Origin of the sequence: Escherichia sp. E3659 (assembly GCF_005781135.1) — a bacterium.
Taxonomy (GTDB): domain Bacteria; phylum Pseudomonadota; class Gammaproteobacteria; order Enterobacterales; family Enterobacteriaceae; genus Escherichia.
In genome coordinates, this window is sequence record NZ_VATQ01000006.1 from 164880 (window position 1) to 395565 (window position 230686).

A 230686-nucleotide genomic window follows, 5' to 3' on the forward strand; every position below is an offset into this window, starting at 1 on the left:
CACTTTAATGTGGTACTCGAAAGAACGGTGCGTGAGCTGCGCGGCGAACCCTGTTTGCAGCTGGAAGAGTTTGCACCGACGAAGCAGGAAATTATCTGTTCCCGCTCGTTTGGCGAACGTATCACGGATTATGAATCGATGCGGCAGGCCATTTGTAGTTACGCCGCCCGGGCGGCAGAAAAACTCCGCAGTGAGCATCAATATTGTCGGTTTATCTCCACGTTTATTAAAACGTCGCCATTTGCGCTCAATGAATCCTATTACGGCAATAGTGCGTCGGTAAAACTGCTGACGCCTACCCAGGACAGCAGAGACATTATTAACGCGGCTACGCGATCTCTGGACGCCATCTGGCAAGCGGGCCATCGCTACCAAAAAGCGGGCGTGATGCTGGGTGATTTCTTTAGTCAGGGAGTGGCGCAACTCAATTTGTTCGATAACAACGCACCGCGTCCCGGTAGTGAACAATTGATGGCGGTAATGGATATGCTGAATGCTAAGGATGGCAGGGGAACACTCTATTTTGCAGGGCAGGGGATCCAGCAACAATGGCAGATGAAGCGAGCCATGCTTTCACCACGTTATACAACACGAAGTTCTGATTTACTGCGGGTCAAATAAACATAGCGGCAGGAAAAAGACGCTCCCGCAGGAGCGCCGAATAGATTAGCGACCAAACAGATCACGTTTTTTCGCTTTAAACGGCTGGGAAATCACCACCAGCACCGCGACAATCAGGTAAGCGATAAAAATACCGAGCAACCACTGTGGCATTTCCAGACCTAAAAAATCCCACTGACGCTCGGCACAATCGCCAGAGGCGACAAACACTTGTGGCACCCATTTATCCAGCGGCAGCCAGTCCGGGAAGCGAACCATAAAATCACAGGTCGCAAACGGTGACGGATAGAGTTGAAGCATAGTGTGTTCGTAAGTTAACTGCACACCGCGGAACGCACTGTATAACCAGATAATCATCGCCACATAACGCAGCGGAGTTTTCGGAGCAATAGCGCCAATCAGCGCGGCACCCAGAACGCCGAATAACGCACAGCGTTCATAAATACAGAGCACGCAAGGTTTAAGTAACATCACATGCTGGAACCACAGCGCCGTTAGTTCCAGTGCCAGAGCGGTAAACGCCATCAACAGCCACGCACCCCGACCCTGTGAACATTGGTTCAAAAATCGCAACATAATAATATCCCTGCAATATGCATAGAATGCGCAGTTTAAACCAATTCATTCGCTGCGCCACCAGGGGGAATCAAAAATCGATCGTAATCGAACAATTATCGGGCGAAAAGGCAAACCGGGCATCAATATACCCGGTCAGTTGTTATCAAAGCGCTGCTATCCAGCCCATTTGCATAAACCATTCGGTTACAGGGGCAAGAGTAAACTCGACGCAGAGCAGTCCGACGAGAGTCAGGACGAGGGTATAAGGCAGGGCCATCCACACCATGCGACCATAAGAGAGGCGAATCAATGGCGCGAGTGCAGAGGTCAGCAGGAACAGGAACGCAGCCTGACCGTTCGGCGTAGCGACGGAGGGCAGGTTGGTCCCGGTATTAATGGCAACTGCCAGAAGCTCGTATTGCTTCAACGTAATCGCGCCACTCTCCATTGCCGCTTTCGCTTCGTTGATATAAATCGTCCCCACGAAGACGTTATCCGAAATGGATGACAGCAGACCGTTGAAAATATAGAACAGCGAAAGCTGTGCATGTTCCGATGCCTGCAGCACAAACTGGATAATCGGGGAGAACAGCTGCTGGTCGATAATGACTGCGACTACCGAGAAAAAGACGGTCAACAGTGCGGTGAATGGCAGAGATTCGGTGAAGGCTTTGCCGATGGCATGTTCATCGGTGACACCGGTCAATGATGTCGCCAGAATAATGACCGACAAACCAATCAAGCCAACTTCCGCCAGATGCAACGCCAGCGCAGTCACCAGCCAGACGCCGATAATCGCCTGGACAATCAGACGAATTTTATCCTGACGGGTACGCTGGTGGCGGCTTTGATCGTCAAACTGTTGCAGCACTTCGCGGACTTTCTCCGGCAGTGTTTCACCGTAGCCAAACCAACGCAGCTTCTCCACCAACAGGCAGGTTAACAGACCGCAAACCAGAACCGGAACGGTCACTGGTGACATGCGCAGGAAGAAATCGCCAAAATGCCAGCCAGCGGCTTTGGCGATAATCAGGTTTTGCGGCTCACCCACCATGGTCATTACGCCACCTAATGCGGTACCGACGCCAGCGTGCATCATCAGACTACGCAGGAACCCACGGAACTGCTCCAGAACAACTTTGTAATGCTGGTCGATATGACTATCGTCTTGCAGGTCAGGATCTTCGGTGCGGGAAGAGGCTACGCGGTGATAAATGCCATAAAAGCCTACTGCAACGCTGATCACCACCGCCACGACGGTTAAAGCATCGAGGAACGCGGAGAGAAACGCCGCCGCCACGCAAAAAGAGAGCGATAGCAGCATTTTGGAGCGAATGCTTAATAGCAAGCGAGTAAAAATGAACAGCAACAGCTGTTTCATAAAATAGATGCCCGCCACCATAAACATCAGTAACAGCAAGACTTCAAGGTTTGCCGCCACTTCTTCACGGACGTGTTCCGCGCTGGTCATGCCGATGAAGACGGCTTCGATAGCCAATAGGCCGCCGGGGAGCAGCGGGTAGCATTTCAGGGCCATCGCCAGAGTGAAAATAAATTCCGCTACCAGCAACCAGCCAGCGACGAAAGGGCTGATGAGGAAAATTAACGGATTTACGATTAAGAAAATGATGAGGGCAAGTTTGTACCAGTCGGGGGACTGGCCCAAAAAATTGCGCCATAGCGCGCGGCCCCAGGAGATCTCCATGATGGTTTCCCTTACCTTACAAATAATCAATGATGTTTTTATGTTTAAGCGCAAAGCTTAACGGTCGGGCAGGAGTGAGGCAAGTATTGATGATCAAGGAGAAAGAGATGCAGAAAATGAAGCCTTGATCCCTTTTTTCTTCTTTTTGTCTGCTATCAGCGTGATTAGCCCTCTGGTATGATGAGTGCAACTTTGTTTTGCTGTGTTATGGAAATCTCACTATGGTCATTAAGGCGCAAAGCCCGGCGGGTTTCGCGGAAGAGTACATTATTGAAAGTATCTGGAATAACCGCTTCCCGCCCGGGACTATTTTGCCCGCAGAACGTGAACTTTCAGAATTAATTGGCGTAACGCGTACTACGTTACGTGAAGTGTTGCAGCGCCTGGCGCGAGACGGCTGGCTGACTATTCAACACGGCAAACCGACGAAGGTGAATAATTTCTGGGAAACCTCCGGGTTGAATATTCTTGAGACGCTGGCGCGACTGGATCACGAAAGTGTGCCGCAGCTTATTGATAATTTGCTGTCAGTGCGTACCAATATTTCGACAATTTTTATTCGCACCGCGTTTCGTCAGCATCCTGATAAAGCGCAAGAAGTGTTGGCAACCGCCAATGAAGTGGCCGATCACGCCGACGCCTTTGCTGACCTGGATTACAACATTTTCCGCGGTCTGGCGTTTGCTTCCGGTAACCCAATTTACGGTCTGATCCTCAACGGGATGAAAGGGCTGTATACGCGAATTGGTCGTCACTATTTCGCTAATCCGGAGGCGCGCAGTCTGGCACTGGGCTTCTATCACAAGCTATCGGCATTGTGCACTGAAGGCGCGCATGATCAGGTTTACGAAACAGTGCGCCGCTATGGGCATGAGAGTGGCGAGATATGGCACCGGATGCAGAAAAATCTGCCGGGTGATTTAGCCATTCAGGGGCGATAATCCCTTCCGTTTAAAAAGCAAACCCCTCAAACGAGGGGTTTTTTGTTGTTTTTACAGATTTCCCATTCTCGGCGGGCAACGTTCCAGCAACTCGACGCTGCCGTCTTCGTTTTGCTGTTCGAGCATCACATCAAATCCCCACAGGCGATGCACATGCTTCAGCACCTCTTTACGTCCCCGGTCCAGCGGAGCGCGGTTATGCGGAATGTAGCGCAGCGTCAGTGAACGGTCGCCGCGTAAATCCACGTTCCAGATCTGAATATTCGGCTCCAGATTACTTAAGTTATATTGCGACGATAATCGGTTACGGATCTCCCGATAACCTTCCTCATTATGAATGGCAGAAATTTCCAGATAATTATGGCGATCGTCGTCCAGAACGGTGAAGAAGCGAAAATCACGCATCACTTTCGGTGACAGGAACTGGCTAATAAAACTCTCATCTTTGAAATCACGCATCGCAAAATGCAATGTTTCCAGCCAGTCAGAACCGGCGATATCCGGGAACCAGTATTTGTCTTCTTCCGTCGGCGACTGACAAATCCGTTTAATATCCTGGAACATGGCGAAACCAAGCGCATACGGATTTATTCCGCTGTACCACGGGCTGTTATAGGGCGGCTGGAAAACCACATTGGTGTGGCTGTGCAAAAACTCCAGCATAAAGCGTTCGGTCACTTTCCCTTCATCGTACAGATGGTTAAGGATGGTATAGTGCCAGAAGGTCGCCCAGCCTTCATTCATCACCTGGGTCTGTTTTTGCGGATAAAAATACTGGCTCACCTTTCGCACAATACGCAGAATTTCACGCTGCCATGATTCCAGCAGTGGGGCATTTTTCTCCATAAAATAAAGCAGGTTTTCTTGCGGCTCGGAAGGATAGCGGCGCGCTTCGGCGACTGTTTTCTCTTCTTCGCGCTTCGGCAGGGTACGCCACAGCATGTTGACCTGACTTTGCAGATACTCCTCGCGACTTTTCTGCCGGGCTTTTTCCTCCTGGAGAGAGATTTTTTGCGGACGTTTGTAACGGTCCACGCCGTAGTTCATCAGGGCATGACAGGAGTCCAGCAGCTTTTCTACTTCATCAACGCCATAACGCTCTTCGCACTCGGTAATATATTTACGGGCAAAAATCAGATAATCGACAATCGAACTGGCGTCGGTCCAGCTGCGAAACAGGTAATTGTTTTTGAAGAAAGAGTTGTGACCATAACAGGCATGTGCCATTACCAGCGCCTGCATGGTGATGGTGTTCTCTTCCATCAGGTAAGCGATACACGGGTTAGAGTTAATGACAATTTCATAGGCCAGCCCTTGTTGACCGTGCTTATACAGACGTTCGGTTTCGATAAACTTTTTACCGAATGACCAGTGCGGATAGTTAATCGGCATGCCGACGCTGGAGTAGGCATCCATCATCTGTTCCGAAGTGATCACTTCAATCTGGTGCGGGTAGGTATCCAGCCGATAGAGTTTCGCCACCCGGTCTATCTCTGCAAGGTAAACATCCAGCAGGTCGAACGTCCAGTCGGGTCCATCGCTCAAACGTGTGGTGTCCTTATTCATAGAATCGATCGTCGCCATACGCGCACCTCATTGTTGTCGGCGCTCTCTGTGTGGAGCACCTCATTTCAAGCATAGAACACCTGTTAAAAACCGCGTCGCCGGAGAATTTTTTTCTTTGCGATTTCTTATTATCGGAGTGCCAATAATTAGCTTCTCAACGGAATTTTCTGCTGGATAAAAAGCACGTTCAGCAGGAGATGCCAAAGACAGTATATTCCCGCTGTGTCAGGGAGATGTGAGCTGGCTCACCATAAAAAAGCTGTATGTTGAATAATATTTTCAACTGAGTTATCAAGATGTAATTAGATTATTATTCTTTTACTGTATCTACCGTTATCGGAGTGGCTATGCGAGTTGTCATACTGGGAAGTGGTGTGGTAGGCGTTGCCAGCGCCTGGTATCTGAATCAGGCAGGACATGAGGTCACCGTCATTGATCGGGAACCGGGGGCGGCTCTTGAAACCAGCGCAGCGAATGCCGGGCAAATCTCCCCCGGCTATGCCGCGCCGTGGGCAGCACCAGGCGTGCCTTTAAAAGCGATTAAATGGATGTTTCAGCGCCATGCGCCGCTGGCCGTTCGTCTCGACGGTACGCAGTTCCAGTTGAAATGGATGTGGCAAATGTTACGTAACTGCGACACCAGCCACTATATGGAAAATAAAGGGCGGATGGTGCGCCTGGCGGAATACAGCCGTGATTGCCTGAAAGCATTACGCGCAGAGACAAATATCCAGTATGAAGGTCGGCAGGGCGGGACGCTGCAACTGTTCCGTACCGAACAACAATATGAAAACGCCACTCGCGATATCGCCGTGCTGGAAGATGCTGGTGTGCCGTACAAATTACTGGAATCCAGCCGCCTGGCGGAAGTAGAGCCCGCGCTGGCAGAAGTGGCGCATAAACTGACCGGCGGTCTGCAACTGCCCAATGATGAAACCGGAGACTGCCAGCTCTTTACCCAGAATCTGGCGCGGATGGCGGAGCAGGCGGGGGTTAAATTCCGCTTTAATACGCCCGTTGATCAGCTACTTTGCGACGGCGAGCAAATCTACGGCGTGAAGTGTGGTGATGAAGTGATTAAGGCCGATGCGTATGTGATGGCGTTTGGTTCTTACTCGACGGCGATGCTCAAAGGCATTGTTGATATTCCGGTGTATCCGCTGAAGGGGTATTCCCTGACCATTCCAATTGCGCAGGAAGATGGCGCGCCGGTATCCACCATTCTTGATGAAACCTACAAAATCGCCATTACCCGTTTCGATAACCGTATCCGCGTTGGCGGAATGGCGGAAATTGTTGGCTTTAACACTGAACTGTTACAGCCGCGTCGTGAAACGCTGGAAATGGTCGTTCGCGATCTCTATCCGCGCGGCGGTCATGTCGAGCAGGCGACTTTCTGGACCGGTTTGCGCCCGATGACGCCAGACGGCACGCCGATTGTTGGTCGTTCACGCTTTAAAAATCTGTGGCTGAATACCGGTCACGGTACGCTCGGCTGGACGATGGCTTGCGGTTCCGGTCAGTTGTTAAGCGATCTGCTCTCGGGGCGCACGCCCGCTATCCCGTATGAGGATTTAAGCGTAGCGCGCTACAGCCGTGGATTTACGCCATCACGCCCGGGCCATTTACATGGCGCGCACAGCTAAGGAATCGAGATGACCAGACCGATACAGGCCAGCCTCGATCTACAGGCATTAAAACAGAATCTGAACATCGTCCGCCAGGCCGCGCCGCACGCGCGCGTCTGGTCGGTGGTAAAAGCGAACGCGTATGGGCACGGTATTGAGCGTATCTGGAGTGCGCTCGGGGCGACTGATGGCTTTGCCTTACTTAATCTGGAAGAGGCCATTATCCTACGTGAGCGCGGCTGGAAAGGGCCGATCCTCATGTTGGAAGGTTTTTTCCACGCCCAGGATCTGGAGATTTATGACCAGTATCGCCTGACTACCTGCGTTCACAGTAACTGGCAGCTCAAAGCGTTGCAAAACGCGCGACTAAAAGCACCACTGGATATTTATCTTAAAGTGAACAGTGGAATGAATCGGCTGGGCTTCCTGCCCGATCGCGTGTCCACCGTCTGGCAGCAACTGCGGGCGATGGCGAATGTTGGCGAAATGACCCTGATGTCGCATTTTGCCGAGGCCGAGCATCCTGATGGGATTACCGAGGCGATGGCGCGTGTTGACCAGGCGGCGGAAGGGCTGGAGTGTCGACGCTCGTTGTCTAACTCGGCGGCGACGCTGTGGCATCCGGAAGCGCATTTTGACTGGGTGCGTCCGGGAATTGTTTTGTATGGTGCATCACCGTCCGGTCAGTGGCGCGATATCGCCAATACCGGATTACGTCCAGTAATGACGTTAAGTAGCGAGATTATTGGTGTCCAGACGCTGAAAGCGGGAGAGCGCGTGGGCTATGGCGGTCGCTATACCGCGCGTGATGAACAGCGAATCGGCATTGTCGCCGCCGGATACGCCGACGGTTATCCGCGGCATGCGCCAACCGGTACCCCTGTTTTAGTCGACGGCGTACGCACCATGACGGTAGGGACTGTCTCGATGGATATGCTGGCGGTCGATTTAACGCCTTGCCCGCAGGCGGGTATTGGTACCCCGATTGAGCTGTGGGGCAAAGAGATCAAAATTGATGATGTCGCCGCCGCTGCCGGAACTGTTGGCTATGAATTGATGTGCGCGCTGGCGTTACGTGTGCCTGTTGTGACGGTGTAACTTGCTGTAGCCGGATGCGACCAGAGTCGCATCCGGCGATACAAGACGGATCAAACTTAAGATTCGGCTTCTTCCTCTGCTACCCGAACGCCAATCTTCAGCACTTCATTATCTTCTTTCTCGGCCACCGTCCAGATCATCCCGGCAAACTCCACCTGATCACCGACAACCGGAGCCGCGCCTAACAATTGCTGGACAATTTCCCCCAGCGTTTGCTGTTTATCGCGATACTCCCGACCATCTTCCAGACCATATATCAGCGCCACATCGGCATATTTGGCACTGGCTTCAAGAATGAAGTCACCAAAGAAACGTTGATCCAGCGCGACTGGCGGTGACTGGCTGAACAGTTTACCGAGCGCCGGGAGATCGCGTTCCCGACCAATCACGCACAAGACGTCGCCTTCACGCAGTCGGGTGCTGCCAGTGGGATGAAGCAACTGATTATCACGAAACAGTGCCGCAATACGCGTCTCTTTTGGCATATGCAGATCGCGCAGCGCCGCGCCCACGCACCATTTATCGGCACTTAACTGATAAACAAACTGTTCCCACGGGTTTTCCGGATGAATATCAAGGCCAACGCGTGATACCGGGCGTCCGACGGGCGGAACCACCACTTTGGCTTTTTTCGCCGCCCACGAGAGCGATGTTCCCTGTAACAACAGCGAAACCAGAACCACGAAGAAGGCGACATTAAAGAACAGCCGTGCATTCTCCAGGCCCGCCATCATCGGGAATACCGCCAGGATAATCGGCACCGCGCCGCGCAGCCCGACCCAACTGATAAATACGCGCTCACGCAAATTGAAGCCACGGAACGGCAGCAATCCGGCAAATACCGAAAGGGGACGAGCGAAGAAAATCATCCATGCGGACAAAATGAGCGCCGGAATGGCAATAGGCAGTAAGTCGCTTGGGTTAACCAACAGCCCAAGCACCAGGAACATGGCGATTTGCGCCAGCCAGGCGAGGCCGTCGAAATTCTGCAGAATGCCGTAGCGGTTGCGAATAGGGCGATTACCCAGCAGAAAACCGCACAGATACACCGCCAGAATACCGCTACCTTCCAGCGCAGTAGTTAATGAGAAAATCAGAATACCGCCACTTAATGCCAGCAATGGATATAATCCGGCGGGCAGGGCGATGCGGTTGATCATTTGCAGCAGTAAATAACCGCCGCCAAGACCTATTACAATGCCCAGACCAAATTGTTGCAGAATATCGACAATGAACATCCAGCTAATATTGCTCTCATGATGCTGGATCATCGCAATCAGGGTAATGGTCAGAAACACGGCCATCGGATCATTACTGCCGGATTCTATTTCCAGCGTCGAGCCAACACGTTCGTTAAGCCCCTTGCCGCCAAGCAGAGAAAATACCGCAGCGGCATCCGTGGAACCGACAATGGCGCCGATTAATAAGCCTTCAATCAAATTGAGATTAAACAGCCACGCCGCCATCATGCCGGTTAAACCAGAAGTAATCAGCACGCCCACCGTCGCCAGTGACAGCGCCGGGCCTAACGCCACGCGAAATGAACTGGCCTGGGTACGCATCCCGCCGTCGAGCAAAATAATCGCCAGCGCGAGGTTACTTACCATGTAAGCAAAAGGATAATTATCAAACGGGATGCCGCCGACGCCATCAACCCCCGCCAGCATGCCGATCGCCAGAAAAATAACCAGAATGGGAATGCCAAGACGGGAAGAAAATGAACTAAGTAAAATACTGCTGGTGACAAGGATGGATCCTAAGATGAAAAGGCTAATTATTGTTGTGGCATCCAACGGTCGGTTACTCCTGATTACGCTGTCTCTTATATAAACCCTACCATATTAGCGGCAGAAACAGCGTTTTACTTAGCCCTGAAACGTGATTTTTTTACACTTTAAGAACAGGATGACCACTAATCGTCAACTGTGTGCCTTCCTGGGTGTGATTAAGCGTGGCATGTGCGCCCAACGGCAGCGTAACTGTGCGTTGTTCATGACCAAAATCGAGGCCAGTTATGAGTGGAATAGACAGGCGGGAACGCAAGAACGCGTACACCGACTCCAGGTTGTAACCCGCGTCATAATCATTGGGCGTGCTACCACTGAAGCTACCGAGGATAATCGCCTTTTGACGCGGTAAAATTCCGGCATGATAGAGCTGTAACAGCATACGTTCGACGCGGAAAGGGTGCTCGTTAATATCTTCCAGCACCAGAATACCGTTCTCAATTTGCGGCATCCACGGCGTACCAATCAGCGAAATCAGCATCGCGAGATTGCCTCCCCACAACGTGCCTTCGGTCCGACACGCCGGGCCTTCCCCTTGCCATTCAATGGTGAATGTTTCATTGCGTAATGCCAGCCAGAAATGGTGCTCGGTAAAGGCGTTCAGCTCTTCCGCGCCAAAATTCGCCACCAGCATCGGGCCGCTAAAGGTGATGACATTACCCTGGGTCAGCAGCCCACACTGGATGGCTGTGAAATCGCTATGCCCGCAGATCAGCAACGGTTCATGTTGTTGGCGAGCAACCAGCGCCTGCCAGTCAATATCCGCCAGTAAGCGGCTGGCGCCGTAACCGCCGCGAACCGCCAGTACGATAGTGTTGGGTGACGTCAGCCCTGCAAGAGAATTAATATCCGCCAGACGCTCCGTTTCCGTACCTGCAAACCGCTCACAGCGACGGGCAATGACCTCTACGTTATTGACCTGATGACCCGCATCCATCAGGCGTTGAATACCGCGCTGCGCGGCGTGCTGATTAATGCAGTAACCCGACGGGGCGATTAAGTGAAACTGAGACATGGCAATTCCTTGCTGACAACAGAAACGAATTGTATATCATGCCGCTTAGGTGTGCCGTTGTCACCTCAACGGCGATTCCAGGCTATAAGGATAGATGAAGTGAAATTGAGATGGTTTGCCTTTTTGATTGTGTTATTAGCGGGTTGTTCATCAAAACATGACTATACGAACCCTCCGTGGAACGCGAAAGTTCCGGTACAACGTGCAATGAAGTGGATGCCAATAAGTCAGAAAGCCGGTGCGGCCTGGGGTGTCGATCCACAATTGATCACGGCGATTATCGCTATCGAGTCGGGCGGTAACCCGAACGCGGTGAGTAAGTCGAATGCGATTGGTCTGATGCAGTTAAAAGCCTCCACGTCCGGACGCGATGTTTACCGTCGCATGGGCTGGAGCGGCGAACCAACGACCAGTGAGCTGAAAAATCCAGAGCGTAATATCTCAATGGGGGCAGCTTACCTGAATATTCTGGAAACCGGCCCGCTGGCAGGTATTGAAGATCCGAAAGTACTGCAATATGCGCTGGTGGTGTCATACGCTAACGGGGCAGGCGCACTGTTACGGACTTTCTCCTCAGATCGGAAAAAGGCGATCAGCAAAATCAACGATCTGGACGCTGACGAGTTCCTCGATCACGTCGCGAGAAATCACCCCGCGCCGCAGGCTCCACGCTATATCTACAAACTCGAGCAGGCTCTGGACGCAATGTAACTCAGTCGCGTACTTTGTCCGCTTTCTCACGGGCTTCCCGCTCGAGTGAGAAAATAATCCGCTGTAATTGCCGCTCCACCGTCGGGCTGACGTTAAGAAAACGAAAGCTCAGACGGGGAGTGGAGACGGTTTCATTTTTACCATCAATCAATTTACGCTCGCTGATCGTCAGTAACTGGGCATCAAAGTGAAAAATGCCCCATTGTCCCATGTTGACTTCAATCTGTGCGAAGCGCATGCCTTCTTGCAATCCGGCAGGCTTTGCCGTTTCCAGTAATGCGCCCATGCCGCCTAACGACAAATCATACAGGCGAAAACGTAACGTGCTGTTATCCGCCAGTTTGGTCTGGCAAAAATAAGGCGGATGGAGCGGGGCGGAGATGCGGAAATATCGGCGTCGTTGTACAAACCATAAGGTGGGAGGCGGTGCGGTAATAAAGGCCGGAAGCTGCAGGTATTCACTTTGCTGTAATTGTTCAACAGTAAACTCGACTTTCGCACCCTGAGTTTCGGCGGTTATGGTAATGTGCTGCGCCTTAAGCACTGCATTGTTGTCTTCTGCTTGACTGCCGTAATCCAGCACCAGTTTATCCGGGCTTATTGCCAGTATTTTGCTGATCAGTTGACCGTCAGTCCAACTGATACGCAAGGGAATTGCGGCTTTATGCAAATCGCGTAAAACGCCCAGTACTGCTAAAGGATTTTGTTTCAGGAACTGCTCATGGTAGTGACTCACGCGGAAAAACTCCTGACCGACAAACTGTCTTTGGTTTATCGGTAGCGATTAACAAAACTTTATACAAATGCGAATTTTTTTTACATGTCGACTGCAAATCAACCACCAGACGCCCGACATCAAACTTACCCTTGCCTATACTTAGAGCGTTGACGTAAGCATTTCTTGCGTCCTGTTCATAGAAACGAGGGCCTGAACATGGGAATTATTGCCTGGATTATTTTTGGCCTGATAGCCGGCATTATCGCCAAGCTAATCATGCCGGGGCGTGATGGTGGTGGATTTTTCCTGACCTGTATTCTCGGGATAGTCGGTGCGGTTGTCGGCGGCTGGCTGGCGACCATGTTTGGCATTGGCGGCTCCATCAGCGGTTTTAATTTGCACAGCTTCCTGGTGGCGGTGGTGGGAGCTATTCTCGTTCTGGGCGTATTCCGCCTCCTGCGAAGAGAATAAGATTTTCATAAGGCGGATAGCGATACAGATGCCGCTATCCGCTTTCACATCAGAACGTATACTCGACACCTGCCCAGAAATTGCGACCTTCTTCAATAAACCCTTCACTGTAGGCATATTGGGTATCAAACAGGTTATTGACCGACGCATTGACGCTGAAGCCATGACCTAAGGCGTAATCAGCTCGAATGTGGGTCACCGCAAAACCGGCGGCTTTTTGTGAACCGTCACTGTTGCTGTAGCTGGAGGAACGCGCCTCTTCCGACAGTGTTACGCTTAACGGCTCCCACGGTTTGAGAGTCACCCATGCGGTCATGGTCTGCGTTGGCAGATCGGTAATCTTGCCGATGTCTTTGCGTTTAGCGTCAGCGTGGATCAGGGCGTAGCTCAATCCTACATCCAGTATATTGCTGATTTTCCCCTTAATACCGGCATCCAGACCGCTGTAATCTACCGTGCCGCTGTTCTGGTTTTGAATGGTATCGGCATCGATATTGTGCGAGAGGATGGCATCACTCACCCGGTTATAGTAAACGCTGACCGCAAATCCCCAGTCGCGCGTGAAGGCACCATTCCAGGTTAAATCTACCCCGCGCGCGCGTTCCGGTTTGAGCTGTGGGTTAACAATCGCTATCTGGTTATACGCTGGTTTGGACGTGGTATAGCGTTCTTTCAGCGTCGGAAAGCGAGTGCGGTCATAGTACGAAAGCGCCAGCGTGTCTTCATTGGCAAAGTGGTATTTCCCCATCACCTGCCAGTTAAAAGCTGACTGATTGTTGTCGTCATAATGGGTGATGCTGCCATCGTTCTCATGTTTTTTCGCTTCTACGCTATCGCGCCAGTCATAGCTGATTCCCGCCACGACATCGACATTATCGGCGGCAGCCCATTGATATTCACTGGCGAGCGACCAGGTGCGATCTTCATAGCGATCGTAAGCGGCGTGCGGCGCGCCTTTTTCCCGGTGTACGTCATCTTTCCAGTTAACGGCAAACGACAGCAGATCGTTTTCACGCACATCGGCTGCCAGTTGTAACCCGGCACCGTCGCTGTAATCGGAATAATGGCTGTAGCTGCCTTTTTTATTTTTCAAATCAGCCAGCGAGTTGTACATCATCAGCGTATTTTCAAAGGTGTCGCGATACAGCCGACTTTTCAAAGTAAAACGCTCGTTTAGCTGGGTCGTTCCCTGATAGTAAAAACTTTCTTTGTCATACTCTGGCCACTGCCAGTAGCGTGATTTCTGACCACTGTTTCCGCTGTATGGCGGGTTATCTTTTTCACCATCCTGCTTAATGTAAGTCAGTGTGTATTCATCGTTTTCACGCGGTGTAAAACCGAGCTTTACAATACCGCGTTTATCATCAGCCGATGAGTTAATCATCTTGCCGTGTTTGCCTGCAATATCGTTATTCACACCATGCGGCAGGCCGAGAAAATCCTGCTTTAGCTGGCTACCGCTGACTTGCAAATACCCCAGATCGTTGCTGGCGGCAAATGAAGCATGCATATCGTAGGCATTGTCCTGGCTACGGCTCCATCCCTGGCGATATCCCAGACTTGCTTCCAGAGGTTTCGTTGGCTTCTGAGTGGTGATATTAATGGCTCCGCCCATCTGATTAGGCCCCTGAAGCAGCGACGAGTACCCTTTGGAAACTTCGACCGCGCCCAGATTGTTGGTCAGAATCCGTGCCAGATCGAGGTTGCCGTCATAGGGAACATAAATCGGCACACCGTCGAAATAGACCGGTACCTGACGGCTATCAAAACCACGAACTTTGACCTGTTCTTCGTTGCGGCTGCCTGACTTTTGCAGCACTACGCCAGGGACGACGCTTAATGCCTTAGCGACATTCTGCTTATCCAGGGCCTTCATGGTGGGTTGATCGAGAACGGTGGTCGTCGTCGATGATACCGGACTGGACCATACGGTCAGCGTGTCGCTCTCCTGAGCCGCTACGGCCTGCTGGGTAAAGGCAAGTGATAATGCTGTGCAGAGATAACGTTTTTTGAGTCTCATAGAATAAATTCCGTTTAACAAAGAATTAAATAGAGGCTGCGGGTTGCAGACTGACTTTGATGTCAGCTGGTGTCGCGTAATAAGGCGCGGAAGTAATAAAAAGGCGAATGCCGCAGTCGAGGTAATTTTTGAGTGTCGTCAGATTAATTCCGCCGGTCAGAGCCAGCGTGCAGTGGGGAGCCAGCGACGGCGCTATTTGCGCAATTTCAGTTGCCTGCTGCGGACTAAATTTGTCGAGCTGAAGTACGTCTGGTTGCGCGTGTAACGCGGCGATAGCCTCTTTCGGCGTGTCGGCTTCAACAACAATTTTCTTCTCGGGGGCGTGGCGACGTAACTGAGCGATTGCGCCCGACCAGTCCTGATTGTCAGCAAGAAAATGACGGTGGTTGGCGAACAATAATATGGTTTCCGCACATCCGGCACGGTGAATCAGCCCGCCAGCGGCAATGACAGCTTGTGTTGCCAGCAACCGGGTTCCAGGGATAGCTTTTCGGGTGCAGGCGATATTGCCGTCAGGATAACGTTCACGAAGCAACGCCAGCATTTGAGCGAGATAATCTGAGACGCCGCAACTCCACTCCAGTACGTTCTGGACCGCTTTCCATCCCTGATGAAGTGCTGCAGCGTCGCCGTAGGCTTGGATCAGCCGCTGACCTGCATCCGCTTGTGAACCGTCGCTGACCGCGTCATCAATGGTTAACCCCAGCGTGGTTAACATCTTACACGCGAGAGAAACGCCGCTGACGCAGCCGCCCTGGCGGTGAAAAAACTCAATATAGCCAGGCTGGTGTCCAATATTTAATGCCCGCGTGGTCAGGTCACCGCCCTGGATATCTTCCAGAAGTAACGCATCGATTTGTGCCTGAGAAATGAAGATCATCGCAGTGCCTCCGGCGGCACGCTATCCCACCAGATGAGCGCCCAGTCGCGGCTGGCAGGGGCGAGGGTACGAGCATCTTGTTGTTGATACCAGCGATATAACCGCTCACGCTCATCGTCGTTAAGCGTGCCAAGACTCCAGCTGACATTCTGCTCAAAACGTTCCCAGGTGCTGTTATCCTGTTGGCAATTTTGTCCACGGATAAAATCGACGTGAGCATAAATTCCCATTTGATACAGGACGTTGAGCGCAAAGATATAGTTGGGTAATTCGATCACTTCCCGACCTGCCGCCCGCTGAATGGCCGGGGAGACGAACGAGGTGCTGACCAGATGAGTGGTGTAGACGCGCAGCCGTGCCTGATTATTCAGTTTGCTCATTGCCTGGCGCATATCAGCCACCAGTGTGGATCGGGAAGCCACGGCAATATCGCAGCGTGGCAGGTCGCTCCAGTCCTCTTCCCAGGCGCGCTGGATCCAGTGGACATTGTCTGCCTTCAGCGCGGCGGCGCGGCGGGCGGCAACGTTCAGCATCCCCTGACTGTAATCAACGCCATAAACCGTAGTGAGTTTGTCAGCCAGCGCCAGCGATACGGTGCCAGGTCCGCAGCCCATATCGAATAAGGTCTGCACGCCTTGCAGGTCAATTTTAGCGATCAGTTGTTGCAGGTAGCTGTCCGTTGGCGAGGCGCAATTTTCAGCCATTTTCTCCGCCCGTTGATCCCAGTGATCGGGCGTTTTTTCTGTGCGGTGAGCCAGTTTGAGTTGCTGCAGATAAAGGTCTGCAAAATCAATATCATCAATGAGCATGATTGTTCCTTAGCGGCTAATTGCAGAGAGGTGATGATGAATTTGGTCGGCAGAAACCCGATACAGGGCCGCCAGTTTGTTCGTTGTTAACTGTTCGGTCGGTAAGCCTTGTGTTACTCGTCCATCTGGCTCTACCTGGATAATGCTGTCGGCAATGGCGTTGGCATGGAGCGGATGGTGAGTCGACATTAACATTGTCATGCCGTTATTTTTTAGCTGCGCCAGCGTGTCCAGAAGTTGGATCTGATGACCGAAATCGAGGCTGGAGGCGGGCTCATCCAGTAACAACAAGCGCGGTTGTTGGACGAGTGCACGGGCGATTAAAGCCAGCTGGCGTTCACCGCCGCTAAGGGTATTCCAGCGTCTTGTCGCCAGATGCAAAATACCCAGCTTTTCCAGTTGTTCCGTTGCTTTCAGGCGTTCTTGCTTACCGGGAACGGAAAAAGCGCCCATGGTGGGGGCCAGGCCCATCAACACCATATCCAGCACACTGAAAGCAAAAATACCGTCGTGCGCCTGCGGTACCCAGGCAATTGCTTGCGCGCGCTGGCGATGGTTAAGTGTCTGAACAGGGATGCTATCCAGTAAGATCTCGCCCTTTAATAACGGTATAACGCCAAGAATGGAGCGCATGAGCGTGGTTTTGCCGCAACCATTGGCGCCAAGCAGACAACAAATTGTTCCTTGTGACAGGGCGAAGGAAACGTCACTTAGCACCGGATGGCGGGAGTAACCCAGAGACGCATGACGGACGGCAAGCAAAGTCACTGGCGACCTCCGCGTAACAACAAAAGCAGGAAAAACGGTGCGCCAACAAAAGCGGTCAGAATGCCGAGCGGGATTTCTGTTGTCCCAATGCTGCGCGCCAGCGTATCGGTGAGCAGGAGCAGAATCGCGCCAGTACACATTGCCATAGGCAACTGTTGCTGATGGTTATGACCGGTCAACAAGCGGGCAATGTGCGGAACGACCAGACCAACCCAACCAATAATGCCCGCTATTGCTACCGTGCTGGCGGTGATTAGTGTGGCGCAGACAATCAATCCTAATCGCAGACGCGCAACATTCAGCCCCAGCGAGCGGGCTTCGTCATCAGAAAGCGTGAGTAAATTCATGCGCCAGCGGAGGAATAGCAGAGGAACGGAGCCAGCCAGAATGAGCGGTGCCGCGTAGTAAAGGTCGCGTAAGGTTACCGTAGACAGGCCACCGAGTAGCCAGAAGGTAATCGAGGGCAACTGGGTATAGGGATCGGCCAGCGTTTTAATTAGCGATATCCCCGCTCCACACAGCGTTCCTAACGCAATGCCGACCAGCACCAGCGTGAGCACCGGATCGTGACGAGTCACCCGACATGTAATCAGCCAGACGCCTGCGACCACCAGCAGACCGCCGCAAAATGCATAGAGTTGGATGTAAGCTATCGATAATCCCCACAGGATTGCAGCGCAGGCACCAAGTCCGGCACCGGCGGAGACGCCTAAAATATCCGGTGAAACTAAGGGATTACGGAACATACCCTGATAGGTGGTTCCGGCGCCTGCCAGCGCAGCGCCCAGTAACAACGCCGCCAGAATGCGCGGCACGCGGATTTGCCAGAAGACAATTTGTTCCTGCACAGGAACATCTTCTTGACGAAGAATTAGCGCCAGCAGTTGCTGTATATCGAGATGATAAGCCCCATTTACGGCGGCAAAAGTGATACTGATAGCTGCCAGCAGCAGAATACATCCGTTCGCGGTTCTCATTAGCTCGCCACCATTTTTTGATAGTCGGCGTCACTTAATGGGCAATGCCAGAACAGTTGAGCGTAACGTTGCATATCGTTTTTAAACTGACTGTTGACTGCGGGATCCAGCCAGGCGTGGAGTCTGCGCAATCCCAGAAGACGGTTGATTCCCGGCGGGGCATCCAGCCAGCCGAAAGGCAAGCCACTCAAAAACAGGATGCGATGTTCCGCAACGGCTTTTACGCCCTGCCAGAGAGGATCGTTACGGATAAAGTTTGCAGTCACAGTATCCTGAACCAGAATAATATCCGGCTGCCAGCGCAGTAGATTTTCCATGGAAACCTGTGCCAGGCCGTGGCGATCGGTTATTTGCGCGACGTTGTGCAAACCTAATAATTCCGCCGCCTCGGTATGCAACGAACCCTGTAAGCCCGTTTCCAGCCCTCGGGGACCGCGCGCAGCATAAAAGCGGAGGTTAGCGGCGGGTGAGGTGGCGAATGCCTGAGCTTCACCAACGAAGCGGCTGGCGAGATTGGCTTGTTCTGCGGCGCGGTGCTCTTCGCCTAACGTTTTGCCCAGCGTTGTTAACTGTCCTGCCGATTGCTCCAGTTTTCCGTTAAGCAATAACCAGGGGATTTGTGTCTGTTCGCTAACCTGCCGTGCCTGGGAGAGCCAGGTTTCATCCGTATTGCCACAATCAACGACCAAATCGGGCTGCAATGCCATAAGCCCTTCCATTGAAAGCGAACTGGCGCGTCCGGCGAGTCGTCCAAGTTTAGGTAAATGACGTATTGCCGGAGTTAATGGAATTGCCGCCTCGCGAGCAAAGTCAAAAGAAGAAAAACCGACCAGTTTTTCTGGCGCGACAGCCAGCAAAAGCAGATCGGCAGGCGCACCGGCACTGACAATACGCGTAATTTTTTTGGCTTCAGGAAGCGTCAATGAGGCCCAGAATTTAACTGATTGTGCAAAGGACGGCAGATGATGCAGGAACAAGGTAGACGCAAGAGCCTGCGTAAACATCCGTCTGGTTAGTGACATAAGTAATATCCTGACAATTAAAACCGCTATATATTTACATATACATCGGTAAAGATCATGTTTGATGTCAAGATTTGTCTAAAGAAACAGAGTGATCTGCTTATTTGCTAAACAACGCTTTGTTCAACAAGAAAATTGTCAGGGAGAATGCGTGAGTGGCGGGAAAATATAAATAGAAGAGTAATGATTAATAAATTGAGAATGTAAAATTAATATCTTCTCTGATATAAGAAAATTAAGACATAGATCGTATAATAATCGATGTTTGGTTTTTCGTGGAAAAAAAGAGCAATGCCAATTTTATGCGCACAATGGCATTGCCCGATATACAGTAAAGTTAAGACGTAGGTTCCGCCTCTTTTTGTTTCACCGGCGGTGTGGTTGATTTACTGGTCGGACGCGTTGCCGGAACGTTGTCACACGGTTGCTCTTTCGGGCAGATCAAATCGAGCATTTTCAGCGTGACGCCATTGGTCCAGCCAAAGCCATCCTGCAACGGGTATTCGCCACCGCCACCACCTGTTCCGGTGGTACTGACATCATATTTCTCGACCAGCTTCTTCTCCCGGTCATAAGTGTGCTGAACATTGGTCAGGAAGTGCCAGCTAATGTCCATCGCCACCTCGTTCTGCCCGTAGTTTTGCAACCCTTCTGTCGCCACCCATTGCAGCGGAGCCCAGCCATTTGGCGCATCCCATTGCTGTCCACTTTTCACCGATGTGGTGTTAAGTCCGCCTGGTTGTAACAGATGTGTTTTAGTGGCGGTAGACATTTTGATCGCGCGATCTTTTGCTGCTGCATTAACATAAAGCGGGAACAGGGCGGCGGCAGTTAACTGATTGCGCACTTTATCGCTCTTCAGGTCGTAGTCGGCATACCAGCCATGTTGATCGTTCCACAGGTATTTTTCGATCCCTTTCTGACGGGCATCGGCGAGTGTTTCATATTGGCTGGCCATCGCGTTATCCCCGGCTGCTTTACTGGCGCGGGAGAGGATTTTCTCCATTTTATACATCAGACTATTGAGATCGACCGGTACGATGCTGGTGGTGCGTAATGTATTTAACTGCTGCGGGTTGTCCATCCAGCGTGAGCTGAAATCCCAGCCAGACGCGGCGGCAGAACGCAGATCGCGGTAAATTTCAGTGGCAGGGCGGTTCGGGTTGCTTTTGGCGGTGGCAATATCTTCTACCCACGACTCCGGACGTGGCGTATCGTGGTCATCCCAGTAGCGGTTAAGAATAGTGCCATCCTTGAGTTTAACAACGCGCTTTTCCTGTTGTCCGGCCTGCAGGTTTTCAATACCGTCCATCCAGTACGCGTACTCTTTTTGCAGTTGCGGCAGATATTGTTTCAACGCGTCGTCACCTTCGTGTTGCGCGAGTAACTCCACCATCAAGGAAAAAAAGGGCGGCTGCGATCGGCTCAAATAATAGCTGCGGTTACCGTTTGGAATATGCCCATAAGTATCTATTTCATGACCAAAGTTGGCCACCATGTCCGCCACTTTATCCCAGTGACCGCTTTCGGCAAGCCCCAGCATGGTGAAGTAACTGTCCCAGTAATACACTTCGCGAAAACGTCCTCCCGGCACGACATAGGGTTCCGGTAACGGCAACAGAGAATCCCATTTCTCGGTACTTTCGGTAGAACGGGTTAACACCGGCCAAAGTCCGTCAATATGTTCGCGCAGTGACTGCCCCTTTGGAGGCACATATTTCTCTCCCTCTTTCGGCAGGGTAAAATTGACGTTAACGAAATGGCGCAGATCGAACCCGCTCTGATTCTGCTGCATCCGGTAGTCTGCGAGGATCATTAATGGATCGCTGTTAGGAATGGCATCGGCAAAAGTTTTTTGATCAGGAAAAAGTTTGGCGTTTTGCACATCGTTAAACAGAGGGCCTAACAAAATATCAGGCGATTGTGGCATCACCGGTGTTTCTTCTGCCTGTGCAGATAGCGCGGCGGCACACAATAATACGGCAGCAGGTATTAACGCCACTTTCTGCGAGCGACGAGGGACAAGTGGTTTCATCAATCATTCTCCTTTGGCGATACCGAACAAAACGGTATTCAAGTATCAGAAAACCTTAGTTCAGGATCGCCGTAAGAGCATGATTGAAATCTTTTTCTGCGAACTGACAGACAAATCTGATTTAACTCTGATGCGTGAAGCGTTGTGCTTTTACGTCCAGCGTTAACGTCTCTTCAGGTTGAATCGCATACAGCTTCTCTCCCTGCTGGCAAATCCAGCCAATGCCCAGTTCACGGGCAATTAGAGCGCTGTGGGATACCGGACTTCCGGCACTAAGGCAGATGCCCTTCACGACTGTCGGATCCAGTTGAAGTACCGTGGAGGGATAAATGTTCTCCGCCAGTAAAATGGTTGGCGCGCTAAACTGAGGGAGTTCTTCTTTTGTCTGTGTCAGGTGGAGCAGGGTGCGATGCAGAAGATCGTCCACATCAATATAGCGAGCCTGCAAATATTCATCATCAATCTGCTGGTATTGCTGGCTAAGTTCTTTAAGAACCTGCTGCCAGGCATACTCCGCCGTGCAATGTTCATGCTGAAGGAGTTCGCTTGCCGCTACCAGCAGTTCAGGATCGTCTAATAGTGTATGGTGACCGGAAAAAATTGCTGCGATATCGTCGAGCCCGCTTGCTTCTGCCTTTGCCGTTAACGTCATCAGATCTAACAACGTGAAGTCAATTGCCTGGCGTAACCGTTCCTGTTCTTCTTCCACGCTCAGTGATGATTTCGCCTGTACTGTGCATAAAACCGGTTGGTAATAAAAGGCTTTGCCTGTGACAGGCGGAACTGGACGCAGAGTTGGCGGTGCTATCTCTTCCATTTCACCAAAGTTATCTTCAGCCAACTGGCGAAAAGCGACCAACGCCTCTTCAGCCTCTGGCCCTTTTGCAATTAGGCGCAGCGTATCGTTACAGCGGACTTGTAACAGCGCAATCTGGTTAATACTCTCCGGTGTTACGCACTTACCGTTTTTCTCCAACAACATGTCTGCATTAAATGTCGATAAGGTATAGACCAGTCGGGAGGCTGGACGGACGTGGAGTCCGTTACGGTTTTTAATCACCACTGCCAGAGAACGGGCTTCTTCATCGTGCGAGGGGCATATGTCGGAGATTTCAGTAGCGGATGATGGTAAACCCAGTTGTTCTCGTTTGGCTTCCAGCGCATGCATGGCGTCATGGATGACTTTGTCGATATCCGCCCCCGAGGTTGCGCTGACGGCGGCTGCTAACGTTCCTTCGACCAACGGTGCAGCGCACAAACGTACTCTCGCGGCGATCTCTGGCGCAAGCAATTCCAGTGCGGTTTCTGCACTCAATAACGCACTCCCCATATCCATCATGACCAACACATGGTCGGCATCGGCAACGGATTCGATGGCTTCCATCACTTTGACGGCATCTGTACCGATGGGATTCTGCGGATCGTCAATTCCTGCGGCAATGGCGATTTTACAACTATCGCCCATTAACATCTGGCGAGCTAATTCACCGACACCTTCTCCCAGTCGGGCGCTATGTGAAACTATGACCAGGTTTACCATCACCAATTCCTTACTCTTTTGCGGCTAACGCCAACATTTGCATCATAAACATCACGGAGGTTGCACCAGGATCCTGGTGACCAATACTGCGTTCACCGAGATAACTGGCGCGGCCTTTGCGGGCTTGCATCGTAATCGTGCTTTGTGCGGCGGATTCCGCGACGCGACTGGCGGCTTCGAGCGCCACCGGAACAGAAAGGTTTTGCTCACTGGACTGGCGTAACGACTCAACCACTGGCCCCCAGACATCGCACATGGTTTTATCGCCTGGTTCTGCTTTCCCCCGACTGATTACGCCGTCTGCGCCATCACGAAACATCTGATAAAGCTCTATCAACGTCAGGCTTTGACGTGCCTGAGTTGCCTGTGCCGCACGGATAAAGAACGTACCGAACAGTGGGCCGCTGGCACCGCCGACGCTGGAAAGCAACGTCATGCCGGTATTCTTGAGAATGAAACCGATGTCTTTATCCGCGATGGCAGGGAGTTTTTCCACCACTTTGCTAAAGCCACGATTCATATTCAGCCCGTGGTCAGCGTCGCCGATTTCACGATCCAGCCCGGTAAGATAATCGCTCTCTTTGCTGAAAATTTCTCCACAGCGAGTGAGCCAGGTAACAATTTGAGTTCTGCTCAGTGACATGGTTATCTCCTTATTTACCCCAGTTAAGCGCCGGGGTGTGGACCGGGGCGTCCCATAACGCCAGCGTTTCGTCATCAACTTTCAGCAAGGTGATGGAAAAACCGGTCATGTCCAGTGAGGTGCAGTACGCGCCGATTAAATTGTGCTCGATAGTCAAGCCAGCTTGCTGGCAACGCGTGGTCAGGCGGTTATAGACGCCATACAGTTCAGAAAGCGGTGTCGCGCCAAGATTGTTGACCAGCGCAATCACTCGATCGCCAGACTGAAGCGGTTGTTTAGTTTGCGTCTCTTCCTGCCAGCTACCTTGTCGATAATCCCAGAAGCGCAGCGTGCGGTGGTATGTGCCATTTTCCAGCAGCGTGTCGAACATTTCATCGACAGTTTGATCAAGAGAGGAGAAGGGGCGGCGGTCAATACCCGGCTCACCATGAATGCCGACACCAAATTCCATTTCATTATCTGCCAGCGTAAAAGAAGGTTTGCCTGCAGCAGGAACGGTACAGGCACCGAGGGCGATACCAATAGAGTGGCCCTGATTGTTCAACTTACGCCCCAGTTGTGCACAAGCCTCCAGCGAGTCGCCGCGTTCTGCCGCTGCGCCAACAATTTTTTCAATTAATACTGTATTAGCAACGCCGCGCCGCCCGGCGGTATAAAGACTGTCTTTTACTGCAACGTCGTCATCAATGACCACGGTGGTCACTTTTACGCCGCTATCGTGCAGTAATTCGGTCGCTGTTTCGAAGTTAAGAATATCGCCGGTATAATTTTTGATAATCAGCAGTACACCTTCGCCACCATCGATTTGCATGGCACATTCAAAAATTTTATCGGGCGTCGGTGAGGTGAAAATTTCGCCCGGACACGCCCCTGATAGCATACCCTGGCCAATATAACCACAGTGCATTGGTTCGTGTCCGCTGCCGCCGCCCGACAATAACGCCACTTTTCCTGCAATTGGCGCATCGGCTCGGGTGACATACACCGGGTCCTGATGCAGTGCCAGCGAAGGATACGCTTTCGCCAGTCCCGCCAGTTGTTCGTTCAGTACGTCTTGCACATCATTGATCAATTTTTTCATTATTTTGCTCCAGCAATTAGGGTAGGGCATGGATGATGTTCAACGACACGGCGACCACTGACTGCCGGTAAATCCATTGTGCATCAGGCGGGAGAAAAGAAAATTAACCCAAATTATGTTTCATAATGAAACATATGCTTTAATAAATGTTCCATAACGGAACCATGCCGAATCTGGATAAGTAAATTTGCGATGCGGAACACCTTTTTGTCATAAGGGCAGCAAATATGAATGACGGTTTTAACAACCAGCAACAGAGCGTATCTCCCTTGATAGCAGCATCCTGGGAGCGATGCCGCAAGCTGATGAAACGGGAGTCATGGAGCGTACCGCATCAGGCTCGGGGCGTGACATTTGCTTCTATCTATCGGCGTAAGGAAGCGATGCTGGCACTCGGGCAAGCGGCACTGGAAGATACCTGGGAATATATGGAATCGCGGGCGTGTGGACTGTTCATCCTTGATGAAACCGCCTGCATCCTTAGTCGTTATGGTGATCCGCAAACGCTGCACCAGCTTAGTGTCCTGGGATTCAATGACGGCACGTATTGCGCAGAGGGAATTATTGGTACTTGTGCGCTATCGTTAGCGGCTATCTCCGGTCAGGCAGTGAAAACGATGGCCGATCAACATTTCAAGCAGGCGCTATGGGATTGGGCATTTTGTGCAACGCCACTGTTTGACAGCAAGGGCCGATTAACGGGAACGATAGCGCTGGCGTGTCCGGTTGAGCAAACCACCGCAGCCGATTTGCCGTTGACGCTGGCAATTGCGCGCGAGGTAGGCAATTTACTGCTGACAGACAGTTTACTGGCTGAAACAAATCGGCATTTAAATCAGCTTAACGCCTTGCTGGAAAGTATGGACGATGGCGTGATTAGCTGGGATGAGCAGGGTAATTTGCAATTTATCAATGCCCAGGCGGCGCGTGTTTTGTGTCTGGACGCGACGGCAAGTCAGGGAAGGGCGATCACTGAGCTATTAACGCTACCAACCGTATTGCAACAGGCAATAAAGCAAGCTCATCCCCTCAAACATGTGGAAGCGACTTTTGAAAGTCAGCACCAGTTTATTGATGCGGTCATTACCCTTAAACCGATAATTGAAACGCAAGGGACCAGCTTTATTCTGTTGCTCCATCCGGTAGAACAGATGCGGCAGTTGATGACCAGTCAATTAGGAAAAGTCAGCCATACCTTCGCTCATATGCCACAGGACGATCCGCAAACCCGCCGGTTGATCCATTTTGGCCGCCAGGCGGCGCGCAGCAGTTTCCCGGTGTTACTCTGTGGAGAAGAAGGCGTTGGCAAAGCACTGTTAAGCCAGGCCATTCACAATGAAAGCGAGCGTGCGGCGGGTCCCTATATCGCGGTTAATTGCGAGTTATATGGCGATGCGGCGCTGGCGGAAGAATTTATTGGTGGCGATCGCACGGAGAATGAAAATGGTCGTCTGAGTCGGCTGGAACTGGCACATGGCGGCACGTTGTTCCTTGAAAAGATTGAATATCTGGCGGCAGAGTTACAGTCTGCGTTGCTCCAGGTTATCAAACAAGGCGTCATCACAAGACTGGATGCGCGGCGTTTAATACCTATTGATGTCAAAGTGATTGCCACTACAACAGCAGATCTGGCGATGCTGGTGGAGCAAAATCGCTTTAGTCGTCAGCTTTATTACGCGCTTCATGCATTTGAAATTACCATCCCGCCTTTACGGATGCGGCGCGACAGTATTCCGGCGCTGGTGAATAACAAATTGCGCAGTCTTGAAAAACGCTTCTCTACGCGTCTGAAAATTGATGACGATGCGCTTACTCGCCTGGTTTCTTGCGCATGGCCCGGCAATGATTTTGAACTTTACAGCGTCATCGAGAATCTTGCGCTGAGTAGCGACAACGGACGCATTCGTGTCAGTGATTTGCCGGAACACCTGTTTACTGAACAGGCGACAGATGATGCCAGCGCTACACGTCTTTCTACCAGTCTGTCATTCGCGGAAGTTGAAAAAGAAGCAATTATTAACGCGGCCCAGGTGACTGGCGGACGTATTCAGGAAATGTCGGTTTTACTCGGGATTGGTCGCACGACGCTGTGGCGAAAAATGAAGCAATACGGCATTGATGCAAGTCAGTTTAAGCGCCGTGGATAGCGGGAAAGTAGGCACTCTCCCGCGTATGACTTGCTAATTAATAGCGACCATGACTGCCATGTTTTGGCCCACCATTTGAAGGTGGCATTGGCTTACCGGAAGCCGCAGGACCACGCGGGCCATCGTTGTGGCGGTGATGATGGTGAGGGACACAAGCACTTAACAGGCTCGCGAAGACAATTGCTAACAGACTGAAGGTAAATGTTTTTTTCATGACAAACTCTTGAACGGTTAATGCACTGTGATTGTTATCACATAAAAGCCGTATTGTTAATATTGCCAGGAGTCTGATTATGAGTTTCGGTAACTCAGAATTGAAAGAAGCAGCGTAGCAGGCGTAAAAAAGCCATTATGTGCGACTCACATAATGGCTCGTTATTAACCGCCAGGATATTACGCGGAATTAGACGTTGAACAGGAAGTTCATCACATCGCCATCTTTAACGATGTAGTCTTTACCTTCTGCACGCATTTTGCCCGCTTCTTTCGCACCTTGTTCACCTTTGTAAGTGATGAAATCTTCAAACGAGATGGTTTGTGCGCGGATAAAGCCTTTTTCAAAATCGGTGTGGATTTTGCCAGCAGCCTGTGGCGCAGTTGCACCAACCGGAATGGTCCATGCACGCACTTCTTTCACCCCAGCGGTGAAGTAAGTTTGCAGATTCAGCAGTTTATAACCAGCACGGATCACACGGTTCAGGCCCGGTTCTTCCAGCCCCAGTTCCTGCATAAACTCGTCACGTTCTTCGTCGTCCAGTTCGGCAATGTCTGCTTCAACAGCAGCACAAACCGGAACCACAACAGAACCTTCTTTCGCCGCGATCTCACGTACCTGGTCAAGATACGGGTTGTTTTCAAAACCGTCTTCGTTGACGTTGGCGATGTACATCGTTGGTTTCAGCGTCAGGAAGCTCAGGTAACGAATCGCCGCTTTCTCTTCTGCACTTAAATCCAGCGCGCGCAGCATGCCTGCGTTTTCCAGCTGTGGCAGGCATTTTTCCAGTACCGCCAGCTCGGCTTTCGCGTCTTTATCGCCACCTTTGGCTTTCTTCTGTACGCGGTGAATCGCACGTTCGCAGGTGTCGAGATCCGCCAGCGCCAGTTCGGTGTTGATAACTTCAATATCGTCCGCCGGGTTAACTTTGCCGGAAACGTGAATGATATTGTCATTCTCAAAGCAGCGAACAACGTGGCCGATCGCTTCGGTTTCACGAATGTTGGTCAGGAACTGGTTACCCAGACCTTCACCTTTCGACGCGCCTTTTACCAGACCGGCGATATCGACAAATTCCATGGTCGTGGGAAGCGTACGCTGCGGTTTTACGATTTCAGCCAGTTGATCCAGGCGAGGGTCAGGCATTGGTACGACGCCTGTGTTCGGCTCGATGGTACAGAATGGAAAGTTGGCCGCTTCAATACCGGCTTTGGTCAGCGCGTTGAACAGGGTAGATTTCCCGACGTTGGGCAAACCGACGATACCGCATTTGAATCCCATGATTTAAATCACCTTAATATCTTAATAATCAACCTGTTATCACAAACAGATTGCAGAAATGGAAATAACTTTGCCTATTATACACGGCACTCGGCAAAAATGCCGCAGACAACGACTTATTGCGCTTTAAAGGCGTGCAATCGGTTCGTTGCTTTGGTCAAACCATCTGTAAACCACATTTCAGTACAACGAGCCGCTTCGTCGATGGCTTCATCAATTAACTTCTGTTCACTAACAGGTGGTTTGCCTAACACAAACCCGACAACTTTGTTTTTATCGCCCGGATGACCGATTCCGATGCGTAAACGGTGAAAGTTAGGGTTATTACCCAATTTACTGATGATGTCTTTCAGTCCATTGTGACCACCGTGGCCACCGCCCAATTTAAATTTGGCGACGCCCGGAGGCAGATCCAGTTCGTCGTGAGCCACCAGAATTTCGTCCGGATTAATGCGGAAAAAACTGGCCATTGCTGCGACGGCTTTGCCGCTGAGATTCATAAATGTAGTCGGGACTAACAGGCGGACATCTTCGCCTCCGAGGGTAACTCGCGAGGTATAACCAAAGAATTTAGCCTCTTCGCGCAGGGGAGCGCGTAAACGCTCCGCCAGTAAGTCAACGAACCAGGCGCCAGCATTATGTCGCGTTGCGGCGTATTCAGCGCCGGGGTTCGCCAGGCCGACAATCAATTTAATCGTCACGTTTTTTTGTCCTGAGTGAGTACATAACTGGCGCGTAGTTTACTGGTTGCGGCCCCGCTTGACAAAAAACAGCGTGTTAAACGCAGACAACATAATAATTGCCAGTGTCGACTATTAGAAAGTCAAGGTGTTCAGACGGTTATTTGTAAAGTTTTGTTGAAATAAGGGTTGTAATTGTGATCACGCCCGCACATAAGCCACAGGGTGTTGTCTATACTTTACACATAAGGAAGAGGGGTATTCCCTGTTACAACCCAGAAAGTTCCGGAGGTGACACATGAAACGCAAAAACGCTTCGTTACTCGGTAACGTGCTTATGGGGTTGGGTCTGGTGGTGATGGTGGTCGGCGTGGGGTATTCAATCCTCAACCAATTACCACAGTTTGATATGCCCCAGTATTTCGCACACGGTGCAGTGCTGAGTATTTTCGTCGGTGCCATTCTCTGGCTGGCGGGAGCCCGTGTTGGCGGGCATGAACAGGTGTGCGACCGTTACTGGTGGGTTCGCCACTATGACAAACGTTGCCGCCGTAGCGATAATCGCCGTCATAGCTAACAACTACAGTAGTTTGCTGACCAGTCAGTTTGCGCTGACTGGTCAATTTAATGCCTTTCTTACAGATCAGCCATCGCTGCGCTGCGATTCGGGAAGAACGCCAGACGTCCCGGAATCGGTTGAATACCGGATCGGGCCATTGTACGCAGAGGCTGGAATTCCACGTTACACACGCGCAGTTCACACCCTTCAGGCAGGCGCTTCACAAAACGCTGGAACGCATCAAGACCACCAGCATCAAGCACCGGAACGGCATCCCACTTCAGAATAACAATCCGTTTTCCTTCCAGACGTGATTCCAGGTCGGTGAACAGACCTTCAGCCGCCGCGAAAAACAGCGGGCCAATAACACGCAAGACCAGCACATCATCAGGAACGTCTACTGCCACCGGCGCCAGACGAGTCATACGGGCGATACGGCGCATAAACAGCAACGATGCCAGAACAATCCCCACGCTGATGGCAATAACCATATCAAACAGCACGGTCAGTGACATACACAGCAGCATGACGATGATGTCATCTTTCGGCGCATGACGCAGCAAGTCGACCACTTTGTGCGCTTCACTCATGTTCCACGCCACCATCAACAGCAGGGCTGCCATGGCGGACAGCGGCAGCCAGGAGAGCAGTGGTGCCAGTACCAGCAGGGCGAGAATAACCAGAATAGAGTGGATCACCGCCGAGATAGGGGAGGTTGCCCCGGCACGGACGTTAGCGGCAGAACGCGCGATGGCAGCTGTAGCGGTAATTCCACCAAAGAACGGAGCGATAATATTCCCCAGCCCCTGACCGACCAGTTCGCTGTTCGCCTTGTGCTTAGTCCCGGTCATACCATCCAGTACCACAGCGCAGAGCAGAGATTCGATCGCCCCGAGCATTGCCATTGAGAATGCCGCAGGCAGCAGGGTGCGAATAGAATCCCAGGTTAGCGTGAATTCTGAATTAGGCAGGTCCCACGGCAGCACCAGTTGCGGCAGCAGTTGCGGAATACCGTTACCCTGAGAACCATCGGCCAGAACGTAGTGGAATTGCGATCCGATGGTAGCAACATGCCCGCCGAGCAGGTTAACAATCCCCATCACCGCGCAACCAGCCAGCAAGGCCGGAAGGTGGCCAGGTAAACGAATACCCAAACGTGGCCAGAAAATCAGAATGCCCAGCGTCACGATACCAATCGCAGCATCACCCACATTAATGGTCGGCAGCGCCATAAATAATGCGCCGACTTTTTGTAGATAATGTTCCGGGACATGAGCCATTTGCAGACCGAGAAAATCTTTAATCTGCATGGTACCGATGGTGATCCCGATACCCGAGGTAAAACCTAAGGTGACGGAAACCGGAATATATTCAATCAGACGACCAAAGCGCGCCAGACCCATCAGGATCAAAAAGATCCCCGACAACAACGTCGCAACCAGCAGGCCTGCCAGTCCAAACTGTTGCGAAACGGGATAGAGAATTACTACAAATGCTGCAGTCGGACCGGAAACGCTAAAGCGTGACCCCCCCGTCAGAGCAATGACAATCCCTGCAACGGCAGCGGTATATAAACCGTATTGAGGAGCCACACCACTGCCAATTGCCAACGCCATCGCCAGAGGAATAGCAATAATCCCAACGGTTATCCCGGCAATAAGGTCACGGGTAAACCGTGCGGCAGTGTATTTTTCTTTCCAGCAAGCGTCGATCAGAGCGCGGAAAGGCATCACATGTGAGGAAAATATTTTGTTCACAATAATGTTTCATCCGTGAGCGCATCATCTGTCAACTAAATGGCAGGTGAAGGAGGCATAGGTCATACAAATGGATATTACAGACAAAAAAACCCGCCGCAGCGGGTCTTTGAGCCGGGTTCGATTAATGTTCGAACATGGCAGAGATCGATTCTTCGTTGCTGATACGACGAATCGCTTCGGCCAGCATACCTGACAGGGTCAGAGTACGCACGTTCGGCAGTGATTTGATTTCATCGCTCAGCGGAATGGTATCGCAGACAACGACTTCATCAATTACAGAGTTACGCAGGTTGTTCGCCGCGTTGCCAGAGAAGATCGGGTGAGTTGCGTACGCAAATACACGCTTAGCACCACGTTCTTTCAGAGCTTCAGCAGCTTTACACAGCGTACCGCCAGTGTCGATCATATCATCGACCAGTACGCAGTCACGACCTGCAACGTCACCGATGATATGCATCACCTGGGAAACGTTCGCACGCGGACGACGTTTGTCGATGATTGCCATATCGGTATCGTTCAGCAGCTTAGCGATAGCGCGGGCACGCACAACGCCGCCGATGTCCGGAGAAACCACAATCGGGTTATCCAGATTCAGCTGCAGCATGTCTTCCAGCAGGATCGGGCTACCAAATACGTTATCAACCGGAACGTCGAAGAAACCCTGAATCTGTTCAGCGTGCAGATCCACTGTCAGCACACGGTCAACACCGACGCTGGAGAGGAAGTCTGCAACCACTTTCGCAGTGATTGGTACACGAGCGGAACGGACGCGACGGTCCTGGCGCGCATAGCCAAAGTAGGGGATAACAGCGGTGATACGACCTGCGGAAGCACGACGCAGGGCATCAACCATCACGACTAATTCCATCAGGTTGTCGTTAGTAGGGGCACAAGTGGACTGGATGATGAAAATATCACCACCGCGTACATTTTCGTTAATTTGTACGCTGACTTCGCCGTCGCTAAAGCGACCTACAGCGGCGTCGCCGAGTGAAGTGTACAGGCGGTTGGCAATACGTTGTGCTAGTTCCGGGGTGGCGTTACCAGCAAAAAGCTTCATATCAGGCACGAGAAGAACCTCAGGCATGCGTCCATTGGTGGAAAGAATCTGCCGAAAACTGTGCGGGCCAGGCAATATTCTTTCCAGGCGGTGTATTAAAGAGCGCGATGCAACGTCTGGAACAAGGTGACGTTGTCACCGAAACTCAGCTTGCCCGGCTTAAAGCATGGCTCTGTGCAATGGGGAAAGATTGACACCTTTCGCCACAAAGCCATTGAGCCATTCCGGGGCTTGCTCTAGCACCTGGCGGGCTTCAGACTCTGTATCAAATTCAGCAAAGACACAGGCCCCTGTCCCAGTCAGGCGCGACGGGGCGTATTCTAACAGCCAGGAAAGCACCGCATCAACCTCGCGAAAACGTTTTCTTGCGATAACCTCGCAATCATTGCTGAATTCACATTTTAGCAACGTTTCTATTGACCTTTTCGCCGTGTTGCGCGGGAGTTCGGGATCTTTAAAAATCATTGGTGTAGGAATACTCACGCCAGGGTGCGCAACCAGATACCATTTCTCTGGTGGATTCACCGGCGTTAATATTTCGCCGACCCCTTCGGCAAAAGCAGCATGACCACGGACAAAAACCGGAACATCTGCGCCCAGCGTCAGACCGATTTCTGCCAACTCATCAACACTCAGTCCGCATTGCCACAGATGATTTAAAGCGACCAGAACTGTTGCGGCATTGGATGAACCACCGCCCAGACCACCACCCATAGGCAAACGCTTGTCAATGCTGATATCTGCACCACTTCCTTTCGGAAGACGCCCACTGGCGGCGGCTTTCATCAACAACCGTGCCGCGCGAACAATCAGGTTATCTTCGTGTTCCACACCTTCAACTGGCGTTAACAGGCGGATTTCCCCATCGTTGCGAAGTTCAATGCTGATGGTGTCGCCGTAATCAAGAAACTGAAACAGCGTTTGCAGCGTGTGGTAACCATCCGCACGCTGACCGGTAATGTATAAAAACAGATTAAGCTTTGCCGGAGAGGGCCACTGAGTCCGCATTATTTCACTATCCAGTTATCCATTTTTAACTTGATGCGCTGACCGCCTTCGGTGAGCTCCATGTTGGCAGGCATCGCAGGTTGCGTTTTGGTGTCATAACCGCCATATACCACTTTCCATTTTTTACCGTTCTGACTATAGGTAATTTCGCTCAGGCGGTACTGGTCGTCCAGTTTGTAGTCGGTTGCATCACCTGGCAAACCTAAAATCCACTGGCGCAAACTGTTGAGTGGAATCGGCATTCCGGTCAATTTGCCAATCATCTCTTCGGCGTCATCGGCGGTGTAACGCTGGCCTTTATTGTCCACTAACTGCACATTACCCGGCTGGGCATTCAACTCCAGTTCAGTGCTACCCAATGGGTTAGTCAGCAGCAGACGGTAGCGATCCTGGCCAGTTTGCTGCCAGAAGAAACGGGCATACACTTTTTGTTGGTCAGAAATATAGGCAAATGCACCGCGTGTCTGGTACTGATTCAGGTTGCGCACGTCTTGCTGATGCTGACGCCACTGTGGCGAATCCGGGCTTTTGCCTGGACCTTTCGGCGTCGTAACGGAACAGGCCGTGAGCACGAGAGCAGCCAGCGGTAGCAGGCGGATAAAGCGAAAATCGGGCAGGGGCATAATAATGACAAGTCCTTGAGATACGTTGCAGTTATAACCCTTAATGCTAGCGTTACCGTCAGCCATCGTCTATGTTCAAGTTGTCTTAATTGCCAGAATCTAACGGGTTTAGGCAATTACTCCAAAAGGGGGCGCTCTCTTTTATTGATCCCGCGCATCCTGTATGATGCGAGCAGACTAACCATATCAACGTTGGTATTATTTCCCGCAGACATGACCCTTTTAGCACTCGGTATCAACCATAAAACGGCACCTGTATCGCTGCGAGAACGTGTATCGTTTTCGCCGGACAAGCTCGATCAGGCGCTGGACAGCCTGCTTGCGCAGCCGATGGTGCAGGGCGGCGTGGTGCTGTCGACGTGTAACCGCACAGAACTTTATCTTAGCGTTGAAGAGCAGGATAACCTGCAAGAGGCGCTCATTCGCTGGTTGTGCGATTACCATAATCTCAACGAAGAAGATCTGCGTAATAGCCTCTACTGGCATCAGGATAACGATGCGGTCAGCCATTTAATGCGTGTTGCCAGTGGTCTTGATTCACTGGTATTGGGCGAGCCGCAAATCCTCGGTCAGGTAAAAAAAGCCTTTGCCGATTCGCAAAAAGGCCATATGAAGGCCAGTGAACTGGAGCGTATGTTCCAGAAATCTTTCTCCGTGGCAAAACGCGTTCGCACTGAAACGGATATTGGCGCCAGTGCGGTATCTGTTGCATTTGCGGCTTGTACGCTGGCGCGGCAGATCTTTGAATCGCTCTCTACGGTGACCGTATTGCTGGTTGGCGCGGGCGAAACCATCGAGCTGGTGGCGCGTCATCTGCGCGAACACAAAGTACAGAAGATGATTATCGCCAACCGTACTCGCGAACGTGCCCAAATTCTGGCAGATGAAGTCGGCGCGGAAGTGATTGCCCTGAGCGATATCGACGAGCGTCTGTGTGAAGCCGATATCATCATCAGTTCCACCGCTAGCCCGCTGCCGATTATCGGTAAAGGCATGGTGGAGCGCGCATTAAAAAGTCGTCGCAACCAACCGATGTTGCTGGTCGATATTGCCGTTCCACGCGATGTTGAGCCAGAAGTTGGCAAACTGGCGAATGCCTACCTTTACAGCGTTGATGATCTGCAAAGCATTATTTCGCACAACCTGGCGCAACGTAAAGCCGCCGCAGTTGAGGCGGAAACTATCGTTGCTCAGGAAACCAGCGAATTTATGGCGTGGCTACGCGCACAAAGCGCCAGCGAAACCATTCGCGATTATCGCAGCCAGGCTGAACAAGTTCGCGATGAGTTAACCGCCAAAGCATTAGCCGCTCTTGAGCAGGGCGGCGACGCGCAAGCCATAATGCAGGATCTGGCATGGAAACTGACTAACCGCCTGATCCATGCGCCAACGAAATCACTTCAACAGGCCGCCCGTGACGGGGATAACGAACGCCTGAATATTCTGCGCGACAGCCTCGGGCTGGAGTAGCAGTACATCATTTTCTTTTTTACAGGGTGCATTTACGCCTATGAAGCCTTCTATCGTTGCCAAACTGGAAGCCCTGCATGAACGCCATGAAGAAGTTCAGGCACTGCTGGGTGATGCGCAAACCATCGCCGACCAGGAACGTTTTCGCGCATTATCTCGTGAATATGCGCAGTTAAGTGATGTTTCGCGTTGTTTCACCGACTGGCAACAGGTTCAGGAAGATATCGAAACCGCGCAGATGATGCTCGACGATCCGGAAATGCGCGAGATGGCGCAGGACGAGCTGCATGAAGCTAAAGAAAAAAGCGAGCAACTGGAGCAACAGTTACAGGTTCTTTTGCTGCCAAAAGATCCCGATGATGAACGCAATGCATTCCTCGAAGTGCGTGCCGGGACCGGCGGCGACGAAGCGGCGCTGTTCGCTGGCGATCTGTTCCGTATGTACAGTCGTTACGCAGAGGCCCGCCGCTGGCGTGTAGAAATCATGAGCGCCAGCGAGGGTGAACATGGTGGTTATAAAGAGATCATCGCCAAAATTAGCGGTGATGGTGTGTACGGACGTTTGAAATTCGAATCTGGCGGCCATCGCGTGCAGCGTGTTCCTGCGACGGAATCGCAAGGGCGTATTCATACTTCCGCTTGTACCGTAGCGGTAATGCCGGAGCTGCCGGAAGCGGAACTGCCGGATATTAACCCGGCAGATTTGCGTATCGATACTTTCCGTTCCTCAGGCGCAGGTGGTCAGCACGTCAACACCACCGATTCGGCAATTCGTATTACTCACTTGCCGACCGGTATTGTTGTTGAATGTCAGGACGAACGTTCGCAGCATAAAAACAAAGCGAAGGCACTTTCAGTGCTTGGTGCTCGTATCCATGCGGCGGAAATGGCAAAACGCCAGCAGGCAGAGGCTTCCACCCGTCGCAACTTGCTGGGTAGCGGCGATCGCAGCGATCGTAACCGTACCTATAACTTCCCGCAGGGGCGTGTTACCGATCACCGCATCAACCTGACGCTCTACCGTCTGGATGAAGTGATGGAAGGTAAACTGGATATGCTGATAGAACCGATCGTCCAGGAACATCAGGCCGACCAACTGGCGGCGTTGTCCGAGCAGGAATAATGGAATATCAACACTGGTTACGTGAAGCAATAAGCCAACTTCAGGCGAGCGAAAGCCCGCGGCGCGATGCTGAAATCCTGCTGGAGCATGTTACCGGCAAGGGGCGCACTTATATTCTCGCCTTTGGTGAAACGCAGCTGACTGAAGAGCAATGTGAGCAACTCGACGCGCTTTTAGCTCGTCGCCGTGCCGGTGAACCTATTGCTCATTTAACCGGTGTGCGTGAATTCTGGTCGTTGCCGTTATTTGTTTCGCCAGCGACCTTAATTCCGCGCCCGGATACAGAATGTCTGGTGGAACAGGCTCTGGCGCGATTGCCTGAACAACCTTGCCGTATTCTCGATCTTGGAACTGGCACCGGGGCGATTGCGCTGGCATTGGCCAGCGAGCGCCCAGACTGCGAAATTACCGCTGTAGATCGTATGCCCGATGCTGTCGCCCTGGCACAACGTAATGCCCAGCATCTGGCGATCAAAAATATCCACATCCTGCAAAGCGACTGGTTTAGTGCGCTTGTCGGACAGCAGTTTACGATGATTGTCAGCAATCCACCGTATATCGACGAGCAGGATCCACATCTTCAACAAGGCGATGTTCGCTTTGAGCCACTCACTGCGCTGGTTGCGGCAGACAGCGGAATGGCAGACATCGTGCATATCATCGAACAGTCGCGTAACGCGCTGGTATCCGGCGGCTTTCTGCTTCTGGAACATGGCTGGCAGCAGGGCGAAGCGGTGCGACAGGCATTTATCCACGCGGGATATCATGAAGTCGAAACCTGTCGGGACTATGGTGATAACGAGCGCGTAACGCTCGGTCGCTATTATCGATGATAAGCTTTACTACGCTGCTTAGCGTTCATCTCATTAGCATCGCGCTTTCTGTTGGGGTCTTAACCCTACGATTCTGGCTACGTTACCAGGAGCATCCACTGGCATTCGCTCGTTGGACGCGCATTGTGCCGCCGGTTGTCGACACGGTGTTATTGCTTAGCGGCATCGCGCTGATGGCTAAAGCGCACATCCTGCCATTTTCCGGGCAGGCTGAATGGCTGACTGAAAAGCTGTTTGGAGTTATCATTTATATCGTTTTGGGTTTTATTGCACTCGATTATCGTCGGATGCACAGTCAGCAGGCGCGCATTATTGCCTTCCCGCTGGCGCTGGTGGTGCTGTACATCATCATTAAACTCGCCACCACAAAAGTACCGTTACTGGGGTAAGTCATGAGATCGTTAGCTGATTTCGAATTTAATAAAGCGCCGCTGTGCGAAGGCATGATCCTGGCTTGCGAAGCAATCCGCCGCGATTTTCCCTCGCAAGATGTTTACGACGAACTGGAGCGTCTCGTTAGTCTGGCGAAGGAAGAAATTAGCCAGCTTCTGTCATTAGAAGAGCAGCTGGAAAAATTAATCGCGCTGTTTTACGGCGAATGGGGGTTTAAAGCCTCACGTGGTGTTTATCGTCTTTCCGATGCATTATGGCTTGATCAAGTGCTAAAAAATCGGCAGGGCAGTGCGGTATCGTTAGGCGCCGTTTTATTGTGGGTTGCTAATCGTCTCGATTTGCCGCTATTGCCGGTGATATTCCCGACGCAGCTTATATTGCGCATAGAATGCCCGGACGGAGAAATCTGGCTGATTAACCCTTTTAACGGTGAATCATTAAGCGAACATATGCTGGATGTGTGGTTAAAGGGAAATATCAGCCCGTCTGCGGAACTGTTTTATGAAGACCTGGATGAAGCCGATAACATTGAGGTTATCCGTAAACTGTTGGATACGTTGAAAGCGTCGCTGATGGAAGAAAATCAGATGGAACTGGCGTTACGCACCAGCGAGGCCTTATTACAATTTAACCCGGAAGATCCGTATGAAATTCGCGATCGTGGGTTGATTTACGCGCAACTGGATTGCGAACACGTTGCGTTGAATGATTTAAATTATTTCGTTGAGCAGTGTCCGGAAGACCCGATCAGCGAAATGATACGTGCGCAAATTAACAACATCGCGCATAAACATATTGTGCTGCATTAATTAATCGACACTTTACTTAAGATTAAGGCGATCCTATGAAACAAAAAGTGGTTAGCATTGGCGACATCAACGTAGCAAATGACCTGCCGTTCGTGCTGTTTGGTGGTATGAACGTGCTGGAATCTCGCGATCTGGCGATGCGCATTTGCGAACACTACGTAACCGTAACCCAGAAACTGGGTATCCCTTACGTGTTCAAAGCCTCTTTTGACAAAGCCAACCGTTCCTCCATCCACTCTTATCGTGGACCAGGACTGGAAGAAGGGATGAAAATCTTCCAGGAACTGAAACAGACATTTGGCGTAAAAATTATCACTGACGTTCACGAGCCAAGCCAGGCACAGCCTGTTGCTGATGTGGTAGATGTTATTCAGTTACCAGCGTTTCTTGCTCGCCAGACTGACCTGGTGGAGGCGATGGCGAAGACTGGCGCGGTAATTAACGTCAAGAAACCACAGTTCGTGAGCCCAGGCCAGATGGGTAATATCGTTGATAAATTCAAAGAAGGCGGCAACGATAAAGTGATTCTTTGTGACCGTGGCGCTAACTTCGGTTACGACAACCTGGTCGTTGATATGCTGGGCTTCAGCATAATGAAGAAAGTCTCTGGCAACTCCCCGGTAATTTTCGACGTTACCCACGCACTGCAATGCCGCGATCCGTTTGGTGCAGCTTCTGGTGGTCGCCGCGCCCAGGTTGCCGAACTGGCACGTGCCGGTATGGCTGTAGGTTTGGCTGGTCTGTTTATTGAAGCGCATCCGGATCCGGAACATGCGAAATGTGACGGTCCATCCGCGCTGCCGCTGGCTAAACTGGAGCCGTTCCTCAAGCAGATGAAAGCGATTGATGATCTGGTTAAAGGTTTCGAAGAGCTGGATACCAGCAAGTAATCTTTTCTGCTTTGAAAACAAAGGCCTTATCGTTTTACGGTAGGGCTTTTTTCATGATCAAAGAAGACAAAAAAGGCCGCAGGCTGTTACCCCTGCGGCCGGTTTCGGGCGCATATTGCCATCACGGCAGCCTGACGCCCGTTTTCACCTTACTTCCGACTACGCCACCAGCCAACAATTGCTGCGGTAATAATTCCCGCAAGGATCGGTGCTGCCAGGTCGTGCCAGAAAATCACGGCAAACTGCGCGAGCGTCATATAGCCGCCTTGTTGTAATGACAACATTTTGCGGCTATTCTTGAATTGTTGTGGTTCAAGATTAGCCCCCGTTCTGTTGTCAGGTTTGACCTCTCAACGTGCGGGGGTTTTCTCTTTCCAGCAACCAATGCCGCCAGGGATAAAGCCCCCACAACATTGCGCCTCACCGGATAACTCCGGCTTGGTGTGGATACTACGTCTCAATTTATATTCACTTCATCCCTGAAATGTGCGCAATGCTGTACGCGTTCCGGCTTTTCATCAGCTGTTGCAGAGGTTTCATGAGTGTTCTGGATGATGCTTCCAGGTCGTGCCAGAAAATCACGGCAAACTGCGCGAGCGTCATATAGCCGCCTTTTTGTTGTAATGACAACATTTCGCGGCTATTCTTGAATTGTTCTGGTTCAAGATTAGCCCCCGTTCTGTTGTCAGGTTTGACCTCTCAACGTGTGGGGGTTTTCTCTTTCCATGAATGGATATGGGCCGGAATTTTATCGCAGAGAAGATGTGGCAGAATATTACTCACCAGAACTCGTTACAGTAAGTTTACCGTTATAGTCTTGTGCCAGGGAAAGTAGTATCTGCGTTACATGACCGGCGGATAGCCGAGCACTGTGAGTAAAAGTTGTTTGTTTATATAACCAATAGATAAAGTGTCTGCTGGCTGCTAAAGAGAGCGTCTTAGCATTATTGTTATCCCCACCGGTTAATGAGCAGGCCATTTTACGATTTTTATCTTGTTCCCATAGCTGCCACTGATTTTTCCACCAGCCATGGTACGTTACCCCCTGAAAATGCCACGGTGTATTCGTGTCACTGTCATTTATTTCCTCTTCTATAAACCAAAGCTCACCCTGGCGTTGACGAAATTGTTTGGACCATGCGGTAATGGCTGCGCCTCTTAGAAAGCATTCATGTGAAATGACATTTATCTTAACTTCAGGATAGAGGATATTCAGTAAACGGAAATGTCCGTGTACAGCGATAACAGGACGTAGAACCGTACCTCTGGCATTGCGTTTGAGCTCAGCACTCCCATACTGAATTTCATCGAACTGGCTTCGGTTAAGAAATTGTTTTTCTCGCATATCAATGCGTTGTACGATGTCACTATGAAATAAATCGGGTTCAACATACCCTTTCCAGCGATAACGTAAAGATTCTCCTGTCTGGTGCTGAGTAAAATTAGTGGAGATATGAAGAATATTACCTCGAACACTATCAACGCTGAGTAGAACATATAGTTTCTGCTCCGAGCTTCTCCCTTGAAATGGCACAATAAGAGGAACCGTTTCAATTTGTTCTGGTGGTGCTATTTCTTTTTGTAGAAGCTGTTTTGGTGTCCAGACTTTTTTGCAGACGCGACACTGAACGCGCTGTGTCCCTTGTGGATTATGACCATAGCAAATAATCTCTTTGCAATAACATACAGGGCAAAAAAGACCTCTTTCACAGGCGTATGCGGTTAAGTACGCTGATAGCCAGTCACGAAATTGTTGTCCATCAAACAGGGGGGGATAACTCCCACATGCCTGACAGTGCAATGCAGGATACCCTAACCTGTAATCAGGCCAGCTGTAATCAGCAGATGTTGGTAATCCTAAATTGCGACAACCAAACGTTTTGCAGGTATTAATTGTAAATAGTGTCGACATAGGTCACCAACGATTTTAAGTGGTTGCTAATTCTGCCCTATAACTCTTGTCAAGTTGTGTGAGCAGATTCACATAAAGTAACCATTAAAAACGTAAAGTAACAAACGTTAATATAACTGAACGGAACGGGTTATGAAGATACAAATAATTACTGAGGATATCCTGTTGCTATTACCATTTTTGACCTGTGCCAAAGATGTATCGATTATTTATACTAATGTTCTCCATGCACACGTGGAACATTATAAAACTCTATGACTTGTTGATACTAAACGAGACATTGGGGGCTGGGTAAATATCGCTACTCAGGTAAAACAGGATAAGTAAAAGGTAACGCAGTATGTTTTTTATACCAGGAGGGTATTTTACTGGACCATGTATTAGTAGTCTTACAAAAGGTGGGTACTAGTATTGAACTCATGAATACTGTGTCATTTTACACCGTTACAATGTGAAATCATGAATTCAGTCATGTCTACTATAATACATTATTACAGCTTGAACAGGTAAAACCCCATGCTGTACTGGGAAAGGTATTTTATCAGAATAGTAATAGAACATTGATGGATAAACCTTATGCCATTATTGAGAAAGATGGAGTGAAGAACAGTGCAATAATTTTGCACTGCATGTTTGTATTTAAGGATGCTGTTTACTCCACAACACATGTAGGCATTTAAAGTAGGGATGAAATTAAATCCCCACAACATTATATCGACGAACTAAAAGGTAAAGTTGATTTGACTGTATTGCTGGTCTATGAGTTTGTGCCAGTTAGCCAATTCAGTAAGGGGGGGGACTGACCATCAGGAATGAACAAATTAATTGTATACGTGGTGTTGATGTGAAGAAATAAATACGTTTGACGTAGTGTGCTTTACATTACTATATTTGTTAATTCATAAGAGCAAGATTCACAGGGCATTTATTGCCTTTAGATGTGATCTTTAACTAAATTTATTATTATCTATAAACTACCTTCAGGAAAGGCGGTGAATAGTTTTTATTTTAAATAAAATGGTGCCTATAATGTGTAAAAAAATACTATTGCCAGTAATGTCTTCTCTATTGTTTGCACAAAGCCTATTCGCAGAAGAAATTACTCTTTTTTATACTAACGATCTACATGCTCATGTTAATCCATGGGTTAATACAGTTGTGGATAAAAGTCGTCCTGTCGGAGGATTTGCAACTATTGCTGGTATTGTCAATCAAGCAAAACAAAACGACAAAAATGTTTTCTTTTTTGATGCCGGGGATTACTTTACAGGACCATATATTAGTATATTGACAAAAGGCGAAGCTATAGTTGATATCTTAAATACCATGCCCTATGATGCTGTCTCTGTGGGTAATCATGAATTTGATCATGGTACACCTAACATGGTTGCTCAATTGGCTAAAATTACTAATTTTCCTGTGTTGTTGAATAATGTTTATTATAAAAATAGTGATAAGCGCGTCATTGATAAGCCGTGGACTATCATTGAAAAAAATAATCTAAAAATCGGCGTTATTGGTATGCATAGTCGGTTTGCTTTTTACGATACCATTGCAGCAAAAATGATTGAAGATGTTGAAGCCCGGGATGAAATACCAGAGTTAAGACAATCTATTTCAGAATTAAAAACAAAAAATGTCGATCTAATAGTATTGCTTGCCCACGAAGGAGTTCCAGGTAGACAATCTAGCTTTGGTAATAATGATGTTTCCCGTTTACTCCAGGCTGATATTGATACCGCGAAAAAAGTTGATGGCATAGATATACTCATCACCGGTCATGCACATGTTGGCACACCTGTACCAATTAAAGCTAATAATACTTTAATCGTCTCAACCGATGCCTATGCAACCGATTTAGGTAAATTAGTGATTAACTTTAACCCCGAAACGAAAAAAATTGAAAGTTATAATGGTAGATTAATTACACTTTTTTCCGACCAATATAAGCCTGATCCTGGCGTACAAAAAGAAATTGACAAATGGGAACAAAAACTTAAAACAATCACCAGTCAGGTCATTGGTCACTCAGCGAATGTACTAACCCGCTCTTATGGGGAATCATCTCCGCTTGGAAATTTGATGCTTGATGCATCAATGGCACAATCAACGGATGCCGTTGTAGGTTTCCAGAATAGTGGTGGTCTTCGCGCAGATATACCTAAAGGAGACATTACGGTTGGTGATGTAATCAGCACTTACCCATTTAATGATGAATTAGTTGAGATGGATCTAACGGGTAAGGACTTAATTTCACTTATGATTCATGCAACTAATCTTACGAACGGTGCTTTACAAGTTTCTAAAAATGTAAAGGTAACCTACAACAGTAAAAAGCCATTAAATGAAAGAATCGTTTCATTTACTATTGATGGGCAATCGATTCAAGACAGCAAAACGTATCGTGTTGTCACAAACTCTTTTTGTGCCAGTGGAGGGGATGGTTATCAGGCTTTTGTCTCGGGAAAGAATCGTAAAACGATACCTGGAAGTTCTAATTCTGGTTCATTGATAAGTTATTTTAAAGATCATGATGTTGTCATACCTGATATGACGAAACGAGTTACAGATATTGCTAATTCTAATAGCGATAATTGATTTGTATTTGAAAATAAAAAGGTCTGTACATCCATATAAAACCTTGAATAACATACTTCATTTTTATATAACAAAAAGGACTGGTTATGAAGATAAAAACAAAGTTTCGTCTGCTTGCATTAAGTTTATCCGCAACGTTAGTTTTGCCAATTAATGCGAAGGATGTGACTATATATTATACAAACGATTTACATGCTCATGTTTCTCCAGGAAAGCTCCCCTTTGTCGACAAGGAACGTGCAGTGGGCGGTTTTGCTAATATTGCAACTATAGTTAATGATGCCAGGAAAAAAAGTAAAGATGTATTTTTCTTTGATGCGGGGGATTACTTCACCGGGCCATATATAAGCTCCCTGACCAAAGGTGAAGCAATTATTGACATCATGAACACAATGCCTTTTGATGCGGTGTCGGTGGGGAACCACGAATTTGACCATGGTGTCGATAATATGGTTAAGCAGTTATCAAAAGCGAATTTCCCAGTTTTGCTGGGTAATGTTTTTTATGCCAACAGTAACAAACCCGTCTGGAATAAACCCTGGACGATTGTTGAAAGAAATGGCACAAAAATTGGTGTAATTGGGATACACCAAAAATTTGCATTTTATGATACCGTTGCGGCTAAGGCTTACGCCGGTTCAGAAGCCCGCGATGAAGTTCCTTATATTCAAAAAGGGCTTGATGCATTAAAGGGCAAGGTTGATATCATCGTTCTGCTTATCCACGAGGGGACGCCTGCTCGTCAATCAAGCTACGGAAATAAAGATGTCGCCAGGATGCTGCAAGCCGATATCGATACCGCAAAGAAATTTGAGGGTATTGATGTGTTAATCACAGGACATGCTCATGTTGGTACGCCAGAGCCAATTAGAGTTAATGATACGCTTATTGTTTCAACAGATGCGTATGGTACTGATATTGGTAAATTAACATTGGATTTTAACCCTAAGACTAAAAAAATTGATGGCTATGACGGTAAATTAATCACTGTATTTGCTGACGAATATAAAGCTGATCCAAAAGTCCAGGCCAGAATTGATAAATGGAATGCTAAGCTGAAAAGTATCACTGAGCAGGTTATTGGGACAACAACGGCACCATTCACTCGTTCTTATGGTGAATCATCGCCTGTTGGTAATTTAGTCCTCGATGCCATGATGGCTAAAGCACCAGACGCAATTATGGGATTACAAAACAGCGGCGGGTTACGTGCTGATTTTCCACAAGGGAATTTAAAATATGGTGATGTAATTACTACCTTCCCATTTAATAATGAACTTGTTGAGATGGATCTCACCGGACAAGAACTCATTGATTTAATGGTTCATGCAACTAATCTCACTAATGGGATTTTGCAAGTGTCAAAAAGCGTTCATGTCGAATACGATAGTAAAAAACCTTTAGGCCAGAGAATTATTAAATTCACTATTAATAATCAACCTGTAGATCCAACCAAAACTTATCGGGTCGTTACACACTCATTTTGTGCGACAGGTGGCGATGGATTTGAAGCATTCTTAAAAGGAACGAATGTCAAAACTATTAGCAGTACTACATCTGCAGAGTCAATTATTGATTATATTAAGGCACATAGTCCATTAACACCTGATCTCGAAATGAGAGTAGTCGATGTGAGCGCGGCTAAATAGGCTCAATGAATTGGCAGTGACATCAATTATGATTGAGATATTAACATGTCTCAATCATATTTATAACAAAAAACCACAGATAATGACGTGCGTTGTTTATTACAGGAATGTATTTTTTAATAACCTCAGTGGAAGGAGTTACACTTATGCAAAAAATAAAATATCTTTTGCCAGGCGTATTTATGTTGTTGCCCATAGTAACATTTGCTGATTCTGGAGATAATGAATATCTGTCTGGTTGGTGGCATCAAAGTATTAATATAGTAGGAAGCAATTCCACTCGCTTTGGTCCACAAAAAAGATCGGATTTGTATCCAGAGTATCGCGCATGGGCTCATGTTGACTGGTTTGATTTCTATGGCTATGCGGATTTGCCTAAATTTTTTGGTTTAGGAAATGATAATGATATTGGTATTTGGGATAATGGTTCACCATTTTTTATGGAAATAGAACCGCGTTTTAGCATCGACAAATTAACGGGGTTAGACTTAAGTTTTGGTCCATTTAAAGAATGGTATTTTGCTAATAACTATATCTACGATGCGGGAACGAATGAGGGGCAGCGCCAGAGTACCTGGTATATGGGGCTAGGGACGGATATTGATACAGGACTGCCGATGACGTTGTCTGCAAACATCTACGCTAAATATCAAGGGAATAATTATAATGCTGCTAATGCGAATGAGTGGGATGGATATCGGTTTAAAGTAAAATATGTAGTTCCGATTACTACCGTTTTGGGCGGTAAATTAAATTACGTCGGTTTTACTAATTTTGATTTTGGCTCGGATTTAAAAGAAAAATCCGGTGGTAAACAACAATTTTATTCCCGTACAAATAGCTCAATAGTCTCCACTCATGTACTTAGTCTTGTATATGCACACTGGAGTTATGGTGCGACTCTTCGCTATTTTTATCATGGCGGGCAATTTGATGAGGGAAGTAATGCATTTAACAGTAAAGGGGAAATGACTACGATAGATTCAACGGGCTGGGCATATTATTTAACTGTTGGTTATGCATTTTAAATAAAATGACTTTGAAAATGGATAATTTATGAAAATAAAATATATTGCCGTAAGTATTTTGCTGACGCTACCGTCCTGGGTCTGTGCAAAAGATGTTACTATTATTTATACCAATGATCTCCATGCTCATGTTGATACATACAAGCTTCCGTATGTTGCAGACGGTAAACGAGCAATAGGTGGATTTGCCAATATAACAACATTAGTAAAACAAGAAAAAGTTAGAAATAAAGCCACCTTTTATTTTGATGCAGGTGACTATTTTACCGGGCCCTATATTAGTAGTCTGACTAAGGGAGAGGCAATAATTGATATTATGAATACCATGCCTATTGATGTGGTATCCATCGGAAATCATGAATTTGACCATGGCTGGGACAATCTTCTCAGACAGTTAAGTAAAGCGAATTTCCCCGTTTTGTTGGGAAATGTATTCCATAAGGACAGTGAGATACCGTTCTGGAACAAACCGTATACCATTCTGGAAAAGGACGGTGTAAAGATTGGTGTTATTGGATTGCACGGCGTGTATGCGTTTAATGACACGATTTCAGAACTCTCAATTCAGGGACTCGATAACGATAACAACAATCGCTTTGATAAATCAGCGGCTACTCTCAAGAATCAGGGAATTGAGGCTCGCGATGAGGTGAAATATCTGCAACATTATCTGGATGAACTGCGGGGGAAAGTTGACATTACTGTCGCACTCATGCATGAAGGCGTTCCGGCACGTCAGTCCAGTATTGGTAACACCGATGTCAGGCGCGCGTTGGATAAAGATATTCAGACTGCAAGCAAAGTCAAAGGACTGGATATCCTCATTACCGGACACGCTCATGTAGGAACACCAGAACCTATCAAAGTAGGAAACACCTTAATTCTTTCTACTGACAGCGGCGGTATTGATGTAGGTAAATTGGTGCTCAACGTTGACCCGGTTGCCCGAACCCATGAAGTGAAAAGCTTCGAGCTGAAAACACTTTATGCCGACGAATGGAAACCTGATCCAACAACACAAAAAGCTATCGACGGCTGGAATAAAAAACTTGCAGATATTGTGCGCCAGCCGGTAGGTGAATCACCAATTATGTTAACCCGAGCCTATGGTGAATCATCACAGCTTGGAAACTTATTTACTGATGCAATGCTTGTTGCTGCACCGAATGCACAGATTGCGCTGATCAACTCCGGCAGTTTAAGGGCTGATATCAACGCTGGCTCCATTACCTTTGGTGACATTACCAGTACATTCCCCTTTAAGAATGAGCTTACCGAAATGGATCTCAGTGGCAAAGATCTGCGTAATCTAATGGAACATGGGGCATCACTTACTAATGGCATACTACAAATGTCCAAGGGTGCTGAAATGCATTATATGCCGCAGAAGCCTGTAGGACAGCGCATAGAGTACTTCACAATCAACGGTAAAGATGTTGTGGATACGGAGACTTATCATATTGCAACGACGACATTCCTTGCTTTGGGAGGGGATGGTTTTCTGGCATTTAAAAATGGAAGAAATGTGCAAGTTCGTGCCGGACATAATATGTCTGATGTCGTGATTGATTATCTGAAGTCAGGACACAAAATAATTCCTGCACAGATTAATGAAATGCGGGTCAACGCCAGCAACTAATATGAAATAATTTTTCATGATGCAATCCATTTTATGGGTTGCATCATTTTTTTAATCATTAATAAACGAATAGGGCAGTAAAAATGATAATTAAATGTGCCAGTAGAACCTGCAATTTACACTGTTCGCATTGCTATTTCGATAAAATCAAATCCAATACTGAATTTACAATGTGCGATTCAGACGATGAAACGTTACAGTTATTTATACGTCAGCAAGTTGATGCTCATGAAACCAGCAATGTGACTTTTTCCTGGCAGACTCGTGAACTAACGCTGGACGAATTTAATTTCTTTAATCGAGTCATCAAGCTACAACAGCAAATTGCGCAAGGTAAGAATATTATCAATACTGTGTTAATCAACGGTATCCTGTTAGATGATAGTTGGTGCAAGTTCTTCAAGAAAAATCAGTTTATTATTCGCCTTTCGGTGAATATCGCACCCCCATTGCACGATAATTTCTGCGAAACGATTTCTGGCAAACCAGCGATTCAACAGATTGAAAAGGCTGTGAGATTACTGCAAAAACATGATGTTGAATTTAATACTCTGACAGTCATTGACTCTATCAATAGTCAACAACCGTTGCGGATCTATCACTATCTTAAAAATCTTGGCAGTCGTGATATGCAGTTTATTCCCTTGCTTGAACCGCTTGCGCAAGGTGGGTTGAACGCGCGAAGCCTTGCTCCGGCCGCATTGGGGACTTTTTTGAAAACAATTTTTTACACCTGGGTACGTCTGGATATTGGAACAATTAAAATTCCTATTTTTGAACACGCTTTTGCGTCGTGGTGTGGATTACCAGTGCCGACCTGTCCTTTTACATCATTTGATGTTAGTGCGTTCACGTCAAAAATAAATACAGTTTCATCCCAGAGTGAGCACTCTGCTAATTCTAAATTTTTGTCGAGGAACAGTCGCCGAACGACCACAGCACGGAAAGGAGCAAAGAATCAAATAATTGAACAGTGTAAACCGCCACTTGCAGCAGAATGTACGAATTGTAATGTACAATTTACTTGTCTCGGTGGTTGCCCAAAAGATCGCATTGCGATTTCCCGAAGCGGCATTCCTGAACTCAACTATTTTTGCGAAAGCTATCAGGCTTTTTTCACTTATGTTGAACCTTACATGTTGATGATGAAGGCGCTGTGGGATAAAAATTATGCACCTTCCGATATTCGCCAGTATTTGGCCTAATATGGTTCTCTGTATGAGGGAGTAAAAACTCTCCTCCGATTTCCGCCATCGGAGGAGATATAAATGTCAGGCAAATATTGTCATTAAATAAGCTACAAACAGTGCCAGATGCGCCGCGCCGTTGAGTACGTTAGTACGGCCAGTCGAAAATGAAATATGGCACAGTACCAAAGAGGCTACCATTACCACCATCTCTGGTGCGCCCAGAGCAAACTGCAATTCATTACCCGTCATAAAGGCGATAAGCGTTACGACAGGTACGGTAAGCGAAATAGTCGCTAATACCGAGCCAAAGAACAGATTCATCGCGCGCTGGACCTGGTTGCTTAAAACTGCTTTTAACGCCCCCAGACCTTCCGGCGACAGAATCAATAGCGCTACCAGGAAACCGGTAAAGGCCACCGGCGCATTCATGCTGGTGAGCAATGTTTCCAGCGGGCTGGCGTTCATTTTTGTGACCGCAATAACGGCAATTAGATGGATAATTAACCAGATGGCATGCCACAGGCTGCTATGAGCAGACGGTTTGCCATGATGCGGATCGTCATCATCGCTGTCATCTTCATGCTCATAGACAAACAGGCTTTGATGCGTTTTGGTCTGAATCAGCAAAAATACGCCGTACATCACTGCGGAAATTAATGCCACAAGTAACGCCTGACCGGTCGAAAAATTCGCCGCAGGCAGCGCCATCGGAAATACCAGCACGATTATGGCTAATGGGAACAGGGCAATTAAATACTGTTTAATACCAAACAGATTCATATATTGGGTAGCAAATTTACGTCCACCCAGCAGTAATGAAAAACCTACCAGTCCGCCGGTAACAATCATAATGATTGAATAGAGCGTATCTCGCATTAACGTCGGCGCTGCATCGCCGGTTGCCATTAAGGCTGAAATCAAACTGACTTCAAGAATAACGACGGAAAGGCTAAGAATAAGCGAACCGTAAGGTTCACCCAGACGATGGGCTAGTACGTCCGCATGACGGACAACACTAAAAGCACTGCTTAAAATACCAATAAGAGCAAGAAGGTTGATGCCAATAACCACTGGTAGTGTTTGGCTGCTTCCCCACAGGGACAGCACTACCAGCGCCAGAACCGGGAAAATAAGTGAAGTCTCCTTGTGGCGGGTTTTTACCGCCTCGTGAGCATTTGTCATTATGGTTATCCTTTGCAGATGAATTTGTTGGAAATGTAATAAATAGGCAGGAAAAATAACAGAAAGTGTCAGGATATCGGTAACATTTTACGAAATTTTACCCCGTAGTCGTTTTTTTACTCTTTGGAGTATAAAAACAAGCTACGTGTTTAGACAATGTTTGTATTAGCGTCTCTTGAGAATAGTCTGATGTGAGAGTTCTTATGTTTTGGCAAGAGGGGATATTGTTGACCACACTTAATGTTCAATTTTAATAAAGGAGTCAACAATGCCGTATAAAACGAAAAGCGACCTGCCGGAAAGCGTAAAACACGTTTTACCCACTCATGCCCAGGATATCTATAAAGAAGCATTCAACAGCGCCTGGGAGCAATATAAAGATAAAGAAGACCGACGTGATGATGCCAGTCGCGAAGAGACAGCGCATAAAGTGGCCTGGGCCGCGGTGAAACATGAATATGCCAAAGGCGATGATGATAAATGGCATAAAAAATCGTAAAACTCAGCGGCAAGTTAAAGCTATTCGTGCGGTGTTGCCTTGCAAGTGGTCTGTGGATTGCATATTGTCCCAATAGTGGTTTCAAAATGAGCAGTAAAAATGTCCGGAAGACACCAAAAAGTTGTCGCAGGGAAGTATGCAGTGGCGGAGGTGTAAGGTGATAACGCGTGATTTCTTGATGAATGCCGATTGTAAAACGGCATTTGGTGCCATTGAAGAATCACTCTTATGGTCGGCAGAACAACGGGCGGCCTCGCTGGCGGCGACGCTGTCTTGTCGACCTGATGAGGGACCGGTGTGGATCTTCGGCTATGGATCATTAATGTGGAATCCGGCGCTGGAATTTACCGAGTCGTGCACCGGTACGCTGGTTGGGTGGCATCGTGCTTTCTGTTTGCGGCTTACTGCCGGGCGGGGGACTGCGCACCAGCCGGGGAGGATGCTTGCACTGAAAGAGGGCGGGCGTACCACGGGCGTTGCGTATCGTCTGCCGGAAGAGTCTCTGGAGCAGGAGCTGACCTTACTGTGGAAGCGTGAGATGATTACTGGCTGCTATCTGCCGTCCTGGTGTCAGCTTCATCTTGACGATGGCCGCACCGTCAATGCGCTGGTGTTCATTATGGACCCGCGCCATCCTGAGTATGAGTCCGATACCCGCGCTCAGGTGATTGCCCCGTTGATTGCTGCGGCGAGTGGGCCATTAGGAACCAACGCACAGTACTTGTTTTCCCTGGAACAAGCGCTTAACAAACTGGGGATGCAGGATGACGGGCTGAGTGATTTACTGGTGTCGGTGAAAAAACTTCTGGCGGAAAATTTCCCGGATGGTGTGTTACGACCCGGGTTTGCCCGATAAAACATGTTAGCAGTGGGGCATCTCTATTATCTTGAGCGCCCCATACTTACCTTAAAATGTGAGCACTTTATCGGCAAGCAGCGTCCATTGCGCCAGTTCTACCAGAGTACCAATTTCCACACCATCAATCAGTGGAAGTGTGCTGATGCCACGACCATCGGTGCAGGTTTTGCACAATTTCACTGGCACATTTTGCGCCGTGAGGATCTCCAGCATTTGCTGAATGTTATAGCCTTCCCCAGGTTTTTGTCCGCGCAATCCGGCAGTGACTGCATCAGACATCAGGAATAGACGCAGATCCAGGTAGCTTTCCTGCTCTCGTAGCGCAATGGCCAGCCGCAGGCTGTTAAATAAGGATTCGCTCCCGTAGGGTGCGCCATTGGCAACGATCACGATTCTTTGCATTATTTACTCCTGTATTCAGGGAATTAGATGTTCAGTTTCTATCTTACAGCTTGTGTGCTGTCTGACCAATCCATCACATTTTTTAGGATTTGTCATAAAGCATGCAAAAGTACAAGAAAAATTACCAGTAATCGTTATTCTATAAAGCTGTAGCTGTTCATTTTTATTGGAAATTACTGACGTTTTGAGCCGTTTCGTCCCCCGCATTATCGCAATTTTTTTACTCTTGCTGCTGGCAGGCGGTATAGCTAGCGCACAGTCCTCTTTTAAGCAGCAAGCGGCAAATCCTTTTGATAACGACAGTGATGGTCTTCCTGACTTAGGAATGGCAGCGGAAAATCATGACGGTGAAAAACATTTTGCTGAAATTGTGAAAGATTTTGGTGAAACCAGTATGACTGATAACGGTCAGGACACTGGCGAGCAGGCGAGAGCTTTTGCGTTGGGAAAAGTCCGCGATGCGCTTAGCCAGCAGGTCAATCAGCACGTGGAATCCTGGCTATCGCCGTGGGGGAACGCCAGTGTCGACGTCAAAGTGGATAACGAAGGGCATTTTACAGGTAGCCGGGGGAGCTGGTTTGTACCGCTACAGGATAACGAACGTTATCTTACATGGAGCCAGATTGGGCTCACTCAGCAGGATGATGGTCTGGTCAGTAACCTTGGCGCAGGCCAACGCTGGGCGCGTGGCAACTGGTTGCTGGGATACAATACCTTTTATGACAACTTGCTGGACGAAAATCTCCAGCGTGCTGGATTTGGCGCTGAAGCCTGGGGCGAATATCTGCGCCTGTCTGCAAATTATTATCAGCCTTTTGCCTCCTGGCGTGAACAGACCGCCACGCTCGAGCAACGAATGGCGCGTGGTTACGACTTGACGGCCCGGATGCGGATGCCGTTTTACCAGCATATCAACACCAGCGTTAGCCTCGAACAATATTTTGGTCAGAGTGTTGATTTGTTTAACACCGGCACGGGTTATCACAATCCCGTCGCCTTGAGTCTTGGACTAAATTACACACCGGTCCCACTCGTTACAGTAACCGCCCTGCATAAACAGGGGGAAAGTGGAGAAAGGCAAAATAACCTCGGACTGAATATTAACTACCGTTTTGGCGTGCCGCTCAACAAACAGCTTTCTGCTGGCGAAGTTGCTGAAAGCCAGTCGCTACGCGGCAGTCGCTATGACAATCCGCAGCGAAATAATCTGCCGACTATTGAGTATCGGCAGCGTAAAACCTTAACGGTGTTTCTGGCGACGCCGCCCTGGGATCTTAAACCTGGTGAAACCGTGCCACTGAAATTACAAATTCGCAGTCATTACGGTATTCGGCAATTGATCTGGCAGGGAGATACGCAGATGTTGAGTCTGACATCGGGAGCGACAGCCAATAGTGCGGATGGCTGGACGTTGATCATGCCGGACTGGCAAAGTGGGGAAGGGGCGAGCAATCAATGGCGATTGTCGGTAGTGGTGGAGGATAATCAGGGGCAGCGTGTCTCCTCCAATGAGATCACGCTAACGCTTGCCGAACCTTTCGACGCAATGTCGAACGACGAACCGATCTGGGAACCGTAATCAGAAAATACGTTCCTGATGCACCCATACTGCAGCTTCTACACGAGATTTGAGCTTCATTTTTTTCAGCATGTGTTTCACATGCACTTTAACCGTGCTTTCAGTGATGTCCAGGCGACGGGCAATCATCTTATTCGGTAAGCCCTGAGCTATTAGTTTTAGAATGTCGCGTTCACGTGGCGTTAACTGGTTAACATCACGCTCAGTCGTAGCGCGGTTAGCGCGCAGGCTGGCGGCCAGAACAGGGGTTAACGCTTCGCTTAAGACCATTTCGCCAGCGGCAGCCTGATGCAATGCTTTCAGTAAATCTTCTGGCTCCATATCTTTTAACAGATAGCCATCTGCACCACGTTTCAATGCGGTTACCACATCTTCTTCATGGTTAGAGACGCTGAACACCACAATACGGCCGGAGAGGGACTTTTCGCGCAGTTTATCCAGCGTTTCCAGACCGTTCATGCCGGGCATATTGAGATCTAACAGGATCAGATCGGGATCAAGAGATTCCGCCAGTTCAATACCCTGTTCGCCATTACTCGCTTCGCCAACCACCGTGATATCCGGTGCCATACTGATAAGCTGTTTCACGCCAGTTCGCAGCATCGGATGATCGTCGATCAGCAGGATAGTAGCCGGTTCCTGATTACTCATGGGTATCTCCTTGGACGTCTGTGAAAGTTTTTTCGGGAATAAAGGTGACTACCACTTCAGTGCCACCTGATTCACGACGGCGGACGCGGCAGTCGCCACGTAAACTTTGCGCACGGTCACGCATAATTATCATGCCGTAGTGATTGCTGCGGATGGCATTTTCAGGCACGCCGCAGCCATTATCCTGAACGGTCAGTTTTACCTGATTATCGTTTTGCGCCACCGTCACCACGACCTCACTTGCTTGCGAATGTTTGAGGGCGTTACTTAATGCCTCACGGGCAATTTGCAACAGATGGATTGCCTGATGTGAAGGCACCAGACGTGGCGGCAATTGGTAATTCAGCTTCACCGGGAAGCCAAATTTGGCGCTGTACTCTTCGCAGCTCGCCTCCAGTGCGGGACGTAACCCTGGTTCGGTGAGCTGTAAACGAAATGTGGTGAGTAACTCACGCAACTGCGCCCAGGACGCATTCAGTTCGTTACGGATCTGGCTTAACAGTTCGCGGCTGCTTTCTGGCAGCGCGTCGCCTTGCATCTGTAAACAACTTACCTGCATTTTCATGCAAGAGAGCGATTGAGCAATAGAATCATGCAGTTCGCGCGCAATGGTGGCACGCTCTTCCATCACGATCAACTGCTGCTGGCGCTCTTGATGGCGATCCAGCGCCAGTGTGGCGGTGAGCTGTTCAACCAGGGTATCCACCAGTTGTTGTTGATCATGGCTAAGATGACGCCCCTGCGGCAGGGTAGCCAGCAAAATACCATACTGCATATGAGAATCCGCTAACCGCCATTTCAGCGTAGTGCCGCGATCGCCAACGGGTAAGACGCCGCGTGGGCAGAGATGGCAGCCTTTATCATCGCAACTCATATCTGGCTGACAGGTGAACTCCTGATGGTTCTCTTCATCTTCTGTGTCGTATACCCGTAGTTCGATATCACGCAACAGGGTTAAATTTTGTAGACCGTTAAGCACAGGCGACAGGCGTTCACACAGCGGAGCGCGGGAATGCAAACGGCGGTTGGCCTGCCACAAAAAAGAGAGAATCTGATTTTTATGCTCCAGTCCGGCAGTTTTCTCCTGTACCCGCTGCTCAAGCACGGCATAACTTTCCGCCAGTTCAGCAGACATATTGTTCAGTGCAGTCCCCAACATCGCCATCTCGTTGCGTCCGCTGATATTCGCTCTCTTACTAAAATCGCGATGACTGACGGCGCTGGCCATTGCCAGTAATTGTCGCCACGGTTGAAGCAAACGTGCTCGCAGCCAGATAATGGTAAACACCAGTAAAAGCGCCATAAAGACCGCCATTACCCGGTGGACGAGCACAACTGTCTCAATACGCGTTTCGGTGGTGCGATCGAAACCAGAAACCAGCTTATCAAGCCCGGCAACAAACTGGCTGACGTCTGCCGACACCGTTTCGCGGTTTTGTGCACGCAACAGCGCAGGAATCAATTCATTGCGCCAGTAATCCTGTAGCCCCTGTAATTGCGCCAGTTGCCCGTCTCGTTCTGCCGCACGAGTTAACTCGGTGCTAAATGCCGTTTGTTCCATCTCTTTGATTAAGGGCTTGTCATTCTCGCTTAATGGCACAGCCGCCAGCAGACGGTAACTTTGCATGCGCAGCGATCCCGCTTTGTTGATCGCATGGGCGCTGCCCTGAACGCCTTGCACCAGCCAGCCAGAAACTGCCATCCCCGCCAGTCCAATGGCAGTAGAAAGCAAAACAATCAGCGCAACCTGATTAACCAGGGTGAGCGGAGAGAGACAACGTTTAAGCATATAAACCTCTTCCTTCAGGCTTTGAATGAGCAATAACCTTAATGAATGTGACGATACATTCTGGAATGGCAGTATTCTCGGCTATTGGCTGAAGTATACCCATACCCGGAAAGAGTTACTCCTTATTTGCCGTGTGGTTAGTCGCTTTACGTCAGTAAGGGTAGGGATTTTACAGTGTCGTGAAAAATCTCAAAATTTTTATGAAATCTCTGTACTCACTATGGGTAATGATAAATATCAATGATAGATAAAGTTATATTGTCGTTTGATTTACATCAAATTGCCTTTGGCTACAGCCACTAAGGTGGCAGACATCGAAACGAGTATCAGAGGTGTCTATGAGTCACTCATCCGCCCCCGAAAGGGCTACTGGAGCAGTCATTACAGATTGGCGACCGGAAGATCCTGCGTTCTGGCAACAACGAGGTCAACGCATCGCCAGCCGTAACCTGTGGATTTCTGTTCCCTGCCTGCTTCTGGCGTTTTGCGTATGGATGTTATTCAGTGCCGTTGCGGTGAACCTACCGAAAGTCGGCTTTAATTTTACGACCGATCAGCTATTTATGCTGACTGCGCTACCTTCAGTTTCTGGCGCATTATTACGTGTTCCATACTCCTTTATGGTTCCAATCTTCGGTGGTCGTCGCTGGACGGCATTCAGCACCGGTATTCTGATTATTCCTTGCGTCTGGCTGGGTTTTGCCGTTCAGGATACCACTACGCCATATAGCGTCTTCATCATCATCTCTCTGCTGTGCGGCTTTGCTGGCGCGAACTTCGCCTCCAGTATGGCAAACATCAGCTTCTTCTTTCCTAAGCAGAAGCAGGGTGGTGCGCTGGGCCTGAATGGTGGTCTGGGCAATATGGGCGTCAGCGTTATGCAGCTGGTTGCTCCGCTGGTGGTATCACTGTCAATTTTTGCTGCATTTGGTAGCCAGGGGGTAACACAGCCTGATGGCACCGAGCTGTATCTGGCGAACGCGTCCTGGGTATGGGTGCCGTTCCTCGTCATCTTCACCATCGCGGCGTGGTTTGGCATGAACGACCTTGCTACCTCGAAAGCCTCCATCAAGGAGCAGTTACCGGTACTCAAACGTGGGCATCTGTGGATTATGAGCCTGCTGTATCTGGCAACCTTCGGTTCCTTTATTGGCTTCTCAGCAGGTTTTGCCATGCTGTCCAAAACGCAGTTCCCGGATGTGCAGATTTTGCAGTACGCCTTCTTCGGGCCATTTATTGGTGCGCTGGCGCGTTCCGCAGGTGGTGCATTATCTGACCGTCTGGGCGGCACGCGTGTCACACTGGTGAACTTTATCCTGATGGCAATTTTCAGCGGCCTGCTGTTTCTCACCTTACCGACTGACGGGCAGGGCGGAAGCTTTATGGCGTTCTTTGCGGTCTTCCTGGCACTGTTCCTGACCGCTGGGCTGGGTAGCGGCTCCACCTTCCAGATGATTTCCGTGATCTTCCGTAAACTGACGATGGATCGCGTGAAAGCAGAAGGCGGTTCTGACGAACGTGCCATGCGTGAAGCGGCAACCGACACTGCTGCGGCGCTGGGTTTCATCTCTGCGATTGGCGCTATCGGTGGCTTCTTTATCCCGAAAGCGTTTGGTAGCTCACTGGCATTAACGGGTTCGCCAGTCGGTGCAATGAAAGTATTTTTGATTTTCTATATCGCCTGCGTGGTGATTACCTGGGCGGTATACGGTCGGCATTCTAAAAAATAAATCGTAATATTTGATTATCCTTTGCGCGGCGTAATGTCGCGCTTTTTTTATTTCTCATTTAGTTACAACATACTTTAAGAGGGATAATTATTTAAACGGCGTCAATTAAGCGCCATTAATATGTCATCCATGGGGGATACTCCTTAATACCCATCTGTATAAAAATCCGAAGTATTTAAATGGCATTGGATGTAAAAGTTATTAATTTACAATTAGTTAGATAATGAATATTAATTATCCCAAAGGGGTATATTAGGAATTTACTTTATTTTTCATCCCCACCACTCTTGATCGTTATCAATTCCCACGTTGTTTCAGAGCGTTACCTTGCCTTTAAACATTAGCAATGTCGATTTATCAGAGAGCCGACAGGCTCCCACAGGAGAAAACCGATGAGTAAATTCCTGGACCGGTTTCGCTACTTCAAGCAGAAGGGCGAAACCTTTGCCGATGGGCATGGCCAGCTTCTCAATACCAACCGTGACTGGGAGGATGGATATCGCCAGCGTTGGCAGCATGACAAAATCGTCCGCTCTACCCACGGGGTAAACTGCACCGGCTCCTGTAGCTGGAAAATCTACGTTAAAAACGGTCTGGTGACCTGGGAAACCCAGCAGACTGACTATCCGCGTACCCGTCCGGACCTGCCAAACCATGAACCTCGCGGCTGCCCGCGCGGTGCCAGCTACTCCTGGTATCTTTACAGCGCCAACCGCCTGAAATACCCAATGATGCGCAAACGCCTGATGAAAATGTGGCGTGAAGCGAAGGCGCTGCATAGCGATCCGGTTGAGGCATGGGCTTCTATCATTGAAGACGCCGATAAAGCGAAAAGCTTTAAGCAGGCGCGTGGACGCGGTGGTTTTGTTCGTTCTTCCTGGCAGGAGGTGAACGAACTGATCGCCGCCTCTAACGTTTACACCATCAAAAACTACGGCCCGGACCGTGTCGCTGGCTTCTCGCCAATTCCGGCAATGTCGATGGTTTCTTACGCATCGGGAGCGCGCTATCTCTCGCTGATTGGCGGTACTTGCTTGAGCTTCTACGACTGGTACTGCGACCTGCCTCCTGCGTCTCCGCAAACCTGGGGCGAGCAAACTGACGTTCCGGAATCCGCTGACTGGTACAACTCCAGCTACATCATCGCCTGGGGTTCAAACGTGCCGCAGACGCGTACCCCGGATGCTCACTTCTTTACTGAAGTGCGTTACAAAGGCACCAAAACTGTTGCCGTAACGCCGGACTACGCTGAAATCGCCAAACTGTGCGATCTGTGGCTGGCACCGAAACAGGGCACCGATGCGGCAATGGCGCTGGCGATGGGCCACGTAATGCTGCGTGAATTCCACCTCGACAACCCAAGCCAATATTTCACCGACTATGTGCGTCGCTACACCGACATGCCAATGCTGGTGATGCTGGAAGAGCGCGACGGTTACTACGCCGCGGGTCGTATGCTGCGCGCTGCCGATCTGGTGGATGCGCTGGGCCAGGAAAACAATCCGGAATGGAAAACTGTCGCCTTTAATACCAATGGCGAAATGGTTGCGCCGAACGGTTCTATTGGCTTCCGCTGGGGCGAGAAGGGCAAATGGAATCTTGAACAGCGCGACGGCAAAACTGGCGAAGAAACCGAGCTGCAACTGAGCCTGCTGGGTAGCCAGGATGAGATCGCTGAAGTGGGCTTCCCGTACTTTGGCGGCGACGGCACGGAACACTTCAACAAAGTGGAGCTGGAAAACATTCTGCTACACAAACTGCCGGTGAAACGCCTGCAACTGGCTGACGGTAGCACCGCTCTGGTGACCACTGTTTATGATCTGACGCTGGCAAACTACGGTCTGGAACGTGGCCTGAACGACGTTAACTGCGCAACCAGCTATGACGATGTGAAAGCTTACACCCCTGCCTGGGCCGAGCAGATCACTGGCGTGTCTCGTAGCCAGATTATCCGTATTGCCCGTGAATTTGCCGACAACGCTGATAAAACGCACGGTCGTTCGATGATTATCGTCGGTGCGGGCCTGAACCACTGGTATCACCTCGATATGAACTACCGTGGTCTGATCAACATGCTGATTTTCTGCGGTTGTGTCGGTCAGAGCGGGGGCGGCTGGGCGCACTATGTAGGTCAGGAAAAACTGCGTCCGCAAACCGGCTGGCAGCCGCTGGCGTTTGCCCTCGACTGGCAGCGTCCGGCGCGTCACATGAACAGCACCTCTTATTTCTATAACCACTCCAGCCAGTGGCGTTATGAAACCGTGACTGCGGAAGAGCTGCTGTCGCCGATGGCGGATAAATCCCGCTATACCGGACATCTGATCGACTTCAACGTCCGTGCAGAACGCATGGGCTGGCTGCCTTCTGCGCCGCAGTTAGGCACTAACCCGCTGACTATCGCTGGCGAAGCAGAAAAAGCCGGGATGAATCCGGTAGATTACACCGTGAAATCCCTGAAAGACGGTTCCATCCGTTTTGCGGCAGAACAACCAGAAAACGGTAAAAACCACCCGCGTAACCTGTTCATCTGGCGTTCTAACCTGCTCGGTTCTTCCGGTAAAGGTCATGAGTTTATGCTCAAGTACCTGCTGGGGACAGAACACGGTATCCAGGGCAAAGACCTGGGGCAGCAGGGCGGCGTGAAGCCGGAAGAAGTGGACTGGCAGGACAACGGTCTGGAAGGCAAGCTGGATCTGGTGGTGACGCTGGACTTCCGTCTGTCGAGCACCTGTCTCTATTCCGACATCATTTTGCCGACGGCGACCTGGTACGAAAAAGACGACATGAATACTTCGGATATGCATCCGTTTATTCACCCGCTGTCTGCGGCGGTCGACCCGGCCTGGGAAGCGAAAAGCGACTGGGAAATCTACAAAGCCATCGCCAAGAAATTCTCCGAAGTGTGCGTTGGTCATCTGGGTAAAGAAACTGACATCGTCACGCTGCCGATCCAGCACGACTCTGCCGCTGAACTGGCACAGCCGCTGGATGTAAAAGACTGGAAAAAAGGCGAATGTGACCTGATCCCAGGTAAAACCGCACCGCACATTATGGTCGTAGAGCGCGATTATCCGGCAACTTACGAACGCTTTACCTCTATCGGCCCGCTGATGGAGAAAATCGGTAACGGCGGTAAAGGGATTGCCTGGAACACCCAGAGCGAGATGGATCTGCTGCGTAAGCTCAACTACACCAAAGCGGAAGGTCCGGCGAAAGGCCAGCCGATGCTGAACACCGCAATTGATGCGGCAGAGATGATCCTGACACTGGCACCGGAAACTAACGGTCAGGTAGCCGTGAAAGCCTGGGCTGCCCTGAGCGAATTTACCGGCCGTGACCATACGCATCTGGCGCTGAATAAAGAAGACGAGAAGATCCGCTTCCGCGATATTCAGGCACAGCCGCGCAAAATTATCTCCAGCCCGACCTGGTCTGGTCTGGAAGATGAACACGTTTCTTACAACGCCGGTTACACCAACGTTCACGAGCTGATCCCATGGCGTACGCTCTCTGGTCGTCAGCAACTGTATCAGGATCACCAGTGGATGCGTGATTTCGGTGAAAGCCTGCTGGTTTATCGTCCGCCGATCGACACCCGTTCGGTGAAAGAAGTGATGGGCCAGAAATCCAACGGCAACCCGGAAAAAGCGCTCAACTTCCTGACGCCGCACCAGAAGTGGGGTATCCACTCCACCTACAGCGACAACCTGCTGATGCTGACTTTAGGTCGCGGTGGTCCGGTGGTCTGGTTGAGTGAAGCCGATGCCAAAGAGCTGGGTATCGCCGATAACGACTGGATTGAAGTCTTCAACAGCAACGGTGCTCTGACTGCCCGTGCGGTTGTCAGCCAGCGTGTTCCGGCAGGGATGACCATGATGTACCACGCGCAGGAACGTATCGTTAACCTGCCTGGTTCGGAAATTACCCAACAGCGTGGTGGTATCCATAACTCGGTCACCCGTATCACGCCGAAACCGACGCATATGATCGGCGGCTATGCCCATCTGGCATACGGCTTTAACTACTACGGCACTGTAGGTTCTAACCGCGATGAGTTTGTTGTAGTGCGTAAGATGAAGAACATTGACTGGTTAGATGGCGAAGGCAATGACCAGGTACAGGAGAGCGTAAAATGAAAATTCGTTCACAAGTCGGCATGGTGCTGAATCTCGATAAGTGCATCGGCTGCCACACCTGTTCAGTTACCTGTAAAAACGTCTGGACCAGCCGCGAAGGCGTGGAATACGCGTGGTTCAACAACGTTGAAACCAAGCCGGGCCAGGGTTTCCCGACCGACTGGGAAAACCAGGAAAAATACAAAGGTGGCTGGATCCGTAAAATCAACGGCAAACTGCAACCGCGCATGGGTAACCGCGCCATGCTGCTGGGTAAAATCTTTGCTAACCCGCATCTGCCGGGTATCGATGATTATTACGAGCCGTTTGATTTTGATTATCAGAACCTGCATACCGCGCCGGAAGGCAGCAAATCGCAGCCGATTGCCCGTCCGCGCTCGCTGATTACCGGCGAACGGATGGCGAAAATCGAAAAAGGGCCGAACTGGGAAGATGACCTGGGCGGTGAGTTTGACAAACTGGCGAAAGACAAGAACTTCGACAACATCCAGAAGGCGATGTATAGCCAGTTCGAAAACACCTTCATGATGTATTTGCCGCGCCTGTGCGAACACTGCCTGAACCCGGCATGTGTGGCGACCTGCCCGAGCGGTGCGATTTACAAGCGTGAAGAAGATGGCATCGTCCTGATCGACCAGGACAAATGCCGTGGCTGGCGTATGTGCATCACCGGATGCCCATACAAAAAAATCTACTTCAACTGGAAGAGCGGTAAGTCTGAGAAGTGCATCTTCTGCTATCCGCGTATTGAAGCCGGTCAGCCGACGGTGTGTTCAGAAACCTGTGTCGGTCGTATCCGTTATCTCGGCGTGCTGCTGTACGATGCGGACGCCATTGAACATGCGGCCAGCACCGAGAACGAAAAAGATCTCTACCAGCGTCAGCTGGACGTGTTCCTCGATCCGAACGATCCGAAGGTCATCGAGCAGGCGATTAAAGATGGTATCCCGCTGAGCGTTATTGAAGCTGCGCAGCAGTCGCCGGTTTATAAAATGGCGATGGAATGGAAACTGGCGCTGCCGCTGCATCCGGAATATCGCACACTGCCGATGGTCTGGTACGTGCCGCCTCTGTCTCCGATTCAGTCTGCAGCAGACGCTGGCGAGTTGGGCAGCAACGGTATTTTGCCAGACGTCGAAAGCCTGCGTATCCCGGTACAGTATCTGGCGAACCTGCTGACCGCAGGCGACACCCAACCGGTGCTGCGTGCGCTGAAACGCATGCTGGCAATGCGTCATTACAAACGTGCTGAAACCGTTGACGGTAAAGTGGATACCCGTGCGCTGGAAGAGGTCGGTCTGACCGAAGCTCAGGCACAGGAGATGTACCGTTACCTGGCGATTGCCAACTACGAAGATCGCTTTGTGGTGCCGAGCAGTCATCGTGAACTGGCGCGGGAAGCCTTCCCGGAGAAAAATGGCTGCGGCTTTACCTTTGGTGATGGCTGCCACGGTTCAGATACCAAATTCAATCTGTTCAACAGCCGTCGTATCGATGCCATCGATGTGACCAGCAAAACGGAGCCGCATCCATGATCGAACTCGTGATTGTATCGCGTCTCCTTGAATATCCGGATGCTGCCTTATGGCAGCATCAACAGGAGATGTTTGAGGCGATTGCCGCGTCGGAAAATTTGTCGAAAGAAGATGCCCATGCGCTGGGCATTTTCCTGCGCGATTTAACGGCGCTGGATCCGCTGGATGCCCAGGCGCAGTACAGCGAACTGTTCGACCGTGGTCGCGCCACGTCACTGTTGCTATTCGAACATGTTCACGGTGAATCCCGCGATCGTGGTCAGGCGATGGTGGATTTACTGGCGCAGTACGAGCAGCACGGCTTGCAGTTAAACAGCCGCGAATTGCCGGACCATCTGCCGCTGTATCTGGAATATCTGGCGCAGCTGCCGCAAAGCGAAGCCGTGGAGGGGTTGAAAGATATCGCGCCGATTCTGGCATTGCTGAGCGCGCGTCTGCAACAGCGTGAAAGCCGTTATGCCGTGCTGTTTGATCTGCTGCTGAAACTGGCGAATACCGCTATCGACAGCGACAAAGTGGCGGAAAAAATTGCCGATGAAGCGCGCGACGATACGCCGCAGGCGCTGGATGCTGTCTGGGAAGAAGAGCAGGTTAAATTCTTTGCTGACAAAGGCTGCGGTGATTCAGCAATCACTGCTCATCAGCGTCGCTTTGCCGGTGCCGTCGCGCCGCAATATCTGAATATCACCACCGGAGGACAGCACTAATGCAATTCCTGAATATGTTCTTCTTTGATATCTACCCGTACATTGCCGGGGCGGTCTTCCTGATTGGTAGTTGGCTGCGCTATGACTACGGGCAGTACACCTGGCGCGCGGCATCCAGCCAGATGCTGGACCGTAAAGGAATGAACCTGGCGTCGAACCTGTTCCATATCGGGATTCTGGGGATTTTTGTCGGTCACTTCTTCGGTATGTTGACGCCGCATTGGATGTATGAAGCCTGGCTGCCGATTGAAGTGAAACAAAAAATGGCGATGTTTGCTGGTGGGGCCAGCGGCGTGCTGTGTCTGATTGGTGGCGTGCTGTTGCTGAAGCGTCGTCTGTTCAGCCCACGCGTGCGTGCAACGACTACCGGAGCGGATATCCTGATCCTGTCGCTGCTCGTTATCCAGTGCGCGCTGGGCCTGTTGACCATTCCGTTCTCCGCCCAGCATATGGACGGTAGCGAGATGATGAAACTGGTTGGCTGGGCGCAGTCGGTAGTGACCTTCCACGGTGGCGCTTCTCAACATCTTGATGGCGTGGCGTTTATCTTCCGTCTGCACCTGGTGCTGGGGATGACGTTATTCCTGCTGTTCCCGTTCTCGCGTCTGGTGCACATCTGGAGCGTACCGGTGGAGTATCTGACACGTAAGTATCAGCTGGTGCGCGCTCGCCACTAAGCACGACATAGTGCCTGATGCGCAGCGCTTATCAGGCCTACAGAGTCGTACAATTCATTGATATTACGTGATATGTATGCCGGATAAGGCGTTCACGCCGCATCCGGCATAACGTAACGCACGTTGTCAGCCTACTGAAATCATCAGTTACACATTGTCGATATTTCAGATTGTAGAGAAACGAACCTCATCTATATGATTGGCCCACCTATGGAGCAGTGAAGGAGCACTGACCGTGGATCAACCTAATCACTCGACGATCTCTGCGGCATTAAAAATAATCGCCACGGGGATCGCCTTACCCCCTGATAAAATTACCTCTCAACAACTGGATGTTCAGTTAAATAAACCTGCGGGCTACGTTGAGCGACGTTCCGGTATTTGCTGGCGCTATTTTGCCAGTAACGATGCCAGCCAGGCCGAACTGGCGGCAGAAGCTTTGCATAATGCGTTATCAGCGGCTGCCTTAAAACCTTCTGATATTGATCTGTTAATTTGTGCGTCAGCCATTGCCGTACAGGCATTACCCTGTAGCGCAATTCATATTCTTAAAGCCGCTGGTATGCCCGCAGGCGTTGCCGGATTTGATATCAACAGTAGCTGTGTCAGCTTTATTTCCGCTCTGGAAGTTGCTGCCGGATTATTAAACTGTGGAGCATATCGGCGCATTGCCATCGTCTCGGCAGATATTGCTTCACGTGGTATCGACTGGAATCATGAAGAGTCGTCACTCATTTTTGGTGATGGTGCAGCGTGCGCGATTGTCGAGCGGGGCGATGGTCGCAGCGGGATTATCGCCAGCCTGATCGAAATGTATCCCGAAGGTAACGAGCTGTGTGAAATTCGCGCTGGCGGCACGCGGTGTAATCCTCGTTCAGGCGTCAGTGATAGCGACTTCCTTTTTCATATGCAGGGGAAACCGCTGTTTCGTTTTGCCTCTTCACTTATTGAAGATTATTTTTCGCGCTTACTGCAAAAAAGCGGTCTGCAACTGGCTGATATCGGTACGGTCGTTCCGCATCAGGCCAGTCATCTTTCCCTTGAACATATGCGTAAACGGCTGCGAGTGACGGAATCTGCGCTTATTGATGTCTACCGCTTCTACGGCAATCAGGTCGCGGCTTCCATACCCACGGCGCTGCATGAAGCGGTGATTAGCGGTCGTTTTACTGCGAATAAACCTGCAATGTTGATTGGCACGGCGGCGGGATTAACTCTGGCGGGTATGGTGATTTTACCGTGAAAATCCTCGTGACGGGAGCGACCAGCGGCCTGGGGCGAAATGCCGTGCAACATTTGTTGCAATCGGGTGTGTCGGTTGTGGCAACAGGGCGAAATCGCGAGGTTGGTAAAAGTCTGACAAGCGCAGGTGCGCAGTTTGTGGCTCTCGATTTAACCGAGACAACAGAGGATGACTGCGCCCGGTTGATGGAAGGCTGCGATGCCGTCTGGCACTGTGCGGCAAAGTCTTCGCCATGGGGCGACAAAACGGTATTCTGGCTTGCTAATGTTAAAGCGACCCACAACCTGGCACAGGCGGCAGGCAGGCTGAACGTTCCCCGGTTTATCCATATCTCCACGCCTGCGGTTTACTTTGATTTTCAACATCACTACGACCTGCCAGAAACCTGGCTTGCGCGCTCTTTCTCAAGTCATTACGCCAGCAGTAAATATGCCGCTGAGCAGGCTATTGCCGGGGCAGTAGCGCAATATCCTGCCACGACGTTTATTCTTTTGCGTCCACGCGGGCTTTTTGGCCCCTATGACCAGGTGATTGTTCCCCGCCTGATGCAGCAGTTGCAGCAGGGCGGCGGTTGCTTACGTTTGCCGCGCGGGGGCGACGCGTTATTGGATCTCACGTTCGTGCAAAATGTGGTGTATGCCATGCAGCTGGCAACGCACGTTGAAGGCTTACGCTCGGGCAGTATTTACAACATCAGCAATCACCAGCCACAGCAGCTATCGGTGATGCTTGACGCCTTGCTGCGCCAGCAACTGGGCTTGAGTTACCGCATTGCTGCTGTTCCCTGGCCACTGCTTTCTCTGGTCGCGCGCGGGCTGGAACTGTACGGGAAGTGCGTTAATCAGGAACCTGTTATCACACGTTACAGCGCCGGAACACTCTGTTTTGATATGACGCTGAGTGCGCAAAAGGCCATTACAGAGTTGGGATATCACCCGCGCTTTTCGATGGAGCAAGGTATTGCAATCACGGGGCAATGGCTGAGGGAACATGGCAAAAATAACCTCATTTGAAACGGGCTGGTGTACCCATATTGGCTGCATTGCGCTAAAAGGGGCTGGGCTGAAAGTGTGTAAGTTCCCCGCCCGCGCCTGGCTGCTGGAAGCGGGCGAGAAACGCTGGCTGTGGGACACTGGCTATTCATCGTGGTTCGAACATTACACGCAATCTGGTGTGTTTCGTCTTTATCGTAAGGTCACGCCGGTTTATTTCGATCCGCAACAGGCGCTGGTGCGGCAACTTTCTGCACACGGACTGGCGGCAAAAGATGTTGATGCGATTATTCTGTCGCATTTTCACGCCGATCATATTGCTGGCCTGCGCGATTTCCCTGATGTCGCCTGCATCTGTTCTGGTGAAGGTTGGCAGCAGGTAAGAACGCTGCGTGGCATAGCCGCACTGCGCCAGGCTTTTGTACCAGGGCTGATCCCGGAGAATTTTGACTCATCACTGCGTTTTATTGAAAGTTTCGCATCGGTGAGTTTGCCTCCTGAACTGGCACCGTTTGAGAGTGGCTATTTGCTGCCAGAAAGCAATGGCGAAATTATCCTCGTGCCGCTTCCCGGTCATGCTGGCGGACACACTGGCGCGTTTGTGCAGACAGACGAAGGCTGGATTTTACTGGCTGGGGATGCAGCATGGGCACCAGCTAACTATCAGGAGCAGCGAGGGCCTTCACCACTGGCGCATCTGGTGATGTCTGACAGCCGCGCCTACTACCGCACGCTTGGGCAATTACATAAGCTTTGGCAAAACGGCGCAGTGGACATTCGTTTGTGCCACGAGGGGGATTTATGATCCCGTTGGCTTTACTCTGGCGCTACTTTCGTACCCGCAGGCTGCATTTCACCGATCGCCAGGCGTTGGAATACTGGCAGGCAAAAAGGCTGCATCAGTTCCGGCAAAATGCCTTATCTAAAAGCCCGTGGTTTCAGCGTTATCTGGCCTTGCCCTTTAACCAGTGGCCGTTTATGGACAAAGCGTTAATGATGACGCACTTCGATGAGATGAATACCGCTGGTTTAAAGCGCGACGAACTTCTCGATTGTGCAATGCGCAGTGAGCAGAGCCGTGATTTCAAACCCTGCGTTGGCAAGTTCAGCGTTGGGCTTTCATCAGGTACATCGGGGCGTCGTGGACTTTTTGTTGTTAGCCCGCATGAACAACAGATGTGGGCCGCTGGTGTGCTGGCAAAAGTGTTGCCCGACGGTTTATTTGCCAAAGAGCGGGTAGCGCTGTTTTTGCGTGCGGACAACAACCTCTATCAAAGCGTGAATAACCGCTGGTTAAGTCTCGACTTTTACGATCTGCTGGCGCCATTTCAGGCGCAACTCAAACAACTGGAACAGCGAGCGCCCACGATTATTGTCGCGCCAGCTCAGGTATTACGCGCACTGGCGCTGGCGGTCATTGCCGGAGAGTTAACACTAAAGGTCAAAAAAGTGATTTCGGTGGCGGAAGTTCTGGAGCCGCAGGATCGGGAATTACTGCGAAGCGTGTTCAACAATGTGGGCGAGATTTATCAGGCGACAGAAGGCTTTCTCGCCTCTACCTGCCGGTGTGGCACGTTACATCTCAACGAAGAATTTGTTCACATTGAACCGCAATGGCTGGATGAGCACCGTTTCGTGCCGATCGTCACAGACTTTACCCGCACCACGCAGCCGGTGGTGCGTTATCGACTTGATGACGTGCTGGTGGCAAGTGAACAGCCATGCCCCTGTGGCAGTGCGACAATGGCGATTGCGCGTATCGAAGGGCGGCAGGACGATCAACTGCAACTGCCGACAAGATCTGGCGATATTCAGACCGTTTTTGCCGATGCCTGTAGTAGGGTGCTGGCGATGACGTTGCCGCTAACAACCGATTATCGCCTGCTACAAACCGGGCCAGCACAATTGACGTTAATAGCCGATTGTGAGCTGCGGATGCTGGAGCATTGCCGGGAGGCGTTGAATGCCTTGTTTATACGCCAGGATATCGCTGCCGGGCAATTGATATGGTCATTGGAATCGCAAACGGTGCCCGTCACTTTTGCAGCCAAGCGTCGGCGGATTGTGCGTGAGTGGGGGCGGGAATGAGCAATCTACTGCTACGCCTGAAACAGATGCTGCTTGGCTGGGGAACCGTTGGGATAATCTACAACTTTAGCGACTACCTGCAAGGTGAAGGGTATCAATTAACCCCGTCAGTAATTGATAATTTGATTGTGTTTTCGCCCTCAGCCGTGTGGCTGTATCTCTCGTTTTTTTTAATTGTGCCGTTAGGTTATTTATCCACACCACTTTGCCACCTGCGCTGGCTTGCCCGCGCAATGCAACTTTCGGCACTTGTGGCTGGCATGTTTTATCTCCTCTGGCCCACAACAATGCATTATCCCTCGTTTGATCAGATGGGGATATCCGCGGGCGCACTCAATAGGCTGATAGCGATTGACTCAAGTCAGAACTGTTTTCCCTCTTTACATGCGGCGCTCACGCTGTTGGCGGTATGGGCGATTGCCAAAAAGGGGAACCGTTGGCTGACGCTAATGAGCGTAGTCTGGGCGATAGCGATCGCCTTTTCGATTCTGCAATTACGCAGACATTTATTTATCGATTTAGTAGGCGGCGCGTTGCTGGCGTCGATTTGCGGTTGGATATGCGCAATATGCGAGAAAAGGAAGACGCAATATGAGTGATTTACTGTTTCCCATCATTTTGATGGTGCTGTTGGTGTTAGCCGAAGCCGGCGTGTTGCAAATCACCGGGCGGCAAAAAGTGGACTGGCTGGACGTGATTTTTAATATCAACTCCGGTCATATGATGCTGTGGTTATTTCGCTGCCTGGAAGTGCTCTGCTATGGCCTGGTGGTCAATCACTTTAGTCTTGGGCTGTTTGATAATGCGCCGGTGATCCTGCTTTGGTTGTTTACTTTGCTGGCGTGGGATTTCGGTTTTTATTGGTTGCATCGCTGGCATCACGAGATGCGCCCGCTGTGGGCGGTACATGTGGTGCATCATCAGGGGGAACACTACAACCTGTCATTAGGCGTGCGGAACTCGTGGTATTCCTCGTTAACCTCAATCCCGTTCTTTATGCTGCTGGCGATGCTTGGTGTACCGTTGCAGGTCTTTTTGGCGGTTTCTATTATTCACTACAGTTGGCAGTTTTTTAACCATAACGCGCTAACGCCGAAACTGGGCTGGCTGGAAAAAGTGCTGATCACGCCTTCGCACCATCGCGTCCATCATCTGAATGAAAAGCAATATGCTGATACCAATTACGGTGGCACCTTTTTGTTGTGGGATAAACTTTTCGGTTCCTGGAGTGCCGGGCCGGAACATGACGTAGGCTACGGCGTAAAAAATAGTCGCTTGTCCTGTAACCCGATGCGCGAGAGTAACCTGCCATTTTTACGCTTAATGGGCTTTCGCTCAATTGGCAAAGCGATTGAACGTCGCTACCAAAGTTCCGCGTGGGCAGTGGGGGCAGGGGTGATTCTGCTGTTTATGCTGGTGCTTGGCTACATCCAGCAATATGGCTATGGCATCGAGTTTATTACCAGTGAGCAAGCCGTATTGTTTGTTCTGCTGGTGGCAGGCTCTGTTGCGCTGGGGGGCATGAGCGACGGGCAGCGTTGGGGTATGATTTTGTGGTGCTCTGTGACGTTGTCACTGCTCTATTTTATTCTTTATATGTGTTCATGGAGCACTCTGCTCTGGAAGGGAATCGCAGGCATTTTGCTGGCCCATTGCGTGTTATTCCTAATCGGTGTGGGACGTAAGTCGCTAAGGCAACGCTATGAATCTGTTTAATCCCGACAGGTTAATCACTTTTCCTGCTGATGATCCGCAACTGGTGAAACAGTTGCAGAATGGTACGAAATCGTACCTCGTAAAAGCAGGCGATCATCGTTATGCCGACGGCTGGGCATTCACCAAAATGGTGGCACTGATTATTGCCTGTTTATGCTGCTATTCACTGGCGTTATCTCAAAGTCAGTGGGAACTGTATCTGTTGTGGTATCTGGCGATGATGTTTTGCGCCATGCTGTTAGCGGTCAATGTAGTGCATGACGCTTCGCATGATGCGTTTTTGCGTGGTAAAAAGGCCAATGCCTGGCTTAACCGGTGGGTTGCGTTCCCGATGGGACTTGATCCGGACTGCTGGCGGGTGCGCCACGTTCGCTTTCATCACGGCTTTACCAATATTGAATTTTACGATCCGGACACCGCAGAAAATGGCATTCTTCGCCAGACTCCGTGGCAGCGGTGGCGACCTTTTATGCGCCAGCAACATTGCTACTGGCCGCTGGTCGCGGCGCTCACCTTTCCCTGGTATATCTGGGTGGTGGACTGGCTCGATCGTGCCGGGTATACGCCGGTAACGCGGCATCTGGCCCTGAGGGGTTTTGCTGGCTGGGGGTATTTCTTAGCCGGGAAACTGGCGCATTGCGCGCTGTGTCTGATACTTCCCTGGCTTTTGTCTGATTTTAGTTTTATGACCATCGTGCTGACTTATCTGCTTAGCCAGCTGCTGGCGTCATTGATCTTTGTGATGTTGATTATCGGAACGCACTGGGCGAAGGGGCATACGCAATTGCCGCCAGAAGAGGGCAAAATGGCCGTGGGCCGGTTGGCGCATACCTTCGCCACTACCTTTGACTGGACGCCGCAACCTGCATGGCTTGGCTACTGGCTGGGCGGAATTAATTTGCATCTTACCCATCATCTTTTTCCTCACTGGCATCATCGCCATTATCCAGCGTTAAGCCGCATTATCGCGCAAATTGCCAGCCAGCAAGGTCTGGATTATCAGTTATTGACGTTAGCGGATTTGCTGAGGCTACAGCAGCGGTTTTTACGGCGAATGGGGGAGAAGCCGTCAGAGTGAGAGTGGAATCAAGTGATGGTGGTGGAGGAAGGATTATTCAGCGCTGCGCGCTTCGCCCTGCGGGTCGTTGCCTGCGGCAACGCTCTCTCGCTGGCGCTCGAGTCGAACCTTGATCGAAGCTTCTCGTCCTTCCCCGCATGGGCAGAATATGAAACGATATCGATAAGTTTGAAATGAGTTTTATCAGGAAGTGATGGTGGTGGGGGAAGGATTCGAACCTTCGAAGTCGATGACGGCAGATTTACAGTCTGCTCCCTTTGGCCGCTCGGGAACCCCACCGGGGGTAATTCATATTGTAGGTAATGCTTGAGATGGTGGTGGGGGAAGAATTATTCGTCGCTTCGGTCCTCACCCTTCCCCGATGAGTGCAAACATTAACAATCTCACCGAAGTTACCACATCGCTGTGGTGAATAATGGTGGTGGGGGAAGGATTCGAACCTTCGAAGTCGATGACGGCAGATTTACAGTCTGCTCCCTTTGGCCGCTCGGGAACCCCACCACGGGGTAATGCTTTTTACTGGCCTGCTCCCTCACTGGGAAGCGGGGCGCATCATATCAAATGACACGCCGCTGTAAAGAGTTACGTTGAGAAAAATGAACTGGTTGCGTAATTTTCATCCGTAACGGATTAAAGCCAACCAGTTCTATTTTGCCAGCGATTAAAGAATAATCGTCCGGTTACCGTAAACAAATACACGCTGTGCCAAAACCTGGTAAAGCGCGCGGCTTAATACGTTTTTCTCAACATCACGACCTGCACGCATCATGTCTTCGGCTGTGTAAGTGTGATCCACATGAATGACATCCTGCATGATGATTGGACCTTCATCCAGATTGTCATTTACATAGTGTGCTGTTGCGCCAATAATCTTCACGCCGCGTTCATAAGCCTGATGATAGGGACGTGCGCCGATAAACGCTGGCAGGAATGAATGGTGAATGTTGATGATTTTGTTCGGAAAGCGAGCGACAAACTCCGGCGTCAATACCCGCATATATTTCGCCAGCACCACATAATCAGGTTGATGCGCTTCAATGGCATCCGCCATCTTCTGATCGTGCTCGTTGCGGCTTAACCCTTCATGGCTCACCAGTTCAAACGGAATATCAAAACGTTCCACCAGAGAACGTAAGGTCTCGTGGTTACCAATAACCGCAGCGATTTCAACATCCAGTCCACCGTAGTTGGCTTTCATCAGCAGATCGCCCAGGCAATGCGCTTCTTTGGTCACCAGAATGACTATGCGGCGGCGACCTGCGGGATTCAGTTCACGCACCGAACCTTCTGGCAAAGCGCTATCGAGATCCGCCAACAGGGTGGAATCATTAAAAATACCCTCCAGTTCCGTGCGCATAAAAAAGCGCCCGGTACGGTGGTCAACAAATTCATTGTTCTGCACGATATTTAACTCGTGCTTGTAGCAAATATTAGTAATACGCGCGATTAGACCTTTTTGATCCGGGCAAATAGTACGCAGAACTTTACGTTGGAGTGAATGCATTGCTGGAAAAACCTTGTTGAGAGTGTTTGCTAAACCGTACCGTCAACCTTTATTGGCCGCAGCACTTTTTAAATTTTTTACCTGAACCACAAGGGCAGGGATCGTTGCGACCAAACTGCGGACGTGTACCATCAATATAGTACCATTGACCGTTTTCTTTCAAAAATCGCGAACGCTCAATAATCGCCCCGGATTTACCCTTCTCAGTAAAACGAGCGACAAAACTGACATAACCTACGTCGTCACCTTCGTGATATGAACGTTCAAATACGGTCAACCCTATCCATTCGGTATGTGCAAATCCGGCAATTAATTCAGCACGTAACACCGAGGCGCCACAGGATGGATGCCAGGTTTTAATTAAATAATCTGCGTCGTGCATCACAAAAGCGCAGTAACGCGAACGCATAAGACGTTCGGGATCTGGTGCAACCTTTTCACCAGACACATAAGGGTGGCAACATAGGCTATACTCGACAGCACTACCACAGGGACAAAGCTTAGACACAAATAATCTCCCTGGAAACAATAACGGCGTTTTAACCGCCGGAGTAGCACTATGTTAACCGAGCGGTAGCGATGTGGCTACGGCTGCATTCCAGGGGACGCTTTCAGGAACAATGAGAAAAGTAAAAATAGGGCTGGCACTGGGATCCGGTGCTGCACGAGGATGGTCGCATATTGGCGTCATTAACGCGCTTAATAAAATGGGCATTGAAATTGATATCGTCGCAGGATGTTCAATTGGTTCGCTGGTAGGCGCAGCCTATGCCTGTGGCCGATTATCTGCGCTGGAAGAGTGGGTTACCTCTTTTAGCTATTGGGATGTTTTACGACTGATGGACCTCTCCTGGCAGCGCGGTGGACTGCTGCGCGGTGAGCGTGTGTTCAATCGATATCGTGAAATAATGCCAGAAACAGAAATCGAGAATTGTTCACGCCGCTTCGCTGCAGTCGCCACCAATCTAAGCACAGGGCGCGAATTATGGTTTACCGAAGGTGATCTCCATCTCGCTATTCGTGCATCCTGCAGTATTCCTGGCTTGATGGCGCCGGTCGCACATAACGGCTACTGGCTTGTTGATGGCGCAGTCGTTAATCCCATTCCTATCTCTCTTACTCGTGCGTTGGGCGCAGATATCGTAATTGCGGTTGATCTCCAGCACGACGCTCACTTAATGCAGCAAGATCTTCTTTCATTTAATGTCAGTGCTGAAAATGGCGAGAGTGAAGATGATCTACCCTGGCATGCGCGGCTGAAAGAGCGGCTAAGTAGTATTACTGCGCGTCGAGGCGTCACGGCACCGACAGCAACAGAGATTATGACTACCTCTATTCAGGTATTGGAAAACCGCCTTAAAAGAAACCGTATGGCAGGGGACCCGCCTGATATTCTGATTCAGCCCGTTTGCCCACAGATTTCCACGCTCGATTTTCATCGTGCGCAGGCTGCCATTTCGGCAGGACAATTGGCGGTTGAGAAGAAAATGGATGAGCTTTTACCGCTAGTTCGAACTAACGTTTTGACCTGATTTTTTATCTACACTTAAGTTAATTCTGACAGGCACTGATGGCAATAGCATGCCACTATTGAATAAAGCCAGTCAGGGGAGAGAACATGACGCAGCCATTGGTCGGAAAACAGATTCTCATAGTTGAAGATGAGGCGGTATTTCGCTCGCTTCTGGATTCGTGGTTTTCCTCATTGGGAGCGACAACGGTACTGGCGGCTGATGGGGTGGATGCCCTTGAGCTACTGGGCGGTTTCACACCCGATCTAATGATATGTGATATTGCAATGCCGAGAATGAACGGCCTGAAACTATTGGAACATATTCGCAACCGGGGTGACCAAACACCTGTCCTGGTGATTTCCGCTACGGAAAACATGGCAGATATCGCGAAAGCGTTACGTCTGGGCGTGGAAGATGTTTTGTTAAAACCAGTTAAAGATCTCAACCGTCTGCGCGAGATGGTTTTTGCGTGTCTCTATCCCAGCATGTTTAATTCGCGTGTAGAGGAAGAAGAACGGCTTTTTCGCGACTGGGATGCGATGGTGGATAATCCCACCGCGGCTGCTAAATTATTGCAAGAATTACAACCTCCGGTTCAGCAGGTGATTTCCCATTGCCGGGTTAATTATCGCCAACTGGTGGCCGTTGATAAACCGGGGCTGGTGCTTGATATTGCAGCTCTTTCGGAAAAAGATCTGGCTTTTTATTGTCTCGATGTAACTCGCGCCGGACATAATGGTGTCCTTGCCGCCTTGTTATTACGCGCGCTGTTTAATGGGTTATTACAGGAACAGATTGCCCACCAAAATCAGCGTTTGCCAGAGTTGGGTGCGTTATTGAAGCAGGTAAATCATTTACTGCGGCAGGCCAATCTGCCTGGTCAGTTCCCGCTATTAGTCGGCTATTATCATCGTGAATTAAAAAATCTCATTTTGGTTTCCGCTGGTCTGAATGCAACGTTAAACGCTGGTGAACACCAGATTCAAATCAGTAATGGCGTTCCGTTAGGAACATTAGGCAACGCCTATTTGAATCAATTGAGCCAGCGATGTGATGCCTGGCAATGTCAAATTTGGGGAACAGGTGGAAGACTGCGCTTGATGTTGTCTGCGGAATGAGCAAACGATTATATGGGATAAAATTGCATTACGCGCTGGTGTCGGCTGGTGGTACTATCGTCGCCATTCGTTTAAGTAATTGTCTTAATTATGTTAACTCGCCTCCTTTTCAGAACCAGGCCTCGTCAGGGTACTGATATACTGGGATGCGACACAGAAATATGAACACGTTCAATACACGAACAGTCCAGGAGAATTTAAATGGCTGCCATTAATACGAAAGTCAAAAAAGCCGTTATCCCCGTTGCGGGATTAGGAACCAGGATGTTGCCGGCGACGAAAGCTATCCCGAAAGAGATGCTGCCGCTTGTCGATAAGCCATTAATTCAATACGTCGTGAATGAATGTATTGCGGCTGGCATTACTGAAATTGTGCTGGTCACTCACTCATCTAAAAACTCTATTGAAAACCATTTCGATACCAGTTTTGAACTGGAAGCGATGCTGGAAAAACGTGTAAAACGCCAGTTGCTTGATGAAGTGCAGTCCATTTGTCCACCACACGTGACTATTATGCAAGTTCGTCAGGGACTGGCGAAAGGTTTGGGACACGCAGTATTGTGTGCCCATCCGGTAGTTGGTGATGAACCTGTGGCTGTTATTTTGCCTGACGTTATTCTGGATGAATATGAATCCGATTTATCGCAGGATAACCTTGCAGAGATGATTCGTCGCTTTGATGAAACTGGCCACAGCCAGATAATGGTGGAGCCTGTTGCTGATGTGACGGCATATGGTGTTGTGGATTGCAAAGGTGTGGATTTAGCGCCTGGCGAAAGTGTACCGATGGTCGGTGTGGTAGAAAAACCGAAAGCAGATGTAGCGCCGTCTAATCTTGCTATTGTCGGCCGTTATGTTCTCAGTGCTGATATTTGGCCGCTGCTGGCAAAAACCCCTCCGGGAGCAGGTGATGAAATTCAGCTCACCGACGCGATTGATATGCTGATCGAAAAAGAAACGGTTGAAGCCTATCATATGAAAGGGAAGAGCCATGACTGCGGTAATAAATTAGGTTACATGCAGGCCTTCGTTGAATACGGTATTCGCCACAACACTCTGGGTACTGAATTTAAAGCCTGGCTTGAAGAAGAGATAGGCATTAAGAAGTAACATCTATCACGATGTTTTCTACGAAACGGCATTGAGTGATCAATGCCGTTTTTTTATAGCGTATTCTTATCAGAGAGTCTTAAAACGGACAATAAAAAATCCCGCCAATGGCGGGATTTTAAGCAAACAGAATCAAGAAAAGATTATTGCTTGATCAGGAAATCGTCGAGGGATTTACCTTGCTCATCCATTGCTTTTTTGATTACAGCTGGAGTACGGCCCTGGCCAGTCCAGGTTTTGGTTTCGCCGTTTTCGTCAACGTAGCTATATTTAGCCGGACGCTGTGCGCGTTTAGCTTTGGTGCCAGATTTAACAGCAGCAATGCTATTCAGCAGTTCGTTCGGGTCAATGCCGTCAGCGATCAGCATTTCACGATATTGCTGCAGTTTACGAGTACGCTCTTCAACTTCAGCAGCAGCTGCGCTTTCTTCTTCGCGACGTTCGTTAACAACAACTTCTAATTTTTCCAGCATTTCTTCCAGCGTTTCAAGTGTACATTCTCTTGCCTGCGCACGAAGAGTACGGATGTTGTTCAGAATTTTAAGTGCTTCGCTCATTGTAGTAATCTCAAACTTATATTGGGGTGGTTTGTTGAGGTAATAATAGAGCCTTAAATTCAGTTGTGCAATAGCCAGGAATGTAAGGAATTCAAAAATGTTCTTTATTTCGTACCGACAATAAATATCTTTTCATAAAATTAGCCAGAAATGACGTGGCATATAGCCCTATTTACATCGATGCTTTCGCATCACTTAAGGTTAAAACTTCCTGATTCATGTCACATTTTATGTGGAGATTAACATGCGCTGGAGCCTTTTCACTCTTGGGTATTAGCCCTGTTTATGAAAATCCCCTATTAAGCGAATGATGAAAAGTAGAACAGTCGCAATAAGTGCAAGGACTTCGTATTGCTCTTTCCTGGAGGTCAACAGGGGTTATTACGTGCGCAACAGGTTAAAGATTGTGAATAGTTACCAAGAGTCATTTACGCGTTTATAACAAGCAAGGCCGTGGTAAAGGTAGCTCTGAAGGATTATGCCAGCCATTCGTAATGGATGACAAATATACTACTTCTGTGCGCACTGTTACGCTGTAAAACTGACGAATTATGATAAACTCCTGCCAACTTTATTTCATATCATTGAGGGCCTGTGGCTGATGGCGCAGCTATATTTCTACTATTCCGCAATGAATGCGGGTAAGTCTACGGCATTGTTGCAATCTTCATACAATTACCAGGAACGCGGTATGCGCACTGTCGTATATACGGCGGAAATTGATGATCGTTTCGGGGCAGGGAAAGTCAGCTCGCGTATAGGTTTGTCATCACCTGCAAAATTATTTAACCAAAATTCATCATTATTTGATGAGATTCGTGCGGAACACGAACAGCAGACAATTCATTGCGTACTTGTTGATGAATGCCAGTTTTTAACCAGACAACAAGTATATGAATTATCGGAGGTTGTCGATCAACTCGATATACCCGTACTTTGTTATGGTTTGCGTACCGATTTTCGCGGTGAATTGTTTGTTGGTAGCCAATACTTACTGGCATGGTCAGACAAACTGGTCGAATTAAAAACTATTTGTTTTTGTGGCCGCAAAGCAAGCATGGTGCTACGTCTTGATCTGGCGGGTAGACCTTATAACGAAGGTGAGCAGGTGGTTATTGGTGGTAATGAGCGTTACGTCTCGGTTTGCCGTAAACACTATAAAGAAGCGTTAGAGATTGGCTCTTTGACGGCGATTCAGGACAATCATCGGCACGACTAATAAATTTTTCTTTACTGACAGGGTGAATAGGGCGCTTTTATCCTGTCAGTCCGTTTTACTAACTTCTTCCGAGTCATCATCCTTTCTCTATTCTTAATCATCACTCAACGTACCACAGAACGATTTTAGTGCGTCGATGCCTCATTACCTACGAGGTAGAGTTATTTGTCGACAATCTCGCTTTGTGCTCGTTTTCCGACAATGCAAACATGATGAATTAATACAGCTGGATTATTTGAGTTTACATAGCCGTTCTTTGTCTGAAACAAAAAAACGGCCCCGAATGGGACCGTTTATGATGTTATACAGAGCTACCGATTAAGCGGATTTTTTCGCTTTTTTCTCTGCTTTAGCCGGAGCTGCTTCTTTAGCAACGGTTGCGCCTTCTACGTAATCACGACCGTAGTAGGTGTCCAGCAGGATCTGTTTCAGCTCGGAGATCAGCGGATAACGCGGGTTAGCGCCGGTGCACTGGTCATCGAATGCATCTTCAGACAGTTTATCAACGTTTGCCAGGAAGTCTGCTTCCTGAACGCCAGCTTCACGGATAGATTTAGGAATACCCAGTTCAGCTTTCAGCGTTTCCAGCCATGCCAGCAGTTTCTCGATCTTAGCAGCAGTACGGTCGCCCGGAGCGCTCAGACCCAGATGGTCTGCAATTTCAGCATAACGACGACGTGCTTGCGGACGGTCGTACTGGCTGAATGCAGTCTGCTTGGTCGGGTTGTCATTCGCGTTGTAGCGGATAACGTTACAAATCAGCAGGGCGTTTGCCAGACCATGCGGAATGTGGAACTGAGAGCCCAGTTTATGTGCCATTGAGTGACATACACCCAGGAAGGCGTTAGCAAACGCGATACCTGCGATAGTTGCCGCACTGTGAACACGTTCACGCGCTACCGGGTTTTTAGACCCTTCGTGGTAGGACGCTGGCAGATATTCTTTCAGCAGTTTCAGCGCCTGCAGAGCCTGACCATCAGAGAACTCAGAAGCCAGTACAGAAACATATGCTTCCATGGCGTGAGTTACTGCGTCCAGACCACCGAAAGCACACAGGGACTTCGGCATATCCATAACCAGGTTGGCGTCAACAATCGCCATATCCGGGGTCAGAGCATAGTCTGCCAGCGGATATTTTTGGCCTGTTGCGTCATCGGTTACAACCGCGAACGGTGTAACTTCAGAACCGGTACCGGAAGTTGTGGTGACTGCGATCATTTTCGCTTTCACGCCCATTTTCGGGAACTTGTAGATACGTTTACGGATGTCCATAAAGCGCAGCGCCAGTTCTTCGAAATGAGTTTCTGGATGTTCGTACATAACCCACATGATCTTCGCGGCATCCATCGGGGAACCACCACCCAGCGCGATAATCACGTCTGGTTTGAAGGAGTTCGCCAGTTCTGCACCTTTACGAACAATGCTCAGAGTCGGGTCAGCTTCAACTTCGAAGAACACTTCAGTTTCTACGCCAGCTGCTTTCAGTACAGAAGTGATCTGGTCAGCATAGCCGTTGTTGAACAGGAAGCGGTCAGTCACGATGAGCGCACGTTTGTGGCCATCAGTAATCACTTCATCCAGCGCGATTGGCAGAGAGCCACGGCGGAAGTAGATAGATTTCGGAAGTTTGTGCCACAACATGTTTTCAGCTCGCTTAGCAACGGTTTTCTTGTTGATCAGGTGTTTCGGACCAACGTTTTCAGAGATGGAGTTACCACCCCAGGAACCACAACCCAGAGTCAGGGAAGGCGCGAGTTTGAAGTTGTACAGGTCACCGATACCGCCCTGAGAAGCCGGGGTATTGATCAGGATACGGGCAGTTTTCATTTTCTGACCGAAGTAAGAAACGCGTGCCGGCTGGTTATCCTGGTCGGTGTACAGGCAAGATGTGTGACCGATACCGCCCATAGCAACCAGTTTCTCTGCTTTCTCTACCGCGTCTTCAAAATCTTTCGCACGGTACATTGCCAGAGTCGGGGACAGTTTTTCATGAGCGAATGGTTCGCTTTCATCAACAACAGTCACTTCACCGATCAGAATCTTAGTGTTTTCTGGTACAGAGAAGCCTGCCAGTTCAGCAATTTTATAAGCTGGCTGACCAACGATAGCTGCGTTCAGCGCGCCATTTTTCAGGATAACGTCCTGAACAGCTTTCAGCTCTTTGCCCTGCAGCATGTAGCCGCCGTGGGTGGCAAAACGCTCACGTACAGCATCATAAACAGAATCAACAACAACAACAGACTGTTCAGAAGCACAGATTACGCCGTTGTCGAAGGTTTTGGACATCAGTACGGATGCAACTGCACGTTTGATATCAGCAGTTTCATCAATAACAACTGGGGTGTTGCCTGCGCCTACACCGATCGCCGGTTTACCGGAGCTGTATGCAGCTTTAACCATGCCTGGACCACCGGTCGCAAGGATCAGGTTAATGTCAGGGTGGTGCATCAGTGCGTTGGAGAGTTCAACAGACGGTTGATCGATCCAGCCAATCAGATCTTTTGGTGCACCAGCAGCAATAGCAGCCTGCAGAACGATATCAGCAGCTTTGTTGGTTGCATCTTTAGCACGCGGGTGTGGTGAGAAAATGATGGCGTTACGGGTCTTCAGGCTAATCAGAGATTTGAAGATAGCGGTTGAAGTCGGGTTAGTTGTTGGAACGATACCGCAGATAATACCGATTGGTTCAGCGATAGTGATGGTACCGAAAGTGTCGTCTTCAGACAGAACACCGCAGGTCTTTTCATCTTTGTAGGCGTTATAGATATATTCAGAAGCAAAGTGGTTTTTGATCACTTTATCTTCAACGATACCCATGCCGGATTCGGCAACGGCCATTTTTGCGAGTGGGATTCGAGCATCTGCGGCAGCCAGAGCGGCGGCGCGGAAGATTTTGTCTACTTGCTCTTGAGTGAAACTGGCATATTCACGCTGGGCTTTTTTTACACGCTCTACGAGTGCGTTAAGTTCAGCGACATTAGTAACAGCCATAATGCTCTCCTGATAATGTTAAACTTTTTTAGTAAATCATCTGCTCGAATACGAGAGTATAGTCAGTGCGATGATGATTTGCTTAACCTTTGAAAATCAAAATCTTACTCGTGCTCACACTCACTGTGATTTACTAAAAGAGTTTAAACATTAGAGTCATTAATCTCTAATGCGTCACTTCCAGGTGGCGTAAGCAAGATTACTCACTTCTGGGTACCGATTAAGTGATCCAGATCAAAATTTCGCGAAGCTGACACCTTTCAGCTCCGCTTTTAGCCATAATAGCTAATAGTTAATAAATTGTAGTATTAATTGTTGGCTACCTTAGCATGTTTTGTACGACTAGATAACAATAATGAATGATAGTAATTTTAGATAGTTAGGAGGTGAAAAATGCTGACAAAAGGCGTATTGTCAGCACGTATTTTTACCCTTGTTTAAAGATAACATTATCCGGCTTTTGCTTCGGAGCTAACCGTGATTCAGACACTTTTTGATTTTCCCGTTTATTTTAAGTTTTTCATCGGGTTATTTGCGCTGGTTAACCCGGTAGGGATCATCCCCGTGTTCATCAGTATGACCAGCTATCAGACTGCGGCAGCGAGAAACAAAACAAATCTGACCGCCAACTTGTCTGTAGCCATTATTTTGTGGATCGCACTGTTTCTCGGCGACACGATTCTGCAACTTTTTGGAATATCTATTGATTCGTTCCGCATCGCAGGCGGCATACTGGTCGTGACAATTGCAATGTCGATGATCAGCGGTAAGCTTGGTGAGGATAAACAGAACAAACAAGAAAAATCAGAAACCGCAATTCGTGAAAGCATTGGCGTTGTACCGCTCGCATTACCTCTGATGGCTGGACCAGGAGCAATCAGTTCAACCATCGTATGGGGAACGCGTTATCACAGCATTGGTTATCTGTTCGGTTTTTTTGTAGCAATCGCGTTGTTCGCTTTATGTTGCTGGGGGTTATTCCGCATGGCACCTTGGCTCGTGAGGGTTCTGCGTCAGACGGGTATCAACGTCATTACCCGGATTATGGGGTTATTGCTAATGGCATTAGGGATTGAATTTATCGTCAATGGTATCAAAGGGATGTTCCCTGGTCTGCTCAATTAATTCCTTTCATATGAAACGGAGTCATGATGCTCCGTTTCTTTCATCATTATTTTTACTGCAACCCAACGCAGTTAACAAAAGAAATAGATAATTTTTTCCCATTTTACAGATGGTTATAAGACTATCCTTATCTGGCGATCCGCATCATCATGTTATTTTCATCACATCATAATCCTGGGCCTTGCTGAAGAATAATTGAAATGATATTAGTAATTCTACTGCCTTTGGCAGAGAAAAGTGCTAAATAGCATTCAATTGTTAAATTATTGTGCGCATTTCTATCGGAACTATAACCGGAAAAGTCAGTATTGTTTTCTGTAGTTCTATCTCTTTGTTTTTAAATTATTTTATTGATTAGATAACGAGGGGTATACGTACTGGTATGGTTAGAAAAGAGAATTGCGTAACAATTTTGCAAAATGTATTGGCGGGCAAGAAGGGCATTTGATACTTTTCGGCCAACCGTTTGGCGATTTTTATTGGCAATGAGAATGATTTGCGATTAAAAGACGCTGCAAAAAATAATGTGTCTCGACAGGGGAGACACAGTAAGAATCGACATAAGGTGGTCATCTGAATCACCAGAATAAATAAAGTCGGTGATAGTAATTAGTAACGATAAAGCAACCTGGCAGCAAAAAGTCTCCGAGCTGTACAGGTATCCTAATCCGGGATTACACATGCTGGTAAAAACCAGTAATTATAATGAGGGAGTCCAAAACACAATGACCAACATCACCAAGAGAAGTTTAGTGGCAGCAGGCGTTCTGGCTGCGCTTATGGCAGGGAATATCGCACTGGCAGCTGATGTACCCGCAGGAGTCACACTAGCGGAAAAACAAACGCTGGTACGCAACAATGGTTCTGAAGTTCAGTCATTAGATCCGCACAAAATTGAAGGGGTTCCTGAGTCTAATATCAGCCGTGACCTGTTTGAAGGTTTGCTGGTTAGCGATCTTGATGGTCATCCGGCCCCTGGCGTGGCTGAATCCTGGGATAACAAAGACGCTAAAGTCTGGACGTTCCACCTGCGTAAAGATGCGAAATGGTCTGACGGCACGCCAGTCACGGCACAAGACTTTGTGTATAGCTGGCAACGTTCTGTTGATCCGAACACCGCTTCTCCCTACGCAAGCTACTTACAATACGGGCATATTGCGGGTATTGATGAAATACTGGAAGGGAAGAAACCAATTACCGATCTCGGTGTTAAAGCCCTCGATGACCACACATTAGAAGTCACCTTAAGTGAACCTGTTCCGTACTTCTATAAGTTACTGGTTCACCCATCTACTTCCCCGGTGCCAAAAGCCGCTATTGAGAAATTTGGCGAAAAATGGACCCAGCCAGGCAATATCGTTACTAACGGCGCCTATACATTAAAAGATTGGGTTGTTAACGAACGTATCGTTCTTGAGCGCAGCCCGACCTACTGGAATAACGCTAAAACGGTAATTAACCAGGTGACCTATTTACCGATCGCTTCTGAAGTCACCGATGTTAACCGCTATCGTAGTGGCGAAATCGATATGACTTATAACAACATGCCGATCGAACTGTTCCAGAAACTGAAAAAAGAAATCCCGAACGAAGTTCACGTTGATCCATACCTGTGCACTTACTATTACGAGATTAACAACCAGAAACCGCCATTCAATGATGTGCGTGTGCGTACCGCACTGAAACTGGGCATGGATCGCGATATCATTGTTAATAAAGTCAAAGCGCAGGGCGATATGCCGGCCTATGGTTACACACCGCCATATACCGATGGCGCAAAACTGACGCAACCAGAATGGTTTGGCTGGAGCCAGGAAAAACGTAACGCAGAAGCGAAAAAACTGCTGGCAGAAGCGGGCTATACCGCAGACAAACCGCTAACGATTAATCTGTTATATAACACGTCCGATCTGCATAAAAAGCTGGCGATTGCCGCCTCTTCACTGTGGAAGAAAAATATCGGCGTGAACGTTAAACTGGTTAACCAGGAATGGAAAACATTCCTCGATACCCGCCATCAGGGTACTTTTGATGTGGCCCGTGCAGGCTGGTGTGCAGACTATAATGAACCAACTTCCTTCCTGAACACCATGTTGTCGAACAGTTCGATGAACACAGCGCATTATAAGAGTCCGGCCTTTGACAGCATTATGGCGGAAACCCTGAAAGCTACAGACGAGGCACAGCGCACGGCGCTGTACACGAAAGCAGAGCAACAGTTGGATAAAGATTCGGCCATTGTTCCGGTTTATTACTACGTGAACGCGCGTCTGGTAAAACCGTGGGTTGGGGGTTATACCGGTAAAGATCCGTTGGATAATACCTACACCCGAAATATGTACATTGTGAAGCACTAATGGCAATGCGTGGGGCAGGTGTATCCTGCTCCACGGTGTCTGCTTTTTATCGCATTACAGAAGGCACAGGCCAGAAGGTACGGCAATGTTAAAATTTATACTACGTCGCTGTCTGGAAGCGATTCCGACGCTATTTATTCTTATTACTATTTCGTTCTTTATGATGCGCCTCGCGCCGGGAAGTCCCTTTACCGGCGAACGTACGTTACCGCCAGAAGTAATGGCCAATATTGAAGCGAAATATCATCTTAATGATCCCATCATGACGCAGTATTTCAGCTATCTGAAACAACTGGCTCATGGCGATTTCGGCCCTTCATTTAAATATAAAGATTATTCGGTCAATGACCTGGTCGCATCCAGTTTTCCCGTTTCAGCAAAACTGGGCGCTGCTGCATTTTTCCTCGCAGTGGTACTGGGCGTTAGTGCTGGCGTTATTGCCGCATTAAAACAAAACACCAAATGGGACTATACCGTCATGGGATTGGCTATGACGGGAGTGGTTATACCAAGCTTTGTCGTTGCGCCATTATTAGTCATGATATTCGCGATCATTTTGCATTGGCTACCGGGCGGTGGCTGGAATGGTGGGGCGCTGAAATTTATGATCCTGCCGATGGTTGCCTTATCACTGGCTTATATCGCCAGTATTGCGCGTATCACCCGTGGATCGATGATTGAAGTTTTACACTCCAACTTCATTCGTACCGCACGCGCGAAAGGTCTGCCCATGCGGCGCATTATTTTCCGCCACGCATTAAAGCCCGCGCTGCTACCGGTGCTTTCTTATATGGGACCCGCATTTGTTGGCATTATCACCGGTTCTATGGTTATCGAAACCATTTACGGTTTGCCGGGCATCGGACAATTGTTTGTTAATGGCGCCTTGAACCGTGACTATTCATTGGTGTTAAGCCTGACCATTCTGGTTGGTGCTTTAACCATTTTGTTCAATGCCATTGTCGATGTGCTATATGCGGTTATCGACCCGAAAATCCGTTACTGATACTGGAGCTCGCGATGATGTTAAGTAAGAAAAACAGCGAGACGCTGGAGAATTTCAGTGAAAAGCTGGAGGTCGAAGGCCGCAGTTTATGGCAGGACGCACGTCGACGTTTTATGCATAACCGTGCAGCAGTGGCCAGTCTGATTGTACTGGTGCTTATTGCACTGTTTGTTATCCTGGCGCCGATGCTCTCGCAATTTGCCTATGACGACACCGACTGGGCGATGATGTCCAGCGCCCCTGATATGGAGTCTGGTCACTACTTTGGTACCGACTCTTCCGGTCGCGATCTGCTGGTGCGCGTTGCAATTGGTGGGCGCATCTCATTAATGGTTGGTGTTGCTGCAGCGTTGGTGGCAGTAGTCGTAGGAACGCTTTACGGTTCACTTTCCGGTTATCTTGGCGGCAAGGTGGATTCCGTAATGATGCGCCTGCTGGAAATCCTCAACTCCTTTCCGTTCATGTTCTTCGTCATTTTGCTGGTGACCTTTTTCGGCCAAAACATCCTGCTGATTTTCGTAGCGATTGGGATGGTTTCCTGGCTGGACATGGCACGTATCGTGCGTGGTCAAACCCTTAGTCTGAAGCGCAAAGAGTTTATTGAGGCGGCACAAGTTGGCGGTGTATCTACGCCCGGCATTGTGATTCGCCACATTGTGCCGAACGTGCTTGGTGTGGTGGTGGTCTATGCCTCTCTGCTGGTACCCAGCATGATCCTCTTTGAGTCTTTTCTTAGCTTCCTGGGACTGGGTACGCAAGAGCCATTAAGTAGTTGGGGCGCATTGCTCAGTGATGGTGCGAACTCGATGGAAGTCTCTCCGTGGTTGCTGCTATTTCCGGCAGGTTTCCTTGTGGTGACACTGTTTTGTTTCAACTTTATCGGCGATGGCTTGCGTGATGCCCTCGACCCGAAAGATCGTTAAGGAGTGCAGCCATGAGCGTAATTGAAACTGCAACCGTGCCGCTCGCACAGCAACAGGCTGACGCACTGCTGAACGTGAAAGATTTGCGAGTGACATTTAGTACCCCGGACGGTGACGTCACGGCGGTCAATGATTTAAATTTTTCCCTGCGTGCCGGGGAAACGCTGGGTATCGTTGGCGAATCGGGCTCCGGTAAGTCGCAAACCGCGTTTGCTTTAATGGGGCTGCTGGCGGCTAACGGACGCATTGGTGGATCGGCAACCTTTAATGGGCGCGAAATCCTCAATCTGCCAGAACGTGAACTTAATAAACTGCGCGCTGAACAAATCTCGATGATTTTTCAGGACCCGATGACCTCGTTAAATCCATACATGCGCGTCGGCGAGCAGTTGATGGAAGTGCTGATGCTGCATAAAAGTATGGGCAAGGCCGAAGCGTTTGAAGAATCGGTACGAATGCTCGATGCGGTGAAAATGCCAGAAGCGCGTAAGCGCATGAAGATGTTCCCTCATGAGTTTTCTGGCGGCATGCGTCAGCGTGTGATGATTGCGATGGCGTTGCTGTGTCGACCTAAATTGCTGATTGCCGATGAACCGACTACTGCGCTGGACGTGACAGTACAGGCGCAGATCATGACGCTATTGAATGAACTGAAGCGGGAATTTAATACTGCCATTATCATGATCACCCACGATCTCGGTGTGGTTGCGGGGATCTGTGACAAAGTTCTGGTGATGTACGCTGGGCGCACGATGGAATATGGCAACGCGCGCGATGTCTTTTATGAACCCGTTCATCCTTATTCTATCGGTTTACTCAATGCGGTGCCGCGTCTTGATGCGGAAGGTGAAACTATGTTGACCATCCCGGGTAACCCGCCAAACCTGCTACGTTTGCCGAAAGGTTGCCCGTTCCAGCCGCGTTGTCCGTATGCGATGGAGATTTGCAGTAGCGCGCCGCCGCTGGAAGAGTTCACGCCAGGCCGACTGCGTGCCTGCTTTAAACCGGTGGAGGAACTGTTATGAATGCTGTAACCGAAGGAAGAAAAGTCCTCCTCGAAATTGCCGATTTGAAAGTGCACTTTGAGATCAAAGATGGCAAACAGTGGTTCTGGCAACCGCCGAAAACCCTTAAGGCCGTTGATGGTGTGACGCTCAGATTATATGAAGGGGAAACGTTGGGCGTCGTAGGGGAATCAGGTTGCGGAAAGTCCACCTTTGCCCGTGCCATCATCGGTTTGGTCAAAGCTACCGACGGTCATGTTGCTTGGTTAGGTAAAGAGTTGCTGGGCATGAAGCCCGATGAATGGCGTGCCGTTCGCAGTGATATTCAGATGATTTTCCAGGACCCGTTGGCATCGCTAAACCCGCGTATGACCATCGGCGAGATCATCGCTGAACCGCTGCGTACCTATCATCCGAAAATGTCACGCCAGGAAGTTCGCGAGCGCGTGAAGGTGATGATGATGAAAGTCGGCTTGCTACCTAACCTGATTAACCGTTATCCGCATGAGTTTTCCGGCGGTCAGTGTCAGCGTATCGGGATTGCGCGTGCACTTATTCTTGAACCGAAGCTGATTATCTGTGACGAACCGGTATCGGCGCTGGACGTGTCAATCCAGGCGCAGGTGGTGAATTTACTCCAGCAGTTGCAACGTGAGATGGGATTGTCATTAATCTTTATCGCTCACGATCTGGCCGTGGTAAAACACATTTCCGATCGCGTGTTGGTGATGTATCTCGGCCATGCGGTAGAGTTGGGGACGTATGATGAGGTCTACCACAATCCGTTGCATCCCTATACCAAAGCATTGATGTCGGCAGTCCCCATTCCAGACCCTGATCTGGAGAAGAATAAATCTATCCAGTTACTGGAAGGGGAATTACCGTCGCCCATCAACCCGCCTTCTGGTTGTGTGTTCCGCACTCGTTGCCCGATTGCCGGTCCGGAGTGTGCCAAAACACGACCTGTGCTGGAGGGGAGTTTCAGGCATGCCGTTTCTTGCCTGAAAGTCGATCCGCTTTAAAAACAAAAAGGGCTGACAGTGGTCAGCCCTTTTTCACGCCAAAAGCGATTATTTATTCCCGCCAGATAATATGGCAAAGTTTGTGATCTTTTTCGCGGCATAACAAAATACGGGCGAAAATATCGTTGATTTCGCCATCTTCACTGTCTGCCAGACCAATCACCACTTCGGCAAAAAAGTCCGGGTTCAAGTCGAAATCAACATGTTCCTGCCAGTCTTCCGCCGGATCAAATAACTCTGCACCACCGCGCTCTTCAAACTGCAGATTGAACAACAGAACATCAGCCGGATCGAGATTATCAGCGGCCAGTTCGAGAAAAATATCGTAGGCCTGCTCAAGCGTTTCATCTTCAGTCAGGCGATTGTTTAAATCCATATCCATAGTCACTACCTGTTTAATCTCTGTTGGCGACGTTTTACAGCAACGGGCTGAAGAAGTAAAACAGTCGCTCGGCGACACGTTGCCAGAGTGGACGTTTTAACCACAGCCGCGCATCGAGCAGACGCGAACGAGAAATATAGTCGTCCTGAACGGCAGCCAGATCGGCACCAAAACCTTTATCGTCGATAGCCAGCGTGATTTCAAAATTCAGCCACAGACTACGCATGTCGAGGTTAACGGTGCCAACCAGACTTAATTCGCCATCGACCAGCACGCTCTTGGTATGCAGTAACCCACCTTCAAACTGATAAATCTTAACCCCAGCAGCAAGTAGTTCTGTAAAGAATGCGCGACTGGCCCAGCCTACCAGCATTGAGTCATTTTTCCTCGGCAAAATAATACTGACATCAACCCCGCGTTGCGCCGCCGTGCAGATTGCGTGAAGTAAGTCATCGCTGGGAACGAAGTAGGGCGTCGTCATGATTAAATATTCACGAGCTGAATAGGCTGCAGTCAGCAAAGCCTGGTGGATCAGGTCTTCCGGGAATCCAGGGCCGGAAGCGATGGTATGAATCGTATGACCGCTGGCCTGCTCGAACGGCATAATATTGACATCAGGCGGTGGTGGTAAAATACGTTTTCCCGTCTCAATCTCCCAGTCGCAAGAGTAGATAATTCCCATCGCGGTGGCGATAGGGCCTTCCATGCGAGCCATTAGATCAATCCATTGTCCTACGCCCGCATCCTGTTTGAAGAAGCGCGGATCGACCATATTCATGCTACCGGTGTAGGCGATGTAGTTATCGATCATGATCATCTTGCGGTGCTGGCGCAGGTCCATGCGGCGTAAGAATACGCGCATCAGGTTAACCTTTAAGGACTCGACCACTTCGATACCGGCATTTCGCATTAACTCTGGCCACGGGCTACGGAAAAAAGCAACACTCCCCGCAGAGTCGAGCATTAATCGGCAATGAATACCGCGTCGTGCTGCGGCCATCAAAGATTCTGCCACCTGGTCTGCCATACCGCCTGGTTGCCAGATATAAAACACCATCTCAATGTTATGACGAGCGAGTTGAATGTCGCGGATTAACGCCTGCATCACATCATCAGACTCGGTCATCAGTTGCAGTTGGTTACCCTTGACCCCGGCGATCCCCTGACGACGCTCACAGAGCTTGAATAACGGTCCAGCGACGCTGCTATTTTCTTCAGCAAAAATATGCTTACAGGCTTTAAGATCGTTAAGCCATTTCGCCGTGGAAGGCCACATCGCTCTGGCGCGTTCGGCACGGCGTTTGCCTAAATGGAGTTCGCCAACGGCCAGATAAGCAATAATTCCGACCAACGGCAGAATGTAAATGATCAACAGCCAGGCCATGGCGGAGGGAACTGCGCGTCGTTTCATTAGAATGCGTAAAGTTACGCCTGCAATGAGCAACCAGTATCCCAGAATGGCCAACCAACTCACCAACGTATAAACGGTTGTCATAGATTAGAAATCCTTTTGAAAGCGCATTGTTATGAGTTTACGCATATGGATTCATCTGGCAAATAAAAACGCGGTAAAAGCACTGGTCAGCGTCGGGACCGGGGGTATAATGACCGCTCTGTTATTGCATAGAGTAGTTAACATGAAGCGGAGTAGAACGGAAGTGGGGCGCTGGCGCATGCAGCGTCAGGCTAGCCGACGGAAATCGCGTTGGCTTGAGGGGCAGTCACGCCGAAATATGCGTATCCACAGCATCAGGAAGTGCCTTCTAAACAAACAGCGAAACTCGTTATTGTTTGCGATCTACAATATCTAAATGTTCTGGGCACCAACGCGGTGCCCATTAAGATTATCTTTCCGCCGTTAAAATCTATTTTTGCGCAGATTCATTGTTGTCAGTTTTGGCTTCGTCGTCATTGTTATCGCTGAAAATACCATGCCCGGAGTTCAGCAACATCGAGACGAGCATATCATTATTAATTTCTTCCCCATTGAGAATACGCGCCAGTATCTCGCTACCAAATAGCTGCGGTGAAAGAATAATATCCGGATGCACCATCTTAATCTTATTCAGGTTTTTGCTATCACTAACGGCAAGCACGGTTTTAACATCTTTGCTCATATCTTTCGCCGACAGAACGACAAAAGCATTATCGGCGTCATTATCACTTAACGCCAGAATAGCCCGACAGTGATCAATTCCCGCTTTTTTTAGTACTGAACTGTCATTGCTGTCACCGGGGATAACATCGGCATTGTCACCGAGTCTTTGTTCAAGCTGTTTTATATCATCCTCTGGCAGGTTGCTGATAACCGTGACGTTTTGTCCGCGTTGATTCAGTTGCAGAATCGTGTTGATTGCCAGAATGGAATGCCCGCAAACAATAAAGTGATCTTTACGACGCATTGTATGATTGTTTCCTTTCACAAGTTTATTGAATCCTCCGCGGATAAGCGGGCCGAAAATCGAGGTCATGGAGGTGGCAAAAACGGTAATACCGGAAATAATGACCGAAATAGTAAACAGGCGCGCTGATTCAGAAACCGGGACGATATCGCCGTAGCCCACGGTTGACATAGTTTCTATCGAAAAATAGAACGCGGTCATTAGACTCTCTATTCGCGGATTAAAACCTTCGCTTAAATAAAGTGCGCCGTAGGTAGAGTAAAACAGTAACGTCGTAAAACTAATAAAAGCAAAAATTGTCCCGGCTGCAGCACTACTGTGAGAGAAGTCTTTACGCAGCACCAACAAAATTATCAAGGTAAAGATGCAAAAACCAATGCTGAATTTAAGCCAGGGATAAAAGTGCAGGGTGTAAATCAGCGTTATCAGCAATAAAATGATACTGATAGCCCATGCCAGCTTTGCCCGAAATAGCAAGCCGATCGAGTTCAAAACAAGAAAGACGCCGAGCATAAACAGTGGCGCATTGGCCAGCAAGGAGAGGTCAAGTTCTGAAAACGCCTGGATATGGAAAATATCGAGCAGATTGACCGACATGCCATAAATTGTTTTAAAAATAAGCAATCCATTTGAAAGGACCGCTAGCGCGATAACATCGTGCCGCAGGGTCACCCATAAATTTACCGCTGTTTGCTTGAATGTAGCCCAGTGACTCACTGATACCTCTGTAACCACAATTTTGTTTAATTATCTTCACGCGTACAGAATGTGAAAAACATGCGTCACGTGAATGTGTTAAACCATAGTAGATGACTTTATCCGCAGCAATCAAAGGTTTTGATTGATCAAAACCGAGTCAGACAGAGAAATTTTGTCATTTTTAGACGGAGATGCCGAGGGTATATAGGGAGATACAGATAAAGTTATTATCTGTTTGTTGTGGTGGATTGGGGGCATCGGTAAATATAAAGAAAAAACAAGAGCACGGTTTCTGTCACCGCGCCCCTGGATGTTGATATTCAGAACACTTTCTTAAACGGTTTCACGGAAACTTGCTCATAGACTCCCGCTGCCACGTACGGATCGGCATCTGCCCAGGCCTGGGCTGCTTCCAGCGATTCAAATTCAGCAATAACGGTTGAGCCAGTAAATCCTGCGGCGCCTGGATCGTTACTGTCTACCGCTGGCATTGGACCGGCGGTCAGCAGACGCCCTTCATCATGCAGTAACTGCAAACGCGCTAAATGTGCCGGACGAACGGAAAGGCGCTTTTCGAGGCTATCGGCTTTGTCTTGAGCGTAAATAACATACAACACGGGCACAACTCCTTGTTCGGAAAAGTTATAAAGTACGTTATTTGAAAGGGCGAAGATCTGCAACGGAAAGATGATGTCTTTGTTAAGGCGTCACTAAAAGTAAGGTTAACAGCGCCAAAAATTGCGTTTTCACTGATCCTGATCGCCTTGCCTTATTGAATATGATTGCTATTTGCATTTAAAATCGAGGCCTGGTTTTTTTACTGAAACGATTATGACTTCAATGACCCTTGATTTACCTCGCCGCTTCCCCTGGCCGACGTTACTTTCTGTCTGCATTCATGGTGCTGTTGTGGCGGGTCTACTCTATACCTCGGTACATCAGGTTATTGAACTACCTGCGCCCGCGCAGCCGATTTCTGTCACCATGGTTGCCCCGGCCGAACTTGAGCCGCCACAAGCCGTTCAACCGCCGCCGGAACCAGTGGTGGAGCCAGAACCAGAGCCTGAGCCGATACCAGAACCGCCAAAAGAAGCTCCGGTAGTCATTGAAAAGCCGAAGCCGAAACCTAAGCCAAAACCGAAGCCGGTGAAAAAGGTTCAGGAGCAGCCGAAACGCGATGTCAAACCGGTAGAGTCACGTCCGGCGTCACCGTTTGAAAATACGGCACCAGCTCGCCCGACATCAAGTACGGCAACGGCTGCAACCAGCAAACCGGTCACAAGTGTCGCGTCTGGTCCACGGGCATTAAGCCGTAATCAGCCGCAGTATCCGGCGCGCGCGCAGGCACTACGCATTGAAGGGCAGGTTAAAGTTAAATTTGACGTCACACCGGATGGTCGCGTGGATAACGTACAAATTCTTTCAGCCAAACCGGCGAACATGTTTGAGCGCGAAGTGAAAAACGCGATGCGCAGATGGCGTTATGAGCCGGGCAAACCCGGAAGTGGGATTGTGGTGAATATCCTGTTTAAAATTAACGGCACCACCGAAATTCAATAACCTGAAAATCAAAAGCCTCCAACCTGGAGGCTTTTGACTATTACTCTACAGGTAAGGCACGAGGCTTTCCTTCAGGGTCGACGGCAACATACTTAAATAACGCTTCCGTCGCTTTATAGCGCTGCCCAATCGGTTCAGACGCCACTTTTTTCACCCATACTTCAATATTAATGCTGACTGATGTCGTCCCTTTTTGGAGACAGCGCGCATAGCAGCACACCACATCACCAACCGCAACTGGTCGTAAGAAAGTCATTCCTTCAACCCGCACGGTCACGACGCGACCGTGGGCAATTTCTTTTGCCAGAATGGCACCGCCAATATCCATCTGCGACATCAACCAACCACCAAAGATATCGCCATTGGCATTGGTATCGGCAGGCATGGCTAAAGTACGTAAAACAAGATCGCCCTGAGGGACGTTAGGTGTTGTAGACATGGTAAAACCGACATAAAAGGAAAATCACAGGCGCGATGCTACTATGATTTTCCAAATGAGAACAGAGGATATGCAGCGCCGGCCCCGAAGGGCCGGCAGACAGATTATGATTTATCTTCCTGAGGCATATGGCGGTAGATATAAATACCGCTTAACAGTGTGAAGATTAAGGTGAGGGCGGTCAGACCGAACACTTTGAAGTTGACCCAAATATTTTGCGGTAGCCAGAATGCGATGTAGATATTCGCCAGCCCACAAAGAATAAAGAAGACTGCCCATGCCAGGTTCAGCTTCGACCATACTGGCTGCGGTAGAGTGAGTTCTTTACCCAGCATCCGCTGAATCAGAGGTTTTTTCATTACCCATTGGCTAACCAACAAAGCACCCGCAAACAGAGCGTAGATGACAGTGACCTTCCATTTAATAAACTCATCATTGTGGAAGAACAGCGTCAGACCACCGAAAACGACCACCAGAACGAAGGTGATCAGGGCCATCTTCTCAACTTTCCGGAAGCGAACCCAGCTATAAATAAGCACAATCGCCGTGGCGACGATGAGCGCCGCAGTTGCCGCATAGATGTCATAAATTTTGTAGAACGCGAAGAAGACAACCAGCGGTAAAAAATCAAGAAACTGCTTCATTTTACGATTCCGTAATCAAATACTTCAGGTTATTGGCGAATCAACATGTACAGGCGGAACAGATAGATAAGCAATACGGCTGAAATCAGGTTGCTTAAAGTATTAGCCAGTACGGCACCAATTTCCGGGGTTAATGCGGCAAACGAAGAGGCAAACAGCAGCAACAGTGTTTTTGCCAGTAACCAGCTTAGTACTGCAGGTGCCACCAGACGCATATTCGCCCATGTCAGCCGCATACTGCTGCGCATAGAGGCGAAAACGCCCATTTTATCCTGCACCAACATCACCGGCGCCAGTACCAGTAAAATGGCCATTAAAATTCCCGGAACGACCACCAGCATGATGCCAATCTGTACTAAAAGGGTAGTCAGAAAAATCAGAATAAATAACTTTGGCAATATCGGCGCACTGGCACCAATAGCGCGTAGCGCACTGACTCTCTGACCCGCGGACACCAGTTGGATGATTAATATTACGCCTCCGGCGAGTATGGCGTTACCGATTAATCCTGAAAAAGTGGACGCAGCGGAAGCACGCAGCAAAATTTGTTGCTGTTCCGGGGACATATTTTGCACCAGATCGAACAACCCACCGCCGCCACTAACGGGCGCGCCGTCATTGAGCTGCGCAAGCTGTGCGTCACTGGGTGAGAAAACATGTCCTAACACCACTGTGATAAATGCACAAAGCAACGATACCAACAGAATGGTCATAAATTGATTACGGAAGAAATTTCCGGTGTCACGGTATACGGACTGCGCCGTGATAGACATGCACTCTCCTTGAGTTTTATGCAGGTGTTAATTAGCGGGCAATTGTACCCTGGTTATCCCTTCAGTGGCAGCATCACGACTTGTATGGAAAAGCATATCTTTGTAAAGCGCAGGTAATCCACAGCGTGCGTGGGTGCGATCACAGGATCTATTGCTTTCTCCGGACACGACAAATTCCTGACAAGCAGAAGGGCTGTATGCATAAATACCGCAACTTACCGCCTGCTTAAAAGGCCAATAAGGTAGCAAAAGAATACTTTCGGAGATGAAAAGCATTCAAATTGATTTGAATCACATTAACCAGGATTTGCGATACAACTTCTAAATTAATCCAGATCAATAAATGGTCATTTAGCGAATGTAATGTGATCTATGTAGGATCATTTGTTACTCCAATGTGGGTATATTCGTCACGTTTTTATAACCATAACGACGGAGCGAACATGAAAAAATTAACAGTGGCGGCATTGGCAGTAACAACTCTTCTCTCTGGCACAGCCTTTGCGCATGAAGCAGGCGAGTTTTTCATTCGTGCAGGTTCGGCAACGGTGCGTCCAACGGAAGGCGCGGATGGAACTCTGGGAAGTCTGGGTGGCTTTAGCGTGACCAATAACACCCAACTGGGCCTGACCTTCACTTATATGGCGACCGATAACATTGGTGTGGAATTGCTGGCGGCATCTCCGTTTCGTCATAAGGTTGGCACAGCCACAACCGGGGATATTGCGACAGTCCACCATTTACCGCCAACACTGATGGCACAATGGTATTTTGGCGATTCCGGCAGTAAATTCCGTCCTTACATTGGTGCGGGTATTAACTACACCACCTTTTTTAATAATGACTTCAATGACACCGGTGAAGGTCTTGGTTTATCCGACCTTAGTCTGAAAGATTCATGGGGTGTGGCAGGACAAGTCGGTGTGGATTATCTCATCAACCGTGACTGGTTGCTGAATATGTCGGTCTGGTACATGGATATCGACACTGAGGTGAAATATAAATCCAACGGCGCAGTGCTGCCAGCAGGACATTACTCTGACAATGTCCGCCTTGATCCGTGGGTATTTATGTTCTCTGCGGGTTATCGTTTTTAATTATTTGCCCGTCAATAAACCGCCAGATGTTTTCTGGCGGTTTGTCTCGTATTAACTGCGCGTCGCCGCTTTCATCGGTTGTACAAAAGCTTTCAGTGCTTCCAGCATTTTCTCTGGCTGATTAATATGTTGCTCGATGATTTTAACAATGGCCGAACCAGAAATCGCGCCTGCGGCCCCTGCATCAATCGCTGCTTTTACCTGGTCTGGGGCGGAAATGCCAAAGCCCTGCAATGGAGGCGCAGCATTGTATTCTTTCAGCTTCGTGACCAGATGATTGAGCGGTAATGCCGCGCGGTTTTCCGCTCCGGTCACGCCCGCACGCGACAGTAAATAGGTGTAACCACGACCGTAAGAGGCAATCTGGCGCAGCAAGTCGTCATCGGCATTTGGCGGGCAGATAAAGATAGGTGCTACGTTATGGCGCAACGCGGCCTGGCGGAAGGGCGCGGACTCTTCCACTGGCACGTCGGCAACCAGCACCGAATCGACGCCGACTTTCTCGCACTGGGCGTAAAACTCATCAATGCCTTTGTTAAACACCAGGTTGGCATACATCAAAAGGCCGATGGGAATGGTCGGGTGCTTCTGGCGAATCAGTGCCAGCATCTCAAAGCACTGCGCCGGGGTCACACCCGCCGCAAAGGCACGCAGTGTAGCGTTTTGAATCGTCGGGCCATCTGCCAGTGGGTCGGAGAAGGGGATGCCTAGCTCCAAAGCATCAGCACCTGCTTCGATCAACGTATCGATAATTTTCAGCGACTGCTCTACGCCCGGATCACCGAGTGTGACGAAAGGAACAAATGCGCCTTCTTTGCGCTCCTTCAACTGGGCAAACAGAGATTCGTAGCGTTCCATCAGATTTCCCCTCGTGCTTTCAAAATATCGTGAACGGTGAAGATGTCTTTATCGCCGCGACCGGAAAGGTTAACCACCAGTAGCTGCTCTTTTTCCGGGTTTTCGCGCATCATTTTCAGCGCATGGGCCAGGGCGTGGGAGGATTCCAGCGCCGGGATAATCCCTTCGTGCAGGCACAGCGTTTTGAAGGCTTCCAGTGCTTCATCATCGGTAATTGACACGTAATCAGCGCGTCCAGTGCTGTTGAGATACGCGTGTTGTGGGCCGACGGACGGGAAATCCAGCCCGGCAGAGATGGAGTAAGATTCTTCAATCTGCCCATCTTCGGTCTGCATCATCGGCGCTTTCATACCGAAATAAATGCCCACGCGACCATGTTTTAATGGTGCGCCGTGCTCGCCGGTTTCGATACCGTGACCACCAGGCTCTACGCCAATCAGGCCGACGTCGGTTTCATTGATGAAATCTGCAAACATGCCGATGGCATTCGAACCGCCGCCAACACAAGCGATAACGGCATCCGGCAGACGGCCTTCTCTTTCCAGAATCTGCGCTTTCGTTTCTTCGCCAATCATCCGCTGAAACTCACGCACAATGGTCGGGTAAGGATGCGGGCCAGCTGCGGTGCCCAGCATATAGTGCGCGGTTTCATAACTGCCGGACCAGTCGCGTAGCGCCTCGTTACAGGCATCTTTCAGCGTCGCGGAACCGCTATGCACCGGGATCACTTCCGCACCCATTAAACGCATACGAAAAACGTTAGGCGACTGGCGTTCAACGTCTTTGGCACCCATATAAATACGGCATTTTAGGCCGAGCAGGGCGCTGGCAAGTGCCGAGGCCACGCCATGCTGACCGGCACCGGTTTCGGCGATGATTTCGGTTTTACCCATCCGCTTCGCCAGTAAAGCCTGCCCCAGCACCTGGTTAGTTTTATGCGCGCCGCCGTGCAGCAAATCTTCACGCTTCAGATACAGCGTGGTGTTCGTGCCAGCCGTAATGTTCTGGCATTTGGTCAGCGCGGTTGGGCGCCCGGCATAGTTTTTCAGCAGGTCGTTGAACTGGGCCTGAAATTCAGGATCTTTTTGCGCGCTGACAAAAGCTTCTTCCAGCTGGCGCAGAGCAGGCATCAGGATTTGTGGCACGTACATGCCGCCAAACTCACCAAAATACGGGTTAAGTAATGTTGTCATTGTTCCTTTCCTTAATATGCGCGCAGCGTCTGGAAAACCGAGGCCAAAAGACGTGCGTCTTTAATGCCCGGTTGCGACTCTACAGCAGAATTAAAATCAAGTCCGGCGCAGCCGGTTTGTGCCGCTTCCACGCAGTTATCTGCGCCTAAGCCCCCCGCCAGCAGAACGTTGCCAAGCGATTGACCATTTAATAGTGACCAGTCGAAACGTTGCCCGCTTCCACCCTGGCCGTTGTCGAAAACATATTTATCGACGTGCTGAAAATCGCGTGCGGGAAGAGTTTCACCGACGCTCAATGCTTTCCAGATGGCAACGTTTGCGGGCAGCACGTCACGCAGTGCGTCGATATATTGCTGATCTTCATTACCATGCAGTTGCACTGCTGCCAGCGATAACGCGTTAGCTTTGTCCACCACATCGGCAATATCGTGATTGCGGAATACGCCAACGTATTGCAACGGTGCCGCAGCCATCACTTCCTGCGCCTGTTCAACGCTGACGCAACGCGGTGACGTTGTAACAAATATCAATCCACCGTAAATCGCGCCCGCGTCATAAGCGGCTCTGGCATCTTGTGGGCGAGTCAGGCCACACACTTTATTCTCACCCAGCAACACCCGGCGCACGGCGGCGTTCAAATCGTCATGGGCCATCAACGCCGAACCAATTAAAAAGCCGTTAGCGAAGTGGCTTAACTCACGTACCTGAGCGTAAGTATTGATGCCGGATTCGCTGATCACCGTCACGTTGTGCCCCAGTTTCGGCGCAAGCTCGCGGGTACGGTTGAGATCAATCGACAAATCACGCAGATCGCGGTTGTTGATGCCAACGACCTTTGCTCCCAATGCAATGGCGCGCTCCAGTTCCTCTTCATTACTGACTTCGGTCAGCACACCCATCTTCAGACTATGGGCGACAGCGGCAAGCTGGCGATATTGTTCGTCGTCCAGAACCGACAGCATTAATAAGCAGGCATCGGCCTGGTAATAGCGCGCCAGATAGATCTGGTAAGGGTCGATAATAAAGTCTTTACATAAAATCGGCTGGGGGGCGATTTGGCTGACGATGGGGAGGAAATCAAAGCTCCCCTGGAAATATTTCTCATCGGTCAGCACCGAAATTGCCGAAGCGTAATGTTTATAAATCGAGGCAATGCGTGCCGGATCGAAATCATCACGGATCACGCCTTTTGACGGCGACGCTTTCTTGCACTCCAGAATAAACGCCGTGCGTGCACCCTGTAGCGCATCATAAAAATGTCGCGTGCTCGGCTGAACCTCATTCTGAAAACTGGCCAGCGGTTGCTGCTGTTTGCGGGCTTCTACCCAAATCGCCTTGTCTGCGACGATTTTCGCTAAAACGGTTTGCATCATTTACCCTCGTGCCGCCAGTGCGGTGACTCTGTCGTAAGCGGAACCACTGCGCAGTACCTCAAGAACGGTTTGCGCATTGGCTTGCAGATCTTCATGGCCATGCAGGCGCATTAACATGGCGACATTCGCCGCGACGGCTGCTTCATGGGCGGCGTCGCCTTTACCTTGTAACAAGCGTGTTAAAATGTCACGGTTTTCTTCCGGTGTTCCGCCTGCCAGTTGTTCCTGGTGGTAGGGGGTCAGGCCAAAATCTTCAGCGGTTAGCTGATAGCTCTTAATTTCGCCGTCGTGCAGCTCGGCAACAATGGTCGGTGCGTGTAAGGAAACTTCATCCATTCCACCGCTGTGCACCACCGCTGCACGTTGATACCCCAGCACGCGCAAGGTTTCGGCAATCGGCAGCACCAGTTCCGGACTATAAACACCAATTAACGCCAGCGGTGGATGCGCCGGGTTAATCAGTGGCCCCAGCACGTTGAACAGGGTGCGGGTTTTCAGTTGCTGGCGAACCGGCATCGCGTGGCGGAATCCGGTGTGATATTTCGGCGCAAAGAGGAAACAAACACCTAACTCATCCAGCGCCTGGCGCGATTTATCGGCATTCATATCAAGATTAATACCGAACGCCGCCAGCAGATCGGACGAACCAGATTTACTGGAGACGCTGCGGTTACCGTGTTTCGCCACTTTCAGCCCACAGGCCGCGGCGACAAACGCACTGGCGGTAGAAATATTGATACTGTTACTGCCGTCACCGCCGGTGCCGACGATATCGGCAAACAGATAATCAGGGCGTGGGAACGGCGCGGCGTTTTCCAGTAGCGCGGTTGCTGCTCCGGCGATTTCGTTTGGATGCTCGCCGCGAATTTTCATGCTCACCAGCGCCGCCGCGAGCTGTTCTGGCTTCAGCTCGCCACGCACCACCGCTGAAAAAAGCTGGTGGCTTTCTTGTTGGCTAAGCGTCTGCGCCTGATACAGTTTTTCCAGAATCGGTTGCAGCGTGTTGGTTGGCTCTAGTTTCTGCTGCGCCCAGGCCAGCGTTTGTTCCAGCAGGCGAGCGCCCTGGGTAGTGAGAATGGATTCCGGATGGAACTGGAATCCGCAAACGCGATCCGCATCGTGACGCACCGCCATCACCATGCCATTAAAATGGGCGTTGATGGTTAAACCTGCCGGAATGTTACTGCCAACCAGCGAGTGATAACGCGCCACCGGCAGCGGGTTTGTTAATCCGGCAAACATCGCCTGACCGTCATGTTCAATGCTCGACGCTTTACCGTGAAGAATTTCGCCCGCCTGACCGACATAGCCCCCGTAGGCTTCGACAATCGCCTGATGTCCGAGGCAAATGCCAATAATGGGCAGCTTGCCACGCAAGCGGGTGAGCAGTTCTGGCATACATCCCGCTTCACTCGGCACCCCTGGCCCCGGAGAAAGCATCAGCACCGGATTGCTCATGGTCGCCAGACGTTCAATTAAGGTCTGCGCCGGAATATGGTTGCGGTAAATCACCACGTTATGACCATTGCTGCGCAACTGATCTGCCAGGTTGTAAGTAAAAGAGTCGATATTATCGAGCAGCAGAATGTCAGCCATCAGAATGTCTCCTGTGCATGATGCGCGGTGGCAATAGCGCGCAGTACAGCGCGGGCTTTATTACGGGTTTCGTCGGCTTCCGACTGCGGAACAGAATCAAGGACTACGCCAGCACCGGCTTGCACGGTGGCGATACCGTTTTCCACCAACGCCGAGCGGATCACAATGCAGGTGTCGAGATCGCCATGCGCGGTGAAATAACCTACCGCGCCGCCGTAGCTGCCGCGGCGACGACCTTCCGCCTCGGCAATTAACTGCATAGCGCGTACTTTCGGCGCACCACTTAACGTCCCCATATTCATACAGGCGCGGTAAGCGTGCAGGGCGTCGAGATCGTGGCGCAGCTCACCGACCACGCGGGAGACCAGGTGCATCACGTAAGAGTAACGGTCAACTTTGGTGAGGTCGGCGACGTAGCGGCTGCCGGGGGTGCAAATGCGTGCCAGATCATTACGGGCGAGATCCACCAGCATCAGATGTTCAGAAAGCTCTTTATGATCGGTACGCATTTCCAGTTCGATGCGGCTGTCGAGGTCTCTGTCCAGTGAACCATCGGCACGACGACCGCGTGGACGTGTTCCGGCAATCGGGTAGATCTCAATCTGGCGGCTGGTGGCGTCATACTTGAGCGAACTTTCCGGCGAGGCGCCAAACAGGGTGAAATCATTATCCTGCATAAAAAACATGTACGGGCTGGGATTACTCTTTTTCAGCACGTAATAGGCCGCCAGCGGTGACGGGCAGGGCAGAGAGAAACGGCGAGATGGCACCACCTGGAAAATTTCTCCGGCGCGAATCGCTTTTTGCAACAAACGCACTACGCCACCGAACTCTTCATCGCTCTGGTTACATTCACAACGCATATGCGGCACGGAAACCACCGGCAGCGGTGGCGCGGTTTCGGTCAGTTGCTGGCGAAGATCGTTCAGGCGAGCAGTGAGACGTTGTTTTTCTTCTTCATTCGGAGCAAACAGGCTGGCCTGAATGCGGGTGCTTTTTTTCTGATGATCGATAACCATCAGCGTTTCAGCGAGATAAAAACAGAAATCAGGGCAGTTATTTTCCGCTGACAATTGCGGTAAATCTTCAAACCCCGCCACAAGGTCGTAAGAAAACAGGCCACCAAAAAACATCGCTTCCCGTTCTTCCTTCGGTACATTCAACAGATTCTGCAATAAGCGGAAAGCGTCAAAAACCGAAAGGGAGCATAAGCGGGCGTCTTCATCCAGCAGTGGACTGACAGGGGGGAAGCGCAGCACACGGCAGTTTGGTGATTGTTCATTTTCCACACCCGCAGGCAGGGCGTTATCCAGTAGTGTCAGCAGGGATTCGCCATTGCCGGAAAGTGCCTGGATTGTGACAGTGTCACCTAAAGCTGTAATACGCAGCGCACTGTCTACCAGCAGCAGGCTTTTTAAATCATCTTTGCTGTCGATATCTGCGGATTCCAGCAGCAGCGTTGCCGGACGATCCCCACACAACTGGTGAAAAAGCGCGGTCGGATTATCTCGATAAGCGCCTTCGCAGGTTAACAATTCGAGAGTCGGTTTTTGTGTTTGCATTGTTATTCTCTAATTTTGTTCAAAAAAAAAGCCCGCTTATAAGGCGGGCTGGGTATCTGATTGCTTTACGCATGGTGAATACACTGCCCGTTTCAGGAAGTGCGCCACCAACCTTTCAGTACGAAAATCGCTTTCATTGTCGATACCCTTTTTACGTGAACTTGCGTACTAGTTAACTAGTTCAATGGTTAATTGTCAACAGCTCATTTCAGAATATTTGCCAGAACCGTTATGATGTCGGCGCCAAAAACATTATCCAAAACGGGAGTGCGCCTTGAGCGACACGAATTACGCAGTGATTTACGACCTGCACAGCCACACCACAGCTTCCGATGGCTGCCTGACGCCAGAAGCATTGGTGCACCGTGCAGTCGAGATGCGCGTTGGCACCCTGGCGATCACCGACCATGACACCACAGCTGCAATCGCGCCAGCAAGAGAGGAAATTTCACGTTCGGGACTGGCGCTGAATCTTATTCCCGGCGTGGAAATTTCCACGGTCTGGGAAAATCATGAAATTCATATTGTCGGGCTGAATATTGATATTACTCATCCGCTAATGTGTGAGTTCCTCGCGCAGCAGACAGAACGGCGCAATCAGCGGGCGCAGCTAATTGCCGAAAGACTTGAAAAAGCGCAAATACCAGGGGCGCTGGAAGGCGCGCAACGACTGGCGCAGGGCGGCGCGGTGACGCGCGGTCATTTTGCTCGTTTCCTGGTGGAGTGCGGCAAAGCCAGTTCAATGGCGGATGTCTTTAAAAAGTATCTGGCGCGCGGGAAAACCGGATACGTTCCGCCACAGTGGTGTACAATAGAACAAGCTATTGATGTCATTCATCATTCTGGCGGTAAGGCGGTGCTAGCTCATCCTGGGCGGTACAATCTTAGTGCTAAATGGCTGAAAAGATTGGTTGCGCATTTTGCCGAACACCACGGCGACGCGATGGAAGTCGCGCAGTGCCAGCAATCGCCCAATGAACGCACCCAGCTGGCGACACTTGCGCGTCAGCATCATTTATGGGCATCACAAGGATCTGATTTTCATCAGCCATGCCCGTGGATCGAACTGGGTCGTAAACTCTGGCTGCCCGCAGGCGTTGAAGGCGTCTGGCAGCTATGGGAACAGCCGCAGAACACCACAGAGAGGGAATTATGAGCCAGTTTTTTTATATTCATCCTGATAACCCGCAGCAACGTCTGATCAACCAGGCGGTGGAGATCGTGCGTAAAGGCGGGGTGATTGTTTATCCAACTGATTCCGGCTATGCGCTCGGCTGTAAAATTGAAGATAAAAACGCGATGGAGCGTATTTGTCGTATTCGCCAGCTGCCGGACGGTCACAACTTTACCCTGATGTGTCGCGATCTTTCTGAACTCTCGACCTATTCATTCGTGGATAACGTTGCGTTTCGTTTAATGAAAAACAACACGCCGGGCAACTATACCTTCATCCTGAAGGGGACGAAGGAAGTGCCACGCCGTCTGTTGCAGGAAAAACGCAAAACAATCGGTATGCGTGTGCCTTCTAACCCGATTGCGCAGGCGTTGCTTGAAGCACTGGGCGAACCGATGCTTTCCACTTCGCTAATGCTGCCAGGCAGCGAATTTACCGAATCCGATCCCGAAGAAATTAAAGACCGTCTGGAAAAACAGGTGGATTTGATTATCCACGGCGGCTATCTCGGACAGAAACCGACAACGGTCATTGATCTTACCGATGATACGCCGGTCGTGGTGCGTGAAGGCGTAGGTGATGTGAAGCCTTTCTTATAACAAATTGCGTTCCACGGATGGAAGACTATGGCAGGGAAGTTTCGCTGCATTTTGCTGTTGATAGCAGGGCTGTTTGTATCATCTCTAAGTTATGCAGAAAACACGGAGATCCCTTCTTATGAAGAAGGGATCTCGCTCTTTGATGTTGAAGCCACTCTGCAACCGGATGGGGTGCTCGACATCAAAGAGAACATTTATTTTCAGGCGCGAAATCAGCAGATTAAGCACGGATTTTCTCGTGATTTACCACGACTATGGATGCAGCCTAATGGGGACGCTGCACTGCTGAACTATCGTATTGTTGGCGTCACCCGTGACGGCGTTCCTGAACCCTGGCATCTTGACTGGCATATCGGGTTAATGAGTATTGTCGTGGGCGATAAACAACGTTTCTTGCCTCAAGGCGACTATCATTATCAAATTCATTATCAGGTTAAAAATGCTTTCCTGCGCGAGGGTGATTCTGACCTGCTAATCTGGAACGTGACCGGTAACAACTGGCCGTTTGAAATCTATAAGACTCGATTTTCACTCAAGTTCTCTAATATTGCGGGTAATCCATTTAATGAAATCGATCTCTTTACCGGAGATGAGGGCGACACATATCGAAATGGCCGCATCCTTGAGGACGGAAGAATTGAATCCCGAGATCCGTTTTATCGTGAAGACTTCACGGTACTCTACCGCTGGCCTCATGCCTTGCTGGATAATGCCCCGGCACAACACACGACGAATATTTTTAGCCATCTTTTTTGGCCCTCAACATCGTCTCTTATCATTTGGTTACCGTGTTTGCTCCTGGCGTGTGGATGTTTATATCTCTGGAGGCGCAGGCCGCAATTTACGCCGGTAGATGTGATTGAAACCGATGTCATTCCGCCAGATTACACGCCCGGCATGTTACGTCTCGATGCGAAGCTGGTTTACGACGATAAAGGTTTTTGTGCCGATATCGTAAATCTGATTGTGAAAGGAAAAATTCATCTGGAAGATCAGTATGACAAGAACCAGCAAACCCTGATCCGTGTTAATGAAGGCGCCACCAGAAATAATGCGGTATTACTGCCCGCAGAGCAGTTATTACTGGAAGCGTTATTTCGTAAAGGCGATAAGGTCGTTCTCACGGGGAGGCGCAACAGAGTCTTACGCAGGGCGTTTTTACGGATGCAGAAATTTTATCGGCCGCGTAAAAAGTCTTCGTTTTACCGACCTGATGCGTTTTTGCAATGGGGTGGAATGGCGATATTGGCGGTCATTCTCTACGGTAACCTGAGTCCCGTAGGTTGGGCAGGAATGAGTCTGGTGGGCGATATGTTTATTATGATCTGCTGGCTTCTTCCTTTTTTATTTTGTTCCCTTGAGCTTTTGTTTGCCCGCGATGATGACAAGCCTTGCGTTAATCGTGTAATCATCACTTTGTTTTTACCACTGATTTGTTCAGGCGTGGCCTTCTATTCTCTCTATATCAATGTCGGAGATGTATTCTTTTACTGGTATATGCCAGCGGGTTATTTTAGCGCTGTTTTCCTGACCGGTTATCTCACTGGCATGGGGTATATTTTTCTGCCAAAGTTTACCCAAACCGGGCAGCAACGTTATGCCCACGGTGAAGCTATCGTTAACTATCTTGCGCGTAAAGAGGCGGCAACGCACAGTGGACGGCGGCGGAAAGGGGAAACACGGAAGCTGGATTACGCGTTGTTAGGTTGGGCTATATCGGCAAATTTGGGGAGGGAATGGGCGTTACGCATTGCCCCTTCGCTTTCTTCGGCGATTCGCGCTCCAGAGATTGCCCGTAACGGCGTTTTATTCTCATTACAGACGCACCTGAGTTGCGGGGCCTATACCAGTTTGTTGGGGCGGAGCTATTCCGGTGGTGGTTCTGGCGCTGGTGGCGGTGCGGGAGGTGGAGGCGGTGGCGGTTGGTAACCAAATCGACGTTAATCGAAACAAGCTTTAACCATAAAGATAGTGTAGTATGTTGCGCCTCAAAGCCAGGCCAGTTAAAACGTCGAGTCGTTTACTTAAGGCCTGAAGAGTTCGAACAGACTTTACTATCAGTGAGTCAGATGTAAGTTCTGACTCATTGTTGCACAAAAGCATATCAGACGCCTGGGAAGGCGACACCAAAAGGAAGCTCAATGAGCGAAAAGTTACAGAAAGTGCTGGCGCGTGCCGGCCACGGTTCACGCCGTGAAATCGAATCTATTATTGAAGCCGGTCGTGTGAGTGTCGATGGCAAAATTGCTAAACTCGGCGATCGCGTTGAAGTTACCCCTGGGCTGAAAATCCGTATCGATGGTCACCTGATTTCGGTTCGTGAATCCGCCGAGCAAATTTGTCGCGTTCTGGCCTATTACAAGCCAGAAGGTGAGTTGTGTACACGTAATGACCCGGAAGGGCGTCCGACCGTGTTTGATCGTCTGCCGAAGCTGCGCGGTGCGCGCTGGATTGCCGTGGGGCGTCTGGACGTTAATACCTGCGGTCTGTTGCTGTTTACCACCGATGGTGAACTGGCAAACCGTTTAATGCACCCCAGCCGTGAAGTTGAACGTGAATATGCCGTGCGTGTATTTGGTCAGGTTGACGACGCGAAACTGCGCGATTTAAGTCGTGGCGTGCAACTGGAAGATGGTCCGGCAGCATTTAAAACCATCAAGTTCAGCGGTGGTGAAGGGATTAACCAGTGGTACAACGTGACTCTGACCGAAGGTCGTAACCGTGAGGTTCGTCGTCTTTGGGAAGCGGTGGGTGTGCAGGTAAGTCGCCTGATCCGTGTGCGTTACGGTGATATTCCACTTCCGAAAGGTCTGCCACGCGGCGGCTGGACAGAGCTGGATCTCGCCCAGACTAACTATCTGCGTGAACTGGTGGAACTGCCACCAGAAACCAGCTCTAAAGTTGCTGTAGAAAAAGATCGTCGCCGCATGAAAGCAAATCAAATTCGTCGTGCGGTGAAACGTCACAGTCAGGTGAGCGGCGGTCGTCGTTCTGGCGGACGTAATAATAACGGTTAATTTAAGATAAGTATAAAATAAAGGCCCTGCGGGGCCTTTTCTTCATTTGAAGCATGATAAATAGTCGCAGTATTTTAATTTAATTTCATACTTGCTTATGAATAATACCCGGAAATAGCCACATTACTATTTAATTATCTGAGATAAACTCAACGTCAAGAGGTGGGTTATGATTAGATATAGTGGAATATTTCTATCGCTGTTAATGCTTTCAGGTTGTGCAACTGAAGCATTGAAAAACGAACAAGCTGAAACTGTTATTACTGCGGGTAACAAAGCAGTAGCGGCGAATGCAAGTTTCTTTAAACAATACTATGCTTCTCGTGAAAACTTCCTTGTTAATTTCTACGCGACTAATCCGGATTGTGCCCTACGACCTGATTATACCATTGATATAGGCGGTGATGGGAATGGCGGAAAATTATGCCAGCGTTCAGGGCCAAATACAAAACAAGTACAATTAGTCCCTTTCGAGAAAGAAAAATTACTGGCTTCAATGGAAGTCATTAATAGCATGAGCGCTTATGTGGAACTTCTGACAGAGGATATGGCAACTACGGAAAGTCGGCAAGTGGCATTACTTAAACAGGCTCTGGATCACGCAAACAACGCACAAACACTACTTGGTGTTTCACATAGCAAAGATTTAGCTCAATCTGCAGCAGCGGTTAAAGATTTGGTAAATTATTTCAATGAGTTATATATAATTAAAGTCAATTCTGGAAAAATAGGCAAAACGGTAGATGAAAACTGGGTAAGACTTATAAAGAACATGGCAGTTTTGCGCAATGATATTTATACAAAAAGCAATAAGATTGAAAATTATACCTTAGCGAATGTGCATGATAATATGTTTTATTATAATACGGCATCTAAAAACTCTAAGAATACAGAGTTTAACACTCTGAAAAACAGGAAGGAGTTTCTAAGTTCAGTAATCAATGTGAATGAAACCAGACTACAGGCATCGGCACCTGCCATGCCTGCGATTGAGGCTTTAAATGCCTTTATAGATAAGGGTGATTATCTGAAAAGCTTATACGTTAATAAAACACGCACGGCAGCTGAACAAAAAAGATTAAATGAAATATTACGCGCACAGGTCATTAGTGGGTTAAAGGCGTCTGAGGGGCTGGCAAAATTACTTATTGCCAGCGGAATAATGTTATAGGAGGCTTTTTATGAACGATGTACAAAATCGTAGAATACTGGCATTACTCGACATGCTGTATAATACCCTGGGCAACAAAACCACATGCAAGGTTTGTCATAAATATTTTATCCTTATCCTCTCGGTTATGAACAATCTGACGATTAACTATGGTACTGAAACCTCACCAGAGTTAAGCGGAATCAGTTATGAAGATGCGAATGCGCTAATTACGGAACTGATATTATTTATTGAAGATGTTGACGCTGAGAATCATGAAGCATATCCGGGACATTTGAATGAGATTAAACGAATTCTGAATTTCGCTATTGCCGCTTGAATATAATCATGATTAAAGCACCTCAAGAGGCTTCTTTTGAGGTGCTTTCACTTAGTAGTCAATCCCTATCTGCGCTTTTACACCGGCATCAAACGCATGTTTCACGGGGCGTAATTCACTTACCGTATCCGCCAGTTCAAGAATATCCCGATGACAGCCTCGACCCGTGATAATCACCGTCTGTTGATGTGGACGTTCATTTAACGCCTGCACCACTTCTTCCAGTGGCAAATAGTCATACGCCACCATATAAGTCAGCTCATCGAGCAAAACCATATCCACTGAGGAATCTGCCAGCATCCGCTTTGCATGTTGCCAGACTTCACGGCAGGCGGCGGTATCAGACTCGCGATTTTGCGTATCCCAGGTAAAGCCCGTTGCCATCACCTGAAATTCAACGCCGTGTGGTTCCAGCAGTTTTCGTTCGCCATTAGGCCAGGTACCTTTAATAAACTGCACGACCCCCACTTTTTTGCCATGGCCAACCGCGCGAGTTGCGGTACCAAATGCCGCGGTGGTTTTGCCTTTTCCATTGCCAGTAAAGACGATGACAATGCCACGCTCATCCTGCGCTTGCGCCACGCGAGCATCAACTTTCTCTTTAACACGCTGCTGACGCTGTTGGTAGCGTTCATCACTCATTGGGAAATTCCTGGTTTGCGGCCCGGTTGGGCGTCAAAGGTCATGCCGGTTTTACGGCGGCTGTCATCGCCCATCAGCCATAAATAGAGTGGCATGATATCGGCGGGTGTTTTGAGTTTCTGTGGATCTTCGGTGGGGAAAGCACTAGCACGCATTGCAGTACGTGTACCACCCGGGTTAATACAGTTCACACGCAGGCGCTGCTGGTATTCATCGGCCAGCACTTGCATCATTCCTTCGGTGGCAAATTTCGACACCGCATATGCGCCCCAGTTGGCTCGTCCCTGACGTCCAACGCTTGATGAGGTAAAGACCAGCGAACCCGCGTCCGATTTGAGTAATAAAGGAAGCAGTGCCTGGGTGAGCATAAAAGTGGCATTAACGTTGACCTGCATGACGTCCTGCCAGACCTGCGGATTTTGTTCGCGCATTGGGCAAACATCGCCGAGCAATCCGGCGTTATGCAGCACGCCGTCCAGACGCGGATAATTAACAGCAATACGCTGTGCCAGTTGTTGGCAGTCTTCAGACGTACAGGTCAGCAAATCGAGAATAAACCATTGCGGCTGGCGTCCTGTCTCTTCGAACATGCTCTGGGCCACCTGACGTAATTTTTCTTCGTTCCGGCCCAGCAGAATGACCGTCGCGCCATAGCGCGCATAAGTTAAAGCGGCTTCACGACCAATGCCGTCGCTGGCGCCTGTCACCAGGATAATACGATCATTGAGTAAATCTTGTTTTGGTTGGTAATGCATGGCTACTCCCCGACGACATCAACAGTCGCGCTGCCAGTGTACTTTATGACTTTGGGGTTTTATGCCTGAAACAGGAGGGCATTTCAATCAGCCTGGGGCGATAACGCCGTAAAATGAATACTTTGTCATACTTTCGCTGCAATAACATCTCTGCGAGACGGCTTAACATGCCTGTTGTAAACTGTGAGCCAAAGCGTTGTTTAACCAAGGTGGGACTCGTGGAATTGTTGTCTGAATATGGTTTGTTTTTGGCGAAAATCGTCACCGTTGTGGTGGCGATTGCGGCTATTGCCGCCATTATTGTCAATGTTGCTCAACGTAATAAACGCCAGCGTGGCGAGTTACGGGTCAACAATCTCAGCGAACAGTATAAGGAGATGAAAGAAGAACTGGCTGCGGCGCTGATGGATCCACATCAGCAAAAACAGTGGCACAAAGCGCAGAAGAAAAAGCACAAGCAAGAAGCGAAGGCAGCGAAAGCAAAAGCCAAACTGGGCGAGGTGGCAGCCGAAAGCAAGCCTCGAGTCTGGGTGCTGGATTTCAAAGGCAGCATGGACGCGCATGAAGTGAACGCGCTACGTGAAGAGGTCACTGCGGTACTCGCGGCATTTAAACCGCAGGATCAGGTCGTTCTGCGTCTGGAAAGCCCCGGTGGCATGGTACATGGTTACGGCCTGGCGGCTTCACAGTTGCAGCGCCTGCGCGATAAAAATATTCCTTTAACCGTTACGGTAGACAAAGTGGCTGCCAGCGGCGGTTACATGATGGCCTGTGTGGCGGATAAAATTGTTTCAGCGCCGTTTGCAATTGTTGGCTCTATTGGTGTTGTGGCGCAAATGCCCAACTTTAACCGCTTCCTGAAAAGCAAAGATATTGATATCGAACTGCACACTGCCGGGCAGTATAAGCGCACGCTGACAGTGCTGGGTGAAAACACCGAAGAAGGGCGCGAGAAATTCCGCGAAGAACTGAACGAAACGCATCAGTTATTTAAAGATTTTGTGAAGCGTATGCGTCCGTCTCTGGACATTGAAATGGTGGCTACCGGTGAACACTGGTACGGACAACAGGCGGTGGAGAAAGGCCTGGTTGACGAAATCAATACCAGTGATGAAGTGATCCTTAGCCTGATGGAAGGTCGTGAAGTGGTCAATGTACGCTATATGCAGCGTAAACGGTTGATCGATCGATTCACTGGCAGCGCGGCAGAGAGCGCCGACCGATTGTTGCTACGCTGGTGGCAACGCGGGCAAAAACCGTTGATGTAAAAGATAAACGCGAGGGTAAAACCTCGCGTTTTGCTTTAATCGACCAGATGGTATTTTTCCGAGAGCACATGGGCCAGGTGTTTGAACATATTAAACACCGCGGTGCTTTTCGCTGTCGGCAATCCTTGTTCATCTAAAAAATAATCGCCGCTAAACACCAGCACGCCATTACGCTGCGTGACGCCGGTGGCTTCAATCCCTGCGAGCGTATCCTCATGCTCACGTATGATTTTGTTAGCCTCTTTCAACAGCGTTTCGCGGTCGATGGGTTGTGTCTCTTTGTTCATTATTTACTCCTTAAACAAGGACATTAGTCTACGCCAGGCATGGCTTGCAGACAAATATACCACGCTGACGGCAAGAGCGCCTTACTGGCAACTTTGGATTTTGCATGCTAATAAAGTTGCGTAACGGATTTTATCAGGTACAGTGTGACGCTTTCGTCAATCTGGCAATAGATTTGCTTGACATTCGACCAAAATTACGTCGTGCTATAGCGCCTGTAGGCCAAGACCTGTTAACTCAGTCACCTGAATTATCGTGAACAGAGTCACGACAAGGGGTTGATATCCGCAGAGAGCGAGTCCATATCGGTAACTCGTTGCCAGTGGAAGGTTTATCAATGTGCGACGCATTCCTGGAAGAATCAAATTAGGTAAGGTGAATATGGGTAAAGCTCTTGTCATCGTTGAGTCCCCGGCAAAAGCCAAAACGATCAACAAGTATCTGGGTAGTGACTACGTGGTGAAATCCAGCGTCGGTCACATCCGCGATTTGCCGACCAGTGGCTCAGCTGCCAAAAAGAGTGCCGACTCTACCTCCACCAAGACGGCTAAAAAGCCTAAAAAGGATGAACGTGGCGCTCTCGTCAACCGTATGGGGGTTGACCCGTGGCACAATTGGGAGGCGCACTATGAAGTGTTGCCAGGTAAAGAGAAGGTCGTCTCTGAACTGAAACAACTGGCTGAAAAAGCCGACCACATCTATCTCGCAACCGACCTTGACCGCGAAGGGGAAGCCATTGCATGGCACCTGCGGGAAGTGATCGGTGGTGATGATGCGCGCTATAGCCGAGTGGTATTTAACGAAATTACGAAAAACGCGATTCGTCAGGCATTTAACAAGCCAGGTGAGCTGAATATCGATCGTGTTAATGCCCAGCAGGCGCGTCGCTTTATGGACCGCGTGGTGGGGTATATGGTTTCTCCGCTGCTGTGGAAAAAAATTGCTCGTGGTCTGTCTGCCGGGCGTGTGCAGTCGGTGGCGGTCCGCCTGGTGGTTGAACGTGAGCGTGAAATTAAAGCGTTCGTACCGGAAGAGTTCTGGGAAGTGGATGCCAGCACGACCACGCCATCGGGCGAGGCATTGGCTTTGCAGGTGACCCATCAGAATGACAAACCGTTCCGTCCGGTCAATAAAGAACAAACTCAGGCTGCGGTAAGTCTGCTGGAAAAAGCGCGCTATAGCGTGCTGGAACGTGAAGACAAACCGACCACCAGTAAACCTGGCGCTCCTTTTATTACCTCTACGCTGCAACAGGCTGCCAGCACCCGTCTTGGTTTTGGCGTGAAAAAGACCATGATGATGGCGCAGCGTCTGTATGAAGCAGGCTATATCACTTACATGCGTACCGACTCCACTAACCTGAGTCAGGACGCGGTAAATATGGTTCGCGGTTATATCAGCGATAACTTTGGTAATAAATATCTGCCGGAAAGTCCGAATCAGTACGCCAGCAAAGAAAACTCACAGGAAGCGCATGAAGCGATTCGTCCTTCTGACGTCAATGTGATGGCGGAATCGCTGAAGGATATGGAAGCGGACGCACAGAAACTTTACCAGTTAATCTGGCGTCAGTTTGTTGCCTGTCAGATGACCCCGGCGAAATATGACTCCACGACGCTGACCGTTGGTGCGGGTGATTTCCGCCTGAAAGCACGCGGACGTATTCTGCGCTTTGATGGCTGGACGAAAGTAATGCCTGCGCTGCGTAAAGGCGATGAAGATCGTATTTTACCGACAGTCGATAAAGGCGACTCCCTGTCGCTTGTTGAACTGACTCCGGCACAGCACTTTACCAAGCCGCCAGCCCGTTTCAGCGAAGCCTCGCTGGTTAAAGAACTGGAAAAACGCGGTATTGGTCGTCCGTCTACCTATGCGTCGATTATTTCGACCATCCAGGATCGCGGCTATGTGCGTGTGGAAAACCGTCGATTCTATGCGGAAAAAATGGGTGAAATCGTAACCGATCGCCTGGAGGAAAATTTCCGCGAATTAATGAATTACGACTTCACCGCGCAGATGGAAAACAGTCTCGACCAGGTGGCAAATCACGAAGCGGAATGGAAAGCCGTACTGGATCACTTCTTCTCGGATTTCACCCAGCAGCTTGATAAAGCGGAAAAAGATCCGGAAGAGGGCGGTATGCGCCCGAACCAGATGGTTCTGACCAGCATTGACTGCCCGACTTGTGGTCGCAAAATGGGTATTCGTACAGCGAGCACCGGGGTATTCCTTGGCTGTTCTGGCTATGCGCTGCCGCCGAAAGAGCGTTGCAAAACCACCATTAACCTGGTGCCGGAAAACGAAGTACTGAACGTACTGGAAGGCGAAGACGCTGAAACTAACGCCCTGCGCGCCAAACGTCGTTGCCCGAAATGCGGCACGGCGATGGACAGCTATCTCATCGATCCAAAACGTAAGTTGCATGTTTGTGGTAATAACCCAACCTGCGATGGTTACGAGATCGAAGAGGGCGAATTCCGCATTAAAGGTTATGACGGCCCGATCGTTGAGTGTGAAAAATGTGGCTCTGAAATGCACCTGAAAATGGGGCGTTTCGGTAAATACATGGCCTGCACCAACGAAGAGTGTAAAAACACGCGTAAGATTTTACGTAACGGCGAAGTGGCGCCACCGAAAGAAGATCCGGTTCCGCTGCCAGAATTAGCGTGCGAAAAATCGGATGCTTATTTCGTGCTGCGTGACGGCGCTGCTGGAGTGTTCCTGGCTGCCAACACCTTCCCGAAATCTCGTGAAACGCGTGCGCCGCTGGTTGAAGAGCTTTATCGCTTCCGCGACCGTCTGCCAGAAAAACTGCGTTATCTGGCGGAGGCTCCGCAGCAAGATCCAGACGGTAATAAGACAATGGTTCGCTTTAGCCGTAAAACCAAACAGCAATATGTCTCTTCGGAAAAAGACGGAAAGGCAACTGGCTGGTCAGCATTTTATGTTGATGGCAAATGGGTTGAAGGGAAAAAATAACCTTTAAGTCTGTCAGGTTTTTATAAACAAAGGGTCGCAAAAGCGGCCCTTTTTCATTGCATATTATTTTTTCTACATACCTATACACTAAAGCTATAAATGATATAGTGGTTATAGTTATCACTTTTTTTATTATTAAATCGTATTAGTCACCCACCAGGTGTGGCGAAAAAACGATGTTCTGATGGCGTCTAATTGGATGGTTTAACATGAAATTACAACAACTTCGCTATATTGTTGAGGTAGTCAATCATAACCTGAATGTCTCCTCAACGGCTGAAGGACTTTACACATCACAACCCGGGATCAGTAAGCAAGTCAGAATGTTGGAAGATGAACTGGGCATTCAAATTTTTTCCCGTAGCGGTAAGCACCTGACGCAGGTAACCCCCGCAGGGCAGGAAATTATTCGTATTGCTCGTGAAGTGTTGTCAAAGGTCGACGCCATTAAATCGGTAGCCGGTGAGCACACCTGGCCTGATAAAGGTTCGCTGTATATTGCCACTACCCATACTCAGGCACGTTATGCGCTGCCTAACGTCATTAAAGGCTTTATCGAGCGTTATCCTCGCGTTTCTTTGCATATGCATCAGGGCTCGCCGACACAAATTGCTGATGCAGTCTCTAAAGGTAATGCCGATTTCGCAATCGCCACGGAAGCCCTGCATTTATATGAAGATTTAGTGATGTTGCCGTGCTACCACTGGAACCGGGCCATTGTGGTAACCCCGGATCATCCTCTGGCGGGCAAAAAGGAAATCACGATTGAAGAACTGGCGCAGTATCCGCTAGTAACCTATACCTTCGGCTTTACCGGCCGTTCCGAACTGGACACAGCGTTTAACCGCGCAGGGCTGACGCCGCGTATTGTCTTCACAGCAACTGATGCTGACGTCATTAAAACCTACGTTCGTCTTGGGCTGGGAGTAGGGGTCATTGCCAGCATGGCGGTCGATCCGGTTTCAGACCCCGATCTGGTGCGTGTCGATGCACATGATATCTTCAGCCACAGCACAACTAAAATTGGTTTTCGCCGTAGTACGTTTTTACGCAGCTATATGTATGATTTCATTCAGCGTTTTGCGCCGCATTTAACGCGAGACGTCGTTGATGCCGCCGTTGCACTGCGTTCCAATGAAGAAATTGAAGTCATGTTCAAAGATATCAAATTGCCAGAAAAATAATTACCCACGTTATTTCCGGCATCTTTTTATGTGACAAAGGTGCCGGAATATATTCTCTATTCCTTTTTATTTGTTAGTCGCTCACAATATAAATATCCACAAAATTTTTATGGCAAATCGAGCATAAAGTAGTGTCTATTTATCCGCGTTGCAAACTCCACTCTTCAAATATCTATTTCAGGTCAAAAGATTGAATTATTCACTGGAAACGATTCGTAAATTCGCTGGATTTTTGACTAAAGTTTCATTAGGATTTGTCCTATCATTTGATTAGTTGTACCAATCGTTTAGCGTCTTGCTGATAAGTGATGGCGATTATATGAGGTTAGCAATGCCTTCTGGAAATCAGGCCCCCCGCCGGGACCCTGAATTAAAACGCAAAGCCTGGCTTGCGGTATTTCTTGGTTCTGCGCTCTTTTGGGTGGTTGTCGCACTGCTGATTTGGAAAGTGTGGGGATAACTATGGTCGTTCAGGAGCAACATCAGGAACCGTCACCATTATGTCAGCAGAATGACAATGCAACGGAAACGAAACGGGATTGTTCCGTCGTTATACCCCATAGCTGGAAACTAACACCGCAACAGCAAGCCTTTATAGAGATGTTTGCTGAAGATGATCAGCAGAAACAATAATTATCATCATTCTTATTATCCAATATATTAATGAATATAACGGCTTTTAATACACCACAGCAATAACAGGTTGAGTTATCTCAACATAAAGTAATAACAGTTAAGGGTGTAGCCTATGATCACTACAAATACGAAATACTGGTCCTGGATGGGCGCATTTTCTCTGTCGATGCTCTTCTGGGCCGAACTCCTCTGGATCGTTACTCACTGATCCCTGACCCCGCTGCGGCGGGGTTTTCTTTTGCGTTGCCACAAGGTTTCTCCTCTTTTATCAATTTGGGTTGTTATCAAATCGTTACGCGATGTTTGTGTTATCTTTAATATTCACCCTGAAGAGAATCAGGGCATCGCAACCCTGTTATTAAGGAGGAGCTATGTCGTCAACCCTACGAGAAGCCAGTAAGGACACGTTGCAGGCCAAAGATAAAACTTACCACTACTACAGCCTGCCGCTTGCTGCCAAATCACTGGGCGATATCACCCGTCTGCCCAAGTCACTCAAAGTTCTGCTCGAAAACCTGCTGCGCTGGCAGGATGGCAATTCGGTCACCGAAGAAGATATTCATGCGCTGGCGGGATGGCTGAAAAATGCCCATGCCGATCGCGAAATTGCCTACCGTCCAGCCAGAGTGCTGATGCAGGATTTTACCGGCGTACCTGCTGTTGTTGATCTTGCGGCGATGCGGGAAGCAGTAAAACGTCTCGGTGGCGATACCGCAAAGGTGAATCCGCTCTCACCGGTCGATCTGGTGATTGACCACTCGGTTACCGTCGATCGCTTTGGCGACGATGAGGCATTTGAGGAAAACGTACGCCTGGAAATGGAGCGCAACCACGAGCGTTATGTGTTTCTGAAATGGGGGCAACAGGCGTTCAGTCGTTTTAGCGTTGTGCCACCAGGCACTGGGATTTGCCACCAGGTGAACCTTGAATATCTCGGCAAAGCGGTGTGGAGTGAATTGCAGGAGGGGGAATGGATTGCTTATCCGGATACGCTCGTCGGCACCGACTCGCACACGACCATGATTAACGGTCTTGGTGTGTTGGGCTGGGGCGTTGGTGGAATCGAAGCGGAAGCGGCGATGTTAGGTCAGCCAGTTTCCATGCTTATTCCTGATGTGGTGGGCTTTAAACTCACCGGTAAACTGCGTGAAGGTATTACCGCCACCGACCTGGTGCTGACCGTTACTCAGATGCTACGTAAACATGGCGTAGTAGGTAAATTCGTCGAATTTTACGGTGATGGTCTGGATTCACTGCCACTGGCGGATCGTGCAACCATTGCCAATATGTCGCCGGAATATGGTGCGACCTGCGGCTTCTTCCCAATCGATGCTGTCACTCTCGATTACATGCGGTTAAGCGGCCGTAGTGAAGACCAGGTTGAACTGGTTGAGAAATATGCTAAAGCGCAGGGGATGTGGCGGAACGCAGGTGATGAACCGGTGTTTACCAGTACGCTTGAATTGGATATGAACGACGTAGTCGCTAGTCTTGCCGGTCCAAAGCGTCCACAAGATCGTGTTGCGCTGCCTGATGTGCCAAAAGCTTTTGCCGCCAGTAACGAACTGGAAGTCAACGCCACGCATAAAGATCGCCAGCCGGTCGATTATGTTATGAACGGGCATCAGTATCAGTTGCCTGATGGTGCAGTGGTTATTGCCGCGATAACGTCGTGCACCAACACCTCTAACCCCAGCGTGCTGATGGCGGCCGGATTACTGGCGAAAAAAGCCGTCACCCTGGGGCTGAAACGACAACCGTGGGTCAAAGCGTCTCTCGCGCCTGGCTCGAAAGTGGTTTCTGACTATCTGGCAAAAGCCAAACTGACGCCGTATCTTGATGAACTGGGCTTTAACCTTGTGGGCTATGGTTGTACCACCTGTATTGGTAACTCTGGTCCGTTGCCCGATCCTATCGAAACCGCGATCAAAAAGGGCGATTTAACCGTTGGCGCGGTACTGTCTGGCAACCGTAACTTTGAAGGACGTATTCATCCGCTGGTTAAAACCAACTGGTTGGCTTCGCCGCCACTGGTGGTTGCCTATGCACTGGCGGGCAATATGAATATCAACCTGGCTTCCGAACCTCTGGGGCACGATCGTAAAGGCGATCCGGTATATCTGAAAGATATCTGGCCATCGACTCAAGAGATTGCTCGCGCTGTTGCGCAAGTCTCCACTGAAATGTTCCGTAAGGAGTACGCGGAAGTTTTCGAAGGGACTGCGGAGTGGAAGGAGATTAAGGTTGTACGATCAGATACCTACGGATGGCAGGATGATTCGACCTACATTCGCTTATCGCCTTTCTTTGATGAAATGCAGGCAACCCCTGCGCCAGTGGAAGATATTCACGGCGCGCGAATTCTGGCAATGCTGGGTGATTCGGTTACCACTGACCATATCTCTCCGGCAGGCAGCATTAAGCCTGATAGCCCCGCGGGTCGATATCTACAAGGTCGTGGTGTTGAGCGTAAAGATTTTAACTCCTACGGTTCGCGTCGTGGTAACCATGAAGTGATGATGCGTGGCACGTTCGCCAATATTCGCATTCGTAACGAAATGGTGCCTGGTGTTGAAGGGGGGATGACGCGCCATCTACCAGGCAATGATGTTATCTCTATTTATGATGCGGCGATGCGCTATCAGCAAGAGAAAACACCGCTGGCGGTAATTGCCGGGAAAGAATATGGGTCAGGTTCGAGTCGAGACTGGGCGGCAAAAGGCCCGCGTCTGCTCGGTATTCGCGTGGTGATTGCAGAATCGTTTGAACGTATTCACCGTTCGAATTTAATCGGCATGGGTATTTTGCCGCTGGAGTTCCCGCAAGGTGTGACGCGTAAATCGTTAGGGCTGACGGGGGAAGAGAAGATTGATATTGCCGATCTGCAAAATCTGCAACCTGGCGCTACGGTTCCTGTGACACTAACGCGAGCTGATGGTGTGCAGGACGTTGTGCCGTGCCGTTGTCGTATCGACACTGCAACAGAATTAACCTATTACCAGAACGACGGTATTTTGCATTATGTCATTCGTAATATGTTGAAGTAATTCCGCTTTATTTGCCGGATGTGGATCATCCGGCAAATATATTAAGTCTGTAGCGAACAGGGTTATTTGTTGAACAAATGGCCCATTTTCTCGGCTTTAGTATCGAGATAGTGTTCGTTATTTGGGTTACGGCCAACAATCAACGGCACGCGCTCAACAATGTTGATACCTGCTTCGGTCAGAATTTCGACTTTTTTCGGGTTGTTGGTTAACAGACGGACTTCATTAACGCCCAGTAACTTGAACATGTCGGCGCAGAGGGTGAAATCACGTTCATCAGCGGCGAAACCTAACTGATGATTGGCCTCTACAGTATCGTAACCTTGATCCTGTAACGCATAAGCACGGATTTTATTCAACAAACCGATGTTACGTCCTTCCTGACGGTGGTACAGCAAAATACCACGGCCTTCTTCGGCAATATGCGTCAGTGCCGCTTCAAGCTGGAAGCCACAATCGCAGCGCAAGCTGAACAGGGCATCACCGGTCAGACACTCAGAATGGACGCGTGCCAGGACAGGAGTATGTCCTGAAATGTCGCCATAAACTAACGCGACATGATCGTGTCCGGTTGCCAGTTCTTCAAATCCCACCATCAGGAAATCGCCCCATGGGGTTGGCAGTTTGGCTTCTGCCACACGTTTAAGCTGCATGAAATTCTCCAGATAATGCTGGTTCTGTATTGGCTTATTTTGCCATAACGCGAAGGGGTTCTCCTAATCACGACGCGCCAATCGTTCACTGAATGGCACAAATCTGTCAATTTTTACTGGAGCAGGCATTTTCAGTTATGATTGTGGGAATTATAAAAAGGAGAGGCCATGCGTTCGATTGCCAGACGTACCGCAGTGGGAGCTGCACTATTACTTGTAATGCCGGTAGCTGTATGGATTTCTGGCTGGCGTTGGCAACCAGGAGATCAAAGTTGGCTGTTAAAAGCGGCCTTTTGGGTCACTGAAACCGTTACTCAGCCTTGGGGCGTCATTACACATCTGATTTTATTCGCTTGGTTTCTCTGGTGTCTGCGTTTTCGCCTCAAAGCCGCAATTATGCTGTTTACCATTCTGGCGGCGGCGATCCTCATTGGACAAGGCGTGAAATCCTGGATAAAAGATAAAGTTCAGGAGCCGCGCCCCTTTGTGATATGGCTGGAAAAAACACATCATATTCCGGTTGAGGAGTTCTACACTTTAAAACGTGCGGAACGCGGAAGTTTAGTGAAAGAACAGTTGGCTGCAGAAAATAATATACCGGGCTATTTACGCTCTCACTGGCAGAAAGAGACGGGATTTGCCTTTCCTTCCGGTCACACGATGTTTGCTGCCAGTTGGGCGCTGCTGGCCATTGGGTTACTGTGGCCGCGTCGGCGAACGTTCACCATTGCACTCTTGCTGGTTTGGGCCACGGGAGTCATGGGAAGCCGCCTACTGCTCGGGATGCATTGGCCGCGTGATTTGGTGGTGGCTACATTGATTTCGTGGGCGCTGGTGGCGGTGGCAACCTGGCTTGCACAACGAATTTGTGGGCCATTAACACCACCTCCGGAAGAAAATCGTGAGATAGCGCAACGAGAAGAAGAAAGTTAACGCTGGTTGATTTTCTGATTTTCGCCCTTAAATCACCAACAATGCACGTAGTTGCCATTTCGCAGTCGGCGTGAAAATGGTACTTTAAAGGGCTATTGCGGTAAGTTGACCATAATTTATGCGCTCTAACCACATAACGGGAAGTAATGTGAAATATTTACTCATTTTCTTATTGGTGTTGGCGATTTTCGTGATTTCGGTCACGTTAGGTGCGCAGAACGATCAACAGGTGACGTTTAACTATCTGTTAGCGCAAGGGGAGTATCGTATCTCTACTTTGCTGGCGGTATTGTTTGCTGCGGGTTTTGCTATCGGTTGGTTAATTTGCGGACTGTTCTGGCTGCGAGTTCGTGTTTCTCTGGCGCGTGCTGAACGTAAAATAAAGCGACTGGAAAACCAGCTTTCACCCGCGACTGATGTGGCGGTAGCGCCGCATGCGTCAGTGGCGAAGGAATAACCTTCTATGCTGGAGTTGTTGTTTCTGCTTTTGCCTGTAGCCGCTGCCTATGGCTGGTATATGGGCCGCAGAAGTGCGCAACAAAACAAGCAAGATGAAGCCAACCGCCTGTCACGTGATTACGTGGCGGGGGTTAACTTTCTGCTTAGTAATCAACAAGATAAAGCGGTGGACCTGTTCCTCGATATGCTCAAAGAGGACACTGGCACCGTTGAAGCCCACCTTACGCTCGGAAACTTGTTCCGATCCCGTGGCGAAGTCGATCGCGCAATTCGCATCCACCAAACCTTAATGGAAAGCGCATCGCTGACCTATGAACAGCGCCTGTTGGCAATTCAGCAACTGGGTCGTGATTACATGGCTGCCGGGTTGTACGATCGTGCGGAAGATATGTTTAATCAATTGACTGATGAAACTGACTTCCGTGTTGGCGCTTTGCAACAACTCCTGCAAATCTACCAGGCCACCAGTGAATGGCAAAAGGCGATCGATGTCGCCGAACGTTTGGTTAAACTGGGTAAAGATAAACAGCGGGTCGAAATAGCTCATTTCTATTGTGAATTAGCTCTTCAATACATTGCCAGCGACGATCTCGATCGTGCCATGACCTTACTGAAAAAAGGGGCGGCGGCCGACAAAAACAGCGCGCGCGTATCCATCATGATGGGGCGTGTGTTTATGGCCAAAGGCGAGTACGGCAAAGCCGTCGAAAGCCTGCAACGCGTTATTTCTCAGGACAGAGAACTGGTCAGCGAAACGCTGGAAATGCTGCAAACCTGCTATCAGCAACTGGGTAAAACTGCCGAATGGGCAGAGTTTCTCCAGCGAGCGGTGGAAGAAAATACGGGTGCTGATGCTGAACTGATGCTTGCTGACATCATTGAATCGCGTGACGGGAGCGATGCAGTTCAGGTTTATATTACGCGCCAGTTGCAACGTCACCCAACCATGCGCGTGTTCCACAAATTGATGGATTACCACCTCAATGAAGCGGAAGAAGGGCGTGCAAAAGAGAGCCTGATGGTGCTGCGCGATATGGTTGGTGAGAAGGTACGCAGTAAGCCGCGTTATCGCTGCCAGAAGTGTGGTTTTACCGCTTATACCCTCTACTGGCATTGTCCGTCCTGTCGGGCCTGGTCGACCATTAAACCAATTCGTGGTCTGGATGGCCTGTAGTTTTAAAAAAAAATCGACTTTAGTTACAACATACTAATGGTTGTTATCAACAAATGTGCTTCGGTAACTCCTGCATGGAAAAGCCTGACAGGGGAGAAATCGCAACTGTTAATTTTTTATTTCCACGGGTAGAATGCACGCCGTTTACCTTTTTCGCGCCACTTCCGGTGCCCATCATCAAGAAGGTCTGGTCATGACGTTAACTGCTTCATCTTCTTCCCGCGCTGTTACGCGTTCTCCCGTCGTTGTTGCCCTTGATTATAATAATCGTGATGCTGCGCTGGCATTTGTCGACAAAATCGACCCACGCGATTGTCGTCTGAAAGTTGGCAAAGAGATGTTTACGCTATTTGGGCCACAGTTTGTCCGTGAACTGCAAGAGCGTGGTTTTGATATCTTCCTTGACCTGAAATTTCACGACATTCCCAACACAGCAGCGCACGCCGTGGCCGCAGCGGCTGACTTAGGTGTGTGGATGGTGAATGTTCATGCCTCTGGCGGGGCGCGTATGATGACCGCTGCTCGTGAGGCGCTGGTTCCGTTTGGCAAAGACGCGCCGTTGTTAATAGCGGTAACTGTGCTGACTAGCATGGAATCAAGCGATCTGGCGGATCTCGGCGTGACACTGTCACCAGCGGATTATGCAGAGCGTCTGGCGGCGCTGACACAAAAATGTGGTCTTGATGGCGTGGTGTGTTCTGCCCAGGAAGCCGTTCGTTTTAAACAAGCGTTTGGTCAGGACTTCAAACTGGTTACGCCGGGTATTCGTCCGCAGGGGAGTGATGCTGGAGACCAGCGCCGTATTATGACGCCAGAACAGGCGCTGGCAGCTGGGGTTGATTATATGGTGATTGGTCGCCCGGTGACGCAATCTGCGGATCCAGCGCAAACGCTGAAAGCGATCAACGCCTCGTTACAGCGGAGTGCATAATGAGTGATTCCAACAGCCGTCTGGTCTATTCAACGGAGACTGGACGTATCGATGAACCGAAAGTAGCCCCCGTACGGCCTAAAGGTGATGGCGTTGTGCGTATTCAACGTCAAACCAGCGGCCGTAAAGGTAAGGGTGTTTGCCTGATTACTGGTGTTGATCTCGATGAAGCTGAACTGATAAAGCTAGCGGCAGAACTGAAGAAAAAATGCGGCTGCGGAGGGTCAGTAAAAGAAGGAATTATCGAAATTCAAGGTGATAAGCGTGATTTATTAAAATCAATGCTTGAAGCGAAAGGCATGAAGGTAAAACTCGCAGGCGGTTAACAAAAAAAGCCACGAAAATATTCCGTGGCTTTCGTTTATTTTACTGTGTGTATTATTCAGTTATTTCGTACTGAACAGAGTTAAGCGTATTATAATTGCGAGTCGCTAATCGACATTTATTTACGATTATTTACCGACCTGGTGACCGATAATACCACCGACTGCTGCACCGCCTAACGTACCCAGCGTGCTGCCATCAGTTAGTACTGCGCCACCTAAAGCACCTGCACCCGCACCGATTGCGGTATTACGATCTCGTTTAGACCAGTTAGAACAGGCACTCAGAGACATAGCCAGCGTAATCGCCAGAACAGCCGCGGTCATTTTTTTGCTCGTTACAAACATAATACTCTCTCCTGAATTTATGATTCACGGAAGTAAGCTCTCTTTAACTATAATAGTTAAGACGCTTTCTGAAAAAGTTATTTTCCGTGAAATCCTCTCGCGCAGGGTTATATCACGCAGGTGACAGTCACTTCCTGTTATATCGCTAATGTTAAGTTTACAACTTTGAAGTTTTAAGGACAGGTAAATAGTCTTAATTAACAACCAGGAATCATCTTAGAGCGGATGATTTGCGAAAGTGCAAATCATCCGTAGATGAGGGGAAATTAATTGTTGATGACGTGAACCGTCAGTCTATTATGCTCAAGATGCAACAGGTGGCTGGCAGGTATCTTCGAGTCGGTAATGACCCGTTTGATTTTCTCAACAGGGCCGATGGAGTAAGAATGTACGGCACCAAATTTTGAGCTGTCCGTCAGAACTATTGCTTCGCACTCTTTTTCCAACACGGCATTGACTACGTCGGTACGCATCATGTCGCGTCCAGTAAATCCAGTTTCAGGTTGCCAGCCATCAATACCAATAAATGCCTTACTGAAATGAACCTGCTGGATACACTGACGTGTCAGAGGGCCAACCATGCTTTCGCTTTTTTTCTGGTACACGCCACCAAGTAGAATGACTTCACAGGGAGCGTCTTTCAACAAATGCGCAATGTAGCTGCTAACCGTAATGATGGTAACATCTTTCTTCTGTTCGCCTAACGTGCGAGCCAGAAGGGCATTGCTGCTGCCATTTTCAATAAAGATAGTTTCACCTGACTGAACCAGAGAAGCCGCAAACTCGGCAAGTTCACGCTTCAACGTATAATTACTCATCATCCGGGTTTCAACATCATCGCTATCAAGCGAAACTGCAAAACCATGCGCGCGGCGTAGATAACTCAGTTTTTCGAGGGTGTTGAGATCCTGGCGAATAGTAACTTCAGAAACACCAGTGGCTTTTGCCAGTTCGGTTACGCTAACCTGACCCTGGTCAATGACCATCTGTAGAATTGTTTGTTGTCGGGAATTCATCGCTGTAATTCTTATAACGTTATAATATTTAATAAAAAAGCTGACGCGCCTGGCATCCTTTTCTGCTAAATGGAAAGCCTGAAAGCACGACTGTTAAATCTCCCACGGTGCCTTCGGGATGTCTGGCGTAGATGCAGCAACCTGGCGCAAGAGTTCTGCTTTAAGTATCTCGAGATTATGGATCGCAGAGTGGTGATCGCCCGCCACAAGAATATCTAACACAATATCAATACGTTCGGCAACGCGCTGGGCATCAAATTCAGACATGAGGGTATCCTTATGGCAAATAAAGGCAAAAATGAATAATGCAAAAATTGCCACTAAAAGAGAAGCGTATAGTGGCAAAGGCTAATTATCGTTCGGAAATGTGATAAATAATGAGATTATGTATCGTTAAATGTTTATATCCGTCTCTTTATGACCGCTTTAGATAACGTTTAAACCAGCGCTCGAAGGCCACGGCAGGCATTGGTTTGGCAAACAAAAATCCTTGCCTCTCATTGATGCCATTTTTGGTTAAAAAGGCATCTTCTTTTGTGCTTTCCACGCCTTCGGCGATGACTTGCAGATTCAACGCCTGGGCGACGGCGACAATCGCGCGCACTAATGACTGCGAGACAGGTTGTTTGTGAATATTACGGACAAAAGCCTGGTCAAGTTTAATCGCATCAATGGGAAAACGGGCCAGTTGCGAAAGCGAAGAGTAGCCAGTGCCAAAATCATCCAAATGCACTTGTGCGCCTAACTGACTAAATTGCTGGATAACGGAGAGGGCGAGTTCATCATTTTCTATCAGACAGCTTTCAGTTAACTCGATATCAATAGGGCAGTATTCAAAATTCAGTTTTTGAAGAACCTGCTTCAGATCGGTAAAAAGAGTTTGATCGGCAAACTGGCGCGCAGAGATGTTCACCGCTACCCGCAGATTAATGCCTTTATCACGCCATTTCGCCACCTGACGCACCACATCGAGAATCACCCAACGTCCTAATGGAACAATTAGTCCAGACTCCTCTGCATAGGAAATAAAGTCTAACGGGGGAATGAGTCCGCGTTCAGGCGACTGCCAGCGCACCAACGCTTCCAGGCTTCGTACTTCACCGCGCCAGGTGATTTTCGGTTGATAATGAATCACTAACTGATCGTTTTCCAGCGCCTTACGCAGGTTGGTATCAAGCCAAAGATATTCGAAAACCCGTTGGTTCATTTCTGGCGAAAAAACACAGAACTGTCCGCGCCCACCTTCTTTTGCGGTGTACATTGCGGTATCGGCATGGCGAATAATGGCAGCGCTGTCCATACCATGTTGTGGCGAAAGTGAAATACCGACTGAACAGCCGGTATAGACTTCAATTAAACCAATGCGGAAGGGTTGGCGAAGCCGGGTTAAAATACGCGATGCCATCGCTTCCAGTGCGCTTTGTGAAGTATTGGGGGCCAGTACCAGAAACTCATCCCCGCCAGGACGCGCCAGCACCTGATCTTGTTCAAGGCAGCTTAAAATGGCCAGTGACACCTCACGTAATAACTGGTCGCCAAATAAATGCCCGTAAGCGTCGTTTACCTTTTTAAAATTGTCTAAATCAAGATATACAACACCAACCTTACAGTCGTTAGCTTGATCAATGGCATGATCGATTAACGCCTGCATGGCGTTACGATTCGGTAGTCCAGTGATGCTGTCGGTATTTGCCAGTATGCGAAGTCGTTCCTGGGCGCGACGCTCTTCGGTAATATCGGTGCCGGAACAGATTAAATAGATCTCATTTTTGCCGCTACCGCTGTGCACAAATTTGTTGCGAAACAGAAATAGCCGTTGACCTTTGCGCGTTGGTATCCAGAGCTCAATTTCATAAGCATTACCACTGCGAAAAAAGCCACGGTTATTGCGGCTGGATGCTGCAGCTTCACGACGACTCATAAACAGCTTAAATACGCTCTGCCCAATGACATCGTGCTCTTTGAAACCTGTGTATTCTTCACATAATCGGTTAAACCGTTGGATATTTCCCCTGCTGTCAAGAATGACTATCGCGGAATGAGCTTCAGACACTACCTGTTCAGCAAAAGAGAGTCCATGTGATAAATCGCGGGCTACTGCCAGTGTGTCATGCCATGCAGACGCGTTGCCGCCCCATTCGCGCTTATTGATTTTTCGTCCAACCAGATGCACAGAAAGATCGCTCTCATTGACGGTCAGACTCATCATCAAGCTGGAAGTGATGACTGTCATTTCCCTGATGCGAGCAGCCTGTTCGGCAGATAACTGCAAAGTACGTTCAGGTTCTGTGGTTTCGGTGGTGGAAAAGCGCAAAACATCGCTGCTTTCCGATAAACGCCAGTATGGATTGTGCGATCCGAGAAAGTTGTACAACGTTGTGGACTCCCTAACTGTTTTCATGAAGCGTGTCTTCCGGTTAACAGCGGAGTTCGCGATTAAAAGAAAGGTCCAACATGAATTACATAAAATTAGCGACGGCTAAACGTATTGTTTTATTTATATATTTATTTGTAATCCAGTTTTGGAAAAACGCCAGTTTACAAACGAAAGTCTGTGAAAAAAATCTGGGGGGATAAAAACGAATGCGGAGACGAGTAAAGTAAACGGCCCATCCGTAATGAATGGGCCGCAAAAGAATATTATGCTACCGGACGAGCAATAATGCTGCGAGTTTCCATACGAACTTCGGCAATAGTGACGTCGATAACATCGGTTACCTTGTAAACCGTTTCACCTTTAATTTGCACGGTGCCATTTTCCTGACTGCAAACCAGTTCATCACGCACAGCGTGTAAGAAAGGCGCAGGAATAAAAGCGATAGCGCCGTTATCAACCAGACGCACACGCATGCCGCCACGGCTGATATCGACAATTTCCGCCGCAAAACGGGTGTCGGTCCCGGCTTTGTCTTTCAGGAAACGGGCGTATAACCAATCACCGACATCACGTTCCGCCATCCGGTTGAGACGACGACGCTCTGCCATTTGGACGGTGATTTCATCCTGCGGACGCGTCGCCGTTTCGCCTTTAATGATCGCTTTCAGCAGACGATGGTTGATCATGTCGCCATATTTACGGATCGGTGAGGTCCAGGTGGCATACGCTTCCAGGCCGAGGCCAAAATGAGGGCCTGGTTCAATGCTGATTTCGGCAAAGGACTGGAAACGACGAATACGGCTGTCGAGGAAACCGGTCGGTTGCGCATCCAGTTCGCGACGCAGCTTGCAGAAACCATCCAGCGTGAGCACTTCTTCAGCATCGACATGCAGACCGTGCGTTTTTAGCAATGCTGCCAGCGCTTCAGCATTTGCCGGATCAAAGCCCATATGCACGTTATAGATGCCAAAACCGAGCTTATCGCGCAGTACGCGGGCCGCACAAATGTTAGCGGCGATCATCGCTTCTTCGACAATACGGTTGGCAATGCGACGAGGCTCGGCGACGATATCCAGCACTTCACCTTTTTCACCGAGAATAAAACGGTAATCCGGGCGATCTTTAAACACCAGTGCATGGTTATGGCGCCACTCGCCGCGACGCTGACAAATTTGCGCCAGGAGGCGAATTTGTTCGGCAATGGCCTCATTTTCTGGCTGCCAGTCGCCGGTGTTTTCCAGCCAGTCGGAAACCTGGTCATAAACCAGTTTCGCTTTGGACTCGATAGTAGCGGCAAAGAACTCGATATTGTCTTCAATGGTGCCATCTGCGGAGAGCGTCATCCGACACGCCAGTACCGGGCGAACTTCATTGGCGCGCAGTGAACAGAGATCGTCGGAAAGCTCACGCGGCAGCATTGGGATGTTGAAACCTGGCAGATAGTTGGTGAATGCACGAACTTTTGCCGCTTTGTCCAGTTTGCTACCTTCTGCAATCCACGCGGTTGGATCGGCAATCGCCACAATCAGTTGCAGTTTGTCATCCGGGAGCGCCTTCGCGAAGAGGGCGTCATCCATATCTTCCGTGCTGGCGCTATCGATGGTGACAAAATCCAGTGCAGTCAGATCTTCGCGCACCAGACCTTCGTCGAGCATTTCAGTAGCAACGCCGTTCGGCGCTTCTTTTTCCAGGTTATGACGCGCCAGAGTTACCCACCACGGCACGAAGTGATCGTCGCCAAAAGTGATGTACTGCGTGAGTTCTGCATAGAAAGAACGATCGCCTTTCAATGGATGACGGCGCATTTCGGCAACTGCCCAGTCGCCTTCTTTGAATTCATGTGTCAGGCCACGGGCTGCGCGGCAAGGAATGGCATCTTTCAATAATGGATGATCAGGGACAATGGCCAGACGGTCATTCTTGCCCTGAACTTTACCCACGAAGCGGGTTAGAAAAGGTTCAACCAGTTCTTCTGGTTCGGCAGATTCACGATCTTTTTCGCTGTGGATGACTGCGATAATTCTGTCGCCATGCATAACTTTTTTCATTTGCGGCGGCGGAATGAAATAACTTTTTTGTGCATCGACTTCCAGGAAGCCAAAGCCTTTTTCAGTGGCTTTTACCACCCCTTCAGCGCGGGGCGTCTGGGAATGCAGTTGCTGTTTAAGCTGCGCTAGCAGCGGGTTGTCCTGAAACATAATTGTCTATTTTGGTGGCCATTAGAGCGGCTGACAGTTTTACGCGATTCTGTCTGACGCAGCAAGGTTAATATGTTTCACCCAACGCGATTTTTAAGCGATTGATCCAGCCACAAAGCCCGCTCCATACCAACAAATTAATAACCTGCGTTGATGATATTTCGTGTTCGAGTAATGGGCTGAACTGGGCGGCGCTAAAGCGATCGGGTGCTCGGGTCAGCCATTGTATCGCCTGAACGGTAGCGCGCTCAACACAATGGCTATCAGCCCACCGATTAATTTCATTTTCGCCCTGACGTAGAATGAGGATTGCCTCTTTATATTCTGCTGTTGAATATGTTTGGCTAGCGAAGCAAGCGGCGCTGCCATTAATCCGCGCGGTTAATAACGTCGCAAGTTGATGGTTGGTTTTGGCGCTAACCAATGTGCTGGCGAATAGCTCCTCAAGGCGTGAAAGTAGAGCGGGGTGAAGATTGAGTATTTCGGTCAGTTGGCTGAGTTCAACCGACGAACTATTCACTGCATCTTCAGGTAATTTTTCTACGGCGTAGCAGGTACGCCAGCGAGTTGAATCATTCGCAAACAGTGAGGCATCGGCGTAGTTTTGCATCTCCAGACCGGGTAGCCAGCGAACTGGTTGCTCGAGATAAGCCTGCAATGTGGCAATCACTCGTGCCTGAAAACCGACAAAGCCAATAATTTGGTTAATGAACACACAGTCCCAGGCGGTAAGGCCGACATCTTTAAGATGCTCACGGGACCGACCGTCGATAATAGATGGAGAGAAGGCCAGTTGGCGGGCATATTGTGTGATTTGCGCCAGCCGATGATTACTTTCCCTGGAAGAATCCGGTCCGGGAAGTGGTGTCAGGCGCGCGGAATAGTAGTTGCACAACCGCTGGACGCCGCAGACCTGGGCAACCGTCAGTGCTGTAGACAGGCGTTCATAAGCGGTGAATGTCTGCAAGCGGGTCACGGCCAGCTGATCCGGGAACAACGCTCCGGCGAGTGCACGTGCGGGTGCCAGCCATGACTGAAAGGGGGCCAGCGTTTGTTCCTCAAGAATCACGTCGAGCAAAAAAGGGTCGTTGACCTTTGCGGCTTCGGGTACAAGTGGCAGAACGTTATGCTCTGAAGTGCTGGATTGGATTTCATGATACCAGTGGCTTTTGCCTGAACTATGGCGTTGTTCCATGGGCGCTCCTTGGTCATAACGGAAATCGTTATCCTGACGCAAGGCGGGAAGGGGAGAAAGACGGATCGGCGATAACAAATATCAGAAAGGTATAACAGAGAAAATGGGCGGCAGAACGCCGCCCATCTTGACCAACAGAACGATTATTTCAGTTCCAGTTCGTTCATTGCAGCGATGCTGAAACCGCCGTCAACGTGGACCACTTCACCGGAGATACCGGCAGAGAGATCGGAGCACAGGAACGCTGCGGAGTTACCCACATCTTCGATGGTAACGGTACGACGAATCGGCGTAACGGCTTCGCAGTGTGCCAGCATTTTACGGAAGTCTTTGATGCCGGAAGCGGCCAGCGTACGGATCGGACCTGCGGAAATGGCGTTAACACGAACGCCTTCCGGCCCCATCGCGTTGGCCATATAGCGCACGTTAGCTTCCAGAGACGCTTTTGCCAGACCCATAACGTTGTAGTTCGGGATAGCGCGTTCAGCGCCCAGGTAGGAAAGGGTCAGCAGAGCAGAGCCCGGATTCAGCATGGAGCGGCAAGCTTTTGCCATTGCAACGAAGCTGTAGGAGCTAATGTCGTGGGCAATTTTGAAGCCTTCACGAGTTACGGCGTTAACATAGTCGCCATCCAGCTGATCGCCAGGTGCAAAACCAATAGAGTGTACGAAACCGTCAAATTTCGGCCAAACTTTACCCAGTTCAGCGAACATGGTGTCGATGCTGGCATCTTCGGCAACATCGCACTGCAGAACGATGTCAGAACCTAATTGAGCGGCAAATTCTTCTACGCGGCCTTTCAGTTTGTCGTTCTGGTAGGTGAATGCCAGTTCAGCTCCTTCGCGGTGCATCGCCTGAGCGATACCGTAGGCGATGGACAGTTTGCTGGCAACACCGGTTACCAGAATGCGCTTACCGGAAAGAAAACCCATAGCTTTAATCCTTATTGTTGATGCTTGTTGTGCCTGAAAATCAGGCGATTCGTCGTTTTAGTAAACAGTACGAACAGATAAACGGTTATTATAATCAACCTGGCTGTGGGTGGCTATAGTTGCGCTTTCTGTACCGGAGAGAATCAGCGGTCCAGAGCATTTTGCGACGCCTGCAAGGGGCCGATTGTGGAAATATCTTATAGCGTCTGGCTTTAAAACTATTCGTATTACTTCCGGTAAGTTTGATGATGAAAACAGACGCGGATTTATCAATCCTGGCGTCTGTTGTGTCTCAGTGATTAATAATCTGGCGTCAACCAGCCGCTGTCTTATCTCTGATAAACTGCCCCAATTTAATATTGTCAACTATCTTCACAGAATCTCCACAATCTCTTCATTATCAGAATATACACCATGAATAAGATAAAAATACTTTCCATCACTTTGGAGGAATGTATAATTAGCCAAAATGAGAATGATCATTCTCACTAAGTGGAAGGCCAGGAGACAGAAATGACCAGCAAGCTGGAGATACGTCACAAACAGCGTCAGGATGAAATCATTAATGCCGCCCGTCGGTGTTTTCGTCGCTACGGGTTTCATGCCGCCAGTATGTCGCAAATTGCCAGCGAAGCTCAGCTTAGCGTGGGTCAGATATATCGTTACTTCGCCAATAAAGACGCCATTATTGAAGAGATGGTTCGCCGTATCATCGACTTTCGTATTGCCCAGATGGACATTGACGCGCGTACCGATCACTTCCCGGAAGTTCTTGCTTTGCGGAAATCCTTAAATGAGGACGACGACGCGTTGATGCTGGAAGTGGCTGCAGAAGCCACGCGCAACCCACGGGTGATGGCGATGCTCGAGGAAGCTGACGCCAGAATGTTCGCTAACGGTTGTGCGCATATGAAAAGAATGCATCCCCATCTTAGCGACGAGCACATTCGTTGCTGCGTTGAAGTGCTTGCCACCATGATGGAAGGTACGGTTTATCGTCGCTTAACACCGCAAAAAAGCGATCCCCAACGTCTGCAAAAAATATATCAGGACATTGTTAGCATGTTGATAAATTAATAAGAAAAAATTAACCGATAGTGGGGGATATTAATCCCCCTTATTTCATTGCGAAATTCATTTCGCGATGCGGGTCGTTATATCTGAATATCCCTGGCATATCCTCATTGATTTTAATGAGGAGGGTATTGTTCACCCTGGAGAAAATAATGAAGTATATAGCAACGTCTGTAGTGGCAATGCTGCTCTTATCTGGTTGTGATAATACGCAAAATAACAATTCATCCCCGTCGGAAACAGAAGTGGGCGTTGTTACGCTCAAATCTCAACCGGTTTCGGTAGTCAGTGAATTAACCGGGCGCACCAGTGCGGCACTCAGTGCTGAAGTACGTCCGCAGGTTGGGGGAATTATCCAGAAACGCCTATTTACTGAAGGCGATTTAGTTAAGGCCGGACAACCATTGTACCAAATTGATGCGGCCAGTTATCGGGCGGCATGGAATGAAGCCCGGGCAGCATTACAACAGGCACAGGCACTGGTAAAAGCCGATTGCCAGAAAGCGCAGCGTTATGCCCGACTGGTGAAAGATAACGGTGTGTCACAACAGGATGCTGATGATGCTCAGTCTACCTGCGCACAAGATAAAGCCAGTGTTGAAGCGAAAAAAGCCGCACTGGAAACCGCGCGCATTAATCTTGACTGGACCACGGTAACCGCGCCGATTTCGGGGCGTATTGGCATTTCGTCGGTTACCCCTGGCGCACTGGTGACCGCGTCGCAGGATACGGCGTTAACGACTATTCGTGGTCTGGATACAATGTATGTCGACCTCACTCGCTCCAGTGTCGATTTATTGCGTCTGCGTAAACAGTCACTGGCGACCAACAGTGACACCATGAGCGTCTCACTTATTCTGGAAGATGGCACAACCTACAGCGAAAAAGGGCGTCTGGAACTCACCGAAGTCGCTGTGGATGAGTCTACCGGGTCGGTGACATTACGGGCGATTTTCCCCAATCCACAACAACAGTTATTACCAGGCATGTTTGTTCGCGCTCGTGTCGATGAAGGCGTGATGGAAGACGCTATTCTCGCGCCTCAACAGGGCGTCACGCGCGATGCTAAAGGCAATGCAACTGCGCTGGTGGTGAATAAAGACAATAAAGTAGAGCAGCGAACGCTCGAAACGGGAGAAACGTATGGTGATAAATGGCTGGTGCTGAACGGCCTGCATAACGGCGACCGACTGATTGTTGAAGGTTCCGCCAAAGTCACTTCAGGGCAGACCGTCAAGGCTGTTGAAGTTCAGGCTAATGGAGGCAACGCCTGATGTTTTCGCGCTTTTTTGTTCGCCGTCCGGTCTTTGCCTGGGTTATCGCCATTTTGATTATGTTGGCGGGGATTCTGGCTATTCGCACATTGCCCGTCGCGCAATATCCTGACGTTGCGCCACCGACCATTAAAATTTCAGCCACTTATACTGGTGCTTCTGCCGAAACGCTGGAGAACAGCGTGACTCAGGTTATCGAGCAACAACTCACTGGGCTTGATAATTTACTCTATTTCAGCTCAACCAGCAGCTCTGATGGTTCGGTCAGTATTAATGTGACCTTTGAACAAGGTACCGATCCCGACACTGCACAGGTTCAGGTGCAGAATAAAATTCAGCAGGCTGAGTCACGCTTACCGAGTGAAGTGCAGCAAACTGGCGTCACAGTGGAAAAATCACAAAGCAACTTTTTGCTGATTGCTGCCGTGTATGACACCACTGACAAAGCCTCCAGTTCGGATATCGCCGACTGGTTGGTCAGTAACGTTCAGGACCCGCTGGCGCGCGTTGAAGGTGTGGGGAGTCTGCAAGTCTTTGGCGCAGAATATGCTATGCGCATCTGGCTTGACCCGGCCAAACTGGCGTCTTACTCGCTGATGCCTTCAGACGTGCAGAGTGCTATCGAAGCGCAAAACGTGCAGGTTACTGCCGGGAAAATAGGGGCTTTGCCCTCGCCGAATACTCAGCAACTGACGGCGACAGTACGTGCGCAGTCTCGTTTGCAGACGGTGGATCAGTTCAAAAATATTATCGTGAAAAGCCAGTCAGACGGCGCAGTTGTTCGCATAAAAGATGTGGCTCGCGTTGAGATGGGCAGTGAAGATTATACCGCGATCGGCAAACTTAACGGTCACCCGTCTGCCGGGGTTGCTGTAATGCTTTCGCCCGGCGCGAATGCGCTGAATACGGCGACGCTGGTCAAGGATAAGATTGCCGAATTTCAGCGGAACATGCCGCAGGGATACGACATCGCATACCCGAAAGACAGCACTGAATTTATTAAAATCTCCGTAGAGGACGTAATTCAGACACTGTTTGAAGCCATCGTACTGGTGGTTTGCGTGATGTATTTATTCCTGCAAAACTTGCGCGCCACGCTAATCCCGGCGTTAGCTGTCCCTGTCGTTTTGCTGGGCACATTCGGCGTTCTTGCGTTGTTTGGCTATTCGATTAATACCCTGACGTTGTTTGCAATGGTGCTGGCGATCGGCTTGCTGGTGGACGATGCCATTGTGGTGGTGGAGAACGTCGAACGCATTATGCGTGACGAAGGGTTGCCCGCGCGTGAAGCCACGGAAAAATCAATGGGCGAGATTTCTGGCGCACTGGTTGCCATTGCGCTGGTGTTGTCAGCCGTATTCCTGCCGATGGCCTTCTTTGGGGGATCTACGGGAGTAATTTATCGTCAGTTTTCGATAACCATTATCTCCGCAATGCTGCTTTCCGTGGTGGTGGCATTGACCTTGACTCCCGCGCTGTGCGGTTCCGTCCTCCAGCATGTTCCGCCGCATAAAAAAGGCTTTTTCGGCGCATTTAACCGCTTTTACCGCCGTACTGAAGATAAATATCAGCGAGGCGTAATTTATGTCCTGCGCCGTGCAGCCCGAACGATGGGGCTTTATGTCGTGCTGGGTGGTGGAATGGCCCTGATGATGTGGAAACTGCCGGGCAGTTTCTTACCCACTGAAGACCAGGGCGAAATCATGGTGCAGTACACGCTGCCGGCCGGGGCGACCGCTGCCCGTACAGCAGAAGTGAATCGCCAGATTGTTGACTGGTTCCTGATTAACGAGAAAGCAAATACCGATGTCATCTTTACCGTTGATGGTTTCAGTTTTAGCGGCAGCGGACAGAACACCGGGATGGCGTTTGTTTCGTTGAAAAACTGGTCTCAACGTAAAGGGGCAGAAAATACCGCCCAGGCTATCGCCTTACGGGCAACCAAAGAGTTGGGGGCAATTCGTGATGCAACGGTATTTGCCATGACGCCGCCTGCAGTTGATGGTCTGGGGCATAGCAATGGCTTTACGTTTGAATTAATGGCAAGTGGTGCGACTGACCGCGAAACCTTGCTTAAAATGCGTAATCAGTTGATTGAGCAGGCTAATCAAAGCCCTGAGCTGATTTCTGTACGTGCCAATGACCTGCCGCAAATGCCGCAATTGCAGGTAGATATCGATAACAATAAAGCCGTATCGCTGGGGTTGAGCTTAAGTGATGTCACCGACACGCTGGCAAGCGCGTGGGGCGGTACTTATGTGAATGACTTTATTGACCGTGGTCGTGTGAAGAAAGTCTACATTCAGGGCGACAGTGAATTTCGCTCCGCGCCGTCAGACTTAGGGAAATGGTTTGTACGCGGTAGCGATAACGCCATGACACCGTTCTCTGCTTTTGCCACTACGCGTTGGATCTATGGCCCGGAAAAACTGGTGCGCTACAACGGTTCTGCGGCCTATGAAATTCAGGGCGAAAACGCGACTGGCTTTAGTTCCGGCGATGCAATGACAAAAATGGAGGAACTGGCAAACAGTCTTCCTGCGGGAACGACCTGGGCCTGGAGTGGTTTGTCATTGCAGGAGAAACTGGCCAGCGGTCAGGCATTGAGTCTGTATGCAGTTTCTATTCTGGTGGTTTTCCTCTGTCTTGCAGCCCTGTACGAAAGCTGGTCAGTCCCGTTCTCGGTCATTCTGGTGATCCCACTGGGGCTTCTTGGCGCGGCGCTGGCGGCCTGGATGCGTGATTTAAACAACGATGTTTACTTCCAGGTGGCGCTATTAACCACTATCGGGTTGTCGTCGAAAAACGCCATTCTGATTGTTGAATTTGCTGAAGCGGCACTTGCTGAGGGCCATTCCCTGAGTCGGGCGGCATTACGCGCGGCGCAGACTCGTCTACGCCCAATCATCATGACCTCGCTGGCGTTTATTGCGGGGGTAATGCCGCTGGCGATGGCGACCGGCGCAGGTGCGAACAGCCGCATCGCCATTGGTACGGGCATTATTGGCGGTACGCTGACCGCTACGTTGCTGGCTATTTTCTTTGTTCCTCTGTTTTTTGTACTGGTGAAACGTTTGTTTGCCGGTAAACCGCGCCGTCAGGAGTAAGTTATGTTGCGTCGTTCTCTTATTTTTCTGGTGCTGTTGAGTGCGGGATGTGTCTCGCTCGATCCCCACTACAGCACGCCTGAATCCCCAATCCCGGCGACCTTGCCGGGAGCACAGGGCCAGGGAAAGGCAATCAGCCATGACTGGCAGCAGGTGATTCACGATCCCCGATTGCAGCAGGTGGTGACCATTGCACTGAACAGTAACCGCGATGTGCAAAAAGCGATTGCTGATATTGACTCAGCACGGGCGCTCTATGGGCAAACTAATGCGTCGTTATTCCCGACGGTGAATGCGGCCTTAAGTTCGACCCGCAGTCGTTCGCTGGCGAATGGTACGGGAACCACTGCCGAGGCTGACGGCACGGTGTCCAGTTTTACGTTAGATCTGTTTGGTCGTAATCAGAGTTTATCTCGGGCGGCGCGAGAAACCTGGCTTGCCAGTGAATTTACAGCCCAGAACACTCGTTTAACGCTGATTGCTGAAATCAGCACCGCCTGGCTGACCCTGGCGGCCGATAATAGCAACCTGGCCCTGGCAAAAGAAACGATGGCCAGTGCAGAAAACTCATTGAAAATTATCCAGCGCCAGCAACAGGTTGGCACGGCGGCAGCGACAGATGTCAGTGAGGCGATGAGTGTTTATCAGCAAGCGCGCGCCAGCGTTGCCAGCTATCAGACACAAGTGATGCAGGATAAAAATGCGCTGAACTTACTGGCAGGTACAACGCTTGCGGAAAATCTGCTACCGGGAACACTGGAAAGCCTGCCGGAACAGATGATAAGCCTGGTTCCTGCGGGAGTGTCATCTGACGTTCTGCTGCGTCGCCCGGATATCCAGGAAGCGGAACATAATCTGAAGAGCGCCAATGCCGATATTGGCGCCGCGCGGGCTAACTTTTTCCCGACGATTTCGCTGACTGCCAGCGCTGGTGTTGGCAGTGACGCATTGTCATCGCTGTTCAGCCACGGAATGCAGGTCTGGTCATTTGCGCCATCGGTAACATTACCGCTGTTCACCGGCGGTAGTAATCTGGCGCAGCTTCGTTACGCAGAAGCACAAAAGCGCGGGCTCATTGCCACCTATGAGAAAACCGTTCAGAGCGCGTTTAAAGATGTCGCTAACGCACTGGCGCGGCGGACCACGCTTGAAGAACAACTGGATGCACAGCGCCAGTATGTTAAAGCTGAACAACAAACGGTCGATGTTGGCTTGCGTCGCTATCAGGCGGGTGTTGGTGATTACCTGACCGTGTTGACGGCACAGCGCAGCTTGTGGAGCGCACAGCAGGAGCTGCTGGCATTGCAACTGACTAATTTTACGAACCGGATCACGATCTGGCAGTCGCTGGGCGGCGGCATGTCATCACTCAAGTAAGGAATAGTATGGCTAGAGTCTCTCTTTCATGGGCGTTGATTCTTGGTCTTTTAGCCGGTATCGGCCCGATGTGTACCGATCTTTATTTGCCGGCATTGCCGGAGATGTCTGAGCAACTGGCGGCAACCACGACCATAACGCAATTAACGCTGACCGCATCACTGATCGGTCTTGGCGTCGGACAACTGTTATTTGGCCCTCTGAGCGACAAAATAGGGCGTAAACGCCCGTTAATCTTGTCGTTGCTATTGTTTATTGTTTCTTCCATTTTGTGCGCGACAACGAACAATATTTACTGGCTGGTGGTCTGGCGTTTTATTCAAGGGATCGCGGGGGCGGGTGGTTCGGTGCTCTCTCGTTCTATTGCTCGTGACAAATATCAGGGAGTAACGCTGACCCAGTTCTTTGCGCTGTTAATGACGGTGAATGGCCTGGCACCGGTGTTGTCGCCAGTGCTGGGCGGTTATATTGTCAGCACTTTTGACTGGCGCACTTTATTCTGGGTGATGGCTGAAATTAGCACCGTACTGTTGCTGGGCTGCCTGTTATTTATCAATGAGACATTGCCAGAAAATAAAAGGGGCTCATCATTGCTATTAACCGGACGAAGCGTGGTGCAGAACCGCCGTTTTATGCGCCTTTGCCTGATTCAAAGTTTTATGCTGGCAGGTTTGTTTGCGTACATCGGTTCCTCGTCGTTCGTGTTGCAGAAAGAATTTGGCTTTAGTCCAATGCAATTTAGCCTGGTGTTTGGCCTTAACGGCATCGGACTTATCATCGCTTCATGGAGCTTCTCGCGCCTGGCGCGACGAGTTAACGCGATGAAATTGCTGAGAGGTGGCCTGATAGCGGCAATTTTGTGTGCATTGCTCACGGTCTTATTCGCATGGATACAATTGCCCATTCCGGCACTGGTGGCATTATTTTTCACCATCGCATTTTGTAGCGGCATCGGCACTGTTGGCGGGGCAGAGGCTATGAGTGCAGTAGGGACGCAAGAATCTGGAACGGCGTCTGCGTTGATGGGGATGAGCATGTTTGTCTTCGGCGGTATAGCCGCGCCATTGTCGGGATTTGGCGGAGAAACACTGTTAAAAATGAGCCTGGCAATTACGGTGTGTTATACGCTGGCATTGCTGGTTGCTCTCACCAGAATCGACAATCAAAAGTAATGAATACCTCATTCTGACGGGGATTTCCCCTGTCAGAATGAGGTACCGAATACTAACGATCTTTACGCCACGCATCCGCCGTCAATGCTTCGCCAAAGTGGCCGGAAATTAGCCGTTTGGTGAGTTCGTGCAGCGGCGATGCCAACACATCCGCAGTGCTACCGCGTTCGACAACTTCTCCCTGATGCATGACCAGCACCTGGTCGCTGATGTGCTTCATCATTCCGATATGCTGGGTAACATAAATATAAGAAATACCCTGTTTCTCTTGTAGCTCCAGCATCAGGTTAATTAGCTGCGAACGCATCGACATATCCAGCGAGGCGAGGGCTTCATCGGCAATAATCACTTTTGGGCGCAATATCAGCGCGCGCGCCAGACCAAGACGCTGTTTTTGCCCGGGGGCCAACATATGCGGATAGTAACTTACGTGATCCGGTAGCAGCCCAACCATACGCATTGTTTCAATAATCTGTTTGCGGCGCTGTTCCGGTTCCAGGTCTGTGTTCAAACGCAGTGGAAAATCAAGGATCTGCGAAATACGTTGACGTGGATTCAATGAAGTCGACGGATCCTGAAATATCATGCGAATACGCTGGCTTCGGAAGGAATAATCGCCAAAATGCAGCGGATGATCGTCAATCAATAACTCGCCGCTGGTTGGCTCAATCATTCCTGCCAGCATCTTTGCCAGCGTCGATTTACCGGAACCGTTCTCACCAATAATCGCCAGTGTCTGGCGTTCACGCAGCGTAAAGCTCAAGGGTTTTACCGCTTCGACTGTCTGACGGCGAAACCAGCCGGTCCTGTAGCGGAACGTTTTGCTTAAATTACGCACTTCGAGCAGAGTTTCTATCATCTCACTCTTTCTCCATGTTCAGCGGGAAATGACAGGCATAGAGATGATTTTTCGCCCCCATCAAACGTGGCGTCACAATGCATTCTCGTTGTGCATAAGGGCAACGCGGCCCCAGACGACAACCAATCGGTAATTGTTCCAGCAGCGGGATTGCGCCCGGCAGGGTATTGAGGCGGCTTTTATGCGGCATCGCACTGCCAAAGTCCGGTATTGCACGGATTAGTGCCTGGGTATAAGGATGATGTGGCATTGTCACCAACTCCTTACTTGGCGCGGTTTCCACTGTCTGGCCACAATAAAGCACGTTGATTTTATCCGCCCATTGGCTAAGCATTTGTAAGTCATGGCTGATAAGCAAAATAGTGGTGTTGCTGTTTTGGTTGAGACGCGTCAACAGGCGGAAAATTTGCGCCTGCGTTGTTGGCTCCATCGAGTTGGTCGGTTCGTCGGCAATCAGTAGACGCGGTTGATTCGCCAGTGCGATGGCTATCATCACTTTCTGACATTCACCTTCGGTCAACTCGTACGGGAAACTGCGCATCGCATCTTTATGATCTTTAATCCCCACGCGGTGTAGCAACTCAATGGCTCGACGTTTGCGCCAGCCAAAACGCTGCCACCAACGGCCTTTATAGGTCCAGGCCGGGATGTTCTGCATTAACTGGCGACCCACACGTTCCGATGGATCAAGACACGATTGCGGTTCCTGAAAGATCATCGACACGTTGTGTCCAACCAGTTTGCGCCGTTCGCGTGCGGAGAGACGCAGCAAATCGATATCATCAAAACGCATTCGGTCAGCGGTAACACGCCAGTTATCTTTATTCACCCCACAAATCGCTTTCGCAATCAAACTTTTGCCGGAGCCGGATTCGCCAACAAGACCGCGAATCTCGCCTTCGGTTAAGGTCATACTCACGCGGTCGACGGCTTTAACCCACTCATCACCGGTTTTAAATTCAATGGTCAGGTTACGAATATCCAATAATGGCATTATTCCACCCCCGCAATAATCGCACGACGAACGCCATCGCCAAGGAGGTTAACCAACAACACGCTAATCATAATTGCCGCGCCAGGAAGCATTACGGTCCACGGGGCGACATAAATCAGTTCCAGCGCGTCACCAAGCATCGCGCCCCATTCAGGCGAGGGCAGTTGTGCGCCGAGATCAAGAAAGCCCAGTGCGGCGATATCGAGAATTGCCATCGACAATGCGCGAGTGATCTCGGTGACCAGTCCGGCGGTAATGTTAGGCATCACCGCAAACCAGAGAATATTCAGCGTCGTTGCGCCATCCAGACGGGCGGCGATAACGTACTCTTTTTCCAGTTCGTCATGAACCATGCTGTAAATCGAACGTACCATACGCGGCAGCAGTGCCAACCAGACGGCAAACATGGCGTGCGATAAACTCGGTCCGGCAAATGCTACTACGATAATCGCCAACAGCAGGGACGGAATCGCCAGCAAAGTATCCAGAATATGGTTAAGCACCGCTGAGCGTAGGCCGTGCGTCGCCCCGGCGAAGGTGCCAAGTACCAGACCACAAATCGTCGCGGCGAGCGTCACCACAAATGCGCCCCCCACGGTAGGTGCTGCGCCACTCAATAAACGGCTTAAAACGTCGCGTCCCAGGTCGTCGGTCCCAAGGAAGAACGAGACTTCGCCATAGCGTGACCATGACGGCGGCAACAATTGATAACCAAGAAATTGCTGGTCGATGCCGTAAGGCGCAAACCAGCTACCAAAAATACACAGCACCGCCAGCCCCGCGCAGCCGTACAGGCCGACCATCGCAGCGGCGTCTCCATAGAATTTGCGCCAGGCAGTACGCAGCGTGCCCGGCGGGCGCTTCTCGCTGTATACGCTATCGTAAGGCATACCATTCCTTATGTTTCAGAGGGTTAGCCATGGCACCCAAAATATCAGATATCACGTTAATAATAATGACCAATGAACCGCACACCATCACTCCGGCGGAAATGGCTGCGTAATCCTGCTGGCGGATGGCGTTAATTAACCAGCGCCCTAAACCCGGCCAGCTAAAAACCATTTCGGTGATCATCGCCAGCGTCAGCATGGTGGAAAACTGCAAGCCCAGGCGAGGAATAACCGGAGGTAACGCGTTATGCAGCACGTGGCGACGCAAAATAGTAAAGCGCGACAAACCGCGAGTCGCCGCCGCTTTCACATAGTTTTGGTCATAGACTTCGATGGTGCTGATACGCATCAATCGGATCACTTCAGTTGTTGGCGCAACCGACAGGGTAATCACCGGTAGCACCATATGGCGAAGTGCGCTCATGATCATTTCGTCCCGCCACGGTGAGTCCGAAAGCCAGGCATCAATTAACGCAAAGCCGGTAATCGGCTTCACTTCATAGAGCAGATCGAAACGCCCTGAAACGGGCAGCCAACCTAGCGTGAGTGAACAAAACAGCGTCAACAGAAGCGCTAGCCAGAACACTGGGATGGAAAAGCCCAGCAAGGCGATGGCGTTGATCAAGTTATCCTGCCACTTATGGCGTGTAATCCCGGCAATCATGCCCACCGGGATCCCGACAATCAGCGCAAAACCGAAAGCGAGGATGCACAACTCCATCGTTGCCGGAAAGACTTCTTTTAACTGTTCGGCAATAGGCTGGCCGTTAATGCTGGAAACACCAAAATCCCAGTGGATCAGGCCATTAAACCAGAACACCCAGGCATTCCACAGTGACGCGCCTTGTAACGGCGCGTGTGGCGTGAAATAGCTCAAACTGAAGCCAACAAAGGTCAGCAGGAATAAGGTGACGATTAATAACAAAATACGACGTAAGGTGAAGATAATCATGGTTTTTTCACCTCTTCTTGCTTCTCGCGATACACCCCCGCGAAGGAGGCGTTACCGAACGGGCTCAGTACCAGACCTTTAATATCGTAACGGTAGGCCTGCAAGCGCAGTGATGAGGCCAGCGGCAGAATGGGCAGTTCCTGCGCCAGAATGCTTTGCGCTTCATCATAGGCTTCAATACGCGCCGCCAGTTGCTGCGAGGAGAGGGCATTACGCAACACGCTGTCGAATTTCGGATCGCACCAGTGGGCAAGGTTGGTTTGCGAGTGAATAGCCGCGCAGCTCAGTAACGGACGGAAGAAACTGTCCGGGTCGTTACTGTCCGTCGCCCAACCAGATAACGTCAGATCATGGCTCATATCCATCAACCGCGCCTCCTGAAAACGACCTTCTACCGGCACAATCACCACTTTCACGCCAACCTGCGCCATATCCGCCTGAATCAGTTCGGCGGTTTTCAGCGGACTGGGGTTCCATGCCTGCGATCGTGTCGGTACCCACAGTTTCAGCGTTAAGTTTTCCAGCCCCAACGCTTTCAGTTGTTCGCGCGATTTCGCTGGGTTGTATTCAGTAATTTTAGCCTCGTTGTCATAAGCCCACGAGGCGCGCGGTAAAATAGAGGCCGCAGTTTCTGCCGTACCATAATAGATGGATTGCATCAGGCGCTGGTTATTGATCGCCAGTGCCAGCGCATGGCGGACAGCGGGATTATTTAGCGGCGGTTTGGCGGTGTTAAACGCCAGATAGGCGACGTTCATCCCCGGGCGCAGCGTTAAACGCAAGCGCGGGTCGTCGCGCAAAATGGATAACTGGCTGGCGGCAGGCCAGGCCAGAACGTCGCATTCACCGGTCAGGAGTTTCGACAATCGTCCGGTACCGCCGGAGCCTAAATCCACCACCACCTGCGGCATCAACGGCTTACCACGCCAGAACTCATCATGACGTTGTAAGCGAATATATTGCCCGGCGCGGTATTCCGACAATTGATACGGCCCGGTACCGACCGGTTGACGGTCGAGTTGTTCCTGGCGATCTTCTTTCTCTAATTTCTGGGCGTATTCGGCAGACATTACCGACGCATAGTGGGTCGCCAGGTGCCATAAGAAGGATGCATCCGGCTGGGCGAGACGGAACTCAACGGTGTGATTATCCAGCTTGCGGACACTTTTAACGTTATCGGCAAATTGCAGACTGTCGAAATAGGGGAAGTTACTGCCGTTGACGTTATGCCACGGGTTATTGCGGTCAAAAATCCGTTGGAAGGTAAACACCACATCATCGGCATTCATTTTGCGAGTGGGAGTAAACCAGGCGGTTTTTTGAAACGGGACATCGCGACGCAGGTGGAAGCGATAGGTCGCGCCGTTGTCGAGCACTTCCCAGCTTTCGGCAAGTTCCGGCATCAGGCGATAGGTATACGGATCGACATCCAGCAGTCGATCATAAAACTGGGCGGCAAGGGTATCGACAATTAACCCACTGCTCGCTTTGGATGGGTTAAAGGTGTTGACTTGCCCGCTGACGCAATAGACAAAACCGCTGTCGCGGATATCAGCATGCGGGGGGGATTCAGGCGCGGCTATTGCCTGACCACTCACAAGTCCAGCAATCACCAAAAGAGACGATAATACCTGGCGCATAATATTAAGGGATTTTATGTAAAGAGGCTATCTTACTAATATTTAATGACATTTGCCATTACCGTTTGTGTTCAGGGGTCGTAATGAGGGCCGTGTGGTTGGTCGTTGAACAGGTGGCGTCGCCATCTGTTCAACATTCGTACCCGTGATTTCTCTATAACTATAACTCACAGAACAACTTAGCGAAGAGCAGAGCGGTACGATCGTGAGAAACCCATTAAAGCAGGCTGCAGTGCATGTCATTTTTAGCCGGATGCGGCGTGAACGCTTTATCCGGGCAACGATACTGACCGAGCGTCTGCAATTAAATAATTATTCATTACCCCATTGATTCAAAAACTCTGCGATTTCATCAATGCGCGCGGGATTAATCCCCGCTTCAGCGGCCATGTCATGCTGGGCTTCTTCGCTGATCTCTTCATTGTTCATCAAACGGGTGAGTAGTAACTGGAAGTAGTGGGCCAGCGGTGTGCGTTCTGCGTCTGCGACAGGTTCTGCGCATTCAGTCGCGTATTCATCGGCAATATCGAAATATTTTAATGGGATATCGTGGTTCATTGTTTGCCCCTGGAGTTAATGCGCTAAGCATAAGGGCGGATGATAGCACTCGTGATCCGGGTCATACATCTTTTTATAGTTAATGGCGCGGCGCATTACCCTCAGGCAGGATAATGCGCCACGCATCCTGGATATTACGTTTCGCTCACCGGCGTTCTGTCACCCTCATACAACGGCACTTTGCGATAGCGGCGGATCAAATACCACAAATATGCGCCGCCTAACGAAGCCCATACCAGACCCAGCGTCAGCGAGGTGGCTTCGAGGTTAATCCACAGCACGCCCACTGTCAGCGCGCCAACCAGCGGCATTAATAAATAGTGGAAGTGTTCCTTCCAGCTTTTATTCATTCCTTTGCGCCGCCAGAAGTGATTGAACACCGACAGGTTAACGAAGGTAAACGCTACCAACGCGCCGAAGTTAATTAACGCTGTGGCGGTAACTAAATCGAAGAACAGCGCCGACATCGCGACAATTCCGACCATAATGACGTTCAGTGCCGGAGTCCGCCATTTCGGATGCACATAGCCAAACACGCGCTCCGGAAACACATTGTCGCGCCCCATCACATACAGCAGACGTGACACGCTGGCATGTGAGGCCAGGCCAGACGCTAACGTGTTCACAAACGTGGTGCAAAGGAAAATCGACTGGAACAGCTTACCGCCGACGTAGAGTGCAATTTCCGGCAGCGCGGCATCCGGATCTTTAAAGCGGCTGATATCGGGGAAGAACAGCTGCATAAAGAACGACGCCGCGATAAAGATAACGCCACCGTATACCGCCGTCAGGAAGATGGCTTTCGGGATCACGCGTGCGGCGTCTGGCGTCTCTTCCGAAAGTGTGGTCACTGCATCGAAACCAAGGAAAGAGAAGCAAACGATCGTCGCCCCGGTAATAATCGGAATCAGATGCGCGTTCTCGCTGATAAAAGGCTGTAGCGACCAGACCGTGCCAACGCCTTCTCCTTTATGCAGCCCCTGAACCACCAGGAAGATAAACACCACCATGATTGAGATTTGCACCAGCACAAACAGGGTATTGAAGTTGGCGACCAGGTTGACGCTCTTCAGGTTCGCGGCAGTTAAGATGGCGACGAAGGTCACCACCCACACCCACGGTGGCACTTCCGGGAAGAGGGCGGAGAGATAGATCTTCGCCAACAAGACGTTGATCATCGGCAAAAAGAGGTAATCCAGCAGCGATGACCAGCCGACCATAAATCCGACGTGCGGGTTAATCGACTTTTGCGCGTAGGTATAGGCCGAACCTGCCTCCGGGAACTGGCGAACCAGTTTGCCGTAGCTGATAGCGGTAAACAGCACGCCCGCCAGCGCCAGCAAATACGATGCCGGAACGTGACCGTCGCTAATACCGGAAACGATGCCAAACGTATCGAACACGGTCATTGGCGTGAGATAGGCCAGACCCATCATCACCACCTGCCACAACTTCAGTGATTTTCGCAGACGGGTTTTGCCAGGTTGCGCAGCAATATTCAGTGGTGAATTAATAGCCATAATTGCTGCCTCCCCTGCGTAATAAGGTTTGCGGTCGTGTCGACCTGAAATCAAACCTGTTTAGCAAGGGAAGCAAAGGGGGCGGAGTCCAGTCAGTCGCAGAGAGGGCGCACACGCAGCCTCCCTCGCCATGCGGGGATTTAATCATCGGCATCATCTCATTTCCTCGTCACAGTCTTAATCGTTAACGGAAGCCCGTTGCCGCCTGCGCTCCATAACGCGACATCCGGGAAATGTCTGGATTACCAGCAAATGTCAGGCCTGGCTCCGCTCAGGCCGATGAAACAACCCCGCAAGGGGTACTATGCGTTTTTCAACATCCACTCAATTTCTGTTTCTGTGATGAGGCGCTCAAACTGCAACAACTCATCATTTTTACAGGCGTGATACACATGGCAAAAACGCTCGCCTAAATAGCGGCGCAAATGATCGTTCTCGATAAACTCCCACAGGGCATCGCTCTGGCGAATCGGGAAGGGTAAGCCTTCCTGCTCCAGCCCGTTGCCTTCGACTTCTTCCTGCAACGGCAGTTCGTTATCAAGGCCATGCAAAATACCGGCAAAAATCGCCGCCATCACCAGATATGGGTTGGCATCGGCACCCGCCACGCGGTATTCCACGCGGTGGTTATGACGATCGCCGCACGGAATACGCAGGGCGACGGTGCGGTTGTTATGGCCCCACGACGCCTGCGTTGGCACATACATGCCTGGCTGGAAGCGGCGATAGGAATTCACGTTCGGCGCCAGCAACGCCATTGATGACGGCATCAGGTCGATCATCCCGGCGAGCATCTTTTTCAGCAGAGGCGAATCTTCGCCTTCTGCGTCAGAAAGCACGTTCTCGCCACGATTATTTTGCATACTGATATGGATATGCATCCCGCTGCCCGCGTGCTCTTCATACGGCTTCGCCATAAAAGTGGCGTGCATCTTATGCTTTTCTGCCATCAGACGCACCAGGCGTTTTAGCGCCAGCGCATCATCGCAGGCTTCCAGCACGTTATCGGTATGGTAAAGGTTGATTTCAAACTGGCCCGGCGAGGCTTCGGCGACCGCACCGTCGGCGGGAATTAACTGTAACTGCGCCAGTTCATCAATATCATTGAGCACATCGGCGAAGTGGTTGAGGTTATCAACCGAGTAAACCTGGCTTTGTGTATTGCGGTCATCGGTGCCGGGCGCGCAGGGCGGTTGCAGATACCCTTCAGCGTCGCGCTGACGATCCAGTAAATAGAACTCCAGCTCTACCGCTACGACCGGGAACAATCCGCGCTGGCGCAGCTGCTGCCACAGGCGGTTAAGAACGTTCCGCGGCTCAACGTCAAAGGGAGCGCCATCTTCATCGACCATGGTCAGGAGTATCTGACCGATAAACTCTGGATCGGCGGCAGAAGGGGTTAAGGTACCGAGTATTGGCACACAAGTACGATCTGGTTCACCCATTTCCTGACCCAGGCCCGCTTCTTCTACTACATTGCCCAGAATATCCATTGCAAATACCGAGGCCGGGAAATAACACCCTTTCTCCAGCTTCTTCAGACTTGAAACAGGAATGCGTTTCCCACGGAAACAACCATTCAAATCGGTAAGTAAAACATCAACATATTGCGTATTCGGGTAGCGCTCCAGGTAGCGTTTCACTTCCTGCGTAAAGGCGCTACCCCGCCTCTCTTCTGACTGCTGAACAAAGTTCTCTACTTCAACGATATTGGTTTCCATGATTCTTCGCCTTTGGTTTGTTTTCCGCTCGTTAGCAAAGCGTAAAATATAATGACCACTATTCGAATCTGTATGCAAACTAAATGTTTGTCAAATGTTAAATTGAGTTTGCAAAAATGAAAACCCACTGCTAGATTGAAAAAATATTGAACATAAAGGTCATTTAAACCGCAGTAATGGCGATAATTTAGTCCACTTTGTGAGATTGAGCATGGAAAATATAATGAACAATCCGGTTATCGGTGTCGTAATGTGCAGGAACAGGTTTAAGGGTCATACGACCCAGACTCTGCAAGAAAAGTACCTGAATGCCATCATCCACGCGGGCGGTTTGCCGATTGCGCTGCCACATGCGCTGGCGGAACCGTCATTACTTGAAGAACTGCTGCCTAAACTCGATGGCATTTATCTTCCAGGTAGTCCCAGCAATGTGCAGCCGCACCTATATGGTGAAAACGGCGATGAGCCTGACGCCGATCCCGGGCGTGATCTTCTGAGCATGGCGTTAATTAATGCCGCACTCGAAAGGCGCATCCCCATTTTCGCCATCTGCCGGGGGTTACAGGAACTGGTGGTAGCAACCGGTGGTTCGTTGCATCGCAAACTGTGTGAACAGCCTGAATTGCTGGAACATCGTGAAGATCCCGAACTGCCGGTGGAGCAGCAATATGCGCCGTCGCACGAAGTTCAGGTTGAAGAGGGGGGATTACTGTCTGCATTGTTACCTGAATGTAGCAACTTTTGGGTAAACTCTCTGCATGGACAAGGGGCGAAGGTCGTTAGCCCGCAGTTGCGTGTTGAAGCTCGCTCGCCGGATGGTCTGGTTGAGGCGGTGAGCGTCATCAATCATCCTTTCGCGCTGGGCGTACAGTGGCACCCGGAATGGAACAGTAGCGAGTACGCGCTTTCGCGTATATTGTTCGAGGGCTTTATCACCGCTTGTCAGAACCATATCGCTGAAAAACAGCGACTCTGACCACTACAGTTAAGGAAATGCAAATATGAGTGATGAGGGACTGGCGCCAGGAAAACGCTTGTCAGAAATCCGCCAGCAGCAGGGGCTTTCACAACGTCGTGCCGCCGAACTCTCCGGGCTGACTCACAGTGCTATCAGTACGATAGAACAAGATAAAGTCAGTCCTGCCATCAGTACGCTGCAAAAGCTGCTGAAGGTGTATGGTCTGTCACTCTCGGAATTCTTTTCCGAGCCGGAAAAACCTGATGAGCCGCAGGTCGTCATTAATCAGGACGACTTAATTGAAATGGGCAGTCAGGGTGTGTCGATGAAGCTGGTACATAACGGTAACCCGAATCGCACGCTGGCGATGATCTTTGAAACGTACCAGCCGGGCACAACCACTGGGGAAAGAATCAAGCATCAGGGTGAGGAAATAGGCACTGTACTGGAAGGTGAAATTGTTCTGACCATTAATGGTCAGGATTACCACCTCGTCGCGGGGCAAAGTTATGCCATTAATACCGGCATCCCGCACAGTTTCAGTAATACGTCGGCAGGTATTTGCCGAATTATCAGCGCCCATACGCCCACCACGTTTTAATCTTTTTGTTCTGTAAGCCGGGTAAGCGCAATGCGCCCGGCAATCTATACACAAAATCATTCAAGTTGCATCAAGGCGGCAAGTGAGCGAATCCCGATAAGCTTACTCAGGTAAGTGATTCGGGGGAGCGAACGCAGCCAAGGCAGAGGCGGCTTGAAGGATGAAGTGTATATAAAGAATGTCGCCAGAAATAAACGGGCATGCAGCCCGGGGATCTCTGCGCCCTGACGTTCACAAACTGCATATATCTGATAGACGTGAAACAGGAGTCATAATGAATTTTCATCATCTGGCTTACTGGCAGGATAAAGCGTTAAGTCTCGCCATTGAAACCCGCTTATTTATTAACGGTGAATATACCGCTGCGGCGGAAAATGAAACCTTTGAAACCGTTGATCCGGTCACCCAGGCACCGCTGGCGAATATCGCGCGCGGCAAGAGCGTCGATATCGACCGTGCGGTGAGCGCAGCACGCGGCGTATTTGAACGCGGCGACTGGTCGCAGGCCGCCCCGGCAAAACGTAAAGCGGTGCTGAATAAACTCGCCGATTTAATGGAAGCCCACGCCGAAGAGCTGGCACTGCTGGAAACTCTCGACACCGGCAAACCGATTCGTCACAGCCTGCGTGATGATATACCCGGCGCGGCGCGCGCCATTCGCTGGTACGCCGAGGCAATCGACAAAGTGTATGGCGAAGTGGCGACCACCAGTAGCCATGAGCTGGCGATGATCGTGCGTGAACCGGTCGGCGTGATTGCCGCCATTGTACCGTGGAACTTCCCGCTGCTGCTGACTTGCTGGAAGCTTGGCCCGGCGCTGGCGGCAGGGAATAGCGTGATTCTAAAACCATCTGAAAAATCACCGCTCAGTGCGATTCGTCTCGCGGGGCTGGCGAAAGAAGCAGGTCTGCCGGATGGCGTGCTGAACGTAGTGACAGGTTTTGGTCATGAAGCGGGGCAGGCGCTGTCTCGTCATAACGATATCGACGCCATTGCCTTTACTGGTTCAACCCGCACCGGGAAACAGCTGCTGAAGGATGCTGGCGACAGCAACATGAAACGCGTCTGGCTGGAAGCGGGCGGCAAAAGCGCCAACATCGTTTTTGCCGACTGCCCGGATTTGCAAAAAGCGGCGAGCGCGACAGCCGCAGGTATCTTCTACAACCAGGGCCAGGTGTGCATCGCCGGAACGCGTTTGTTGCTGGAAGAGAGCATCGCCGATGAATTCTTAGCCCTGTTAAAACAGCAGGCGCAAAACTGGCAACCGGGCCATCCGCTTGATCCCGCGACCATCATGGGTACCTTAATCGACTGCGCTCACGCCGACTCGGTGCATAGCTTTATTCGTGAAGGCGAGGGTAAAGGGCAACTGCTGCTGGATGGTCGTAACGCCGAACTGGCTGCGGCCATCGGCCCGACCATCTTTGTGGATGTAGACCCGAATGCGTCCTTGAGCCGCGAAGAGATTTTCGGCCCAGTGCTGGTGGTCACGCGTTTCACATCAGAAGACCAGGCGCTACAGCTTGCCAACGACAGCCAGTACGGCCTGGGCGCAGCGGTATGGACGCGCGATCTCTCCCGCGCGCACCGCATGAGCCGTCGCCTGAAAGCCGGTTCCGTGTTCGTCAATAACTACAACGACGGCGATATGACCGTGCCGTTTGGCGGCTATAAGCAGAGCGGCAACGGTCGCGACAAATCCCTGCATGCCCTTGAAAAATTCACCGAACTGAAAACCATCTGGATAAGCCTGGAGGCCTGAAATGACCGAACATACCAGCAGTTACTACGCCGCCAGTGCGAATAAATACGCGCCATTCGACACACTGAATGAGTCAATCACCTGTGATGTTTGCGTGATTGGCGGCGGTTATACCGGGCTTTCCTCAGCGCTGCATCTGGCAGAAGCGGGCTTTGACGTGGTGGTTCTCGAAGCCTCACGCATCGGCTTCGGCGCCAGCGGGCGCAATGGCGGCCAACTTGTGAACTCCTACAGCCGCGACATCGACGTTATCGAAAAAAGCTACGGCATGGACACCGCTCGTATGCTCGGCAGCATGATGTTTGAGGGCGGAGAGATCATCCGCGAACGTATCAAACGTTATCAGATTGACTGCGACTACCGCCCCGGCGGTCTGTTTGTGGCGATGAATGATAAACAGCTCGCGACTCTGGAAGAGCAGAAAGAGAACTGGGAACGCTACGGCAATAAACAGCTGGAGATGCTGGACGCCAACGCCATTCGCCGCGAAGTCGCCAGCGATCGCTACACTGGTGCGCTGCTGGATCACAGCGGCGGGCATATTCACCCCCTGAACCTCGCCATTGGCGAAGCGGACGCCATTCGTCTCAACGGCGGGCGCGTGTATGAGCTTTCTGCGGTCACGCAGATCCAGCACACCACGCCCGCCGTGGTGCGTACTGCCAAAGGCCAGGTGACGGCGAAGTATGTGATTGTCGCCGGGAATGCGTACCTGGGCGATAAAGTGGAGCCGGAGCTGGCGAAACGCAGTATGCCGTGCGGCACGCAGGTGATCACCACCGAGCGGCTGTCGGAAGATTTAGCCCGTTCGCTGATCCCGAAAAACTACTGCGTGGAAGACTGTAATTATCTGCTTGATTACTACCGTCTTACCGCCGACAACCGCCTGCTGTACGGCGGCGGCGTGGTCTACGGCGCGCGCGACCCGGATGACGTTGAGCGTCTTGTGGTGCCGAAACTGCTGAAAACCTTCCCGCAGCTGAAGGGCGTCAAAATCGACTATCGCTGGACGGGCAACTTCCTGCTGACCCTGTCGCGCATGCCGCAGTTCGGTCGCCTCGATACCAACATCTATTACATGCAGGGCTACAGCGGCCACGGTGTGACCTGTACCCATCTCGCCGGGCGTCTGATTGCTGAACTGCTGCGCGGCGACGCCGAGCGTTTCGACGCCTTCGCCAATCTGCCGCATTATCCGTTCCCCGGCGGGCGCACGCTGCGCGTTCCGTTTACCGCGATGGGCGCGGCTTATTACAGCCTGCGCGATCGTCTGGGCGTTTAATTTCCGATTAACAGTGAAGAGTCAAAAGGTGTGAAACATGAGCAACAATGAATTCCATCAGCGTCGTCTCTCTGCCACCCCGCGCGGGGTTGGCGTGATGTGTAACTTCTTCGCCCAGTCGGCAGAAAACGCCACGCTTAAGGATGTTGAGGGCAACGAGTACATCGATTTCGCCGCAGGCATTGCGGTGCTGAATACCGGGCATCGCCACCCTGAACTGGTCGTGGCGGTGGAGCAGCAACTGCAACAGTTTACCCACACCGCGTACCAGATTGTGCCGTATGAAAGCTACGTCACCCTGGCGGAGAAAATCAACGCCCTTGCCCCGGTGAGCGGGCAGGCTAAAACCGCGTTCTTCACCACCGGCGCGGAAGCGGTGGAAAATGCGGTGAAAATCGCCCGCGCCCATACTGGACGCCCTGGCGTGATTGCGTTTAGCGGCGGCTTCCACGGTCGCACGTATATGACCATGGCGCTGACCGGAAAAGTCGCGCCTTACAAAATCGGCTTCGGCCCGTTCCCCGGTTCGGTGTATCACGTGCCTTATCCGTCAGATTTACATGGCGTTTCAACGCAGGACTCCCTCGACGCCATCGAACGCTTGTTTAAATCGGACATTGAAGCGAAGCAGGTGGCGGCGATTATTTTCGAACCGGTGCAGGGCGAGGGCGGTTTTAACGTGGCGCCAAAAGAGTTGGTTTCTACGATTCGCCGCCTGTGCGACGAGCATGGTATTGTGATGATTGCCGATGAAGTGCAAAGCGGTTTTGCGCGTACCGGTAAGCTGTTTGCGATGGATCATTACGCCGATAAGCCAGACTTAATGACGATGGCGAAAAGCCTCGCGGGTGGCATGCCGCTTTCGGGCGTGGTCGGTAACGCGAATATTATGGACGCGCCCGCGCCGGGCGGGCTTGGCGGCACCTACGCCGGGAACCCGCTGGCGGTGGCTGCCGCGCACGCGGTGCTCAACATTATCGACAAAGAATCACTTTGCGAACGCGCGAATCAACTGGGCCAGCGCCTGACAAACACGCTGATTGAGGCCAAAGAAAACGTTCCGGCGATCGCGGCAGTACGTGGTCTGGGGGCGATGATTGCAGCAGAGTTTAACGATCCGCAAACGGGCGAACCGTCAGCGGCGATTGCCCAGAAAATCCAGCAACGTGCGCTGGCACAGGGGCTGCTTCTGCTGACCTGTGGCGCATACGGCAACGTGATTCGTTTCCTGTATCCGCTGACCATCCCGGATGCGCAATTCGATGCGGCAATGAAAATTTTGCAGGATGCGCTGAGAGATTAATACGCAAAAGCAGGGTCAACGCAATAATGCCTGATGCGCTGCGCTTATCAGGCCTGCAAACGACGTATTGATTATGTATGCCGGATAAGGCGTTCACGCCGCATCCGGCGAATCGCATTGCCCAACTTCGCTAAATCTGGTGCTTTTTCAACAACGCGCGGAACTGATGATAGGTTAACCCCAGCAATTCAGCTGCGCGCTTCTGGTTATATTTCCCCTGTTGCAAACTGAGTTGCAGCAACTCTTTTTCCTGCTGCATCTGAAACTCGCGTAAATCCAGCGGCAGCGTCGGAAGCGAGGTGTTTTCTGAAACGGCGATGGCTTCTTCAGGTGGGCGCCGTTTAAAGGGATCAATAATGATGTCATCAAGCGGATAATCGCTGGTGCCGTGGCGATACACCGAACGTTCCACTACGTTTTTCAATTCACGAATATTTCCCGGCCAGCGATAATTCAGCAATGTTTCTCTGGCGTGCTCGGTAAAACCCGGGAACAGAGGCAGCTTGATTTCCCGACACATCTGGATGGCAAAGTGTTCTGCCATCAACATAATGTCGCTTTCGCGCTCGCGCAGTGGTGGCAGTTGCACTACATCGAAAGCCAGCCGGTCGAGCAGATCCGCGCGAAAAGTACCTTCATTGACCATCGCTGGAAGATCGGCATTCGTCGCGCATACCAACCGCACATTCACCTGTAATGGCTGGCTGCCGCCAACGCGCTCCAGTTCACCGTACTCAATCACGCGCAATAATTTTTCCTGCACCATCATCGGTGCTGTAGCGAGTTCATCAAGAAATAGCGTACCGCCGTCGGCACGTTCAAATCGTCCCGGATGTCGTTTTTGCGCGCCGGTAAATGCACCAGCTTCGTGGCCAAACAGTTCGGAATCCAGCAGATTTTCATTTAACGCCGCGCAGTTAAGGGAAATAAACGGCCCTTGCCAACGGGAGGAGAGATAATGCAGACGGCTGGCGATCAGCTCTTTACCGGTGCCGCGCTCGCCGATGATGAGCACCGGTTTGTCCAGCGGTGCGAGATGCGAAACCTGTTCCAGCACTTCGAGAAAGCTGTTCGCCTCACCGAGTAAATTATCTTTGTATTCTGCCATGATGAAATTCGCCACTTGTTAGTGTAATTCGCTAATTCATCCTGGCATGTTGCTGTTGAATCTTCAATCAGATCTTTATAAATCAAAAAGATAAAAAATTGGCACGCAAATTGTATTAACAGTTCAGCAGGACAATCCTGAACGAAGAAATCAAGAGGACAACATTATGGGTATTTTTTCTCGCTTTGCCGACATCGTGAATGCCAACATCAACGCTCTGTTAGAGAAAGCGGAAGATCCGCAGAAACTGGTGCGTCTGATGATCCAGGAAATGGAAGACACGCTGGTTGAAGTGCGTTCTACTTCGGCACGTGCGCTGGCGGAAAAGAAACAGCTGACTCGCCGTATTGAACAAGCGTCGGCGCGTGAAGTTGAGTGGCAGGAAAAAGCCGAACTGGCACTGCTGAAAGATAGAGAAGACCTGGCGCGTGCGGCGTTAATTGAAAAACAGAAACTGACCGATCTGATTAAGAGCCTGGAACATGAAGTGACGCTGGTGGACGATACGCTGGTGCGTATGAAGAAAGAGATTGGCGAGCTGGAAAACAAATTGAGCGAAACTCGTGCTCGCCAGCAGGCATTGATGTTGCGTCATCAGGCCGCAAACTCGTCACGCGATGTGCGTCGTCAGTTGGACAGTGGCAAACTGGATGAAGCGATGGCCCGTTTCGAATCTTTCGAGCGCCGTATCGACCAGATGGAAGCAGAAGCGGAAAGCCACAGTTTCGGCAAACAAAAATCGCTGGACGATCAGTTTGCCGAGCTGAAAGCTGATGATGCAATCAGCGAGCAACTGGCACAATTAAAAGCCAAAATGAAGCAAGACAATCAATAATAACATCCAGGCGGCGTCCAAACACGCCGCCGCTCATCCCTTAAGGAGTACTTATGAGCGCGCTATTTCTGGCTATTCCGTTAACCATCTTTGTGCTGTTTGTTTTACCGATTTGGTTATGGCTGCATTACAGCAACCGCTCCGGTCGTGGAGAGCTTTCGCAAAGCGAACAACAGCGATTAGCGCAACTGGCTGATGAAGCAAAACGGATGCGCGAGCGTATTCAGGCGCTGGAATCCATTCTTGATGCTGAACATCCGAACTGGAGGGATCGCTAATGGCGGGTATTAATCTCAATAAAAAATTATGGCGTATTCCACAACAGGGCATGGTACGCGGGGTCTGTGCCGGGATTGCTAACTATTTTGATGTACCGGTAAAACTGGTTCGTATTCTGGTGGTGCTGTCGATTTTCTTCGGCCTGGCGCTGTTTACCCTGGTTGCTTACATCATTTTGTCATTTGCGCTTGATCCAATGCCGGACAACATGGCCTTTGGTGAGCAGCTACCTTCCAGCAGCGAATTGCTGGATGAAGTCGACCGTGAACTGGCGGCCAGTGAAACGCGTTTACGCGAGATGGAACGTTATGTCACTTCCGACACCTTCACGCTACGTAGTCGTTTCCGTCAACTGTGAGGAAAGTTATGAATACTCGCTGGCAACAGGCCGGGCAAAAGATGAAGCCTGGTTTTAAATTAGCAGGCAAGCTGGTACTTCTTACCGCACTGCGCTATGGCCCGGCGGGTGTGGCTGGTTGGGCGATAAAATCAGTTGCTCGCCGACCGCTGAAAATGTTGCTGGCTGTGGCGCTGGAACCGCTGTTAAGTCGGGCTGCCAATAAACTGGCGCAGCGTTATAAAAGGTGAGGGGAGTTCCGCAAAAATTGTTAGATCTCAGGCGTATAATGGATGGCAATTTTCATCCATAGAAGGACACTTATATGTTTAAAAAAGGCTTACTTGCTCTGACTCTGGTGTTTTCACTGCCTGTTTTCGCCGCTGAACACTGGATAGATGTTCGTGTTCCAGAGCAGTATCAGCAAGAGCACGTTCAGGGGGCCATCAATATTCCCCTGAAGGAAGTGAAAGAGCGCATTGCCACCGCCGTTCCGGATAAAAACGACACCGTGAAAGTGTATTGCAACGCCGGACGCCAGTCCGGGCAGGCAAAAGAGATCCTCAACGAGATGGGATATACCCACGTTGAGAACGTCGGTGGCCTGAAAGACATCGAAATGCCGAAGGTCAAAGGTTAACAAATTATTGCTTGAGCGGTGTAAATAACGCCGCTTATTCATTTGATAAATCAAAATTAACCCACATTATTATCTCCAGTATCTAATCCTTTCTACGGCTTTCTGGCACAGGACAGCAATGAAGCGACTTAAAAATGAACTTAATGCGCTGGTGAATCGGGGTGTCGATAGGCACCTGCGCCTCGCTGTAACCGGACTTAGCCGCAGCGGCAAAACAGCGTTTATCACCGCGATGGTTAATCAGTTGCTCAATATTCATGCCGGAGCACGTTTGCCGCTATTAAGTGCGGTGCGTGAAGAGCGCCTGCTGGGCGTAAAACGCATTCCCCAGCGTGACTTTGGCATTCCGCGCTTCACCTATGATGAAGGGCTGGCGCAGTTATATGGCGATCCTCCCGCCTGGCCGACGCCAACGCGCGGCGTCAGTGAAATCCGCCTGGCACTACGTTTTAAATCGAATGATTCACTGCTGCGTCACTTCAAAGACACCTCCACGCTGTATCTGGAGATTGTGGATTATCCCGGCGAATGGCTGCTCGACCTGCCGATGCTGGCGCAGGATTACTTAAGTTGGTCGCGCCAGATGACGGGCTTACTCAATGGTCAGCGCGGCGAATGGTCGGCGAAATGGCGAATGATGTGCGAAGGGCTGGACCCGCTAGCGCCCGCCGACGAAAACCGACTGGCAGACATTGCCGCCGCGTGGACCGATTATCTCCACCACTGTAAACAGCAGGGGCTGCACTTTATTCAGCCAGGGCGCTTTGTTTTGCCGGGAGATATGGCAGGAGCGCCCGCGCTGCAATTCTTCCCGTGGCCGGATGTCGATGCCTGGGGCGAGTCCAAACTGGCGCAGGCCGATAAACACACCAACGCCGGAATGCTGCGCGAGCGGTTTAATTATTACTGCGAGAAAGTGGTGAAGGGGTTCTATAAGAATCATTTTCTGCGCTTTGACCGCCAGATTGTGCTGGTGGATTGCCTGCAACCTCTCAACAGTGGGCCACAGGCATTTAATGATATGCGTCTGGCGCTGACGCAGCTGATGCAAAGTTTCCACTACGGACAGCGTACCCTGTTCCGGCGTTTGTTTTCGCCGGTTATCGATAAGCTATTGTTTGCTGCCACTAAAGCGGACCATGTGACTATCGATCAGCACGCCAATATGGTTTCATTACTGCAACAACTGATTCAGGATGCCTGGCAAAATGCGGCGTTCGAAGGGATCAGCATGGATTGTCTGGGGCTGGCGTCAGTTCAGGCGACCACCAGCGGCATTATTGATGTTAACGGTGAGAAAATCCCGGCGCTGCGCGGTAATCGACTCAGCGATGGTGCACCGCTCACTGTTTATCCTGGCGAAGTTCCCGCACGTTTGCCCGGTCAGGCGTTCTGGGATAAGCAAGGCTTCCAGTTTGAAGCGTTTCGTCCGCAGGTAATGGATGTCGACAAACCGCTACCGCATATTCGTCTTGATGCTGCGCTGGAATTTTTAATAGGAGATAAATTGCGATGACCGAACCGTTAAAACCACGTATTGATTTCGACGGTCCGCTGGAGGTCGATCAGAATCCAAAATTCAGGGCACAGCAGACCTTTGACGAAAGTCAGGCGCAAAATTTTGCCCCGGCCACGCTCGACGAAGCGCAGGAAGAAGAGGGGCAAGTCGAAGCGGTAATGGATGCCGCGTTACGTCCGAAACGCAGTCTGTGGCGCAAAATGGTGATGGGCGGGCTGGCTCTGTTTGGCGCAAGCGTTGTCGGTCAGGGCGTGCAGTGGACAATGAACGCCTGGCAAACTCAGGACTGGGTGGCGCTGGGCGGTTGTGCCGCTGGGGCATTGATTATCGGCGCTGGCGTGGGTTCTGTGGTAACAGAATGGCGGCGCTTATGGCGCTTGCGCCAGCGTGCGCACGAACGCGACGAAGCACGCGATTTGTTGCACAGCCACGGCACGGGTAAAGGCCGCGCATTTTGCGAAAAACTGGCGCAGCAGGCGGGAATCGATCAGTCACATCCGGCGCTGCAACGCTGGTATGCCTCAATCCATGAAACGCAGAACGATCGTGAAGTGGTTAGTTTGTATGCTCACCTGGTCCAGCCGGTTTTAGATGCCCAGGCGCGGCGCGAAATCAGCCGCTCAGCGGCGGAATCGACGTTGATGATTGCGGTCAGCCCGCTGGCGCTGGTGGACATGGCGTTTATCGCCTGGCGCAATCTGCGTTTGATTAATCGCATCGCCACGCTGTATGGCATTGAACTGGGATATTACAGCCGTCTGCGTCTGTTTAAACTGGTCTTGCTGAATATCGCTTTCGCGGGTGCCAGCGAACTGGTGCGTGAAGTCGGGATGGACTGGATGTCGCAGGATCTCGCCGCGCGCTTGTCTACTCGCGCCGCTCAGGGAATAGGTGCCGGGTTACTGACCGCACGACTGGGGATCAAAGCTATGGAACTTTGCCGCCCGCTGCCGTGGATTGACAATGACAAACCACGTTTGGGTGATTTCCGTCGCCAGCTCATCGGTCAGGTAAAAGAGACGTTACAAAAGAGCAAAACGTCCGGCGAAAAATAGTGCACATTCGGGCGCTGATCGGATAGCTTTACGCCGAAGTGCCCGTTTATCCATCGTTGTGTCAATGTTTGTTGACAGAAACCTTCCTGCTACTCGAATAGTGTCATATCATCATATTTATTGTTCTTTTTCATGTGAAGGTTCCCATGCGTCTGGAAGTCTTTTGTGAAGACCGACTCGGTCTGACCCGCGAATTGCTCGACCTACTGGTGCTAAGAGGCATCGATTTACGCGGTATTGAGATTGACCCAATCGGGCGGATTTACCTGAATTTTTCCGAACTGGATTTTGACAGTTTCAGCAGTTTGATGGCGGAAATACGCCGTATTGCGGGCGTTACCGATGTGCGCACTGTGCCGTGGATGCCTTCCGAGCGAGAACATCAGGCGTTGAGCGCATTGCTTGAAGCCTTGCCTGAACCTGTGCTTTCTGTCGATATGAAAAGCAAGGTGGACATGGCAAATCCGGCGAGCTGTCAGCTATTCGGGCAAAAACTGGAGCGCTTACGCAATCATACCGCTGCGCAATTGATTAACGGATTTAATTTTTTACGTTGGCTTGAGAGCGACCCGCAGGATTCACATAACGAACATGTAGTGATTAATGGACAAAATTTTCTGATGGAGATAACGCCTGTCTATCTTCAGGATGAAAACGACCAGCATGTCCTGACCGGTGCGGTAGTTATGCTGCGCTCAACAATCCGTATGGGCCGTCAGTTGCAAAATGTGGCTGCCCAGGATGTCAGCGCCTTCAGTCAGATTGTCGCCATCAGTCCTAAAATGAAGCATGCGGTAGAGCAGGCGCAAAAGTTAGCAATGTTAAGCGCACCGCTGCTGATCACGGGTGATACCGGCACAGGTAAAGATCTCTTTGCTTACGCTTGTCATCAGGCAAGCCCGCGTGCGAGTAAACCTTATCTGGCGCTGAACTGTGCTTCTATTCCAGAAGATGCTGTTGAGAGCGAACTCTTCGGGCATGCGCCGGAGGGGAAAAAAGGATTCTTTGAACAAGCGAACGGCGGTTCGGTTTTGCTGGATGAGATTGGCGAGATGTCGCCACGAATGCAGGCAAAATTATTGCGTTTTCTCAACGATGGCACTTTCCGTCGAGTAGGGGAAGACCACGAAGTGCATGTGGATGTGCGGGTAATTTGCGCGACGCAGAAGAATCTGGTCGAGCTGGTGCAAAAAGGCGTGTTCCGCGAAGATCTCTATTATCGTCTGAACGTGTTGACGCTCAATTTGCCGCCGCTGCGGGACTGTCCGCAGGACATCATGCCGTTAACCGAGCTATTTGTTGCCCGATTTGCTGACGAGCAGGGCGTGCCGCGTCCGAAATTAGCTGCGGATCTAAATACTGTACTTACGCGTTATGCATGGCCGGGTAATGTGCGGCAGTTGAAAAACGCCATTTACCGCGCACTGACGCAACTGGAAGGTTATGAACTGCGTCCGCAGGATATTTTGCTGCCGGATTATGACGCTGCAACTGTGGCCGTTGGTGAAGATGCAATGGAAGGTTCGCTGGACGAAATCACCAGCCGTTTTGAACGTTCGGTATTAACCCAGCTTTATCGCAATTACCCCAGTACGCGCAAACTGGCAAAACGTTTGGGCGTTTCACACACCGCGATTGCCAATAAATTGCGGGAATATGGATTGAGCCAGAAGAAGAACGAAGAATAAGTGGGATAAATGCCTGATGGCGCAATACCATCAGGCATAATAATTTACGCTTTCAGTACCGAGAGAGCTGCTTCGTAATCCGGCTCGGTGGTGATTTCATTTACCAGCTGGCTGAAAATCACATTATCATTTTCATCAATTACGACAACCGCACGTGCCGCCAGACCTTTCAGTGGACCTTCAGCGATCTCAACGCCGTAAACTTGCAGGAATTCAGCGTTACGGAAAGTGGAGAGAGTGATAACGTTGTTCAGACCTTCCGCGCCGCAGAAACGAGACTGGGCAAACGGCAGATCGGCGGAGATGCACAGCACAACCGTGTTGTCGATTTCGGTTGCCAGTTGGTTAAACTTACGTACTGATGCGGCGCAAACACCGGTATCAATGCTCGGGAAAATGTTCAGCACTTTGCGTTTACCTGCAAACTGACCGAGGGTGACGTCAGACAGATCTTTTGCCACGAGAGTAAAAGTCTGCGCTTTGCTACCCGCTTGCGGGATGGAATTGGCGACTGTAACCGGGTTGCCCTGGAAATGAACGATTTGTGACATGATTATCTTTCCTGTTTACATATAGTTAACGTCACGCCTAGTTTATGCTAACTGTCAATAACACAGCAATCGCTATTTGCGCTTAATCCGCAGACCACCGCGGCAACAAGGAGTAAAGATGAGAACCGTTAAGGTATTTGAGGAAGCCTGGCCGTTACATACCCCGTTTGTTATTGCGCGGGGAAGCCGCAGTGAAGCGCGCGTGGTGGTGGTTGAACTGGAAGAAGATGGCGTCAAAGGTACGGGCGAATGTACGCCTTATCCGCGCTATGGCGAAAGTGATGCCTCAGTTATGGCGCAAATAATGAGCGTGGTCCCACAACTGGAAAAAGGGCTGACGCGCGCAGAGTTGCAAAAAGTTCTGCCTGCCGGTGCGGCGCGTAATGCGCTGGATTGTGCGCTGTGGGATCTGGCCGCAAGACAACAGCAGCAGACGCTGGCTGTATTTACCGGTATCTCTCTTCCTGAAACGATCACCACTGCGCAGACCGTAGTGATCGGTACGCCGGATCAGATGGCAGGCAGTGCCGCAGCATTATGGCAGGCTGGGGCTAAGCTGCTAAAAGTGAAGTTGGATAATCATCTTATCAGCGAGCGGATGGTGGCGATTCGCGCGGCAGTGCCGGATGCGACGTTAATTGTTGATGCTAATGAATCCTGGCGCGCGGAAGGACTGGCGGCGCGATGCCAGTTGCTCGCCGATTTAGGCGTCGCAATGCTGGAGCAACCGCTGCCGGCTCAGGACGATGCGGCGCTGGAGAATTTTATTCATCCATTGCCCATTTGCGCAGATGAAAGTTGTCATACCCGTAGCAACCTGAAGGCGCTGAAAGGGCGCTATGAGATGGTTAATATCAAGCTTGATAAAACCGGCGGCCTGACGGAAGCGTTGGCGCTGGCAACAGAAGCGCGTGCACAAGGTTTCAGCCTGATGTTGGGCTGCATGTTATGCACCTCACGCGCCATTAGCGCGGCATTACCGCTGGCGCCGCAGGTCAGCTTCGCCGATCTCGACGGGCCGACCTGGCTGGCGGTGGATGTGGAACCAGCTCTCCAGTTTACGACCGGCGAATTGCATCTTTAGGATGCCAGCGCAGTAAATTCGCCATCGCAAAAAGATATTTTTCGCTGGCCTCATCGGCGGAGATGGGGGGAAACTCAGCAGTGATACAGTGTAAGTTCAGGTCTGCACACCAACTGCCAAAGGAACCGGGGGTGTCGTAGCCGACGCTGGTTACTAGCGGCAATTCAAACGCCTGGGCCAGCCATTCACCTAATTCACTGTGTCTGGGATCTTCAATACAGGCCAGAGGATCGTGGAACGAGACGACCCAGGCGGGTTGAATGCGATGAATGAGCTGGCATAACGCCTGGGTTTCAGGTTCAGAGCCTGGTTTATCTCCGGTCAGCAAAACAACGTCGCGCTCTTCGGCGGCGCTGTTCCAGCGATAAACCGTTTCTCCTTCCTTCCAGTTCGCCGCGGGAAAGTTTCGGTTTAAATCCACACCATTAGCATTGGCCCGTAACCCTAACTGGCAGCCGTCAGGATTCACACAGAGCACAACATGATGGCGGCGCAGAGACGGTGTTAATGTGCGTAATGCGCAGGAGAGGGCGACGACGGAAGAATTCTCATCGCCGTGGGTACCAGCAAGAATCAAACCACTTTCGCTACTGGCGGCATGGGCGGGAAACCAGAGCAGCGGCGCACCCAATAATGAACGTCCGTAATGTTCAGTTCCGGGCGGAAATGCGCCCCGTTCGGCGCGTGGGCGAGTCACGGTCATAATCGTCTCTGACAATAGAAGTATTACAGGCAGTGTTGTGCAAATTTTGTGGATTATCAAATCCTTTTCGACAACGATATGTTATCGATCTTTTATCACTTTTTTGCCGGAAGTTATTTGCATTTCTTCAAGGAGAAACAAATAATTACGCATCAATATTAACGTCGGTTTGAGGGTAACTTATGAAGCACTCTGTTTCAGTAACTTGTTGTGCGCTGTTAGTCAGCAGCATTTCTCTTTCGTATGCTGCTGATGTTCCGAGCGGCACAGTACTGGCAGACAAGCAGGAGCTGGTGCGTCATATTAAGGATGAGCCTGCATCATTGGATCCCGCGAAAGCGGTTGGTTTGCCGGAGATTCAGGTGATTCGCGATTTGTTTGAAGGACTCGTGAATCAGAATGAAAAAGGGGAGATTGTCCCCGGCGTCGCCACCCGGTGGAAAAGTAATGACAACCGTATCTGGACCTTTACCCTGCGCGATGATGCTAAATGGGCAGATGGCACACCGGTTACAGCGCAGGATTTTGTCTATAGCTGGCAACGTCTGGTAGACCCGAAAACGTTGTCCCCATTTGCCTGGTTTGCCGCGCTGGCGGGGGTAAACAATGCTCAGGCGATTATTGATGGTAAAGCCACGCCTGACCAACTTGGCGTCACTGCCGTTGATGCCCATACCCTGAAAATCCAGCTTGATAAGCCATTGCCGTGGTTTGTTAATTTGACGGCCAACTTTGCCTTCTTCCCGGTGCAAAAAGCCAACGTTGAAAGCGGTAAAGATTGGACAAAACCAGGGAAACTTATCGGCAACGGCGCATATGTGCTTAAAGAACGCGTGGTGAATGAAAAGCTGGTGGTTGTACCGAATACCCATTATTGGGATAACGCAAAAACGGTACTGCAAAAAGTGACTTTCCTGCCGATTAACCAGGAGTCCGCTGCCACGAAACGTTATCTTGCAGGTGATATTGATATCACTGAATCCTTCCCGAAAAATATGTACCAAAAGCTGTTGAAGGATATTCCTGGGCAGGTTTATACACCGCCGCAGTTGGGGACTTATTATTATGCCTTCAATACGCAAAAAGGGCCGACAGCAGATCAACGCGTTCGTTTGGCATTAAGTATGACGATTGACCGCCGCCTGATGACGGAAAAAGTATTAGGCACCGGTGAAAAACCAGCATGGCATTTTACGCCTGATGTTACTGCCGGATTTACGCCGGAGCCTTCGCCGTTTGAACAAATGAGTCAGGAAGAACTGAATGCGCAGGCAAAAACTTTGTTGAGCGCAGCCGGTTATGGTCCGCAAAAACCGCTGAAGCTGACGCTTTTGTATAACACTTCAGAAAACCATCAGAAAATTGCGATTGCCGTAGCATCGATGTGGAAAAAGAATCTTGGTGTGGACGTCAAATTGCAAAATCAGGAATGGAAAACCTATATCGATAGCCGTAACACCGGTAATTTTGACGTTATCCGCGCATCATGGGTTGGGGACTATAATGAACCGTCTACCTTCCTGACGCTGTTAACGTCAACGCACTCTGGAAATATTTCACGTTTTAATAATCCGGCATACGATAAAGTGCTGGCCCAGGCATCGACTGAAAATACCGTTAAAGCGCGCAATGCTGATTACAACGCGGCAGAGAAAATTCTCATAGAACAAGCGCCTATTGCACCGATTTACCAGTATACCAATGGGCGATTAATCAAACCGTGGTTGAAAGGTTATCCAATTAATAACCCGGAAGATGTGGCCTATAGCCGCACAATGTATATTGTGAAGCATTAATATGATGTCATCTGGCGCGTTTATGCGCGCCAGATTTAACAACCCCGATAAAATACCTTCTTTTTTTAAAATCCCCCTATAAAAATCACACCCAAGACAATTATTTGAATTTTTCTGCCAATGTCCAGCATAAATAATAATCAAATATTTTATTTAAAAGGTGTATTACATACTCCCAATATATGCTGTGCTTTACTTTTCTTTACAACGCAAGACGTATTGCGTTCCTTGTGAAAATTTTCATTCGCAAACAGACACACAGCTAAAATGGGGTGGTAAAATGAAAAAATCCTTAGCTATTCCTTTAGTTATCTCGTTATTACTCCTTCATTATCCTTCTTTAAGTCTGGCCGCAGAATCACTGCCCGATGCCACGTCGTTGGGGCTGGAAAACTTAACGAATGATCTCTCACGACAAGAATTGTTTGTAAAAATACTGGAATCGGATCCTTCTCGTGATAAAGAGTTTGATTCCTTTGCGGTAAAAAAATATTTTAAATTTCCGGCTGATGTTGCTTACGATTCGGTATTGAATCAACCACGACCCAGTTCTTTATTTGGTGTGGATATCAGTCATCATAACGGTAAAAACTTCCCGATCGAACTGTTGGCAAAAAATAAGTCTGTGTTCTTGTATATGAAGTCCAGTCAAGGAACGCGTTATGTTGATCCTGAATTCGCCGGTTTTTGGCAGCGGGCTGGGGATACTGAGCGAGGGGTAAAACTTCACCGTGGGGCCTACCACTTTCTTTCCAGTGGCACACCGGCAGACGACGCGGAATTGTGGGGACGCAAGCAGGCAATGACGTTTGTTAAAGTTATTAAAGCCAATGGCGGGTTAAGGGCGACAGATATGCCACCGGCGGTGGATGTTGAGTGGGATGTAGATTCATCAACAGGTAAGGACCGCTGGCAGAAGCGTAAACCCACTGAAATAATCACGATGATCAAGGCATTCACCGCGCAGGTAGAAGCCGATTTAGGGCGTAAACCGGTTATCTACACTGCGCGGGCGTGGTGGAAAGATGCCGTCGGCGGAGAAAAAAGTTTTGCCCAGGTTGCAGAACATAATCTGTGGCTGGCTGATTATTCTAATCAGGCACAGGCCAGCGAAACGCCGCGTTCAATTAACCAGACAAAATGGGCAATCTGGCAGTTTACCGATGCTGCGCAGCTTAATTTGGGATCAAGTCAGAAATTCGATGCCAGTATATACAAGGGCCCAACCGCTGAGTTTTATTCCACTCTGGGTGTGCAGGAGTTTTAAATCATGAACAGGCGATGGCCAAATTTATGTAAAACGGTCCTGGGGCCGTTAATTGCAGGAATATCACTGGGAATGACTGATGTCCGCGCAGATGACATTTGCAAAAATGGCGCAATGGTCCCTGATGAATATTGTCATTTTTTTGTCCACTATGGGCCAGAGAACCCAGGGAAACTGGATATCCGGATCAGTGATGCGTTAAAAATACCCGATCAGGATGCAGCGAAAACGCGCTCCATCGGGTTGATTATTGCAATTTCAAAATATCCACTATTACACGCAGATATTCCGGCAGCCGCGGTGGATGGCCAAAGAATGGCTGATTTTCTGATCAACGGACAGAAGTTTGATGAGGTTATTTTACTGAGAGATCAGGAAGCTTCATTAGATAATATTAATTATTTTTTAAAGGAATATTTACCTGCCAGAGGGACGATGTTTGATAAGAAAGCTCGCTTGTTAATTGCTTATTCAGGCCATGGTCGTTTTGGCACTCAAAATGGTAATTCTGATAAAGCACCTGCATTTGTATTGAGCAACGCTACGGATATTGATGGTTCAAAAGGCATGTATGAAATGCCAGCTCTGAACACACAACTTAATATTCTGGCAAAGCGTTATTTCCATGTTCTGACCTTAGTCAATGCTTGCTTTGGTTCTGGCTTGTATGGCATGACTATCGGCGCGGGTAATTCTAACTCGTACAGTAATCCTGGTGCCTATGCAATAGCTGCCGGTGATGATAAAACAGAGGTTTACTCACTGGAGGCAAAGCGCGGTAGTGTCTTTTTCGATACAATTATCAAAGGAGTAACGAATGGCGTTGCCGATGAACGTTTTGGTAAGTCGTATATGGTAAAGGTAGATGGAAAAAAGGAATACTACGCAGGAATAACCAGAACGTTAAGTTTATTTATCTATGTTAACGATCAATATTCAGATATTAATGAAAAACTGGATGAACAAGGTAAGGGATTACATTTAAGCGATGCCTGGATAGGTGCAACAGAAATGCCAGCGGGTCCAGGGGGATTCTTCTTCATCAATGAACCTGCGGCAAGCCGTCTGGATAATAAGACTCAGCTGGCTGCGGGTAAAGCAGGGGAGTTTACGAATATTGATGTGGCCTCATTTTCGATTGATAAGTCAGCCCCTGTCCCCGCAGATAATCAGGAAAAAGATAATAAATCGATTGAGATTCCTTATGGCCCCGTAAGTGCAATTCCCAACCGTCCTGACATTCGTATTTTTAAAACGCCGGAAATTTACCCGATTCACGGGCATGATATTTCTTCTAACGATGGTGAAATAGACTGGAGATTATTCCAGGAAAAATCGTCTGCGCGTTTTGTGTATGCGAGAGTGGTTGGCTGGAGAGGTCCAGATTCATCATTTAAGTCTCACTGGAAACAATTAGCTGATTCCAAATTTGACCGTGGAGGTTATTTCAAATTTGATTTTTGTCGCACACCTGAGGCGCAATTGGAAACAGCAAAAAGTCTCCTGCCCGCAGAGCCGAAAATGTTACCGCCCGGCATTTTATTGGTAAATCCTGAAGGTGAAGATACAATTCAACTAAACTGCTTTAAAAAATCGGGAATGGCTAATGCACGTAATGATATTTTGCGTTTTGCCGATTTAATCTACCAAAATTATCATAAAACGCCCATATTTTATGGAAATCATAATAATCTGTCACATTTTATGGATAGCCGATTCGAGCAGTATATGGTGTGGATGGGGTATTGGGGACAAGCTGGTGTGAAGCTTGAAGGACGCAATCCCTGGACGCTTTGGCAATATTCAGGGAATGAAACGGTGCCGGGGATCGGTCACAGCACGGAGTCTGAAGTTTTCTTTGGTACTGAGGAACAATATGTTCAGTTTAAAGCTGGCGAGAATAATGTCGCGCTGGCTGCTGTTAATTGAATAATAAATAAGACTGGATGGCGAATAAGCATATCGCCATCCAGTTTCTGCAGGTTATTACTTCACCTGTTCTGGTAGTGTGTTATTCTCCATATACAACGTCTGGCTGGGGAAAGCAAAATCCGCGCCATGTGACTGTACAATATCGATAATTTTCAAATATACGTCCTGCTGGGCGGCAAGCCATTCGGCCCAAACCGTGGTTTTGGTAAAACAATAAACCATAATATTTAGCGACGAATCGGCAAACTGGTTGAAATAAACCAATAGGGTTTGCTGCTGGTCGATGGCGGGATGATTTTTAAGCATTTCGCGTACCGCTTCGACAATAGCGCCCACTTTAGCCGCATCTTCATAACGTAAACCAATGGTCGTAGTAATACGACGGTTGGTCATTCGACCGGGATTTTCAACGCTGATAGACGAAAACAGTGAGTTCGGCACGTACAGCGGACGATTATCAAATGTGGTGATTTTAGTCATTCGCCAGCCAATTTCTGCCACCGTTCCTTCGATATTTCTGTCAGGAGAACGGATCCAGTCGCCAATACTAAAGGGGCGATCAAAATAGAGCATAATGCCGGAAAAGAAGTTGCTCAGAATATCCTTACCGGCCATACCCACTGCAAGACCACCAATTCCACCAAAAGTCAGCAAGCCAGAAAGGCTCATGCCGAAATGTTCGCCATAGAGCAGAACAATGACGACGATGATGCTGATTTTGATGATCCGCGACATAATCCGTGCACTGGTAATATCGCGGCCTTTTTTAATCTGCTGTTTTTCAAACTGATTGATTAGAAGGAATAACTTAACCGTCAGGATAAGCGCTATCAGGGACGTACAGATAAAATCAACGGCGTCCGGTGTGATAAATTTGAGTTTGTAGTTTTCGATGACATAATTAATGATGCTACCAACAGCACTGATAATTATGGTGTAGATTAAAAATTGCACTGCGTGGAATAAGAATCCTTTTCTTTTATGATTTCCACGGCGAAACCAAAAGCTCATAAGAATCAATGCTGCGCAGCTACCGAAAATAATGACCAGATTAAGCGCATTATTTGTAAACAGTTCAGCGATCATTGTTTTATCAGGCTCCTCCAGATTGTTGACGTCATGCCGGAAACCCCTGGCGGGGTTATTTTATCGCGATAATTCATGCATATCATCAATAGACAGGGAAGGAAGTAGCAACATTAGCTAATTTATCAACGAGTTGATGATATGTTACGCGACAATCTATTGCTTTCAGAGCAGACAACACCAAAATGTTATGGTATTATTACACACAAGTAACAAAGGGTTTATCTGCAAAAGGATTACATTATGATCATGGCGAAACTGAAGTCAGCGAAGGGGAGAAAGTTTCTCATAGGTTTGTTGGCGGTTTTCATTATTGCGGCGTCGGTAGTGACTCGCGCGACTATCGGTGGTGTTATTGAACAATACAATATCCCGCTGTCCGAATGGACGACATCAATGTATGTGATTCAGTCATCGATGATTTTTGTCTATAGTCTGGTCTTTACCGTGTTACTGGCAATCCCGCTGGGTATTTATTTCCTCGGCGGAGATGAGAAGTAAGTAAAAGAAAGGCCCGTAACTTCGGGCCTTGAAAGCAAGTGACGAACGATTAATCGTCGTCTTCGTCATCCAGTTCGACAGGTGTCTGGTATTGGTCTGGTTTAATCACCAGCAGGTCGCAGCGAAGATGATCAATCACTTGTTCCGCCGTATTGCCAAGGAATGCCGCAGAAATACCAGTGCGTCCTACGGTTCCCAGAACCACAATTCCTGCCTGTAAATGCTCCGCTAAATCGGGAATCACTTCTTCCGGTAGACCTTTTTCGACATGCGTCATTTTCTCGTCAATGCTGAATTTCTGCCGCAGGGCTTTCATCGCCAGTAAATGTTGCCCGCGAATAGCATCGTTATAAACGCTTGGATCAAATTCCGGCAGTTCAATCGCAATATTGATGGGGGTTACTGGATAAGCACCAACCAGATGTACCTCGGTGTGGTTGACCTGGTCCGCCAGTTCGATTGTCTCTTTCACCAGTTTTTCATTGAGCGCATTATGATACGGCTCTTCGCTGGCGAGATTCACCGCCACCAGTGCCTTACCCCCTTCCGGCCACGGTTGGTCTTTCACCATCCACACCGGGCTCGGGCATTTGCGTAACAGGTGCCAGTCTGTTGGAGTAAAAATCACCGCTTCCAGGCGGTCATGTTGGTGCGCCATTTTTAGCACCAGATCATGCCCACCGCTAAGTACTTCCTGAATGATGGCTTCGAAAGGACGGTTATGCCAGACCACTTTAATTTCAATGGGAACGCCAGCGTTAAGATAATATTTCGCCTGCTCGTGGATCCACGCAGTACGCTGACTAATGACGCCCTGACGCATGGCGGTCCGCTCGTCCGGGGAGAGTAGGGTAGTCATCTCGTATGAGAAGTCATAAATAGGCAAAAAGGCTTTAATTTTGCCACCAATCCGTTGATGCAAATAAACAGCTCGCCGTAATGCGGGTTGATCGTCCTGATTAGGATCGATAACAACAAGCATGTTCTGATACATAGCCATACAGAGTCTCCTTACAACAACTGTCAATGCAGTTTGTATTAAAAGAGTAACCTGGATCTGGTGAATGAAACAGTGATGAACCTTCTGCCAGATCAATAAATGAGAAAAATTTAATGATATGACAGAAGGATAGTGAGTTATGCGGAAAAATCAGGCGACGTTGCGTGTATGACCGGCTAGTTGGGCCAGCGCATCGTTATTTTCGATGGTGATATATTTACCTTTGACTGCCAGCATGCCGCTTTTCTGGAAGCGTCCCAGCAGACGGCTGATGGTTTCTACCGTCAGGCCCAGATAGTTACCGATATCGCCACGAGTCATCGTCAGGCGGAATTCACGAGGGGAGAAGCCGCGTTGGGCAAAACGACGGGACAGATTATAGATAAATGCAGCCAGACGTTCTTCGGCATTTTTCTTCGACAACAGCAGGATCATGTCCTGATCGCCTTTAATTTCGCCGCTCATCAGACGCATCATCTGTTGGCGCAAATTTGGCATTTTACCGGACAGATCGTCCAGCGTTTCGAACGGAATTTCACACACCATCGAGGTTTCCAGCGCCTGGGCGAAGCTTGGATGATGACCGCTGCCTATGGCATCGAAACCCACCAGATCGCCTGCTAAATGAAAGCCAGTGATTTGCTCGTCGCCTTGCTCTGTAATGGTATAACTTTTAATCGTACCGGAGCGGATGGCATAAAGCGATTTAAGTTCATCACCAGCCTTAAACAGCGTCTGGCCTTTCTGAATAGGCTTCTTTCGCTCAATGATATTATCAAGCTGATCAAGCTCATGTTCGTTGAGTGTGAACGGGATGCAAAGCTGACTGATGCTGCAATCCTGGCAATGGATAGCACAACCGCCAGACTGAATGCGCCGTATAATTCGCTTTTCCGGGATCATAGGTCTGCTCAAGCCGTAATTGATATTTGTCAATTTTAACATCTTTTTAGGGAGCAAGTAAGTCTAAGCAAACCTTAACAGCGGAGAATTCCGATAATAGATGTAAATTTATGTCTATCTAATTGAAAAACCTTAGATTGTTAAGGATAACTTTACGTAAAACTGTGAACACGCAGGCACAAATTGCTTAATGTTTACAGTAAAAGATAACCTTCATGGCGCAATAGCCACTCTTTTCGCTGCACTCCGCCTGCATATCCTGTCATCGTGCCGTTTCGGCCAATGACCCTGTGACAAGGCACCACAATACTGATTGGGTTTGCACCGTTGGCTGCGCCGACGGCACGCGCGGCCCCTGGGCGGCCTAGTTGTTCTGCCAGTTGACCGTAATGCATTACCTGTCCACATGGGATAGTGCGTAGCGTTTTCCATACTTCCCGTTGAAATGGCGTACCGCCGGTGGCAGTGGGTAGGGAATCAATAATGCTTAGATTACCGGCAAAATAATCACGAAGTTTATCGCTTAACCCGCCGGGATTGCTGGCGGAAATACGCTCATAACCTTCTTTGCGATAATGGATGTCCAGCAATTGCACCATGCGATCGCTATACTCTTCCCACTCAACCGCCCGCAGACGAAATTGTTCATCGCAAATAACCCACAGAGGACCCAGTGGCGTGGCAATTTTTTCTTCAAGTAATCTCAGCATCCGTTCTCTCTTAAGATAAATATGGGTAAACACCCCCGGACAAATCAGCAGACCGACAAGATACCACGCAAGCAACATTAGCAGCCATACCACAAGAAGATAAGAGGGTACGGTACGACTAATGAATAGTAGGTACCTGGATTAGTTTCCGGTTTGAACGATAGCGCTGAAGTGGATTTCCGGGCTAAATGTGTCTGCCGCTTCGTAACTTCTCCCGACACCAGCGAGAATGTGGTTTTCTGCAATGCAGACAAATGAATAAAAAAATAGAGTCTGTCGACATCCGCCAGACTCTACAGTACACACAGCAGTGCATCCGCGTCTTGAATCCGGCCTGCTTCCTGTCAGCCGGTGACAGTGTTATAACGGTTTTGCCCATCAGTTGCCAATTTTCTTCAGTGACAGATTTCACGAAAATATAAGTTAAAACGTTCATCTCGTGATTGAATAATCATGCATCGTTAATCGACTGGTGAATTTAGCGGGTGATTAACCTGTGCGGCGTTTAAACATATTGCAGAATGATTTGCTTAAGTATATTTCAGGCGAAGTGCAACAAATTACCTTCATCATATATTGGTTGCTTGATGGACAAATCGCCTTAATTAGGGCCTGTGCAGGCTCACTCCCGGCCTAAACTGTTCGATACTGCAACCAGGCTGGTATAAAATGCCCCGCCTGCGGAGACACTAGCCTGTATGGGGCAAGATGTTGCTTCAACTTGCGAAGTGAACGATGCAGCAAGCATCAGATATATGAACAATTAACTCGTCTGGATCACGACGTGCGAAGGTACATAGGAGGTTACATGAACCTTGACGACAAATCGCTGTTTCTTGACGCCATGGAAGATGTCCAACCACTGAAACGCGCTACTGATGTCCACTGGCATCCTGTGCGTAACCAACGCGCGCCACAGCGTATAGACACGCTGCAACTTGATAATTTCCTCACCACAGGATTTCTCGACATCATCCCGCTAAATCAGCCCCTGGAATTTCGTCGGGAAGGTTTGCAACATGGGGTGATCGATAAGCTACGCAGCGGCAAATATCCGCAACAGGCTAGCCTGAATTTACTTCGCCAGTCGGTGGAAGAGTGCCGCAAAATGGTGTTTAGTTTTATTCATCAGGCGCGGGCGGATGGTTTGCGTAATGTACTTATTATTCACGGCAAAGGCAGAGAAGATAAGTCTCACGCCAACATTGTCCGTAGTTATGTCGCACGTTGGCTGACAGAGTTTGATGATGTACAGGCTTATTGCACCGCGCTACCGCATCATGGCGGCAGCGGGGCGTGTTACGTTGCACTGCGTAAAACAGCGCAGGCGAAACAAGAAAACTGGGAGCGTCACGCTAAACGCAGTCGATAATTCATTGACGCTTCCGCGCTATTGAAAAAATCAAGCCGCCAGTACGCGGTTGCGTCCGTCATTTTTCGCCCGATACAACGCATCATCTACGCGTTTAAACAGTTCATCGATGCCTTCATTGCCTTCGTGATGCGCCACGCCAATGCTGACCGTAAAACGCGGTAAGCCAGAAATACTCACTTTTGCCACGCTCAATCGGATAGTTTCAGCGAGAGAAATTGCGGTATCCAGCGGAGTTCTGGGTAATAACAAGACGAACTCTTCACCTCCCCATCGAAACACCATATCGCCTTTGCGAGCGCAGCTTTCGAGCGTACGAGCCAGAGTGCATAAAACTTCATCACCTTTCTGGTGACCGTACAGGTCATTAATATGCTTAAAACGATCGGTGTCGATAAGCAGCAAACTGTAATCCTGAGCGATTGCGAGATGCTGCATCTGGCCTTGCTCGGTGATGTGATAAAATTGTCGGCGGTTAAGTAACCCCGTCAACGCGTCATGGTGAGCCGCGTGTTCCAGTTGTTGTTCCAGCCTTTTTTGCTCGGTAATGTCATGCACGATGCATAACATTAACTTGTCGCCATAAATCTCAATTGGCCCGGCATAAGTTTGCACATGGCGAGTGGAACCATCTGCCAGCTTATGGACAAAGTTAAGAGGTTTATGTCCGCCGGGTAAACGCGAAATTTCATGCATGACAGGCATCACGCGACGCCCAAGAATATTAATTTCCCAGGTGTGTTTCTGACAGATTGTTTCATGGTTATAGCCATAGAAATTGAGTGCGGCCACATTGGCGTCGACAATTTGGCCATCACGCGAGGGATCTATCAACAGCATTGGCGCGGAATTAGTCAGAAAAAAACGCGCATAAAACCCTTGTTTTTTACGCTGATAATTTGCAGATCGGCTGGCTTTTAAGCCCAGACTTGCGGGTGTCTCCATCCCTTCAAATATGATCACTTCCCCAGTATCACTAATCTCTTTGAGGGTTAACCGACAGCTTAGCGCTGTCTCTTCACCATTACGCTTGACCGTGAGGATTTCTACAATATCGAGTTGGTTATGCAGGTCTACGAGATATTTTGGTAGTTCGTTTTGGGAGGAGACGGAATAGAGGCCGGTTCGTAGCTGACTAAAAGTGAGTTCTTGCATCAACAGTTGCGCAGCGCTATTGGCATAAATTAACCGTTCCTCGAAGGGGGAAACGATCCAGACAGGACTGGTTAATAAGTCCAGGGTATTGAAGTTGTGCGTAGTCATTGAAATCCCGTTATTTTTATCAATTTTCTATTGTTATCTGATCGCAAAAATGCCACCACAAATGATCAGATAATTCTGATAATGATAGACGCTATTTAACACTTTACCCCTTTTCTAATCATGAAAAGTATTTTGCTTTCTGTATTTAGTTTTGACAGGATTTTATTAATCATTTCAGGGTAATGGGGTGAGGAGATGTTGCGTAAGATGACCAGAAGACTAGACTACAAAATAAAGCATTGATAATGGAGGCACTGTGGAAACGATTAAGGGAGCGGACATAAATGTACCGGATGCAGTATTTGCCTGGATGTTGGATGGTAAAGGCGGCGTTAAACCGCTGGAAAATACAGATGAGATAGATGAAGAGCATCCCTGCTGGCTCCACCTTAATTATGTGCACCATGACAGCGCGCAGTGGCTGGCAACGACACCATTGCTCCCAAATAACGTGCGTGACGCGCTGGCAGGGGAAAGCACGCGACCCAGAGTCAGCCGTCTTGGTGAAGGGACGTTGATTACGTTGCGCTGTATTAATGGCAGTACTGATGAACGTCCCGACCAGCTGGTCGCCATGCGTGTTTATATGGACGGTCGGTTCATTGTCTCGACCCGACAACGTAAAGTACTGGCGTTAGACGATGTAGTTAGCGATCTGGAAGAGGGGACCGGCCCGACTGATTGCGGAGGCTGGCTGGTGGATGTGTGTGATGCATTAACCGATCACTCCAATGAGTTTATAGAGCAACTGCACGATAAAATTATCGACCTGGAAGATAATTTACTTGATCAACAAATTCCGCCGCGCGGTTTCCTGGCACTACTACGAAAACAACTCATTGTTATGCGTCGCTATATGGCGCCGCAGCGAGATGTTTATGCTCGCCTTGCCAGTGAGCGCCTGCCCTGGATGAATGACGATCAACGGCGCAGAATGCAGGATATTGCTGACCGTCTTGGGCGCGGTCTGGATGAGATTGACGCGTGCATTGCGAGAACTGGCGTGATGGCGGACGAAATCGCCCAAGTGATGCAGGAAAATTTAGCCCGCCGTACTTACACAATGTCATTGATGGCAATGGTCTTTTTACCCAGTACATTTTTAACCGGGCTATTTGGCGTTAACCTCGGCGGTATTCCAGGTGGAGGATGGCAATTTGGTTTTTCGCTTTTTTGTATTCTGTTAGTTGTTCTTATTGGTGGTGTTGCTTTATGGTTGCATCGTAGTAAATGGTTGTAACAAAAGCAATTTCCCCTGGTTCCTGTATACAAAAACGCCGTAAAGTTTGAGCGAGGTCAATAAACTCTCTACCCATTCAGGGCAATATCTTTCACGCAGGTGAATGCAACGTCAAGCGATGGGCGTTGCGCTCCATATTGTCTTACTTCCTTTTTTGAATTACTGCATAGCACAATTGATTCGTACGACGCCGACTTAGATAAGTCGGCTTTTTTTTGTCTGTTATCTGTCAACGTCTACCCTTTAAGAGTCTACCCAATGACCAAAGGGAAATATGATGACACTCATTTATTTGCAAATTCCTGTCCCTGAACCGATTCCTGGCGATCCCGTCCCAGTCCCCGATCCAATCCCTCGTCCACAACCTATGCCCGACCCGCCGCCCGATGAAGAACCGATTAAATTGTCGCAACGTGAGCGTAGATCTGCGAGGATACGCGCCTGCTAACTTTGCGCTGATGACCACGAGAATAGATTGTGACCGCTTTTTCTACCCTGAACGTTTTGCCTCCCGCCCAGCTCACTAACCTTAATGAGTTGGGTTACTTAACCATGACACCGGTGCAGGCCGCCGCACTTCCGGCGATCCTTGCTGGAAGAGATGTTCGCGTGCAGGCGAAAACCGGCAGCGGAAAAACCGCGGCATTTGGCCTCGGGTTGTTACAGCAAATTGATGCGTCGCTGTTTCAGACTCAGGCTTTAGTGCTGTGTCCGACTCGTGAACTGGCGGATCAAGTCGCAGGGGAGTTACGTCGGCTGGCGCGTTTTCTACCAAATACCAAGATCTTGACCTTATGCGGCGGTCAGCCGTTTGGCATTCAGCGCGACTCACTGCAACACGCGCCGCATATCATCGTGGCAACGCCGGGGCGTTTGCTGGATCACCTGCAAAAAGGCACTGTTTCGTTAGATGCGTTGAATACGTTGGTCATGGATGAAGCCGACCGTATGCTGGATATGGGGTTTAGCGACGCAATTGATGAAGTCATCGGTTTTGTGCCAGCTTCTCGCCAGACGCTTCTCTTCTCTGCCACCTGGCCGGAAGCGATCGCCGCGATTAGCGGTCGTGTACAACGAGATCCCCTGGCGATTGAAATAGACACAACAGATGCTCTGCCGCCTGTTGAACAACAATTTTATGAGACATCCAGCAAGGGCAAAATTCCGTTGTTGCAACGGTTATTAAGTTTGCATCAGCCAGCGTCTTGTGTGGTGTTTTGTAACACCAAAAAAGATTGCCAGGCTGTGTGTGACGCACTGAATGAAGTAGGGCAAAGTGCATTGTCATTACATGGCGATCTGGAACAGCGCGATCGCGACCAGACGTTGGTTCGTTTTGCCAACGGTAGCGCTCGTGTGCTGGTAGCGACCGATGTCGCTGCGCGTGGTCTGGATATTAAATCGCTTGAGCTGGTGGTGAACTTTGAGCTGGCGTGGGATCCTGAAGTTCATGTGCATCGTATCGGGCGTACGGCGCGTGCCGGGAATAGCGGTCTGGCAATCAGTTTCTGTGCGCCAGAAGAAGCACAGCGCGCCAATATCATTGCCGACATGTTGCAGATGAAACTTAACTGGCAAACGTTACCAGCCAGCAGGGACATTGTGTCGCTGGAGGCCGAAATGGCAACGTTGTGTATCGATGGCGGGAAAAAAGCCAAAATGCGTCCGGGTGATGTATTAGGCGCGCTGACAGGAGATATCGGGCTTGATGGTGCGGATATTGGCAAAATCACCGTGCACCCAGCGCATGTCTATGTCGCAGTGCGACAGGCTGTTGCTCATAAGACATGGAAGCAGTTACAGGGCGGCAAGATTAAAGGAAAAACTTGCCGGGTACGGCTGTTAAAATAACGAAATGTTGAATTGCCTGATGCAAGGATAAACATCTTCTTCGGCATTGCCGGATGCGACGCTGGCCGCGTCTTATCCGGCCTACATGAGTAGCCCGATAAGCTTGCGTATCGGGCGCTATTCTGATTATTTCACTTCAACCACATTCAGGCGCAGTTCATCCAGCTGATTTTCGTCTTCTTCAGGCTGCCAGCCCGCCGGTTGTAGTGGGAGCTCTTCGCGATCAAACGCCAGATCACCGCCGTTAACCACTTCTGAACCGTGGGTAATGCCTTTGAAATCGAAAAGACTGGTATCGCACAGATGAGACGGCACCACATTTTGCATCGCGCTGAACATGGTCTCGATACGTCCCGGATAACGCTTATCCCAGTCGCGGAGCATATCGGCAATCACCTGACGTTGCAGGTTAGGCTGTGAACCGCACAGGTTACATGGAATAATCGGGAACGCTTTCGCATCGGCAAAACGCTGAATGTCTTTTTCGCGGCAGTAGGCCAGCGGACGAATCACGATATGTTTGCCATCATCGCTCATCAGTTTCGGTGGCATCCCCTTCATCTTGCCACCGTAGAACATATTTAAGAACAGCGTTTGCAGGATATCGTCGCGGTGGTGACCCAGTGCGATTTTCGTGGCTCCCAGTTCTGTTGCGGTGCGATAAAGGATACCGCGACGCAGACGAGAGCAGAGCGAGCAGGTAGTTTTTCCTTCAGGGATTTTCTCTTTTACGATCCCGTAAGTATTCTCTTCAACAATCTTATACTCAACGCCCAGCTTATCGAGATACTCCGGCAGGACGTGTTCCGGGAAACCTGGCTGTTTCTGGTCGAGGTTAACGGCAACCAGCGAGAAATTGATTGGCGCGCTTTGCTGCAAATTACGCAGGATCTCCAGCATGGTATAGCTGTCTTTGCCCCCGGAGAGGCAAACCATAATGCGGTCGCCATCTTCAATCATATTGAAGTCAGCAATGGCTTCGCCCACGTTACGACGCAGACGTTTTTGTAATTTGTTGAGATTGTATATCTCTTTCTTCGTATTCTTTTGATTTTCTTGCATTATTTCAGTTCTCTGGTACTAAATGGGGCAAATTGGGGGCAAACTTTGCAACTACGATAACCGCGCATTCAACATAGCTACCTGTTCGTCGTTCATGTCATCAATCCACATACCGTAAATTTCATACACCATCTGCGCAGTTTCATGCCCCATCTGGCTGGCTATAAATGCCGGGTTCGCTCCTGCCGTCAACAGCCAGCAGGCAAAAGTATGTCGCGTATGGTACGGATTACGGCGGCGAATACCAGCACGTTTTACAGCTGCATTCCATCTCGCACCCAAACTGCTTACCGAGTAATAAGGTTTCTGTTTTCCGTTACACATCCTGGGCATGAAAACAAAATGCAGTTTTTGCTTTTCGGTTCTGCCGTACTCCCGATGATAAAAAGTGATTTCGCTTTTGCGATGATGCCCGGTCAGTTTGTATTGCTCCTTCAGTGCTTCAAGAGCAGGCTGTAGTAGTGTTACCGTCCGGATCCCCGCATTTGTTTTTGGGGGACCGAACATATCAAGTATCGTCAGGTTTCTTCTGACATTCACAATTCCCTTCTCGAAATCCACATCCTCCCACGCCAGAGCAGCCAGTTCCCCGTGACGAAGCCCGGAGTAAACGGCAAATTTCCACAAGTTCTGGCTCTGTCCTTTTTCACTTTCCATTAATGCATTGAATTCTGTTTTAGATAACGGATCAGGCTTTATTCTGTTTCGCTGTAATTTTTTTACTCCTTCAAATGGTTTGGTTGATATAAATCCCGACTGATACGCAAAACGTAACAACGAACAGAGCAGGGCGATATAGTTATCAACTGTGCGCACGGTTCTTCCTTTTTTGTTGGATCTTGGATTATCCAGGTAAAGCGTTTCTCCATGCAGCAGTTCATTCCGGTAGTTTAAGATATCGCTATAACGAATATGTGATATATGTGTACTCTCACAAATTATTATCCTGAGTGTTTTTAATTGTGATTTCGTTTTCTTCATTGTGTTTGTTGTTAACTCTGTCTCTTTAATTTTTGTCCAGATATCACAAAGCTCCCCGAACGTTTTTATGACCCTCGTTGTCACCATTTTTGCCCCAGTGCTGGACTGGGGAAAACGTCTTAAATACTCAAATTCACCGGAGTTGATTTCATGAACTATCAATGCTCTTAAATTCCCGGCCTTTTTAATGTTACTGTTAGTAACCTCCCAGCCTTTCAATGTTTCCCGACATCGTTTTCCTCGAAACATGAACCAGATGCGAATGTATTTACCTCGAATCTCGACACCTGTTGGTAATTTAGACATATCATGAGTCTTTGATAAACTGATTTATCTTTGGATAGTTGTACCAGATAATCCCTCGCTTACTGTCTGGCTTCCCTAAAGGAGATACTCGTTTGAAGTGGAAGCCTTCCACCCAACAGTTCTGGCGGTATGCTTCAATTTGTCTGGCCCCCAGACCAGTGCGAAGCATCAGGCCGTATTCAACCATCCACTCTTCATTAAAGATTACTTGTGCCATCGCATCACCTCTGGCAGGCGCCAATGTTAGACCGAAATTGACGCCCGATGTTGATTATTAATAATCAGCTATGAAGTTTTAATTTGAATACAATGCAACTCACGAGGACTGAATTTTCTCGCAATTAAAATTTATCAGTTTTACTTTCTGCTCTCTGGAAACGCCTGCTTCTTTTTTACCTGAGAGCATTTTTTCGCATTCTGATTTGGTTAATTTTGTTTTTGAGTACCTTGTCCAGTTAGTAGGAGTGCCACCTTCCTTTTCAATAGTGGCGGTAATTTTATACATGAACACCTCCATTATTATTTCCAGTGGTTCGTTTATTCCATCGTTCGAGTGCTTCTTTTTCACTTCCACCATAGCCGGTTCGGGATTCGCATCCGTTACACTTCGCGCGGTAATATCCTGAAATGGCTTTCACCGTTACTGATGGACAACCACAAAAAGGGCATGGTTTGACTTTTTCATACCGCATTGTCTTTTCTCTCATAAAATAAAATTTTGTGATGGCGGTGAGGCTACACCGCCAAAGTCAATATCAGGAGCCGATATATTCTGGTTTCATATCTGTCAGTGTCGTTTTATACGCCTCATATAATTCACCCAGATGTGGCCGGGCAGCATTCAGCGTATTTTCCAGAGCAGTAAATTTTTGTTCTGCTTCTGGATCACCTGAAGAAGGTAGGTCATTTATCATCTTCTCGATACGGGCAATAGCATTGAGACGGTGATGACGCTGAACCACTTTTCCTTTAAGTTCCGTATAGAGAGCGCCAAGTGTATTTTTATGATCTTCCACTTCCTGGCGAAGTGCTGTTGTTTCCCCGGTGCTTTGTGCCTGCTCAATACGTTCACGGAAAGCATCGATCCAGTTTTCCCCGGCATCCTGCTCAATAATTGTTGTTTCACGTTCCGCGCGGCAAGCGGAAGTGTTTTTATGTTCCTGAACCGGATTAATGATTTTTTCCTGTGGCTCGTCCAGTTCGTCCCTGGTGTACACTCCAAGAATCACTTCGGGGCAATAAAGGCGCGCCCAGCGTTTCAGCGCCAGATAGGCAAGCTGCTGGCGAGGATCGTCGGCCCATAGCGTTGAGTTACGTGTTCTGGCCTGCGCCAGAAGTAATTCCAGTACGCGTGGTTTACTTTCGCCGCGTAGTGTTGCCTGGACACGAACACCGATCCCGTTTTCATCGGCCAGCTTCCAGCCAGGTACACGATATTCTTTCCCTTTGTCGCTCTTCCTGATTTCAAATTTCCCGATAATTTTTTCCCACGGCCCGAACCAGTCATATTCAATACGCCCGGTTAGCGGCCCACGAGTACTGATTACGGCATTAACCAGTTGCGCTTCATATCCGAGCACACCATTCACAACGAAAGTTTTCTGAGCTACTGCGTAAGGGTTCATTTGCCACTGCATCGCCTGCATGGTGATGGCCATGCAGTCTGATGGATTTCCCCGGAGGTGTTCCGGTACAGTAGCCATGCCGGAAGCCATTACCTGGGAAAATGTCTGAATTGCAGCCAGGGACTGAGGGCTGAAAACCGCAACATTAGAGTTAATATTTTCTTGTTGAGTTAATTCGTTCATTGTGTCCTTCCTCAGATGCTCAGTGCTTCAAGACGACGAAGATCAAAGTCGTTTAATTCGTCGGTATAACTTTCGGTAATCGGTGCTGGCCAGTTGTTTGTCTCCAGGGCTTCGTTTATCTGGCGTAGCGTCCGGCGATATTCCTGTCGACCAAGTTCCAGGAGTTCCTGCGAGGCTTCCACGACTGCCACCCAGTGATAGCCAGCATCTTTGTTGACGAAGATCCAGAAAAATTTGTCCAGGTTTGCCACATCGCAATACATTGCGGCGCTGAGGTGATAATCACGCTCAATAATTTCACGGTGCAGGCGATCTTTAAGTCGTTCCTGTCGCACATAACCGAGGCTGACTGACTTCACGTCAGCGCAAATGCTTTCGTATGGCAGCCGGATTTCGATATCAGGACGGACCCTGATTTCCAGCCCGGTTTCTTCATCAAACCCGAAATAGCTGATTTCAGATTTGCGATCCGGGTGGTTGAGTAGCCTTGCTGCATCGGTATTGTTTTGCAGTGCCGCGTGAATATTTTTTGCCTGTTCATACATATCCGGACTGATAAACGTTTTCCCGGCATTTTCTTCTTGCTGGCGTTTTTGCCAGTCCTCCAGTGTCACCAGTTCCGGGCGAATTTTCCGTGCGATTTCGGTTAATTGCTCTTTTGTGCCACTGATGTTGTAAGGCAAAGATTTAGCACGTTCTTTTTTTGCCAGTTCTGGGTCTACAGTTTCAATTTGATCCAGAAGCTGCTCCCGTGCTCCACTGGTTTTCAACAGAGGAGGGAGGCTTGCGTTGTATTCTTTAATACAGGCTTTCATTGCTGATGCTGTGTGTTTTTCCCCCTCAGGAATACGCCGAAATTCCACCGGAAGCGAACCGTAAAGGATGCCTGTTTCTTCGGCCCCGGCACTTACAGACAGTGGCTGTATAAGAGTGCTGTTGTAGCTTTCGATCCACTCTTTCATCTGCTCTGGTGTCATCAGTGCTGGCAGACTGGCATTGTGTTTTTTAATGATGGCGATCAGTTCGTTAGAAGTAGTAACCACATATTCAGGAACCGGTACCGGAATGGCATATTCATCAGCGAATTTATCCGTTTCCAGAACATAGCTGTGAATGATCCGCCCACGCAGCAGTGCATCACTTTCCTCGTTCGGAATAGTTCCGGTAATGTGCCGTCCGTGGTAATACATCAGGCTGATACGGGCATCCTTCAGCATCGTGCTGCTTATTCCGTTGGCGGAGTGATAAACCTCGTTCGGGAGGTTTTCATAGCGGCCAGGCTCGAAATATGACGGCCACATGATTTCAGTTGCTACAGGAGCTGACGCTTCACCAGTTTCATCACTGCAATCACGATGCGGATCGCTGCCAGCATTCTCATTGTGCGGATGTTCAGCGCCTTCCATTTCCACCGGATCTTTTTCCTTAGCTTCAACCTGATTCTCTTCATCGAATGTTTCCTGGTATGTTGCGTCGCCCATCACCGCACCACAGTCAGGGCAGTTATCCCCGCCAGTCTTGCCACAGACATTGCAGACTTTCTCCGGTTCCTGTTGCACTACTGGCTCTGGTTGTTTCACATCCGGGCTGGTTTTTTCAGTTTCTGGCGTGTTTTGTTCCGTTTCTGGCTGGTTCTGGTACACAGAATCGCGAGTCTGGATCCCCTTAACCCATTTCGGATCGTTCGGGTCGCTAATTCCGTCAACAAATTCACCACGTGATGCAGCAAGCAATTTATCGGCATCGACAGGATTTTTTGATGGAATGTTTTTCCGGGCTTCATGGAGTTCTGCCCGCAGTTCCTGATATTTCGCATCAACAGAATTTACCTGTGACTGAGCATCCAGCGGCTGCGTGTCCTGATGATGTTCAGTTGCGTCCGGTTCCATTGTTTCAGCCTCTCCCTGTTCATCTGCCGTTGTTCCAGTTGGTTGTGGTTTTTCTTCATCATCCTGTTTTCCTTCTTCTGTTACACGCTGCGGCATCGGGGCAGAGGAGCGACCGCAGGCAATATCCACGATTTCCGGATCAGGGTTGGCATGATCGGTTTCAGTCAGTACTTTGTTCAGATATTCAGTGACGTGCGCGGGGATGACCTCGATCCCAATTGGTGCTTCTTTCACGGACGCAACCACGATGGCGCGTGAATAATCCAGCCCGCCAGGCATGGTGATGAATTTGTCGCGGAAAACAGAAAAGGGCGGTTTATTTTCAGCGATAATTTCCTCAATGCGTTTCGCGTGTGCCGGATGAAGGTTATAGATGTCCACGTCCATTGAACGGGCCAGTACGCCAGTGGCTACATCGCGCGCCAGTGACGTCAGATCATGGACGAAACCTTCGCCGCGATCGGTGAGGTTCCCGCCGCCAGCATTAGCACCGGAAGCCGTGCGAGTGATGCGTGAAACACGATTCCCTTTTTGCCATTCTTTTGTCAGAAGACCGCGATCAATGTGTTCGGTATCCAGCCAGGCTGAAATGAAATTCTTAAATTCATAGGGCTGATGTTTTTTCGTGATAGAGAAAACTGCCTTAATTGCATCAGTCAGGCGGAGCAGGGCGGCATTATCCAGAGTTGTCGGTTCTGCCATGCCGCGTATGGCCAACAGCAGATTCTGGACATAGCTGTTTTCCTGATCCATCTCAAGAGCAGTAATGTGTTCGCGTTGTTCTCGGGTGGCATGATGCAGGTATTTCCGATCCCCGGCCGCATAGGTAAAAATGTGCAGAAGACGCTGTGTGAACCGCAAAGTAGATACAGATACTTCGCAATCCTGGCAATCCCCGTGAGCGTCTGCCCGTGTGTTTTCTTCCTGGCCTCCCGCCGGTTCTTCGGTTTCCGGTGCATTCTCCTGATGGTGAACGTCGTCTGGCGCTGTTCCTGGTTTTAGTTCCCAGGTCATGGAGTCTTTGCTGAGTTGATAGCGTTCACTCCAGGTAAAATCGATCTCACCTTCAGGGGGAAGGTCATTAACGACAGGAAAATTCGTGGCAACATGTTTAAAATAGCTGCTCAGTTTTTTACCTGACTTAACGAGCAGGTAGTCCAGAGTGGCACAGGTCGATTCAAAATCGTCGCTTGCCCAGAGGACGACGTCAGGTTCACCGGATGATTTTTTCGCTTTCCGTAACAGGAAAAGTGGTTTTGTGCTCATTGTTTTTTAACCTCAACTCAGATTAAAATTCGTTTTGTTCAGTGAATGATCTTGCCGGATACACACTGTTCATAGCCTGCGCCATACGCAGGCTATTTCTTTCAGATTTCACCGTTTAATTTCATTGCAATCAGAGTTGCCAGAAATCCGGCTTTTTTTTCTGCGGGCAGATTCTTTCCGATGTGAACCAGGCACATTTTTGTGACACCTTCATCAAGTGTTTTTACGTTGCCTGATGGACCGTCGATATCAACCACAGTGAATGGGGTTTCTTTATTTCCTGTTTTAATCACGTAGCCAATACGCTTTCCTTCCAGATTAACCTCGTGAACAATGTCATCGGTAGTTACAACAGTGACTTCATAATTGGTAATCATGTTTTTCTCCTTAATTAAGGTTGAGCGAATCCCTGCCATTGCTGGCATAAATTCATTTTCGAATAGTCAGTTAATTAAAGTTCGTGTGCCATCTGGTCTTTTTCGGCACAGATTTCACTACAATATTTTTTCATTTCCGTCGTTGGGATAACTCCACGCATGAAATGAAGTGGTCTTGTAATAGTTTTGCTTTCTTCAACTTCTTTATTGCAAAGGTGGTAAGCACATTTTATTTTCATGATTTTCTCCTGTGAGGCCTGCGGGAATTTCTTCATTTACAGGCCGGATAAATTTCTCAACAGGGAAACATTCGCCAGCTACTTTTTGCTCAATAGCTGCGGCCTTGCATTCAGGTTCGGAGTTATAAATTCCGGTAACAACATCCTGAGTTTCGCCTGATGTCAGAAAAACGGTCATGACAAGAGCGAACAAAGTGTTCATTTATTTTACTCCCGGTCGCAATTGCAAACTGAATAATGGCCTGCTCAAACATTTCTTCATCCTGTAAAAATACAGCGATGGCGAATTTACTCTGTGCGGCACTGATAGCTGTTAGATGATTACGTTCCATAACGCCACCTGAGCTACTTTATTCCTCGGTAACTTTATAACCATTAATTTCCAGAAATGTAGCGATATCCTGATATGAAAATTTTTCCAGAAGCTCATGAAGACGCCCCTCTGTTGAAAAATATTCTGCTATTTCTTCGGCTCCAACCATTTCAATAATAGCGTCGTTATCTTCAACTGAATCAATCAGGTCTGATAACTTCACGCCATTGACTTCAATACATAATTTTTGATTGTAATCGGGCTTAACCTGTACATCTTTTGCTGTTACTTCAAAACTTATCTCTTGCATATAATTCCCTTCCTGGTTACTAAATGAACTTTGTTGATGCGGTGCCTGGTGCCTCCAGGTGACTGCAACCAGTTAACAATTACAGTCGGCTTTCCCACCCAAACCAATAAGGACTAACATGACTTTTAACTGTGCCGCGTCCGCTTAGCCGCATTCACCGCATCACAAAATTCACTTTAAAAAGGGCGGACATCAGTCGAACTTCAAGAAAAAACTGATGCCGCCAAGACTACACACAGCAGTGTTGTTATTCACAACCGGAGGCGCACTCCAACCATTTAAATTTAACAGACAAGACCGACTCTTTATGGATATCGGAAATGCGCCTTCGTGTTGCGCCCGGTTTTATTTCACCACCTCCGGGCTTCGGTGGTCTCTGCTATACCCCTACAGCGAGAGCTTGTGTTAACATTTCAATACCCTTACAGTCGAGAGTTATTGATATGTTGGATGTATTTACTCCATTGTTGAAACTTTTTGCTAACGAGCCACTCGAAAGACTTATGTACACGATTATCATTTTCGGCCTCACTCTCTGGTTGATACCGAAAGAGTTTGCTGTCGCATTCAATGCTTATACTGAAATACCCTGGCTCTTTCAGATTATCGCTTTTGCCTTTTCTTTCGTGGTCGCTATTTCCTTCTCAAGATTGCGAGCGCATATTCAAAAGCATTATTCATTGCTACCAGAGCAACGAGTATTGCTTCGTTTATCAGAGGAAGAAATCTCTGTATTTAAAGATTTCCTTAAAACAGGAAATCTTATTATCACTTCTCCTTGCCGTAACCCGGTTATGAAAAAATTAGAACGGAAGGGCATCATTCAACATCAGAGTGATAGCGCAAACTGTTCTTATTATCTCGTCACCGAAAAATACTCCCACTTTATGAAGTTATTCTGGAACAGCAGGAGTAGGCGTTTTAATCGTTAGCTTACTGTGTGCTTCTCCAACCATCGACGCGCGCCAGCTTCGGTTTTAAACGTTTTGCTTTTGGTATACGTCATAGCGGTGAACGTGCCGTCATGGTTTGGGAACACGCCACATACCAGAGATTCGTTGTTGCCGAGGTCGATTTTTTGCATTTTGCTGACCTTACATCTTGTTGCTGCGGATAGAGGCTTCAGCTTGCCAGAGATCCCAGTCGTTCCTGCGTAGAGCCTGTACAGCTTGGTTGTAAGTGATACCGCAACAATCCATCAAATACTGAACTACTTCGTAATGCTCCATCTTATCTCTCCCCTTAACGCCGGGTGGCGGAACTGTTTGCTGAGAACACCGTGCGGTGTCTTGATGGAGAGTAATTTAGAATAACCTAACAAATATGGCAAGTGTTTTTTGTTAGATCAGTCTAACAAAAAGGGTGGGAGAATCTAAGCAACTGAAAAGGATGTTATTTTATTGATTTGTTTTTACGCGCTTTAAGCATTTCTTCGAAGAGTTTATTGAAATTCTCTACTCTTGCGCGCATTTCAGACAGCAAGGCTTCCTGCTCGGAGGATGGAAGAGCATCGAATAATTCGATCAATTCTTTGTGGTTGGGAGTTAACTCGGTTTCCACATGAAGTTCTTGTGCTGGTACTGGTGCCTTGTCTTCGTCACCAAACATTAGCCATGTAGGCGAGCACTTCAGCGCATCCGCTAAAGCAAACAACCGCTTCCCGACTGGTTGGGTTTCGTCTCTTTCCCATTGCGAAATTGTGACGTGAGCTACCCCAGCGAGGCGTGCAGCTTCTCGTTGTGTTAGGCGTAATTCTTTTCGTCGTGCCAGAACTCGCTGGCCTAGGGTTCTTGTATCCATAGTTAGGTAATTCTAATTTTTCTTGACTTAGATATCCCGCGCACATTACTGTTAGAAATATCTAACAAAAGGGGGCTTTGATGCTTAAAGTTGATGCAATTACTTTTTTTGGCAGCAAAACAAAGCTTGCCAATGCCGCAGGAGTGAAACTGGCAAGTGTTGCTGCATGGGGTGAACTGGTTCCCGAAGGTCGCGCGATGCGCCTACAAAAAGCATCTGGCGGGGAGCTTCAGTACGACCCCAAAGTTTATGACGAATATCGTAAGGCAAAACGACCTGGGAAGGTGATTCATGAAAATCAGGCATGAGCACATCGAATCAGTGCTGTTAGCCCTGGCAGCCGAAAAAGGGCAGGCGTGGGTCGCTAACGCAATTACTGAAGAATATCTGCGGCAGGGGGGCGGCGAATTGCCTTTGGTACCAGGCAAGGACTGGAATAATCAGCAGAGCATCTATCACCGTTGGTTAAAAGGTGAAACGAAAGCGCAAAGGGAAAAAATTCAGAAGCTGATCCCAGCAATTCTGGCAATTCTTCCGCGCGAACTGCGTCATCGACTCTGCATCTTCGATACCCTGGAACGCCGTGCATTACTGGCGGCGCAGGAAGCGTTGAGTACGGCAATTGATGCGCATGATGATGCAGTTCAGGCCGTTTACCGGAAAGCGCATTTCAGCGGCGGTGGGTCTTCCGACGATTCTGTCATTGTTCATTAAGCAAAAGTTTCCATGCTGGTTGTGCTTATTCTAAGCCACCGGGCAGCATCATACGGGGCAATTATGGCCGCATTACCATACATGCAACTGTACATAGCTGATTACCTGGCTGACACCATGCATTTGTCAGCAGAGGAACACGGTGCGTATTTGTTGCTGATGTTCAATTACTGGCAAACAGGAAAGCCAATACCCAAAAACAGGCTGGCAAAAATTGCCCGTCTGACTAACGAGCGATGGGCTGATGTTGAACCATCCTTGCGGGAGTTTTTTTGCGATAACGGCGACGAATGGGTGCATCTTCGGATTGAAGAAGATCTGGCATCAGTCAGGGAAAAGTTAACCAAAAAATCAGCCGCAGGAAAAGCATCTGTTCAGGCCAGAAGAAGCAGAAAGGAAGCAGATGCTCAAACAAAACAAGAGAGAAATTTAACAGGTGTTCAAACATATGTTGGAGTGGTGTTTGAACATGATGCCAACACAAAAGCAACTAATAAAGATACAGATCTAAAAGAATTAAACCCCACACATAACGCGCGCGTACGCGAGAGTACTCCGACAAGTGAATCGAACGGTACGCCATCGCAGACAACGGAACCCGAATATCTTGACGGCCTGATTGAACCCATCGGGAAATTTCAGATGACCGATGGCTGGCATCCGTCGCCGGATTTTCGACGGCGGGCTGCACTGTGGGGAGTGGCTCTGCCAGAGCCGGAATTTACACCTGCTGAACTTGCCGCCTTCCGGGACTACTGGGCAGCGGAGGGGAAAGTTTTCACGCAGATTCAGTGGGAGCAGAAATTCGCCCGTCACGTAAATCACGTCAGGGCGCAGGTTAAACCAGTCAGCAAGGGGGTGAGCCATGCAGCAGCACCAGGTGGCACCGCATCACGGGCAGTTCGGGAGATTCGGGCAGCACGTGAACAGTGGGAACGTGAAAACGGATTTATCAGCGACGGAAACGGCGTGGAAGCTGTGGGAACTCATGGGGGAGGTTTATTCGAACCGCTGGACTCAGAAGAACGGGGCCGCACCTTCGAAGCTCTGGATTGCACAGATTGGCGCGATGACTGAGCAGCAAATCCGGCAGGTCTGCCGCCAGTGCATGGAGCGTTGTCGGGCGGGTGAAACATGGCCTCCTGACCTGGCAGAGTTTGTGGCGTTGATTTCGGAAAGTGGGGCAAATCCGTTTGGTTTGACTGTGGATGCCGTGATGGAGGAGTACCGACGCTGGCGCAACGAGTCCTGGCGATACGACGGAAGCGATAAATACCCGTGGTCTCAGCCTGTGCTGTATCACATTTGCCTCGAGATGCGGGCAAAAGGGATTGAGCGTCAGATGACCGAAGGGGAGTTAAAAGGACTTGCAGAACGGCAACTGGCGAAATGGGCAAAACAAGTTGGTGACGGCCTCAGTGTTCCGCCAGTCCGGCGGCAACTGGCTGCACCAGAACGCCCGTCGGGGCCAACTCCAATTGAGTTGCTGAAACAGGAATACGAACGCCGGAAAGCGGCTGGTTTTGTTTGAGTTGAGAAGTAATTTTTACCGGGAGGAAATTTTAATGGAGACCGTTTTTGACGCACTGAAAGCAATGGGAAAAGCCACGTCGGTAGAACTGGCAGCGCGACTTGATATCAGTCGTGAAGAAGTGCTGAACGAGCTGTGGGAACTGAAAAAGGCTGGCTTCGTTGATAAAAGCGTATACACCTGGCGTGTGGCTGATAACAACGTTCAGCAGGAACAGCCAGCACTGCCGGAAGAAACCACTACGGCAACAGTGACGAAAATTTCGGAGAGCGATTTAACTTCGACGATTGAACAACGTGGCCCACAAACGGCGGATGAACTGGCTACGCTGTTCGGTACAACATCCCGCAAAGTGGCTTCAACGCTGGCAATGGCAATCAGCAAAGGTCGTCTGATTCGCGTTAATCAGAACGGTAAATTTCGTTACTGCATGCCGGGCGGTAATTTACCAGCAGAGCCGAAAGTTAAATCGATAGCGGAAACCCATGGTAAAGCCTTTCCTCAACCAGCAGGTGTTGCGTTACCGGTGCAGGAAGCTGCAACACAGGAAGATATTAAAACAGAAACTGTAGCGGACATTGTGCAGTCGTTGCCATCGTACACCGAAACACAAGCGGATGACCTGGTTTTGCCATCGCTGCATATGGCAAATCGCGAACTGCGTCGGGCGAAAAATCATGTCCAGAAGTGGGAGCGTGTCTGCGCCGCGCTGCGGGAACTGAACAAGCACCGGGATATTGTTCGACAGATTGTCTATTCCTCCAGTCGTATTGTGTCGGACAAGTGATTGCCGGAGGCGCTTATGGCAAAAGTATTTACACAAGAAGAGCGGGAAAAAATTAAGGGGCAGGTTGTTGAACTCGTGCGCCAGAGTGGGCGCGAGACGTTACGGCAACTGGAAGCCAAGACAGGTGCGACAAGATATCTGATGAGTGTTCTCGCCAGAGAGCTGGTTGCCAGTGGCGATGTATATAACTCTGGCTACGGGTTATTCCCGTCAGAACAGGCTCGTAAGGACTGGCAAAACGCCCGCAAAAAACTATCAAGGGCAAAGGTGAAGAAAACAGCTGTGGTTGATCCGGGTCTTATCCGGTCGTTACAAGATGGAGAAATACGCCGCTACGACAGGCGTCTGAACATAATCTGTCGCGAGTGTCGGAAAAGCGAAGCTATGCAGCGTGTACTGGCGTTCTATCAGGGTAATTTTCAGGAGGTGCTTTTGTGAGCAAAATTAATTATCAGGCACTGCGTGATGCGGCACAGAACGCGAGAGATTTAGGTGGGATTAAGAATTACAAGCGAGGTGAGCAAGCTGTTGCCGAATTTGAGTCCTTGATAACGCCACACCTTGTGCTTGCGTTACTGGATGAGCTGGAAATTAAAAGCAAACGAATTAACGAGTTAATCAAGGGCGGTGAAAACGCCAAATACGTGACGGAAATTTTCCGACTTGAGAAAGAATGCATGGCTCTGGCAGCGGAGAATGCTGGGCTGAAGGCGATATGTGATGACCGTCGCAGGTTCATTATGAATGCGGTGCAACTTGGGCATATCAAAGTGCCAGCAATGAAAACAAAATCGGGGCTTGAAACAATTCGTATTGCTATATCACCACAAAAGCCCACTCCGGCCACCGATGTTTTTCTGGCTGAAGTACGGGCGTGGGCGTTTAACGACCTTTGCGCGGCGTTTGTCAGGCACGCAAAAGTTGCAGGGCTGGATGATGCCGATACCGTAACGCTTAATGAAGCAACGGATGCGCTGCTGCATTGTGTGGAACAGCTTCGCGCTCCAGAATAATTAAATTTAGTACTGTAAATAAAATTTAATCCTTAACCGGAGGGATTCCTGCAACCTCAATACATCAGGAGTCCGTCCGAAAGGGCGGTAATGAAAAATGACAGAATTAACCAAAGAGCAATTAATCGAAGAAGCCAAATTAAAAATAGCGATTGCGAAATGCCACCCCAATTCAGGGATGGCACGGGTAGAGGGCGAGTTATTCAAAATTGCACTGGCATCGCTGGAAGCAGAACCGATAGCGTGGGTATGCGGAGAAAACATAATCCTGTTTAATCCTGACACAGTTGAAGCATATGCAAAACGTGCGGAGATATCACCTAAACCACTATTCGCCGCCCCGCCAGTGCTACCTGATAGACCGGTAGTATCGCTGGAAGCAGAGCCGGTTGTAGTAAACGACGACATGGCTTACGCATTTCACCATGCGCTTTCTGACTCATCGCTTGGCTCTGATGAAATCGAAGAAATTAAAACCGGGTTGCGTGCTGCCTTTGCCAATGCCACCGTCCAGCCAGCACTGATAGTGCCGGATGAAATCGAGCCAGACGATAGCAATACGTTTGATTATGTTGATGGCTGGAATGCCTGCCGCGAAGCCATGCTTCAGGATAATAGGGGGAAGTAATGCTGATGTCGCCTTATCTGGTCTGGTTTCATGGGGCTGCCTTAACAGTTATGCCGCATGTCATGATGGCTGACAATATTATTCCGGCACCAAAGCGCCATACCGGTATTGCAGCGGCACGCCGTGCAGCAAAGAAACGCAGGAGAGCAAAACGATGAAAAACCGTAAAGCAAAAATTCTGTTAGCTCGCAGAAACGGTGTTGGGGGCTGGCGATGGTTGAGGATTAGTAACAGACGAGTGAGATTGACGGGGTGTTGCGGGGTGATGGGTCACAGCTGTTGCAAAAAGCCCAGCGCAGAGCAAAACCGCTGGAAAAATCACTTCCGCACTAAAGGAGCGTGATATGCCTACACTATTCAGGAAAAATTATCCGCGAAGAAGTCGAACAACAGAATTCCTGTTTCTCATTCTGTTTATCGTGTTGATGATACCGATATCCCCGTTAATTCTGGTATGGGGAATCGGGAAAATAATTGAGCCAGTTATTGAATTGTATAACGACGTGGTATGGGCCTCGTTCAACACACTGCACAATAAAATTAATCCGTATAAGGAAAACTGATATGGCAACTATTACCAGAGAAAGCGCAGAGATTAAATCATTCATCACTGGCTTTCTGAGCGATGCGGCGCACGATAACCAATCTTCAAACAGCCTGCTTGCCAATGTGTTTCGTATTGCGCTGGCATCGTTGGAAGCAGAGCCAGTGGCATATCAGTATCGCCAGTGGGATGCAGAATATGATGAATGGGGAGAATGGGAAGATTGCGGAGAATGCGTTTACGAAGGATTTGTTGAGGAAGAGAAATGTCAGGGGGCAGGTGTTCAGACCCGTAAGCTATATGCCGCGCCGCCAATTTCGGTAACTCCGGATGGTTGGATAAGCTGTAGTGAGCGAATGCCAGATGATGGTCGCGAACAGTTCGAAGCACTTGTCAGGTTTCATGCGGGTGATAAAAACCATGAAACATTATTGCTTCGTGCCAACGAAGGGATGAATTACCAGGACCCGAATGTTGATCTGGCATGGATATTCTGGAAATCCAGTCGTGAGCACCTGTTTCATGGAAAAGGAGATTGATATGAATGGACAAATATCAATTGTTCGACCGGGAGCATGTGACGATCGAGAGATACGAATGATTATTCGTCTGGCAATGGGGAAAACAATAACTGCTCTCATTACTCCAGAAAATCTCGCATTAGCATTAACCGGAAAGTCAGACCTACCAATAGTGCTAAAGCTGAGAAATGTGGAGATTAAGGTGAAGTTGAACGAGCTATTGGGCAACTACCCGGTAGCTCCGGATGCTTGGATAAGCTGTAGTGAGCGAATGCCAGATGATGGTCAGCACGTAATTATTTTATGTGATGGCGCATTCGTTCTTTATGCGCAATATCGAGACAGTGAGTTTTTTGATGTTGTCCGCAATGGTGAGGAGTTCTTCGAAACACAGAGCCGCAATGTAACCCACTGGATGCCGCTACCAGAACCGCCGCAGGAGGTGAATCAATGAGTTGGCCTGAAGCATTCACAACGGTAGGAATTGCAATGGCGGTGGCGCTGATGGTGTATTCGATTTGCCGCTGGGGATAAAAACGATTTGCGGGAAAAAGATAGTTAAGTAGAATTGCTGCGGGTGCTTGAGGCTATCTGCCTCGGGCATGCTACCAAAGGCAGATAGAGAAAAGCCCCACCCGACTATAAATCGAAGTGAGGCCCCTATATGCTCGTCACATATAGATTGCCTCTTACGGACCGAAAGGTCAAGGAGAAGCAGGCTATGAAGCAGCAAAAGGCGATGTTAATCGCCCTGATCGTCATCTGTTTAACCGTCATAGTGACGGCACTGGTAACGAGGAAAGACCTCTGCGAGGTACGAATCCGAACCGGCCAGACGGAGGTCGCTGTCTTCACAGCTTACGAACCTGAGGAGTAAGAGACCAGGCGGGGTAAACCCCCGCCACCTCTGATGTGTCAGGCATCCTCAACGCACCCGCGCTTAACCCGCTTCGGCGGGTTTTTTATTGGTTGACAAAATTATGAATATGCACCAATATCTTGGTTGACAAAAGTCGTTTTTTGCACGGATTAGACGGAGATGTGTCTATGCAGAACCATCCATTCCCTTGGGAGTTCTTTCCTGAGTTAACAGAGGATCGTTTAACCATAATAGCTGAGGAGTTGCTCAGGATACAGGATATTACTCATGAGTTATTGTCATCGCCCTATGATGATAATTACACTCGTGGTGGTTGTACATTTGGGCGTCAGCGGCAGGCGTTGCTACAAATGTGCGTACGAAAGACATATGACTGGTTAAGACTACTTAATCCTGGCATGGATCTTACGTTTTCAATTGGGAATGTCCCTATTCGTTTCTTTACTGATGACGCAGATAATCCCAAGAAACGCGGTTTTTTCAAAAGAAACGATGCTGATCGACTCTTTGAGTCAGAGGAGACCACTCCAACTATGCATCGCTTTGTGGTTGAAAAGCCTGAATTTGAAGGCGAGGGTGGTAAAGTCATTTTTAATGGCTATAACGTGTTTGGTGAGATCGTGTCAACTTGGACATATGGTGCGGACCGTGTTGTTATGCTGAACTCTGTCGATGATGTACCTCCAGCACCGGTACCTATCGAACTAGAACCTATCAGTGCGTCTAAGACTGAGAAGGAAAAGAAACAAAATAGCAAATAGTGGGTGAAATGTGTTTAACGGTACTAATTTAAGACTTGCTCGTCTGTATCACGAGCTATCTCTGGAGCAGGTTGCTGAGAAGGTTGAAAAAACACGCCAGTATGTACAGCGACTGGAGTCTGGTTCAGCTACTCCATCCCCAGAGCTTATAAATAAATTAGCCGAGGTTTTGCGCGTGAAGCCCGCCTTTTTCGAAGGGCAGGAACATTCTCCTGTTAATGAAGAGATTGTACATTTTCGTAAACGCGCCTCGACAAGGATGTCAACGAAGCTATCAACACTCGCTAAGGCTGAGTTTTATCGTCGTTTTATTGATGTATTTGAAGATAATCTTAATTTGTCACCTGTTCGATTTCCTGAATTTCGTGTCCATACACAAGAAGATATCGAGCGAGCGGCAGAAAAATGTCGTATTGAGTGGGGCTTAGGCTTTGGCCCAATTGAAAATATGACTCGCCTGGCCGAGAAACTTGGGGCGTTTGTTACTTCATTTGACTCCGTTTCGGATGAAGTAGATGCACTGTCTGTTCCTCTACGAAGGCCTTTTATTGTTCGAAATACAGCTAAAAATTCACCTTGTAGGCAACGCTTTGATATTGCTCATGAGGTTGCCCATTTGATTCTTCATGAAGGAATTTCTACTGGTGATAGATTAACTGAATCCCAGGCAAACCGTTTTGCCTCTGCTCTGTTGCTTCCCAGAACGTCGATGGCGAAATATTTTCCAAGACCTGTGGGGGGGAGGATAAATTGGCAGGGACTAAGCCAATTTAAGTTGACATGGAAAGTAAGTAAGGCTGCCATTGTTTACAGGGCTCATCAATTAGGACTTTTGACTGATGAGCAGTACAGAACTGCATTTATGGGGTTGAAACGGAAAGGGGAAGCTATTGATGAAAAAGAAGATTATCTAATCCCTCATGAGCGTCCTGAGTTATTCCGTCGGGCTTTATCGTTTTTATTTGAAGAGTTAGGATACGACCCACAGCGTATAGCTGATGAAATGGATATAGAAGTGGACATTTTTTATGAGTTAGTTGGAGATGATCTTCCTGCGGTTCATGAACTGCCAGGAAGTGGTGATGTTGTTTCACTACAATCTTACCGAACTCTTAGAGGCAAAATTCACTAGGCATAACCCGCTTCGGCGGGTTTTGTTTTTCATGAATAAGGGATTAATAATTTTAGCTGAAATTATATTGCCTTGTTGTCCGAATGGTTAGTTAATTTTCGATATTATTGTATTTGTCGTATTTGTCGTATTTGTTTTTATTTTTGTCTTTATCGTTTGCGATTGCTTCGAAATAAAGATTAATTAGAATTCATCCGTTTTGAGTAGCGCGCAGGGAGAAGATGGATGGACCCTGAAAAGGGGAGAGCTATTTATCTGGAAGGATTCTGAAGATGAAAATCGAAGAATTGCATGAATTGTTTAGTGAAAATGGCCTCTATGCTGTGCGCGTTGAGAATGGAACTATTGTCAGTCACTGCCGCATTAAATGTTTACAATCCCAGCAAAGGAAGAACGGTGCTGTGTTAATTTATTTTGTGGATGGACTTATGGTGGACGGTTTTATTTTACGTGAAGATGAATTTGTCACATCATTACAGGCTTTGAAAGAGATAGGACTTAAGGCTGGATTTTTTGCTTTTGAGACTGAGTGAATTCATCTACAATTCAGCACAGGGTTGACCCCCTGCTGAGTAACACCGTGCCACCGGAGAAAACCGATGGCACATATACAACTGGTCAAACAAACTTCTTCTGGTTTACTTCTCCCGGCGACGCCGGAGAGTTGCGATTTTCTGCATCAAATAAAAATAGGCGAGTGGATACACGCTGACTTTAAGCGTGTTCGTAACTACGCATTCCACAAGCGTTTTTTCAAACTCCTGCAACTCGGATTCGATTACTGGACTCCGGTCGGTGGGGCGATCACGCCTCGCGAACGAACACTGGTGTCAGGTTTCGTTGATTACCTGTGTGACTCGGTAGGCAGGGAACATACGCCAGCCCTGAGCGAAGCCGCAGAGCAATATCTGAATACAGTTGCGACACGCAGAACCCAGGATACGGCATTACTCAAGTCATTTGACGCCTTCCGTGAATGGGTAACCATTCAGGCCGGATTTTACACTGAGCATTTTTATCCGGACGGTAGCCGCGGGCGTCGGGCGAAATCCATCGCGTTTGCAAATATGGACGAAACCGAGTTTCAGCAGGTTTATAAATCTGTACTGAATGTGCTGTGGAACTGGATTCTGTTCCGTAAATTTTCCTCTCCGGAACAAGTCGAAAATGTGACTGCACAGCTGCTGGAGTTTGCGTGATGGCAGATTTACGTAAAGCGGCGCGGGGCCAGATGTGTCAGGTCAGAATTCCTGGGTACTGCAATCACAATCCCGAAACTTCCGTGCTGGCGCATTACAGACTGGCGGGGACGTGTGGAACAGCGACAAAGCCACACGATATGCAGGCTGCAATTGCCTGTAGCTCATGCCACGATTTAATCGACGGGAGAGTAAAAACCAGCGATTACACCAAAGAAGAATTACGCCTGATGCATGCAGAAGGTGTTTTTCGCACACAAGAAATCTGGAGAAAGGAAGGTTATTTATGATTTACCCAACAAATACAGGAAAAAGCGGGGAACACCTTCGTCTCACCACGCTGGAAAGTGTCTGGATTCAGGGAAAACTGCGCATGTGGGGGCGCTGGTCGTATATTGGCGGCGGTAAGACGGGGAATATGTTTAACCAGTTGCTGGCATCCAAAAAATTGACGAAAACAGCCATCAATGAAGCTCTGCGCAGGATGAAAAAAGCGGGAATTGATAAGACGGAACTGGAGGCATTTTTGCGGGAAATGCTCGACGGTAAGCAGAAAAGCTGGTTGTCTCATTGTACTGATGCCGAGGCGTTATGTATTGATCGGGTAATTAGCGAAGTGCTGGTCGAGTATCCGGGATTAATTAGCATCCTCCGACAACGATATGAAGGGCGGGGAATGAGCAAACTGAAAATGGCAGAGCAGTTAAATGAAAATCATCCTGACTGGACATTAATTACCTGTCGACGTCGTATCGATCAATGGCTGATGATTGCTGAATTTATGCTTTATAAACCAATGTTCACGGCACAAAAAAAACTATTGCAAAGTGAGCAATAAACTGCTTCAATTCAGTTACGCTTCGCAAGCTGTATCGCGAGGTTAACCAGAAACGTGAACTTAAAAACCCGCCACTGGCGGGTTTTTTTATTTCTGAAGCCTGATTAAAAAACGCGCGATTAAATTGTTGTATAAAATATATTTTGCGTACATTTATGACTGTTTTTAAATTTATATAAAAAGTTGACAAAATAGAAACCTAAAAATAACTTTACAAAACTTGACGTTATGGTGTATTGCAGTTTTATTATTTAAACGTATTATTTGCCGCAGTTCTTCAGGGGGAATGGTTGCGATATATTCCCGTCTGAGGAAATAATGCCGATTTAGCTCAGTAGGTAGAGCAACTGACTTGTAATCAGTAGGTCACCAGTTCGATTCCGGTAGTCGGCACCATATGCGGGTATCGTATAATGGCTATTACCTCAGCCTTCCAAGCTGATGACGCGGGTTCGATTCCCGCTACCCGCTCCAGCAAAACAAATGAGGCACAGGTTTTTCAGCACTGGCGTTTTTTCTCGCGGGGAAAGGTCTCGTATACTCCTTTATCGCTCCCCCGAATTATAACGGAGACCAGTTATAGTTTCAGTGCTGTGTTTTTTTGACACTATCGGAATAGTGCATTATTAGTGGGATTTTTGATATTTCCTAGCTGGGGCTGATTATGCACTATCCCGATGTTGTTAACATCACAAAATGAGGTGAACCCCATGTGCGGGGGTGGTTTTAGTGGTTGTTTAGCGGGGAAACTACAGTATCTGATGGAATGTCAGATATTTCGGGAGGCACCCGACACCTCACCTATATTATAATAATACTCTTCATGATTTGACCACCGCCTTAACAGGCGGTTTTTTTTTGCTTGTATAAAATTATCACCAACTCATTAGAAAAGAACACATGGCGTTATGTGGTTGGGGTATTATAACCCTGTTGTAGCAGCAAGTACGCTTGAATCAGGTTCGCTTCGGTGAGCCTTTTATATTTGCATCATATGGTAATATACAGGCAAAAAAAACGCGGCTGTCGGATTAAAGCCGCGGGACAAGGTCCATGAAGAAGGATTAGTATCTGCCTCTTTCAAGAGGCATGTTTATACTACTAAGCATTTAGAATGGTTTAAATCCTTAGATTAACCTTAATTTCAGATAAGGCTTATTTCATTCTTTGCGCTACGCCCGGCGCGGATCAAAGACCACAGAACCTTTCAGGGGTGAGCTTACGGGATGGTCAGTGTGACTTTCTCTGTGGGTTGGGCACCCCGGGCAGAGGTTCACCCACTAAAAGGAAAAGTCACGATGTTTGTGATTTTCAAAAAGAAAACCCGTAAGGCTATTGTAGAAGTAAAGAAAATGGAAAACCGCGACGCGGTGAAGGCTTTTTTATTTGTGGTAATGGACGGTTGGTGGGTGTTTTCATGTGGCAAGAATCATTTTTCAGATTATTACAGTTGAAGTGATTTTATTCCTTGTTATTATACGTCTGTCTTCCGGGTGAGTGGTTTTATTCCCCGACAAGAACTCATATGAAGAGTAAACATTGCTCAGGAAACAGGAACACCGATTTGTAATTGGCTAGTCAGTGGTTTGCGCTGTTATTTTACAATAGCGGAATGGTGTATTTTCGGTAGAAATATTGTGTTTCTTTGGAGAGTCGGAAATGCATCATTCCGGTGTTGTAAATAACACCAAAGAGATGTTCCCCGGTATGAGGGTGGTTTACATTGTGTTTCTGTAACCACAATGTCTGGCATAAAGTCAGATATTCAGGGAAGTCCACAACATCTCAATTTCACTACAATAAAAATGATTCATCTTCAGCATTGTTCAACCGCCGCACCAGGCGGTTTTTTTTGTGTTGAATTCAAAAAAATACACGGACACTGATAATGTCCGTGTGGCAATGCCATGTAAGTCAACGATGAATATGACGCAAAAAAAACGCGACCGTCGGATTAAGGTCGCTGGACAAAGTCCGTGAAACATAACGAATTTCCTTTCCACCTCCCGCTCGGGAAGTGCAAAAAGTATATAAATTAATTTTTCTCGTTTAAACAGGAAAATTAATCTGAATTTCTGGTAATCCTTATTTCCGTACATTAATTCTTCGCTTTTCATATCAGACTATGTCACACAAAAGGCATTTGCGGATTCCTACGATGGGATGTTGTTTTTTACGGGCCGCTGGTGGCCTTTTTTATTTACAGGAGAAAAAAGTATGTCTGAACCCTTATCCGGTTCCGGCACGGCTGCGGCGCTCGGCGGGGCGACGGTATTCGGGCTGTTTACCGGAACGGATTTCGGGATTGTGTTTGGTGCGTTCGCCGGGGCGTTATTTGTGGCAACGATACCGCAGGCGCTTTCAGCGTGGCGTGTGGCGGCGCATTTTCTGGTGTCGTTCATTATCGGCGTGCTGGGTGCAGAGGTTCTGGCATCCTGGCTGGTAAAGCATACAGGGTTTGACGGAGCGCCTGTCGACGCATTGTGTGCAGTGCTGGTGTCAGTGGTGTCGGTGAAGATTCTGTCGTTCATCCACCAGCAGGATATCGCATCACTGGTGTCCGGCCTGTTCTCCCGCCTGCGGGGTGGAGGAGGCGGCAATGCCTAATAACTTTTCTGGATTGCTGAATGTAGCGTTATGCACGGTTATCGTGCTGACGCTTTTTTTTTATCGTCGTCATGACTCCAGACATAAACCGCTGATGTCATGGCTGGCTTGGCTGCTGATGCTGCTTTATGCCCTTGCGCCACTCAGCTATCTGTGTGGTCGTCTGTTAGCGGCGAACTGGCTGGTGGTGTTTTTTAATCTGCTGTTCTGCGTGCTGGTGATACGTGCACGTGGGAATGTTTCAAAAATCCTTGCATTACGAAGGTACTGAAATGAAGTCGAAAGATGAAATTTTTGACGAGGTTCTGGGAAAAGAGGGCGGTTACGTCAACCATCCGGATGATAAAGGTGGTCCGACCAAATGGGGCATTACGGAAAAAGTCGCCAGGGTGCACGGATATCAGGGCGATATGCGTGACCTGACGCGCGGGCAGGCGCTGGAAATACTCGAGGCGGATTACTGGTACGGCCCACGTTTTGACCAGATTGCGAACCTGTCGCCGGATATTGCTGCAGAGCTGTGCGACACGGGCGTGAACATGGGACCAACTGTGGCGTCCAGAATGCTTCAACGCTGGCTGAACGTTTTCAACCTGCGCGGGAAACTGTATCCGGATATGGATGCAGACGGACGTATCGGCCCACGAACTATTAATGCGTTACGGGCATATCTGAAAAATCGTGGCAGGGAAGGCGAACGGGTAATGCTGACCGCACTGAACTGTACGCAGGGTGACCGCTATCTGGAGCTGGCAGAGAAACGGGAGGCCAACGAGTCGTTTGTCTACGGCTGGATGAAAGAACGTGTTGGTTTGTAACGTTTATTCCTGTTTGCAGTGAAAACGGTAAATCCTCTTTGTGGTCGGAGAGGTATTAGATTTACCGAAAAGCAAAAACCCCGGCTGCGGTAACAGTCCGGGGTTTTCTGTTTCTGGCCTTGGGTAAGGCAAAGGAAAACATGAGGAAGTATAAACTAGTTCTGTTGAGGTTGACTATGAAAAACGGCCTTGAATTGAAAGCGCCTGTAACTGATGACATCAGCAGAGCGGTGGCTTTTGCCATTAAGTGGGTGGCTGTCGGTATCGCTGTGTCTCCGATGCTGTATGGGCTGGCAAAATTGATCGTTGCGCTGAAATCGTGAGTGGGGGAATTAAGGGGTAAATATGTCAGACAGCATTATAAAACTGGCGCGGATTCTCTGTGTGGTTGTTGGTCTTTCATTTTCAGCAATGTTGGTTGCTATTTTCATTTCCACCGCCTGGCGAGTATTGAGCTTATCCGGGTTGATTGGTGGATAGCGAGATGAAGCGGAAGCACTGGACACACAGAATGCCACGAACGGCGGCGAAATGGGTACTGGTAGCGATACTGGTGCCTTTTTTATTGGTGGGATGCGTCAGCCTGGATAAGGCGCGCCAGCTTTTCGATACAGCTTCTCAGGTCTGTGAAATTGTCGACGGTGTTCGGCAGTGTATGCAGAACTGATCGCCTTTAAGAGCAGAATATTTTGCTGAAAATGATGGGTGCGCCAGCGTACGGAAAGCATGAAATTCTGCTGCGTGTGCCAATTTTATCTTATTCATTCTAAATCTTGCCGAATCAAGATGAACTTTGATCAACTGCCCGGGCGGCAAGGGGCATTAAAACAGGAGAAAATTATGTGGAAACCTACTGGTGACAAGTTAATCACCGCATTGATTGACGGCAAGCCACAATACTTACGCATTGAAATGAGCGGTCAGCATACTCGTTTGATTCGTGAGTAACAGGCATTACAGCAGCCCTTCATGGTGAGGGGGGGCGATAATGCCAAAGCTCGTCATCGGCACCCGCCGCGCACCCAGCGCACTGGCCGATAGCGGGCTTTTTTATTCATAAAGCGAGGCTGTATGAGCGAGAAATTGAAGATCGTCTATCGCCCGTTACAAGAACTGTCTCCGTATGCACACAATGCCAGGACACACAGCCCTGAGCAGGTGGCACAACTGGTAGAAAGCATTAAGCAATTCGGCTGGACTAATCCGGTGCTGATTGATGAAAAGGGCGAAATTATTGCTGGTCACGGTCGCGTTATGGCGGCTGAAGTGCTCAAAATGGATTCCGTTCCGGTCATCGTTCTGTCTGGTCTGACGGATGATCAGAAAAAGGCGTACCGCCTGGCAGATAATCGCCTGCCGATGAATGCTGGCTGGGATGAAGATCTGTTACGGATGGAGCTGTCGGAGCTAATCAATGCTGATTTTGATATTTCCCTGACAGGATTCAGCCCGACAGAAATTGATGAACTGTTGACGGATGTTTTGCCCGGTACAGGAAATGAGGAGGAGCCTTATACGACGAAAATTGATACGCCTGTTTATGAGCCGTCGGGCGGTAAACCGGATATCAGTGAACTGTACGACGATACGAAAACTCAGGAGCTGATCAGCCGGATACGTTCGGCGTCCCTTGAGCCTGATATCGAAAAATTCCTCCTGTGTGCGGCAGAACGTCACACGGTGTTTAATTTCAGCAGAATTGCGGACTATTACGCTCACGCTCCTGCTGAAATTCAGCGCCTTTTTGAGGAGTCGGCGCTGGTGATCATTGATTACCAGCAGGCTATTGAAAATGGATTTGTCCGGATGACGCAGCACATGGTGGAGATCATGCATGGCGGGGAGAAGGAATATGCGTGATGATTTTTGCGCCTTTATTCTGACTCACGGGCGACCGGACAAAGTTCTGACTTACCGGACGTTGCGTCGTGCTGGCTATACCGGGAAAATTTTTATCGTTGTTGATGATGAAGATAAGACACGGCATCAGTACATAGCTGAATTTGGTGAACAGGTGCTGGTGTTTTCCAAAGCCGATATCGCCAGTCGTTTTGACGAAGCCGATAATTTCGGTGATCGCCGCTCAATTTTTTACGCCCGTAATGCCTGTTTCGACCTGGCAAAACTGGTCGGGTGTAAATACTTCATTCAGCTCGATGATGATTATCACGAGTTCCAGTTTCGTGTGGATCGCAACTATGACCAGGCCTATTTCCCGATAAGGAAACTGGATGCGATCCTTTCTGAAATGCTGGCGTATTACGAATCAATACCCGCGCTTTCCATCGCTATGTCACAGGGCGGGGATTTTCTTGGTGACAATGGCGGCCATGCTTCGTGGGTGAAACGCAAGGCAATGAACAGCTTTATCTGTTCGGTTGAACGACCGTTCTCATTCATGGGGCGCATTAACGAGGATGTGAATACGTACACGAATCTTGGTCGCCGTGGTGAATTGTTTATGACGATCGGTGCTGTCCAGTTAGGGCAGAAACAGACGCAGAAAAACAGCGGCGGAATGACCGAGCTGTATCTGGATTCCGGAACCTACGTTAAAAGTTTTTACTCCGTCATGTATGCGCCGTCGTGCGTAAAAATCTCACTGATGGGCGCCAGCCATAAACGCATTCACCATCAGGTCACCTGGAACAACGCTGCAGTAAAAATCCTTCACGAAAAATACAGGAAGAAGACACCCTGCATATCAATGGGGGTGACAAATGATTCCGTATTCGAAAGTCGAGTCTCTGGCAGCGTGCCGGATGACTGCACAACAAATCGCTGACGTTCTGGATGTTGATCTGAACCGGTTGAAAGAAAATCGGGAAGCAATGACAAATTTTTACGCGTCCATCCGTAAGGGCAGAGCGAAAGGTGAGGCCGAGCTACGGGCGGCATTGTTTAAGCTCGCCAGAAAAGGGGATGCCTTTGCCCTGCGCGAACTACTCAGGGTGGATAAGAATCAGGACTAACTGATGAGCAGACCGGACTGGGGGGCGTTGCAGCAGGAGTATATTGCTGAATACACCCGCTCCGGTATATCTCCGGTGGCATGGTGTGAAGCAAGGGGACTGAATTACGCAACAGCCCGTCGTTACATCAAAAAACCTCCGAAAAATGCGCAGACAGAAATGCGCAAAACTGCGCAGAAAAGTGCGCAGAAAAAATCTGCGCAGACTGCACAAAAGCGGAACGGAAAATCTCAGGAAAAAAAGCCAGTATCCGATGCGTACCTGAATGAGGGCGATGCGGAAGAAATTTCGTTCTGTCCCGATGAATTCGGTATTTCAGACCAGCAGGCGAAATTCGCAATGCTGGTTGCCCAGGGGAAAAAACTCGTTGAGGCATATCGGCTGGCAGGATACGAGTCAGAGGGGAATGCGGCCTACGTAACCGCCAGCCAGCTCCTAAGAAATCCTAAGGTTTTTCGTGCTATCAGCTACTTCCGCAATCAGTACCAGAAACGCTATACCGCAGACCTGGATTTACTGGTGAGTCAGTTGATGTCCATTGTCCAGGCCGACCCCAATCAGCTTGCCCAATTTCGCCGTGTTAACTGCCGTTATTGCTGGGGCGAGAATCATCTCTACCAGTGGCGCGATATAGCAGAATTTGATAAGGCAGCGGCGCAGGCTTCCAGAGATGGCAAACCCGAACCGGAATATGGAGGGCTTGGCTTTGTTGATAACGCCATACCCAATCCGGACTGCCCGAAGTGCTGCGGTGAGGGAACGGGGCAGCTTTATATGGCTGATACCACTCTGCTTGATGGGGATGCACGGCAATTATATGCAGGGGCAAAGCTAGGAAAATTCGGTGTTGAGATCCTGCTGGAGGATAAAGCTGCCGCCCGGCGTGAATTGTTGCGTTTGCTTTCTGCTGGCGGGGCTTTATGTGCAGATAAGCGGCTACAGGAACTGGAAATTGAACGGCGCAGAATGGAAAACCAGAAGCTGCGTAAAGAGATCGAAACGGTGGAAGATAATGAACATCCCCAGCCTGTGGCGATCAATATTAATGTGGTTGATGCAAGAGCAAGGAGTGATGAAGATGATCTCTCCGACGCTTAATGTGCCTCAGGCGCGATTTCTTTCAATGCCCCATAAATTTAAAGCCTATATTGCTGGTTTTGGCTCGGGTAAAACATGGGTTGGGTGTGGCGGCATATGCAAAGGGATTTGGGAGCATCCAGGTATAAATCAGGGATATTTTGCGCCAACGTATCCCCAAATTCGCGATATTTTTTACCCTACAGTGGAAGAAGTTGCTGCTGACTGGGGATTGAACGTAAAAATTAATGAGGGAAATAAAGAGGTTCATTTTTATTACGGACGTCAGTATCGGGGAACCACTATCTGCAGATCGATGGAGAAGCCGCAAACGATCGTCGGTTTCAAAATTGGTAATGCACTGGTGGATGAACTGGACATTTTGCCGAAGGAAAAAGCCAGAACAGCGTGGCGCAAGATAATTGCGCGTATGCGTTATAAGGTTGATGGACTTCGCAACGGTATTGACGTTACAACCACGCCGGAAGGATTCAAATTTGTCTACGAGCAGTTTGTTAAAGCCGTGCGTGAAAAAACAGAGCTGGCCTCACTGTATGGTTTGGTGCAGGCATCTACTTTCGATAATGAAAAGAACCTGCCAGCAGATTACATTCCTTCGCTTCTTGAATCATACCCTCCAGAGCTGATTAAAGCCTATCTTCGAGGACAGTTTACTAACCTGACAAGTGGTACGGTTTACCATCAGTTTGACCGGAAACTGAATAATTGCGAAGAAGTGGAGCAGCCAGGGGAGCCGATTTATATTGGGATGGATTTTAACGTTGGAAAGATGGCGGGGATCATCCATGTGCTGCGTTTGGGTCTTCCATGTGCGGTAACTGAAATCATCAATGCCTACGATACGCCGGATATGATTCGCATCATTAAAGAACGCTTCTGGCTGTATGACGGGAATGATTATCGGAAAGTGAGGGAGATTTATATTTATCCAGATGCTTCCGGAGATTCCAGAAAATCAAGTAACGCAAGTACGACGGATATAGCTCAGCTTAAGCAGGCTGGTTTTAACGTTGTGGTGAACAACTCGAACCCGCCAGTAAAAGATCGCGTTAACTCAATGAATGCAATGTTCTGCAATGCCAATGGCGAGCGTCGCTATAAAGTTAATGTGAAGCGTTGTCCGGTATATGCCGAATCTCTGGAGCAACAGGTCTGGGATGATAAAGGGGAGCCTGATAAAAAATCTGGCAACGATCACCCGAATGATGCCGGAGGTTATTTCATCGTTAAGCAATTCCCTATTGTCAAACCGACCGGAAGAGTCACATCACTTCGGATTTAATTATGGCTGATATATCAACACCCAACCTCGACTATAACGATATGCTGGAGGCGTGGGATATTAATGACGCACTGATGGGCGGTACGCTTGAAATGCGCAGGCAGGGGGGAATTTATCTCCCCAAATGGCCTAACGAAGATGAAGACGCTTATAAAAAACGCCTGTCTGTGGCTACGCTACTTCCTGTGTATGAAGAAAGCATTAAGCAAAATATTGGACGCATATTTGCAGAGCCGACAGTATTGAGTGAGGAAACGCCGGAAAAAATCAGGGAATATGCAGAAAATATCGACATGGAGGGGAGCCGACTGGATGTGTGGGCGCAGCAATTTTTCAGCCTCGCATTTCAGTATGGTGTGGCACATGCGCTGGTGGACTATCCACGAACGGATATGAAGGAGATCCGGACAAAAGCCGATGAAAATGCGGCTGGTGGTCGCCCATACGTTACGATGCTGAATCCACGCCAGGTTATTGGATGGAAATCGAAAGTTGAAAAAGGGAAAGTTGTTCTTACTGATTTGCGTATAAAAGAGGTCATCATTGTTGATGGTGATGATTTCGGGCAGAAGAAGGTGGAGCAGATCCGCCATATTATGCCCCGTCGCGTTGAAATTTATCGACGCAGCGAAGGTACTAATGGCGAATCTGTCTGGGCGCTTCACGAGTCATGGGATACCAGCCGTGATGATATTCCCCTGGTTACGTTGTACACGAAGCGCATCGGGTTTATGCGTGGTACACCGCCATTGCTTAATCTTGGCTTGTTGAATATCAAGCACTGGCAAAGCCAGAGCGAGCAGGACAATATTCTTCATGTTGCCCGCGTCCCATTGCTGGTGGCCTACGGGCTGGACAGAAATGAAGAACTGACGGTTGGTGCATCCACCGCTACGATTTTTGAGGACAGAACAAAAAATGGCCTCGAATATGTTGAACATAGTGGGGCAGCGATAGAATCTGGCGAAACCTCACTGGAGAAGCTGGAAAATCAGATGCGTCATGCCGGCGCTAAACTTCTGCGGGCTGAAAATACATCCACCAAATCTGTTGATCAGACTAATGAAGAGCGGATGCAGGAAAACTCGCCGCTTTATACAATGGCGAACTCCCTCGAAGATGCCCTCGATAATATTCTCCAGATAATGGCGGAATGGATCGGAGAGAGTTGCGGCGGCAATGTGGATGTGCGCACTGAACTGGATGTATCTGCCCAGGTGTTTGACTCATCCTCCGCGCTGGCTGTTCAGTCATTGCGTCAGGGCGGTGATATACGTCAGATTGATGCGGTTCGGGTGTTGCAGGCGTTGAAATTTATTGATCAGGATTCCCGTCCAGAGGAAGTGATCGATGAATTAAAAAATCAGAGTGTGATGCTGATGGATATCAATGATGCAAACCGTGAATGAACGGCTGCGTGATGAATCAATTGCTCATGCAGTCTGGGTATCCCGCTATAGCACTGGTGTGGCTGCCAGAATGGTGAAAACACTGAATGACAGTGATGCGGAGCTTACAGCTCGCCTGCTGGTGGCTCTGGACAGCCTCGATCCAGGTAGTTTTACCGTTACGCGCCTAGAGTCACTTCTGGCGAGTGTCAGAGAGGTTAACCGCGCTGCGATTAACAGTATGTTTACCAGTCTCTCCGGAGAGCTGAACGAGCTGGCAGTTTATGAGGCTGGTTATCAGTTAAGTCTGTTTGATTCTCTGCTACCTGATTTTGTTGCTGATGTTCACCCTCTGGTTGGTATCTCACCTGATGCACTTTATGCCGCTGCAATGGCGCGACCATTCCAGGGACGACTGCTCAGTGAGTGGGCCTCAGATCTTGAGGCGGATCGGCTCAGACGCATAACAAATACGGTGCGTCAGGGTTTTTTGTTGGGGGATACCAATGAGCAGATCGCAAGAAAAATTCGGGGACATGTCAGTAAGGGATTTCAGGACGGTGCATTGCAGATGAGTCGGGCTAATGCGGCCAGCATTGCAAAAACAGCGGTTGGACATCTTGCTGCTACTGCCCGTGAGAGTTTTGCCAGCGCGAATAATGATTTGATTAAGGGTAAGCAATGGTTATCAACGCTTGATAATCGTACTACGCCACAATGTCGAATCAGGGATCGCCTCAAATATACGCTGGATAATAAACCTGTAGGTCACAGCGTGCCTTATTTGCAGGGGCCGGGGAAAATTCATTTCTGCTGTCGCTCAACGGAAACGTTCATTCTGAAATCAGCGAAGGAACTGGGTATTGATGTTCGTGATATTTCCCCGGCTGAGCGGGCCAGCATGGATGGCGTGGTGGCCGGAGATACAACCTACAGGGAATGGTTTTTGCGCCAGCCTTACACCAGACAAAAACAGATTGTGGGGGAAACCCGGGCAAAGCTGATTCGGGATGGTGGTATGTCGCCAGATGAATTTTACACCGATAAAGGCGAGTGGCTGACGCTGAAGCAACTCCGAGAGCGTGATGCACAGGCATTCAGAAAAGCAGGGATTTAAATAAATCATTTATTACAACAGGCTACCTTCGGGTGGCCTTTTTTATTGCTGCGATCCGGATGGTGAGCAGCGTAACTGTCGGAAGACTTAAACCAGGTACTAATATGAAACTGAAAACGGTCGAGATTAACGGAAAACAATACGCAGAAATTGATACTGCTGGCCTGCCAGTCTATGTGCACGACGATGGTAAAGAAATCGGCTTCGATGCACCGCTGGCGACAAAAAAAATTACAGAGCTTAATGGCGAGGCAAAAAATCATCGCCTGGCTAAAGAAGCTGCAGAGGAAAAACTGGCTAAGTTTGCCGCTATCGAAGACCCGAAGAAGGCGATTGAGGCACTGGAAATGCTGTCAAAAATCGACCAGAAAAAGCTGATCGATGCGGGACAGGTTGACCAGGTTAAGGCAGAAATTACGAAAAATTTTCAGCAGCAATTAGATGAAGAAAAGCAACGCTCTCAGATGCTGGAGAAGCAGCTTTACGATTCTATGATTGGCGGTAGTTTTGCGGGTTCAAAATATATTGCCGATAAAATTGCGATCCCGGCAGATTTATTACAAGCCCGCTTCGGACAGGCATTCAAAGTGGAAGAAGGGAAGATCGTTGCTTATGACGCTTCCGGCAACAAAATTTATTCCCGCGCGAAGCCAGGAGAACTGGCGCAGTTTGATGAGGCGCTGGAGTTCCTCGTCGAAAATTACCCTCAGAAAGACTACATCCTGAAAGCCAGTGGCAACAATGGCGGCGGTTCCCGTCCAACACAGCATGATATTGGTCAGAAAACGATGAAACGCTCTGCTTTTGATGCACTGGATGTTGCAGGTAAGCAAAACGCACTGAAAGACGGTATCACAATCGTTGATTAATACATTTGCCAGCTTCCGGATGGGAGCTGGTGTCAGGGCTGGATAGCTCACTACTCAATCCATACACAATTACGCAAATTTTTAAGGAATATTTAATTATGGCTGGAAATACCCTGACCGGGTTGATCCCGACTATTTACACCGCCCTGGATGTTGTATCCCGTGAGCAGGTGGGTTTTATCCCTGCGGTAGCAAAAAACGCAAAAGCTGACGCCGCAGCAAAAGATCAGACGGTAACCGCGCCAGTTGCGCCTGAGGCGAAAACCGAAGATATCGTACCGGGGCCGTCAGCTCCGAATACCGGTGATCAAAATATTGGCACTGTTGATGTAAAAATTACTAAATCCAAAATGGCGCCGGTTAAATGGAATGGTGAAGAACAACTGGCTCTTGGCCCTTCAGGGACTTACAACACCATTCTGGCTGATCAGTTCAAGCAGGCTTTTCGCGCCCTTGCAAACGAGGTTGAGGCTGATCTTGGTGCGTTGTATTTCGGTGCTTCCCGCGCCGTGGGAACCGCAGGGACAACGCCATTTGGTGTTAAAGATGATCTTTCTGATGCTGCTCTGGCTCGTCAGGTTCTGGAGGATAACGGCGCACCGACAACAGATCTGCAGATGGTGCTTGGTTCCACTGCCATTGCTAATTTGCGCGGAAAACAGTCTGTATTGTTTAAAGTGAATGAATCCGGCACTGAACAGCTACTGCGTGAGGGCGTGTTGGGGCGTCTGGAGGGATTCAATATTCACAGTTCGGCAGGTGTAAAACGAGCGCCAAAGGTTGCTGCAACTGGTTATCTAGTGAATGGCGAGAAAAAAGAAGGCGATGTTCTTATTTCCATTGATACTGGTTCGGGGAGTATTTCTGCAGGTCAGATTGTTACGTTCGCTGGCGATCCGAATCAGTATGTTGTGGCAGCAGCGACCAGCAATCTGATTACTCTTGCAGCGCCGGGACTACGTCAGGATCTGGCCGATGATACTGCAATCACAGTTGTTGGCTCCTTTACTGCAAATATGGCGTTTGATCGCAACGCGTTTCTGCTGGCATCCCGTACTCCGGCAATGCCGGAAGGTGGCGATAATGCTGATGATGTAATGAATGTTACGGACCCGATTTCAGGGATTACGTTCCAGATTGCACTGTATCGTCAGTATCGCCAGGTGCGCTATGAAGTTGGACTGGCATGGGGTGTTTCGTCAGTGAAACCGGCACATGGTTGTCTGATTCTTGGTTAAACATCCAAACGGGGCTTCGGCCCCATTTTTAATGGAGGGTATATGGCCGGATTAACTAAAGAGCAAAGAGCACAGCGTGAAGCCGCGCAAAAAAATGCAGTGGTGGAGCAAATTCAGGAGCCACAAAAAACGCAAATTGAGTTAGTGGTTATGGTGACCGATTATCAGATGTTTCCCGGTGCACCAACTATCGCTAATGTTCATCCTGATGAAGTTGACAACTGGAAGGCTCTGGGCTGGAAAACTCAGGAGTAACACATGATCACTTACGTGACCTGTGATGACGTTGATAATGCGTTTGGGAACGCCTGGACGAGTGAGAACGCTAAAAATAAAGCTGTTTTAATGGCTAATGCCTGGCTTAATGGCTTCAGCCTGAAAATTAACCCATCCCGTATTCCGGAAGAGGTAAAACTTGCGGGAGCATATGCAGCCAGAATTGCCTCTGTCGGTAAGTTGTTTCAGCAGAAAAATGATTCTGGCGTTGTTATCAGTAAAGCCGTGTCGGCTGACGGGGTCAGTGTATCGAAATCATTTGCTGAATTGCCAGCAAACAGCACTGCATTGCTTGAACCCGATTTACAGCTTGCGATAGCACTGCTGAAACCGTACGGACTTAGTCGCTCACAAGTCAGGGTTGTGAGGGGGGGATGATGGGGCTTCGTGAAGAGATTCAGTCAGAGGTTGCCGCTGCTTTTGATGAGGATTTAGCAGACGTCGTGAGTGATTTTTCTGGTTCTTACGTTACACACCGGAACTGGGATCCTGTGACTGAAACTGGCGGCGAATCCACAGCAACCTATACCGGGCGAGGCGTGTTGACGCGTTATAAGCTGGGCAGAATTGATGGGATTAATATTTTGCATGGTGACCTTAAATTAACTGCTCTGGTATGCGAGGTTACGGATAAACCCGCTGTCGGCCATATTATTGAGATTTATGATTCTGTATCAAGGCAGTTGCAACGATACGAGGTAATTACAGCGAGTGTAGATCCTTCCGCATCAGTTTACTCAATCCAGTTAAGGAGAGCGTAAATGGCAAAGGCATGGGATATCGAACCGTCAATATTTGCCGGGATGATTGAGGAAGATGTGGGGCTGAAAATTCGCTACATCGCTATTCAGATTCTTACTGCTATTGATATTGCTGCTCCGGTTGATACCGGGCGTTTCAGAAATAACAACATTGTGTCGTTACAGTATCCCGATTTTGGTATATCTGATAACGTGGATCCGAACGGTACGATTGCGGTTCAGCGTGGGATCGGGGTTATTTCGAAAGCTGCAAATTACGGAATTATTTATATCCAGAATAACCTTCCTTATGCAGAGGCTCTTGAAAACGGTCATTCACAACAAGCGCCAACAGGCGTGTATGCCAACGCTTTTAATGGTGTTTTACAGGCTTACAAATGACGTTTACTGAAATCAGAAATACGGTCATTTCCAGAATGACGGCACAGACGGTTATTGATGGAAAAGACGTATTGTATCCGAACGGGCCAACGTTCGATCCTTCCGGTAAGTTAATCTGGGCGCGTTTAAGTAATATTCCCGGGCAGGCTGGAGTTAATGAAATTGGCGCGGGGCCGGTTGTTTATCGCACGGGGATAATCATTATTCAGTTATTTGTCCCCGCAGGTTCTGGTTCAAAACTCATTACTGAGACAGCCGATAAATTGCGGGAACTGTTTGAGTTTCAGGATGACGACCGTCTCAGTTACCAGGCTGTTTCCTCAATAACCGTTGGCGAAAAGAATGGCTGGTTCCAGCTTAATCTTCAAATTCCATATCGCGCGCTCTAGCGCAATTAATGACATAGGAGGCTCCTGTGAGTTCAGGTGCAAAGGTTATCTCGGCATTTATCCGGGAGACAGTTGCAGGCACCACACCAGCAAGTGGTGACTGGAGTTTATTAAAACGCACAAGCTGGGGAGTAAAACCCACCCAGAATAAAGGCGAAAATAATGAGATTGGTGGCTCCCGGATGGCTCAGGGGGCGACGCCTGGCACTGTGGATGTTGGCGGTGATGTTGGTACCAAATTTCGCTGGGGTCAACATGATGATTTTCTTGCATCCTGTTTCGGCGCGGAATGGTCAGGTGATTCTCTGACAATGGGGAATGAGCGAATAACATTTTCTCTGGCGACCTATGCGTCCGATGTCGGAATTGCCTCTGTTGTCAGAGGAGCGCAGGTTGGCTCATGGAAAATGCAGATCCCTAACGACGGCGATATTACGGCGACCGTAACCTTTGCCGGGCTGGACTGGGAATCAAAGGCCGATGATACGAATTTTATCAAAGGCGAACCTGTGGATAGTGCAGGAAAGCTACGTTATTCGTTTAAGGAGGTTTCAGCAGTAAGCCTGAATGGTGTTGCCGGAGGTAACGGTTTTTGTATCGACAGTTTTGATATTCAGTTCGATAACAAACTCCAGACACAGCGTTGTATCGGCACTGGCTCGCCTTATGCAGGAGCAAATATCCCGACTACTTTTACACCGTCCGGTACGGTGACGCTTTCATGGTCTAAAGCTGCGTGGGAAATCTGGAGTAAAACACTGACTGGAGAAACAGTTCCGTTCAGCTTCACGCTTTCGAATGGAGAGGGGGCATACACTTTCAGTTTCCCGAAGGTTCAGGTGTCAGGTGAATGGCCTGATGGGGGTAATACCGACATTATCCAGGTTCAATTGAGCATTACCGCAGCAGATGAAGCACCTACGATAATCAGAAAAAAAGCCTCCCCGGCTGCCGTGATCGCAAAAGCCAGTGCTGAGGCGATTAGTTGATTTTCCGTTATTCCCCCTGTGGTACTGCACTACAGGGGGGCGCATTGAATGAGGTTATGGATGTTTATTCTTAATCAGAAAATTATCATCGGTGGAGAACGCTGGTTTACCCCAATGAAGGACTTAAAACCTGTAGACGGGTTAAAACTGTTGGTGGCAAGCAGCGATAACGATCAGTATCGCTCCCGTAATGCATTAATCCGTCGCCACATTGAGAAAATGGATGCCAGCTTGCACGTCGGAACGAAGGAGTTTGATATTGCAAAGGTTTCCGAGGTGGATTCTGTTGATGATTTACTCATTGATAATGCCGCTCGTTATCTGCTGAAAGACTGGAAAGGGGTTGGTGAACTGGTTGATGGTGTTGAGGTTGCACTGGAATATACGCCAGAACGAGGGATCGCGCTGCTTAAGCAGAATCCGGAGTTGTACTGGCAGATCCTTGCAGAAGCAGCCAGCATCGCCCAAGGTAAAGAGCAGCAGAAGCAGGATACGATAAAAAAGCCATAGCCGCCCAGCGGTGGTTATCGGAGTTCGGGGGAGAAAAGGGTGAAAAGGCAAGATGGAAGCGAGAAAAACTCAGGTTGCCGCCGCTCCCGGAGCCAGAAATAGACCCCGTTGTCCGTGAGTTATTGTATGCGTATTCAGTAATGTCTCGTTCCAGGCGTTATGCAGGCATGCCCGGGATTCCGCTACCTTTGTCAATATCTGACATACACGACTATTTAAAAGCACACCCGATATTAATAGACGGTGATGAATTCGAAGCCGTGATTTTCGCACTCGATGATAATTATTTTTCACGAACTGACGATTTTGATGAATAAGATATTTAGTAAATGTCGACTTTATTATATTATTACGTATATTTTTAATGCACATATATGATTTAGTGCGAAATTGATAGTTGACTTTCAAATATACTCGGTATTTTAATGTGTGCCGCACAGCTTAATTTTTGCTGTCGTAACAATGTTTTTATAAAAAAGGTAATTTTATGAAGAAAGCAGTGTTGGCTACCATTATAGTTTCAACTTTGTTTGCAACTGGCATTGCAAACGCTGAATTACTGCAGAGTACTATTTCTGCTGGTTATGCTCGTAGCCATGCAAAAGTTGATAGTGCCAGCGAGGATCTGAACGGTTTTAATATTAAATACCGTTATGAACTGAATAACGACTGGGGTGTGGTAGGTTCTTTTGTGCACACCAATTACAACAAAGATGCTTATGGCTATGTTCCCGATCTTCAAGGAAAACCACAATACACCAAATTAGCATCTGGAGATCTTGATTATTTCTCCGTGACAGCTGGACCGTCCTATCGTTTTAATGACTATCTGAGTGCATATGCTCTGGTTGGTCTTGGATATGGAAAAGCTCATGTCTGGGATGGTGAATTTTCTGCATCTTCAGATAAAACCTCTGCAGCGTATGGTGCTGGTTTCCAGATTAACCCAATGCCAAACCTGGTAATTGATGCATCTTATGAATACTCAAAGTTGGGTGATGTGAAAGTCGGTACCTGGATGGCTGGTATCGGTTACCGTTTCTGATAAGTCACGCCCCTCTGTTGTCTGGCCCCGCTTCCCAAGCGGGGCTTTTTATTTGTCCGGAATAACTAAATGACTGAGCAAACTTCACGTCTCGCAATAATTATTGATAGCACTGGAGCAGAGAAAAATGTGGGTAATCTGTCTTCTGCGTTAGTAAAGATGACGCAGGCTGGAGAACACGCTGCCACCAGTGCAGGGAAAGTGACTAAGGCAACAGAAGATGAGAAGAACGCGCTCGCAAAATTAAAAGCAGCTATTGATCCTGTCGGTGCCGCAATTGATACTGTCGGTCGACGCTATTCTGAATTAAAGAAATATTTCGATAAAGGGCTTATTGATAAAGAAGAATATGAATTTCTTGCCCGTAAACTTAATGAAACCACAGAGGAATTGAGTGGGGTTGCGCAAGCGCAGAGAGAAGCCGAGAAGGCCGGAAAACTTGCTGCCGCCCAGCAGGAAGCGCAGGTTCAGGCCTTTCAAAGAATGCTGGACAAGATCGACCCTCTGGCAGCGGCGCTAAGAAATCTTGAACAACAGCAGGATGAACTTAATGCTGCACTTTCATCCGGGCAAATAAATGGCTCTCAGTTTGATAATTACAGCCGAAAAATACAGGAAACGCGGCGAGAGCTAACAGGAGAGGCTCAGGCAGAACGAGAAGCAGCAAAAGCGCATGATGAACAAGTTACTGCTTTGCAACGTCTGATTGCTCAACTCGATCCTGTCGGAACAGCTTTTAACCGCCTGACAGAGCAGCAAAAGCAACTCAGCGAAGCAAAAGCCAAGGGGATGCTTTCTCCTGAAATGTATGAGGAGCTTTCAGGAAAACTCCGTGCTATGCGGAGTGAGCTTGAGGCTACTCAATCGCAGCTAAGCAAAACCGGAATGTCGGCAAAACAAACGGCTTTTGCTATGCGCATGTTGCCTGCACAAATGACTGATATTGTGGTTGGATTGTCCACAGGCCAGTCACCGTTTATGGTGTTAATGCAGCAGGGCGGTCAGCTAAAAGATATGTTCGGTGGTATTGGCCCGGCGATCAAAGGTGTTGGTTCTTATGTGCTGGGATTAATTAATCCTTTTACCCTGGCCGCAGCAGCCGTTGGTGTCCTGGGGCTAGCTTACTATAAAGGCTCTCAGGAGCAGGAAGAATTTAATAAATCTCTTATTCTTACCGGAAATCAGTTGGGGACAACCAGCGGGCAATTGGCCGATATAGCTCAACGTGCCGGGGATGCAGCTGATTCGACAACTGGCGCTGCGGCGGCAGTATTAAACCAGCTTGTGCGTTCGGGAAAGGTAGCGAGCAATTCGCTGGAGCAAGTGACGGCTGCGATAGTAAAAACGAGTGAATTAACTGGAATAGCAACCGATCAACTTGTTAATGACTTCAATGAAATTGCAAAGGATCCTGTCAGTTCCATATCAAAACTTAATGATCAGTACCATTTTCTGACACTGGCGACTTATAACCAGATTAAGGCGCTGCAGGATGAAGGGAACCAGCAGGAGGCTGCTCGCATTGCGACGGAAGCATACTCATCCTCAATGATCCAGCGCACCAACCAGATTAAAGAAAATCTTGGTTATCTTGAGACTGCATGGAAAGCCGTCGCTGACTCCGCAAAATGGGCATGGGATTCCATGTTGGCTGTTGGGCGTGAGGTATCTCTTGATCAAAAAATCTCAGATGTTCTCCGTCAAATTGATGAAATAGAAAAAAATACCAGGCCAGGCGTTTTCGGGGTAGGTGGTATTGGAGATGGTGGTGCTCAAAATAAAAGGCTGGCTCAATTAAAACAGCAATTAGGCGCACTTCAATCAGAAAAAATTGCTCAGAACGTACTAAATTCATCAATAAACAATTACAACAAGCGACAACAGGAAGGAATTGAACTCAGACAGAAAGCAGATGCCTTTTCAAAACAATATCAGACTCGGGAGCAGCAGAGAGCCAGTGAACTTGCAAAACTGGAAAAGCTAAAGAATCAGTATTCAAAGGAAGAATATAATAAGCTTGTCGCTCAAATAAATGAGCGTTATAAAGATCCAAAGCAACCAAAGGCGAAAGGTTATTCGGATGATGCTGCTCAACGAATGATTGATCATCTGAATCAACAGAATGCGTTACTAAGTTCACAAGCTGAATTGACCGTTAAATTAAGTTCCTCTGAACAGGAACTGGTTAAGTGGCGTCAGCAGATTGCCGACCTGGAGTCACGACCGTTATCGAAATTAACCCAGGATCAGAAATCGCTTCTCTTACACCGGGAAGAAATAAGCGCGTTGATGGAGAAAAATGTTGCGATTGAAAAAAATAACAGGCTAATCAAGGAATCCGCCGAAATAGCCGCATGGCGTGATTCATTGCAGGCTTCGATTGATAATCGTCAGCAGGGGTATGATATTCAGATTGCTGGTTATGGGCTTGGCGATAAAAATCAGCAACGCCAGCAGGAATTACTGCGGATTGAACGTGAATATAACAACCAGCGTCTGCAACTTGAACGTGACTATGCAGATAAATCCCGTGGAATGTCAGATCATGTTTTTCAGGAGAAAATGCAGGCTCTGAATGACTCTCTGGAACGAGAAAAAGAAATTGTCAGACAGAAAAACGAGCAGCTCGATATTCAGGCAGGAGACTGGGTTAGTGGTGCCTCCCAGGGATTTAATAACTGGCTGGATGACACTAAGTATATCAGTGAGCAGATAAAATCAACCACGACTCTGATGTTTGATGGGATGACCGATGCGCTGGGTGATTTTGTCACGACAGGCAAGGCAAATTTTCGTTCTTTCGCTACTTCCGTGATTTCGGATCTTAGTCGAATAGCATTAAAGGCTTCAATTACTGGGATTTTCGACAGCATTAGTAACAGTTCTTCTGGGGGGATTTTAGGAACTATCGGGAGTGCTATTAGTAAATTTATTCCGAATGCAAAGGGCGGTGTTTATGAGTCTCCATCATTGAGCACGTATTCGAACGGTATTTATGATTCCCCGCAATTTTTTGCTTTTGCAAAAGGGGCGGGTGTTTTTGGTGAGGCTGGACCGGAAGCCATTATGCCATTAACACGAACTTCCGATGGTTCTCTTGGTGTCAGAGCTATTAATAGTAAAAGTGGTAATGGAGGCGGAGATATTACCTATGCCCCTGTATACCAAATCACTATTCAAAATGACGGCCAGAATGGAGAGATTGGCCCTCAGGCAATAAAAGCACTTATGGGGATGGTTGATCAGCGGGTACAGGGCACTCTGTTAAATATGCGACGTGATGGGGGAATGTTAAGTGGCTAATACGGAAGAATTTCACTGGTTACCAGAGGATGGAATGAAAACAGAAAATAAACCATCGATAAAAACTGTAAGATTTGGCGATGGTTATGAGCAACGAAGTCCAAATGGACTTAATCATTCTCTGCGCGTTTTCACCTGTGATTTCAAAGTTGAGGCGAATGAACGTGATTCATTTGAAAAATTTTTAGCCCGGCATGAAGGCTATAAATCTTTTTTTTGGCGCCCGCCGGGTATTAACAGAAAAATCAGAGTGGTGTGTCGAACGTGGTCAGCGACAGAACATATCACCTATACCGATTTTTCGTGTCAGTTTGACGAAGTGGTGATCTGATGCAGGACATACAACAGGAAACACTGAATGAATGCATTCGGGCGGAGCAGTCGGCCAGCGTGGTGCTCTGGGAAATCGACCTGACAGAGGTAGGCGGGGATCGCTACTTTTTCTGCAATGAGCAGAATGAAAAAGGTGAGTCTGTCACCTGGCAGAGTCGGCAGTATCAGGCCTATCCCATTCAGGGGGGTGGATTTGAGATGAACGGCAAAGGTGCCAGTGCAAGGCCAACACTGAAAGTATCTAACCTGCACGGCATGGTCACCGGGATGGTGGAGGATTTACAGAGTCTGGTCGGCGGAACGGTGGTCAGGCGTAAGGTTTACGCCCGTTTTCTGGATGCGGTGAACTTCGTCAACGGAAACAGCGACGCCGATCCGGAGCAGGAGGTGATCAGCCGCTGGCGCATCGAGCAGTGCAGCGAACTGAGTGCGGTCAGTGCCTCCTTTGTGTTGTCCACACCGACGGAAACGGATGGTGCTGTTTTTCCGGGGCGTATCATGCTGGCCAACACCTGCACCTGGAGCTATCGCGGTGATGAGTGCGGTTATAACGGTCCGGCTGTCGCGGATGAATATGACCAGCCGACGTCCGATATCACGAAGGATAAATGCAGCAAATGCCTGAGCGGCTGTAAGTTTCGCAATAACGTCGGCAACTTTGGCGGCTTCCTTTCCATTAACAAACTTTCGCAGTAATCCCATGACAGAGACAGAATCAGCGATTCTGGCGCACGCCCGGCGATGTGCGCCAGCGGAGTCGTGCGGCTTCGTGGTGAGAACGCCGGAAGGGGAAAGATATTTTCCCTGCGTGAATATTTCCGGTGAGCCGGAGGATTATTTCCGGATGGCTCCGGAGGACTGGCTGCAGGCAGAGATGCAGGGTGAGATTGTGGCGCTGGTCCACAGTCATCCCGGTGGTCTGCCCTGGCTGAGTGAGGCCGACCGGCGGCTGCAGGTGCAGAGTGATTTGCCGTGGTGGCTGGTCTGCCGGGGGGCGATTCATAAGTTCCGCTGTGTGCCGCATCTCACCGGGCGGCGCTTTGAGCACGGGGTGACGGACTGTTACACACTGTTCCGGGATGCTTATCATCTGGCGGGGATTGAGATGCCGGATTTTCATCGCGGGGATGACTGGTGGCGTCACGGTCAGAATCTCTATCTGGATAATCTGGAGGCCACAGGGCTGTATCAGGTGCCGTTGTCATCGGCGCAGCCGGGCGATGTGCTGCTGTGCTGTTTTGGTTCATCGGTGCCGAATCATGCCGCCATTTACTGCGGCGACGGCGAGCTGTTGCACCATATTCCTGAACAACTGAGCAAACGAGAGAGGTATACCGACAAATGGCAGCGACGCACACACTCCCTCTGGCGTCACCGGGCATGGCACGCATCTGCCTTTACGGGGATTTGCAACGATTTGGCCGCCGCATCGACCTTCGTGTGAAAACGGGAGCCGAAGCCATCCGGGCGCTGGCCACGCAGCTCCCTGCGTTTCGTCAGAAACTGAGCGACGGCTGGTATCAGGTACGCATTGCCGGGCGCGATGCAGGTGAAACGGAATTATCAGCCCGTCTTAATGAGCCGCTGGCGAATGGTGCCGTCATCCACATCGTACCGCGTCTGACCGGTGCCAAAAGTGGCGGCGTGTTTCAGGCGGTGCTGGGGGCGGCGCTGATTGCGGTGGCGTGGTGGAACCCCGCAGGTTGGCTGGGAGCGACAGCAATTACAGGAATGTATAGTGCGGGGGCCAGTATGATCCTTGGCGGTGTGGCCCAGATGCTGGCTCCTAAACCCAGAACTCCCCGCACACAGACAACGGATAACGGTAAGCAGAACACCTATTTCTCCTCTCTGGATAACATGGTTGCCCAGGGTAATGTTCTGCCTGTTCTGTACGGTGAAATGCGCGTGGGGTCACGTGTGGTATCTCAGGAGATCAGCACAGCAGATGAAGGGGATGGTGGTCAGGTTGTGGTGATTGGTCGCTGATGCAAAATGTTTTATGTGAAACCGCCTCCGGGCGGTTTTGTCGTTTATGGGGTCTGAGAAATGGGTAAAGGCAGCAGTAAGGGGCATACCCCGCGCGAAGCGAAGGATAATCTCAAATCAACGCAGTTGCTGAGTGTGATCGATGCCATCAGCGAAGGGCCGATTGAAGGTCCGGTGGATGGATTAAAAAGCGTGCTACTGAACAGTACGCCAGTGCTGGACAGTGAGGGAAATACCAACATCTCCGGTGTCACGGTGGTGTTCCGGGCAGGTGAGCAGGAGCAGTCACCGCCGGAGGGATTTGAATCATCAGGTTCCGAGACGGTACTGGGTACGGAAGTGAAATACGACACGCCGATCACCCGGACTATCACGTCTGCAAATATCGACCGTCTGCGCTTTACCTTCGGTGTGCAGGCACTGGTGGAAACCACTTCAAAGGGGGACCGGAATCCGTCGGAAGTCCGCCTGCTGGTTCAGATACAGCGTAACGGTGGCTGGGTGACGGAAAAAGACATCACCATTAAGGGCAAAACCACCTCGCAGTATCTGGCCTCGGTGGTGGTGGATAACCTGCCGCCGCGCCCGTTCAATATCCGGATGCGCAGGATGACGCCGGACAGCACCACAGACCAGCTGCAGAACAAAACGCTCTGGTCGTCATACACCGAAATCATCGATGTGAAACAGTGCTACCCGAACACGGCACTGGTCGGCGTGCAGGTGGATTCGGAGCAGTTCGGCAGCCAGCAGGTGAGCCGTAATTATCATCTTCGCGGGCGCATTCTGCAGGTGCCGTCGAACTATAACCCGCAGACGCGGCAATACAGCGGTATCTGGGACGGAACGTTTAAGCCAGCATACAGCGACAATATGGCCTGGTGTCTGTGGGATATGCTGACCCACCCGCGCTACGGCATGGGGAAACGTCTTGGTGCGGCGGATGTGGATAAATGGGCGTTGTATGTCATCGGCCAGTATTGCGACCAGTCAGTGTCGGACGGCTTTGGTGGCACGGAGCCGCGCATCACCTGTAACGCTTACCTGACCACACAGCGTAAGGCGTGGGATGTTCTCAGTGATTTCTGCTCGGCGATGCGCTGTATGCCGGTATGGAACGGGCAGACGCTGACGTTCGTGCAGGACCGACCGTCGGATAAGGTGTGGACCTATAACCACAGTAATGTGGTGATGCCGGATGATGGCGCGCCGTTCCGCTACAGCTTCAGCGCCCTGAAGGACCGCCATAATGCCGTTGAGGTGAACTGGATTGACCCGGATAACGGCTGGGAGACGGCGACAGAGCTTGTGGAGGACACGCAGGCCATTCTCCGTTACGGTCGTAACGTCACGAAGATGGATGCCTTTGGCTGTACCAGCCGGGGGCAGGCACACCGCGCCGGGCTGTGGCTGATTAAAACGGAGCTGCTGGAAACGCAGACCGTGGACTTCAGCGTGGGCGCAGAAGGGCTTCGCCATGTACCGGGCGATGTCATTGAAATCTGTGATGATGACTATGCGGGGATCAGCATCGGTGGGCGTGTGCTGGCGGTGAACAGCCAGACCCGGACGCTGACGCTCGACCGTGAAATCACGCTGCCATCCTCCGGCACCACGCTGATAAGCCTGGTTGACGGGCAGGGGAATCCGGTCAGCGTGGAGGTCCAGTCCGTCACCGACGGCGTGAAGGTAAAAGTGAGCCGTGTTCCTGACGGCGTTGCCGAATACAGCGTGTGGGGGCTGAAGCTGCCGACGCTGCGTCAGCGCCTGTTCCGCTGTGTGAGTATCCGTGAGAACGACGACGGCACGTATGCCATCACCGCCGTGCAGCATGTGCCGGAAAAAGAGGCCATCGTGGATAACGGGGCGCACTTTGACGGCGACCAGAGTGGCACGGTGAATGGTGTCACGCCGCCAGCGGTGCAGCACCTGACTGCCGAAGTCACCGCAGACAGCGGGGAATATCAGGTACTGGCGCGATGGGACACGCCGAAGGTGGTGAAGGGGGTGAGCTTTACGCTTCGCTTGACCGTGGCAGCGGATGACGGCAGTGAGCGGCTTGTCAGCACAGCCCGGACGACGGAAACCACATACCGCTTCAGGCAACTGGCGCTGGGGCGTTACACGCTGACAGTCCGGGCAGTAAATGCGTGGGGGCAGCAGGGCGATCCGGCGTCGGTATCGTTCCGGATTGCCGCACCGGCAGCACCGTCGCGGATTGAGCTGACGCCGGGCTATTTTCAGATAACCGCAACGCCGCATCTTGCCGTTTATGACCCGACGGTACAGTTTGAGTTCTGGTTCTCGGAAAAGCGGATTGCGGATATCAGGCAGGTTGAAACCGCAGCCCGCTATCTTGGCACGGCGCTGTACTGGATAGCTGCCAGTATCAATATCAAACCGGGCCATGATTATTATTTTTATATCCGCAGTGTGAACACCGTTGGCAAATCGGCATTCGTGGAGGCTGTCGGTCGGGCGAGCGATGATGCCGAAGGTTACCTGGATTTTTTCAAAGGCCAGATAACCGAATCCCATCTCGGTAAAGAGCTGCTGGAAAAAGTCGAGCTGACGGAGGATAACGCCAGCAAACTGGAGGAGTTTTCGAAAGAGTGGAAAGACGCCAACGATAAATGGAATGCCATGTGGGGCGTCAAAATTGAGCAGACCGAAGACGGCAGGCATTATGTCGCGGGGCTTGGCCTCAGCATGGAGGATACGGAGGAAGGCAAACTGAGCCAGTTCCTGGTTGCCGCTAACCGTATCGCGTTTATTGACCCGGCAAACGGGAATGAAACGCCGATGTTTGTGGCGCAGGGCAACCAGATATTCATGAACGAAGTGTTTCTGAAATATCTGACGGCTCCCACCATTACCAGCGGTGGTAATCCTCCGGCATTTTCCCTGACACCGGACGGGCGGCTGACGGCGAGAAATGCTGATATCAGCGGTAACGTGAATGCGAACTCCGGGACGCTCAACAACGTCACGGTAAATGAAAACTGTACGATTAAGGGCATGCTGGAGGCGAACCAGGTCAGAGGTGACTTCGTTAAAACTGTATCCAAATCATTCCCGAAACAGGCTGGTACGTGGGGTAACACGGAAACACCAGGCGGGACGGTTACAGTCACCATTTACGATGATCATAACTTTGACCGCCAAATCATTATTCCGCCCATTATTTTTAACGGTGTGGCGTATGACGATCCGGGGAGCGGTAATAAACCGGGAGGTACGCGATACACGGGTTATGGTTTTGAAGTTCGTAAAAACGGCGTATTAATCGCATCCAGAGAAACTAAAGGAGCCATTCCCGGTAGTTACAGCGCGGTTATTGATATGCCGAGTGGTGGTGGTAGCGTCACTCTGGAGTTTAAGATTTTCCAGAAAGGCAATCGGGGCGCAGGTAACATCACAGACTGTACGGTGATTGTGACCAAAAAAGCTGCTTCCGGTATCAGTATTCGTTGAAATATTTATAACCCCAATACGGGCGCCAGAAATGGCGCCTTTTTTATTGCAGAAAAGCGAGAGGTAATTATGCGTAAATTATGTGCTGTTATTCTGTCTGCAGTAGTCTGGCTGGTCGCCGCTGGTACGCCAGCGAGTGCAGTAGAGCATCAGTCCACACTAAGCGGCGGGTATCTTCAGTCCCATACTGATATGCCCGGCAACGATGACCTGAAGGGCATTAACGTGAAATACCGTTATGAATTTACGGACACGCTGGGGTTGGTGACGTCATTCAGCTATGCAGGAGACAAGAATCGCCAGATTACCCGTTACAGCGATACCCGCTGGCATGAAGATTCAGCGCATAACCGCTGGTTCAGCATGATGGCGGGACCATCTGTGCGCGTGAATGAATGGTTCAGTGCTTATGCGATGGCGGGTGTGGCTTACAGCCGTGTTTCGACGTTTTCCGGGGATTATCTCCGCGTAGCTGACAACAAGGGGAAAACGCACGATGTGCTGACCGGAAGTGATGGCGGTCGCCACAGCAACACGTCTCTGGCGTGGGGGGCTGGCGTGCAGTTTAACCCGACCGAATCCGTGGCCATTGACCTTGCTTATGAAGGTTCCGGCAGTGGCGACTGGCGCACTGACGGTTTCATCGTTGGTGTCGGTTATAAATTCTGATTAGCCGGGTAACACAGTGTTATGACAGCCCGCCGGTTCAGGCGGGCTTTTTTGTGGAGTGGATATGGCAGCAGTAAAAATCTCAGGTGTACTGAAAGATGGTGCGGGAAAACCAATACAGAACTGCACTATTCAACTGAAGGCAAAGCGTAACAGCACCACAGTCGTGGTGAATACGGTGGCCTCAGAAAATCCGGATGAAGCCGGGCGTTATAGCATGGATGTTGAGTATGGTCAGTACAGCGTTATCCTGCTGGTTGAAGGTTTTCCGCCTTCACATGCCGGAACCATTACCGTCTATGACGGTTCCAGGCCGGGAACACTGAACGATTTTCTCGGTGCCATGACGGAAGATGATGTTATGCCGGAGGCATTGCGCCGTTTTGAGGCAATGGTGGACGAAGCTGCGCGTAACGCTGAAGCCGCCTCTCAGAGCGCAGCAGAGGCAAAGAAATCCGAAACTGCAGCGGCATCATCGAAGGACGCGGCGAAAAGCTCAGAAACGGATGCAGCTAACAGCGCACAGGCAGCAGCGGCCTCACAGACTGC

At 49.4% G+C, this 230686-nt stretch carries 229 protein-coding genes, 4 tRNA genes, 1 other RNA gene, 9 pseudogenes and 1 other annotated feature (2 of these 244 only partly in view); of the genes and pseudogenes, 149 read left to right on the forward strand and 94 right to left on the reverse strand.

Annotated features, from left to right (window positions below):
* Nucleotides 1-621, forward strand: the end of a protein-coding gene (gene umuC / locus FEK47_RS06185) for a DNA polymerase V catalytic protein (RefSeq protein WP_138183140.1). It extends 648 nt beyond the left edge of the window; the window shows 621 of its 1269 coding nt (coding positions 649-1269); the start codon falls outside the window, past its left edge; its stop codon occupies nucleotides 619-621.
* Between the two features lie 45 nt (nucleotides 622-666).
* Here the strand turns inward: umuC and dsbB are convergent, their stop codons facing one another.
* Together dsbB and nhaB are read right to left on the reverse strand one after the other, a co-directional pair.
* Nucleotides 667-1197 (reverse strand): disulfide bond formation protein DsbB, encoded by a 531-nt coding sequence (dsbB, locus tag FEK47_RS06190; protein WP_130258884.1) that lies wholly within the window; start codon nucleotides 1195-1197, stop codon nucleotides 667-669.
* A 145-nt stretch (nucleotides 1198-1342) separates the two neighbouring features.
* Nucleotides 1343-2884 (reverse strand): Na(+)/H(+) antiporter NhaB, encoded by a 1542-nt coding sequence (nhaB, locus tag FEK47_RS06195; RefSeq protein ID WP_135486238.1) that lies wholly within the window; start codon nucleotides 2882-2884, stop codon nucleotides 1343-1345.
* Between the two features lie 221 nt (nucleotides 2885-3105).
* On the opposite strand from nhaB, the gene fadR reads away from it, so the two are divergent.
* The gene (fadR, locus tag FEK47_RS06200; RefSeq protein ID WP_130215962.1) at nucleotides 3106-3825 is read left to right on the forward strand and encodes a fatty acid metabolism transcriptional regulator FadR; all 720 of its coding nucleotides are present in this window, start codon (nucleotides 3106-3108) and stop codon (nucleotides 3823-3825) included.
* A 51-nt stretch (nucleotides 3826-3876) separates the two neighbouring features.
* On the opposite strand, the gene FEK47_RS06205 is transcribed toward fadR, so the two are convergent.
* On the reverse strand, nucleotides 3877-5409 hold the full coding sequence (locus FEK47_RS06205) for a SpoVR family protein (RefSeq protein WP_130205627.1): 1533 nt from the start codon (nucleotides 5407-5409) through the stop codon (nucleotides 3877-3879).
* Between the two features lie 329 nt (nucleotides 5410-5738).
* Here FEK47_RS06205 and dadA point away from each other — a divergent pair, with 329 nt between their 5' ends.
* Together dadA and dadX are read left to right on the forward strand one after the other, a co-directional pair.
* Entirely contained in the window at nucleotides 5739-7037 is a 1299-nt protein-coding gene (dadA, locus tag FEK47_RS06210; RefSeq protein ID WP_130205629.1) for a D-amino acid dehydrogenase, read from the forward strand.
* A gap of 9 nt (nucleotides 7038-7046) precedes the next feature.
* Nucleotides 7047-8117: a catabolic alanine racemase DadX gene (gene dadX, locus FEK47_RS06215; RefSeq protein WP_135486237.1), complete on the forward strand. Its 1071-nt coding sequence runs from the start codon at nucleotides 7047-7049 to the stop codon at nucleotides 8115-8117.
* Between the two features lie 56 nt (nucleotides 8118-8173).
* Here the strand turns inward: dadX and FEK47_RS06220 are convergent, their stop codons facing one another.
* Together FEK47_RS06220 and ldcA are read right to left on the reverse strand one after the other, a co-directional pair.
* Entirely contained in the window at nucleotides 8174-9910 is a 1737-nt protein-coding gene (locus FEK47_RS06220) for a potassium/proton antiporter (protein WP_064528688.1), read from the reverse strand.
* Nucleotides 9911-10004: 94 nt separating this feature from the next.
* Nucleotides 10005-10919: a muramoyltetrapeptide carboxypeptidase gene (ldcA, locus tag FEK47_RS06225; RefSeq protein ID WP_135486236.1), complete on the reverse strand. Its 915-nt coding sequence runs from the start codon at nucleotides 10917-10919 to the stop codon at nucleotides 10005-10007.
* Between the two features lie 99 nt (nucleotides 10920-11018).
* On the opposite strand from ldcA, the gene emtA reads away from it, so the two are divergent.
* Complete coding sequence (gene emtA / locus FEK47_RS06230; protein ID WP_130205637.1) at nucleotides 11019-11630, forward strand: membrane-bound lytic murein transglycosylase EmtA; 612 nt, start codon at nucleotides 11019-11021, stop codon at nucleotides 11628-11630.
* Nucleotide 11631: 1 nt separating this feature from the next.
* Here emtA and FEK47_RS06235 read toward each other — a convergent pair whose 3' ends face one another.
* A complete protein-coding gene (locus FEK47_RS06235; RefSeq protein WP_130222841.1) occupies nucleotides 11632-12366 on the reverse strand; it encodes a flagellar brake protein in 735 nt (244 codons plus the stop codon).
* Between the two features lie 198 nt (nucleotides 12367-12564).
* On the opposite strand from FEK47_RS06235, the gene FEK47_RS06240 reads away from it, so the two are divergent.
* Nucleotides 12565-12819, forward strand: coding sequence for a GlsB/YeaQ/YmgE family stress response membrane protein (locus FEK47_RS06240; RefSeq protein WP_000511315.1), 255 nt, complete (start codon nucleotides 12565-12567; stop codon nucleotides 12817-12819).
* Nucleotides 12820-12868: 49 nt separating this feature from the next.
* On the opposite strand, the gene FEK47_RS06245 is transcribed toward FEK47_RS06240, so the two are convergent.
* The 10 genes from FEK47_RS06245 to dhaK all read right to left on the reverse strand — a co-directional run bounded on the left by FEK47_RS06245 (nucleotide 12869) and on the right by dhaK (nucleotide 24594).
* Complete coding sequence (locus FEK47_RS06245) at nucleotides 12869-14839, reverse strand: TonB-dependent receptor (RefSeq protein WP_135486235.1); 1971 nt, start codon at nucleotides 14837-14839, stop codon at nucleotides 12869-12871.
* A 25-nt stretch (nucleotides 14840-14864) separates the two neighbouring features.
* The gene (gene modD, locus FEK47_RS06250; protein ID WP_138183141.1) at nucleotides 14865-15719 is read right to left on the reverse strand and encodes a ModD protein; all 855 of its coding nucleotides are present in this window, start codon (nucleotides 15717-15719) and stop codon (nucleotides 14865-14867) included.
* Nucleotides 15716-16528, reverse strand: coding sequence for a class I SAM-dependent methyltransferase (locus FEK47_RS06255; protein ID WP_135486234.1), 813 nt, complete (start codon nucleotides 16526-16528; stop codon nucleotides 15716-15718). The genes modD and FEK47_RS06255 overlap by 4 nt, the downstream gene beginning before the upstream one ends.
* A gap of 9 nt (nucleotides 16529-16537) precedes the next feature.
* Entirely contained in the window at nucleotides 16538-17296 is a 759-nt protein-coding gene (locus FEK47_RS06260) for an ABC transporter ATP-binding protein (RefSeq protein WP_130258892.1), read from the reverse strand.
* Complete coding sequence (locus tag FEK47_RS06265) at nucleotides 17293-18273, reverse strand: iron ABC transporter permease (RefSeq protein WP_130258893.1); 981 nt, start codon at nucleotides 18271-18273, stop codon at nucleotides 17293-17295. Before FEK47_RS06265 ends, FEK47_RS06260 begins: the two co-directional genes overlap by 4 nt.
* Nucleotides 18273-19295 (reverse strand): iron ABC transporter substrate-binding protein, encoded by a 1023-nt coding sequence (locus FEK47_RS06270; RefSeq protein WP_135486233.1) that lies wholly within the window; start codon nucleotides 19293-19295, stop codon nucleotides 18273-18275. Before FEK47_RS06270 ends, FEK47_RS06265 begins: the two co-directional genes overlap by 1 nt.
* A 337-nt stretch (nucleotides 19296-19632) precedes the next feature.
* Nucleotides 19633-21330 (reverse strand): alpha,alpha-trehalase, encoded by a 1698-nt coding sequence (locus FEK47_RS06275; protein WP_135486232.1) that lies wholly within the window; start codon nucleotides 21328-21330, stop codon nucleotides 19633-19635.
* Nucleotides 21331-21451: 121 nt separating this feature from the next.
* Nucleotides 21452-22870: a dihydroxyacetone kinase phosphoryl donor subunit DhaM gene (gene dhaM / locus FEK47_RS06280; RefSeq protein ID WP_135486231.1), complete on the reverse strand. Its 1419-nt coding sequence runs from the start codon at nucleotides 22868-22870 to the stop codon at nucleotides 21452-21454.
* A gap of 10 nt (nucleotides 22871-22880) precedes the next feature.
* Entirely contained in the window at nucleotides 22881-23513 is a 633-nt protein-coding gene (dhaL, locus tag FEK47_RS06285) for a dihydroxyacetone kinase subunit DhaL (RefSeq protein ID WP_135486230.1), read from the reverse strand.
* 10 nt (nucleotides 23514-23523) lie between these two features.
* The gene (gene dhaK / locus FEK47_RS06290) at nucleotides 23524-24594 is read right to left on the reverse strand and encodes a dihydroxyacetone kinase subunit DhaK (RefSeq protein WP_135486229.1); all 1071 of its coding nucleotides are present in this window, start codon (nucleotides 24592-24594) and stop codon (nucleotides 23524-23526) included.
* Nucleotides 24595-24821: 227 nt separating this feature from the next.
* On the opposite strand from dhaK, the gene dhaR reads away from it, so the two are divergent.
* Nucleotides 24822-26741 (forward strand): dihydroxyacetone kinase operon transcriptional regulator DhaR, encoded by a 1920-nt coding sequence (gene dhaR, locus FEK47_RS06295; RefSeq protein ID WP_135486228.1) that lies wholly within the window; start codon nucleotides 24822-24824, stop codon nucleotides 26739-26741.
* Nucleotides 26742-26778: 37 nt separating this feature from the next.
* On the opposite strand, the gene FEK47_RS25070 is transcribed toward dhaR, so the two are convergent.
* The 3 genes from FEK47_RS25070 to pth form a co-directional block, all read right to left on the reverse strand.
* A complete protein-coding gene (locus tag FEK47_RS25070) occupies nucleotides 26779-26955 on the reverse strand; it encodes a hypothetical protein (RefSeq protein ID WP_167854636.1) in 177 nt (58 codons plus the stop codon).
* Nucleotides 26956-27144: 189 nt separating this feature from the next.
* Nucleotides 27145-28236: a redox-regulated ATPase YchF gene (gene ychF / locus FEK47_RS06300; protein WP_000505866.1), complete on the reverse strand. Its 1092-nt coding sequence runs from the start codon at nucleotides 28234-28236 to the stop codon at nucleotides 27145-27147.
* 116 nt (nucleotides 28237-28352) lie between these two features.
* Nucleotides 28353-28937 (reverse strand): aminoacyl-tRNA hydrolase, encoded by a 585-nt coding sequence (gene pth, locus FEK47_RS06305; RefSeq protein ID WP_000152933.1) that lies wholly within the window; start codon nucleotides 28935-28937, stop codon nucleotides 28353-28355.
* Between the two features lie 277 nt (nucleotides 28938-29214).
* Between pth and ychH the strand changes: the two genes are divergently transcribed.
* Nucleotides 29215-29493 carry a stress-induced protein YchH gene (gene ychH, locus FEK47_RS06310; RefSeq protein ID WP_064528711.1) on the forward strand — a complete coding sequence of 93 codons (279 nt, stop codon included), beginning with the start codon at nucleotides 29215-29217 and terminating at the stop codon, nucleotides 29491-29493.
* Between the two features lie 59 nt (nucleotides 29494-29552).
* Here ychH and dauA read toward each other — a convergent pair whose 3' ends face one another.
* From dauA to lolB, 4 genes are all read right to left on the reverse strand, one after another.
* Nucleotides 29553-31232: a C4-dicarboxylic acid transporter DauA gene (dauA, locus tag FEK47_RS06315; protein ID WP_130205665.1), complete on the reverse strand. Its 1680-nt coding sequence runs from the start codon at nucleotides 31230-31232 to the stop codon at nucleotides 29553-29555.
* Nucleotides 31233-31356: 124 nt separating this feature from the next.
* A complete protein-coding gene (prs, locus tag FEK47_RS06320) occupies nucleotides 31357-32304 on the reverse strand; it encodes a ribose-phosphate diphosphokinase (RefSeq protein WP_001298109.1) in 948 nt (315 codons plus the stop codon).
* A 150-nt stretch (nucleotides 32305-32454) separates the two neighbouring features.
* Nucleotides 32455-33303 (reverse strand): 4-(cytidine 5'-diphospho)-2-C-methyl-D-erythritol kinase, encoded by an 849-nt coding sequence (ispE, locus tag FEK47_RS06325; protein WP_135486227.1) that lies wholly within the window; start codon nucleotides 33301-33303, stop codon nucleotides 32455-32457.
* On the reverse strand, nucleotides 33303-33926 hold the full coding sequence (gene lolB / locus FEK47_RS06330) for a lipoprotein insertase outer membrane protein LolB (protein ID WP_130205669.1): 624 nt from the start codon (nucleotides 33924-33926) through the stop codon (nucleotides 33303-33305). The genes ispE and lolB overlap by 1 nt, the downstream gene beginning before the upstream one ends.
* Nucleotides 33927-34139: 213 nt before the next feature.
* On the opposite strand from lolB, the gene hemA reads away from it, so the two are divergent.
* Genes hemA through kdsA form a run of 6 tightly spaced genes read left to right on the forward strand, consistent with a single transcriptional unit; the run spans nucleotide 34140 to nucleotide 39444 of the window.
* Nucleotides 34140-35396: a glutamyl-tRNA reductase gene (hemA, locus tag FEK47_RS06335; protein WP_130205671.1), complete on the forward strand. Its 1257-nt coding sequence runs from the start codon at nucleotides 34140-34142 to the stop codon at nucleotides 35394-35396.
* Between the two features lie 40 nt (nucleotides 35397-35436).
* On the forward strand, nucleotides 35437-36519 hold the full coding sequence (gene prfA / locus FEK47_RS06340; protein WP_135486226.1) for a peptide chain release factor 1: 1083 nt from the start codon (nucleotides 35437-35439) through the stop codon (nucleotides 36517-36519).
* Nucleotides 36519-37352: a peptide chain release factor N(5)-glutamine methyltransferase gene (gene prmC / locus FEK47_RS06345; protein ID WP_130215994.1), complete on the forward strand. Its 834-nt coding sequence runs from the start codon at nucleotides 36519-36521 to the stop codon at nucleotides 37350-37352. The genes prfA and prmC overlap by 1 nt, the downstream gene beginning before the upstream one ends.
* A complete protein-coding gene (gene sirB2 / locus FEK47_RS06350; protein ID WP_135486225.1) occupies nucleotides 37349-37741 on the forward strand; it encodes an invasion regulator SirB2 in 393 nt (130 codons plus the stop codon). Before prmC ends, sirB2 begins: the two co-directional genes overlap by 4 nt.
* A 3-nt stretch (nucleotides 37742-37744) precedes the next feature.
* Entirely contained in the window at nucleotides 37745-38554 is an 810-nt protein-coding gene (gene sirB1 / locus FEK47_RS06355; protein WP_135486224.1) for an invasion regulator SirB1, read from the forward strand.
* A 35-nt stretch (nucleotides 38555-38589) separates the two neighbouring features.
* Nucleotides 38590-39444 (forward strand): 3-deoxy-8-phosphooctulonate synthase, encoded by an 855-nt coding sequence (gene kdsA, locus FEK47_RS06360; RefSeq protein ID WP_000811058.1) that lies wholly within the window; start codon nucleotides 38590-38592, stop codon nucleotides 39442-39444.
* A 149-nt stretch (nucleotides 39445-39593) separates the two neighbouring features.
* Here the strand turns inward: kdsA and FEK47_RS06365 are convergent, their stop codons facing one another.
* The 3 genes from FEK47_RS06365 to FEK47_RS06375 form a co-directional block, all read right to left on the reverse strand.
* Entirely contained in the window at nucleotides 39594-39701 is a 108-nt protein-coding gene (locus FEK47_RS06365) for a type I toxin-antitoxin system toxin Ldr family protein (protein ID WP_016265910.1), read from the reverse strand.
* A gap of 211 nt (nucleotides 39702-39912) precedes the next feature.
* Complete coding sequence (locus FEK47_RS25075; RefSeq protein WP_167854635.1) at nucleotides 39913-40077, reverse strand: hypothetical protein; 165 nt, start codon at nucleotides 40075-40077, stop codon at nucleotides 39913-39915.
* A 142-nt stretch (nucleotides 40078-40219) separates the two neighbouring features.
* Nucleotides 40220-41356, reverse strand: a complete 1137-nt coding sequence (locus FEK47_RS06375; protein WP_138183142.1) for a cytoplasmic protein — start codon at nucleotides 41354-41356, stop codon at nucleotides 40220-40222.
* A gap of 132 nt (nucleotides 41357-41488) precedes the next feature.
* On the opposite strand from FEK47_RS06375, the pseudogene FEK47_RS25730 reads away from it, so the two are divergent.
* From FEK47_RS25730 to FEK47_RS06400, 6 genes and pseudogenes are all read left to right on the forward strand, one after another.
* Nucleotides 41489-42153 (forward strand): annotated as a pseudogene (locus FEK47_RS25730) (bifunctional metallophosphatase/5'-nucleotidase); the annotation flags it as partial.
* Between the two features lie 232 nt (nucleotides 42154-42385).
* Nucleotides 42386-43954: a bifunctional UDP-sugar hydrolase/5'-nucleotidase gene (locus tag FEK47_RS06380; RefSeq protein WP_138183143.1), complete on the forward strand. Its 1569-nt coding sequence runs from the start codon at nucleotides 42386-42388 to the stop codon at nucleotides 43952-43954.
* Nucleotides 43955-44040: 86 nt separating this feature from the next.
* Nucleotides 44041-45603: a bifunctional UDP-sugar hydrolase/5'-nucleotidase gene (locus FEK47_RS06385; RefSeq protein ID WP_135486223.1), complete on the forward strand. Its 1563-nt coding sequence runs from the start codon at nucleotides 44041-44043 to the stop codon at nucleotides 45601-45603.
* Nucleotides 45604-45749: 146 nt separating this feature from the next.
* A complete protein-coding gene (locus tag FEK47_RS06390) occupies nucleotides 45750-46631 on the forward strand; it encodes a nucleoside-specific channel-forming protein Tsx (protein WP_135486222.1) in 882 nt (293 codons plus the stop codon).
* 28 nt (nucleotides 46632-46659) lie between these two features.
* Nucleotides 46660-48270: a bifunctional UDP-sugar hydrolase/5'-nucleotidase gene (locus tag FEK47_RS06395; protein ID WP_135486221.1), complete on the forward strand. Its 1611-nt coding sequence runs from the start codon at nucleotides 46660-46662 to the stop codon at nucleotides 48268-48270.
* Between the two features lie 83 nt (nucleotides 48271-48353).
* Entirely contained in the window at nucleotides 48354-49475 is a 1122-nt protein-coding gene (locus FEK47_RS06400) for a radical SAM protein (RefSeq protein WP_135486220.1), read from the forward strand.
* Nucleotides 49476-49541: 66 nt separating this feature from the next.
* On the opposite strand, the gene chaA is transcribed toward FEK47_RS06400, so the two are convergent.
* Nucleotides 49542-50642 carry a sodium-potassium/proton antiporter ChaA gene (gene chaA, locus FEK47_RS06405; RefSeq protein WP_135486219.1) on the reverse strand — a complete coding sequence of 367 codons (1101 nt, stop codon included), beginning with the start codon at nucleotides 50640-50642 and terminating at the stop codon, nucleotides 49542-49544.
* Between the two features lie 268 nt (nucleotides 50643-50910).
* On the opposite strand from chaA, the gene chaB reads away from it, so the two are divergent.
* Nucleotides 50911-51141 carry a putative cation transport regulator ChaB gene (chaB, locus tag FEK47_RS06410; protein ID WP_130216000.1) on the forward strand — a complete coding sequence of 77 codons (231 nt, stop codon included), beginning with the start codon at nucleotides 50911-50913 and terminating at the stop codon, nucleotides 51139-51141.
* A 157-nt stretch (nucleotides 51142-51298) separates the two neighbouring features.
* Nucleotides 51299-51997 (forward strand): glutathione-specific gamma-glutamylcyclotransferase, encoded by a 699-nt coding sequence (gene chaC / locus FEK47_RS06415; RefSeq protein ID WP_135486218.1) that lies wholly within the window; start codon nucleotides 51299-51301, stop codon nucleotides 51995-51997.
* A 51-nt stretch (nucleotides 51998-52048) separates the two neighbouring features.
* Here the strand turns inward: chaC and ychN are convergent, their stop codons facing one another.
* On the reverse strand, nucleotides 52049-52402 hold the full coding sequence (gene ychN / locus FEK47_RS06420; RefSeq protein WP_064528737.1) for a DsrE/F sulfur relay family protein YchN: 354 nt from the start codon (nucleotides 52400-52402) through the stop codon (nucleotides 52049-52051).
* Nucleotides 52403-52586: 184 nt separating this feature from the next.
* Between ychN and FEK47_RS06425 the strand changes: the two genes are divergently transcribed.
* A complete protein-coding gene (locus tag FEK47_RS06425) occupies nucleotides 52587-53981 on the forward strand; it encodes a YchO/YchP family invasin (RefSeq protein WP_135486217.1) in 1395 nt (464 codons plus the stop codon).
* Here the strand turns inward: FEK47_RS06425 and narL are convergent, their stop codons facing one another.
* Nucleotides 53982-54632 carry a two-component system response regulator NarL gene (gene narL / locus FEK47_RS06430; protein ID WP_000070491.1) on the reverse strand — a complete coding sequence of 217 codons (651 nt, stop codon included), beginning with the start codon at nucleotides 54630-54632 and terminating at the stop codon, nucleotides 53982-53984.
* A complete protein-coding gene (gene narX / locus FEK47_RS06435; RefSeq protein WP_130216003.1) occupies nucleotides 54625-56421 on the reverse strand; it encodes a nitrate/nitrite two-component system sensor histidine kinase NarX in 1797 nt (598 codons plus the stop codon). The genes narL and narX overlap by 8 nt, the downstream gene beginning before the upstream one ends.
* Before the next feature lie 338 nt (nucleotides 56422-56759).
* On the opposite strand from narX, the gene narK reads away from it, so the two are divergent.
* From narK to FEK47_RS06495, 12 genes are all read left to right on the forward strand, one after another.
* Nucleotides 56760-58151: a nitrate transporter NarK gene (narK, locus tag FEK47_RS06440; RefSeq protein ID WP_135486216.1), complete on the forward strand. Its 1392-nt coding sequence runs from the start codon at nucleotides 56760-56762 to the stop codon at nucleotides 58149-58151.
* 392 nt (nucleotides 58152-58543) lie between these two features.
* A complete protein-coding gene (locus FEK47_RS06445) occupies nucleotides 58544-62287 on the forward strand; it encodes a nitrate reductase subunit alpha (protein WP_135486215.1) in 3744 nt (1247 codons plus the stop codon).
* Nucleotides 62284-63822: a nitrate reductase subunit beta gene (narH, locus tag FEK47_RS06450; RefSeq protein ID WP_135486214.1), complete on the forward strand. Its 1539-nt coding sequence runs from the start codon at nucleotides 62284-62286 to the stop codon at nucleotides 63820-63822. The genes FEK47_RS06445 and narH overlap by 4 nt, the downstream gene beginning before the upstream one ends.
* Nucleotides 63819-64529: a nitrate reductase molybdenum cofactor assembly chaperone gene (gene narJ / locus FEK47_RS06455; protein WP_000571676.1), complete on the forward strand. Its 711-nt coding sequence runs from the start codon at nucleotides 63819-63821 to the stop codon at nucleotides 64527-64529. The genes narH and narJ overlap by 4 nt, the downstream gene beginning before the upstream one ends.
* A complete protein-coding gene (gene narI, locus FEK47_RS06460) occupies nucleotides 64529-65206 on the forward strand; it encodes a respiratory nitrate reductase subunit gamma (protein WP_001160110.1) in 678 nt (225 codons plus the stop codon). The genes narJ and narI overlap by 1 nt, the downstream gene beginning before the upstream one ends.
* Before the next feature lie 235 nt (nucleotides 65207-65441).
* Entirely contained in the window at nucleotides 65442-66449 is a 1008-nt protein-coding gene (locus FEK47_RS06465) for a 3-oxoacyl-[acyl-carrier-protein] synthase III C-terminal domain-containing protein (protein ID WP_135486213.1), read from the forward strand.
* A complete protein-coding gene (locus FEK47_RS06470) occupies nucleotides 66446-67462 on the forward strand; it encodes an NAD(P)-dependent oxidoreductase (protein ID WP_135486212.1) in 1017 nt (338 codons plus the stop codon). Before FEK47_RS06465 ends, FEK47_RS06470 begins: the two co-directional genes overlap by 4 nt.
* Nucleotides 67440-68246 carry an MBL fold metallo-hydrolase gene (locus FEK47_RS06475; protein WP_135486211.1) on the forward strand — a complete coding sequence of 269 codons (807 nt, stop codon included), beginning with the start codon at nucleotides 67440-67442 and terminating at the stop codon, nucleotides 68244-68246. The genes FEK47_RS06470 and FEK47_RS06475 overlap by 23 nt, the downstream gene beginning before the upstream one ends.
* A complete protein-coding gene (locus tag FEK47_RS06480) occupies nucleotides 68243-69529 on the forward strand; it encodes a F390 synthetase-related protein (protein WP_135486210.1) in 1287 nt (428 codons plus the stop codon). Before FEK47_RS06475 ends, FEK47_RS06480 begins: the two co-directional genes overlap by 4 nt.
* Entirely contained in the window at nucleotides 69526-70128 is a 603-nt protein-coding gene (locus FEK47_RS06485) for a phosphatase PAP2 family protein (RefSeq protein ID WP_135486209.1), read from the forward strand. Before FEK47_RS06480 ends, FEK47_RS06485 begins: the two co-directional genes overlap by 4 nt.
* Nucleotides 70121-71245, forward strand: a complete 1125-nt coding sequence (locus FEK47_RS06490; protein WP_135486208.1) for a sterol desaturase family protein — start codon at nucleotides 70121-70123, stop codon at nucleotides 71243-71245. Before FEK47_RS06485 ends, FEK47_RS06490 begins: the two co-directional genes overlap by 8 nt.
* Nucleotides 71232-72323: an acyl-CoA desaturase gene (locus FEK47_RS06495; RefSeq protein WP_135486207.1), complete on the forward strand. Its 1092-nt coding sequence runs from the start codon at nucleotides 71232-71234 to the stop codon at nucleotides 72321-72323. The genes FEK47_RS06490 and FEK47_RS06495 overlap by 14 nt, the downstream gene beginning before the upstream one ends.
* A 16-nt stretch (nucleotides 72324-72339) precedes the next feature.
* Here FEK47_RS06495 and FEK47_RS06500 read toward each other — a convergent pair.
* The 5 genes from FEK47_RS06500 to FEK47_RS06520 form a co-directional block, all read right to left on the reverse strand.
* Nucleotides 72340-72471: non-coding RNA, RtT sRNA (locus tag FEK47_RS06500), on the reverse strand.
* A gap of 46 nt (nucleotides 72472-72517) precedes the next feature.
* Nucleotides 72518-72602: transfer RNA gene (locus FEK47_RS06505), tRNA-Tyr, on the reverse strand.
* Nucleotides 72603-72739: 137 nt separating this feature from the next.
* Nucleotides 72740-72824, reverse strand: a tRNA-Tyr gene (locus FEK47_RS06510).
* Between the two features lie 160 nt (nucleotides 72825-72984).
* Nucleotides 72985-73827: a formyltetrahydrofolate deformylase gene (purU, locus tag FEK47_RS06515; RefSeq protein ID WP_130208904.1), complete on the reverse strand. Its 843-nt coding sequence runs from the start codon at nucleotides 73825-73827 to the stop codon at nucleotides 72985-72987.
* A 49-nt stretch (nucleotides 73828-73876) separates the two neighbouring features.
* Nucleotides 73877-74335, reverse strand: a complete 459-nt coding sequence (locus tag FEK47_RS06520) for a YchJ family protein (protein WP_135486206.1) — start codon at nucleotides 74333-74335, stop codon at nucleotides 73877-73879.
* A 112-nt stretch (nucleotides 74336-74447) separates the two neighbouring features.
* Here FEK47_RS06520 and rssA point away from each other — a divergent pair, with 112 nt between their 5' ends.
* The 3 genes from rssA (at nucleotide 74448) to galU (ending at nucleotide 77569) form a co-directional block, all read left to right on the forward strand.
* The gene (gene rssA / locus FEK47_RS06525; RefSeq protein WP_135486205.1) at nucleotides 74448-75359 is read left to right on the forward strand and encodes a patatin-like phospholipase RssA; all 912 of its coding nucleotides are present in this window, start codon (nucleotides 74448-74450) and stop codon (nucleotides 75357-75359) included.
* Nucleotides 75360-75445: 86 nt separating this feature from the next.
* Nucleotides 75446-76459 carry a two-component system response regulator RssB gene (gene rssB / locus FEK47_RS06530; RefSeq protein ID WP_135486204.1) on the forward strand — a complete coding sequence of 338 codons (1014 nt, stop codon included), beginning with the start codon at nucleotides 75446-75448 and terminating at the stop codon, nucleotides 76457-76459.
* A gap of 201 nt (nucleotides 76460-76660) precedes the next feature.
* Entirely contained in the window at nucleotides 76661-77569 is a 909-nt protein-coding gene (galU, locus tag FEK47_RS06535; RefSeq protein ID WP_130208896.1) for a UTP--glucose-1-phosphate uridylyltransferase GalU, read from the forward strand.
* Between the two features lie 143 nt (nucleotides 77570-77712).
* Here galU and hns read toward each other — a convergent pair whose 3' ends face one another.
* Nucleotides 77713-78126: a histone-like nucleoid-structuring protein H-NS gene (gene hns, locus FEK47_RS06540; RefSeq protein WP_105289150.1), complete on the reverse strand. Its 414-nt coding sequence runs from the start codon at nucleotides 78124-78126 to the stop codon at nucleotides 77713-77715.
* 601 nt (nucleotides 78127-78727) lie between these two features.
* Between hns and tdk the strand changes: the two genes are divergently transcribed.
* Nucleotides 78728-79345: a thymidine kinase gene (tdk, locus tag FEK47_RS06545; protein ID WP_130208894.1), complete on the forward strand. Its 618-nt coding sequence runs from the start codon at nucleotides 78728-78730 to the stop codon at nucleotides 79343-79345.
* Nucleotides 79346-79663: 318 nt separating this feature from the next.
* On the opposite strand, the gene adhE is transcribed toward tdk, so the two are convergent.
* Nucleotides 79664-82336 carry a bifunctional acetaldehyde-CoA/alcohol dehydrogenase gene (gene adhE, locus FEK47_RS06550; protein ID WP_130216022.1) on the reverse strand — a complete coding sequence of 891 codons (2673 nt, stop codon included), beginning with the start codon at nucleotides 82334-82336 and terminating at the stop codon, nucleotides 79664-79666.
* A 477-nt stretch (nucleotides 82337-82813) separates the two neighbouring features.
* Here adhE and ychE point away from each other — a divergent pair, with 477 nt between their 5' ends.
* From ychE to oppF, 6 genes are all read left to right on the forward strand, one after another.
* Nucleotides 82814-83461 carry an NAAT family transporter YchE gene (gene ychE / locus FEK47_RS06555; protein WP_135486203.1) on the forward strand — a complete coding sequence of 216 codons (648 nt, stop codon included), beginning with the start codon at nucleotides 82814-82816 and terminating at the stop codon, nucleotides 83459-83461.
* 725 nt (nucleotides 83462-84186) lie between these two features.
* A complete protein-coding gene (gene oppA, locus FEK47_RS06560; protein ID WP_135486202.1) occupies nucleotides 84187-85818 on the forward strand; it encodes an oligopeptide ABC transporter substrate-binding protein OppA in 1632 nt (543 codons plus the stop codon).
* A gap of 85 nt (nucleotides 85819-85903) precedes the next feature.
* Nucleotides 85904-86824, forward strand: a complete 921-nt coding sequence (gene oppB / locus FEK47_RS06565; RefSeq protein ID WP_001516507.1) for an oligopeptide ABC transporter permease OppB — start codon at nucleotides 85904-85906, stop codon at nucleotides 86822-86824.
* A gap of 14 nt (nucleotides 86825-86838) precedes the next feature.
* Nucleotides 86839-87747: an oligopeptide ABC transporter permease OppC gene (gene oppC / locus FEK47_RS06570; protein ID WP_000979659.1), complete on the forward strand. Its 909-nt coding sequence runs from the start codon at nucleotides 86839-86841 to the stop codon at nucleotides 87745-87747.
* An 11-nt stretch (nucleotides 87748-87758) separates the two neighbouring features.
* Nucleotides 87759-88772, forward strand: coding sequence for a murein tripeptide/oligopeptide ABC transporter ATP-binding protein OppD (gene oppD / locus FEK47_RS06575; protein ID WP_135486201.1), 1014 nt, complete (start codon nucleotides 87759-87761; stop codon nucleotides 88770-88772).
* On the forward strand, nucleotides 88769-89773 hold the full coding sequence (gene oppF, locus FEK47_RS06580) for a murein tripeptide/oligopeptide ABC transporter ATP-binding protein OppF (RefSeq protein WP_130222797.1): 1005 nt from the start codon (nucleotides 88769-88771) through the stop codon (nucleotides 89771-89773). The genes oppD and oppF overlap by 4 nt, the downstream gene beginning before the upstream one ends.
* Before the next feature lie 52 nt (nucleotides 89774-89825).
* Here the strand turns inward: oppF and FEK47_RS06585 are convergent, their stop codons facing one another.
* Both FEK47_RS06585 and cls read right to left on the reverse strand, forming a co-directional pair.
* Nucleotides 89826-90155, reverse strand: coding sequence for an HI1450 family dsDNA-mimic protein (locus FEK47_RS06585; RefSeq protein ID WP_000366958.1), 330 nt, complete (start codon nucleotides 90153-90155; stop codon nucleotides 89826-89828).
* A 34-nt stretch (nucleotides 90156-90189) separates the two neighbouring features.
* Entirely contained in the window at nucleotides 90190-91650 is a 1461-nt protein-coding gene (cls, locus tag FEK47_RS06590) for a cardiolipin synthase (protein ID WP_130208884.1), read from the reverse strand.
* Between the two features lie 142 nt (nucleotides 91651-91792).
* Here cls and FEK47_RS06595 point away from each other — a divergent pair, with 142 nt between their 5' ends.
* A complete protein-coding gene (locus FEK47_RS06595; protein ID WP_122983112.1) occupies nucleotides 91793-91966 on the forward strand; it encodes a YciY family protein in 174 nt (57 codons plus the stop codon).
* A 54-nt stretch (nucleotides 91967-92020) separates the two neighbouring features.
* On the opposite strand, the gene kch is transcribed toward FEK47_RS06595, so the two are convergent.
* Both kch and FEK47_RS06605 read right to left on the reverse strand, forming a co-directional pair.
* Nucleotides 92021-93274, reverse strand: a complete 1254-nt coding sequence (gene kch, locus FEK47_RS06600) for a voltage-gated potassium channel protein (RefSeq protein ID WP_130222791.1) — start codon at nucleotides 93272-93274, stop codon at nucleotides 92021-92023.
* A 302-nt stretch (nucleotides 93275-93576) separates the two neighbouring features.
* Entirely contained in the window at nucleotides 93577-93873 is a 297-nt protein-coding gene (locus tag FEK47_RS06605; RefSeq protein ID WP_000967596.1) for a YciI family protein, read from the reverse strand.
* A gap of 223 nt (nucleotides 93874-94096) precedes the next feature.
* Between FEK47_RS06605 and tonB the strand changes: the two genes are divergently transcribed.
* Nucleotides 94097-94816, forward strand: coding sequence for a TonB system transport protein TonB (gene tonB / locus FEK47_RS06610; RefSeq protein WP_064528843.1), 720 nt, complete (start codon nucleotides 94097-94099; stop codon nucleotides 94814-94816).
* A 40-nt stretch (nucleotides 94817-94856) separates the two neighbouring features.
* On the opposite strand, the gene yciA is transcribed toward tonB, so the two are convergent.
* From yciA to FEK47_RS25360, 4 genes and pseudogenes are all read right to left on the reverse strand, one after another.
* Entirely contained in the window at nucleotides 94857-95255 is a 399-nt protein-coding gene (gene yciA, locus FEK47_RS06615) for an acyl-CoA thioester hydrolase YciA (RefSeq protein WP_130208879.1), read from the reverse strand.
* A 104-nt stretch (nucleotides 95256-95359) separates the two neighbouring features.
* A complete protein-coding gene (locus FEK47_RS06620) occupies nucleotides 95360-95899 on the reverse strand; it encodes a septation protein A (RefSeq protein WP_000808667.1) in 540 nt (179 codons plus the stop codon).
* 29 nt (nucleotides 95900-95928) lie between these two features.
* On the reverse strand, nucleotides 95929-96672 hold the full coding sequence (locus FEK47_RS06625; RefSeq protein ID WP_135486200.1) for a YciC family protein: 744 nt from the start codon (nucleotides 96670-96672) through the stop codon (nucleotides 95929-95931).
* A 27-nt stretch (nucleotides 96673-96699) separates the two neighbouring features.
* Nucleotides 96700-96914 (reverse strand): annotated as a pseudogene (locus FEK47_RS25360) (YkgJ family cysteine cluster protein); the annotation flags it as partial.
* Nucleotides 96915-97115: 201 nt separating this feature from the next.
* Here FEK47_RS25360 and ompW point away from each other — a divergent pair.
* Entirely contained in the window at nucleotides 97116-97769 is a 654-nt protein-coding gene (gene ompW / locus FEK47_RS06630; protein ID WP_135486199.1) for an outer membrane protein OmpW, read from the forward strand.
* A gap of 51 nt (nucleotides 97770-97820) precedes the next feature.
* Here ompW and trpA read toward each other — a convergent pair whose 3' ends face one another.
* The 6 genes from trpA to trpL all read right to left on the reverse strand — a co-directional run bounded on the left by trpA (nucleotide 97821) and on the right by trpL (nucleotide 104488).
* Nucleotides 97821-98627, reverse strand: a complete 807-nt coding sequence (gene trpA, locus FEK47_RS06635) for a tryptophan synthase subunit alpha (protein WP_138183144.1) — start codon at nucleotides 98625-98627, stop codon at nucleotides 97821-97823.
* Nucleotides 98627-99820, reverse strand: coding sequence for a tryptophan synthase subunit beta (trpB, locus tag FEK47_RS06640; protein ID WP_000209513.1), 1194 nt, complete (start codon nucleotides 99818-99820; stop codon nucleotides 98627-98629). Before trpB ends, trpA begins: the two co-directional genes overlap by 1 nt.
* 11 nt (nucleotides 99821-99831) lie before the next feature.
* Complete coding sequence (gene trpCF / locus FEK47_RS06645; protein ID WP_171020849.1) at nucleotides 99832-101193, reverse strand: bifunctional indole-3-glycerol-phosphate synthase TrpC/phosphoribosylanthranilate isomerase TrpF; 1362 nt, start codon at nucleotides 101191-101193, stop codon at nucleotides 99832-99834.
* A complete protein-coding gene (gene trpD / locus FEK47_RS06650) occupies nucleotides 101194-102789 on the reverse strand; it encodes a bifunctional anthranilate synthase glutamate amidotransferase component TrpG/anthranilate phosphoribosyltransferase TrpD (RefSeq protein ID WP_000763524.1) in 1596 nt (531 codons plus the stop codon).
* Nucleotides 102789-104351, reverse strand: coding sequence for an anthranilate synthase component I (trpE, locus tag FEK47_RS06655; RefSeq protein ID WP_135486198.1), 1563 nt, complete (start codon nucleotides 104349-104351; stop codon nucleotides 102789-102791). The genes trpD and trpE overlap by 1 nt, the downstream gene beginning before the upstream one ends.
* A gap of 22 nt (nucleotides 104352-104373) precedes the next feature.
* Nucleotides 104374-104467 (reverse strand) — a sequence feature (Trp leader region).
* Nucleotides 104444-104488: a trp operon leader peptide gene (gene trpL / locus FEK47_RS06660; RefSeq protein WP_001700591.1), complete on the reverse strand. Its 45-nt coding sequence runs from the start codon at nucleotides 104486-104488 to the stop codon at nucleotides 104444-104446. It overlaps the preceding feature by 24 nt.
* Before the next feature lie 137 nt (nucleotides 104489-104625).
* On the opposite strand from trpL, the gene rnm reads away from it, so the two are divergent.
* The 6 genes from rnm to FEK47_RS06690 all read left to right on the forward strand — a co-directional run bounded on the left by rnm (nucleotide 104626) and on the right by FEK47_RS06690 (nucleotide 110631).
* Nucleotides 104626-105507: an RNase AM gene (rnm, locus tag FEK47_RS06665; RefSeq protein WP_001285663.1), complete on the forward strand. Its 882-nt coding sequence runs from the start codon at nucleotides 104626-104628 to the stop codon at nucleotides 105505-105507.
* Nucleotides 105504-106124, forward strand: coding sequence for an L-threonylcarbamoyladenylate synthase (locus FEK47_RS06670; protein ID WP_001295575.1), 621 nt, complete (start codon nucleotides 105504-105506; stop codon nucleotides 106122-106124). The genes rnm and FEK47_RS06670 overlap by 4 nt, the downstream gene beginning before the upstream one ends.
* Before the next feature lie 27 nt (nucleotides 106125-106151).
* The gene (locus FEK47_RS06675; RefSeq protein WP_135486197.1) at nucleotides 106152-108053 is read left to right on the forward strand and encodes a DUF2207 domain-containing protein; all 1902 of its coding nucleotides are present in this window, start codon (nucleotides 106152-106154) and stop codon (nucleotides 108051-108053) included.
* A gap of 212 nt (nucleotides 108054-108265) precedes the next feature.
* Nucleotides 108266-109141, forward strand: coding sequence for a 23S rRNA pseudouridine(2605) synthase RluB (rluB, locus tag FEK47_RS06680; RefSeq protein WP_001291217.1), 876 nt, complete (start codon nucleotides 108266-108268; stop codon nucleotides 109139-109141).
* 169 nt (nucleotides 109142-109310) lie between these two features.
* Entirely contained in the window at nucleotides 109311-110312 is a 1002-nt protein-coding gene (locus FEK47_RS06685; protein ID WP_138183145.1) for a hypothetical protein, read from the forward strand.
* Nucleotides 110313-110322: 10 nt separating this feature from the next.
* Nucleotides 110323-110631, forward strand: a complete 309-nt coding sequence (locus FEK47_RS06690) for a hypothetical protein (protein ID WP_135486195.1) — start codon at nucleotides 110323-110325, stop codon at nucleotides 110629-110631.
* Nucleotides 110632-110682: 51 nt separating this feature from the next.
* On the opposite strand, the gene cobO is transcribed toward FEK47_RS06690, so the two are convergent.
* A complete protein-coding gene (gene cobO / locus FEK47_RS06695) occupies nucleotides 110683-111273 on the reverse strand; it encodes a cob(I)yrinic acid a,c-diamide adenosyltransferase (protein ID WP_135486194.1) in 591 nt (196 codons plus the stop codon).
* Nucleotides 111270-112028, reverse strand: a complete 759-nt coding sequence (locus tag FEK47_RS06700; protein ID WP_064527203.1) for a YciK family oxidoreductase — start codon at nucleotides 112026-112028, stop codon at nucleotides 111270-111272. Before FEK47_RS06700 ends, cobO begins: the two co-directional genes overlap by 4 nt.
* Nucleotides 112029-112246: 218 nt before the next feature.
* Here FEK47_RS06700 and sohB point away from each other — a divergent pair, with 218 nt between their 5' ends.
* Nucleotides 112247-113296 carry a protease SohB gene (gene sohB / locus FEK47_RS06705; RefSeq protein WP_130259729.1) on the forward strand — a complete coding sequence of 350 codons (1050 nt, stop codon included), beginning with the start codon at nucleotides 112247-112249 and terminating at the stop codon, nucleotides 113294-113296.
* A gap of 35 nt (nucleotides 113297-113331) precedes the next feature.
* On the opposite strand, the gene FEK47_RS06710 is transcribed toward sohB, so the two are convergent.
* Nucleotides 113332-113583, reverse strand: a complete 252-nt coding sequence (locus FEK47_RS06710) for a YciN family protein (protein WP_130208857.1) — start codon at nucleotides 113581-113583, stop codon at nucleotides 113332-113334.
* A gap of 379 nt (nucleotides 113584-113962) precedes the next feature.
* Between FEK47_RS06710 and topA the strand changes: the two genes are divergently transcribed.
* The 6 genes from topA (at nucleotide 113963) to acnA (ending at nucleotide 121427) form a co-directional block, all read left to right on the forward strand.
* A complete protein-coding gene (gene topA / locus FEK47_RS06715; RefSeq protein WP_138183146.1) occupies nucleotides 113963-116560 on the forward strand; it encodes a type I DNA topoisomerase in 2598 nt (865 codons plus the stop codon).
* Nucleotides 116561-116769: 209 nt separating this feature from the next.
* A complete protein-coding gene (cysB, locus tag FEK47_RS06720) occupies nucleotides 116770-117744 on the forward strand; it encodes an HTH-type transcriptional regulator CysB (protein ID WP_064527218.1) in 975 nt (324 codons plus the stop codon).
* Nucleotides 117745-118063: 319 nt separating this feature from the next.
* Nucleotides 118064-118204, forward strand: coding sequence for a YmiA family putative membrane protein (locus FEK47_RS06725; RefSeq protein WP_214251104.1), 141 nt, complete (start codon nucleotides 118064-118066; stop codon nucleotides 118202-118204).
* Between the two features lie 2 nt (nucleotides 118205-118206).
* Nucleotides 118207-118377, forward strand: a complete 171-nt coding sequence (locus tag FEK47_RS06730) for a hypothetical protein (RefSeq protein WP_130208853.1) — start codon at nucleotides 118207-118209, stop codon at nucleotides 118375-118377.
* A gap of 115 nt (nucleotides 118378-118492) precedes the next feature.
* Nucleotides 118493-118588, forward strand: a complete 96-nt coding sequence (ymiC, locus tag FEK47_RS06735; protein WP_130208851.1) for a small membrane protein YmiC — start codon at nucleotides 118493-118495, stop codon at nucleotides 118586-118588.
* 163 nt (nucleotides 118589-118751) lie between these two features.
* A complete protein-coding gene (gene acnA, locus FEK47_RS06740; RefSeq protein WP_135486192.1) occupies nucleotides 118752-121427 on the forward strand; it encodes an aconitate hydratase AcnA in 2676 nt (891 codons plus the stop codon).
* 62 nt (nucleotides 121428-121489) lie between these two features.
* Here the strand turns inward: acnA and ribA are convergent, their stop codons facing one another.
* Nucleotides 121490-122080 carry a GTP cyclohydrolase II gene (gene ribA / locus FEK47_RS06745; protein ID WP_130208847.1) on the reverse strand — a complete coding sequence of 197 codons (591 nt, stop codon included), beginning with the start codon at nucleotides 122078-122080 and terminating at the stop codon, nucleotides 121490-121492.
* A gap of 168 nt (nucleotides 122081-122248) precedes the next feature.
* On the opposite strand from ribA, the gene pgpB reads away from it, so the two are divergent.
* The 5 genes from pgpB (at nucleotide 122249) to yciH (ending at nucleotide 125903) form a co-directional block, all read left to right on the forward strand.
* Nucleotides 122249-123013, forward strand: a complete 765-nt coding sequence (pgpB, locus tag FEK47_RS06750) for a phosphatidylglycerophosphatase B (protein ID WP_135486191.1) — start codon at nucleotides 122249-122251, stop codon at nucleotides 123011-123013.
* Between the two features lie 148 nt (nucleotides 123014-123161).
* Entirely contained in the window at nucleotides 123162-123470 is a 309-nt protein-coding gene (gene lapA / locus FEK47_RS06755; RefSeq protein WP_130208843.1) for a lipopolysaccharide assembly protein LapA, read from the forward strand.
* 6 nt (nucleotides 123471-123476) lie between these two features.
* On the forward strand, nucleotides 123477-124646 hold the full coding sequence (gene lapB / locus FEK47_RS06760; protein WP_135404299.1) for a lipopolysaccharide assembly protein LapB: 1170 nt from the start codon (nucleotides 123477-123479) through the stop codon (nucleotides 124644-124646).
* A gap of 193 nt (nucleotides 124647-124839) precedes the next feature.
* Entirely contained in the window at nucleotides 124840-125577 is a 738-nt protein-coding gene (pyrF, locus tag FEK47_RS06765) for an orotidine-5'-phosphate decarboxylase (RefSeq protein ID WP_130208839.1), read from the forward strand.
* Nucleotides 125577-125903, forward strand: a complete 327-nt coding sequence (gene yciH / locus FEK47_RS06770; protein WP_064527234.1) for a stress response translation initiation inhibitor YciH — start codon at nucleotides 125577-125579, stop codon at nucleotides 125901-125903. The genes pyrF and yciH overlap by 1 nt, the downstream gene beginning before the upstream one ends.
* A 126-nt stretch (nucleotides 125904-126029) precedes the next feature.
* Here the strand turns inward: yciH and osmB are convergent, their stop codons facing one another.
* From osmB to pdeR, 4 genes are all read right to left on the reverse strand, one after another.
* The gene (osmB, locus tag FEK47_RS06775) at nucleotides 126030-126248 is read right to left on the reverse strand and encodes an osmotically-inducible lipoprotein OsmB (RefSeq protein ID WP_000498252.1); all 219 of its coding nucleotides are present in this window, start codon (nucleotides 126246-126248) and stop codon (nucleotides 126030-126032) included.
* Nucleotides 126249-126514: 266 nt separating this feature from the next.
* A complete protein-coding gene (locus FEK47_RS06780) occupies nucleotides 126515-127264 on the reverse strand; it encodes a DNA-binding transcriptional regulator YciT (protein WP_130216058.1) in 750 nt (249 codons plus the stop codon).
* Nucleotides 127265-127357: 93 nt separating this feature from the next.
* Nucleotides 127358-127531, reverse strand: a complete 174-nt coding sequence (gene yciZ, locus FEK47_RS06785) for a protein YciZ (RefSeq protein WP_130208833.1) — start codon at nucleotides 127529-127531, stop codon at nucleotides 127358-127360.
* A gap of 148 nt (nucleotides 127532-127679) precedes the next feature.
* Nucleotides 127680-129665, reverse strand: a complete 1986-nt coding sequence (gene pdeR / locus FEK47_RS06790) for a cyclic di-GMP phosphodiesterase (protein WP_130222767.1) — start codon at nucleotides 129663-129665, stop codon at nucleotides 127680-127682.
* A gap of 53 nt (nucleotides 129666-129718) precedes the next feature.
* Here pdeR and FEK47_RS06795 point away from each other — a divergent pair, with 53 nt between their 5' ends.
* Entirely contained in the window at nucleotides 129719-129841 is a 123-nt protein-coding gene (locus FEK47_RS06795) for a hypothetical protein (protein ID WP_130208829.1), read from the forward strand.
* A 63-nt stretch (nucleotides 129842-129904) separates the two neighbouring features.
* Here the strand turns inward: FEK47_RS06795 and FEK47_RS06800 are convergent, their stop codons facing one another.
* The 3 genes from FEK47_RS06800 to fabI form a co-directional block, all read right to left on the reverse strand.
* Nucleotides 129905-131839, reverse strand: coding sequence for an exoribonuclease II (locus tag FEK47_RS06800; RefSeq protein WP_135486190.1), 1935 nt, complete (start codon nucleotides 131837-131839; stop codon nucleotides 129905-129907).
* Between the two features lie 67 nt (nucleotides 131840-131906).
* On the reverse strand, nucleotides 131907-133034 hold the full coding sequence (locus tag FEK47_RS06805; RefSeq protein WP_135486189.1) for a CMD domain-containing protein: 1128 nt from the start codon (nucleotides 133032-133034) through the stop codon (nucleotides 131907-131909).
* Nucleotides 133035-133177: 143 nt separating this feature from the next.
* Complete coding sequence (gene fabI, locus FEK47_RS06810; protein ID WP_000506490.1) at nucleotides 133178-133966, reverse strand: enoyl-ACP reductase FabI; 789 nt, start codon at nucleotides 133964-133966, stop codon at nucleotides 133178-133180.
* A gap of 513 nt (nucleotides 133967-134479) precedes the next feature.
* Between fabI and FEK47_RS06825 the strand changes: the two genes are divergently transcribed.
* The 5 genes from FEK47_RS06825 (at nucleotide 134480) to FEK47_RS06845 (ending at nucleotide 141970) form a co-directional block, all read left to right on the forward strand.
* Nucleotides 134480-135043 carry a TetR/AcrR family transcriptional regulator gene (locus tag FEK47_RS06825; protein WP_135486186.1) on the forward strand — a complete coding sequence of 188 codons (564 nt, stop codon included), beginning with the start codon at nucleotides 134480-134482 and terminating at the stop codon, nucleotides 135041-135043.
* Between the two features lie 149 nt (nucleotides 135044-135192).
* A complete protein-coding gene (locus FEK47_RS06830) occupies nucleotides 135193-136314 on the forward strand; it encodes an efflux RND transporter periplasmic adaptor subunit (RefSeq protein WP_135491190.1) in 1122 nt (373 codons plus the stop codon).
* Nucleotides 136314-139421 (forward strand): efflux RND transporter permease subunit, encoded by a 3108-nt coding sequence (locus tag FEK47_RS06835; RefSeq protein WP_167854633.1) that lies wholly within the window; start codon nucleotides 136314-136316, stop codon nucleotides 139419-139421. The genes FEK47_RS06830 and FEK47_RS06835 overlap by 1 nt, the downstream gene beginning before the upstream one ends.
* A gap of 3 nt (nucleotides 139422-139424) precedes the next feature.
* Entirely contained in the window at nucleotides 139425-140798 is a 1374-nt protein-coding gene (locus FEK47_RS06840) for a TolC family protein (RefSeq protein ID WP_135486185.1), read from the forward strand.
* 8 nt (nucleotides 140799-140806) lie between these two features.
* The gene (locus tag FEK47_RS06845) at nucleotides 140807-141970 is read left to right on the forward strand and encodes a multidrug effflux MFS transporter (protein ID WP_135486184.1); all 1164 of its coding nucleotides are present in this window, start codon (nucleotides 140807-140809) and stop codon (nucleotides 141968-141970) included.
* 52 nt (nucleotides 141971-142022) lie between these two features.
* On the opposite strand, the gene sapF is transcribed toward FEK47_RS06845, so the two are convergent.
* From sapF to puuA, 9 genes are all read right to left on the reverse strand, one after another.
* Nucleotides 142023-142829: a peptide ABC transporter ATP-binding protein SapF gene (sapF, locus tag FEK47_RS06850; RefSeq protein ID WP_000573415.1), complete on the reverse strand. Its 807-nt coding sequence runs from the start codon at nucleotides 142827-142829 to the stop codon at nucleotides 142023-142025.
* Between the two features lies 1 nt (nucleotide 142830).
* The gene (sapD, locus tag FEK47_RS06855) at nucleotides 142831-143823 is read right to left on the reverse strand and encodes a peptide ABC transporter ATP-binding protein SapD (protein ID WP_039020816.1); all 993 of its coding nucleotides are present in this window, start codon (nucleotides 143821-143823) and stop codon (nucleotides 142831-142833) included.
* On the reverse strand, nucleotides 143823-144713 hold the full coding sequence (gene sapC, locus FEK47_RS06860) for a peptide ABC transporter permease SapC (protein ID WP_130208813.1): 891 nt from the start codon (nucleotides 144711-144713) through the stop codon (nucleotides 143823-143825). The genes sapD and sapC overlap by 1 nt, the downstream gene beginning before the upstream one ends.
* Entirely contained in the window at nucleotides 144700-145665 is a 966-nt protein-coding gene (sapB, locus tag FEK47_RS06865) for a putrescine export ABC transporter permease SapB (protein ID WP_064527260.1), read from the reverse strand. Before sapB ends, sapC begins: the two co-directional genes overlap by 14 nt.
* Complete coding sequence (gene sapA, locus FEK47_RS06870) at nucleotides 145662-147305, reverse strand: ABC transporter substrate-binding protein SapA (RefSeq protein ID WP_130208811.1); 1644 nt, start codon at nucleotides 147303-147305, stop codon at nucleotides 145662-145664. The genes sapB and sapA overlap by 4 nt, the downstream gene beginning before the upstream one ends.
* A 312-nt stretch (nucleotides 147306-147617) precedes the next feature.
* Nucleotides 147618-147863, reverse strand: a complete 246-nt coding sequence (locus FEK47_RS06875) for a YmjA family protein (protein ID WP_130208809.1) — start codon at nucleotides 147861-147863, stop codon at nucleotides 147618-147620.
* Nucleotides 147864-147997: 134 nt separating this feature from the next.
* Nucleotides 147998-149383, reverse strand: a complete 1386-nt coding sequence (gene puuP, locus FEK47_RS06880; protein WP_000996861.1) for a putrescine/proton symporter PuuP — start codon at nucleotides 149381-149383, stop codon at nucleotides 147998-148000.
* Complete coding sequence (locus tag FEK47_RS06885) at nucleotides 149373-149537, reverse strand: hypothetical protein (protein ID WP_135486338.1); 165 nt, start codon at nucleotides 149535-149537, stop codon at nucleotides 149373-149375. Before FEK47_RS06885 ends, puuP begins: the two co-directional genes overlap by 11 nt.
* 148 nt (nucleotides 149538-149685) lie before the next feature.
* Nucleotides 149686-151104 (reverse strand): glutamate-putrescine ligase, encoded by a 1419-nt coding sequence (puuA, locus tag FEK47_RS06890; RefSeq protein ID WP_130216076.1) that lies wholly within the window; start codon nucleotides 151102-151104, stop codon nucleotides 149686-149688.
* A gap of 211 nt (nucleotides 151105-151315) precedes the next feature.
* Between puuA and puuD the strand changes: the two genes are divergently transcribed.
* The 5 genes from puuD (at nucleotide 151316) to puuE (ending at nucleotide 157010) form a co-directional block, all read left to right on the forward strand.
* Entirely contained in the window at nucleotides 151316-152080 is a 765-nt protein-coding gene (puuD, locus tag FEK47_RS06895) for a gamma-glutamyl-gamma-aminobutyrate hydrolase (protein WP_135486183.1), read from the forward strand.
* A 25-nt stretch (nucleotides 152081-152105) separates the two neighbouring features.
* Nucleotides 152106-152663 carry an HTH-type transcriptional regulator PuuR gene (gene puuR / locus FEK47_RS06900; protein WP_001278727.1) on the forward strand — a complete coding sequence of 186 codons (558 nt, stop codon included), beginning with the start codon at nucleotides 152106-152108 and terminating at the stop codon, nucleotides 152661-152663.
* Between the two features lie 274 nt (nucleotides 152664-152937).
* The gene (gene puuC, locus FEK47_RS06905) at nucleotides 152938-154425 is read left to right on the forward strand and encodes an aldehyde dehydrogenase PuuC (RefSeq protein WP_138183147.1); all 1488 of its coding nucleotides are present in this window, start codon (nucleotides 152938-152940) and stop codon (nucleotides 154423-154425) included.
* 1 nt (nucleotide 154426) lies between these two features.
* Nucleotides 154427-155707, forward strand: a complete 1281-nt coding sequence (gene puuB, locus FEK47_RS06910) for a gamma-glutamylputrescine oxidase (protein ID WP_135486182.1) — start codon at nucleotides 154427-154429, stop codon at nucleotides 155705-155707.
* A 37-nt stretch (nucleotides 155708-155744) separates the two neighbouring features.
* Nucleotides 155745-157010 (forward strand): 4-aminobutyrate transaminase, encoded by a 1266-nt coding sequence (gene puuE / locus FEK47_RS06915; protein ID WP_135486181.1) that lies wholly within the window; start codon nucleotides 155745-155747, stop codon nucleotides 157008-157010.
* Between the two features lie 130 nt (nucleotides 157011-157140).
* Here puuE and pspF read toward each other — a convergent pair whose 3' ends face one another.
* Nucleotides 157141-158118 (reverse strand): phage shock protein operon transcriptional activator, encoded by a 978-nt coding sequence (pspF, locus tag FEK47_RS06920; RefSeq protein WP_001324045.1) that lies wholly within the window; start codon nucleotides 158116-158118, stop codon nucleotides 157141-157143.
* Nucleotides 158119-158284: 166 nt separating this feature from the next.
* Here pspF and pspA point away from each other — a divergent pair, with 166 nt between their 5' ends.
* The 8 genes from pspA to tyrR all read left to right on the forward strand — a co-directional run bounded on the left by pspA (nucleotide 158285) and on the right by tyrR (nucleotide 164471).
* On the forward strand, nucleotides 158285-158953 hold the full coding sequence (pspA, locus tag FEK47_RS06925) for a phage shock protein PspA (protein ID WP_000511019.1): 669 nt from the start codon (nucleotides 158285-158287) through the stop codon (nucleotides 158951-158953).
* A 53-nt stretch (nucleotides 158954-159006) separates the two neighbouring features.
* Nucleotides 159007-159231 (forward strand): envelope stress response membrane protein PspB, encoded by a 225-nt coding sequence (gene pspB, locus FEK47_RS06930; RefSeq protein ID WP_001274958.1) that lies wholly within the window; start codon nucleotides 159007-159009, stop codon nucleotides 159229-159231.
* On the forward strand, nucleotides 159231-159590 hold the full coding sequence (gene pspC, locus FEK47_RS06935) for an envelope stress response membrane protein PspC (protein WP_000907387.1): 360 nt from the start codon (nucleotides 159231-159233) through the stop codon (nucleotides 159588-159590). Before pspB ends, pspC begins: the two co-directional genes overlap by 1 nt.
* A gap of 8 nt (nucleotides 159591-159598) precedes the next feature.
* Entirely contained in the window at nucleotides 159599-159820 is a 222-nt protein-coding gene (gene pspD, locus FEK47_RS06940; protein WP_096839698.1) for a phage shock protein PspD, read from the forward strand.
* Between the two features lie 74 nt (nucleotides 159821-159894).
* Nucleotides 159895-160209, forward strand: a complete 315-nt coding sequence (gene pspE, locus FEK47_RS06945) for a thiosulfate sulfurtransferase PspE (RefSeq protein ID WP_064527288.1) — start codon at nucleotides 159895-159897, stop codon at nucleotides 160207-160209.
* A 118-nt stretch (nucleotides 160210-160327) separates the two neighbouring features.
* On the forward strand, nucleotides 160328-161725 hold the full coding sequence (locus FEK47_RS06950; protein WP_000825763.1) for a YcjX family protein: 1398 nt from the start codon (nucleotides 160328-160330) through the stop codon (nucleotides 161723-161725).
* On the forward strand, nucleotides 161722-162783 hold the full coding sequence (locus tag FEK47_RS06955) for a YcjF family protein (protein ID WP_135486179.1): 1062 nt from the start codon (nucleotides 161722-161724) through the stop codon (nucleotides 162781-162783). The genes FEK47_RS06950 and FEK47_RS06955 overlap by 4 nt, the downstream gene beginning before the upstream one ends.
* Nucleotides 162784-162929: 146 nt before the next feature.
* Entirely contained in the window at nucleotides 162930-164471 is a 1542-nt protein-coding gene (tyrR, locus tag FEK47_RS06960; protein ID WP_135486178.1) for a transcriptional regulator TyrR, read from the forward strand.
* Nucleotides 164472-164515: 44 nt separating this feature from the next.
* Here tyrR and tpx read toward each other — a convergent pair whose 3' ends face one another.
* On the reverse strand, nucleotides 164516-165022 hold the full coding sequence (gene tpx, locus FEK47_RS06965; protein WP_135486177.1) for a thiol peroxidase: 507 nt from the start codon (nucleotides 165020-165022) through the stop codon (nucleotides 164516-164518).
* A gap of 118 nt (nucleotides 165023-165140) precedes the next feature.
* Here tpx and ycjG point away from each other — a divergent pair, with 118 nt between their 5' ends.
* Nucleotides 165141-166106 carry an L-Ala-D/L-Glu epimerase gene (gene ycjG / locus FEK47_RS06970; RefSeq protein ID WP_130216096.1) on the forward strand — a complete coding sequence of 322 codons (966 nt, stop codon included), beginning with the start codon at nucleotides 165141-165143 and terminating at the stop codon, nucleotides 166104-166106.
* Here the strand turns inward: ycjG and mpaA are convergent.
* A complete protein-coding gene (gene mpaA, locus FEK47_RS06975; protein WP_064527321.1) occupies nucleotides 166081-166809 on the reverse strand; it encodes a murein tripeptide amidase MpaA in 729 nt (242 codons plus the stop codon). The genes ycjG and mpaA overlap by 26 nt on opposite strands.
* Before the next feature lie 182 nt (nucleotides 166810-166991).
* Between mpaA and mppA the strand changes: the two genes are divergently transcribed.
* The 3 genes from mppA to FEK47_RS06990 all read left to right on the forward strand — a co-directional run bounded on the left by mppA (nucleotide 166992) and on the right by FEK47_RS06990 (nucleotide 171801).
* Complete coding sequence (mppA, locus tag FEK47_RS06980; RefSeq protein ID WP_130222734.1) at nucleotides 166992-168605, forward strand: murein tripeptide ABC transporter substrate-binding protein MppA; 1614 nt, start codon at nucleotides 166992-166994, stop codon at nucleotides 168603-168605.
* Nucleotides 168606-168885: 280 nt separating this feature from the next.
* The gene (locus FEK47_RS06985) at nucleotides 168886-169872 is read left to right on the forward strand and encodes a GH25 family lysozyme (protein ID WP_135486176.1); all 987 of its coding nucleotides are present in this window, start codon (nucleotides 168886-168888) and stop codon (nucleotides 169870-169872) included.
* A gap of 3 nt (nucleotides 169873-169875) precedes the next feature.
* Nucleotides 169876-171801, forward strand: coding sequence for a GH25 family lysozyme (locus tag FEK47_RS06990; protein ID WP_135486175.1), 1926 nt, complete (start codon nucleotides 169876-169878; stop codon nucleotides 171799-171801).
* Between the two features lie 57 nt (nucleotides 171802-171858).
* Here FEK47_RS06990 and ynaI read toward each other — a convergent pair whose 3' ends face one another.
* Nucleotides 171859-172890, reverse strand: coding sequence for a low conductance mechanosensitive channel YnaI (ynaI, locus tag FEK47_RS06995; RefSeq protein WP_135486174.1), 1032 nt, complete (start codon nucleotides 172888-172890; stop codon nucleotides 171859-171861).
* A gap of 243 nt (nucleotides 172891-173133) precedes the next feature.
* Between ynaI and FEK47_RS07000 the strand changes: the two genes are divergently transcribed.
* Nucleotides 173134-173391: a DUF2534 family protein gene (locus tag FEK47_RS07000; RefSeq protein ID WP_130222728.1), complete on the forward strand. Its 258-nt coding sequence runs from the start codon at nucleotides 173134-173136 to the stop codon at nucleotides 173389-173391.
* A gap of 49 nt (nucleotides 173392-173440) precedes the next feature.
* Here FEK47_RS07000 and uspE read toward each other — a convergent pair whose 3' ends face one another.
* The 5 genes and pseudogenes from uspE to FEK47_RS25735 all read right to left on the reverse strand — a co-directional run.
* Entirely contained in the window at nucleotides 173441-174391 is a 951-nt protein-coding gene (gene uspE / locus FEK47_RS07005; protein WP_130208771.1) for a universal stress protein UspE, read from the reverse strand.
* A 150-nt stretch (nucleotides 174392-174541) separates the two neighbouring features.
* Nucleotides 174542-175294 (reverse strand): fumarate/nitrate reduction transcriptional regulator Fnr, encoded by a 753-nt coding sequence (gene fnr, locus FEK47_RS07010; RefSeq protein WP_000611911.1) that lies wholly within the window; start codon nucleotides 175292-175294, stop codon nucleotides 174542-174544.
* Nucleotides 175295-175488: 194 nt separating this feature from the next.
* Complete coding sequence (gene ogt / locus FEK47_RS07015) at nucleotides 175489-176004, reverse strand: methylated-DNA--[protein]-cysteine S-methyltransferase (RefSeq protein WP_135486337.1); 516 nt, start codon at nucleotides 176002-176004, stop codon at nucleotides 175489-175491.
* Between the two features lie 27 nt (nucleotides 176005-176031).
* Nucleotides 176032-176162: pseudogene (locus FEK47_RS25080) on the reverse strand (AbgT family transporter); the annotation flags it as partial.
* 274 nt (nucleotides 176163-176436) lie between these two features.
* Nucleotides 176437-176541 (reverse strand): annotated as a pseudogene (locus FEK47_RS25735) (AraC family transcriptional regulator); the annotation flags it as partial.
* A gap of 271 nt (nucleotides 176542-176812) precedes the next feature.
* Here FEK47_RS25735 and smrA point away from each other — a divergent pair.
* On the forward strand, nucleotides 176813-177376 hold the full coding sequence (smrA, locus tag FEK47_RS07020) for a DNA endonuclease SmrA (RefSeq protein ID WP_130208769.1): 564 nt from the start codon (nucleotides 176813-176815) through the stop codon (nucleotides 177374-177376).
* Nucleotides 177377-177406: 30 nt separating this feature from the next.
* Here the strand turns inward: smrA and FEK47_RS07025 are convergent, their stop codons facing one another.
* On the reverse strand, nucleotides 177407-178639 hold the full coding sequence (locus tag FEK47_RS07025) for a sensor domain-containing diguanylate cyclase (protein WP_130216110.1): 1233 nt from the start codon (nucleotides 178637-178639) through the stop codon (nucleotides 177407-177409).
* Between the two features lie 256 nt (nucleotides 178640-178895).
* On the opposite strand from FEK47_RS07025, the gene zntB reads away from it, so the two are divergent.
* From zntB to dbpA, 3 genes are all read left to right on the forward strand, one after another.
* Nucleotides 178896-179879 (forward strand): zinc transporter ZntB, encoded by a 984-nt coding sequence (gene zntB, locus FEK47_RS07030; RefSeq protein ID WP_130208765.1) that lies wholly within the window; start codon nucleotides 178896-178898, stop codon nucleotides 179877-179879.
* Between the two features lie 274 nt (nucleotides 179880-180153).
* Nucleotides 180154-180327 (forward strand): protein YnaL, encoded by a 174-nt coding sequence (gene ynaL / locus FEK47_RS25655; RefSeq protein ID WP_276319618.1) that lies wholly within the window; start codon nucleotides 180154-180156, stop codon nucleotides 180325-180327.
* Between the two features lie 29 nt (nucleotides 180328-180356).
* Nucleotides 180357-181730 carry an ATP-dependent RNA helicase DbpA gene (gene dbpA, locus FEK47_RS07035; RefSeq protein WP_135486173.1) on the forward strand — a complete coding sequence of 458 codons (1374 nt, stop codon included), beginning with the start codon at nucleotides 180357-180359 and terminating at the stop codon, nucleotides 181728-181730.
* Between the two features lie 126 nt (nucleotides 181731-181856).
* Here dbpA and ttcA read toward each other — a convergent pair whose 3' ends face one another.
* The 11 genes from ttcA to FEK47_RS07095 form a co-directional block, all read right to left on the reverse strand.
* Nucleotides 181857-182792 (reverse strand): tRNA 2-thiocytidine(32) synthetase TtcA, encoded by a 936-nt coding sequence (gene ttcA, locus FEK47_RS07040; RefSeq protein WP_135486172.1) that lies wholly within the window; start codon nucleotides 182790-182792, stop codon nucleotides 181857-181859.
* 51 nt (nucleotides 182793-182843) lie between these two features.
* Nucleotides 182844-184079, reverse strand: a complete 1236-nt coding sequence (locus FEK47_RS07045) for a site-specific integrase (protein WP_138183148.1) — start codon at nucleotides 184077-184079, stop codon at nucleotides 182844-182846.
* A 1-nt stretch (nucleotide 184080) separates the two neighbouring features.
* The gene (gene xisR / locus FEK47_RS07050) at nucleotides 184081-184296 is read right to left on the reverse strand and encodes an excisionase XisR (protein WP_000079604.1); all 216 of its coding nucleotides are present in this window, start codon (nucleotides 184294-184296) and stop codon (nucleotides 184081-184083) included.
* Between the two features lie 99 nt (nucleotides 184297-184395).
* On the reverse strand, nucleotides 184396-184584 hold the full coding sequence (locus tag FEK47_RS07055) for a DUF1187 family protein (protein ID WP_135486171.1): 189 nt from the start codon (nucleotides 184582-184584) through the stop codon (nucleotides 184396-184398).
* On the reverse strand, nucleotides 184577-184771 hold the full coding sequence (gene ralR / locus FEK47_RS07060) for a type I toxin-antitoxin system endodeoxyribonuclease toxin RalR (protein WP_021500490.1): 195 nt from the start codon (nucleotides 184769-184771) through the stop codon (nucleotides 184577-184579). The genes FEK47_RS07055 and ralR overlap by 8 nt, the downstream gene beginning before the upstream one ends.
* A 63-nt stretch (nucleotides 184772-184834) precedes the next feature.
* Complete coding sequence (locus FEK47_RS07065; protein WP_001004422.1) at nucleotides 184835-185887, reverse strand: RecT family recombinase; 1053 nt, start codon at nucleotides 185885-185887, stop codon at nucleotides 184835-184837.
* A gap of 11 nt (nucleotides 185888-185898) precedes the next feature.
* Nucleotides 185899-189042 (reverse strand): exodeoxyribonuclease VIII, encoded by a 3144-nt coding sequence (recE, locus tag FEK47_RS07070; RefSeq protein WP_135486170.1) that lies wholly within the window; start codon nucleotides 189040-189042, stop codon nucleotides 185899-185901.
* A 101-nt stretch (nucleotides 189043-189143) separates the two neighbouring features.
* Entirely contained in the window at nucleotides 189144-189419 is a 276-nt protein-coding gene (locus FEK47_RS07075; protein WP_138183152.1) for a hypothetical protein, read from the reverse strand.
* 74 nt (nucleotides 189420-189493) lie between these two features.
* Nucleotides 189494-189658 carry an Rtr1/RPAP2 family protein phosphatase gene (locus FEK47_RS07080; protein WP_240727674.1) on the reverse strand — a complete coding sequence of 55 codons (165 nt, stop codon included), beginning with the start codon at nucleotides 189656-189658 and terminating at the stop codon, nucleotides 189494-189496.
* Nucleotides 189624-189860, reverse strand: a complete 237-nt coding sequence (locus FEK47_RS07085) for a DUF1482 family protein (RefSeq protein ID WP_135486168.1) — start codon at nucleotides 189858-189860, stop codon at nucleotides 189624-189626. The genes FEK47_RS07080 and FEK47_RS07085 overlap by 35 nt, the downstream gene beginning before the upstream one ends.
* A 148-nt stretch (nucleotides 189861-190008) precedes the next feature.
* Nucleotides 190009-190281, reverse strand: coding sequence for a hypothetical protein (locus FEK47_RS07095; RefSeq protein WP_001156287.1), 273 nt, complete (start codon nucleotides 190279-190281; stop codon nucleotides 190009-190011).
* Between the two features lie 443 nt (nucleotides 190282-190724).
* Between FEK47_RS07095 and FEK47_RS07100 the strand changes: the two genes are divergently transcribed.
* Nucleotides 190725-191213, forward strand: coding sequence for a superinfection exclusion B family protein (locus FEK47_RS07100; RefSeq protein ID WP_135486336.1), 489 nt, complete (start codon nucleotides 190725-190727; stop codon nucleotides 191211-191213).
* On the opposite strand, the gene FEK47_RS07105 is transcribed toward FEK47_RS07100, so the two are convergent.
* Nucleotides 191210-191365, reverse strand: coding sequence for a DUF1391 family protein (locus tag FEK47_RS07105; protein ID WP_135486167.1), 156 nt, complete (start codon nucleotides 191363-191365; stop codon nucleotides 191210-191212). The two genes, FEK47_RS07100 and FEK47_RS07105, sit on opposite strands and share 4 nt — an antisense overlap.
* A gap of 308 nt (nucleotides 191366-191673) precedes the next feature.
* Nucleotides 191674-192081 carry a helix-turn-helix domain-containing protein gene (locus FEK47_RS07115; RefSeq protein ID WP_000381212.1) on the reverse strand — a complete coding sequence of 136 codons (408 nt, stop codon included), beginning with the start codon at nucleotides 192079-192081 and terminating at the stop codon, nucleotides 191674-191676.
* An 80-nt stretch (nucleotides 192082-192161) separates the two neighbouring features.
* Here FEK47_RS07115 and FEK47_RS07120 point away from each other — a divergent pair, with 80 nt between their 5' ends.
* From FEK47_RS07120 to FEK47_RS25375, 54 genes and pseudogenes are all read left to right on the forward strand, one after another.
* Complete coding sequence (locus FEK47_RS07120; protein WP_001602384.1) at nucleotides 192162-192389, forward strand: Cro/CI family transcriptional regulator; 228 nt, start codon at nucleotides 192162-192164, stop codon at nucleotides 192387-192389.
* A complete protein-coding gene (locus FEK47_RS07125) occupies nucleotides 192373-192795 on the forward strand; it encodes a toxin YdaT family protein (RefSeq protein ID WP_135486164.1) in 423 nt (140 codons plus the stop codon). The genes FEK47_RS07120 and FEK47_RS07125 overlap by 17 nt, the downstream gene beginning before the upstream one ends.
* A 12-nt stretch (nucleotides 192796-192807) precedes the next feature.
* Nucleotides 192808-193872: a DUF1376 domain-containing protein gene (locus tag FEK47_RS07130; RefSeq protein WP_135486163.1), complete on the forward strand. Its 1065-nt coding sequence runs from the start codon at nucleotides 192808-192810 to the stop codon at nucleotides 193870-193872.
* Nucleotides 193865-194326 (forward strand): replication protein P, encoded by a 462-nt coding sequence (locus FEK47_RS07135; RefSeq protein ID WP_240727672.1) that lies wholly within the window; start codon nucleotides 193865-193867, stop codon nucleotides 194324-194326. The genes FEK47_RS07130 and FEK47_RS07135 overlap by 8 nt, the downstream gene beginning before the upstream one ends.
* A gap of 34 nt (nucleotides 194327-194360) precedes the next feature.
* Nucleotides 194361-195113: a DUF1627 domain-containing protein gene (locus tag FEK47_RS07140; RefSeq protein WP_135486162.1), complete on the forward strand. Its 753-nt coding sequence runs from the start codon at nucleotides 194361-194363 to the stop codon at nucleotides 195111-195113.
* A 15-nt stretch (nucleotides 195114-195128) separates the two neighbouring features.
* On the forward strand, nucleotides 195129-195551 hold the full coding sequence (locus tag FEK47_RS07145; protein WP_135486161.1) for a DUF977 family protein: 423 nt from the start codon (nucleotides 195129-195131) through the stop codon (nucleotides 195549-195551).
* On the forward strand, nucleotides 195548-196126 hold the full coding sequence (locus tag FEK47_RS07150) for an ead/Ea22-like family protein (protein WP_135486160.1): 579 nt from the start codon (nucleotides 195548-195550) through the stop codon (nucleotides 196124-196126). The genes FEK47_RS07145 and FEK47_RS07150 overlap by 4 nt, the downstream gene beginning before the upstream one ends.
* Before the next feature lie 97 nt (nucleotides 196127-196223).
* Nucleotides 196224-196487, forward strand: a pseudogene (locus tag FEK47_RS25205) (DUF551 domain-containing protein); the annotation flags it as partial.
* Between the two features lie 266 nt (nucleotides 196488-196753).
* Nucleotides 196754-196912: a hypothetical protein gene (locus tag FEK47_RS25085; RefSeq protein WP_167854631.1), complete on the forward strand. Its 159-nt coding sequence runs from the start codon at nucleotides 196754-196756 to the stop codon at nucleotides 196910-196912.
* A gap of 186 nt (nucleotides 196913-197098) precedes the next feature.
* Nucleotides 197099-197317, forward strand: coding sequence for a DUF4014 family protein (locus FEK47_RS07165; protein ID WP_135486157.1), 219 nt, complete (start codon nucleotides 197099-197101; stop codon nucleotides 197315-197317).
* Nucleotide 197318: 1 nt separating this feature from the next.
* Entirely contained in the window at nucleotides 197319-197837 is a 519-nt protein-coding gene (locus FEK47_RS07170) for a DUF551 domain-containing protein (RefSeq protein WP_135486156.1), read from the forward strand.
* 1 nt (nucleotide 197838) lies between these two features.
* Nucleotides 197839-198027 (forward strand): annotated as a pseudogene (locus FEK47_RS25215) (hypothetical protein); the annotation flags it as partial.
* Nucleotides 198025-198273, forward strand: a pseudogene (locus tag FEK47_RS07175) (DUF551 domain-containing protein); the annotation flags it as partial. The pseudogenes FEK47_RS25215 and FEK47_RS07175, both read left to right, overlap by 3 nt.
* A 267-nt stretch (nucleotides 198274-198540) precedes the next feature.
* Complete coding sequence (gene hokD / locus FEK47_RS07185) at nucleotides 198541-198696, forward strand: type I toxin-antitoxin system toxin HokD (RefSeq protein ID WP_000813254.1); 156 nt, start codon at nucleotides 198541-198543, stop codon at nucleotides 198694-198696.
* A 170-nt stretch (nucleotides 198697-198866) separates the two neighbouring features.
* The gene (locus FEK47_RS07190; RefSeq protein ID WP_089552105.1) at nucleotides 198867-199460 is read left to right on the forward strand and encodes a hypothetical protein; all 594 of its coding nucleotides are present in this window, start codon (nucleotides 198867-198869) and stop codon (nucleotides 199458-199460) included.
* 10 nt (nucleotides 199461-199470) lie between these two features.
* The gene (locus FEK47_RS07195; protein ID WP_000481765.1) at nucleotides 199471-200592 is read left to right on the forward strand and encodes an XRE family transcriptional regulator; all 1122 of its coding nucleotides are present in this window, start codon (nucleotides 199471-199473) and stop codon (nucleotides 200590-200592) included.
* A gap of 272 nt (nucleotides 200593-200864) precedes the next feature.
* Nucleotides 200865-201153: pseudogene (locus FEK47_RS07200) on the forward strand (hypothetical protein).
* Nucleotides 201154-201191: 38 nt separating this feature from the next.
* Nucleotides 201192-201791 carry a DUF1367 family protein gene (locus FEK47_RS07205; RefSeq protein ID WP_000940346.1) on the forward strand — a complete coding sequence of 200 codons (600 nt, stop codon included), beginning with the start codon at nucleotides 201192-201194 and terminating at the stop codon, nucleotides 201789-201791.
* On the forward strand, nucleotides 201791-202081 hold the full coding sequence (locus FEK47_RS07210) for a DUF1364 domain-containing protein (protein WP_000774471.1): 291 nt from the start codon (nucleotides 201791-201793) through the stop codon (nucleotides 202079-202081). Before FEK47_RS07205 ends, FEK47_RS07210 begins: the two co-directional genes overlap by 1 nt.
* Nucleotides 202078-202629 (forward strand): DUF1133 family protein, encoded by a 552-nt coding sequence (locus FEK47_RS07215; RefSeq protein WP_138183149.1) that lies wholly within the window; start codon nucleotides 202078-202080, stop codon nucleotides 202627-202629. Before FEK47_RS07210 ends, FEK47_RS07215 begins: the two co-directional genes overlap by 4 nt.
* Before the next feature lie 320 nt (nucleotides 202630-202949).
* Nucleotides 202950-203025 (forward strand) — tRNA-Thr (locus tag FEK47_RS07220).
* A gap of 3 nt (nucleotides 203026-203028) precedes the next feature.
* Nucleotides 203029-203103, forward strand: a tRNA-Gly gene (locus FEK47_RS07225).
* A gap of 824 nt (nucleotides 203104-203927) precedes the next feature.
* Nucleotides 203928-204005: pseudogene (locus FEK47_RS25220) on the forward strand (tellurite/colicin resistance protein); the annotation flags it as partial.
* An 841-nt stretch (nucleotides 204006-204846) separates the two neighbouring features.
* The gene (locus tag FEK47_RS07230; RefSeq protein WP_135409916.1) at nucleotides 204847-205236 is read left to right on the forward strand and encodes a putative holin; all 390 of its coding nucleotides are present in this window, start codon (nucleotides 204847-204849) and stop codon (nucleotides 205234-205236) included.
* Nucleotides 205229-205507, forward strand: a complete 279-nt coding sequence (locus FEK47_RS07235) for a phage holin family protein (protein ID WP_135486154.1) — start codon at nucleotides 205229-205231, stop codon at nucleotides 205505-205507. Before FEK47_RS07230 ends, FEK47_RS07235 begins: the two co-directional genes overlap by 8 nt.
* A gap of 1 nt (nucleotide 205508) precedes the next feature.
* Nucleotides 205509-206054, forward strand: coding sequence for a glycosyl hydrolase 108 family protein (locus FEK47_RS07240; protein WP_135486153.1), 546 nt, complete (start codon nucleotides 205509-205511; stop codon nucleotides 206052-206054).
* Between the two features lie 140 nt (nucleotides 206055-206194).
* Complete coding sequence (locus FEK47_RS07245) at nucleotides 206195-206377, forward strand: hypothetical protein (protein WP_135486152.1); 183 nt, start codon at nucleotides 206195-206197, stop codon at nucleotides 206375-206377.
* A 22-nt stretch (nucleotides 206378-206399) separates the two neighbouring features.
* Nucleotides 206400-206534 carry a hypothetical protein gene (locus FEK47_RS25365; RefSeq protein WP_001284011.1) on the forward strand — a complete coding sequence of 45 codons (135 nt, stop codon included), beginning with the start codon at nucleotides 206400-206402 and terminating at the stop codon, nucleotides 206532-206534.
* A 31-nt stretch (nucleotides 206535-206565) separates the two neighbouring features.
* Nucleotides 206566-206721, forward strand: coding sequence for a hypothetical protein (locus FEK47_RS25095; RefSeq protein WP_167854630.1), 156 nt, complete (start codon nucleotides 206566-206568; stop codon nucleotides 206719-206721).
* A 404-nt stretch (nucleotides 206722-207125) separates the two neighbouring features.
* On the forward strand, nucleotides 207126-207914 hold the full coding sequence (locus FEK47_RS25660; RefSeq protein WP_135486151.1) for a ParB/Srx family N-terminal domain-containing protein: 789 nt from the start codon (nucleotides 207126-207128) through the stop codon (nucleotides 207912-207914).
* Nucleotides 207907-208839: a hypothetical protein gene (locus FEK47_RS07260; RefSeq protein ID WP_135486150.1), complete on the forward strand. Its 933-nt coding sequence runs from the start codon at nucleotides 207907-207909 to the stop codon at nucleotides 208837-208839. Before FEK47_RS25660 ends, FEK47_RS07260 begins: the two co-directional genes overlap by 8 nt.
* Nucleotides 208817-209026, forward strand: a complete 210-nt coding sequence (locus FEK47_RS07265) for a hypothetical protein (protein WP_000126790.1) — start codon at nucleotides 208817-208819, stop codon at nucleotides 209024-209026. The genes FEK47_RS07260 and FEK47_RS07265 overlap by 23 nt, the downstream gene beginning before the upstream one ends.
* Before the next feature lie 3 nt (nucleotides 209027-209029).
* On the forward strand, nucleotides 209030-210124 hold the full coding sequence (locus FEK47_RS07270) for a terminase small subunit (RefSeq protein WP_135486149.1): 1095 nt from the start codon (nucleotides 209030-209032) through the stop codon (nucleotides 210122-210124).
* Nucleotides 210105-211406 carry a terminase family protein gene (locus FEK47_RS07275; RefSeq protein ID WP_135486148.1) on the forward strand — a complete coding sequence of 434 codons (1302 nt, stop codon included), beginning with the start codon at nucleotides 210105-210107 and terminating at the stop codon, nucleotides 211404-211406. The genes FEK47_RS07270 and FEK47_RS07275 overlap by 20 nt, the downstream gene beginning before the upstream one ends.
* 2 nt (nucleotides 211407-211408) lie before the next feature.
* Nucleotides 211409-212815 carry a DUF4055 domain-containing protein gene (locus tag FEK47_RS07280; RefSeq protein WP_138183150.1) on the forward strand — a complete coding sequence of 469 codons (1407 nt, stop codon included), beginning with the start codon at nucleotides 211409-211411 and terminating at the stop codon, nucleotides 212813-212815.
* Complete coding sequence (locus FEK47_RS07285; protein WP_105290208.1) at nucleotides 212799-213911, forward strand: phage minor head protein; 1113 nt, start codon at nucleotides 212799-212801, stop codon at nucleotides 213909-213911. Before FEK47_RS07280 ends, FEK47_RS07285 begins: the two co-directional genes overlap by 17 nt.
* Nucleotides 213912-214015: 104 nt before the next feature.
* Complete coding sequence (locus FEK47_RS07290; RefSeq protein ID WP_000770040.1) at nucleotides 214016-214780, forward strand: DUF6651 domain-containing protein; 765 nt, start codon at nucleotides 214016-214018, stop codon at nucleotides 214778-214780.
* A gap of 98 nt (nucleotides 214781-214878) precedes the next feature.
* The gene (locus tag FEK47_RS07295) at nucleotides 214879-216018 is read left to right on the forward strand and encodes a P22 phage major capsid protein family protein (protein ID WP_001526967.1); all 1140 of its coding nucleotides are present in this window, start codon (nucleotides 214879-214881) and stop codon (nucleotides 216016-216018) included.
* A 42-nt stretch (nucleotides 216019-216060) separates the two neighbouring features.
* A complete protein-coding gene (locus FEK47_RS07300) occupies nucleotides 216061-216273 on the forward strand; it encodes a hypothetical protein (RefSeq protein WP_135486147.1) in 213 nt (70 codons plus the stop codon).
* A gap of 3 nt (nucleotides 216274-216276) precedes the next feature.
* A complete protein-coding gene (locus FEK47_RS07305) occupies nucleotides 216277-216672 on the forward strand; it encodes a hypothetical protein (RefSeq protein ID WP_016158352.1) in 396 nt (131 codons plus the stop codon).
* On the forward strand, nucleotides 216672-217055 hold the full coding sequence (locus FEK47_RS07310; RefSeq protein WP_024234578.1) for a hypothetical protein: 384 nt from the start codon (nucleotides 216672-216674) through the stop codon (nucleotides 217053-217055). The genes FEK47_RS07305 and FEK47_RS07310 overlap by 1 nt, the downstream gene beginning before the upstream one ends.
* Entirely contained in the window at nucleotides 217056-217436 is a 381-nt protein-coding gene (locus FEK47_RS07315) for an HK97 gp10 family phage protein (protein ID WP_135486146.1), read from the forward strand.
* Nucleotides 217433-217825: a phage tail terminator-like protein gene (locus FEK47_RS07320; RefSeq protein WP_016158349.1), complete on the forward strand. Its 393-nt coding sequence runs from the start codon at nucleotides 217433-217435 to the stop codon at nucleotides 217823-217825. The genes FEK47_RS07315 and FEK47_RS07320 overlap by 4 nt, the downstream gene beginning before the upstream one ends.
* A 26-nt stretch (nucleotides 217826-217851) precedes the next feature.
* Complete coding sequence (locus FEK47_RS07325; RefSeq protein ID WP_016158348.1) at nucleotides 217852-218814, forward strand: phage tail tube protein; 963 nt, start codon at nucleotides 217852-217854, stop codon at nucleotides 218812-218814.
* Nucleotides 218815-218964: 150 nt separating this feature from the next.
* Complete coding sequence (ydaY, locus tag FEK47_RS07330; protein ID WP_122984268.1) at nucleotides 218965-219324, forward strand: protein YdaY; 360 nt, start codon at nucleotides 218965-218967, stop codon at nucleotides 219322-219324.
* A 487-nt stretch (nucleotides 219325-219811) separates the two neighbouring features.
* Complete coding sequence (locus tag FEK47_RS07340) at nucleotides 219812-220369, forward strand: Ail/Lom family outer membrane beta-barrel protein (RefSeq protein ID WP_135486145.1); 558 nt, start codon at nucleotides 219812-219814, stop codon at nucleotides 220367-220369.
* 69 nt (nucleotides 220370-220438) lie between these two features.
* A complete protein-coding gene (locus FEK47_RS07345; RefSeq protein ID WP_135486144.1) occupies nucleotides 220439-223672 on the forward strand; it encodes a phage tail tape measure protein in 3234 nt (1077 codons plus the stop codon).
* Nucleotides 223665-224003: a phage tail protein gene (locus FEK47_RS07350; RefSeq protein ID WP_000024051.1), complete on the forward strand. Its 339-nt coding sequence runs from the start codon at nucleotides 223665-223667 to the stop codon at nucleotides 224001-224003. The genes FEK47_RS07345 and FEK47_RS07350 overlap by 8 nt, the downstream gene beginning before the upstream one ends.
* Nucleotides 224003-224701, forward strand: coding sequence for a phage minor tail protein L (locus FEK47_RS07355; protein WP_135486143.1), 699 nt, complete (start codon nucleotides 224003-224005; stop codon nucleotides 224699-224701). The genes FEK47_RS07350 and FEK47_RS07355 overlap by 1 nt, the downstream gene beginning before the upstream one ends.
* A gap of 4 nt (nucleotides 224702-224705) precedes the next feature.
* Entirely contained in the window at nucleotides 224706-225449 is a 744-nt protein-coding gene (locus FEK47_RS07360) for a C40 family peptidase (protein ID WP_135486142.1), read from the forward strand.
* A complete protein-coding gene (locus FEK47_RS07365) occupies nucleotides 225446-225994 on the forward strand; it encodes a tail assembly protein (RefSeq protein WP_240727670.1) in 549 nt (182 codons plus the stop codon). Before FEK47_RS07360 ends, FEK47_RS07365 begins: the two co-directional genes overlap by 4 nt.
* A 60-nt stretch (nucleotides 225995-226054) precedes the next feature.
* On the forward strand, nucleotides 226055-229468 hold the full coding sequence (locus FEK47_RS07370) for a host specificity protein J (protein ID WP_135486140.1): 3414 nt from the start codon (nucleotides 226055-226057) through the stop codon (nucleotides 229466-229468).
* A gap of 69 nt (nucleotides 229469-229537) precedes the next feature.
* Nucleotides 229538-230137, forward strand: a complete 600-nt coding sequence (locus FEK47_RS07375; RefSeq protein ID WP_135486139.1) for an Ail/Lom family outer membrane beta-barrel protein — start codon at nucleotides 229538-229540, stop codon at nucleotides 230135-230137.
* Nucleotides 230138-230201: 64 nt separating this feature from the next.
* Nucleotides 230202-230686, forward strand: the 5' end (the start) of a protein-coding gene (locus FEK47_RS25375; RefSeq protein WP_240730970.1) for a prophage tail fiber N-terminal domain-containing protein. It continues 1579 nt past the right edge of the window; 485 of the gene's 2064 nt are visible here — the first part of the coding sequence; its start codon is at nucleotides 230202-230204; its stop codon lies beyond the right edge, outside the window.

Bases quoted from the DNA above. Each gene is read 5' to 3' on its own strand.
- pspE (WP_064527288.1), top strand. From the start codon at position 159,895: ATGTTTAAAAAAGGCTTACTTGCTCTGACTCTGGTGTTTTCACTGCCT.
- FEK47_RS07130 (WP_135486163.1), top strand. From the start codon at position 192,808: ATGCTGGTTGTGCTTATTCTAAGCCACCGGGCAGCATCATACGGGGCA.
- sapC (WP_130208813.1), bottom strand. From the start codon at position 144,713: ATGCCTTACGATAGCGTATACAGCGAGAAGCGCCCGCCGGGCACGCTG.
- xisR (WP_000079604.1), bottom strand. From the start codon at position 184,296: ATGGCACAAGTAATCTTTAATGAAGAGTGGATGGTTGAATACGGCCTG.
- kdsA (WP_000811058.1), top strand. From the start codon at position 38,590: ATGAAACAAAAAGTGGTTAGCATTGGCGACATCAACGTAGCAAATGAC.
- dsbB (WP_130258884.1), bottom strand. From the start codon at position 1,197: ATGTTGCGATTTTTGAACCAATGTTCACAGGGTCGGGGTGCGTGGCTG.
- FEK47_RS06985 (WP_135486176.1), top strand. From the start codon at position 168,886: ATGAAAAAATCCTTAGCTATTCCTTTAGTTATCTCGTTATTACTCCTT.
- FEK47_RS06885 (WP_135486338.1), bottom strand. From the start codon at position 149,537: ATGCCGATGATTAAATCCCCGCATGGCGAGGGAGGCTGCGTGTGCGCC.
- dadX (WP_135486237.1), top strand. From the start codon at position 7,047: ATGACCAGACCGATACAGGCCAGCCTCGATCTACAGGCATTAAAACAG.
- yciH (WP_064527234.1), top strand. From the start codon at position 125,577: ATGAGTGATTCCAACAGCCGTCTGGTCTATTCAACGGAGACTGGACGT.
- FEK47_RS06365 (WP_016265910.1), bottom strand. From the start codon at position 39,701: ATGACGCTCGCGCAGTTTGCCGTGATTTTCTGGCACGACCTGGCAGCA.
- puuC (WP_138183147.1), top strand. From the start codon at position 152,938: ATGAATTTTCATCATCTGGCTTACTGGCAGGATAAAGCGTTAAGTCTC.
- FEK47_RS07205 (WP_000940346.1), top strand. From the start codon at position 201,192: ATGGCACATATACAACTGGTCAAACAAACTTCTTCTGGTTTACTTCTC.
- FEK47_RS06475 (WP_135486211.1), top strand. From the start codon at position 67,440: ATGGCAAAAATAACCTCATTTGAAACGGGCTGGTGTACCCATATTGGC.
- prfA (WP_135486226.1), top strand. From the start codon at position 35,437: ATGAAGCCTTCTATCGTTGCCAAACTGGAAGCCCTGCATGAACGCCAT.
- FEK47_RS07075 (WP_138183152.1), bottom strand. From the start codon at position 189,419: ATGATTACCAATTATGAAGTCACTGTTGTAACTACCGATGACATTGTT.
- FEK47_RS06395 (WP_135486221.1), top strand. From the start codon at position 46,660: ATGAAAATAAAATATATTGCCGTAAGTATTTTGCTGACGCTACCGTCC.
- FEK47_RS06675 (WP_135486197.1), top strand. From the start codon at position 106,152: ATGGCAGGGAAGTTTCGCTGCATTTTGCTGTTGATAGCAGGGCTGTTT.
- FEK47_RS06800 (WP_135486190.1), bottom strand. From the start codon at position 131,839: ATGTTTCAGGACAACCCGCTGCTAGCGCAGCTTAAACAGCAACTGCAT.
- FEK47_RS07210 (WP_000774471.1), top strand. From the start codon at position 201,791: ATGGCAGATTTACGTAAAGCGGCGCGGGGCCAGATGTGTCAGGTCAGA.
- FEK47_RS25660 (WP_135486151.1), top strand. From the start codon at position 207,126: ATGAGCGAGAAATTGAAGATCGTCTATCGCCCGTTACAAGAACTGTCT.
- FEK47_RS07080 (WP_240727674.1), bottom strand. From the start codon at position 189,658: ATGAAAATAAAATGTGCTTACCACCTTTGCAATAAAGAAGTTGAAGAA.
- FEK47_RS07340 (WP_135486145.1), top strand. From the start codon at position 219,812: ATGAAGAAAGCAGTGTTGGCTACCATTATAGTTTCAACTTTGTTTGCA.
- FEK47_RS07265 (WP_000126790.1), top strand. From the start codon at position 208,817: ATGACTGCACAACAAATCGCTGACGTTCTGGATGTTGATCTGAACCGG.
- trpE (WP_135486198.1), bottom strand. From the start codon at position 104,351: ATGCAAACACAAAAACCGACTCTCGAATTGTTAACCTGCGAAGGCGCT.
- narI (WP_001160110.1), top strand. From the start codon at position 64,529: ATGCAATTCCTGAATATGTTCTTCTTTGATATCTACCCGTACATTGCC.
- puuD (WP_135486183.1), top strand. From the start codon at position 151,316: ATGGAAAATATAATGAACAATCCGGTTATCGGTGTCGTAATGTGCAGG.
- FEK47_RS06205 (WP_130205627.1), bottom strand. From the start codon at position 5,409: ATGGCGACGATCGATTCTATGAATAAGGACACCACACGTTTGAGCGAT.
- sapA (WP_130208811.1), bottom strand. From the start codon at position 147,305: ATGCGCCAGGTATTATCGTCTCTTTTGGTGATTGCTGGACTTGTGAGT.
- FEK47_RS07115 (WP_000381212.1), bottom strand. From the start codon at position 192,081: ATGGATACAAGAACCCTAGGCCAGCGAGTTCTGGCACGACGAAAAGAA.
- sirB2 (WP_135486225.1), top strand. From the start codon at position 37,349: ATGATAAGCTTTACTACGCTGCTTAGCGTTCATCTCATTAGCATCGCG.
- lapB (WP_135404299.1), top strand. From the start codon at position 123,477: ATGCTGGAGTTGTTGTTTCTGCTTTTGCCTGTAGCCGCTGCCTATGGC.
- purU (WP_130208904.1), bottom strand. From the start codon at position 73,827: ATGCATTCACTCCAACGTAAAGTTCTGCGTACTATTTGCCCGGATCAA.
- FEK47_RS06380 (WP_138183143.1), top strand. From the start codon at position 42,386: ATGTGTAAAAAAATACTATTGCCAGTAATGTCTTCTCTATTGTTTGCA.
- dhaR (WP_135486228.1), top strand. From the start codon at position 24,822: ATGAATGACGGTTTTAACAACCAGCAACAGAGCGTATCTCCCTTGATA.
- lolB (WP_130205669.1), bottom strand. From the start codon at position 33,926: ATGCCCCTGCCCGATTTTCGCTTTATCCGCCTGCTACCGCTGGCTGCT.
- FEK47_RS06955 (WP_135486179.1), top strand. From the start codon at position 161,722: ATGACCGAACCGTTAAAACCACGTATTGATTTCGACGGTCCGCTGGAG.
- FEK47_RS07275 (WP_135486148.1), top strand. From the start codon at position 210,105: ATGATCTCTCCGACGCTTAATGTGCCTCAGGCGCGATTTCTTTCAATG.
- FEK47_RS06620 (WP_000808667.1), bottom strand. From the start codon at position 95,899: ATGAAGCAGTTTCTTGATTTTTTACCGCTGGTTGTCTTCTTCGCGTTC.
- hemA (WP_130205671.1), top strand. From the start codon at position 34,140: ATGACCCTTTTAGCACTCGGTATCAACCATAAAACGGCACCTGTATCG.
- fnr (WP_000611911.1), bottom strand. From the start codon at position 175,294: ATGATCCCGGAAAAGCGAATTATACGGCGCATTCAGTCTGGCGGTTGT.
- FEK47_RS07215 (WP_138183149.1), top strand. From the start codon at position 202,078: ATGATTTACCCAACAAATACAGGAAAAAGCGGGGAACACCTTCGTCTC.
- mpaA (WP_064527321.1), bottom strand. From the start codon at position 166,809: ATGACCGTGACTCGCCCACGCGCCGAACGGGGCGCATTTCCGCCCGGA.
- cysB (WP_064527218.1), top strand. From the start codon at position 116,770: ATGAAATTACAACAACTTCGCTATATTGTTGAGGTAGTCAATCATAAC.
- puuB (WP_135486182.1), top strand. From the start codon at position 154,427: ATGACCGAACATACCAGCAGTTACTACGCCGCCAGTGCGAATAAATAC.
- narJ (WP_000571676.1), top strand. From the start codon at position 63,819: ATGATCGAACTCGTGATTGTATCGCGTCTCCTTGAATATCCGGATGCT.
- fabI (WP_000506490.1), bottom strand. From the start codon at position 133,966: ATGGGTTTTCTTTCCGGTAAGCGCATTCTGGTAACCGGTGTTGCCAGC.
- dhaL (WP_135486230.1), bottom strand. From the start codon at position 23,513: ATGTCACTGAGCAGAACTCAAATTGTTACCTGGCTCACTCGCTGTGGA.
- FEK47_RS07135 (WP_240727672.1), top strand. From the start codon at position 193,865: ATGACTGAGCAGCAAATCCGGCAGGTCTGCCGCCAGTGCATGGAGCGT.
- FEK47_RS06730 (WP_130208853.1), top strand. From the start codon at position 118,207: ATGGTCGTTCAGGAGCAACATCAGGAACCGTCACCATTATGTCAGCAG.
- rssA (WP_135486205.1), top strand. From the start codon at position 74,448: ATGAGAAAAGTAAAAATAGGGCTGGCACTGGGATCCGGTGCTGCACGA.
- FEK47_RS06245 (WP_135486235.1), bottom strand. From the start codon at position 14,839: ATGAGACTCAAAAAACGTTATCTCTGCACAGCATTATCACTTGCCTTT.
- chaB (WP_130216000.1), top strand. From the start codon at position 50,911: ATGCCGTATAAAACGAAAAGCGACCTGCCGGAAAGCGTAAAACACGTT.
- FEK47_RS07240 (WP_135486153.1), top strand. From the start codon at position 205,509: ATGAAGTCGAAAGATGAAATTTTTGACGAGGTTCTGGGAAAAGAGGGC.
- FEK47_RS06685 (WP_138183145.1), top strand. From the start codon at position 109,311: ATGATTAGATATAGTGGAATATTTCTATCGCTGTTAATGCTTTCAGGT.
- hns (WP_105289150.1), bottom strand. From the start codon at position 78,126: ATGAGCGAAGCACTTAAAATTCTGAACAACATCCGTACTCTTCGTGCG.
- trpCF (WP_171020849.1), bottom strand. From the start codon at position 101,193: ATGATGCAAACCGTTTTAGCGAAAATCGTCGCAGACAAGGCGATTTGG.
- uspE (WP_130208771.1), bottom strand. From the start codon at position 174,391: ATGGCTATGTATCAGAACATGCTTGTTGTTATCGATCCTAATCAGGAC.
- FEK47_RS06595 (WP_122983112.1), top strand. From the start codon at position 91,793: ATGAAGCGGAGTAGAACGGAAGTGGGGCGCTGGCGCATGCAGCGTCAG.
- ispE (WP_135486227.1), bottom strand. From the start codon at position 33,303: ATGCGGACTCAGTGGCCCTCTCCGGCAAAGCTTAATCTGTTTTTATAC.
- FEK47_RS25075 (WP_167854635.1), bottom strand. From the start codon at position 40,077: ATGTTGTCATTACAACAAAAAGGCGGCTATATGACGCTCGCGCAGTTT.
- FEK47_RS07165 (WP_135486157.1), top strand. From the start codon at position 197,099: ATGCCTACACTATTCAGGAAAAATTATCCGCGAAGAAGTCGAACAACA.
- FEK47_RS07270 (WP_135486149.1), top strand. From the start codon at position 209,030: ATGAGCAGACCGGACTGGGGGGCGTTGCAGCAGGAGTATATTGCTGAA.
- hokD (WP_000813254.1), top strand. From the start codon at position 198,541: ATGAAGCAGCAAAAGGCGATGTTAATCGCCCTGATCGTCATCTGTTTA.
- FEK47_RS06485 (WP_135486209.1), top strand. From the start codon at position 69,526: ATGAGCAATCTACTGCTACGCCTGAAACAGATGCTGCTTGGCTGGGGA.
- pspB (WP_001274958.1), top strand. From the start codon at position 159,007: ATGAGCGCGCTATTTCTGGCTATTCCGTTAACCATCTTTGTGCTGTTT.
- FEK47_RS07345 (WP_135486144.1), top strand. From the start codon at position 220,439: ATGACTGAGCAAACTTCACGTCTCGCAATAATTATTGATAGCACTGGA.
- yciZ (WP_130208833.1), bottom strand. From the start codon at position 127,531: ATGTCTGAATTTGATGCCCAGCGCGTTGCCGAACGTATTGATATTGTG.
- FEK47_RS07260 (WP_135486150.1), top strand. From the start codon at position 207,907: ATGCGTGATGATTTTTGCGCCTTTATTCTGACTCACGGGCGACCGGAC.
- FEK47_RS06240 (WP_000511315.1), top strand. From the start codon at position 12,565: ATGGGAATTATTGCCTGGATTATTTTTGGCCTGATAGCCGGCATTATC.
- topA (WP_138183146.1), top strand. From the start codon at position 113,963: ATGGGTAAAGCTCTTGTCATCGTTGAGTCCCCGGCAAAAGCCAAAACG.
- FEK47_RS25070 (WP_167854636.1), bottom strand. From the start codon at position 26,955: ATGAAAAAAACATTTACCTTCAGTCTGTTAGCAATTGTCTTCGCGAGC.
- FEK47_RS07295 (WP_001526967.1), top strand. From the start codon at position 214,879: ATGGCTGGAAATACCCTGACCGGGTTGATCCCGACTATTTACACCGCC.
- FEK47_RS06255 (WP_135486234.1), bottom strand. From the start codon at position 16,528: ATGCTCATTGATGATATTGATTTTGCAGACCTTTATCTGCAGCAACTC.
- FEK47_RS06725 (WP_214251104.1), top strand. From the start codon at position 118,064: ATGAGGTTAGCAATGCCTTCTGGAAATCAGGCCCCCCGCCGGGACCCT.
- FEK47_RS07190 (WP_089552105.1), top strand. From the start codon at position 198,867: ATGCAGAACCATCCATTCCCTTGGGAGTTCTTTCCTGAGTTAACAGAG.
- FEK47_RS06390 (WP_135486222.1), top strand. From the start codon at position 45,750: ATGCAAAAAATAAAATATCTTTTGCCAGGCGTATTTATGTTGTTGCCC.
- dhaM (WP_135486231.1), bottom strand. From the start codon at position 22,870: ATGGTAAACCTGGTCATAGTTTCACATAGCGCCCGACTGGGAGAAGGT.
- ribA (WP_130208847.1), bottom strand. From the start codon at position 122,080: ATGCAGCTTAAACGTGTGGCAGAAGCCAAACTGCCAACCCCATGGGGC.
- sirB1 (WP_135486224.1), top strand. From the start codon at position 37,745: ATGAGATCGTTAGCTGATTTCGAATTTAATAAAGCGCCGCTGTGCGAA.
- FEK47_RS06490 (WP_135486208.1), top strand. From the start codon at position 70,121: ATGAGTGATTTACTGTTTCCCATCATTTTGATGGTGCTGTTGGTGTTA.
- ldcA (WP_135486236.1), bottom strand. From the start codon at position 10,919: ATGTCTCAGTTTCACTTAATCGCCCCGTCGGGTTACTGCATTAATCAG.
- smrA (WP_130208769.1), top strand. From the start codon at position 176,813: ATGAACCTTGACGACAAATCGCTGTTTCTTGACGCCATGGAAGATGTC.
- FEK47_RS06825 (WP_135486186.1), top strand. From the start codon at position 134,480: ATGACCAGCAAGCTGGAGATACGTCACAAACAGCGTCAGGATGAAATC.
- FEK47_RS06710 (WP_130208857.1), bottom strand. From the start codon at position 113,583: ATGAACAAAGAGACACAACCCATCGACCGCGAAACGCTGTTGAAAGAG.
- FEK47_RS07355 (WP_135486143.1), top strand. From the start codon at position 224,003: ATGCAGGACATACAACAGGAAACACTGAATGAATGCATTCGGGCGGAG.
- sapF (WP_000573415.1), bottom strand. From the start codon at position 142,829: ATGATAGAAACTCTGCTCGAAGTGCGTAATTTAAGCAAAACGTTCCGC.
- recE (WP_135486170.1), bottom strand. From the start codon at position 189,042: ATGAGCACAAAACCACTTTTCCTGTTACGGAAAGCGAAAAAATCATCC.
- puuA (WP_130216076.1), bottom strand. From the start codon at position 151,104: ATGGAAACCAATATCGTTGAAGTAGAGAACTTTGTTCAGCAGTCAGAA.
- FEK47_RS07235 (WP_135486154.1), top strand. From the start codon at position 205,229: ATGCCTAATAACTTTTCTGGATTGCTGAATGTAGCGTTATGCACGGTT.
- FEK47_RS06445 (WP_135486215.1), top strand. From the start codon at position 58,544: ATGAGTAAATTCCTGGACCGGTTTCGCTACTTCAAGCAGAAGGGCGAA.
- FEK47_RS06990 (WP_135486175.1), top strand. From the start codon at position 169,876: ATGAACAGGCGATGGCCAAATTTATGTAAAACGGTCCTGGGGCCGTTA.
- FEK47_RS06275 (WP_135486232.1), bottom strand. From the start codon at position 21,330: ATGAAACCACTTGTCCCTCGTCGCTCGCAGAAAGTGGCGTTAATACCT.
- pgpB (WP_135486191.1), top strand. From the start codon at position 122,249: ATGCGTTCGATTGCCAGACGTACCGCAGTGGGAGCTGCACTATTACTT.
- ycjG (WP_130216096.1), top strand. From the start codon at position 165,141: ATGAGAACCGTTAAGGTATTTGAGGAAGCCTGGCCGTTACATACCCCG.
- narK (WP_135486216.1), top strand. From the start codon at position 56,760: ATGAGTCACTCATCCGCCCCCGAAAGGGCTACTGGAGCAGTCATTACA.
- tpx (WP_135486177.1), bottom strand. From the start codon at position 165,022: ATGTCACAAATCGTTCATTTCCAGGGCAACCCGGTTACAGTCGCCAAT.
- FEK47_RS06375 (WP_138183142.1), bottom strand. From the start codon at position 41,356: ATGTCGACACTATTTACAATTAATACCTGCAAAACGTTTGGTTGTCGC.
- FEK47_RS06270 (WP_135486233.1), bottom strand. From the start codon at position 19,295: ATGTCACTAACCAGACGGATGTTTACGCAGGCTCTTGCGTCTACCTTG.
- FEK47_RS06265 (WP_130258893.1), bottom strand. From the start codon at position 18,273: ATGAGAACCGCGAACGGATGTATTCTGCTGCTGGCAGCTATCAGTATC.
- tonB (WP_064528843.1), top strand. From the start codon at position 94,097: ATGACCCTTGATTTACCTCGCCGCTTCCCCTGGCCGACGTTACTTTCT.
- sapD (WP_039020816.1), bottom strand. From the start codon at position 143,823: ATGCCATTATTGGATATTCGTAACCTGACCATTGAATTTAAAACCGGT.
- fadR (WP_130215962.1), top strand. From the start codon at position 3,106: ATGGTCATTAAGGCGCAAAGCCCGGCGGGTTTCGCGGAAGAGTACATT.
- FEK47_RS07315 (WP_135486146.1), top strand. From the start codon at position 217,056: ATGGCAAAGGCATGGGATATCGAACCGTCAATATTTGCCGGGATGATT.
- FEK47_RS07105 (WP_135486167.1), bottom strand. From the start codon at position 191,365: ATGCAAAAAATCGACCTCGGCAACAACGAATCTCTGGTATGTGGCGTG.
- ogt (WP_135486337.1), bottom strand. From the start codon at position 176,004: ATGCTGAGATTACTTGAAGAAAAAATTGCCACGCCACTGGGTCCTCTG.
- FEK47_RS07170 (WP_135486156.1), top strand. From the start codon at position 197,319: ATGGCAACTATTACCAGAGAAAGCGCAGAGATTAAATCATTCATCACT.
- FEK47_RS06830 (WP_135491190.1), top strand. From the start codon at position 135,193: ATGAAGTATATAGCAACGTCTGTAGTGGCAATGCTGCTCTTATCTGGT.
- puuR (WP_001278727.1), top strand. From the start codon at position 152,106: ATGAGTGATGAGGGACTGGCGCCAGGAAAACGCTTGTCAGAAATCCGC.
- cls (WP_130208884.1), bottom strand. From the start codon at position 91,650: ATGACAACCGTTTATACGTTGGTGAGTTGGTTGGCCATTCTGGGATAC.
- pspD (WP_096839698.1), top strand. From the start codon at position 159,599: ATGAATACTCGCTGGCAACAGGCCGGGCAAAAGATGAAGCCTGGTTTT.
- FEK47_RS06840 (WP_135486185.1), top strand. From the start codon at position 139,425: ATGTTGCGTCGTTCTCTTATTTTTCTGGTGCTGTTGAGTGCGGGATGT.
- ychH (WP_064528711.1), top strand. From the start codon at position 29,215: ATGAAACGCAAAAACGCTTCGTTACTCGGTAACGTGCTTATGGGGTTG.
- tdk (WP_130208894.1), top strand. From the start codon at position 78,728: ATGGCGCAGCTATATTTCTACTATTCCGCAATGAATGCGGGTAAGTCT.
- FEK47_RS07145 (WP_135486161.1), top strand. From the start codon at position 195,129: ATGGCAAAAGTATTTACACAAGAAGAGCGGGAAAAAATTAAGGGGCAG.
- FEK47_RS07290 (WP_000770040.1), top strand. From the start codon at position 214,016: ATGAAACTGAAAACGGTCGAGATTAACGGAAAACAATACGCAGAAATT.
- pspC (WP_000907387.1), top strand. From the start codon at position 159,231: ATGGCGGGTATTAATCTCAATAAAAAATTATGGCGTATTCCACAACAG.
- FEK47_RS07300 (WP_135486147.1), top strand. From the start codon at position 216,061: ATGGCCGGATTAACTAAAGAGCAAAGAGCACAGCGTGAAGCCGCGCAA.
- FEK47_RS07280 (WP_138183150.1), top strand. From the start codon at position 211,409: ATGGCTGATATATCAACACCCAACCTCGACTATAACGATATGCTGGAG.
- prmC (WP_130215994.1), top strand. From the start codon at position 36,519: ATGGAATATCAACACTGGTTACGTGAAGCAATAAGCCAACTTCAGGCG.
- ralR (WP_021500490.1), bottom strand. From the start codon at position 184,771: ATGCGGTATGAAAAAGTCAAACCATGCCCTTTTTGTGGTTGTCCATCA.
- FEK47_RS06385 (WP_135486223.1), top strand. From the start codon at position 44,041: ATGAAGATAAAAACAAAGTTTCGTCTGCTTGCATTAAGTTTATCCGCA.
- narH (WP_135486214.1), top strand. From the start codon at position 62,284: ATGAAAATTCGTTCACAAGTCGGCATGGTGCTGAATCTCGATAAGTGC.
- FEK47_RS07305 (WP_016158352.1), top strand. From the start codon at position 216,277: ATGATCACTTACGTGACCTGTGATGACGTTGATAATGCGTTTGGGAAC.
- FEK47_RS06495 (WP_135486207.1), top strand. From the start codon at position 71,232: ATGAATCTGTTTAATCCCGACAGGTTAATCACTTTTCCTGCTGATGAT.
- pspF (WP_001324045.1), bottom strand. From the start codon at position 158,118: ATGGCAGAATACAAAGATAATTTACTCGGTGAGGCGAACAGCTTTCTC.
- FEK47_RS06805 (WP_135486189.1), bottom strand. From the start codon at position 133,034: ATGGAACAACGCCATAGTTCAGGCAAAAGCCACTGGTATCATGAAATC.
- galU (WP_130208896.1), top strand. From the start codon at position 76,661: ATGGCTGCCATTAATACGAAAGTCAAAAAAGCCGTTATCCCCGTTGCG.
- FEK47_RS07045 (WP_138183148.1), bottom strand. From the start codon at position 184,079: ATGTCTAAATTACCAACAGGTGTCGAGATTCGAGGTAAATACATTCGC.
- FEK47_RS25095 (WP_167854630.1), top strand. From the start codon at position 206,566: ATGCCACGAACGGCGGCGAAATGGGTACTGGTAGCGATACTGGTGCCT.
- FEK47_RS07140 (WP_135486162.1), top strand. From the start codon at position 194,361: ATGGAGACCGTTTTTGACGCACTGAAAGCAATGGGAAAAGCCACGTCG.
- sapB (WP_064527260.1), bottom strand. From the start codon at position 145,665: ATGATTATCTTCACCTTACGTCGTATTTTGTTATTAATCGTCACCTTA.
- puuE (WP_135486181.1), top strand. From the start codon at position 155,745: ATGAGCAACAATGAATTCCATCAGCGTCGTCTCTCTGCCACCCCGCGC.
- ynaI (WP_135486174.1), bottom strand. From the start codon at position 172,890: ATGATCGCTGAACTGTTTACAAATAATGCGCTTAATCTGGTCATTATT.
- trpA (WP_138183144.1), bottom strand. From the start codon at position 98,627: ATGGAACGCTACGAATCTCTGTTTGCCCAGTTGAAGGAGCGCAAAGAA.
- FEK47_RS07100 (WP_135486336.1), top strand. From the start codon at position 190,725: ATGTTGGATGTATTTACTCCATTGTTGAAACTTTTTGCTAACGAGCCA.
- ymiC (WP_130208851.1), top strand. From the start codon at position 118,493: ATGATCACTACAAATACGAAATACTGGTCCTGGATGGGCGCATTTTCT.
- mppA (WP_130222734.1), top strand. From the start codon at position 166,992: ATGAAGCACTCTGTTTCAGTAACTTGTTGTGCGCTGTTAGTCAGCAGC.
- acnA (WP_135486192.1), top strand. From the start codon at position 118,752: ATGTCGTCAACCCTACGAGAAGCCAGTAAGGACACGTTGCAGGCCAAA.
- FEK47_RS07120 (WP_001602384.1), top strand. From the start codon at position 192,162: ATGCTTAAAGTTGATGCAATTACTTTTTTTGGCAGCAAAACAAAGCTT.
- FEK47_RS06845 (WP_135486184.1), top strand. From the start codon at position 140,807: ATGGCTAGAGTCTCTCTTTCATGGGCGTTGATTCTTGGTCTTTTAGCC.
- narX (WP_130216003.1), bottom strand. From the start codon at position 56,421: ATGCTTAAACGTTGTCTCTCTCCGCTCACCCTGGTTAATCAGGTTGCG.
- FEK47_RS07095 (WP_001156287.1), bottom strand. From the start codon at position 190,281: ATGCAAGAGATAAGTTTTGAAGTAACAGCAAAAGATGTACAGGTTAAG.
- FEK47_RS06670 (WP_001295575.1), top strand. From the start codon at position 105,504: ATGAGCCAGTTTTTTTATATTCATCCTGATAACCCGCAGCAACGTCTG.
- oppD (WP_135486201.1), top strand. From the start codon at position 87,759: ATGAGCGTAATTGAAACTGCAACCGTGCCGCTCGCACAGCAACAGGCT.
- trpD (WP_000763524.1), bottom strand. From the start codon at position 102,789: ATGGCTGACATTCTGCTGCTCGATAATATCGACTCTTTTACTTACAAC.
- oppC (WP_000979659.1), top strand. From the start codon at position 86,839: ATGATGTTAAGTAAGAAAAACAGCGAGACGCTGGAGAATTTCAGTGAA.
- osmB (WP_000498252.1), bottom strand. From the start codon at position 126,248: ATGTTTGTAACGAGCAAAAAAATGACCGCGGCTGTTCTGGCGATTACG.
- FEK47_RS06625 (WP_135486200.1), bottom strand. From the start codon at position 96,672: ATGTCTATCACGGCGCAGTCCGTATACCGTGACACCGGAAATTTCTTC.
- FEK47_RS06875 (WP_130208809.1), bottom strand. From the start codon at position 147,863: ATGAACCACGATATCCCATTAAAATATTTCGATATTGCCGATGAATAC.
- FEK47_RS07085 (WP_135486168.1), bottom strand. From the start codon at position 189,860: ATGAACACTTTGTTCGCTCTTGTCATGACCGTTTTTCTGACATCAGGC.
- nhaB (WP_135486238.1), bottom strand. From the start codon at position 2,884: ATGGAGATCTCCTGGGGCCGCGCGCTATGGCGCAATTTTTTGGGCCAG.
- oppA (WP_135486202.1), top strand. From the start codon at position 84,187: ATGACCAACATCACCAAGAGAAGTTTAGTGGCAGCAGGCGTTCTGGCT.
- FEK47_RS07285 (WP_105290208.1), top strand. From the start codon at position 212,799: ATGCAAACCGTGAATGAACGGCTGCGTGATGAATCAATTGCTCATGCA.
- pyrF (WP_130208839.1), top strand. From the start codon at position 124,840: ATGACGTTAACTGCTTCATCTTCTTCCCGCGCTGTTACGCGTTCTCCC.
- cobO (WP_135486194.1), bottom strand. From the start codon at position 111,273: ATGAGTGATGAACGCTACCAACAGCGTCAGCAGCGTGTTAAAGAGAAA.
- rssB (WP_135486204.1), top strand. From the start codon at position 75,446: ATGACGCAGCCATTGGTCGGAAAACAGATTCTCATAGTTGAAGATGAG.
- puuP (WP_000996861.1), bottom strand. From the start codon at position 149,383: ATGGCTATTAATTCACCACTGAATATTGCTGCGCAACCTGGCAAAACC.
- FEK47_RS07125 (WP_135486164.1), top strand. From the start codon at position 192,373: ATGAAAATCAGGCATGAGCACATCGAATCAGTGCTGTTAGCCCTGGCA.
- FEK47_RS07230 (WP_135409916.1), top strand. From the start codon at position 204,847: ATGTCTGAACCCTTATCCGGTTCCGGCACGGCTGCGGCGCTCGGCGGG.
- oppB (WP_001516507.1), top strand. From the start codon at position 85,904: ATGTTAAAATTTATACTACGTCGCTGTCTGGAAGCGATTCCGACGCTA.
- FEK47_RS07370 (WP_135486140.1), top strand. From the start codon at position 226,055: ATGGGTAAAGGCAGCAGTAAGGGGCATACCCCGCGCGAAGCGAAGGAT.
- pdeR (WP_130222767.1), bottom strand. From the start codon at position 129,665: ATGAAAACAGTTAGGGAGTCCACAACGTTGTACAACTTTCTCGGATCG.
- FEK47_RS06585 (WP_000366958.1), bottom strand. From the start codon at position 90,155: ATGGATATGGATTTAAACAATCGCCTGACTGAAGATGAAACGCTTGAG.
- ychF (WP_000505866.1), bottom strand. From the start codon at position 28,236: ATGGGATTCAAATGCGGTATCGTCGGTTTGCCCAACGTCGGGAAATCT.
- ompW (WP_135486199.1), top strand. From the start codon at position 97,116: ATGAAAAAATTAACAGTGGCGGCATTGGCAGTAACAACTCTTCTCTCT.
- FEK47_RS07025 (WP_130216110.1), bottom strand. From the start codon at position 178,639: ATGACTACGCACAACTTCAATACCCTGGACTTATTAACCAGTCCTGTC.
- ttcA (WP_135486172.1), bottom strand. From the start codon at position 182,792: ATGCAAGAAAATCAAAAGAATACGAAGAAAGAGATATACAATCTCAAC.
- FEK47_RS07245 (WP_135486152.1), top strand. From the start codon at position 206,195: ATGAGGAAGTATAAACTAGTTCTGTTGAGGTTGACTATGAAAAACGGC.
- FEK47_RS07375 (WP_135486139.1), top strand. From the start codon at position 229,538: ATGCGTAAATTATGTGCTGTTATTCTGTCTGCAGTAGTCTGGCTGGTC.
- FEK47_RS06700 (WP_064527203.1), bottom strand. From the start codon at position 112,028: ATGCATTACCAACCAAAACAAGATTTACTCAATGATCGTATTATCCTG.
- FEK47_RS06480 (WP_135486210.1), top strand. From the start codon at position 68,243: ATGATCCCGTTGGCTTTACTCTGGCGCTACTTTCGTACCCGCAGGCTG.
- modD (WP_138183141.1), bottom strand. From the start codon at position 15,719: ATGATCTTCATTTCTCAGGCACAAATCGATGCGTTACTTCTGGAAGAT.
- FEK47_RS06950 (WP_000825763.1), top strand. From the start codon at position 160,328: ATGAAGCGACTTAAAAATGAACTTAATGCGCTGGTGAATCGGGGTGTC.
- FEK47_RS07000 (WP_130222728.1), top strand. From the start codon at position 173,134: ATGATCATGGCGAAACTGAAGTCAGCGAAGGGGAGAAAGTTTCTCATA.
- FEK47_RS07320 (WP_016158349.1), top strand. From the start codon at position 217,433: ATGACGTTTACTGAAATCAGAAATACGGTCATTTCCAGAATGACGGCA.
- ynaL (WP_276319618.1), top strand. From the start codon at position 180,154: ATGATGACACTCATTTATTTGCAAATTCCTGTCCCTGAACCGATTCCT.
- narL (WP_000070491.1), bottom strand. From the start codon at position 54,632: ATGAGTAATCAGGAACCGGCTACTATCCTGCTGATCGACGATCATCCG.
- FEK47_RS06690 (WP_135486195.1), top strand. From the start codon at position 110,323: ATGAACGATGTACAAAATCGTAGAATACTGGCATTACTCGACATGCTG.
- tyrR (WP_135486178.1), top strand. From the start codon at position 162,930: ATGCGTCTGGAAGTCTTTTGTGAAGACCGACTCGGTCTGACCCGCGAA.
- FEK47_RS06780 (WP_130216058.1), bottom strand. From the start codon at position 127,264: ATGAATTCCCGACAACAAACAATTCTACAGATGGTCATTGACCAGGGT.
- trpB (WP_000209513.1), bottom strand. From the start codon at position 99,820: ATGACAACATTACTTAACCCGTATTTTGGTGAGTTTGGCGGCATGTAC.
- pspA (WP_000511019.1), top strand. From the start codon at position 158,285: ATGGGTATTTTTTCTCGCTTTGCCGACATCGTGAATGCCAACATCAAC.
- FEK47_RS07310 (WP_024234578.1), top strand. From the start codon at position 216,672: ATGGGGCTTCGTGAAGAGATTCAGTCAGAGGTTGCCGCTGCTTTTGAT.
- FEK47_RS25085 (WP_167854631.1), top strand. From the start codon at position 196,754: ATGCTGATGTCGCCTTATCTGGTCTGGTTTCATGGGGCTGCCTTAACA.
- FEK47_RS06835 (WP_167854633.1), top strand. From the start codon at position 136,314: ATGTTTTCGCGCTTTTTTGTTCGCCGTCCGGTCTTTGCCTGGGTTATC.
- adhE (WP_130216022.1), bottom strand. From the start codon at position 82,336: ATGGCTGTTACTAATGTCGCTGAACTTAACGCACTCGTAGAGCGTGTA.
- FEK47_RS07360 (WP_135486142.1), top strand. From the start codon at position 224,706: ATGACAGAGACAGAATCAGCGATTCTGGCGCACGCCCGGCGATGTGCG.
- FEK47_RS06795 (WP_130208829.1), top strand. From the start codon at position 129,719: ATGAATTACATAAAATTAGCGACGGCTAAACGTATTGTTTTATTTATA.
- rluB (WP_001291217.1), top strand. From the start codon at position 108,266: ATGAGCGAAAAGTTACAGAAAGTGCTGGCGCGTGCCGGCCACGGTTCA.
- FEK47_RS07065 (WP_001004422.1), bottom strand. From the start codon at position 185,887: ATGAACGAATTAACTCAACAAGAAAATATTAACTCTAATGTTGCGGTT.
- dadA (WP_130205629.1), top strand. From the start codon at position 5,739: ATGCGAGTTGTCATACTGGGAAGTGGTGTGGTAGGCGTTGCCAGCGCC.
- FEK47_RS06400 (WP_135486220.1), top strand. From the start codon at position 48,354: ATGATAATTAAATGTGCCAGTAGAACCTGCAATTTACACTGTTCGCAT.
- FEK47_RS07055 (WP_135486171.1), bottom strand. From the start codon at position 184,584: ATGTATAAAATTACCGCCACTATTGAAAAGGAAGGTGGCACTCCTACT.
- yciA (WP_130208879.1), bottom strand. From the start codon at position 95,255: ATGTCTACAACACCTAACGTCCCTCAGGGCGATCTTGTTTTACGTACT.
- ychN (WP_064528737.1), bottom strand. From the start codon at position 52,402: ATGCAAAGAATCGTGATCGTTGCCAATGGCGCACCCTACGGGAGCGAA.
- chaA (WP_135486219.1), bottom strand. From the start codon at position 50,642: ATGACAAATGCTCACGAGGCGGTAAAAACCCGCCACAAGGAGACTTCA.
- dhaK (WP_135486229.1), bottom strand. From the start codon at position 24,594: ATGAAAAAATTGATCAATGATGTGCAAGACGTACTGAACGAACAACTG.
- FEK47_RS25365 (WP_001284011.1), top strand. From the start codon at position 206,400: ATGTCAGACAGCATTATAAAACTGGCGCGGATTCTCTGTGTGGTTGTT.
- oppF (WP_130222797.1), top strand. From the start codon at position 88,769: ATGAATGCTGTAACCGAAGGAAGAAAAGTCCTCCTCGAAATTGCCGAT.